Source organism: Streptomyces sp. NPDC051051 (assembly GCF_040682975.1).
Taxonomy (GTDB): domain Bacteria; phylum Actinomycetota; class Actinomycetes; order Streptomycetales; family Streptomycetaceae; genus Streptomyces.
In genome coordinates this window covers 55,904-239,930 of record NZ_JBFBCB010000006.1, presented here as the reverse complement: position 1 = coordinate 239,930, position 184,027 = coordinate 55,904, and the positions used below count along the sequence as shown (strand labels likewise).

The 184,027-nt window shown below is 72.0% G+C and carries 157 protein-coding genes, 2 tRNA genes, 2 pseudogenes and 1 riboswitch (1 of these 162 only partly in view); of the genes and pseudogenes, 67 read left to right on the top strand and 94 right to left on the bottom strand.

Annotation, left to right across the window (positions count from 1 at the left end):
- Positions 1-112: 112 nt before the first annotated feature.
- From AB0N31_RS07560 to AB0N31_RS07525, 8 genes are all read right to left on the bottom strand, one after another.
- Positions 113-727 (bottom strand): hypothetical protein, encoded by a 615-nt coding sequence (locus tag AB0N31_RS07560; protein WP_366057435.1) that lies wholly within the window; start codon positions 725-727, stop codon positions 113-115.
- A gap of 187 nt (positions 728-914) precedes the next feature.
- Positions 915-2,372, bottom strand: a complete 1,458-nt coding sequence (gene ahcY / locus AB0N31_RS07555; RefSeq protein WP_363086486.1) for an adenosylhomocysteinase — start codon at positions 2,370-2,372, stop codon at positions 915-917.
- 347 nt (positions 2,373-2,719) lie between these two features.
- Complete coding sequence (locus tag AB0N31_RS07550; protein WP_366057434.1) at positions 2,720-3,700, bottom strand: cation diffusion facilitator family transporter; 981 nt, start codon at positions 3,698-3,700, stop codon at positions 2,720-2,722.
- 193 nt (positions 3,701-3,893) lie between these two features.
- Positions 3,894-5,045 (bottom strand): mannose-6-phosphate isomerase, class I, encoded by a 1,152-nt coding sequence (manA, locus tag AB0N31_RS07545; protein WP_366057432.1) that lies wholly within the window; start codon positions 5,043-5,045, stop codon positions 3,894-3,896.
- Between the two features lie 193 nt (positions 5,046-5,238).
- Positions 5,239-6,372, bottom strand: coding sequence for an SIS domain-containing protein (locus AB0N31_RS07540; RefSeq protein WP_366057431.1), 1,134 nt, complete (start codon positions 6,370-6,372; stop codon positions 5,239-5,241).
- 249 nt (positions 6,373-6,621) lie between these two features.
- Positions 6,622-6,792 (bottom strand): Trm112 family protein, encoded by a 171-nt coding sequence (locus tag AB0N31_RS07535; protein WP_094102991.1) that lies wholly within the window; start codon positions 6,790-6,792, stop codon positions 6,622-6,624.
- 308 nt (positions 6,793-7,100) lie between these two features.
- The gene (locus AB0N31_RS07530) at positions 7,101-8,465 is read right to left on the bottom strand and encodes a phosphomannomutase/phosphoglucomutase (protein WP_366057430.1); all 1,365 of its coding nucleotides are present in this window, start codon (positions 8,463-8,465) and stop codon (positions 7,101-7,103) included.
- 211 nt (positions 8,466-8,676) lie between these two features.
- On the bottom strand, positions 8,677-9,099 hold the full coding sequence (locus AB0N31_RS07525) for a DUF3499 domain-containing protein (RefSeq protein WP_359061972.1): 423 nt from the start codon (positions 9,097-9,099) through the stop codon (positions 8,677-8,679).
- Positions 9,100-9,393: 294 nt separating this feature from the next.
- Between AB0N31_RS07525 and AB0N31_RS07520 the strand changes: the two genes are divergently transcribed.
- Positions 9,394-9,843: a metallopeptidase family protein gene (locus AB0N31_RS07520; protein WP_366057444.1), complete on the top strand. Its 450-nt coding sequence runs from the start codon at positions 9,394-9,396 to the stop codon at positions 9,841-9,843.
- Positions 9,844-9,877: 34 nt separating this feature from the next.
- On the opposite strand, the gene AB0N31_RS07515 is transcribed toward AB0N31_RS07520, so the two are convergent.
- From AB0N31_RS07515 to AB0N31_RS07505, 3 genes are all read right to left on the bottom strand, one after another.
- A complete protein-coding gene (locus AB0N31_RS07515; protein ID WP_366057429.1) occupies positions 9,878-11,467 on the bottom strand; it encodes a DUF5719 family protein in 1,590 nt (529 codons plus the stop codon).
- Positions 11,464-15,123, bottom strand: a complete 3,660-nt coding sequence (locus AB0N31_RS07510; RefSeq protein WP_366057428.1) for a glycosyltransferase family 2 protein — start codon at positions 15,121-15,123, stop codon at positions 11,464-11,466. The genes AB0N31_RS07515 and AB0N31_RS07510 overlap by 4 nt, the downstream gene beginning before the upstream one ends.
- Before the next feature lie 186 nt (positions 15,124-15,309).
- Positions 15,310-15,579, bottom strand: a complete 270-nt coding sequence (locus AB0N31_RS07505) for a WhiB family transcriptional regulator (RefSeq protein WP_363086494.1) — start codon at positions 15,577-15,579, stop codon at positions 15,310-15,312.
- A gap of 717 nt (positions 15,580-16,296) precedes the next feature.
- Between AB0N31_RS07505 and AB0N31_RS07500 the strand changes: the two genes are divergently transcribed.
- The 4 genes from AB0N31_RS07500 to AB0N31_RS07485 all read left to right on the top strand — a co-directional run bounded on the left by AB0N31_RS07500 (position 16,297) and on the right by AB0N31_RS07485 (position 20,309).
- Positions 16,297-16,827, top strand: coding sequence for a cysteine dioxygenase family protein (locus tag AB0N31_RS07500; RefSeq protein WP_366057427.1), 531 nt, complete (start codon positions 16,297-16,299; stop codon positions 16,825-16,827).
- Between the two features lie 75 nt (positions 16,828-16,902).
- The gene (gene cofD / locus AB0N31_RS07495; protein ID WP_366057426.1) at positions 16,903-17,862 is read left to right on the top strand and encodes a 2-phospho-L-lactate transferase; all 960 of its coding nucleotides are present in this window, start codon (positions 16,903-16,905) and stop codon (positions 17,860-17,862) included.
- Positions 17,859-19,163 carry a coenzyme F420-0:L-glutamate ligase gene (locus AB0N31_RS07490; protein ID WP_366057425.1) on the top strand — a complete coding sequence of 435 codons (1,305 nt, stop codon included), beginning with the start codon at positions 17,859-17,861 and terminating at the stop codon, positions 19,161-19,163. The genes cofD and AB0N31_RS07490 overlap by 4 nt, the downstream gene beginning before the upstream one ends.
- Before the next feature lie 237 nt (positions 19,164-19,400).
- Positions 19,401-20,309, top strand: coding sequence for a DNA-3-methyladenine glycosylase 2 family protein (locus AB0N31_RS07485; protein WP_366057423.1), 909 nt, complete (start codon positions 19,401-19,403; stop codon positions 20,307-20,309).
- A 109-nt stretch (positions 20,310-20,418) separates the two neighbouring features.
- Here AB0N31_RS07485 and AB0N31_RS07480 read toward each other — a convergent pair whose 3' ends face one another.
- On the bottom strand, positions 20,419-21,501 hold the full coding sequence (locus AB0N31_RS07480; protein ID WP_366057422.1) for an NDP-sugar synthase: 1,083 nt from the start codon (positions 21,499-21,501) through the stop codon (positions 20,419-20,421).
- A gap of 207 nt (positions 21,502-21,708) precedes the next feature.
- The gene (locus tag AB0N31_RS07475; protein ID WP_366057421.1) at positions 21,709-23,193 is read right to left on the bottom strand and encodes a peptidoglycan recognition protein; all 1,485 of its coding nucleotides are present in this window, start codon (positions 23,191-23,193) and stop codon (positions 21,709-21,711) included.
- 129 nt (positions 23,194-23,322) lie between these two features.
- Here AB0N31_RS07475 and AB0N31_RS07470 point away from each other — a divergent pair, with 129 nt between their 5' ends.
- The 4 genes from AB0N31_RS07470 to AB0N31_RS07455 all read left to right on the top strand — a co-directional run bounded on the left by AB0N31_RS07470 (position 23,323) and on the right by AB0N31_RS07455 (position 29,268).
- Positions 23,323-24,081: a TIGR03089 family protein gene (locus AB0N31_RS07470; protein WP_366057420.1), complete on the top strand. Its 759-nt coding sequence runs from the start codon at positions 23,323-23,325 to the stop codon at positions 24,079-24,081.
- Between the two features lie 315 nt (positions 24,082-24,396).
- Positions 24,397-25,494, top strand: a complete 1,098-nt coding sequence (locus AB0N31_RS07465) for an LCP family protein (protein ID WP_366057419.1) — start codon at positions 24,397-24,399, stop codon at positions 25,492-25,494.
- A gap of 265 nt (positions 25,495-25,759) precedes the next feature.
- On the top strand, positions 25,760-27,514 hold the full coding sequence (locus AB0N31_RS07460) for an LCP family protein (protein WP_366057418.1): 1,755 nt from the start codon (positions 25,760-25,762) through the stop codon (positions 27,512-27,514).
- Positions 27,515-27,792: 278 nt separating this feature from the next.
- Positions 27,793-29,268 carry an LCP family protein gene (locus tag AB0N31_RS07455; protein ID WP_366057443.1) on the top strand — a complete coding sequence of 492 codons (1,476 nt, stop codon included), beginning with the start codon at positions 27,793-27,795 and terminating at the stop codon, positions 29,266-29,268.
- A 28-nt stretch (positions 29,269-29,296) separates the two neighbouring features.
- On the opposite strand, the gene AB0N31_RS07450 is transcribed toward AB0N31_RS07455, so the two are convergent.
- The gene (locus tag AB0N31_RS07450; RefSeq protein ID WP_366057417.1) at positions 29,297-30,340 is read right to left on the bottom strand and encodes a glycosyltransferase family 2 protein; all 1,044 of its coding nucleotides are present in this window, start codon (positions 30,338-30,340) and stop codon (positions 29,297-29,299) included.
- 138 nt (positions 30,341-30,478) lie between these two features.
- Between AB0N31_RS07450 and AB0N31_RS07445 the strand changes: the two genes are divergently transcribed.
- Entirely contained in the window at positions 30,479-31,942 is a 1,464-nt protein-coding gene (locus tag AB0N31_RS07445; protein WP_366057416.1) for an LCP family protein, read from the top strand.
- Positions 31,943-32,006: 64 nt separating this feature from the next.
- Here AB0N31_RS07445 and AB0N31_RS07440 read toward each other — a convergent pair whose 3' ends face one another.
- Complete coding sequence (locus AB0N31_RS07440) at positions 32,007-32,573, bottom strand: acyl-CoA thioesterase (RefSeq protein WP_366057414.1); 567 nt, start codon at positions 32,571-32,573, stop codon at positions 32,007-32,009.
- A gap of 119 nt (positions 32,574-32,692) precedes the next feature.
- Between AB0N31_RS07440 and AB0N31_RS07435 the strand changes: the two genes are divergently transcribed.
- Together AB0N31_RS07435 and AB0N31_RS07430 are read left to right on the top strand one after the other, a co-directional pair.
- Positions 32,693-33,982, top strand: coding sequence for an LCP family protein (locus tag AB0N31_RS07435; protein ID WP_366057413.1), 1,290 nt, complete (start codon positions 32,693-32,695; stop codon positions 33,980-33,982).
- Positions 33,975-34,604, top strand: a complete 630-nt coding sequence (locus AB0N31_RS07430; RefSeq protein ID WP_366057412.1) for an HAD-IA family hydrolase — start codon at positions 33,975-33,977, stop codon at positions 34,602-34,604. The genes AB0N31_RS07435 and AB0N31_RS07430 overlap by 8 nt, the downstream gene beginning before the upstream one ends.
- A gap of 76 nt (positions 34,605-34,680) precedes the next feature.
- On the opposite strand, the gene AB0N31_RS07425 is transcribed toward AB0N31_RS07430, so the two are convergent.
- A complete protein-coding gene (locus tag AB0N31_RS07425; protein ID WP_366057411.1) occupies positions 34,681-35,838 on the bottom strand; it encodes an acyl-CoA dehydrogenase family protein in 1,158 nt (385 codons plus the stop codon).
- A 205-nt stretch (positions 35,839-36,043) separates the two neighbouring features.
- Between AB0N31_RS07425 and AB0N31_RS07420 the strand changes: the two genes are divergently transcribed.
- A complete protein-coding gene (locus AB0N31_RS07420; RefSeq protein ID WP_366057410.1) occupies positions 36,044-37,387 on the top strand; it encodes a UDP-glucose/GDP-mannose dehydrogenase family protein in 1,344 nt (447 codons plus the stop codon).
- Positions 37,388-37,574: 187 nt separating this feature from the next.
- The gene (locus AB0N31_RS07415) at positions 37,575-37,979 is read left to right on the top strand and encodes a VOC family protein (RefSeq protein ID WP_366057409.1); all 405 of its coding nucleotides are present in this window, start codon (positions 37,575-37,577) and stop codon (positions 37,977-37,979) included.
- Positions 37,980-37,998: 19 nt separating this feature from the next.
- Here the strand turns inward: AB0N31_RS07415 and AB0N31_RS07410 are convergent.
- From AB0N31_RS07410 to AB0N31_RS07385, 6 genes and pseudogenes are all read right to left on the bottom strand, one after another.
- A pseudogene (locus AB0N31_RS07410) lies at positions 37,999-38,299 on the bottom strand (membrane dipeptidase); the annotation flags it as partial.
- A 33-nt stretch (positions 38,300-38,332) separates the two neighbouring features.
- The gene (locus AB0N31_RS07405; protein WP_366057408.1) at positions 38,333-38,596 is read right to left on the bottom strand and encodes a Txe/YoeB family addiction module toxin; all 264 of its coding nucleotides are present in this window, start codon (positions 38,594-38,596) and stop codon (positions 38,333-38,335) included.
- Positions 38,593-38,865 carry a type II toxin-antitoxin system Phd/YefM family antitoxin gene (locus AB0N31_RS07400; protein WP_366057407.1) on the bottom strand — a complete coding sequence of 91 codons (273 nt, stop codon included), beginning with the start codon at positions 38,863-38,865 and terminating at the stop codon, positions 38,593-38,595. Before AB0N31_RS07400 ends, AB0N31_RS07405 begins: the two co-directional genes overlap by 4 nt.
- A gap of 79 nt (positions 38,866-38,944) precedes the next feature.
- Positions 38,945-40,123, bottom strand: a complete 1,179-nt coding sequence (locus AB0N31_RS07395; protein WP_366057406.1) for a dipeptidase — start codon at positions 40,121-40,123, stop codon at positions 38,945-38,947.
- Between the two features lie 5 nt (positions 40,124-40,128).
- Positions 40,129-40,659 (bottom strand): 5-(carboxyamino)imidazole ribonucleotide mutase, encoded by a 531-nt coding sequence (gene purE / locus AB0N31_RS07390; protein WP_366057405.1) that lies wholly within the window; start codon positions 40,657-40,659, stop codon positions 40,129-40,131.
- The gene (locus AB0N31_RS07385; RefSeq protein WP_366057404.1) at positions 40,656-41,795 is read right to left on the bottom strand and encodes a 5-(carboxyamino)imidazole ribonucleotide synthase; all 1,140 of its coding nucleotides are present in this window, start codon (positions 41,793-41,795) and stop codon (positions 40,656-40,658) included. The genes purE and AB0N31_RS07385 overlap by 4 nt, the downstream gene beginning before the upstream one ends.
- A gap of 199 nt (positions 41,796-41,994) precedes the next feature.
- Here AB0N31_RS07385 and AB0N31_RS07380 point away from each other — a divergent pair, with 199 nt between their 5' ends.
- Positions 41,995-42,498, top strand: a complete 504-nt coding sequence (locus AB0N31_RS07380; protein ID WP_366057403.1) for a GtrA family protein — start codon at positions 41,995-41,997, stop codon at positions 42,496-42,498.
- 36 nt (positions 42,499-42,534) lie between these two features.
- Here AB0N31_RS07380 and AB0N31_RS07375 read toward each other — a convergent pair whose 3' ends face one another.
- The gene (locus AB0N31_RS07375; protein WP_366057402.1) at positions 42,535-43,809 is read right to left on the bottom strand and encodes an ATP-binding protein; all 1,275 of its coding nucleotides are present in this window, start codon (positions 43,807-43,809) and stop codon (positions 42,535-42,537) included.
- Between the two features lie 270 nt (positions 43,810-44,079).
- On the bottom strand, positions 44,080-44,757 hold the full coding sequence (locus AB0N31_RS07370; protein WP_366057401.1) for a response regulator transcription factor: 678 nt from the start codon (positions 44,755-44,757) through the stop codon (positions 44,080-44,082).
- A 509-nt stretch (positions 44,758-45,266) separates the two neighbouring features.
- On the opposite strand from AB0N31_RS07370, the gene AB0N31_RS07365 reads away from it, so the two are divergent.
- On the top strand, positions 45,267-46,763 hold the full coding sequence (locus AB0N31_RS07365; RefSeq protein WP_366057400.1) for an oligopeptide:H+ symporter: 1,497 nt from the start codon (positions 45,267-45,269) through the stop codon (positions 46,761-46,763).
- Between the two features lie 146 nt (positions 46,764-46,909).
- Here AB0N31_RS07365 and AB0N31_RS07360 read toward each other — a convergent pair whose 3' ends face one another.
- Both AB0N31_RS07360 and AB0N31_RS07355 read right to left on the bottom strand, forming a co-directional pair.
- On the bottom strand, positions 46,910-47,392 hold the full coding sequence (locus AB0N31_RS07360; RefSeq protein ID WP_366057398.1) for an ATP-binding protein: 483 nt from the start codon (positions 47,390-47,392) through the stop codon (positions 46,910-46,912).
- A 342-nt stretch (positions 47,393-47,734) separates the two neighbouring features.
- Positions 47,735-48,112, bottom strand: a complete 378-nt coding sequence (locus AB0N31_RS07355) for an STAS domain-containing protein (RefSeq protein WP_366057397.1) — start codon at positions 48,110-48,112, stop codon at positions 47,735-47,737.
- A 233-nt stretch (positions 48,113-48,345) separates the two neighbouring features.
- Between AB0N31_RS07355 and AB0N31_RS07350 the strand changes: the two genes are divergently transcribed.
- Both AB0N31_RS07350 and AB0N31_RS07345 read left to right on the top strand, forming a co-directional pair.
- Positions 48,346-49,263 (top strand): RNA polymerase sigma factor SigF, encoded by a 918-nt coding sequence (locus AB0N31_RS07350; RefSeq protein WP_366057396.1) that lies wholly within the window; start codon positions 48,346-48,348, stop codon positions 49,261-49,263.
- Positions 49,264-49,509: 246 nt separating this feature from the next.
- On the top strand, positions 49,510-50,520 hold the full coding sequence (locus tag AB0N31_RS07345; RefSeq protein ID WP_366057395.1) for a DMT family transporter: 1,011 nt from the start codon (positions 49,510-49,512) through the stop codon (positions 50,518-50,520).
- On the opposite strand, the gene hutI is transcribed toward AB0N31_RS07345, so the two are convergent.
- From hutI to hutU, 4 genes are read right to left on the bottom strand one after another with little or no spacing between them, the layout of a single operon-like run.
- On the bottom strand, positions 50,460-51,749 hold the full coding sequence (hutI, locus tag AB0N31_RS07340) for an imidazolonepropionase (RefSeq protein WP_366057393.1): 1,290 nt from the start codon (positions 51,747-51,749) through the stop codon (positions 50,460-50,462). The genes AB0N31_RS07345 and hutI overlap by 61 nt on opposite strands.
- Positions 51,746-53,083, bottom strand: coding sequence for a formimidoylglutamate deiminase (locus tag AB0N31_RS07335; protein WP_366057392.1), 1,338 nt, complete (start codon positions 53,081-53,083; stop codon positions 51,746-51,748). Before AB0N31_RS07335 ends, hutI begins: the two co-directional genes overlap by 4 nt.
- On the bottom strand, positions 53,080-54,396 hold the full coding sequence (locus AB0N31_RS07330) for an allantoate amidohydrolase (RefSeq protein WP_366057391.1): 1,317 nt from the start codon (positions 54,394-54,396) through the stop codon (positions 53,080-53,082). The genes AB0N31_RS07335 and AB0N31_RS07330 overlap by 4 nt, the downstream gene beginning before the upstream one ends.
- Positions 54,393-56,075 carry a urocanate hydratase gene (hutU, locus tag AB0N31_RS07325; protein ID WP_366057390.1) on the bottom strand — a complete coding sequence of 561 codons (1,683 nt, stop codon included), beginning with the start codon at positions 56,073-56,075 and terminating at the stop codon, positions 54,393-54,395. Before hutU ends, AB0N31_RS07330 begins: the two co-directional genes overlap by 4 nt.
- A gap of 546 nt (positions 56,076-56,621) precedes the next feature.
- Between hutU and AB0N31_RS07320 the strand changes: the two genes are divergently transcribed.
- From AB0N31_RS07320 to AB0N31_RS07305, 4 genes are read left to right on the top strand one after another with little or no spacing between them, the layout of a single operon-like run.
- The gene (locus AB0N31_RS07320; protein ID WP_366057389.1) at positions 56,622-57,014 is read left to right on the top strand and encodes a hypothetical protein; all 393 of its coding nucleotides are present in this window, start codon (positions 56,622-56,624) and stop codon (positions 57,012-57,014) included.
- Positions 57,011-57,835, top strand: a complete 825-nt coding sequence (locus tag AB0N31_RS07315) for a transcriptional regulator (protein ID WP_366057388.1) — start codon at positions 57,011-57,013, stop codon at positions 57,833-57,835. The genes AB0N31_RS07320 and AB0N31_RS07315 overlap by 4 nt, the downstream gene beginning before the upstream one ends.
- Positions 57,836-57,869: 34 nt before the next feature.
- Positions 57,870-58,337: a roadblock/LC7 domain-containing protein gene (locus AB0N31_RS07310; protein ID WP_366057387.1), complete on the top strand. Its 468-nt coding sequence runs from the start codon at positions 57,870-57,872 to the stop codon at positions 58,335-58,337.
- A 19-nt stretch (positions 58,338-58,356) separates the two neighbouring features.
- A complete protein-coding gene (locus tag AB0N31_RS07305) occupies positions 58,357-58,731 on the top strand; it encodes a hypothetical protein (protein WP_366057386.1) in 375 nt (124 codons plus the stop codon).
- Between the two features lie 69 nt (positions 58,732-58,800).
- Here AB0N31_RS07305 and AB0N31_RS07300 read toward each other — a convergent pair whose 3' ends face one another.
- Positions 58,801-59,385 carry a hypothetical protein gene (locus AB0N31_RS07300; RefSeq protein ID WP_366057385.1) on the bottom strand — a complete coding sequence of 195 codons (585 nt, stop codon included), beginning with the start codon at positions 59,383-59,385 and terminating at the stop codon, positions 58,801-58,803.
- Between the two features lie 111 nt (positions 59,386-59,496).
- Positions 59,497-60,408, bottom strand: a complete 912-nt coding sequence (locus AB0N31_RS07295; RefSeq protein WP_366057384.1) for a MurR/RpiR family transcriptional regulator — start codon at positions 60,406-60,408, stop codon at positions 59,497-59,499.
- Positions 60,409-60,671: 263 nt separating this feature from the next.
- On the opposite strand from AB0N31_RS07295, the gene AB0N31_RS07290 reads away from it, so the two are divergent.
- Positions 60,672-61,097 (top strand): hypothetical protein, encoded by a 426-nt coding sequence (locus tag AB0N31_RS07290; RefSeq protein ID WP_366057442.1) that lies wholly within the window; start codon positions 60,672-60,674, stop codon positions 61,095-61,097.
- 488 nt (positions 61,098-61,585) lie between these two features.
- On the opposite strand, the gene AB0N31_RS07285 is transcribed toward AB0N31_RS07290, so the two are convergent.
- Positions 61,586-62,974, bottom strand: coding sequence for a cystathionine beta-synthase (locus tag AB0N31_RS07285; protein ID WP_366057383.1), 1,389 nt, complete (start codon positions 62,972-62,974; stop codon positions 61,586-61,588).
- A gap of 149 nt (positions 62,975-63,123) precedes the next feature.
- Here AB0N31_RS07285 and AB0N31_RS07280 point away from each other — a divergent pair, with 149 nt between their 5' ends.
- The 3 genes from AB0N31_RS07280 to AB0N31_RS07270 all read left to right on the top strand — a co-directional run bounded on the left by AB0N31_RS07280 (position 63,124) and on the right by AB0N31_RS07270 (position 66,690).
- Entirely contained in the window at positions 63,124-64,149 is a 1,026-nt protein-coding gene (locus tag AB0N31_RS07280; RefSeq protein ID WP_366057382.1) for an SGNH/GDSL hydrolase family protein, read from the top strand.
- A 227-nt stretch (positions 64,150-64,376) separates the two neighbouring features.
- Positions 64,377-65,597, top strand: coding sequence for an acetyl-CoA C-acetyltransferase (locus tag AB0N31_RS07275; RefSeq protein WP_366057381.1), 1,221 nt, complete (start codon positions 64,377-64,379; stop codon positions 65,595-65,597).
- A gap of 295 nt (positions 65,598-65,892) precedes the next feature.
- A complete protein-coding gene (locus tag AB0N31_RS07270) occupies positions 65,893-66,690 on the top strand; it encodes a hypothetical protein (protein WP_366057380.1) in 798 nt (265 codons plus the stop codon).
- 11 nt (positions 66,691-66,701) lie between these two features.
- On the opposite strand, the gene AB0N31_RS07265 is transcribed toward AB0N31_RS07270, so the two are convergent.
- Positions 66,702-67,013 carry a hypothetical protein gene (locus tag AB0N31_RS07265; RefSeq protein ID WP_366057379.1) on the bottom strand — a complete coding sequence of 104 codons (312 nt, stop codon included), beginning with the start codon at positions 67,011-67,013 and terminating at the stop codon, positions 66,702-66,704.
- Positions 67,014-67,117: 104 nt separating this feature from the next.
- On the opposite strand from AB0N31_RS07265, the gene AB0N31_RS07260 reads away from it, so the two are divergent.
- Positions 67,118-67,348: a DUF4287 domain-containing protein gene (locus AB0N31_RS07260; protein ID WP_366057378.1), complete on the top strand. Its 231-nt coding sequence runs from the start codon at positions 67,118-67,120 to the stop codon at positions 67,346-67,348.
- 94 nt (positions 67,349-67,442) lie between these two features.
- Here AB0N31_RS07260 and AB0N31_RS07255 read toward each other — a convergent pair whose 3' ends face one another.
- From AB0N31_RS07255 to AB0N31_RS07245, 3 genes are all read right to left on the bottom strand, one after another.
- Positions 67,443-68,357, bottom strand: coding sequence for a Bax inhibitor-1/YccA family protein (locus AB0N31_RS07255; protein WP_366057377.1), 915 nt, complete (start codon positions 68,355-68,357; stop codon positions 67,443-67,445).
- A 242-nt stretch (positions 68,358-68,599) separates the two neighbouring features.
- Positions 68,600-69,775, bottom strand: coding sequence for a 4-hydroxybenzoate 3-monooxygenase (locus tag AB0N31_RS07250; RefSeq protein ID WP_366057376.1), 1,176 nt, complete (start codon positions 69,773-69,775; stop codon positions 68,600-68,602).
- Positions 69,776-69,981: 206 nt separating this feature from the next.
- Positions 69,982-70,067: transfer RNA gene (locus AB0N31_RS07245), tRNA-Leu, on the bottom strand.
- Positions 70,068-70,459: 392 nt separating this feature from the next.
- Between AB0N31_RS07245 and AB0N31_RS07240 the strand changes: the two genes are divergently transcribed.
- Both AB0N31_RS07240 and AB0N31_RS07235 read left to right on the top strand, forming a co-directional pair.
- Positions 70,460-71,230 carry an ABC transporter ATP-binding protein gene (locus tag AB0N31_RS07240; protein WP_366057375.1) on the top strand — a complete coding sequence of 257 codons (771 nt, stop codon included), beginning with the start codon at positions 70,460-70,462 and terminating at the stop codon, positions 71,228-71,230.
- 50 nt (positions 71,231-71,280) lie between these two features.
- The gene (locus AB0N31_RS07235) at positions 71,281-73,809 is read left to right on the top strand and encodes an FtsX-like permease family protein (protein WP_366057374.1); all 2,529 of its coding nucleotides are present in this window, start codon (positions 71,281-71,283) and stop codon (positions 73,807-73,809) included.
- Positions 73,810-74,035: 226 nt separating this feature from the next.
- Here the strand turns inward: AB0N31_RS07235 and AB0N31_RS07230 are convergent, their stop codons facing one another.
- On the bottom strand, positions 74,036-75,424 hold the full coding sequence (locus AB0N31_RS07230; RefSeq protein WP_366057373.1) for an NAD(P)/FAD-dependent oxidoreductase: 1,389 nt from the start codon (positions 75,422-75,424) through the stop codon (positions 74,036-74,038).
- A 525-nt stretch (positions 75,425-75,949) separates the two neighbouring features.
- Here AB0N31_RS07230 and AB0N31_RS07225 point away from each other — a divergent pair.
- Both AB0N31_RS07225 and AB0N31_RS07220 read left to right on the top strand, forming a co-directional pair.
- On the top strand, positions 75,950-76,222 hold the full coding sequence (locus AB0N31_RS07225; RefSeq protein ID WP_366057371.1) for a type II toxin-antitoxin system Phd/YefM family antitoxin: 273 nt from the start codon (positions 75,950-75,952) through the stop codon (positions 76,220-76,222).
- Positions 76,219-76,488 (top strand): type II toxin-antitoxin system RelE/ParE family toxin, encoded by a 270-nt coding sequence (locus tag AB0N31_RS07220; RefSeq protein ID WP_366057370.1) that lies wholly within the window; start codon positions 76,219-76,221, stop codon positions 76,486-76,488. Before AB0N31_RS07225 ends, AB0N31_RS07220 begins: the two co-directional genes overlap by 4 nt.
- A 4-nt stretch (positions 76,489-76,492) precedes the next feature.
- Here the strand turns inward: AB0N31_RS07220 and AB0N31_RS07215 are convergent, their stop codons facing one another.
- The 10 genes from AB0N31_RS07215 to AB0N31_RS07170 all read right to left on the bottom strand — a co-directional run bounded on the left by AB0N31_RS07215 (position 76,493) and on the right by AB0N31_RS07170 (position 86,655).
- Positions 76,493-77,434: a Ppx/GppA phosphatase family protein gene (locus AB0N31_RS07215; RefSeq protein ID WP_366057368.1), complete on the bottom strand. Its 942-nt coding sequence runs from the start codon at positions 77,432-77,434 to the stop codon at positions 76,493-76,495.
- The gene (locus tag AB0N31_RS07210) at positions 77,431-78,036 is read right to left on the bottom strand and encodes a DUF501 domain-containing protein (RefSeq protein WP_366057367.1); all 606 of its coding nucleotides are present in this window, start codon (positions 78,034-78,036) and stop codon (positions 77,431-77,433) included. Before AB0N31_RS07210 ends, AB0N31_RS07215 begins: the two co-directional genes overlap by 4 nt.
- A 27-nt stretch (positions 78,037-78,063) precedes the next feature.
- Positions 78,064-78,543 (bottom strand): septum formation initiator family protein, encoded by a 480-nt coding sequence (locus tag AB0N31_RS07205; RefSeq protein WP_366057365.1) that lies wholly within the window; start codon positions 78,541-78,543, stop codon positions 78,064-78,066.
- A 138-nt stretch (positions 78,544-78,681) separates the two neighbouring features.
- Positions 78,682-79,968, bottom strand: coding sequence for a phosphopyruvate hydratase (gene eno / locus AB0N31_RS07200; RefSeq protein WP_366057364.1), 1,287 nt, complete (start codon positions 79,966-79,968; stop codon positions 78,682-78,684).
- Between the two features lie 331 nt (positions 79,969-80,299).
- Complete coding sequence (locus AB0N31_RS07195; RefSeq protein WP_366057363.1) at positions 80,300-81,010, bottom strand: transglycosylase family protein; 711 nt, start codon at positions 81,008-81,010, stop codon at positions 80,300-80,302.
- 3 nt (positions 81,011-81,013) lie between these two features.
- A riboswitch (cyclic di-AMP (ydaO/yuaA leader) is annotated at positions 81,014-81,196 on the bottom strand.
- A gap of 204 nt (positions 81,197-81,400) precedes the next feature.
- Positions 81,401-82,423: a transglycosylase family protein gene (locus tag AB0N31_RS07190; protein ID WP_366057362.1), complete on the bottom strand. Its 1,023-nt coding sequence runs from the start codon at positions 82,421-82,423 to the stop codon at positions 81,401-81,403.
- A gap of 181 nt (positions 82,424-82,604) precedes the next feature.
- Positions 82,605-83,903 (bottom strand): cytochrome P450, encoded by a 1,299-nt coding sequence (locus tag AB0N31_RS07185; protein WP_366057361.1) that lies wholly within the window; start codon positions 83,901-83,903, stop codon positions 82,605-82,607.
- 96 nt (positions 83,904-83,999) lie between these two features.
- A complete protein-coding gene (locus AB0N31_RS07180) occupies positions 84,000-84,983 on the bottom strand; it encodes a nucleoside triphosphate pyrophosphohydrolase (RefSeq protein ID WP_366057360.1) in 984 nt (327 codons plus the stop codon).
- A gap of 49 nt (positions 84,984-85,032) precedes the next feature.
- On the bottom strand, positions 85,033-85,683 hold the full coding sequence (locus AB0N31_RS07175) for a SurA N-terminal domain-containing protein (protein WP_366057359.1): 651 nt from the start codon (positions 85,681-85,683) through the stop codon (positions 85,033-85,035).
- A gap of 141 nt (positions 85,684-85,824) precedes the next feature.
- Positions 85,825-86,655 carry a glycoside hydrolase domain-containing protein gene (locus AB0N31_RS07170; RefSeq protein ID WP_366057358.1) on the bottom strand — a complete coding sequence of 277 codons (831 nt, stop codon included), beginning with the start codon at positions 86,653-86,655 and terminating at the stop codon, positions 85,825-85,827.
- 227 nt (positions 86,656-86,882) lie between these two features.
- On the opposite strand from AB0N31_RS07170, the gene AB0N31_RS07165 reads away from it, so the two are divergent.
- Positions 86,883-87,275, top strand: coding sequence for a hypothetical protein (locus AB0N31_RS07165; protein ID WP_366057357.1), 393 nt, complete (start codon positions 86,883-86,885; stop codon positions 87,273-87,275).
- 25 nt (positions 87,276-87,300) lie between these two features.
- On the opposite strand, the gene AB0N31_RS07160 is transcribed toward AB0N31_RS07165, so the two are convergent.
- The 4 genes from AB0N31_RS07160 to AB0N31_RS07145 form a co-directional block, all read right to left on the bottom strand.
- Complete coding sequence (locus tag AB0N31_RS07160; RefSeq protein ID WP_366057356.1) at positions 87,301-88,029, bottom strand: N-acetyltransferase; 729 nt, start codon at positions 88,027-88,029, stop codon at positions 87,301-87,303.
- Positions 88,030-88,135: 106 nt separating this feature from the next.
- Entirely contained in the window at positions 88,136-88,855 is a 720-nt protein-coding gene (locus tag AB0N31_RS07155) for an HNH endonuclease family protein (RefSeq protein ID WP_366057354.1), read from the bottom strand.
- Between the two features lie 232 nt (positions 88,856-89,087).
- Entirely contained in the window at positions 89,088-92,618 is a 3,531-nt protein-coding gene (mfd, locus tag AB0N31_RS07150; protein WP_366057353.1) for a transcription-repair coupling factor, read from the bottom strand.
- Positions 92,619-92,794: 176 nt separating this feature from the next.
- Positions 92,795-93,130, bottom strand: coding sequence for a helix-turn-helix transcriptional regulator (locus tag AB0N31_RS07145; protein ID WP_366057352.1), 336 nt, complete (start codon positions 93,128-93,130; stop codon positions 92,795-92,797).
- A 370-nt stretch (positions 93,131-93,500) separates the two neighbouring features.
- Here AB0N31_RS07145 and AB0N31_RS07140 point away from each other — a divergent pair, with 370 nt between their 5' ends.
- Positions 93,501-93,983, top strand: a complete 483-nt coding sequence (locus AB0N31_RS07140) for a phospholipase A2 (RefSeq protein WP_366057351.1) — start codon at positions 93,501-93,503, stop codon at positions 93,981-93,983.
- 129 nt (positions 93,984-94,112) lie between these two features.
- Here the strand turns inward: AB0N31_RS07140 and AB0N31_RS07135 are convergent, their stop codons facing one another.
- Positions 94,113-96,695 carry an FtsX-like permease family protein gene (locus AB0N31_RS07135; RefSeq protein WP_366057350.1) on the bottom strand — a complete coding sequence of 861 codons (2,583 nt, stop codon included), beginning with the start codon at positions 96,693-96,695 and terminating at the stop codon, positions 94,113-94,115.
- Positions 96,692-97,480 carry an ABC transporter ATP-binding protein gene (locus AB0N31_RS07130; RefSeq protein WP_366057349.1) on the bottom strand — a complete coding sequence of 263 codons (789 nt, stop codon included), beginning with the start codon at positions 97,478-97,480 and terminating at the stop codon, positions 96,692-96,694. The genes AB0N31_RS07135 and AB0N31_RS07130 overlap by 4 nt, the downstream gene beginning before the upstream one ends.
- Positions 97,481-97,946: 466 nt before the next feature.
- On the opposite strand from AB0N31_RS07130, the gene AB0N31_RS07125 reads away from it, so the two are divergent.
- Positions 97,947-99,452, top strand: coding sequence for an MFS transporter (locus tag AB0N31_RS07125; protein ID WP_366057348.1), 1,506 nt, complete (start codon positions 97,947-97,949; stop codon positions 99,450-99,452).
- Positions 99,453-99,724: 272 nt separating this feature from the next.
- On the opposite strand, the gene AB0N31_RS07120 is transcribed toward AB0N31_RS07125, so the two are convergent.
- The 3 genes from AB0N31_RS07120 to AB0N31_RS07110 all read right to left on the bottom strand — a co-directional run bounded on the left by AB0N31_RS07120 (position 99,725) and on the right by AB0N31_RS07110 (position 104,562).
- The gene (locus AB0N31_RS07120) at positions 99,725-100,576 is read right to left on the bottom strand and encodes a cellulose-binding protein (RefSeq protein WP_366057346.1); all 852 of its coding nucleotides are present in this window, start codon (positions 100,574-100,576) and stop codon (positions 99,725-99,727) included.
- A 223-nt stretch (positions 100,577-100,799) separates the two neighbouring features.
- Positions 100,800-103,541 carry an SUKH-4 family immunity protein gene (locus tag AB0N31_RS07115; protein ID WP_366057344.1) on the bottom strand — a complete coding sequence of 914 codons (2,742 nt, stop codon included), beginning with the start codon at positions 103,539-103,541 and terminating at the stop codon, positions 100,800-100,802.
- Positions 103,542-103,548: 7 nt separating this feature from the next.
- Positions 103,549-104,562: an SMI1/KNR4 family protein gene (locus AB0N31_RS07110; RefSeq protein WP_366057343.1), complete on the bottom strand. Its 1,014-nt coding sequence runs from the start codon at positions 104,560-104,562 to the stop codon at positions 103,549-103,551.
- A 308-nt stretch (positions 104,563-104,870) separates the two neighbouring features.
- Here AB0N31_RS07110 and AB0N31_RS07105 point away from each other — a divergent pair, with 308 nt between their 5' ends.
- On the top strand, positions 104,871-105,386 hold the full coding sequence (locus tag AB0N31_RS07105; RefSeq protein ID WP_366057341.1) for a YwqJ-related putative deaminase: 516 nt from the start codon (positions 104,871-104,873) through the stop codon (positions 105,384-105,386).
- An 83-nt stretch (positions 105,387-105,469) separates the two neighbouring features.
- Positions 105,470-105,961 (top strand): SUKH-3 domain-containing protein, encoded by a 492-nt coding sequence (locus tag AB0N31_RS07100; RefSeq protein ID WP_366057340.1) that lies wholly within the window; start codon positions 105,470-105,472, stop codon positions 105,959-105,961.
- A 28-nt stretch (positions 105,962-105,989) separates the two neighbouring features.
- Here AB0N31_RS07100 and AB0N31_RS07095 read toward each other — a convergent pair whose 3' ends face one another.
- Positions 105,990-107,294 (bottom strand): histidine kinase, encoded by a 1,305-nt coding sequence (locus tag AB0N31_RS07095; protein WP_366057339.1) that lies wholly within the window; start codon positions 107,292-107,294, stop codon positions 105,990-105,992.
- Between the two features lie 166 nt (positions 107,295-107,460).
- Here AB0N31_RS07095 and AB0N31_RS07090 point away from each other — a divergent pair, with 166 nt between their 5' ends.
- The 7 genes from AB0N31_RS07090 to AB0N31_RS07060 all read left to right on the top strand — a co-directional run bounded on the left by AB0N31_RS07090 (position 107,461) and on the right by AB0N31_RS07060 (position 113,184).
- Positions 107,461-108,321: a hypothetical protein gene (locus tag AB0N31_RS07090; protein WP_366057338.1), complete on the top strand. Its 861-nt coding sequence runs from the start codon at positions 107,461-107,463 to the stop codon at positions 108,319-108,321.
- A 14-nt stretch (positions 108,322-108,335) separates the two neighbouring features.
- Positions 108,336-108,411 (top strand) — tRNA-Gln (locus AB0N31_RS07085).
- A 120-nt stretch (positions 108,412-108,531) separates the two neighbouring features.
- Positions 108,532-109,980, top strand: coding sequence for a bifunctional UDP-N-acetylglucosamine diphosphorylase/glucosamine-1-phosphate N-acetyltransferase GlmU (glmU, locus tag AB0N31_RS07080; RefSeq protein WP_366057337.1), 1,449 nt, complete (start codon positions 108,532-108,534; stop codon positions 109,978-109,980).
- A gap of 135 nt (positions 109,981-110,115) precedes the next feature.
- Positions 110,116-111,090: a ribose-phosphate diphosphokinase gene (locus AB0N31_RS07075; protein WP_363086569.1), complete on the top strand. Its 975-nt coding sequence runs from the start codon at positions 110,116-110,118 to the stop codon at positions 111,088-111,090.
- A 192-nt stretch (positions 111,091-111,282) separates the two neighbouring features.
- The gene (locus AB0N31_RS07070; RefSeq protein ID WP_366057336.1) at positions 111,283-111,873 is read left to right on the top strand and encodes a 50S ribosomal protein L25/general stress protein Ctc; all 591 of its coding nucleotides are present in this window, start codon (positions 111,283-111,285) and stop codon (positions 111,871-111,873) included.
- A 73-nt stretch (positions 111,874-111,946) separates the two neighbouring features.
- Complete coding sequence (gene pth, locus AB0N31_RS07065) at positions 111,947-112,549, top strand: aminoacyl-tRNA hydrolase (RefSeq protein ID WP_366057335.1); 603 nt, start codon at positions 111,947-111,949, stop codon at positions 112,547-112,549.
- Between the two features lie 83 nt (positions 112,550-112,632).
- The gene (locus AB0N31_RS07060) at positions 112,633-113,184 is read left to right on the top strand and encodes a hypothetical protein (protein ID WP_366057334.1); all 552 of its coding nucleotides are present in this window, start codon (positions 112,633-112,635) and stop codon (positions 113,182-113,184) included.
- A gap of 94 nt (positions 113,185-113,278) precedes the next feature.
- Here the strand turns inward: AB0N31_RS07060 and ppc are convergent, their stop codons facing one another.
- The gene (ppc, locus tag AB0N31_RS07055; RefSeq protein WP_366057333.1) at positions 113,279-116,008 is read right to left on the bottom strand and encodes a phosphoenolpyruvate carboxylase; all 2,730 of its coding nucleotides are present in this window, start codon (positions 116,006-116,008) and stop codon (positions 113,279-113,281) included.
- A gap of 288 nt (positions 116,009-116,296) precedes the next feature.
- Between ppc and AB0N31_RS07050 the strand changes: the two genes are divergently transcribed.
- Together AB0N31_RS07050 and AB0N31_RS07045 are read left to right on the top strand one after the other, a co-directional pair.
- Complete coding sequence (locus tag AB0N31_RS07050; RefSeq protein ID WP_366057332.1) at positions 116,297-117,331, top strand: fatty acid desaturase; 1,035 nt, start codon at positions 116,297-116,299, stop codon at positions 117,329-117,331.
- Positions 117,328-118,005 (top strand): TetR/AcrR family transcriptional regulator, encoded by a 678-nt coding sequence (locus AB0N31_RS07045; RefSeq protein WP_086770897.1) that lies wholly within the window; start codon positions 117,328-117,330, stop codon positions 118,003-118,005. The genes AB0N31_RS07050 and AB0N31_RS07045 overlap by 4 nt, the downstream gene beginning before the upstream one ends.
- A 58-nt stretch (positions 118,006-118,063) precedes the next feature.
- Here AB0N31_RS07045 and AB0N31_RS07040 read toward each other — a convergent pair whose 3' ends face one another.
- A complete protein-coding gene (locus AB0N31_RS07040; protein WP_366057331.1) occupies positions 118,064-118,237 on the bottom strand; it encodes a CsbD family protein in 174 nt (57 codons plus the stop codon).
- A 110-nt stretch (positions 118,238-118,347) separates the two neighbouring features.
- On the opposite strand from AB0N31_RS07040, the gene AB0N31_RS07035 reads away from it, so the two are divergent.
- A complete protein-coding gene (locus AB0N31_RS07035) occupies positions 118,348-118,599 on the top strand; it encodes a type II toxin-antitoxin system Phd/YefM family antitoxin (RefSeq protein WP_366057330.1) in 252 nt (83 codons plus the stop codon).
- Positions 118,596-118,844: a type II toxin-antitoxin system RelE/ParE family toxin gene (locus tag AB0N31_RS07030; RefSeq protein ID WP_366057329.1), complete on the top strand. Its 249-nt coding sequence runs from the start codon at positions 118,596-118,598 to the stop codon at positions 118,842-118,844. The genes AB0N31_RS07035 and AB0N31_RS07030 overlap by 4 nt, the downstream gene beginning before the upstream one ends.
- Position 118,845: 1 nt before the next feature.
- On the opposite strand, the gene AB0N31_RS07025 is transcribed toward AB0N31_RS07030, so the two are convergent.
- A complete protein-coding gene (locus AB0N31_RS07025) occupies positions 118,846-119,640 on the bottom strand; it encodes a trans-aconitate 2-methyltransferase (RefSeq protein ID WP_366057328.1) in 795 nt (264 codons plus the stop codon).
- Positions 119,641-119,765: 125 nt separating this feature from the next.
- On the opposite strand from AB0N31_RS07025, the gene tamR reads away from it, so the two are divergent.
- The gene (gene tamR, locus AB0N31_RS07020) at positions 119,766-120,263 is read left to right on the top strand and encodes a MarR family transcriptional regulator TamR (protein WP_366057327.1); all 498 of its coding nucleotides are present in this window, start codon (positions 119,766-119,768) and stop codon (positions 120,261-120,263) included.
- On the opposite strand, the gene AB0N31_RS07015 is transcribed toward tamR, so the two are convergent.
- A complete protein-coding gene (locus AB0N31_RS07015) occupies positions 120,222-121,001 on the bottom strand; it encodes a response regulator transcription factor (protein ID WP_366057326.1) in 780 nt (259 codons plus the stop codon). The genes tamR and AB0N31_RS07015 overlap by 42 nt on opposite strands.
- Before the next feature lie 262 nt (positions 121,002-121,263).
- Between AB0N31_RS07015 and AB0N31_RS07010 the strand changes: the two genes are divergently transcribed.
- Positions 121,264-121,719: a GNAT family N-acetyltransferase gene (locus AB0N31_RS07010; RefSeq protein ID WP_366057325.1), complete on the top strand. Its 456-nt coding sequence runs from the start codon at positions 121,264-121,266 to the stop codon at positions 121,717-121,719.
- 136 nt (positions 121,720-121,855) lie between these two features.
- Here the strand turns inward: AB0N31_RS07010 and galK are convergent, their stop codons facing one another.
- Genes galK through galT form a run of 3 tightly spaced genes read right to left on the bottom strand, consistent with a single transcriptional unit; the run spans position 121,856 to position 125,040 of the window.
- Entirely contained in the window at positions 121,856-123,013 is a 1,158-nt protein-coding gene (galK, locus tag AB0N31_RS07005) for a galactokinase (protein WP_366057324.1), read from the bottom strand.
- On the bottom strand, positions 123,014-123,982 hold the full coding sequence (galE, locus tag AB0N31_RS07000) for a UDP-glucose 4-epimerase GalE (RefSeq protein WP_366057323.1): 969 nt from the start codon (positions 123,980-123,982) through the stop codon (positions 123,014-123,016).
- Entirely contained in the window at positions 123,982-125,040 is a 1,059-nt protein-coding gene (galT, locus tag AB0N31_RS06995) for a galactose-1-phosphate uridylyltransferase (RefSeq protein WP_366057322.1), read from the bottom strand. Before galT ends, galE begins: the two co-directional genes overlap by 1 nt.
- 181 nt (positions 125,041-125,221) lie before the next feature.
- Here galT and AB0N31_RS06990 point away from each other — a divergent pair, with 181 nt between their 5' ends.
- Positions 125,222-126,901: a sodium:solute symporter family protein gene (locus tag AB0N31_RS06990; RefSeq protein WP_366057321.1), complete on the top strand. Its 1,680-nt coding sequence runs from the start codon at positions 125,222-125,224 to the stop codon at positions 126,899-126,901.
- Positions 126,902-126,947: 46 nt separating this feature from the next.
- Positions 126,948-127,313, top strand: coding sequence for a hypothetical protein (locus AB0N31_RS06985; RefSeq protein WP_366057320.1), 366 nt, complete (start codon positions 126,948-126,950; stop codon positions 127,311-127,313).
- Positions 127,314-127,420: 107 nt separating this feature from the next.
- Here AB0N31_RS06985 and AB0N31_RS06980 read toward each other — a convergent pair whose 3' ends face one another.
- Entirely contained in the window at positions 127,421-127,618 is a 198-nt protein-coding gene (locus AB0N31_RS06980) for a hypothetical protein (protein WP_366057319.1), read from the bottom strand.
- Between the two features lie 160 nt (positions 127,619-127,778).
- Between AB0N31_RS06980 and AB0N31_RS06975 the strand changes: the two genes are divergently transcribed.
- Positions 127,779-127,979: a DUF397 domain-containing protein gene (locus AB0N31_RS06975; RefSeq protein WP_366057318.1), complete on the top strand. Its 201-nt coding sequence runs from the start codon at positions 127,779-127,781 to the stop codon at positions 127,977-127,979.
- Here AB0N31_RS06975 and AB0N31_RS06970 read toward each other — a convergent pair.
- From AB0N31_RS06970 to AB0N31_RS06960, 3 genes are all read right to left on the bottom strand, one after another.
- On the bottom strand, positions 127,966-128,613 hold the full coding sequence (locus AB0N31_RS06970) for a hypothetical protein (RefSeq protein ID WP_366057317.1): 648 nt from the start codon (positions 128,611-128,613) through the stop codon (positions 127,966-127,968). The genes AB0N31_RS06975 and AB0N31_RS06970 overlap by 14 nt on opposite strands.
- A 29-nt stretch (positions 128,614-128,642) precedes the next feature.
- Positions 128,643-129,071, bottom strand: a complete 429-nt coding sequence (locus tag AB0N31_RS06965; RefSeq protein WP_366057316.1) for a hypothetical protein — start codon at positions 129,069-129,071, stop codon at positions 128,643-128,645.
- Between the two features lie 127 nt (positions 129,072-129,198).
- On the bottom strand, positions 129,199-136,920 hold the full coding sequence (locus tag AB0N31_RS06960) for a ricin-type beta-trefoil lectin domain protein (RefSeq protein ID WP_366057315.1): 7,722 nt from the start codon (positions 136,918-136,920) through the stop codon (positions 129,199-129,201).
- A 505-nt stretch (positions 136,921-137,425) separates the two neighbouring features.
- Between AB0N31_RS06960 and AB0N31_RS06955 the strand changes: the two genes are divergently transcribed.
- Positions 137,426-140,929: a DNRLRE domain-containing protein gene (locus AB0N31_RS06955; RefSeq protein ID WP_366057314.1), complete on the top strand. Its 3,504-nt coding sequence runs from the start codon at positions 137,426-137,428 to the stop codon at positions 140,927-140,929.
- Between the two features lie 79 nt (positions 140,930-141,008).
- On the opposite strand, the gene AB0N31_RS06950 is transcribed toward AB0N31_RS06955, so the two are convergent.
- The 4 genes from AB0N31_RS06950 to AB0N31_RS06935 form a co-directional block, all read right to left on the bottom strand.
- A complete protein-coding gene (locus AB0N31_RS06950; protein WP_366057313.1) occupies positions 141,009-141,719 on the bottom strand; it encodes a response regulator transcription factor in 711 nt (236 codons plus the stop codon).
- Positions 141,720-142,005: 286 nt separating this feature from the next.
- Entirely contained in the window at positions 142,006-144,195 is a 2,190-nt protein-coding gene (locus AB0N31_RS06945; RefSeq protein ID WP_366057312.1) for a PQQ-binding-like beta-propeller repeat protein, read from the bottom strand.
- 172 nt (positions 144,196-144,367) lie between these two features.
- Positions 144,368-146,182 carry a PQQ-binding-like beta-propeller repeat protein gene (locus AB0N31_RS06940; protein WP_366057311.1) on the bottom strand — a complete coding sequence of 605 codons (1,815 nt, stop codon included), beginning with the start codon at positions 146,180-146,182 and terminating at the stop codon, positions 144,368-144,370.
- A 327-nt stretch (positions 146,183-146,509) separates the two neighbouring features.
- Positions 146,510-148,315, bottom strand: coding sequence for an ABC-F family ATP-binding cassette domain-containing protein (locus AB0N31_RS06935; protein WP_366057310.1), 1,806 nt, complete (start codon positions 148,313-148,315; stop codon positions 146,510-146,512).
- A gap of 145 nt (positions 148,316-148,460) precedes the next feature.
- Here AB0N31_RS06935 and AB0N31_RS06930 point away from each other — a divergent pair, with 145 nt between their 5' ends.
- The gene (locus tag AB0N31_RS06930) at positions 148,461-149,066 is read left to right on the top strand and encodes a Uma2 family endonuclease (RefSeq protein WP_366057309.1); all 606 of its coding nucleotides are present in this window, start codon (positions 148,461-148,463) and stop codon (positions 149,064-149,066) included.
- A gap of 12 nt (positions 149,067-149,078) precedes the next feature.
- Here AB0N31_RS06930 and AB0N31_RS06925 read toward each other — a convergent pair whose 3' ends face one another.
- From AB0N31_RS06925 to rsmI, 6 genes are all read right to left on the bottom strand, one after another.
- Positions 149,079-149,972 (bottom strand): 4-(cytidine 5'-diphospho)-2-C-methyl-D-erythritol kinase, encoded by an 894-nt coding sequence (locus AB0N31_RS06925; protein WP_366057308.1) that lies wholly within the window; start codon positions 149,970-149,972, stop codon positions 149,079-149,081.
- A complete protein-coding gene (gene rsmA, locus AB0N31_RS06920) occupies positions 149,969-150,841 on the bottom strand; it encodes a 16S rRNA (adenine(1518)-N(6)/adenine(1519)-N(6))-dimethyltransferase RsmA (RefSeq protein WP_366057307.1) in 873 nt (290 codons plus the stop codon). The genes AB0N31_RS06925 and rsmA overlap by 4 nt, the downstream gene beginning before the upstream one ends.
- Before the next feature lie 223 nt (positions 150,842-151,064).
- Positions 151,065-152,417: a ubiquitin-like domain-containing protein gene (locus tag AB0N31_RS06915; protein ID WP_366057441.1), complete on the bottom strand. Its 1,353-nt coding sequence runs from the start codon at positions 152,415-152,417 to the stop codon at positions 151,065-151,067.
- Positions 152,418-152,643: 226 nt separating this feature from the next.
- The gene (locus tag AB0N31_RS06910; RefSeq protein WP_366057306.1) at positions 152,644-153,522 is read right to left on the bottom strand and encodes a TatD family hydrolase; all 879 of its coding nucleotides are present in this window, start codon (positions 153,520-153,522) and stop codon (positions 152,644-152,646) included.
- 49 nt (positions 153,523-153,571) lie between these two features.
- Positions 153,572-153,997, bottom strand: coding sequence for a hypothetical protein (locus AB0N31_RS06905; RefSeq protein ID WP_366057440.1), 426 nt, complete (start codon positions 153,995-153,997; stop codon positions 153,572-153,574).
- 267 nt (positions 153,998-154,264) lie between these two features.
- Entirely contained in the window at positions 154,265-155,122 is an 858-nt protein-coding gene (gene rsmI / locus AB0N31_RS06900) for a 16S rRNA (cytidine(1402)-2'-O)-methyltransferase (RefSeq protein WP_366057305.1), read from the bottom strand.
- A 129-nt stretch (positions 155,123-155,251) separates the two neighbouring features.
- On the opposite strand from rsmI, the gene AB0N31_RS06895 reads away from it, so the two are divergent.
- The 3 genes from AB0N31_RS06895 to AB0N31_RS06885 all read left to right on the top strand — a co-directional run bounded on the left by AB0N31_RS06895 (position 155,252) and on the right by AB0N31_RS06885 (position 160,601).
- Positions 155,252-157,003: a phospholipid carrier-dependent glycosyltransferase gene (locus tag AB0N31_RS06895; RefSeq protein WP_366057304.1), complete on the top strand. Its 1,752-nt coding sequence runs from the start codon at positions 155,252-155,254 to the stop codon at positions 157,001-157,003.
- Between the two features lie 111 nt (positions 157,004-157,114).
- Positions 157,115-158,746: a penicillin-binding transpeptidase domain-containing protein gene (locus AB0N31_RS06890; RefSeq protein WP_366057303.1), complete on the top strand. Its 1,632-nt coding sequence runs from the start codon at positions 157,115-157,117 to the stop codon at positions 158,744-158,746.
- Positions 158,747-158,936: 190 nt separating this feature from the next.
- Positions 158,937-160,601: a penicillin-binding transpeptidase domain-containing protein gene (locus AB0N31_RS06885; protein WP_366057302.1), complete on the top strand. Its 1,665-nt coding sequence runs from the start codon at positions 158,937-158,939 to the stop codon at positions 160,599-160,601.
- Positions 160,602-160,648: 47 nt separating this feature from the next.
- Here the strand turns inward: AB0N31_RS06885 and AB0N31_RS06880 are convergent, their stop codons facing one another.
- Entirely contained in the window at positions 160,649-161,014 is a 366-nt protein-coding gene (locus AB0N31_RS06880; protein WP_366057301.1) for an SsgA family sporulation/cell division regulator, read from the bottom strand.
- Between the two features lie 195 nt (positions 161,015-161,209).
- Between AB0N31_RS06880 and AB0N31_RS06875 the strand changes: the two genes are divergently transcribed.
- The 6 genes from AB0N31_RS06875 (at position 161,210) to AB0N31_RS06850 (ending at position 166,087) form a co-directional block, all read left to right on the top strand.
- The gene (locus AB0N31_RS06875) at positions 161,210-162,268 is read left to right on the top strand and encodes an energy-coupling factor ABC transporter permease (protein ID WP_366057300.1); all 1,059 of its coding nucleotides are present in this window, start codon (positions 161,210-161,212) and stop codon (positions 162,266-162,268) included.
- Position 162,269: 1 nt separating this feature from the next.
- A complete protein-coding gene (cbiQ, locus tag AB0N31_RS06870; protein ID WP_366057299.1) occupies positions 162,270-163,031 on the top strand; it encodes a cobalt ECF transporter T component CbiQ in 762 nt (253 codons plus the stop codon).
- Positions 163,019-163,777 (top strand): ABC transporter ATP-binding protein, encoded by a 759-nt coding sequence (locus tag AB0N31_RS06865; protein ID WP_366057298.1) that lies wholly within the window; start codon positions 163,019-163,021, stop codon positions 163,775-163,777. Before cbiQ ends, AB0N31_RS06865 begins: the two co-directional genes overlap by 13 nt.
- Positions 163,774-164,256, top strand: a complete 483-nt coding sequence (locus AB0N31_RS06860) for a MarR family transcriptional regulator (RefSeq protein WP_366057297.1) — start codon at positions 163,774-163,776, stop codon at positions 164,254-164,256. The genes AB0N31_RS06865 and AB0N31_RS06860 overlap by 4 nt, the downstream gene beginning before the upstream one ends.
- Before the next feature lie 185 nt (positions 164,257-164,441).
- The gene (locus AB0N31_RS06855) at positions 164,442-164,846 is read left to right on the top strand and encodes an organic hydroperoxide resistance protein (protein ID WP_366057439.1); all 405 of its coding nucleotides are present in this window, start codon (positions 164,442-164,444) and stop codon (positions 164,844-164,846) included.
- 74 nt (positions 164,847-164,920) lie between these two features.
- On the top strand, positions 164,921-166,087 hold the full coding sequence (locus tag AB0N31_RS06850; RefSeq protein ID WP_366057296.1) for a serine hydrolase domain-containing protein: 1,167 nt from the start codon (positions 164,921-164,923) through the stop codon (positions 166,085-166,087).
- Between the two features lie 48 nt (positions 166,088-166,135).
- Here the strand turns inward: AB0N31_RS06850 and AB0N31_RS06845 are convergent, their stop codons facing one another.
- Together AB0N31_RS06845 and AB0N31_RS06840 are read right to left on the bottom strand one after the other, a co-directional pair.
- Positions 166,136-166,411: a DUF1876 domain-containing protein gene (locus AB0N31_RS06845; RefSeq protein ID WP_366057295.1), complete on the bottom strand. Its 276-nt coding sequence runs from the start codon at positions 166,409-166,411 to the stop codon at positions 166,136-166,138.
- 66 nt (positions 166,412-166,477) lie between these two features.
- Entirely contained in the window at positions 166,478-167,323 is an 846-nt protein-coding gene (locus AB0N31_RS06840) for an arylamine N-acetyltransferase (protein ID WP_366057294.1), read from the bottom strand.
- 314 nt (positions 167,324-167,637) lie between these two features.
- On the opposite strand from AB0N31_RS06840, the gene AB0N31_RS06835 reads away from it, so the two are divergent.
- Entirely contained in the window at positions 167,638-168,036 is a 399-nt protein-coding gene (locus AB0N31_RS06835; protein WP_366057293.1) for a VOC family protein, read from the top strand.
- A 30-nt stretch (positions 168,037-168,066) separates the two neighbouring features.
- Here the strand turns inward: AB0N31_RS06835 and AB0N31_RS06830 are convergent, their stop codons facing one another.
- The 5 genes and pseudogenes from AB0N31_RS06830 to AB0N31_RS06810 all read right to left on the bottom strand — a co-directional run bounded on the left by AB0N31_RS06830 (position 168,067) and on the right by AB0N31_RS06810 (position 173,229).
- A complete protein-coding gene (locus tag AB0N31_RS06830) occupies positions 168,067-168,912 on the bottom strand; it encodes a DMT family transporter (RefSeq protein ID WP_366057292.1) in 846 nt (281 codons plus the stop codon).
- Positions 168,909-169,022: pseudogene (locus tag AB0N31_RS06825) on the bottom strand (YbaK/EbsC family protein); the annotation flags it as partial. The gene AB0N31_RS06830 and the pseudogene AB0N31_RS06825, both read right to left, overlap by 4 nt.
- A gap of 314 nt (positions 169,023-169,336) precedes the next feature.
- Entirely contained in the window at positions 169,337-169,930 is a 594-nt protein-coding gene (locus tag AB0N31_RS06820; RefSeq protein ID WP_366057291.1) for a lamin tail domain-containing protein, read from the bottom strand.
- A 315-nt stretch (positions 169,931-170,245) separates the two neighbouring features.
- Complete coding sequence (locus AB0N31_RS06815; RefSeq protein ID WP_366057289.1) at positions 170,246-172,501, bottom strand: MMPL family transporter; 2,256 nt, start codon at positions 172,499-172,501, stop codon at positions 170,246-170,248.
- 125 nt (positions 172,502-172,626) lie between these two features.
- Positions 172,627-173,229, bottom strand: a complete 603-nt coding sequence (locus AB0N31_RS06810) for a TetR/AcrR family transcriptional regulator (protein ID WP_366057288.1) — start codon at positions 173,227-173,229, stop codon at positions 172,627-172,629.
- Between the two features lie 155 nt (positions 173,230-173,384).
- Here AB0N31_RS06810 and AB0N31_RS06805 point away from each other — a divergent pair, with 155 nt between their 5' ends.
- Positions 173,385-176,714: a S41 family peptidase gene (locus AB0N31_RS06805; RefSeq protein WP_366057287.1), complete on the top strand. Its 3,330-nt coding sequence runs from the start codon at positions 173,385-173,387 to the stop codon at positions 176,712-176,714.
- A gap of 121 nt (positions 176,715-176,835) precedes the next feature.
- Here AB0N31_RS06805 and AB0N31_RS06800 read toward each other — a convergent pair whose 3' ends face one another.
- From AB0N31_RS06800 to AB0N31_RS06785, 4 genes are all read right to left on the bottom strand, one after another.
- Positions 176,836-177,054 (bottom strand): hypothetical protein, encoded by a 219-nt coding sequence (locus tag AB0N31_RS06800; RefSeq protein ID WP_366057286.1) that lies wholly within the window; start codon positions 177,052-177,054, stop codon positions 176,836-176,838.
- 89 nt (positions 177,055-177,143) lie between these two features.
- Positions 177,144-178,028 (bottom strand): SDR family oxidoreductase, encoded by an 885-nt coding sequence (locus tag AB0N31_RS06795; RefSeq protein ID WP_366057285.1) that lies wholly within the window; start codon positions 178,026-178,028, stop codon positions 177,144-177,146.
- The gene (locus tag AB0N31_RS06790; protein ID WP_366057284.1) at positions 178,025-178,936 is read right to left on the bottom strand and encodes an alpha/beta hydrolase; all 912 of its coding nucleotides are present in this window, start codon (positions 178,934-178,936) and stop codon (positions 178,025-178,027) included. Before AB0N31_RS06790 ends, AB0N31_RS06795 begins: the two co-directional genes overlap by 4 nt.
- Complete coding sequence (locus tag AB0N31_RS06785) at positions 178,933-180,477, bottom strand: NAD(P)/FAD-dependent oxidoreductase (RefSeq protein WP_366057283.1); 1,545 nt, start codon at positions 180,475-180,477, stop codon at positions 178,933-178,935. Before AB0N31_RS06785 ends, AB0N31_RS06790 begins: the two co-directional genes overlap by 4 nt.
- Positions 180,478-180,656: 179 nt before the next feature.
- Here AB0N31_RS06785 and AB0N31_RS06780 point away from each other — a divergent pair, with 179 nt between their 5' ends.
- A complete protein-coding gene (locus AB0N31_RS06780) occupies positions 180,657-181,307 on the top strand; it encodes a MerR family transcriptional regulator (protein WP_366057282.1) in 651 nt (216 codons plus the stop codon).
- A gap of 16 nt (positions 181,308-181,323) precedes the next feature.
- Here AB0N31_RS06780 and AB0N31_RS06775 read toward each other — a convergent pair whose 3' ends face one another.
- The gene (locus AB0N31_RS06775; protein ID WP_366057281.1) at positions 181,324-182,127 is read right to left on the bottom strand and encodes an exodeoxyribonuclease III; all 804 of its coding nucleotides are present in this window, start codon (positions 182,125-182,127) and stop codon (positions 181,324-181,326) included.
- A 79-nt stretch (positions 182,128-182,206) separates the two neighbouring features.
- Between AB0N31_RS06775 and AB0N31_RS06770 the strand changes: the two genes are divergently transcribed.
- Positions 182,207-182,689 (top strand): GNAT family N-acetyltransferase, encoded by a 483-nt coding sequence (locus AB0N31_RS06770; protein ID WP_366057280.1) that lies wholly within the window; start codon positions 182,207-182,209, stop codon positions 182,687-182,689.
- A 34-nt stretch (positions 182,690-182,723) separates the two neighbouring features.
- On the opposite strand, the gene AB0N31_RS06765 is transcribed toward AB0N31_RS06770, so the two are convergent.
- Both AB0N31_RS06765 and AB0N31_RS06760 read right to left on the bottom strand, forming a co-directional pair.
- Positions 182,724-183,371 (bottom strand): response regulator transcription factor, encoded by a 648-nt coding sequence (locus AB0N31_RS06765; protein WP_366057279.1) that lies wholly within the window; start codon positions 183,369-183,371, stop codon positions 182,724-182,726.
- A protein-coding gene (locus AB0N31_RS06760) for a sensor histidine kinase (protein WP_366057278.1) crosses the window boundary here: on the bottom strand, positions 183,356-184,027 show its 3' portion. Its footprint extends 570 nt past the window's final position; 672 of the gene's 1,242 nt are visible here — the last part of the coding sequence; its start codon lies beyond the right edge, outside the window; it ends in the stop codon at positions 183,356-183,358. The genes AB0N31_RS06765 and AB0N31_RS06760 overlap by 16 nt, the downstream gene beginning before the upstream one ends.

Genomic DNA, 184,027 nt, shown 5'->3' with positions numbered 1-184,027 from the left:
GTATCGGGGCGACCCTCCGCCTTGCGATCGCACGCACCAGACGCCGCCGGGCCTGCCCTTCGGGCAGACGACGCTACTTTCGAAACACGCCCTAGCCGTCGCCGGGGTGGGCTCAGTCGAAGACCGATGGGGGCGATTCGAGGTCTTCCAGCTCGATGCCGGGCGCCGCGAGGACGACGTCCCCGGTGATGTGCACGCTGTGCTGCTCACCCGTGTCCAGGGCTGTGACCTGGTATTCCTCGACGGTCAGGGGCCCGTTGTCAGTGGTGTGTGCTTCTCTTCCGACCAAGGCCCAGGACTGGTCCACGGTGCGCGGGGCGAGGACCGGGTCGGTGAAGGCGACGAGGCGTACGCGGGTCGCGGACGCGGAGGGGGTGAGGCGCAGCAGTCGGGTGGTGGCGACGAGGAACGCGGGGGAGGTGCCGGTGAAGGCGTGGGCGGGGACGTTGCCTTCCGTGGCGTGGGTCCCGGTGGGGTCGGTGCGGACCCAGGTGACGCCGTCGAGGGCCGCGCCGCGTACCTGCCAGTCGCTCGCGTGGAGTTCGAGACGGAGGGGGCGTCCGAGGGCGTCGAGCGTGAGGTCGACGGAGCCGTGGTGATCGCCGGCGGGGGTGGTCAGCCGGGAGACGTAGCGCCAGCCGGAGGGGCCGGGGGCGCATTGGAAGTGTTCGTGTGCGAGGGGGGTGTGATCGTGCGGATCGTGGAGCGAATAGCGGCCGCGGGGCATGGGGGTCCTGGGGTGTGACGGTCCGGTCCGGTCACCTCGGCGTGCCGGGCCGGTGCGGGTGACGGCCGGTCCGGCCGGAGGCCGACGGGGCAGGCCCCCGACACGGGGGTGCGGGGGCCTGTCTCGGAGGACCTGGTGCTGAGGAGTGCGTTCGTGCGCGGACGTGCTCCTCAGCGGCCGGGTGGACTCAGTAGCGGTAGTGGTCCGACTTGTACGGGCCGTCGACGTCGACGCCGATGTACGAGGCCTGCTCGGGGCGGAGAGTCGTGAGCTTCACGCCGAGCGCGTCCAGGTGGAGGCGGGCGACCTTCTCGTCGAGGTGCTTGGGCAGGGTGTAGACGCCGGTCGGGTAGTCGCCGGGCTTGGTGAACAGCTCGATCTGGGCCAGGGTCTGGTCCGCGAAGGAGTTGGACATCACGAACGACGGGTGGCCGGTGGCGTTGCCCAGGTTCAGCAGGCGGCCCTCGGACAGCACGATGATCTTCTTGCCGTCGGGGAAGGTCCAGGTGTGGACCTGCGGCTTGATCTCGTCCTTGACGATGCCGGGGACCTTGGCGAGGCCGGCCATGTCGATCTCGTTGTCGAAGTGGCCGATGTTCCCGACGATGGCCTGGTGCTTCATCTTGGCCATGTCCGAGGCCATGATGATGTCCTTGTTGCCGGTCGTGGTGATGAAGATGTCGGCCTTGTCGACGACCTCGTCGAGGGTCGTGACCTGGTAGCCGTCCATCGCCGCCTGCAGCGCGCAGATCGGGTCGATCTCGGTGACGATGACGCGGGCGCCCTGGCCGCGCAGCGACTCCGCGCAGCCCTTGCCGACGTCGCCGTAGCCGAAGACGACGGCGGTCTTGCCGCCGATCAGGACGTCGGTGGCGCGGTTGATGCCGTCGATCAGCGAGTGACGGCAGCCGTACTTGTTGTCGAACTTCGACTTGGTGACCGCGTCGTTGACGTTGATCGCGGGGAACAGCAGGACGCCGTCGCGCTGCATCTCGTACAGGCGGTGGACGCCGGTGGTGGTCTCCTCGGTCACGCCGCGGATCTCGGACGCCAGCTGCGTCCACTTCTGGGAGCCGTCGGTGATGGTGCGGTTGAGGAGTTCGAGGATGACGCGGTGCTCGTCGTTCTCGGCGGTGTCGACCGAGGGGACCTTGCCGTCCTTCTCGTACTCGACGCCCTTGTGGACCAGCAGGGTGGCGTCACCGCCGTCGTCCAGGATCATGTTCGGGCCGCCGGTGGGGCTGTCCGGCCAGGTCAGCGCCTGCTCGGTGCACCACCAGTACTCCTCGAGGGTCTCGCCCTTCCAGGCGAAGACCGGGACACCCTGCGGGTTGTCGGGCGTGCCGTCGGGGCCGACGGCGATGGCGGCGGCCGCGTGGTCCTGGGTGGAGAAGATGTTGCAGGAGGCCCAGCGGACCTGGGCGCCGAGCGCGACCAGGGTCTCGATGAGGACGGCGGTCTGCACCGTCATGTGCAGGGAGCCGGTGACGCGGGCGCCGGCGAGGGGCTGGGCCTCGGCGTACTCCCTGCGGATCGACATCAGGCCGGGCATCTCGTGCTCGGCGAGGGTGATCTCCTTGCGGCCGAACTCGGCCAGGGAGAGATCGGCGACCTTGAAGTCCTGCCGGTTGTCGACAGTCGTCATGTGGAGCTGCTCCTCGGGTTGGGGAGAGGTCTGGGTACGGCTGGTCTGCGCGGCGGCGGACACAGGGGTGCCCTGTGGGGACACAGGCATGCCCGCGTGCGCGCAGCGCAGTCCGTCGGAGGCCCTCTCTCCCTCGGACGGTCCGTGTGCGACCGCCCGACCGCCATCAGCAGCGACGTCTGGCTCCGTTCCAAGCTACACCGGACGTGGCGGACGGCCCCAGTCCGTCGGCGAACAGATCACGCCGATGTGGCGGCCGGGTCCGGGAAAGGCGGCGGGGCCCGCCGGTGGTCGGCGGGCCCCGTCGGGTGGGCCGGGCAGGTGGTGGGCCGGAAGGGGGGCCGGGGTCAGTGGTCGGCCGGGGGGTGGGCCGGGCCGCCGGGGGTGGCTTCGGCGTCGGGGCCCTTGACGGCCTCGGTCTCGCTGTAGACGTCGGGCTCGAGGTAGATGACGCGGGCGATCGGGACGGCCTGGCGGATGCGGGACTCGGCGGCGTCGATGGCCTGCGCGATCTCGGCGGCCGTGTCGTCGTGCCGTACGGCGATCTTGGCGGCGACGAGGAGTTCCTCGGGGCCGAGGTGGAGGGTGCGCATGTGGATGATGCGGGTGACGGTGGTGCCGTCGACGACGGCGGCCTCGATCTTGCGGGTCTCCTCCGGGCCGGCGGCCTCGCCGAGGAGCAGGGACTTGGTCTCGGCGGCGAGGACGAGGGCGATCAGGACGAGCAGGACGCCGATGCAGATGGTGCCGATGCCGTCCCAGACGCCGTCGCCGGTGGCCAGGGCGATGCCGACGCCGCCGAGGGCGAGGACGAGGCCGACGAGCGCGCCGAGGTCCTCGAGGAGGACGACGGGGAGTTCGGGGGCCTTGGCGCGGCGTACGAACTCCGCCCAGGAGAGCGAGCCGCGCAGCGGGTTGGACTCCTTGATGGCCGTCCGGAAGGAGAAGGACTCGGCGATGATGGCGAAGACGAGGACGCCGACCGGCCAGTACCAGTGCTCGATCTCGTGGGGGTGCTTGATCTTCTCGAAGCCCTCGTAGATGGCGAACATGCCGCCGACCGAGAACAGGACGATGGAGACCAGGAAGGCATAGATGTAGCGTTCGCGGCCGTAGCCGAAGGGGTGTTGCGGGGTGGCCTCGCGCTGGGCCTTCTTCCCTCCGACGAGGAGGAGGGCCTGGTTGCCGGAGTCGGCGAGCGAGTGCACGCCTTCGGCGAGCATCGACGACGAGCCGCTGAACGCGAACGCCACGAACTTCGATGCCGCGATCGCGAGGTTGGCGGCGAGTGCCGCCACGATCGCCCTGTTGCCGCCTGACGCGCTCATGTGTTCGCGTGGTCCCTTCGTCCTCGGGTCGTTCTCGAGGTCGCCCCCGTGGCGCGTTCGTGTCGCCCCGGGGTCGCCTCGTGCGGGTGCCGGCCGGGCTGCGCGCCGTCTCCGGCTTTGCCCGTCCTTTGCAGTGGGCCATTGTTGCAGTCCGGCCCGTCGTGCGTGTGCCCGGACGGGCGGGTGGGATGCGTCAGGCGATGACGGTGGCCCTGAAGACGGTGCCGGTTCCGGACACTTCGGCTGTTTCGCCCGCGGGGACGAAGACGGACCGGCCGGGTGTCAGTCCGTGCTCGCCGGCCCGTACGGTGCCGGCCGTGCAGAGCAGGATCTGCGGGGTCGTCAGGGTGAGGTCGTGCGGGGCGGCGCCCTCGGGGAGGGTGTAGCGGGAGAGGCGGAACTCGTCGATGGGGGTCTCGTAGATCTCCTCGCCGTCGGGGGTGGCCTCGGGGCGCAGGACGCCGGGGTCGCCGGACTCGAAGCGGACGACGCGCAGGAGTTCGGGGACGTCGACGTGCTTGGGGGTGAGGCCGCAGCGCAGGACGTTGTCGGAGTTGGCCATGATCTCGACGCCGAGGCCGTTGAGGTAGGCGTGCGGGATGCCGGCGCCGAGGAAGAGGGCCTCGCCCGGCTGGAGGCGGACGTGGTTGAGGAGCATCGCCGCGATGACGCCGGGGTCGCCGGGGTAGTGGTGGGCGAGGCCGGCGTAGGGGGCGTGGTCGCCGCCGAGCCGGTCGCAGGCGGCGGTCGCGGCCGCGACCGTGCGGGCCGTCTCGTCCGGGTCCGCGGTGAGGATCGCCGTCAGGACCTCGCGCAGGGCCGCCTCCTCGGGCTGGGCGTGCAGCAGGTCGACGTACGGCTTGAGGGAGTCGACGCCGAGGGCGTCGAGGAGGCCGGCGGCGCGGGCGGGGTCGCGGAAGCCGCACAGGCCGTCGAACTCGGTCAGGGCGCAGATGAGTTCGGGTTTGTGGTTGGCGTCCTTGTAGTTGCGGTGCGGGGCGTCGGCGGGGATGCCGCGGCGCTCCTCGTCGGCATAGCCCTCCTTGGCCCGGGTCAGATCGGGGTGGACCTGGAGGGAGAGGGGGGCGCCGGCGGCGAGGAGCTTGAGGAGGAAGGGGAGGCGGGGGCCGAACTTGGCGACGGTCTTCTCGCCCAGCTCTCGCTCTGGGGCGGCCTCGATGACCTCGCCGAGGGTGCCCCGGCCGGTGCGGGAGGGGGCGCCGGGGTGGGCGCCCATCCACATCTCGGCCTGGGGTTCGCCGGTGGGTTCGACGCCGAGCAGGTGCGGGATGGCGGTGGGGGAACCCCAGGCGTAGGGGCGGATGGTGTTGTCGAGGCGGTCCATGCGGGTGTCTGCCTGTTCTGTCTGTCCTGCGGTCGGGCGGGCGGCGGTCGGGCGGCCGTTGCCGGCTACCAGCTACCGGCTACCGGCGGTCATTGTCGGCCGTCGGATGTCCGCGGCCGGCCGGCTGCCTGCTGCTGTCCGGGGCGACGGTCCGTGCCGGCTTTCGAGGGCCGGGCGGACGGTCGTCGTCAGATCAGGCTCCCGAAGCGAGCGCCAGGTAAACGGCGGCGAAATCCGTCATGGCGATCAGTTCGGAGAGGGCGACGAGTTCGTCGCCGGCCTCCGGTTCCAGCTCGCTCATCGGCGTGTCGTGACTGAGGGCCAGCTCGCGGGCGGCGGGGGCGGCGGTGAGGCCGCCGATCGGGCGGTCGCGCAGCAGCACCACGCGCGCGTGCAGGGCGGGCGCTTCCTCGACACGGTCGCGGAAGAAGTCGTCCGGATCGGCGCCGGCGGCGAGCGGGCCGGCGAGCAGGGCGCTGTGCGCGGCGAGGGCCTCGGGGAGTTCGGCCACGAGGGAGGGGCGGCCGGCGAGTTCGGCGAGGGCGGCGGCGAAGCGGCGGCCCGCCGGGCCGGCCGAGGTGCCCTCCGTCCAGATCACGGGGAGGGAGTCGGCGAGTTCGGCGGCCAGGGTCTTCGCGGGGTTGCTGTAGGTGGCGACGGCCGGGCCGCAGCGTTCGGCGACGTGGTCGAGGCGGTCGGCGACCTTCTCGAGTTCCTCGGGCGAGGCGGAGATCAGGGCGATGCGGTCCAGGAGCGCGAGCAGGGGGGTCAGGAGCGCCCACAGGACGCCCGGGGCGGAGGCCGCGACGGGGGGCTGCTCGTCCTGCTCGTAGGGGGCGGTCGCCATCGGGACGAACAGGCCGTGCGCCGCGTCGGCGGCCTCGGCGAGCGGGGAGCCGGCGGGGGCCACGGCGACGACGGTGCAGCCGCGGCGGTACGCCTGCTCGGCGAGGAGGGAGAGGCCGGGCTCGGTGCCGTCGGGGGTGGTGATGAGGAGGAGGTCCACGGAGCCGGCCCAGCCGGGGAGTTCCCAGCGGAGGGCGCCCGCGGCGGGGGCCACGCCGGCGGGGGCGAGGCGGGTGACCGGGCAGGCGGCGCCGGCGAGGGTGCCGAGGAGGTCGGCGACGCAGGTGGCGGCGGCGCCGGGGCCCGCGAGGAGGATCGCGCGCGGGCGGCCGTCCGGTTCGAGCCGCTGCACGCCTGCCTCGGTGGCGTGCCGGACGGCGGTGCGGACGCGGGCGCCGGCCTCGGCCGCTCCCCGCAGGAGGGCGCGGTGGTCCGCCTCGGCCAGGGCCTCCGGCGTGTCGAGCAGCGATTCGTCGAGCATGGCGTCAGGTCTCCGATCGCCTGTGGTCGTCGGTGTGCGGGGCGCTGCGCGGGCGGCCGGTGCGGGTCGTCCTGCGTGCGGTCGCTCGCATGCGTGTGGCCCGGCGTGCGGGTCGCTTCGTGTGCGTGTGGCCCGGCGTGCGCGTGACCTCGTGCGAGCGTGGCCTCGCGTGCGCCTCGTCCGGCGTACGCGTCGCGTGCGAATCGCCTCGCGCGGTCGGCTTCGGCCCGTACGGCGGGCCGGGCGCCGTTACGCGGGGCGGCGGGCCTCGTCGATGAGGAGGACGGGGATGCCGTCGCGGATCGGGTACGCCAGGCCGCAGTCCTGGCCCGTGCAGATCAGCTCGGTGTCCTGCTCCTCGAGGGGGGCGTGGCAGGCGGGGCAGGCGAGGATCTCCAGGAGGCCGGCTTCGAGCGGCATGAGGTGTCCTTTCGGGGTGGGCCCGGGGTGGGTGTGGCTGGTGGTCCGGGGTGGATGTGCCTGGTCAGGGTACCGCTGGTGGGGGTGGGGTGTGGGGTGGTCCGGTGGGGGTTCGTCGCCCCCGCCGCCCCTTCCCGTCCCGTCCTGAAGGGGCTCTGCCCCTCCAACGCCCCGCCAGGGGGCTCCGCCACCCCTGGGACCCCCGATCGACCTGGACGGCCTCGTCCTCGAGCGCCGGACGGGCTGAAAGCGCCCCGCGTCGGCCAGGGCGCCGCGTCCGTGCACCGTCGGCGCGGCGATCTCGTGTCTCAGCCCCTGATGAGCGCCAGGACCTCGTCCCTGATCTTCCTCATCGTCGCCTCGTCGCGGGCCTCCGCGTTGAGGCGGAGGAGGGGTTCGGTGTTGGAGGGGCGGACGTTGAACCACCAGTCGGGGGTGGTGACCGTGAGGCCGTCCAGCTCGTCGAGGGTGGTGTCGGGGCGGGCGCCGTAGGTGGACCTGATCGCGGCGATGCGGGCCTTCTGGTCGTCGACCGTGGAGTTGATCTCGCCGGAGCCGGCGTAGCGGTCGTACTGGGCGACGAGGGCGGAGAGGGGGGTGTCCTGACCACCGAGGGCCGCGAGGACGTGGAGGGCGGCCAGCATGCCGGTGTCGGCGTTCCAGAAGTCCTTGAAGTAGTAGTGGGCGGAGTGCTCGCCGCCGAAGATCGCGCCGGTGCGGGCCATCTCCGCCTTGATGAAGGAGTGGCCGACGCGGGTGCGGACGGGGGTGCCGCCGTTCTCCCTCACGACCTCGGGAACGGTCCACGAGGTGATCAGGTTGTGGATGACGGTGCCCTTGCCGCCGTGCCGGGCGAGTTCGCGGGCGGCGACGAGGGCGGTGATCGCGGACGGGGAGACCGGGTCGCCCTGTTCGTCGATCACGAAGCAGCGGTCGGCGTCGCCGTCGAAGGCGATGCCGAGGTCGGCGCCCTCCTCGCGCACCCGCTTCTGGAGGTCGACGAGGTTGGCGGGGTCGAGGGGGTTGGCCTCGTGGTTGGGGAAGGTGCCGTCCAGTTCGAAGTACAGGGGGACGACGGTCAGGGGCAGGCCGTCGAGGACGGTGGGGACGGTGTGGCCGCCCATGCCGTTGCCCGCGTCGACGACGACCTTCAGGGGGCGGATGGAGGTGACGTCGACGAGGGAGCGGAGGTGGGCCGCGTAGTCGTCCAACGTGTCCGCCCGTGTGATGGTGCCGGGCTGCGCGGCCGGCTCGGGGCCGGTCGTCTCCGACCAGGTCTGCACCAGTTCGCGGATCTGCGTCAGGCCGGTGTCCTGGCCGACCGGGGCGGCACCGGCACGGCACAGCTTGATGCCGTTGTACCGCGCCGGGTTGTGCGAGGCGGTGAACATGGCGCCCGGGAGGCCCAGCGCGCCCGAGGCGTAGTACAGCTGGTCCGTGGAGCACAGGCCGATCTCGGTCACGTGCACGCCGCGTGCGGCCGCGCCGCGGGCGAACGCGGCGGACAGGCCGGGGGACGAGGGGCGCATGTCGTGGCCGACGACGATCGCCTCGGCGTCGGTCACCTGGGCGAAGGCCGCCCCGAACAGTTCGGCCAGCGACTCGTCCCACTGATCCGGGACCACCCCGCGTACGTCGTACGCCTTCACGATCTGCGACAGATCAGCAGTCACGGCCAAGCCTTCCTGAAAGTCTCGTCAGTCACCACAAACTACCCGGCGCGACCGACAGGCCGTCGCGGGTCCGCCGGCTCCGGCCCGCAGACGTGACGTACGCCGTCACCTCAGGTCAGAGCCACAGGGAGGGAAGCGTTCGGTCCGGTTGCGTCCGCGACGACGGCAGGTCCGTGGCCGTGCGTCGGCCGGACGGAGCGGAGCGGGCGGGTCAGTTGTCCGGGGAGCGCAGTACCCGCAGGTGGCCGCGGCGGGCGACCTCCATCGGGTCCGCCCCGCGGCTCGCGCCGCCGGCGCCGGCCGCGCGTCCCTGCGGGCGGGCGGCCTCGCGGACGGCGTTGGCGAGCGCTTCGAGGTCGTCGCCGCTGGGGCGGGCGGGAGCCGAACCGTCGAGGAGCCGGACGACCTCCCAGCCGCGCGGGGCGGTGAGGCGCTCGGAGTGCTCGGCGCACAGGTCGTAGCAGTGGGGTTCGGCGTAGGTGGCGAGCGGGCCGAGGACGGCGGTCGAGTCGGCATAGACGTACGTCAGCGTCGCGACGGCGGGTCGGCCGCAGGCGGTTCGCGAACAGCGACGTACAGGGCTCACGATGTTGGACGGTACCGCACTCTTGAGCGGGCCGCGACGACTCTCCACCAGGTCACTCCACCGTGTCGGGTTGTGGAACGCCCCACAGACGACTCCAGTCATACCCCGCTGACCTGCGCGAACACCAGTCCTGAGGGTGAGGAAGGTGTCCAGGTCCGGCCGTCGGCACGGACAAAAGCCATCAATTGCCGCGAGTTCGACGGTCTCGGAGAGATACGGAATCGAGCCGGACCTTGGCTGGAATGGCCATGCCGGGACATCCGGAGCGAGCGGCCGGGCGGTGGCCGGGTTGCCGCGTGGAGCCGGGCGGCCGGTGGCGGCGGGGACTACTCTGCGGTGGTGATGGACAGCCCCGTACCGCCTCGTGCCGCAGCCCCCGGCCCTCGTCGTCGTGATCGCCACGGAAGAGGGATGCGCGGGCCGATCGCGCCCCCTCAGGTACCGCTGGCGGCGAGCCGCGGCGAGGTGTTCGCGGACCTGGTGCAGGACTCGGTGGACCGGCTGGAGCGGCGGTGGCCGCAGCTCGCCGACATCGACTTCATGGTGCTCGAGGTGCCGCGGCTGGACGGCTCCGGGGAGCCGTGGAACGACGAGGCGGTTCCGCTGGGCGGCACGGTGTCCGCGCGGGACGGCCGCCGCGCGCGGGTGGTCGTCTACCGGCGGCCCGTGGAGATCCGCACCAAGGGGCGGGACGAGCGGGCCGCGCTGGTGCACGAGGTCGTCGTGGAACAGGTGGCGGAGTTGCTGGGGCTGACTCCGGAGACGGTGGATCCCCGCTACGGCGAGGACTGAGCGCGCGGGCGGCCGCGCGCTCCCCCCGCCGTACTCACTTCTGCAGCACCGTCAGGTCCTCGTCGGCTTCCGGTACCGCCACCGTGCCCCGGTCGTCCGGCAGTGTCTGGACGGTGAAGCCGGGGACGCCGCCCTCCGTCGCCGTCAGGGTGCGGGCGGCGTAGACGGGGGTGGCGGTGAGGTTCTCCACGGTCAGGGCGTAGGTGCCCTTGAGGCCCGCGGGGACCGGGAGCGGGACGTTCTGCGTGGTGCCCTGCCTGATCGTGTACGTCTTGGACGCCGCGGTGCCTCCGCCGGTGCCCGCCGACGCGGTGACCTTGACCTTGGCGGTGGCCGTGGGCGCGGTCAGGGAGAGCGTGGCGTCCTTGGCTCCGTTGCCGACGACGGACGCGCGCGTGCCGACCGGGCTGGTGGCGGGGATGAACGCCGACTCCTGCTCGTCGCCCTTGCCGCGCACGACCCGGACGGCCGCGACCACCGGTGCCGACCCGTCGGTGGGTGTCAGGACCAGCGAGCCGGCCTCCCCGCGCGTGACGTCACCCAGGTCGAGGGCGGTCGTCATGCCTCCCTTGACGTGCATCGTCTCCTGGCCGGCAGGGGTGATCAGGCCGTTGGGCGAGGCGAGTTGCACCTTGAGGTCGGCGTCGGCGTCGCCCGGCGCGAAGGCGACCAGGCGGACCGCCGTGGCGTCCTCGGGGATGCCGGGGACGACCAGGGTGCCCGCGGGGTCGGTGGACGCGGCCAGCCAGTCGCCGCCGAGCTTGTCGTCCAGGGCCTGTACGGCGGCGGCGACGCGGCCGCTGCGGACGTTCACGTGGACGGTCAGGTCGTCCTGCTTCTCGCCGGTGAGGGTGGACAGCAGGATGGGCTCGCTGGAGTGCGCCGGGATCGTCAGGCCCTCGCCGACCGTGGTCGTGACGGTGCCGTCCTTGCCGAACAGCTCTATGTCGGCGACGGCCGCGGAGTCGTCGGGGTTGGTGAGGTGGACGTAGTCCGTGCGGTCGGCCGCGGTGCTGACGCCCGGGAACCAGAACTCCGTGTCCGGGGCGGTGCAGGTGACGCCGAGCAGGCCGCGGCCGTTGCCGGCGGCGACCTGGGTGGTCTGCTGGACCGTCCAGCCGGGCGCGAACCTGCCTTCGGCGGTGCCCACGAGCGCGGGCTCGTCGGCGCCGGAGGTCTCGGCGGTGACGGGGGTGCCGGGCGCCTTGGGGGTCAGGACCGGCTTGGCCGCGGTCTTCTTGTCGTCGGCTGTCTTGTCGTCGGCCTTCCCGCCGTCGGCCGCCCCGTCGGCGTCCGTCTCGTCCGTGTTCTTGTCGTCCCCGGCCGGCTCCTCGGTGTCCTCGTCGGCGGCCGTGTCCGTCGACTCGCGGGAGGCGGCGAGGAGTTCGGCCGAGCCGTCGCTTCCGGTGCCCTTGGTGACGGGGGTGAACGACGTGTACGTCGTCTCGGCGAGGTCGGAGGCGCTGGGTGCCGGGCAGAGCAGGCCGGTGCGCTCCACGGGCAGGACCGCGGCCGCCTCGGCGGTGTCCGTGCCTGGCGCGTCCGGCTCGCTGAGCGTGGCGAAACCGGTGACGGCGGCCAGTGCGACCGTGCCGGCGATCAGGGACAGGGTGGTGCGGTTCACTGCTGGCTCCCGTCGGGGCGCTCGCTGCCGGTGCCGTGGGGGTGCTGCGCCGGGTCGTAGGCGGGGTCGTAGCCGCCCTGCTGGTACGCCGACGGGTCGTAGCTCTGCTGGTAGGCCTGGTCGTACGCGGCGGTGGCCTCGGGGCGGGCCTCGTAGGCGTACGGGTCGTACCGGCCCGCCTGGTACGGGTCGTAGGAGGCCTGGTCGTGGGTTCCGGCCGCGTACTGCTGGGGGACGCCCTGGTACTGCTCGTCGCCGTAGGCGTCGTACCGGGCGGGCGGGTCGGCCGGTGCCTCCCAGTCGTCGTAGGACTGCTGGTGCGGCACCGCGGCCGGAGCCTCCTCGGGCGCGGCGGGCGTGACGTCCTCGTCCCGGCCGGGGTCCTCGGATTCGGCCTGGGCGCGCAGGCGGCGGGCGCGGCGGCCCTCGCCCTCGACGGCCTGGGCCGGGACGAGCTGCTCCTCGGGGAGGTCGTCGTCGACGTCGCGGCGGCGGCCGGGCAGGGCGAGGACGACCAGGACGAGGGCGAGGAGGCCCTGCGCCCACAGCCAGGCGGTGTGGCCGAACGGGTCGTCGTAGGTGACGTCCAGGCGGCCGCCGGAGGCGGGGAGTTCGAAGCCCTGGGCCCAGCCGTCGACGGTGGTGCGGGTGAGCGGCTCGCCGTCGAGGGTGGCGGTCCAGCCGTCGGCGGCGGCGTCGGCCAGGCGCAGGATCCGGCCGTCGGCGCCCGCGGGGACCGTGGTGTGGATGTCGACCGGGCCCGCGGCGACCGCCGTCGGGGTGCCCTTGCCGGAGGCGGTGACGATCGCCGCGCGGGAGACCTCCTGGTCGACCCGCCACAGGGCGCTGCCGTCCTGCTGGCTGAGCCGGGACAGGCCGGGGGTGGCGTCCAGGACGCGGGTGACCTCGCGGGGCGCGCCCTTGTGGACGAGGACGTAGCGGACGGCGAACTTGCCGAGCTGGTCGGCCTGGTCGGCACCGGAGCCGGCGACGAGGTTGGCGACGACCTTGCCGAGGGGGGCGTTCTCCCCGTCGGCCGCGGCGAGTTCGGCGTCACCCATGCGGGCGCCGGAGCCGCGGACCAGCATGTAGCCGACGTGGGCGGCGGAGTCGCTGTCCAGGACGAGGGTGCGGGCCTGGTCGCGGGTGTTGCTCTCCTCGGCGACGAACGCGGGCACCTGGACCGGGTCGCGGCGTTCCAGGGGGCCGTCGGCGCCGCCGAGCATCCAGCCCGCGGCGACGAGCAGCGGGCCCGCGGCCGAGGCGAAGGCGATGAGGGCGGCGACCGGCTGACGCCAGCCGAAGCTCTGCTCGGCGACACGCGTGCGTGCGCCGTCGGCGCCCATGAGGGCCGCGGCGAGCAGGCCGATGCCGTAGACGAGGGTGGCGGGACCGGCCCAGGCGGAGGTGTTGGACAGGACCGCGAAGACGAGGCCGACCAGGGCGACCGCCCAGGCCGTCCAGATGCCGAACTGGCGCTCCGTGCGCAGCAGGGCGGCCAGTGCGGCCAGGACGACGCCGATGAGCATCAGGCCGCTGACCGTGCCGGGGCCGCCGGGGCTGATGCCGAGCAGGTCGGTCGCGGAGGCCGCCGAGGGGCCGTACTCCAGGCCGGCTTCGGTGAAGAAGCCGAGCGGGAGCAGCGACAGCGACCAGGGCGCGAGGACCAGCAGGGGGGTGCCGAGCTGGACGAGGAAGCGCAGGCCGTGGGCGGGGATGTCGGTGCGGCGCACGGCGAGGACGGCGAGGACGGCGAGGCCGAGGACCAGCGCGATGGGCCAGACGATCGGCGTGAAGGCGGTGGTGAGCGTCAGCAGCAGGGCGTACGCCCAGGTGGCGCGCCAGCTGCCGCGCGCGCCGGAGGTGTGGGCGAGGCCGCTCGCGGCGATGCCCGCGCGGGCGATGAGCGGCAGCAGGACGGCCAGGACGGCGGTGCCGATGCGGCCGCCCGCGAGGGCGCCGGTGGCGGCGGGCAGGAAGGCGTAGGCGACGGCGCCCCATGCGCGCAGCAGGCTCGACCCGATGAGCGGGCGGGAGGCGAAGTAGGCGGTGAGGCCCGCCAGCGGCACCGAGCAGACCAGCAGCACGGTGACGGCGAGGCCGGTCGAGCCGAACAGCAGGGAGGCGAACAGGGCGACGACCGCGAGGTACGGCGGGGCGGACGGGGTGCCGCCGGCGCCGACCGGGTGCCAGGCGTCGAGGTAGCGCGACCACAGCTCGGAGGCGTCGGCCGGGGCGGGCAGCATGGCTCCTCCGGCGAGGGCGCCGCCGCCCAGGAGGTTGCGGCAGGCGACCAGGGAGACCAGCAGCAGCACCAGGAAGAGCACCGGGCCCGGTTTGCGGGCGATGCGCTTGAGGCGGGCGAACTGTTCGATCTCGAGGAAGTCGGCGTCGTCGCCGCCGGGTCCCGACTCGACGGCGCCGCCGTGCCGGCCGGCTCCGGTCGTGGTCTCGGTGTCGGTGGCGCCGAAGAGGTTGCCCGCGACCTGTTCGACGGTGGCCCGTACGGTCGCGCCGGGCGGCGGGAACAGCGGGCGCAGTTCGTCCTTGTCGATCTCGGAGCCGCCGCGCCGGCGTCGTCCGGCGATGATCCGCTCGGGTCGCAGGAGGGTGCCCAGCAGACCGCGGATCTCGTCGAGGGCCTGTCCGGGGACCTTGCCGACGAGGTTGGCGACGGTCCGCAGGAGGGTTCCGACGACCAGGCGGACCAGGATCCAGGGCAGCAGGGCCGTACGGCTGTTGACGAGGAGGGTGTAGACGGCGCCGGCCTTGTCGACCTTGTGGGGGGAGGCCGTGGTGCGGCCCGCGCAGTCGACGGCGCGCCGCTCGCGGGAGGCGGCCTCGGCGTGCCGGACGACGGCGTCGGGGGCGACGAGGACGCGGTGGCCGGCGGCGTGCGCCCGCCAGCACAGGTCGATGTCGTCACGCATGAGGGGCAGGCGGCGGTCGAAGCCGCCGAGTTCCTCGAAGACGTCGCGGCGGACGAGCATGCCGGCGGTGGACACGGCCAGCACGGAACGCACGTGGTCGTGCTGGCCCTGGTCCTGTTCGCGGCGGTCCAGGCCGGTCCAGCGGCGGCCGGAGTGGGCGATGGTGACGCCGACCTCGAGGAGCTGGCGGCGGTCGTACCAGCCGCGGAGCTTGGGGCCGACGACGGCGACGTCGTCACGGCCCAGTTCGAGTTCGTTCTCCACGACGCGCAGCAGTTCGGCCAGGGCGTCGGGTTCGGGCGCGCAGTCGTCGTGCAGCAGCCACAGCCACTGGACGGGTTCGCCGTGCGGGAGGTCGGGCAGGTCGTAGGCGTCGTCGCGCCAGGTGCGCGTGACGGGGTCCCAGCCGCTCGGGCGCTTGAGGTACGGCAGTTCGTCGGGGGTGAGGACCGGGGCGGTCCGGCTCGCCTCCTCGACGGCCTGGCCGAAGCCGGTGCGCCGGGCGAGGTGCAGGACGTGGTCGGCGCCGAGGGCGTCGGTGACCAGCTGGGCCGAGTCGTCCGCGCTGCCGGTGTCGGCGGCCACCACGGCTTGGACGGGACGCTCCTGGCCGAGCAGCCCGGCGAGCGCGTCGGGCAGCCAGCGGGCGCCGTCGTGGGAGACGAGGACCGCGGTCACCACGTGGCGCGGGAACTCAGGAGTGGCAGCGTCGCGTTGACCTGCCATTTGGCTGTGCACGGACATCGAGGTACGGGCCCCGGTTCGGTGGACTGCGGTGGACGCCCGCGCCGCACGGGGGCGGCGGGGTGTCTCGGACGAGCGCCCACACTATCGGCTGGGCACGACGGTGGCCCGCCGCCTGTGGACAAGCCACCTGCGACGGGCCGTTCGAAGCCGCGGCCCGGGCCGTGCTCAGACGGCCGCCTTCTTCAGCCGGCGGCGCTCCCGTTCGGACAGTCCGCCCCAGATGCCGAATCTCTCGTCGTTGGCCAGGGCGTACTCGAGGCATTCGGAGCGGACCTCACAGGCGAGGCAGACCTTCTTGGCCTCGCGGGTGGAGCCGCCTTTCTCGGGGAAGAAGGACTCGGGGTCGGTCTGGGCGCACAGTGCGCGCTCCTGCCAGCCGAGTTCCTCGTCCGTGTCGTCGACGTCGACCAGCAGTTGCTGCACCAGCTCGGTCATGTGCGCCCCTCGCTCTGTCTTTCGCGTCCCCGTGACGTGGCCGTTACCGATGTCGGCTGAACGACACGAGTGAAATTACAAGTGTGCTGCTCCGGGCGAGTCAAGCTGAGATCTGCTATTGGGCCTCTTATTCACTCTGCGGAACCAAGGCCGTGCGGTAAGTGTTCAAATCGCCATAAACCTTGACACGCAGATGAGGCCCCGAAGGACCTCCGCCCCGCACACCTCCTGTGCGGGGAAGGACGCCCGAGGGAGCGATCTCGTTCCGACACGCGCCCGGAAGCGAACCGGATCACAGTCGGATCACGGGATCGCAACGGGTCCTCGCGCCCGGCTTGTGCGCCATGTGTCCCGGTGCGGGCATGCACAAACCTTTCATCTTGCAGATGAACCTGATGAGGTGAACCGGTCTCGCCCTACGGCTGCCGAGTTGACACCGAAGGTGTAAACCGCTGTCCTTGTGGGCATGCTCGCGAACTTGGCGCTCACCTCGACCCGCACCGCCGGGTCCCACGGTGCTGCCCGGACGCGCTGTAGCTGTTGTCGCCGTTCCAGCTGTTGAGCCTGCCCCCTCGCTCCGGCTGCCCCTGAGTCCGACCTCGACTCGGCTGCCCGTTCCACGCCCTCACCAGGGCACCCCTCTCGCCCGTGATCCGGGCGGACGGCACGCGACACCCAGCCCCCCACCTCTTCTCCCGCCGAGGACCACCGCATTCCATGAACAGCGACAGCGACCTCCAGATCGCCGGCGACATCCTCGAAGTCCCGCACCTCCTCCAGGCCCCCCGCGAGCACCCCGCCACCGTCGCCGAGTTCGCCGGCCTGGCCCGGTCCATCGCCGCCGACCGCTCCCAGTGGGAGCACCTCGTCCGGTACGACGCGGCCAGCCGCTGGTACCACCGGTTGCGCACCGGCCCCGGCTACGAGGTGTGGCTGCTGTCCTGGGTGCCCGGACAGGGCACCGGACCGCACGACCACGGCCGTTCCTCCGGGGTGCTGACCGTCCTGGAGGGCACGCTGACCGAGCGCACGGAGCACGGCACGCGCACGTTGTCCGCGGGCCCGGTGGGGGCCGGCGCGCTCGGGCGGAGCCGGGAGTGGGGGAGGGTGTTCGCTCCGGGGTACGTCCACGAGGTGGTCAACGACACGCTGGAGCCGGCCGTGAGCCTGCACGTGTACTTCCCCGGCCTGACCGAGATGCCGATGCACGCGGCGCCGTCCTGCGAGGGGCGTGCCGTCACCGCGTGACCCGTCGCCCACCGGCCGGGGCGGTGGGCGGTGACTGTGTGACGGGTTGTCGTACCCGCCTGCAAGACTTGGCGCATGCGCATTGTGGTTCTGGCAGGCGGCATCGGTGGTGCCCGGTTCCTGCGCGGTCTGAAGCGGGCCGCGCCGGACGCGGACATCACGGTCATCGGCAACACCGGGGACGACATCCACCTCTTCGGGCTGAAGGTCTGCCCGGACCTCGACACGGTGATGTACACGCTCGGCGGCGGCATCGACGAGGAGCAGGGCTGGGGGCGGGCCGACGAGACGTTCCGCGTCAAGGAGGAGCTCGCGGCCTACGGCGTGGGGCCCGAGTGGTTCGGGCTGGGCGACCGGGACTTCGCGACGCACATCGTGCGGACGCAGATGATCGGCGCCGGGTATCCGCTCAGCGCGGTCACCGAGGCGCTCTGCGACCGGTGGAAGCCGGGCGTCCGGCTGATCCCGATGAGCGACGACCGCGTCGAGACGCATGTCGCCGTCGAGGTGGACGGCGAGCGCAGGGCCGTCCACTTCCAGGAGTACTGGGTGCGGCTGCGGGCGTCGGTGCCGGCCGAGGCGATCGTGCCGGTCGGGGCCGAGCAGGCGAAGCCCGCGCCCGGTGTGCTGGAGGCGATCGCCGAGGCGGACGTCATCGTCTTCCCGCCGTCGAACCCGGTCGTGTCCATCGGCACGATCCTCGCCGTGCCCGGCATCCGTGAGGCGATCGCCGAGGCCGGGGTGCCGGTGGTGGGCCTCTCCCCCATCGTCGGGGACGCGCCCGTGCGCGGGATGGCCGACAAGGTGCTGGCGGCGGTCGGTGTCGAGTCGACGGCCGCCGCGGTCGCCGAGCACTACGGCTCGGGGCTGCTGGACGGCTGGCTCGTGGACACCGTCGACGCGGGTTCCGTGGCGCGGATCGAGGCCGCCGGGATCCGCTGCCGGGCCGTCCCGCTGATGATGACGGACGTCGACGCGAGCGCGCGGATGGCCGCGGAGGCGCTGGCGCTGGCGGAGGAGGTGCGGGGCGCGTGAGCGCGGAGACCGGTTACCGGGTCTGGGCCGTCGGCGGGCTGCCCGAGGTGCGGGCCGGGGACGACCTCGCCAAGCTGATCGCCGCCGCCGAGCCGGGGCTCGCCGACGGGGACGTCCTGCTGGTGACCTCGAAGATCGTGTCCAAGGCGGAAGGACGCGTCGTCCGGGCGGACGACCGGGAGGCCGCCATCGACGCGGAGACCGTGCGGGTCGTGGCCCGCCGCGGGGCGCTGCGGATCGTCGAGAACCGGCAGGGCCTGGTCATGGCGGCCGCCGGCGTCGACGCCTCCAACACCCCCGCGGGGACCGTGCTGCTGCTGCCCGAGGATCCGGACGCCTCCGCGCGCGCGATCCGGGCCGGGCTGCGCGACATGCTCGGCGTCGACGTCGGGGTCCTCGTCACCGACACCTTCGGGCGGCCCTGGCGCGCGGGACTCACCGACGTGGCGATCGGCGCCGCGGGCGTCCGCGTGCTGGACGACCTGCGGGGCGGCACGGACGCGTACGGCAACCCGCTCGGCGCCACCGTCGTCGCCACGGCGGACGAACTGGCCGCCGCGGGCGACCTCGTCAAGGGGAAGGCCGCGGGGCTGCCCGTGGCCGTGGTGCGGGGGCTGCCCCAGGTCGTGGCCGACGGCGACGGGGAGGGCGCCCGTGCCATGGTGCGCGGCGCGCGCGACGACATGTTCCGGCTCGGCACGTCCGAGGCCGTACGGCTGGCGGTCACCCAGCGGCGGACCGTGCGCTCCTTCACCGACGAGCCGGTCGATCCCGGCGCGGTACGGCGGGCCGTGGCCGCCGCCCTGACGGCGCCGGCGCCGCACCACACGACGCCGTGGCGGTTCGTGCTCCTGGAGTCGGCGCGCTCCAGGGTCCGGCTGCTGGACGCCATGCGGGACGCGTGGGTCGAGGACCTGCGGCGGGACGGCAAGTCCGAGGAGTCGATCGCCAAGCGGGTGCGGCGCGGGGACGTCCTGCGCAACGCGCCCTGTCTGGTCGTGCCGTGCCTGGTGACGGACGGCTCGCACACCTACGGCGACGCGCGGCGGGACGCGGCCGAGCGGGAGATGTTCGTCGTCGCGACCGGGGCCGGGGTGCAGAACTTCCTCGTCGCGCTGGCCGGGGAGCGGCTGGGGTCCGCGTGGGTGTCGTCGACCATGTTCTGCCGGGACGTGGTGCGCGAGGTGCTGGAGCTGCCCGGGGACTGGGATCCGATGGGGGCGGTGGCGGTCGGGCATCCGGCGGAGGAGCCGAAGGCCCGGGGCGTGCGGGAGGTGGCGGACTTCGTGGAGGTGCGGTGACCTCCGGGGGGTGCGGAGCCTACCCTCGTAGGGCTCCGGTCGTCTCGTGGCGCGGCCTCTCCCGGTCCGCTCGCACGACCCCGCTCAGCTAGGACCTCGCTCGTGGCAGGACGCTTCGATCCCCGGCCCCCGCTCCCCCACAGCCTGAAGGGCGTGGGCGGGGCCCCCGTGCCCGTGCGCGGCGGGTCTGCCGGCGCGAGTGCCGGGGTTCCTCGGCAGGCGTCCGCGGCCGGGCGGATGCGGAGCTGGGTGCCGGACGGGCCGCTCGATCTCGGACTGGTGCTGGGGCCGCTTCGGCGGGGGCCCGCGGACCCGACGTTCCGGGCGATGCCCGACGGGTCGGTGTGGCGGGCCAGTCTGACGCCCGACGGGCCGGGGACGCTGCGGGTCTCGGTGGCGCCCGGTGAGAGCGCGGTGCGCGGGGAGGCCTGGGGGCCGGGGGCCGAGTGGCTGCTGGAGCGGTTGCCCGAGTTGCTCGGGGCCGCGGACGATCCGGACGCCTTCGTGCCCCGGCACCGGCTGGTGGCGATGACCCGGCACCGGCGGCCGGGGCTGCGGCTGCTGCGGACCGGGCTGGTGCTGGAGTCGCTGATCCCGTCGATCCTGGAGCAGAAGGTCACGACGGTCGAGGCGTACCGGGCGTGGCGGACGCTGGTGCGCAAGTTCGGGGAGCCGGCGCCCGGGCCCGCGGCGGGTGGGCGGCTGTGGGTGATGCCGGCGCCGCGGACCTGGGCGCTGATCCCCTCGTGGGAGTGGCACCGGGCCGGGGTCGACAACAAGCGGGCGTCGACGGTCCTGCGGGCCGTGCGGGTCGCCGGGCGGCTGGAGGAGGCGGTCCGGATGCCGCCGGATCGGGCGCAGGCCCGGCTGGAGGCCGTGCCGGGGATCGGGCCGTGGACGTCCGCGGAGGTCGTGCAGCGCAGTCACGGGGCGGCGGACGCCGTGACCGTGGGGGATCTGCATCTGCCGGGGATCGTGGGGTGGGCGCTGGCGCGGGACCGGTACGCGGACGATGCGGTGATGCTGACGTTGCTGGAGCCGTACGCGGGGCAGCGGCATCGGGCCGCGCGGTTGATCCTGTTGAGCGGGAGGACGCCTGAGCGGCGGGGTCCTCGGATGCCGGTGGGGGACATCGGGAGGCTCTGAGGAGAGGGCCACCCGGAGTGCGTCCCCGCCCCCGCCGCCCCTGCCCTCCTCCGCTCTCCGCTTCGCCCGTCCGGGGGCGCGCCCCCGGACGGGCTGGACGACGGGGCGGCTACTGGTCCGAGGAGAACCTCAGGGCGGCCGCCGGGATTCTCGCGTCGCACCACACTCTCGCTCCGTCACGGAGTTCGTTGTCGGCGCCGATCACCGCGCCGTCGCCGATGACCGTGCCGGTGAGGATCGAGCGTTCGCCCACGCGGGCCCGGGTGCCGATGAGGGAGTCGGTGATGACCGCGCCGGGTTCGATCACCGCGCCGGGCAGGATCGTCGAGCCGAAGACGCGTGCGCCCTCCGCGACGAACGCGCCCTCGCCGACCACCGTGCCGCCGGTCAGCTTGGCGTCGGGCGCGACCGTGGCCGTCGGCAGGATCAGGCGGTCGCCGCAGCGGCCGGGGACCGCGGGGGACGGGGCGCGGCCGAGGACCAGGTCCGCCGAGCCCCGGACGAAGGCCGCCGGGGTGCCCAGGTCCAGCCAGTACGTCGAGTCGACCATCCCCTGGAGGTGGGCGCCGGCTGACAGGAGGCCGGGGAACGTCTCGCGTTCCACCGAGACCGGGCGGCCGGCCGGGATCGTGTCGATGACCGAGCGGCGGAAGACGTAGGCGCCCGCGTTGATCTGGTCGGTGACGATCTCCTCGGGGGTCTGGGGCTTCTCCAGGAAGGCCAGCACCCTGCCCGTGTCGTCCGTCGGGACCAGGCCGTACGCCCTCGGGTCCGTCACCCTCGTGAGATGCAGCGAGACATCCGCCGCCGTCTCCTCGTGGGTGGCCACCAGCCGTCCGATGTCCAGGCCGGTGAGGATGTCGCCGTTGAAGATCAGCACCGGGTCGTCGGGGCCCGAGCGGAGACGGGACGCGACGTTGCGGATGGCGCCGCCGGTGCCGAGGGGCTCCTCCTCCGTGACGTACTCGATGTGGAGGCCCAGCGACGAGCCGTCGCCGAAGTACGGCTCGAAGACCTCGGCCAGGTAGCTCGTCGCGAGGACGATGTGGTCCACGCCCGCCGCTCTCGCCCGCGCCAGCTGGTGCGTGAGGAACGGCACCCCCGCCGCCCTGACCATGGGCTTGGGCGTGTGCACCGTGAGCGGGCGCAGCCGGGTGCCCTTGCCGCCGACCAGGAGGATCGCTTCTGTCACCTTCGTCTCTGCTTCCTGCCGGGACCGGCCGAACTGTCTTTCGGCCGGCCAGTGTATGCAGACGGTGGTGCGGCAACTTCGATGGCCGTGCGGTGTCCCGCGCGCAGTCCCCCCGCCGGCTGTGGACGGCGCCCCCCGCTGGACGTGCCCCCCTCCCGCCGGAGCCCGGCGGGGCCTCCCCGGCCCCGGGGCTCCGATTTCGCGACGTCAGCGGCCCTGGTAGCCGGCCGCAGTCGTACGGGCCGAGCCGAGCTTGCCGTAGAGCTGCCGTCCCGGGCATTCCGTGGCGAAGCCGTCCCGGTGTCCGGAGATCACGTTCAGTCGTACGTTCTTACCTTTTCGGTAGAGATTGCCACCGCCGGACTTCAGGTATGTCTTTCCGTTCGGATCGGCGCCGAACAGCCCCAGCTTCCATGCCGTGAGGCGGGCGATGCCCTTGACCGCCGCGGCGGACGGCTTGGTGGACGTGAACGTGCCGAGGACGGCGATTCCCATGCTGTTGCTGTTGAAGCCGAGGGTGTGGGCGCCCAGGACCGGCTTCGCCACGCCCCCCGCGCGGCCCTCGTAGATGGTGCCGCACTTGTCGACGAGGAAGTTGTAGCCGATGTCCCGCCAGCCCATGCTCTTGACGTGGTAGCGGTAGATACCGCGGATGAGGGACGGGACCTGTGAGCACTTGTACGTGTTCCCCGAGGCCGTGTGGTGCACGAAGGCCGCCTTGACCTTCGTCGTGTACACGAAGTTCTTCTCCCGCAGCTTCTCGTCGGCGCCCCAGCCGCGGCGCGTGACGATGCCGGGGCGGGGGCCGATGTACGGCTTCGCACGCTGAGCCGCCGTCAGTTCGCCGGAGCGGAGGGCGAGGAGTTCGCGTTCGGTGCCCGCGAGGTCGAGGGCGGGGATCTCGGCGGCGCCGAGGGGGGCGAGGACGCCGTTGGCGGCGGAGGCCTCCACCGACTCGGCCGTCGTGCCGGCGGCCGGCTCCGCCGCCGTGCCCGCCACCGCGTCGGCAGGGGCGTCGGCCGGAACGTCGGCCGCGGCCTGAGCGGTGGCGGCCCGGCCGCGGAGTGGGCCCACGGGGGCGTGGGCGGGGGCGGTGGTGCCGGGGTCGACGAGTTCCAGGCGCATCCCCGCGGGGAGTTCGAGGGGCGAGGACACGGTGCGGGAGCCGTCCGCGGTGTCCTCCGTACGCCGCTCGGCGTCCGGGCTGACGCGGACCTCGACGCCGTCCGACTCCCCCACCCACAACGGGGCGGTGGCGCCGCGGACGTGGCCCGAGGCGCGTTCGGGTGTGTCGGGGTCGGCGCCGTGGTCGGCGTTGTGCGTCTCGACGTCCTGCCAGTCGGACCAGGTGCCGGTGCCGGCGGCGCGCGTACGGACCTGGACGCGGCCGTGCAGTTCGGCGTCCGGGTCGTCCCAGACGACGCCGAGGAGGGAGAAGGACCGTACGTCGCGGGGCGGCAGGCCCTGTTCGGCTCCGGTGCCGCCGGCACGGTCGCGGGCGAGGGGGGTCAGGGGCAGCGACTGGGTGCTGCCGGCGAGCGGGGCGGCGGGGCCGGCGGGCCGGGCCGCGGCGGGCACCGCCCGCGCGGTCGACGCCGGACGCGCCGTCACAGCGGAGGCGGGGGGCGTCAGCGGGAGGGCCAGCGCGGCCGCACAGGTGACGCCGATCGAGGAAGCAAGCAGTCCACGCATGCCACCGATCGTGGACATAGTCATACATTTCTGTCCATCGGGGTCTTGACGGGGCGTCGGAGGGCGTTCGGCCGAACCGGTGGCCCGGTGGCGGGCGTTCGCCCGGGGGCTGCGCGTACGCTGACGCGGGTGAACGCCACTGACCGCACCCCCGCCGACCTGCTGCGTTCCGCGCTCGCCGCGGATCCCGCCCGCCCCCTGGTGACCTTCTACGACGACACCACGGGCGAACGGGTGGAATTGTCCGTGGCCACCTTCGCCAATTGGGTGGCCAAGACCGCCAACCTCCTCCAGGACGGGCTGTCCGCCGAACCCGGTGACCGCGTCGCGCTGCTGCTGCCCGCGCACTGGCAGACGGCGGTGTGGCTGGTGGCGTGTTCCTCGGTCGGGGTCGTCGCGGACGTGGCCGGCGATCCGGCCCGCGCGGACTTCGTCGTGGCCGGGCCCGGCCGGTTCGAGGCGGGGCTGGCGTGCCGGGGCGAGCGGTACGCGCTGTCGCTCGCGCCGCTGGGCCGCCGGTTCGTCCCGGCGCCGCCGGAGGGCTACGCCGACTACGCGGTGGACGTCCCGACCCACGGCGACCGTTTCGCGCCGTACGCGCCCGTCGATCCCGAGGCGCCGGCGCTGATCGTGGCCGGCGCGGAGTACACGGGCGCGGAGCTGGTGGAGCGCGCCCGCGCCGACGCCTCGGCCCTCGGCCTCACGGGCCCCGGCTCCCGCCTGCTGTCGGGCCTGCCGTACGACACCTGGGAGGGCCTCAGCGCCGGTCTGTACGCCCCCCTGGCCACCGGCGGCTCGGTCGTCCTGTGCCGGAACCTGGACGAGGCGTCGGAGGAGACCCTGACCAGGCGCATCGACAGCGAGCGGGTGACGGCCACCGCGCGGTAGCCGCTACGCCCCGGTCGGCGGGCGGTCCCCGAGGCCCGGCCCCGGCGCCGCGGGCTGCCGCCCGCCCGGCCCGCCCCCGCCCCGTCACCCGTCCGGCCTCCCCCCGACCGCGCTTCGCCTGCGCTCGCGGCATCGTCGTAGGCACTGCACGGCGTTTTCGTACGGTGAGCGGGAGGGGTGGGTGCCGGCGTGAGCGGAAGTGAGGGCGCGGCAGAACCTCTCGGGCCGGCCGGCGGGGCGAGAGAGCCCCTCGGGCCGGGGAGCGGGGCGTCCGCTCTCGGTGCGGGGCTCGCGCGGCGACGTCGGCGGCGCTGGGTGGCGGCCGGGCTGGGGACGGTGGCGCTGCTGGTGGCGGGGGCCGGAGTGGCCGGGTGGGTGGTGTACGCCAAGCTCGACGGGAACATCACACCGGACGAGGCGGCCGCGGCGGAGCTGGCGCGGTATGCGAAGGAGCGGCCGACCGCCCTGGTGAAGGACGCGCGCAACGTGCTGCTGATCGGTTCGGACTCGCGCGCTGGGGACGGCAACAGCGCGTACGGGCGGGACTCGGGGACCGAGCGGTCGGACACGACGATCCTGCTGCACCTGTCCGCCGGGCGGCGCAGCGCGACCGCCGTGTCGATACCCCGCGATCTCATGGTGGACGTGCCGGCCTGCCGGCGGCCGGACGGTTCCCGGTCGGCGCCGATGTTCGCGATGTTCAACTACTCATTCCAGACGGGCGGTTCGGCCTGCACGATCCGGACGGTCGAGAAGCTGACGGGCGTCCGGATCGACCATCACGTCGTCGTCGACTTCCACGGCTTCAAGAAGATGGTCGACGCCCTCGACGGCGTCGAGGTGTGCCTGAAGGAGCCGATCCGCGACAAGGCGGCCAAGCTGCGGCTGCCCGCGGGGCGCGTGACGCTCGACGGCGAGCAGGCCCTCGGCTACGTCCGCGCCCGCAAGACCCTCGGCAACGGCAGCGACACCGACCGGATGGACCGGCAGCAGCGGTTCCTCGGCGCGCTCGTCGACAAGGCGCAGAGCAACGACGTCCTGCTGAATCCGGCGAAGCTGTACCCGGTGCTGGACGCGGCCACGTCCTCGCTCACCACCGACCCGGCCCTGGCGAGCCTGCGCGGTCTGTACGACCTCGTGCGCGGTCTGCGCGAGATTCCCACCGGGCAGGTGCGCTTCCTGACCGTTCCGCGGGAGTCGTACGTCTACAACGCCAATCGCGACCAGCTCGTGGAGCCCGCGGCGGAGAAGCTCTTCGAGCGGTTGAGGACGGACGCGCCCGTCTCCGTCACCGGAAAGGAGCCGGGGAATTCCACCTCTTCGGAGTCACCCGATCACGATGTGTACGCGTCACCGAGTCCCGCCGAACCGACTTTCCGGGGGAACACCGCCGGCGATCACACCTGCACGTGAGCCGCGCGCACGGCCGCGGGTAAAACGCTTCCCAAGCCGACCGTTCACAGCGAACTCCAGTTCAAGGAATTAACCCGTATTGCCCGGTTGTAGGGACGTGGAATTTGTCACCGTCGTCGCTGCGCGCCGAACTTGGCGGATAGTGTGAGCGATCCGGTGCACCCGGCCTGAGGACCGTTCTGGGGTCGAGCACTGTGTGACCGAGACCCGAGCGCCTTAGAGGGGGAAAGGCGCCGCGTGGCCCCGACGGAGGATTCGGACAACCGTGGACGCGCAAGGCCGTGGGCGGGCGGAGAACATCGACCCCGCAGACCAGTGGGTACTCAATCCGGACACCGGCGAATACGAACTGCGACTGGCTGATTCCGCACCGCAGCCGACGGTCCCCGGGCCCCGTGGCCGTACCGCCCGCCGCGCGGGCGGCGGGCCGGGTCCCGAGACCGCTTCGGGCAGCCGTACGACGGTTCCGGAACGGGACGCCCCGGAGGTTACGGGGCCGCGCCGTCGCCGCGGCGCGCCGGAGGAGCCGCCGCCGAGCAGGCGTGGGCGCCGGCCGGCGAAGAAAGCGAAGGCGAAGAAGGTCCTGCTGTGGACCGGCGGGGTCATGGCCTTCGTCCTGGTCGGCACCGCCGGCGCGGCCTACCTCTACCTCGAGCACCTCAACGACAACATCACCTCCGTCTCCGACGACGGCGCGAGCACCGGTGGCTTCAGCAAGGACAAGGCGATCAACATCCTGCTGATCGGCACCGACAAGCGCACCGGCGCGGGCAACGGCGGCTACGGCGACTCCGGCAGCCCGGGCCACGCCGACACGACGATCCTGCTGCACGTCTCCAAGGACCGGACGAACGCGACCGCGCTGAGCATCCCGCGCGACCTGATCGTGGACGTCCCGGACTGCCCGACCGAGCAGGAGGACGGCACCAGCAAGGTCATCAAGGGCACCGCGGGCGTCCGCTTCAACACCAGCCTGGGCCAGGACGGTCGCACGCCGAGCTGCACCGTGCGCACGGTGACCGAGCTGACCGGCGTCCAGGCGGACAACTTCATGGTGGCCGACTTCAACGCGGTCAAGACGCTGACGACGGCGGTCGACGGGGTCGAGGTGTGCCTGGCCAAGGACATCGACGACCCGGACTCGCACCTGAAGCTGTCGGAGGGCACGCACACCATCCAGGGCGAGCAGGCGCTGGCCTTCCTGCGCACCCGGCACTCGGTGGGCTTCGGCGGCGACCTGAGCCGGATCGGGATCCAGCAGCAGTTCCTCGGCTCGCTGATGCGCAAGCTGAAGTCGAACGACACGCTCACCAGCCCCACCAAGATGATCAAGCTGGCGGAGGCGGGCACGAAGGCGCTCACCGTCGACTCCCAGCTGGACAGCATCAACAAGCTGAAGGATCTCGGTCTGGAGCTGGGCAAGCTCAACACCAAGAACCTGACCTTCACCACCGTGCCGGTCGTCGACAACCCGGCCGAGAAGGTCAAGGCCACGGTCGTCCTGAACCGGTCGACCGCGCCCACCGTCTTCCGGATGATCCAGGACGACGTGTCCTTCACCGAGGTGAAGGAGCAGGCCAAGGCGTCGAAGGACGCGGCGGCCGCGGCCGCGGCGGCCCGGCTCAAGGGCACCCAGTCAGCGGCCTCCGAGGTGCGGGTGCAGGTGATGAACGGCGGTGCCAAGGCCGGCAGCGCACAGGCCACTCTCAGCTGGCTGCAGAATGATGAGGGCGTGACGAAGTCCGAGAACGCGGGCAACGCGCCGGAGGAACTCAGCAGGACGACGCTCGAGTACGCGCCGGAACAGGCCGCCCAGGCACGCAAGCTCGCCGCCATCATGGGGCTGCCGGGGACCGCGCTGAAGCCGGGCGAGAGCGTCACCAACGCCCAGGGTCTGCCGACGATGACGCTGACGCTGGGCAAGGACTTCAAGGGCGCGGGCGTCTCGCTCACGGCCCCGACGACCGTGCCGGACACGGTCGACAAGTCCACGGCGGACAAGGTCGAGTGCGCCAAGTAGGTAACCCTGCGGGCCCGTCAAGCGTCTGACTTGACGCGGGACGGGCCCGTGTCATGTCAGGCGCACGGCGGGGAGGGGCAGGGCCAGTGGGGCGGAGCACTGTACGGGGGACGGTTCCCGGGACCGGGGACACCACGTCCACGACGGCGGACGACGGGACGACGGTCGAGGACGGCACCGCGGAGGACGGCGCCCAGGACGGCGGCGCGGGCGGGGCCGGTGACGGCGGGCGCGGAGCCGGCGGCGGCACCGGCCGCAGAGGGCGCAGACGGCGCGCGCTGCGCTGGTCGGCGACCGTGCTCACCCTGGTGATACTGGGCGGCGCGGGGGCCGGATACCTCTACTACGAGCATCTCAACGCCAACATCAAGAGCGACGAGCTGAACCTGGGCGACGCCAAGGACCGGGCGGCGGACACCAAGGCCAACGAGGCCGGGCAGAAGGCGCTGAACATCCTGCTGATCGGTTCGGACGCCCGGGACACCGCGGAGAACCAGAAGCTCGGCGGGGCCAAGGACACCTTCAACGGCACGCCTCTCGCCGACGTCCAGATGCTGCTGCACGTGTCCGCGGACCGCAGCAACATGTCGGTGGTGAGCATGCCGCGCGACACCCTGCTCGACATCCCCAAGTGCACCGACCCGGACACCGGCGAGGTGTACCGGGCGCTCACCCGGGAGATCACCAACTCCTCGCTGGGGCGCGGCGGTCCGGGGTGCACGGTGGCCACCTGGGAGAAGCTCACCGACATCCACGTCGACCACTTCATGATGATCGACTTCGCCGGTGTGGTGTCGATGGCGGACGCGATCGGCGGCGTCCCGGTGTGCGTGGACGCCAACGTCCACTCGCACACCAGCACCGGCAAGGGCTCCGGCCTGAAGCTGGCGGAGGGCACCCACGACATCAAGGGCGAGCAGGCCCTCCAGTGGCTGCGCACCCGTTACGGCTTCGAGGACGACACCGACCTGGCGCGCGCCAAGGCGCAGCACATGTACATGAACTCGATGGTCCGTCAGCTGCGCTCGGAGGCGAAGCTGACCAACCCGAACGGACTGCGCAAGCTCGCCGAGGCGGCCACGCAGGCGATCACCGTCGACGACGGCCTGGACAGCATCAAGAAGATGTACGACCTGGCGACCGAGCTGCAGAAGGTGCCCACCGAGCGCATCACCATGACGACGATGCCCAACCGGTACGACACCGCGCAGCCCGGCCGGGTGGCGCCCACCGAGGACGCCGAGAAGCTGTTCCGGCTGGTGCGCGAGGACATCGCCCTGGACGGCAAGGACGCCGCGAAGGCCACCGCGAGCCCGTCCCCGTCGATCACGGACGCGGCCGCCGCGGACGACGAGATCGCCGTGCAGGTCCACAACGGCACGTACACCGACACGTCGGGCGCGGCCCGCGGCCGGGCGACCGCGGTGACGGAGCTGCTGGTCGGCAAGGGCTTCGCCGGGGCCAAGGCGGACACCTCGCCGGCCACCCCCGAGAAGACGACGGTGATCCGCTACCCGAGCGCCGACCTCCAGGCCGACGCCCTGCGGGTGGCGAAGGTCCTCGGGATCCCGGCGGGCCAGGTGAAGCAGTCCACCGAGGTCTCCGGGGTCACCCTCTTCGTGGGCGCGGACTGGCGTTCGGGCACGGCGTACAAGGCGCCGGTGAAGGACGACAGGACGCCCGCCTCGGCGGAGACGATGAACGCCGCCGACACCAGCCAGTGCATGCACGTGGACCCGGCCTACACCTGGTAGACCGGGCCCACCGGCCGCCGCGCGGTGCTCAGTTCGCGCTGAGGACCGCGGGGCGGCGGGAGGCGATGACCTTCTTCGCCAGCGACTTCGGGCTGGTCAGGAAGCCGAATCCCCACGACATGTGCATGGTGGCGAGGGCCAGCGGGATCTGCAGGCGCGCCTTGAGCGGCAGTCCCCTGCCGGCCGGCAGCGAGCCGAGGGCGATCGCCGCCAGGTAGCCGCCCGGGATCAGGAAGCCGAGCGGGCTGAGGACGGCGCCGACCACGGTCCCGGCCGCGATCGCGCACACCGCGGTCGGCGGGGCGAGGTAGCGCAGGTTGATGGAGCCCTCGTGGTAGCGGGCGACGACGTGCCGCCAACGGCCGTAGTCCTTGTACTGCTTGGCGAGCGCCTTGACGCTGGGCCGCGGGCGGTAGGACACCCTCAGCTCGGGCGAGAACCAGATCAGCCCGCCGGCCTCACGGATGCGGAAGTTCAGCTCCCAGTCCTGGGCACGGATGAACTCCTCGTTGTAGCCGCCCTGTTGCTCCAGCGCCTCACGCCGGAAGACGCCGAGGTAGACGGTCTCGGCCGGGCCGGCCTGCCCACCGGTGTGGAAGGCGGCGTTGCCGACCCCGATCTTCGAGGTCATCGCGGCGGCGACCGCGTGCTCCCAGTCGTTCTCGCCCTCGGCGTGCATGATGCCGCCGACGTTCTGCGCGCCGGTCTCCTCCAGGAGCCGGACGGCGGTGGCGATGTAGTTCGGCGAGAGCATGCCGTGCCCGTCGACGCGGACGACGACCGGATGGCGCGAGGCCTTGATCGCGGCGTTCAGGGCGGCGGGCGTACGGCCCGTCGGGTTCGGGACGGTGTGGACGCGCTTGTTCTCGTCGGACGCAGTGTCCGCGACGAGTTCGGCGGCGATCTCGTCCGTGCGGTCCGTGGACGGACCGAGGGCGATCACGACCTCCATCTCGCCTGCGTACTCCTGCGCGAGGATCGCTTGGACCGCTCCGCGCAGATGCCGCTCCTCGTTGAGGACGGGCATGATGACGGACACGGCGGGGAGCTGCACGTCGGACTTCGCGTTCATAGGAGCATCACGTTACCGCGAACGGGGGACACCGGTGCGCGCCGCCGGGTGCGTGCGGCGGGCGGCGGATCGTCTCGGCCTACGGTGCTCACGGCTCCCTCGTACGCCTCGTACGGCCGTCGCCCGGAGGTGACCCGCTTGTCCCCCGCCCCGCCCCGGTCCCCCGCCTCCCGGCCGGCGCGCCGCCCGCGGCCCCGGCCGGCCCGCCCCGCACCGGGGAAACGTCCCCGCTGGGCCATGCGGGCGGCCATGACGCTCTCGGTCGTCGTGCTGGCCTCCGCCGGGATCGGCCACTCCCTGGTCAGCGGCCTCGACTCCGGGATCGCCCGCGTCGACCCCTTCAAGGACATGAAGAACCGCCCGCGGGCCGGCCACGGCATGAACGTGCTGATGGTCGGCACCGACGGCCGCGACCGGATCACCGAGGCCGAACGGCAGCGCTACCGGCTCGGCGGCGCGCCCTGCCACTGCACCGACACGCTGATGATCGTGCACATCTCGGAGGACCGGGACCGGGCGAGCGTGGTGAGCCTGCCGCGCGACTCCTACGCCGAGACGCCCCCGCACACCGACCGGACCACCGGTGAGGAACACCACGGCCACCCGATCAAGATCAACGCGGCGTATGCGGAGGGCGGACCGCAGCTGACCGTGCGGACCGTCGAGCACATGACCCACGTGAAGATCGACCACTACCTGGAGGTCGACTTCACCAGCTTCATGAAGACCGTCGACGTCCTCGGCGGCGTGCGGATCTGCACGGACCGGCGGCTGACCGACTCCTACACCGGCCTCGACCTCGCGCCCGGCGACCACACCCTGCGCGGCGGCGAGGCTCTCCAGTACGTCCGCTCCCGGCACGCCGACGCCTCCTCCGACCTCGGCCGGATGAAACGCCAGCAGCGGTTCCTGGCGGGGCTGGTGGACCGGGCGACCTCCTCCGGGATCCTGCTGAACCCGCTGAAGTTCCGCGACGTGACGCGGGCGGTGCTGGGCTCGGTACGGGCCGACCGCGGCTTCGGCACGGACGAACTGCTGGACCTCGGCCGGGCGATGCGCACCTTCTCCCCCTCCTCCTCGGAGTTCGCGACCGTCCCCATCGGGCGGATGGGGTACGCCGTGAAGGGCATCGGCTCGACCGTGAAGTGGGACCCGGTCCGCGCCGAGCGCCTCTTCAGCGCCCTGCGCGACGACAAGCCCCTCGCCGCGGCGCCGCGTCCCCGCGACCGGGCCGTGCGCGTGGAGGTGGCCCCGCAGCAGATCCGCGTCCAGGTGGAGAACGGCACCCGTACGCCCGGCCTGGCCAAGGAGGTCGACACGGCGCTGCGCGCCACCGGCTTCCGTACGACCGGACAGCCGGCCACGGCCCGCGACACCTCGGTGCGCCGCACGGTCGTCTCCCACGACCCCCGCTGGGACCGCTCCGCGAAGTCCCTGGCCGCCGCCCTCCCCGGCAGCGTGCTGCGCCCGGTCCCGGGCCTCGGCCCCACCCTGAAGGTCACCGCCGGCACGGAGTCCCACCACGTCCGCAAGGTCCGGGCGGACACCCCGGGCCGGGGCGAGTCCGCGGTGGTCCGCGGCGACGAGGTGAGCTGCGCCTGAACGCCCGGCTCCGCCGGGCCGAGGGGACGCCGGGCCGGGCGGGCCGAGCACCGTCCCGGCCGCCTCAGTCGTCGAAGCCCTCCGCCGCCCGGCGCTCGCGGAGTTCCATGATGGCTCGGCGGCGGGACAGGCGGTGGGTGCGGCGGATCTGGGCTTCCTGGTAGCGGCGGCGGTCGCGGTCGGTCTCGGGGAGGACCGGGGGGACGCGGCGGGGCTTGCCGTCGGCGTCGACGGCGGCGAAGACGAGGTAGGCGGAGCCGACCTGGGTGGGCGGCGCGGACTCGTTCCAGCGTTCGGCGAGGACCCGGACACCGACCTCCATGGAGGTCCGGCCGGTCCAGTTGACCTGGGCCTTCACATGGACGAGGTCACCGACGCGGACCGGCTCGAGGAACGCCATCTCGTCCATGGACGCGGTGACGGCGGGTCCCCCGGAGTGCCGGCCGGCCACCGCGCCCGCCGCGTCGTCGACGAGCTTCATGATCACGCCACCGTGCACCGTGCCCAGGAGGTTGGTGTCGTTGTGGCTCATGATGTGGCTGAGCGTGGTGCGCGACGCGGACGTGGGCTTGCCCGGGATATCCGAGGTGTCCGAGGTGTCCGAGTCCACTGGGGTGACCTGGTCTGTCATGGCCTCCACCTTATGCCGAGGCGGACAAGCCGGGACTTTGTGTCAGGTTGGCAACAGCGGGGCGCTGATTCTCCGACGCCCCTGTAAGGGACACAGCGCTTCCCGGCACACTGGGGCGCATGAATGACTGGCCCGAGGGATGGTCCGACAACAACCGCGGCTCCGGCTACGGACGCGGCGGCGCGAGCGCACGGCCCGAGAGCGCGCGCGTGATGCGACAGGTCCGCCGCGGTCCGGCCGCCCCGCCGCAGGGCGCCGGTGTGCCGCCGCAGCCGTCGTACGTCGACGGCCACGGATACGGCGGCGACGGCGGCGGTGACTACACCAACGCCCGGAACACCGGGTACGACAGCGGTTACAGCACGGGCCAGGTCTACGGCGGCGGATCCGACGGGCCGGGCGGCCACGACGCCGGTGTCCCGCGCCCCGCGCCCGACTGGCGCCGCCGGATCAAGTGGACCGCGATCAGTGTCGCGACGGTGCTGGTCGTGACGACCGTCGGGACGTACTTCTGGGCCGACTCCAAGCTGAACCGCGAGGTCGACCTGTCGAAGGTCATCGACCGGCCCGAGGCCGGCGAGGGCACCAACTTCCTCATCGTCGGCTCCGACAGCCGTGAGGGCATGTCCGCCGAGGAGAAGAAGCAGCTGCACACCGGCTCCGCCGAGGGCAAGCGGACGGACTCGATGATGATCCTGCACACCGGGTCCAACGGCGACACGCTGATCTCGCTGCCCCGCGACTCCGACGTGGAGATCCCCTCGTTCGTGGGCTCGGAGTCCGGCAAGCGGTACGCGGGCACGGGCCGGCACACCAAGCTGAACGCGGCGTACGCGACGGACGGCCCGGAGCTGCTCGTCCGCACGGTCGAGTTCAACACCGGGCTGCGCATCGACCACTACGTGGAGATCGGCTTCGCCGGCTTCGCGAACATCGTGGACGCGGTCGGCGGCGTCGAGATCGACATCCCGCAGGACATCAAGGACACCAAGTCCGGCGCGGACCTCAAGAAGGGCAGGCAGACCCTGAACGGCGAGGAGTCCCTCGCCTTCGTCCGCACCCGGTACGCGCTCGCCGGTTCCGACCTGGACCGCACGAAGAACCAGCAGAAGTTCCTCGCGGCCCTCGCCAACCAGGTGGCCACGCCGAGCACGGTCCTCAACCCGTTCAAGCTGTACCCGACCATGAGCGCCGGCCTGGACACCCTGATCGTCGACAAGGACATGGGCCTGTACGACCTGGGGTCGATGTTCTTCGCGATGAAGGGCGTCAACGGCGGCGACGGCAAGTCGATGAACATGCCGATCTCGGGGTCCACCGGCGGCAACCTCGTCTGGGACAAGGCGAAGGTGAAGCAGCTGGTGAGCCAGCTGAAGAACGACGAGAAGGTCACGGTGTCGGGTGACTGACCGGTCCACCTCCGCACGGCCCTTCGACGCGGTCCTGTGCGACGTCGACAACGTGATCCGGACCTTCGACTCCACCCACCTGGAAGCGCTGGAACGGGTCGCGGGGCTCGCGGAGGGCACCACCAAGAAGGTGGCGTTCTCGCCCGAGGCCGTCGGACCGCTGCTGCTGGGGCGGATCACCGAGCAGGAGTGGGTGGCGTCCATCGCGGCCGGGCTGGCCGGGCTGGTGGACGAGGAGACGGGCTGGGCACTGGGCACCGCCCTGCTGGAGTCGCCCTTCCGGGCCGACGTGACGGTGCTGGAACTGCTGCGCCGGGCGCGGGTCCGGGTGCCGCTGGTCCTCGTCACCAACGCCACCCTCGGGCTGGAGCGCGACCTGGAGGCCATGGGCCTCACCGAGCTGGCCGACGAGGTCGTCAGCAGCGCCCGCGTCGGCCTCGCCAAGCCCGACCGCCGCATCTTCGAGCTGGGCGCGGCACGGGCGGGCGTACGCCCCGACCGCTGCCTGTTCGTCGACGACACCGAGGAGAACGTCGAGGCGGCCGCCGCCCTCGGCATGACGGCCGTCCACTTCCGCACGGCGGCCGACCTGGAGAGGGCTCTGGAGCCGCTGTTCACCTAGAGCCGGGCGGTCCGCACACGACGGTCGCCCCTGCCCGGGGAAAGGGCGGGGGCGACCGTCGTACGGCGCGGAGGCGTTACGGCAGGTTGCGGGCCATGACGATCCGCTGGACCTGGTTGGTGCCCTCGTAGATCTGGGTGATCTTGGCGTCGCGCATCATGCGCTCGACAGGGTAGTCGCGGGTGTAGCCGTAGCCGCCGAGGAGCTGGACGGCGTCGGTGGTGACCTCCATGGCGACGTCGGAGGCGAAGCACTTGGCGGCCGCGCCCTGGAAGGTGAGGTCGGCGTCCAGGCGCTCGGACTTCGCCGCCGCCGCGTAGGTGAGCTGGCGGGCCGCCTCGATCTTCATGGCCATGTCGGCGAGCATGAACTGGATGCCCTGGAAGTCGGCGATCGCCTTGCCGAACTGCTTGCGCTCCTGGACGTAGCCCTTGGCGTAGTCGAAGGCGCCCTGGGCGACGCCGAGGGCCTGGGCGGCGATGGTGATGCGGGTGTGGTCCAGGGTCTTCATCGCGGTGGCGAAGCCGGTGCCCTCCTCGCCGATCATGCGGTCGGCGGGGATGCGGACGTTGTCGAAGTAGACCTCGCGGGTCGGGGAGCCCTTGATGCCGAGCTTCTTCTCCGGGGCGCCGAAGGAGACGCCCGGGTCGGACTTCTCCACCACGAAGGCGGAGATGCCCTTGGAACGCTTGGCGGGGTCGGTGACGGCCATCACCGTGTAGTACTCGGAGACGCCCGCGTTGGTGATCCAGCGCTTGACGCCGTTGAGGATCCAGTGGTCGCCGTCGCGCACGGCGCGGGTCTTCATGCCGGCCGCGTCCGAGCCGGCGTCCGGCTCGGACAGGGCGTACGAGAACATCGCGTCGCCCTTGGCCAGCGGCGCCAGGTACTTCTTCTTCAGGTCCTCGGAGCCGGACAGGATCACCGGGAGCGAGCCGAGCTTGTTCACGGCCGGGATCAGCGAGGAGGACACGCAGGCGCGGGCCACCTCCTCGATCACGATGACCGTGGCCAGCGCGTCGGCGCCGGCGCCGCCGTACTCCTCGGGCACGTGCACCGCGTGCAGGTCGCTGGCGACCAGCGCGTCGAGGGCCTCCTGCGGGAAGCGGGCCTCCTCGTCGACCGCCGCGGCGTACGGCGCGATCTTCGCCTCGGCCAGCGAGCGGATGGCGTCCCGGAGCATGTCGTGCTCCTCGGACGGGCGGTACAGGTCGAAGTCAGCCGATCCGGCCAAGGTCTCTCACGCTCCAAGAACGCTGGGTGTGATCTCGCTAATTACCGTTAAGTAACTCAAATTTTAGAGGCCTGCCCACGACAGTGATACGTGAGCTTGGCGACAGGGTCTCCGCACCGGTGAACTGCCCGGTGAGGGGCGCCCGTACGCCCCGACTATGCTCGTTGCGCATCCGGCCCCCGCCCGACCCAGTCCAGGAGCACGCATGGCCCTCAAGATCACCGTGATCGGCACCGGTTATCTCGGTGCCACGCACGCCGCGGCCATGGCCGAACTGGGCTTCGAGGTGCTGGCGCTCGACGTCGTGCGCGAGAAGATCGAGATGCTGGAGCGGGGCGAGACCCCGATGTACGAGCCGGGCCTGGAGGAGCTGCTGCGACGGCACGTCGCCGGGTTCGAGGGCTCCAGCGGGCGGCTGCGCTTCACCCAGGACTGGGCGGAGGTCGGCGCGTTCGGCGACGTCCACTTCGTGTGCGTGAACACCCCTCAGAAGCACGGCGAGTACGCCTGCGACATGTCGTACGTCGAGTCCGCGATCGCCTCGCTCGCCCCGCATCTGGAGCGGCCCGCGCTGGTGGTGGGCAAGTCGACCGTGCCGGTGGGCTCCGCGGACCGGCTGGCCCGCACGATCGCGGAGCTGGCGCCGGCCGGCGAGGACGCGGAACTGGCGTGGAACCCGGAGTTCCTGCGGGAGGGCTTCGCCGTGCAGGACACCCTGCACCCGGACCGGATCGTGGTCGGGGTGCGCAGCGAGCGGGCCGAGCGGACGCTGCGGGAGGTGTACGCCGGACCGGTCGGGGAGGGCTCGCCGTTCGTCGTCACGGACTTCCCGACGGCCGAGCTGGTGAAGACCTCCGCGAACTCCTTCCTCGCCACCAAGATCTCCTTCATCAACGCGATGGCGGAGGTCTGTGAGGCCGCCGGCGGTGACGTGGCCAAACTGGCGGAGGCCATCGGGTACGACGACCGGATCGGAAGGAAGTTCCTGCGGGCCGGCATCGGCTTCGGCGGCGGCTGTCTGCCGAAGGACATCCGGGCGTTCATGGCCCGCGCGGGCGAGCTGGGCGCCGACCAGGCGCTGACCTTCCTGCGCGAGATCGACTCGATCAACATGCGCCAGCGCGGGCAGATGGTGGAGCTGGCCCGGCAGTCGCTGGGCGGGGGGCCGTTCCTCGGCAAGCGGGTCGCCGTGCTCGGCGCGACCTTCAAGCCGGACTCGGACGACGTGCGGGACTCGCCGGCGCTGAACGTCGCCGGGCAGATCCACCTCCAGGGCGGCCAGGTGACCGTCTACGACCCGAAGGGCATGGACAACGCCCGCCGCGTCTTCCCGACGCTCGGCTACGCCGACTCGGCCCTGGAGGCCGTCCGGGGCGCCGACGTCGTCCTGCACCTGACCGAGTGGCGGGAGTTCCGGGAGCTGGACCCGGCGCAGCTCGGCGAGGTCACGGCGGCGCGGCTGATCCTGGACGGGCGTAACGCGCTCGACCCGGTGCTGTGGCGCAAGGCCGGCTGGACGTACCGGGCGATGGGCCGCCCGACCGCCTGACACGGGGGCGCCCGGCACGCGGGTGACGCCGGTTCGGCCGAGGCTCAGTCGGCCGAACCGGCGTCTGTCTGCATTGTGCCGCACCGGCGCGGTGCGTGACGTGTGAACCCCCTGTGCGTTAGGGCGGCGGCCCCTCCGGGCACTCGTCCGCCTCAGCATCCGTCGTACACCTGCCGAGGAGACCGTCATGGCGCCCGCCGCCCGTCTGCGTTCCGTCGTGCTCGACTGCCCCGACCCGCGTGCCCTGGCCGAGTTCTACGCCGCCGTCGTGGGCGGCACCCCGCAGGCCGAGGAGGGGGACGAGGACTGGTACGTGCTCCAGGTCCCCGGCGGGCCCCGGTTGGCCTTCCAGCGGGCGGAGGGGCTGACCCCGCCCGAGTGGCCGCGCTCCGACCGCAACTCCCAGCAGTTCCACCTCGACCTCGACGCCGGCGCCACCTGGGACGAGGTCGACGCGGCCCACGCTCGCGTGCTGGAGCTGGGCGCGCGGCCGCTGGACCTGGAGGACCGGGAGAAGAAGGACTTCCAGGTGTACGCCGACCCGGCGGGACACCCGTTCTGCCTGTGCCGTATCGAGCACGCCTCGTCGTGAGCGGGCCGGTCAGGGGGCTGCCGTCCAGGTCCGTGACCGTCGCCGTGGACGGCTCCCTGCGTTGCCGTGCCGTCCGGGCGGCGACATCCGCGCTGCGCAGGACGCGCTGTATGTTCCCCCAGGTCAGCCGGGCGATGTCGGACTCCGGCCAGCCGCGGTGGAGGAGTTCGGCGATCAGATGCGGGTAGCCGGCGGCGTCGGCGAGGTCCTGGGGGTGGGGGGGCGCCGGAGTCGTGGGTGCCGGACAGGCCGACGCAACCGGGTCCGGCGATCTCACGGACGTGGTCGAGGTGGTCGGCGACGTCCCCGGGGGCGGGACCGTCCGGGCCGGCGGTCGCACGAGGTCGCCGGGCTCAGTCGTGGTAGCGGTAGCGCGCCTTGAGGATCTTCAGTTCCTTGTCGTCAGCCCGGTACACGAGGCGGTGCTCGTCGTCGATCCTGCGGGACCAGTAGCCGGAGAGGCCGGCCTTGAGGGGTTCGGGCTTGCCGATGCCGGTGAAGGGGTCCCGCTGGATCTCTCCGATCAGGCGGGTGATCCGGCGGGCCATCCTGCGGTCCGAGCCGAGCCGGAAGAGGAAGTCCTCCCAGGCGTCCGGGTCGAAGTGGACGCTCCTCACCCGTCCCCCGCCAGGTCCCGCAGTTCCTCGACGGTCCTGGCGACGGTCGATGCTCCCGCCTTGTCCCGGGCGACGGCCTCCGTCAGGCGTCGCGCATTCGCGGGTGACCGCAGGAGGTAGACCGTCTCCTGCCACGCCTCGTAGTCGTCCGCCGACATGATCACCGCGTCACCGCTCTTGGAGCTGATACGGACCGGCGTGTGGCCGTCGTTGACCCGCTTGATGAGGGGGAACAGGTCCCGGCGTGCTTCGCCGGCGCTTATGGTCATGGACGGCCGCCCCTTCCGAATGCGGTACGGGAACGCCGTACCGCACTCGTACGACATTCCCGTACCGCTCCGGACGGCCTCAGCCGTCGAGCGACTCGATCGTCGCGTTGGACGGTGCCCTGGTGGCCCGGAGGTCGCGGGCCACGTCCTCCGCGGCGGCCAGTACCCGGACCGCGTTCTGCCAGGTCAGCTTGGCGAGGTCGGACTTCGACCAGCCGCGCTCCAGCAGTTCGGCGAGGAGCCTCGGGTAGCCGGAGACGTCGCCGAGGCCCTCGGGGGTGAAGGCGGTGCCGTCGTAGTCGCCGCCGATGCCGAGGTGGTCGACGCCCGCGACCTCGCGCATGTGGTCGAGGTGGTCGGCGACCGTCGCCACGGTGGCGACCGGGCGGGGGTTCGCCTCCTCGAAGGCGCGGTGGACCGCCATGGCCCCGGCGGTGGTGTCGAGGTGGTGGAAGCCGTGCGCGCGCATGTTCTCGTCCGCGGCGGCCGTCCAGTCCACTGCCGCCTGGAGCACGAACTTCGGCACGAACGTCACCATGGCGACGCCGCCGTTGGCGGGCAGCCGCTCGAGCACGTCGTCGGGGATGTTGCGCGGGTGGTCGCACACCGCCCGCGCGGAGGAGTGCGAGAAGATCACCGGCGCGGCGGAGACGTCGAGCGCGTCCCGCATGGTCGTCGCCGCCACGTGCGAGAGGTCGACCAGCATGCCCTCGCGGTTCATCTCCCGGACGACCTCGCGGCCGAACGCCGTCAGCCCGCCGGCCTTCGGCACGTCGGTCGCGGAGTCCGCCCAGTCCACGTTGTCGTTGTGGGTGAGCGTCATGTACCGCACGCCGAGCGCGTACAGGCCGCGCAGGGTGCCCAGCGAGTTGGCTATGGAGTGGCCGCCCTCCGCGCCCATGAGCGAGGCGATACGGCCCTCCGCGCGCGCCGCCTCCATGTCGGCCGCGGTCAGGGCGGCCCTGAGCGCCTCGGGGTGGCGGTCGATGAGCTGCCGTACGCAGTCGATCTGCTCCAGCGTCGCCGGGACCGCGCCCGGCAGGTCCGAGCGGACGTACACCGACCAGTACTGCGCGCCGACGCCGCCCGCGCGCAGGCGGGGGATGTCGGTGTGCAGGTGGGTGTGCTGGTCGGTGGCGATGTCGCGGGCGTCGAGGTCGTAGCGGACCTGTTCGCGCAGCGCCCACGGCAGATCGTTGTGGCCGTCGACGACCGGGTGTTCGCGCAGCAGCTCTCGGGCCTGCTCCAGGAAGGTCATCGCCGTCACTTTCCGAAGCCGAAGCCGCCGCCGTTTGCGCCGCCCTCGACCTTGGCGCGCAGGCGCCTGCCCTTCTCGGTGGCCTGGTCGTTGAGGTCCTGCTGGAAGTCGCGCATCCGCGCGAGGAGGTCCTCGTCGTGCGCGGCGAGGATGCGGGCGGCGAGCAGACCGGCGTTGCGGGCGCCGCCGACCGAGACGGTCGCGACGGGGACGCCGGCCGGCATCTGCACGATCGACAGCAGGCTGTCCATGCCGTCGAGGTACTTCAGCGGCACGGGCACGCCGATGACCGGCAGCGGGGTGACGGAGGCGAGCATGCCGGGCAGGTGGGCGGCGCCGCCCGCGCCGGCGACGATCACCTTGAGTCCGCGGTCGGCGGCCTGCTCCCCGTAGGCGACCATCTCGCGCGGCATGCGGTGCGCGGAGACGACGTCGACCTCGTACGCGATCTCGAACTCGTCGAGGGCCTGGGCGGCGGCCTCCATGACGGGCCAGTCGGAGTCCGACCCCATGACGATGCCTACGACTGGGCTCATTCGGTGATCGTGCCTCTCAGGTAGCCGGCAGCGTGACGGGCGCGCTCCAGCACGTCGTCGAGGTCGTCGCCGTAGGTGTTGACGTGGCCGACCTTGCGGCCGGGCTTCACGTCCTTGCCGTACATGTGGATCTTCAGCCGGGGGTCGCGGGCCATGCAGTGCAGGTAAGCGGAGTACATGTCCGGGTAGTCGCCGCCGAGGACGTTGACCATGACCGTCCACTCGGCGCGCGGGCGCGGGTCGCCGAGCGGGAGGTCGAGGACCGCGCGGACGTGGTTGGCGAACTGCGAGGTGATCGCGCCGTCCATGGTCCAGTGGCCCGAGTTGTGCGGGCGCATCGCCAGCTCGTTGACGAGGATGCGGCCGTCGCGGGTCTGGAACAGCTCGACGGCGAGGTGGCCGACGACGCCGAGTTCCTTGGCGATGGTCAGGGCCATCTCCTCGGCCTTGAGCGCCAGGGTCTCGTCGAGGTCGGGGGCCGGGGCGATCACCGTGTCGCAGACGCCGTCGACCTGCCGGGACTCGACGACCGGGTAGGCGACCGCCTGGCCGTGGGGGGAGCGCACGACGTTCGCGGCCAGCTCGCGGACGTAGTCGACCTTCTCCTCGGCGAGGACGGGGACGCCCGCGCGGAAGGGGTCCTCGGCCTCCTCGGCGGAGTTCACGACCCACACGCCCTTGCCGTCGTAGCCGCCGCGGACCGTCTTGAGGACGACCGGGAAGCCCTCGCCCTCCGCCGCGAACGCGGCGACGTCCGCCGGGTCGGCCACGATGCGGTGCCGTGGGCAGGGGATGCCGATCGCGTCGAGTCTCGCGCGCATCACGCCCTTGTCCTGGGCGTGCACGAGCGCCTCGGGGCCCGGGCGGACGGGGATGCCGTCCGCCTCCAGGGCCCGGAGGTGCTCGGTGGGGACGTGCTCGTGATCGAAGGTGATCACGTCACAGCCCCGCGCGAACTCGCGCAGCGTGTCCAGGTCGCGATAGTCGCCGACGACGACATCGCTCACCACCTGGGCCGCGGAATCCTGAGGAGTGTCACTGAGGAGCTTGAACCTGATGCCCAACGGGATGCCCGCCTCGTGTGTCATACGAGCGAGCTGGCCCCCGCCGACCATGCCGACTACCGGGAACGTCACGCCCCTAGGGTATCGGCCACGTCGCACCGGCTGGTTCCGCACCTCCCACCGGGCCCGTTCCAACCCGGTACCGGCGGTTTCCCGGCTTCCCGCCGGGCCGTCGCGCACCGGTGGGGCGGTGGCACAGGAAACCCACGAGGGGGGTGGTTAGCATGGCTGGGTTGACGAAACCGACACCCGGACGGGGGCCTGCACGACCATGGCACATGGTTCCTCGGGGGAAGGACGGCTGCGGAGACTCGCCCGCGAGCTCGCCAAGTTCGGCGCGGTCGGTGGGGCGGGCCTGCTGGTCAACCTCGGTGTGTTCAACTTCGTGCGGCACGTCACCGATCTCCAGGTGGTGCGCGCGAGCGTCATCGCCACGGTGGTCGCCATCGCCTTCAACTACGTCGGGTTCCGGTACTTCACCTACCGGGACCGGGGCAAGAGCGGACGTACGAAGGAGATGTCACTGTTCCTGCTGTTCAGCGCGGTGGGGCTGGTCATCGAGAACGGGTTGCTGTTCCTGGCGACGTACGGGTTCGGCTGGGACAGCCCGTTGCAGAGCAACGTGTTCAAGTTCCTCGGGATCGGGATCGCCACGCTGTTCCGGTTCTGGTCGTACCGGACATGGGTGTTCAAGGCGATGCCCCGGCAGGGGACCGTGGTCGGGGAGTCGCGGATGACGGCGGCCGAGGCCGCGGCGAAGCAGCGGGTGGGCTGAGGGGGCCGGGGCCGTGGCCCCGGGCGGGCCGGCCGGTCACCTCACCGTGGGTTCCGTGTCCTGGGGCGGCTTCTTCTCCGGGGCCGTTCGTGACAGGAACAGGCCGAAGACCGGGGGCTTGGTCTGGAGCATCTCCAGGCGGCCGCCGTCGGCCTCGGCGAGGTCCCTGGCCACCGCGAGGCCGATTCCCGTGGAGTTCCGGCCGCTGATCGTGCGCTCGAAGATGCGGGCGCCGAGGTCCGCGGGGACGCCGGGACCCTCGTCGGTGACCTCGATGACCGCCTGGTTGCCGGTGACACGCGTGCGCAGGGCGACCGTGCCGCCGCCGTGCATGAGCGAGTTCTCGATGAGGGCCGCCAGCACCTGGGCCACCGCGCCCGGGGTGCCCACCGCCTGGAGGTGCCGCTTGCCGGAGCTGACGATCGCCCGGCCCACGCCACGGTAGGCCGGGCGCCACTCGGCGAGCTGCTGCTGGATGACCTCGTCGAGGTCGAAGGTGACGGCGGATCCGGTGCGGGGGTCGCGGGAGTTCGTCAGCAGGCGCTGCACGACGTCGGTGAGGCGTTCCACCTGGGTCAGCGCGATCGTGGCCTCCTCCTTCACCGTGTCCGGGTCGTCGGTGAGGGTGATCTCCTCCAGGCGCATGGACAGGGCGGTGAGCGGGGTGCGCAGCTGGTGGGAGGCGTCGGCGGCGAGCCGGCGTTCCGCCGTCAGCATGCGGGCGATGCGCTCGGCGGAGGAGTCGAGCACGTCGGCGACCCGGTCCAGCTCGGGGACGCCGTACCGCTTGTGGCGGGGGCGGGGGTCGCCGGAGCCGAGGCGTTCGGCGGTCTCGGCGAGGTCGGTGAGCGGGGAGGCGAGCCGGTTGGCCTGGCGGATGGCCAGGAGGACCGCGGCGACCACCGCGAGCAGCGCCACCAGGCCGATGATGAGCAGGGTGCGGCCGACCTCTCGGGTCACGGAGGAGCGGGGCTCCTCGACGACGACGGTCTCCCCCTCCTCGCCCCGGGCCTCGCCCCGGATGACGTCGCCCTCGGGGCGGCTGCCGACCGCGATGACCGGTTTCCCGGGCATCCGGATCACCGCGTACCGCTCGTGGGTGAGCTGGCTGCGCAGCACCTCGGCGTCGACGGTCCCGGCGCCGGCGAGCCGGCTGTCCACGATGCTGGCCAGGCGGGCCGCCTCCAGCTCGACGCGTTCCTGTGCGCTGTTGCTGATCGTGCGCGTCTCGACGATGACGAGGGAGACCCCGAACACGGCGATCACGACGAGCACGACGGCCAGCGTGGACTGGATCAGACGGCGACGCACAGGGCCCTCCGGACGGTGACTTCACGGGACGGGTGGGGACGGCTCGCCCGGGGTGGGGCCGCGTCCGCACGCGACTCCGCCGCGGGGCGCGGCCGGCCCCGACGGCGGTGACCCGCGGCTGCCGCCGGCCGGCCTTCGGCGACCGTGGCCCTCATCGACCGGGCCCCTCGCCGACCGGGCCGCCGCCGGTCACGCCCTTCACCGGTTGGATCCCCGTCCGGCCGGTCGCCGGTCGGCTCTCCTCGAACCGGTCGGCTCTCCTCGAAGCGGCTAGCTCTTCTCGAAGCGGAAGCCCACGCCACGCACCGTGGCGATGTAGCGGGGGTTCGCCGCGTCGTCCCCCAGCTTCTTCCGCAGCCAGGAGATGTGCATGTCGAGGGTCTTGGTCGAGGACCACCAGGTGGTGTCCCAGACCTCCCGCATCAGCTGGTCGCGGGTGACCACCCGGCCGGCGTCGCGCACGAGGACCCGCAGGAGGTCGAACTCCTTGGCCGTGAGCTGGAGTTCCTCCTCGCCCATCCAGGCGCGGTGCGACTCGACGTCGATGCGGACCCCGTGCGTGGCGGGCGGCTGCTGGGGTTCGACGGAGCCGCGCCGGAGCAGGGCCCGGACGCGGGCGAGGAGTTCGGCGAGCCGGAACGGCTTGGTGACGTAGTCGTCGGCGCCCGCGTCCAGTCCGACGACGGTGTCGACCTCGTCGGCGCGCGCGGTGAGGATCAGGATGGGGATGGCGTGGCCGTCGGCGCGCAGCCGGCGGGCCACCTCCAGGCCGTCCATGCCGGGGAGCCCGAGGTCCAGCACGACCAGGTCGACGCCGCCCTGCATTCCGGCGTCGAGCGCGGAGGGTCCGTCCTCACGCACCTCGACCTCGTACCCTTCCCGGCGCAGGGCGCGGGCCAGCGGCTCCGAAATGGACGCATCGTCCTCGGCGAGCAGTACACGGGTCATGAGGCGATGGTAGTCCGCGTGGGACGGGGCCAAGGGTGTGATGCCCGACCCCGGCTCTTACTCGGGGACATGCCGGACAACCCGCCCGCGGCGACCCCGCCGCCCTTGGTACGGACCTGAGGTCACGGGATGTCATCCTGGTATGGACCTTGGAAACCTCGCCCCGGTTCCTGCCTGGCCTGTGATCTGCGCCTCAAGTCCTTCCATATCCGGTTCTGTCCTGCCGTATGGTGAAAGGACGCCTGTAGCACCACGGGGACCTTTGGCGCTCGACTTGACGCTGAGGGTCTCTTTTGTGTGCGGGCCGGCTCTCCGCCGGCCCTCGAAAGGAACGACCTGTGGCCGGGCCCCCACTCGCGGGGCGTGGATCCCGGTGGTCGCCGTCCGCCGTTCCGTGACCCGGAGCGGCTCCCCCGTGGGCGTGGGTGGACGGGCCGATCAAGCCGGTGCCGGCCGCCCCAACCGGGCGCGCACGCTCCACCGCGCGTCCCGACCAGCAAGGAACGACCATGGCGTCCAGCCTGACGAAGGACTCGGTCCGCCCGGGAACCCCCGGAACCGGGAAGACCTTCTTCGGCCACCCCCGCGGACTGGCCACTCTCTTCATGACCGAGATGTGGGAGAGGTTCTCCTACTACGGCATGAGGGCTCTCCTCCCGCTGTACCTGGTCGCGCCGGGCGGCCTGCACCTGAACGCGGGCACCGCGACCGCGATCTACTCCGTGTACGTGTCGCTGGTGTACCTGCTCGCCATGCCCGGCGGCTGGTTCGGCGACCGCGTCTGGGGGCCGCGCAGGACCGTCGCCGTCGCCGGTGCGGTCATCATGCTCGGCCACCTCACCCTGGCCCTGCCGTCCGCCGGGACCTTCTACGCCGGTCTGGGCCTGGTCGCGATCGGCTCCGGTCTGCTGAAGGCCAACATCTCCACGATGGTCGGCCACCTCTACGACGGCCCGGACGACCCGCGCCGCGACGGCGGCTTCACCGTCTTCTACATGGGCATCAACCTCGGTGCCTTCGCCGCCCCGCTGATCATCGGCACCATCGGCGAGAACGTGAACTGGCACTTCGGCTTCGCGCTCGCCGCGCTCGGCATGGCGCTGGGCCTGGCGCAGTTCCTGCTCGGCAGCCGCCACCTGGCCGACCGCTCCAGCGTCGTGCCGAAGCCGCTGTCCGCCGAGGAGAAGGCCGGCACGCTGCGCAAGGCCGCCATCTGGGCCGGCATCGCCGTCGTGGCGTACGCGATCGTCGGCTTCTCCGGCCACTACACGCTGAACTGGATCCTGGTCCCGCTGACCCTGCTCGGTGTGATCATCCCGGTGATGGTGCTGGTCAACATCAAGCGGGACAGGGAACTCGACCGCCCCGAACAGTCGAAGATGTCCGCGTACATCTGGTTCTTCGTGGCCGCCGCCGTGTTCTGGATGATCTACGACCAGGGCGGCTCGACCCTGTCGATCTTCGCCGACTCCTCCGCCGACAACACCGTCCTCGGCTGGGAGTTCCCGGTCTCCTGGTACCAGTCGGTCAACCCGGTCCTGATCATGGCCCTGGCCCCGGTCTTCGCCTGGTTCTGGCTCGCGCTGAACAAGCGCGGCAAGGAGCCGAGCACGATCGTGAAGTTCGCCTCGGGCCTGGTCCTGGTCGGCGCGTCCTTCTTCCTCTTCCTCGCCCCGCTGTCGATCGCCGAGGGCGGTCACAAGGCGGCCGCGATGTGGCTGGTGGCGATCTACTTCGTGCAGACCGTCGGTGAGCTGCTGCTCTCCCCGGTCGGCCTGTCGGTCACCACGAAGATGGCGCCGGCGAAGTACGCCTCGCAGATGATGGGCGTCTGGTTCCTGGCCGTCACCGCAGGTGACGCCACCACCGGTCTGCTCTCCATCGCCGGCGTCGACCTGAACAGGACGGGCATCGTCGCGATGGAGGCCACGCTCGCGGTGGTCGCCGGTGTCGCGGTGTGGATGTACCGCAAGCGCGTCAAGGAACTCATGGGCGACGTCCGCTGACGTCCCCTCCCCCCACGGTTCCCGCAGGGCCGCCACGACTCCGGTCGCGGCGGCCCTCGGCGCGTCCAGCGGGTCCGCCGGCCTGTCGGAGTGCAGGTGGGGGTCGTGCCGGGGCCCTCGACGGCGAGGACTCCCGGCGCCGCGGCTCAGGCCGGGGCGCCCAGTTCCGCCCAGACCGTCTTGCCCGCGGCGCCCGGGGTCCGTACGACCCCCCAGTCCAGGCAGAGACGCTGCACGATGAACATGCCGTGGCCGCCGGGGCGGCCGGCGCGGTGGGGGTTGCGGGGGGCGGGCTGGCCGCTGCCACGGTCGGAGACCTCGACGCGGATCACCTTGTTGTCGCAGCCGATCTGGAGCTGGTCGGGCCCTTCGGCGTGCAGGCAGGCGTTGGTCACCAGTTCGGAGACGACGAGGAGCACGTCCTCGGCGGCGGCCCGCTGGTCGGCGCCTCCGGCGGGCAGCCAACCCCACGCGTACAACGCCTGACGGGCGAAGTCGCGGGCGAGCGGGACGACACCGCTCTCGCCGTCGAAGCTCAGCGTGCGGACCTGACGACCCGACGACGCTCCGGAAGCGCCGCTGGGCTCCGGGCCGCGGTCGCCCGGCGAGTAAGGCCGGGTGGTGCTCATCAGCGCTTCACCTCACCGATTCACCAGTTCAGGGTTCAATTCAGCGTTCAGTTCGTGCTGCGGTTCATCGTTCGCACGACGGGGGATCCCCAGGGTGCACGACACCCCGGCGGTGCCGGAATCCCTGCACACGTTCAGCGGCCGCTGCACGGTCGGTCTGCGCATCCCGCCCTCTCCTCGTGCTGTGCCGCCGACATGTTCAGGTGTCTCCTGCCCGACACGACCGGCGGAACACCCCTCGTTCGCCCACAGGTGACCGGCCCGTCCGTCCCTGGTCGTCCGTGGCGCGCGGGGGTCCGGTCGCGCCCGGCCGCCGTGAGGGCCGACGGGCGGGTCCCAGGGTCAGCCGTCCCCGTCCGCGAGGGCCGCCTCGACCGTGTCGTGCACGGTGAAGACGGCGTCCGCGCCGGTGATCTCGAACACCCGGGCCACCACGGGCAGCATGCCCGCCAGGTGTACCGCGCCGCCCGCGGCCTCGGCCTTCAGGCGGGCGCCGAGCAGGACGTTGAGCCCCGTGGAGTCGCAGAACTCCAGCCGGGAGCAGTCCACGACCAGCCGGCTCAGCCCCTTGGCGAGGCACTCGTCGAGTGGCTCGCGCAACAGATCGGCCGTGTGGTGATCCAGCTCACCGGCGGGGGTCACGACGGCACTGGTGCCCTCTTCCCGCACTTCCACCATGAGCCGGCCAGACTGTGCGCTGCCGACCGTCCCGCGGTCCATGCCGTGTCTCTCCCGAGGTCGTGACTGCTGCTGACGCCCTCGAACACTACGCCTTCGATCCGCACTCCAACAGCCGAACAATCACCCACAAACAGACATAACCCAACAAACCGCACTTGCGATCGGCTGAGTAAAGCGGGTAGGGCTAGAGGAACACACCCGACACGGCCGGCTTTGGAGGCGCCGCACACCGTAGTGCACGCACTGGCTTCGGCAGCCGTATGCCGAGAACGATGGAGGACATCATGTCATCCCGGCTCGACGCTCCGCATACCCACAGGGCGACGTCGACACCCCCTCCGGAACACCTGAATCCCATCGAGCGGAGCGGCGATCCCCGTGACGCCCTCGCAGGACTCCCGGAGATCCCGCCGTACGACCAGGTCGGACCGGTCGACGCGCGGGCCCTGTCCAAGACCCTCTTCGAGCGACTGGAGTCGCTGGAGGAAGGCACGTACGAATACTCGTACGTGCGCAACACCCTCGTCGAGCTGAACCTCGCCCTGGTCAAGTTCGCGGCCTCCCGCTTCCGCTCCCGCAGCGAGCCCATGGAGGACATCGTCCAGGTCGGCACGATCGGCCTGATCAAGGCGATCGACCGCTTCGAGCTGAGCCGTGGTGTGGAGTTCCCCACCTTCGCGATGCCGACCATCGTGGGCGAGATCAAGCGGTTCTTCCGCGACACGTCCTGGTCCGTGCGCGTCCCGCGCCGGCTCCAGGAGCTGCGGATCGACCTGGCCAAGGCCGGCGACGAACTCGCCCAGCAGCTCGACCGCGCCCCCACCGTGGCGGAGCTGGCGGAGCGCCTCGGCATCGCCGGCGAGGAGGTCGTCGAGGGCATGGCAGCCTCGAACGCGTACACCGCCGCCTCGCTGGACGCCCAGCCGGAGGAGGACGACGCGGAGAGCGCCCTCGCCGACCGCATCGGCTACGAGGACCACGGACTCGAGGGCATCGAGTACGTCGAGTCGCTGAAGCCGCTGATCGCCGGACTCGCGCCCCGCGACCGGAAGATCCTCTCGCTGCGCTTCGTCGCCGGGATGACCCAGTCGGAGATCGGCGAGGAACTCGGCATCTCGCAGATGCACGTCTCGCGGCTGCTGTCGCGCACGCTGGTGCGGCTGCGCAAGGGCCTGACGCTGGAGGAGTGAGCGCGCCTCCCCGGTGGGGACCGGGGCCGGCCGGGGACCAGTGCGGTCCGCGCCCGGGTGAGCGGTCGGATGCCGCCACCCGGGCGCGGCCTTGTCGTGCGGAGCCCTACACGCGCAGGGGCGTCGCGTCGGGTGTCCCCATCGTGGAAACCCACTGGCCGGTTTCCCCGCGACGACTACGCTGGCCCCGCCCCATGACCAGCGGCGCTGCTGGGTCGGCCACGTCGTCCGCTCGTGAGGAACCCCATGCCCGACTTCCCCGCCGCCCCGGCCCGCCTCGGCCGCCTCGTTGACGTTCCCGTGCTGCTGGTCGCCGTGGTGTGGGGGTCCAGTTACCTCGCCGCGAAGGGCGTCACCACCGCCGGCACCGTGCCGGCCGTGCTCGTGCTGCGGTTCGCGGTGGTGCTTCCGGTGCTGGTGGCCGTCGGCCGGCGGCGGCTGCGCGCGCTGAGCGGCGCGCAGTGGCGGGGGGCCGGGCTGCTCGGGCTGATCCTCGCGGGAATCTTCCTGCTGGAGACGTACGGGGTGGTGCACACCTCGGCCACGAACGCGGGGCTGATCATCAGCCTGACCATGGTGTTCACGCCGCTCGCGGAGAGCCGGGTGCGCGGGGTGCGGCTGCCGGGGGCGTTCCTGGCGGCGGCGGGCGTGTCGGTGCTGGGGGTGGCGCTGCTGACGCAGGGCGCCGGGTTCACCGCTCCGTCCGGGGGCGATCTGCTGATGCTGGGGGCGGCGGTCGCCCGTACCGTGCACGTGCTGGCGATGGCGCGGATGGAGTCCGTGCGGGGAGCGGACGCGCTGTCCCTGACCACGGTCCAACTGGGCGGGGCGGTCGCCGTGTTCGCGGTGCTGGTGACGATGCCGGGGACGGGCGCCTCGCCGTGGGCCGCCGCTGCCGGCTTCGACGCCGGGGACTGGGCCGGCCTGGTCTACCTCTCCGTGTTCTGCACGCTGTTCGCGTTCTTCGTGCAGATGTGGGCCGTCCGCCGTACGTCGCCGTCCCGGGTCAGCCTGCTGCTGGGGACCGAGCCGGTGTGGGCGGCGGCCGTGGGCATCGCGCTCGCCGGGGACCGGCCGGGGTGGCCGGGGTTCGCGGGCGCGGTGCTGGTCCTCGCCGGTACGGCGTGGGGGCGGTCGGTGGCGGACCGGGGCCGCACGGCGGCGGGTGCGGGGGGCGAAACCGTGAGCGAGCCCCCTCAGGCCACCCGTACGCCCCGTCGCCACACCTGCGAGACGAGCGGCACGCCGGGGCGGTAGGCCAGGTGGACGTGGCTGGGGGCGTCCAGGAGGACCAGGTCGGCGCGGGCGCCGGGGGTCAGGCGGCCCACGTCCGTGCGGCGCAGGGCCGCGGCGCCGCCCGCCGTGGCCGACCAGAGGGCCTCGTCGGGGGTCATCCGCATGTCGCGTACGGCGAGCGCGATGCAGAACGGGACCGAGGACGTGAAGGACGAGCCCGGGTTGCAGTCCGTGGAGAGGGCCACGGTGACGCCGGCGTCCAGCAGGCGGCGGGCGTCCGGCCACTCGGCCCGGGTGGAGAACTCGGCGCCGGGCAGCAGCGTGGCGACCGTCTCGCTGTTCGCGAGGGCGTCCACGTCGGCGTCGGTGAGGTGGGTGCAGTGGTCCGCGCTGGCCGCGTCCAGTTCGACCGCCAGCTGCACGCCGGGGCCGTGGGAGAGCTGGTTGGCGTGGATGCGGGGGTGCAGGCCCCTGGCCCTGCCGGCGGTGAGGATCGCGCGGGCCTGGTCGCCGTCGAAGGCGCCCTTCTCGCAGAAGACGTCGATCCAGCGGGCGTGCGGGGCGCAGGCGTCGAGCATCTCGCCGGTGACGAGGGCGACGTAGGCGGCGGGGTCGTCGGCGAGGTCCGGGGGGACGATGTGGGCGCCCAGGTAGGTGACCTCGTCGGTGTGGGCGGCGGCGATGCGCAGGGCGCGGGCCTCGTCGGCGACGGTCAGGCCGTAGCCGGACTTCGTCTCGAAGGTCGTCGTGCCCTGGCGCAGGGCCTCGGCGAGGTAACGGGTGAGGTTGCGTTCGAGGTCGGCGTCGCTCGCCGCCCGCGTGGCCGCGACGGTCGTGCGGATGCCGCCCGCACCGTACGGCCGCCCCGACATCCGGGCGTTGAACTCCTGGGTCCGGTCGCCCGCGAAGACGAGGTGGGAGTGGGAGTCGACGAAGCCGGGGACGACCGCCCGGCCGCCGGCGTCGACCCGGTTGTCAGTGGCGGGTGCTTTGCTTCGGTCACCGGTCCACACGACGCGGTCGCCCTCGATGGCGACGGCCGCGTCCTGGATCAGTCCGAGGGGGGAAGTGTCCCCCAGGGAGGGGTCGTTGGTGACCAGGGCGGCGATGTTGGTGATGAGCGTGCTGGCGGTGCTCGCGGAGTGGGCGGGGCTGACGGTCGTCGCGTTGCTCATGGCGTCCTCGCTGGCCTGGTCGGCGGTGGGGTCGGGGGCGGGGGCCGGCCGCTCGGGCGGGCGGCCGGCGGTCATCCGCGCAGGGCTGCGACGGCGTCCGCGAGGGCTTTCGGCACATCCGGTACGAGGCGGTGGACCCCGTCCCGTACGACGTGCCGACCGGCCACGACCGTATGCGACACGTCCGCTGCCGACGCGGCGAATACGGCCGTCTCGGCCCCGAGCCGCGGAAGCGGCCCTGCCGTCCTGACCGAGTCGAGCGCGATCGTCGTGAAGTCGGCGGCCGCGCCGGCCCGGAGGGTGCCCGCGTCGTCCCGGCCGAGGGCCGCGTGACCGTCGGCCGAGGCGGCCCGCAGGAGGGCGGCGGCCGTCCAGTGTCCCCGGGTGCGGGTGCGCAGCCGCTCGTTCAGCTCCATCGCCCGGGCCTCTTCGAACAGGTCGATCACGGCGTGGCTGTCGGAGCCGAGGGAGAGCGGGGAGCCCGCCCGCTGGAGGGCGACGGCCGGGCCGATGCCGTCGGCGAGGTCCCGTTCCGTCGTGGGGCACATGCAGGTGCCGGTGCCGGAGCGGCCGAGGAGGGCGACGTCCTCGTCGGTGAGGTGCGTGTTGTGGACGCCGGTGGTGCCCCGGCCGAGGACGCCGTGCTCGGCGAGGAGCTGCGTCGGGGTGCGGCCGTGGGCCTCGCGGCAGGCGTCGTTCTCGGCGGTCTGCTCGGACAGGTGGACGTGCAGGGGCGCCCCGCGCTCCCGCGCCCAGCGGGCCACGGTCGTCAACTGCCCGGCGGGCACGGCCCGTACGGAGTGGATCGCGGCCCCGATCCGTGCGTGATCCCGTTCCTTGAGGAGTGAACAGCGTTCGGCCCAGGCCTCCGCGTCGCCGTCGGAGAAGCGGAGCTGGTGGGCGTTGGGGGACTGTCCGAAGCCGGCGGAGAGGTAGGCGGTGTCGAGGAGGGTGATGCGGACGCCGGCGTCGGCGGCGGCCTCGATCAGGGCCTCGCCCATCGCGTTGGGGTCGGCGTAGGGGGTGCCGCCGGGGGCGTGGTGCACGTAGTGGAACTCGCCGACGGCCGTGATGCCGGCCAGCGCCATCTCGGCGTAGACCGCGCGGGCCAGCCGGTGGTAGGTCTCCGGGGTCAGCCGGTCGGCGACGGAGTACATGACCTCGCGCCAGGTCCAGAAGGTCCCGGAACCGACCTGGACGGTGCCGCGCAGGGCGCGGTGGAAGGCGTGGCTGTGGGCGTTCGCCAGCCCGGGGAGGGTGAGGCCGCGCAGGATCTCGGCGCCGGGGGGCGGGGTGGGGACATCGGTGCGGACGGCGGCGATGCGGCCGTCGCCGATGTCGAGGGCGACGCCCGGTTCGACGCGGTCGCCGAGCCAGGCGTGCTCCAGCCAGTAGGTCTTCGGTGTCACCGGCAGGCCAGCCCTTCCAGTACGTCGGCGAGCGCGGTCACCCCGGCCACGCAGTCGTCCTCGGCCGCGGACTCGGCCGGGGAGTGCGAGACGCCCGTGGGGTTGCGCACGAACAGCATGGCGGTCGGGATGCTCCCGGAGAGGATTCCGGCGTCGTGTCCGGCGCCCGTGCCGAGGACGGGGACCTTCAGGTCGGCGTCCTCGCCGAGGAGGCGGACCAGTTCGTCGCGCAGCGCGTGGTCGAACTCGACGACGGGCGTGAAGGACTCGCGGACGACGTCCAGGTCGACGCCGTGCGCCCGCGCGTACTCGCGGGCCGCCTCCTCGACGCCGCCGACCACCCGGTCGAGGCTCTCCTGGTCGGCGGCGCGGGAGTCGAGCCAGCCGCGCACCAGGGAGGGGACGGCGTTGACGCCGTTCGGCTCGACGGAGATCTTGCCGAAGGTGGCGACGGCACCCGCGAGCCGGGCCTCACGGCGGGCCGCGAGCACGGTCTCGGCGTACGGCAGCATCGGGTCGCGGCGGTCCGTCAGCCGGGTGGTGCCGGCGTGGTTGGCCTCGCCCCGGAAGTCGAACCGCCAGCGGCCGTGCGGCCAGATGGCGCTGGCGATGCCGACCCGGTCGCCGCTGAGGTCGAGGGCGCGGCCCTGCTCGACGTGGAGTTCGACGAAGGCGCCGATCCGGGCGAGCCGCTCGGGATCCGGTCCGATGGCGTCGGGGTCGTACCCGGCGGCCTCCATGGCGCGCGGGAGGGTGACGCCGTCGCCGTCGGTCAGCCGGTGGGCCTGCTCGGCCGTGAGGTGTCCGGCGGTGAGCCGGGAGCCGACGCAGGCGAGTCCGAAGCGGGCGCCCTCCTCGTCGCCGAAGTTGACGAGGGCGAGGGGCTTGGCGAAGCGCGCTCCCCGGCGGCGCAGTTCGTCGAGGGCGGCGAAGGCCGAGACGACGCCGAGGGGTCCGTCGAAGGCACCGCCGTCGGGCACCGAGTCGAGATGGGACCCGGTGACGACGGCGTCGCCGGCGGCGGGGTCGCCGAGCCAGGCCCACTGGTTGCCGTTGCGGTCGACCTCGTGGGCCAGCCCCCGTGCCTCGGCCTGCTCCTTGAACCAGGCCCGGCAGTCGGCGTCGGCTGCCGTCCAGGCGTAGCGGCGGTAACCGCCGGACTCCGGGTGCCGTCCGATCGGGCGCAGGTCACGCCACATCCGGTGGAAGGACTCGCCTGCCGGCCTCGGGGCCGGACCCGCGCCCGCGCCCGGCGGCGGGTCTTCGGCCCCGGCCGCGCGGTTGCCGCCCGGCGCGTCTCCTGTGCGGGTCACGCGTCGTCACCCTCGCGCATGGGCACCCGTACGCCCCGTTCGTCGGCGACCGACTCGGCGATGTCGTATCCGGCGTCGACGTGCCGGATGACGCCCATGCCGGGGTCGTTGGTCAGCACGCGCCGGATCTTCTCGCCGCCCAGCTTCGTGCCGTCGGCCACCGTCACCTGGCCGGCGTGCAGGGAGCGGCCCATGCCGACGCCGCCGCCGTGGTGGATCGACACCCAGGAGGCGCCCGAGGCCACGTTGACCATCGCGTTCAGCAGCGGCCAGTCGGCGATCGCGTCGGAGCCGTCGAGCATGGCCTCCGTCTCGCGGTAGGGCGAGGCGACGGAACCGCAGTCGAGGTGGTCCCGCCCGATGGCCAGCGGCGCGGCCAGCTCACCGGCAGCGACCATGTCGTTGAACCGCTCGCCGGCCTTGTCGCGCTCGCCGTAGCCGAGCCAGCAGATGCGGGCGGGCAGGCCCTGGAAGTGGACGCGTTCGCCGGCCAGCTTGATCCAGCGGGCGAGGGACTCGTTCTCGGGGAAGAGGTCCAGCATCGCCCTGTCGGTCTTGGCGATGTCGGCGGGGTCGCCGGACAGGGCGGCCCAGCGGAAGGGGCCCTTGCCCTCGCAGAACAGCGGGCGGATGTAGGCGGGGACGAAGCCGGGGAAGGCGAACGCCCGGTCGTATCCGGCCAGTCGGGCCTCGCCGCGGATGGAGTTGCCGTAGTCGAAGACCTCGGCGCCGGCGTCCATGAAGCCGACCATCGCCTCGACGTGCCGGGCCATCGACTCGCGGGCCCGGGTGGTGAAGCCGGCCGGGTCCTTCGCGGCGGCGTCGGCCATGTCCTCGAAGGCGACGCCGGTGGGCAGGTAGGCCAGCGGGTCGTGGGCCGAGGTCTGGTCGGTGACGATGTCGATGGGGGCGCCCATCGCGAGGAGCCGCGGGACCACGTCGGCGGCGTTGCCGAGGACACCGATGGAGAGGGGCTTGCGCTGGTCGCGGGCCTCGACGGCCAGCTGGAGGGCGTGCTCCAGGCTGTCGGCCCTGACGTCCAGGTAGCGGTGCTCGATGCGGCGGTCGATGGCGCGGGGGTCGCAGTCGACGCAGATCGCCACGCCGTCGTTCATGGTGACGGCGAGCGGCTGGGCGCCGCCCATGCCGCCGAGGCCGGCCGTCAGCGTGATGGTCCCGGCGAGGGTGCCGCCGACCCCCTTACCGATCGAATGCAGCTTCGCGGCGACGGCGGCGAAGGTCTCGTAGGTCCCCTGGAGGATGCCCTGGGTGCCGATGTAGATCCAGGAGCCGGCCGTCATCTGGCCGTACATGGTCAGCCCCAGCTGCTCCAGCCGGCGGAACTCCTCCCAGTTGGCCCAGTCGCCGACCAGGTTGGAGTTGGCGATGAGGACGCGCGGGGCCCATTCGTGGGTCTGCATGACGCCGACCGGGCGGCCGGACTGGACGAGCATGGTCTCGTCCTGCTTCAGCGTGCGCAGGGTGCGCACCATCGCGTCGAAGGAGCGCCAGTCGCGGGCCGCCTTGCCGGTGCCGCCGTAGACGACGAGCTTGTCGGGGTGCTCGGCGACCTCGGGGTCGAGGTTGTTCTGGAGCATCCGCAGCGCGGCCTCCTGCTGCCATCCCAGGGCACTCAGTTCCGTACCGCGCGGCGCTCGGACGGGGCGGGGTCCTGACATGGTCTGCCTCCTGGAGGGTGGGGGTCCCGACGGATTGTTGCAGTGGCTATTCACATCCTGACTTGATGAATAGAGCTAGTCAATACACCGGGAGTGCGGGGCGGGCGCAGCGGAGACGCGGGGCCTCGGAGTGGAGGGGGCGCCTCCGGACGGAGGAGATCCCGGACCGGACCGGGTGCACGGGAGGAGTCGGCGGCGCGACGGGCGCCGACGGAGGTCGCGGGCGAGTCACCCACGGGTGGCGGCGCGCAGGCGAAGCCCCGGCCGTGGTCCGGCGCGGTGGCCAAGGATCGTGCAGCTCAGCAGCGGCCGGGGCGCGCGAACCGCCACCACGCCACCCGCCCGCACTCCCGTCCTCCGCCCGCGCGCCCTTGACGCGCGCCCGGCGGCACGGTGTTGAACTGTGCGGAAAAGGAGGTCAGTCGACCCACCCTAGTCACCTCTGAGCATGTTCCGCTGGAAAATGCCAGAAGACTCACTCCTGTCGCACACGTTGCGTAGCTTCTTCCTCACTCAGCCGAACCGCAGGCAGGAGGGGAGTCAACGGTGCCCGGAATCGACGAGTGTCTACTGGAGGCCATGCGGCTGCCCGGAGCCCGGGGAGCCTCACTGGTCGACTGGACCAGCGGGCTGGCCCTCGGCTCGGTCGGGGAGTTCCCGGGCGGTGACCACGAGGCCGCGGCCGCCGAGGCCGCGGAGGTCGCGCGGCTCACGGCGGAACAGCGGGCGTTCACGCCCGACGGCGCCGAGGAGCACGCCGACCCCCCGGTCGAGGACCTGATCATCAGCAACCGGGACAGCTACCACGTCCTGCGGTTCGTGCCCACGTCCTTCGACAGCAGCGTGTTCCTGCACGTGTGGCTGGCCCGGTCGGACGGCAATCTCGCGCTGGCCCGGATCCGGCTGAGCGAGATGGCCGGACGGCTGGTGCTGGGATGACCGTCGTGGAAACCACCCCGCCGCCCCGGCTGCCCATGCGGGACAGAGTGGCCGGCCGGCAGTACGCGAGCGGCGCGGTCTCGCCGATGCTGACCCGGCTGGCCGCCGAACGGGCCACCGGCGTCCTGGAGCGCGAACGCGGGGCGATCTACCTGGCCGAGGGCCGGGTGGTGCACGCCGAGAGCCCCTTCGCCCCGGGCCTCGACGTGCTCCTCCTGACCCACGGCACGCTGGAGCCCCGCGTCTGGTGGGAGGCGGTGGAGCGGGCCGACGAGACGCGCGGCGCCGCCCGGCTGCTGCTCGACGCCGGCCGGATCGGGCGGAGCGCGCTGGAGCTGTGCCACCTGGGCGCGCTGTACGACGCCGCGTACTTCGCGCTCGCCCCGAGCAGTTCCCCGGGCCGCTTCCGGTACGGAGCCGGTCACTGGTTCGGCGCGCTGCGGCCGGTCCCGGTCGACGCGGTGGAGCGGGAGACGCTGCGCCGCCGCGAGCTGCTGCACCGCCTGTGGCCCGACCCGCTGCCGGACAGCGCGCCGCTGCTGCGGGCCGACCCGGCCGCCGCCCAGCCGCCGTCCGCCCGGCAGCGCGCGGTGCTGGCGCTGGTGAACGGTGTGCGCACGGCGTCGGACATCGCCGGGGAGCTGGGCCGGCGGGCGTTCCCCACCCTCGTGGACGTCCGGCGGCTGGCGGCGGCGGGGCTGGTGACCGCCCAGTTCCCGCCCCCCGTCCCGCAACCGCCGCCGGCCCTCTCCCTGCCCCACGTCAACGACCCCGACATCACCTTGCTGAAGAGGCTCAGGGATGCGCTGGAGGCCCTTTGAACGGCAGCGACCGCGTGCCGAGAGGAGCGAGCTGATGGCGGCGGGACCCGAGATGCTCGCCGAGCTGCGGCGGCTGCGGGCGCGGGTTCCCCAGCTGACCGGGGCGCTCGTGGCCGGCGTGGACGGCCTCGTCCTCGCCCACGACACGCCCGGCGTGGAGGCGGAGGGGGTGGCCGCGCTCACCGCGACCGCCCTGGCCGTCGCCGTGCGGCTGGCGGACACCACCGGCCAGGGCGACTTCCGGGAGCTGCTCGTGCGCGGCGTGTACGGCTACGTGGCGACGTACGCGGCCGGGGAGAGCGCCGTGCTGACGGTGCTCGCGCAGGACCGCGTCAACGTCGGCCGGCTGCATCTGGAGAGCCGCCGGTCCGGCGCCCGCGTGGGCGAACTCGTCGACGCCGCCGAGCGGGCGCGCGCCCCAGCCCCGGCCGCCACCCGGACCAGGAGCGCCCGCACCCCCCGTCCCACGACCACCGAGCCCCGTACCACCACCGAAAGTTGAGAGGAACCGAGGAACAGTCATGGCCAACACCGAAACCACGCTCAAGGAATGTCTCGCCGCCATCGAGGGCGCCACCGGCGTCGCGCTCGTCGACTACACCAGCGGCATGGCCCTGGGCACGCTGGGCGGCAGCAAGAACTTCGACCTGAACGTCGCCGCCGCGGGCAACACCGACGTGGTGCGCGCCAAGATGCGCACCATGGAACACCTGGGGCTGAAGGCCCAGATCGAGGACATCCTGATCACGCTGTCCGACCAGTACCACCTGATCCGTCTGATCAGCGGGCGCGGCGGCAACGGCCTCTTCCTCTACCTGGTCCTGGACGGCAAGCGGGCCAACCTGGCGATGGCCCGCCACCAGTTGAAGCGGATCGAGGAGGAGCTGGAGGTCTGACCCGCCGGGCCCCCACCGGCCGCGGAAGCCGCGCCGCACGAACCGCACGAACCGCACGAACCGCCCGAGCTACACGAGTGCCGCGGCGCGGCGGCGCGCTCCACCGGGGGCCGCGTCGCCCGCCGCGATGCCCGTGCTGCGGTAGGACCCGACCGCCTTGCCGGCCGGCCGGCCGCCGTCCGCGGCGAGCCAGTCGACGCGCACCCACAACAGGGCGTCCTCGGCCCGCTCCAGCCTCCCGAGCCAGGCCGCCTTGAGCCGCAGTCCCGTGCCGCACCCGGCGAGCAGCAGACCGCCCGCGGCCGGCACGGCGAACGCGCAGCCCAGCGCGGCGACGAAGGCCGACAGCAGCCACCAGCGGTGACCGCGGCGCCAGTTGCGCACGGTCACTCCGCGGTCCTGGAGCACATCGTGCTTGCCCGCCCGGACGGCGGCGCGGGCGAGCGCGGTGTACCGCTTGCGCCGCGCCAGCGGAACCACGGCCGCCGCCACGATGAACAGCGCGGCCCCCGCCATCACCCCGATCCGCCGCCCCGTGATCCCGGGCGGCAGTACGCCGACACCGGCCGCGAGCACTCCGCACCACCACAGGGGCGCGGCCCCGGCCCGTACGACGACGGCCACCCGAGCCAGTCCCTGACCTCCACGTGCCATGTTCCGCCTCCTCGTAGCCCGGACGAATCACATCCCGTTCCGATCGGGCAGATTAGCGAGCGAACGTGAGATGTCCATGAGAGCCGCGCGAGAAGGGGCGGGACGGCGGGCTCACTCCACGAACAGGCCCCGCACCGCCGCCCTGGCGTCGAACTCCTCCAACCGGGCCTGGGCGTCCGGCAGGTCGTCGCACATGGCTTCCAGCAGCACGCGCCCGAGCAGCATCGGGGCGCATGCGGTGTCGAAGGCGAGGCCGGTGCCGACGGCGGCCGGCAGCAGCAGGTCGGAGACCTTGGCGACGGGCGCGAACGCGGAGTCGGCGACCGTCACCACGGTCAGCCCGGCCTCCCTGGCGTAGGCGAGGGTGTCGACGACCTCGCGCGGATGACGGGGCAGCGCGAAGCACAGCAGCGCGGAGGCGCCCGCGCGTACGGCCGCGTCGACCCGGTCGTGGATCATCGTGCCGCCCTCGTGCAGCAGCCGGACGTCGGGGTGGACCTTGGCGGCGAAGTAGGCGAAGCCGTACGCCTGGGAGGCGGCGGCCCGCAGTCCGAGCACCGGCAGCGGCCGGGAGGCCGCGAGCAGCCGTCCCGCCCTCCGCACCGGCCGCGGGTCGGCGAGCGCCTCGGCGAGGTGCCGCAGGTTCTCGATCTCGGCCTCGACGGCCTGCTGGTACTCGTTGTACGACGCCGAGTCCGCGCTCTGTTCGGCGGGCGCGACCTCCCGCAGGTGCCGGCGCAGGGCCGGGTAGCCGTCGAAGCCGAGGGCGACCGCGAAGCGGGTGACGGAGGGCTGGCTGACCCCGGCCAGTTCGGCCAGCTCGACGCTGGACAGGAAGGGCACGTCGGCGGCGCGGCGCACCATGCTGTGCGCGATGCGCCGCTGGGTGGGCGTCAGCCGGTGCCCCTCGAAGAGGGCCTGGAGCCGGTTGGCCGGGCTGTCGGCGGCCCGGGGGCCGGTGCCCTCCGCCGCACCCGCGCCGGGCGTCTCCCCGTCCGCTTCCGCGTCCCTGTCCGCGCTCATGTCTCGTTCCCCCTCCGGGCGTCCGCCCGCCGAGCTATTCACCGGTCAGTAACTCTGCATGACGTCATACAGCCGGGCAAGGCAAGCGGGGCGGCACCGGTCGCCGTCGGCCGGCGGACGGGTCCCGCCCGGATGCCGGCGGGCAGACCCGTCCGACCCGTCCGGACCGTCGGCGGGCCCCCGTACCGACACGGGGGCTAACCCCAGTGCCCGCGCCGCGTCCGCTGCCTACCGTGGATCCCATGACCGGACGGGAGACCACCATGGACGCGCGGGACACCGAGCTGAAGAAGGAACTCGACGCCACTCTGCAGGCCCGCAGGGAGCTGGGCGAGGAGTACGAGTCCGCGCTGGTGGACTCGTTCCTGGAGAAGGTCGACCAGCGCATCGACGGCGCGGTCGAGCGGCGGGTGCGGCGGCAGTTCGCGGAGCAGCAGATGGTGTCGGCCCGGGGCGGCCGTCCGTCCGGGGCGACCGACTCCTGGGGCGAGCGCTTCGGCTTCGGGATCGTCTCGCTGGTGCTGGCGATCCCGCTGTCCGCGATCGGCGCGGGCGTGGCCCACCTGCCGGGCCTGATCGTGTCCTGGGTCGGCATCGTCGGCCTCAACGTCGTCCAGGCGGCCCGGATCAACCCGAACCTGTTCGGCCGGCGGCGCGGATCCTCGCAGAACGGCGACTGGGAGGGCTGACGGGCGGTGGCACAGGCGCGGATCCGGCATCCGGAGGCCGGCCGGGCACGTCCGACGGCGTCGGGGACAGCGGGGGTCGCGCGGATCCGAGGGCGGCGAGGGGCCGCGCGGGGCGCCGGGAAGAGGTGTGCGCGGGGACCGCCGCACCCCCTTACGGGGGGCGGGACGACGGCGGTCCCCGCGAGGGACGCGGGCCGGGTCAGGCCAGACCTACGCGTCCGTGGCGTCGGTGGAGGTCCGGGAGCCGCTCCGGAGGTCCGTGACGCCGTTCTGTCGCCGGTGGGGCGGGGAGCCGCTCCCACCCCTGCCGACACCCACGAATATGCCGGACGCGTGTTAAGCGTGTGCTGCGCGGACGTGACGCCCTCGTACCACTTCCGCGAAGTCCGCTCCGAAGTCCACCTTTTCGGTGGGGAAACGGAAGTCCGACGCCGCCGGGGGCGGTTCACCGCAGGTTTCCCCGGTGTTCCGCCTCCGGACGCCGGAAGCTACTTCCCGCCCCTGGCGAGGAAGGCCAGCAGGTCCTGCCGGCTGACGACACCGGTCGGCTTGCCCTCGACGAGCACGATCGCCGCGTCCGCCGTGCCCAGGACGGACATCAGGTCGCCGACCGGCTCGCCGGAGCCGACCTGCGGCAGCGGGGCGGACATGTGCTTCTCCAGCGGGTCCTCCAGCGAGGCCCGCTTGCTGAACAGGGCGTCCAGCAGCTCGCGCTCGACGACGGAGCCGACCACCTCGGCGGCCATCACGTCGGGGTGGCCGGCGCCCGGCTTGACGACCGGCATCTGCGAGACGCCGTACTCGCGCAGCACCTCGATGGCCTGGCCGACGGTCTCCTCCGGGTGCATGTGGACGAGGGAGGGCATGGCGCCGTGCTGCTTGTCCTCCAGGACGTCGGCGACGCGGGCGCTGGGGCCCTCGTCCTCCAGGAAGCCGTAGTCGGCCATCCACTCGTCGTTGAAGATCTTGCTGAGGTAGCCGCGGCCGCTGTCGGGCAGCAGCACGACGACGACGTCGTCCGGCCCGAGCCGCTCGGCGACCCGCAGGGCGGCCACGACGGCCATGCCGCAGGAGCCGCCGACGAGCAGCCCCTCCTCCTTCGCCAGCCGCCGGGTCATCTGGAAGGAGTCCTTGTCGGACACGGCGACGATCTCGTCGGCGACGGTCCGGTCGTAGGCGGTCGGCCAGAAGTCCTCACCGACGCCCTCGACGAGGTACGGCCGTCCGGAGCCGCCCGAGTACACGGACCCCTCGGGGTCGGCGCCGACGACCTGGACGCGGCCGTCGCTGGCGTCCTTGAGGTAGCGGCCGGTCCCGGAGATGGTGCCGCCCGTGCCCACACCCGCGACGAAGTGGGTGATCCGCCCCTCCGTCTGCTCCCACAGCTCGGGGCCGGTCGAGTGGTAGTGGGAGAGCGGGTTGTTGGGGTTGGAGTACTGGTCGGGCTTCCACGCGCCGGGCGTCTCACGGACCAGCCGGTCGGAGACGTTGTAGTAGGAGTCCGGGTGCTCGGGGTCCACGGCGGTCGGGCAGACGACGACCTCGGCGCCGTACGCCCGCAGCACGTTGATCTTGTCGGTGCTCACCTTGTCGGGGCACACGAAGATGCACTTGTACCCCTTCTGCTGCGCCACGATGGCCAGGCCGACACCGGTGTTTCCGCTGGTCGGCTCGACGATCGTGCCGCCGGGCTTGAGCGCGCCGCTCTCCTCCGCCGCCTCGATCATGCGCAGGGCGATGCGGTCCTTCACGGAACCGCCCGGGTTGAAGTACTCCACCTTGGCCAGGACGGTCGCCCGGATGCCCTTGGTCACGCTGTTGAGCTTCACCAGCGGGGTGTTGCCGACGAGGCTGATCATCGAGTCGTGGAATTGCACCGTTGTCTCCGGTTGCTTGCAAAACAGTGGTCGTAGTGGTCACGCCAGCCTACGGCCCCGCCCGCGACGTTCACTCCCCGTCGCGATTGGCCGACGGTCCGTACGGGGCAAGGAGTGGGTGTACGGACACGAGGAGGTGGCGGCGAGGCATGACGAGCACGTCCAGGGCAAGAGTGGCCCGGCGCATCGCGGCCGGAGCGGCCTACGGCGGCGGCGGGATCGGGCTGGCCGGCGCGGCGGCCGTCGGTCTGCTGCTGGCCGAGATGCGGCTGGCCCGGCGCCAGGTCGGCAACGGCACACACCCGCACGTCCCCCAGGCGGACGGTCGTTACGGCCGCGCCTACGACACCCCCGGCCCCGGTGTGGAGCCCCTGTACCTGACGCTGCTGGGCGACTCCACGGCGGCGGGGCAGGGCGTGCACCGGGCCGGGCAGACACCGGGGGCGTTACTGGCCTCGGGACTCGCGGCGGTCGCCGAGCGGCCCGTGGAACTGCGGAACGTGGCGCTGCCCGGCGCCCGGTCCGACGACCTCGACCGTCAGGTGGCACTCGTCGTGGGCGACCACGGCCCGGTGCCCGACGTCTGCGTCATCATGATCGGCGCGAACGACGTCACCGCGCGCATGCCCCCGACCCGCTCGGTACGCCACCTCGCGGCGGCGGTACGGCGGCTGCGCACGGCCGGCGCGGAGGTGGTCGTCGGCACCTGCCCCGACCTGGGCACGATCGAGCCGGTCGGGCAGCCCTTGCGGTGGCTCGCCAGACGGACCTCCCGCCAGCTGGCGGCCGCCCAGACGATCGGCGTGGTCGAGCAGGGCGGCCGCACGGTGTCGCTGGGCGACCTGCTGGGCCCCGAGTTCGAGGCGAACCCGGGCGAGCTGTTCGGCCCCGACCACTACCACCCCTCGGCGGAGGGCTACGCCACGGCGGCGATGGCGGTCCTGCCGACGGTCTGCGCGGCGCTGGGGCTGTGGCCGGCGGAGGAGGAGCGCCCCGACGCCTCCCGCCGCGAAGGCTTCCTCCCGGTGGCCCGGGCGGCGGCCGAGGCGGTGGAGGAGGCGGGGACCGAGGTCGCGGCGGCCATGCCGACGGGCCCGAGGGGCCCGTGGGCCCTGCTCAAACGGCGGCGGCGGCGCCGCGTGCCGGAGCCGGAGCCGTCCCGGGTGTCGCCGTGACCGGAGGGCGCGGAGGGATCAGGGGGCGAGGAGGGACCGGAGGGAGGGGTGCCGAAAAAGCAAGCGCTTAGAAAACTGCGGCCAGGGTCACACCGCCACACCCGTGACCTGGCCCATACGTACGGGTAACTTCCAGTCACGTCCCGTCCGGGAGAACCACCCCGTACGCCCGCCCGCCGCCCCTCGACGAGGCGCCGCGCGCCGCCCCCTTCTTCTCTGGAGCCGTGATGCCCGAAGCCGTCATCGTCTCGACCGCCCGCTCCCCCATCGGCCGTGCTTTCAAGGGCTCCCTGAAGGACCTGCGCCCGGACGACCTCACCGCCACCATCATCCAGGCCGCCCTCGCCAAGGTCCCCGAGCTGGACCCGAGGGACATCGACGACCTGATGCTCGGTTGCGGCCTCCCCGGCGGCGAGCAGGGCAACAACCTCGGCCGCGTCGTCGCCGTGCAGATGGGCATGGACCACCTGCCCGGCTGCACGGTCACCCGCTACTGCTCCTCGTCCCTCCAGACGAGCCGCATGGCCCTGCACGCCATCAAGGCCGGCGAGGGCGACGTCTTCATCTCGGCCGGCGTCGAGACGGTCTCCCGGTTCGTGAAGGGCAACTCCGACAGCCTGCCCGACACGCACAACCCGTTCTTCGCGGAGGCGGAGGCCCGCACCGCGGCCGTCGCCGAGCAGGAGGGCACCACCTGGCACGACCCGCGCGAGGACGGCCTGGTCCCGGACGCCTACATCGCGATGGGCCAGACCGCCGAGAACCTGGCCCGCCTCAAGGGCGTCACCCGCCAGGACATGGACGAGTTCGGCGTCCGCTCGCAGAACCTCGCCGAGGAAGCCCTCAAGAACGGCTTCTGGGAGCGGGAGATCACCCCGGTCACCACCCCCGACGGCACGGTGGTCAGCAAGGACGACGGCCCGCGCGCCGGCGTCACGATGGAGGGCGTGGCGGGCCTGAAGCCGGTCTTCCGCCCCGACGGCATGGTCACCGCCGCCAACTGCTGCCCCCTGAACGACGGCGCCGCCGCGCTCGTCGTCATGAGCGACACCAAGGCCCGTGAGCTGGGCCTGACCCCGCTCGCCCGGATCGTGTCCACCGGCGTCTCCGGCCTCTCTCCCGAGATCATGGGTCTCGGCCCGGTGGAGGCGAGCAAGCAGGCCCTGCGCCGGGCCGGCCTCACCGTCGACGACATCGACCTGGTCGAGATCAACGAGGCGTTCGCCGCCCAGGTGATCCCCTCCTACCGCGACCTCGGCATCCCGCTGGAGAAGCTGAACGTCAACGGCGGTGCGATCGCCGTGGGCCACCCCTTCGGCATGACCGGCGCCCGCATCACCGGCACGCTCATCAACTCCCTCCAGTTCCACGACAAGCAGTTCGGCCTGGAGACGATGTGCGTCGGCGGCGGCCAGGGCATGGCGATGGTCGTCGAGCGCCTCAGCTGAGTCGCGCGGAGGCCCCGACGGTCATCTCTCGGTAGCCGTCGGGGCACCCATCGTGAGCCGATGGCCCGGAGTCTGGGAAGCACCTGGATTCCGGGCCGTTTTGTGATCCAATCTCCCCCAGGATGTGACCTATCTCCCTCCCCGGAGGGATTTACGCAGCTCAGAGTCGTTTCACCACCTGGGGCCGGGTCCAATTTCCTGCCCGTTTCGTGACGTTACGCACTGACAGCTGGATAGTCCGCCCTTCAAGCTGATGTAGGAAGTCGGGGGTCGACTTTGAACCGGGAGTACGTCAGTGAGCGCCATGCCGATCGCCTTGCTGGTCACCACGGCCGCCACGGGCGCCGTGGGCGTCGCCGTCCTGCGCACCCTGCTGCAGCTGCGCCGTCAGGTCGCGGCTCTGCACACGCAGCTCGCGGAGACCGCCGAGAGCGCCACCGGGACGCGCGGCTTCGTTCCGGCCGCCCGCACCACGGCCGACACGGAGGAGATACGCGCGGCGGTGGCCGAGGCCCTCGCCGAGGAGCGGGAGCGGGAGCTGGCCGAGGCGCGCGCCTTCTGGGCCGCCCAGGAGGCCCGTGACGCTTCCGACGCGCCCTCCCTGCTGGGTCTGCCCGACAGCGAGCTGTTCCTGCCCCGGCAGGCCGATTTCGTGGGCCTGGAGCCGCTCGAGCCGGTGACCGAGCCGCCCGCGGACGCCGACGAGTTCGCCGGCGACTCCCCCGAACTGGCCGCGGCCCGCCGCCGTCACCCCTCCCACCCGGACTTCGTGCCGGTCCAGTCACCCCTAGCCAACGACCACGAGCGCACGGTGACCGCGCTGGAGGAACTCGCCGCCGCCCGTGTCGAACTGACCGATGTGCGGCCGGGTCCGCTCGGCACCCTCGACGTCTACGTCTTCGCCGACGGCACCACCCTGTGCATGACCCCGGGTCACCGGGAGACCGCGGACCGCCTCGCACGGGCCCTGACGGCCGGCGAGACGCCGTACCTGCTGGGCGGCTCGGGCATCTCGGGCGCGTACGCCCTGACCTTCGCGTGCGGCGAGGAGAGCGTCTACATCCTGGCGGACCGGGTCATAGCCAGCCTCTGAGGCGTCCCCCCTCAGACCCCCGCCCGCTTCTGCGCCTCCTCCACCAACCGCACGGCCTCGTCGACCTGGCCCTCGTCCGTGAGGACGAGGGCCAGGTCGTGCACGGCGACGGTGATCTGGTCGGCCGCGGCGAACATCCCGGCGTCGGGCATCTCCCGGGGTTCCGCTTGCGGCGCCTCGGCGAGCTGGGCCCGCCGGGCGAACTCCCTGGCCAGCCCCAGCGCTTCGGCCGCGCCGCTCCGTTGGAGCCGACTCTGCGGTGCCGCCCGCAACCGGTCGGCGAAGTGATCCACGGCCTGCGTCAGACGCTTCGTATCCACCACTCCGTGAGCGTACGCGCCGTACCGGGACTGTTGCCAACGGGCGAACGCTCGGGCACGGTGACCTGAAGGACCGGCTTACATCCCCTTTGCGTCCGGAGGCGCCGATGTCCCACGTCCTCTCCGAGGAGACCCACCGCAACATGCTCGCCCGCATTCCCCACTGCACCGGTCGTGAAGTCGCCGACTGGCTCCGCACCGTGGAGGACGGCCCCTCCCTCTTCCGCTTCGAGGAGAAGGTGAGCTGGCTCCGCCACGAGTACGACCTCGCGTACGGCCACGCGAAGGCGATCGTCCACGAGTACGACCTGAGGAGGGCCGCGCGCAAGCTCCGGTAGCGCGCCCGCACCGCACGCGTCACCCACGACGAAGGGCCCCGGGGTGACCCGGGGCCCTTCGTGACGTCGGCGCGCCGCCGCCGAGGCGCTCGCGTCAGTCGCTGCTGTTGAGGATCGACAGGAGTCGCAGGAACTCCATGTAGATCCACACCAGGGTCAGCGTGAGGCCGAAGGCGGCGAACCAGGCCTCCTCGCGCGGGGCGCCGTAGGCGATGCCGTCCTCGACCTGCTTGAAGTCCAGGGCGAGGAAGCAGGCACCGAGGATGATGCCGATGACACCGAAGACGATGCCGAGGGTGCCGCTGCGGAAGCCGAGGCCGTCACCGCCGCCGAAGACGCTGAACAGCAGGTTCACCGCCATCAGCAGGACGAAGCCGAGGGCCGCCGCCATCACGAAGCCGTAGAAGCGGCGGTTGACGCGGATCCAGCCGGCCTTGTACGCGACGAGCACGCCGGCGAAGACCGCCATCGTGCCGAGCACGGCCTGGGCGACGACGCCGTCCGCGATGTACGTGGACACCGCGCTGGAGATCACGCCGAGGAAGACGCCCTCGAGGGCGGCGTACGACAGGATCAGCGCGGGCGACGGGCGGCGCTTGAAGGACTGGACGAGCGCCAGCACCATCGCGACCAGACCGGCCCCGACGCCGATGGCGTAGGACTTGCCGAGGTTGGCCTCGTCGACGGGCAGCAGCAGCCAGGACAGGACCGCGGTGACGACCACGGCGCCGAGCGTGGTCGCGGTGCGCGCGACGACGTCGTCCATGGTCATGACGCCGCCGGTGGTGACCGGGGCCTGCGGTGCGCCGTACTGGACGTCCTGCTGGGCGTAGGGGTTCTGCGCGTAGGGGTTGCCGGCCGGCTGGGCGGCGGGGCCGCCCTGCGCGTACGGGTTGCCCTGCTGCGTGCCGACAGCGGGACCCCCGGCCTGCGGCGCGGCGTTGAAGCCCGCGTAGCCGTTGTCGCGGCTGAACCCCCGTCGCGAGAAGACCGGGTTTCTGCTCCTCATTTCACTCCTCCATGGCCACACAGCGCGGCCTTGGCTCAAGAGTAATAGGTAGGCAAAGGAATGACCCTACTGCTTGGGGAGGATCTTTCCCTTGCCGTCTTGGGCAACACGTTATGTCGATCTCTGATTCCCCGGGGTGGAGTGCCTCACTCCTGACCGGTCCGGGACCGACTCGGTACCGGACCGGGACCGGGCCGCGACAGCCCGCCGACGCTGTCCCTACGTCACTCGCGTCACTCACGTCACTCGAACGGGAACCCGGTGTAGGCCTCCGCAAGGTCGGTCTCGGCGGCCCGGGAGGAGGCGATGCGGTCCAGGCGGGCGAGCTGGAGGCGCTCCTCGAAGGGGGTGGCGCCGGGGGCGCGGTGCAGGAGGGTCGTCATGTCGTACGAGAACCGCTCGGCCTGCCAGACGCGGCGCAGGCAGGTCTGCGAGTAGGCCTCCAGCAGCTGCGCCGACCCCGTCTCCCGCTCGTGGACGAGGGCGCGGGCGAAGGTGACGACGTCGCCGACGGCCAGATTCAGGCCCTTGGCGCCGGTGGGCGGCACGATGTGGGCCGCGTCACCGGCGAGGAAGAGGCGGCCGTGCCGCATGGGCTCGTGGACGTAGGACCGCATGGGGGTGACCGACTTCTGGGTGATCGGGCCGCGCTCCAGCGTCCAGTCGTCGTCCGTCTCGAAGCGGCGCTCCAGCTCGGCCCAGATCTCCTCGTCGCTCCAGGACTCGGCGTCCGTGCCCTCGGGCACCTGGAGGTAGAGACGGGACACGGACGGGGAACGCATGGACAGCAGGGCGAAGCCGCGGTCGTGGCGGGCGTAGACCAGCTCGTGGTGCGAGGGCGGCACGTCGGCGAGGACGCCGAGCCAGCCGAAGGGGTACGTGCGCTCGAAGACGCGGGCCAGTTCGGCGGGTACGGCCGCACGGGAGACCCCCCAGAAGCCGTCGCACCCGACGACGTAGTCGCACTCCAGGACGCCCTCGCGCCCGTCGTGCCGGAACCGCACGCGCGGGTGGTCGGTGTCGGCCCCCTCGACGGCGAGCGCCTCCGCCTCGAACAGCAGCGGGCCGCCCTCCTTCAGCTGGAGGGCGATGAGGTCCTTGCACACCTCGGTCTGGGCGTAGACCGTGACGGACCGGCCGCCGGTGAGGGCGGGGAAGTCGACGCGATGGCGCTTGCGGTCGTACCGCAGCTCGATCCCGTCGTGGCGCAGCCCCTCGCGGTCCAGGCGCTCCCCGGCCCCGGCCGCGCGCAGGACGTCCACCGTGCCCTGCTCCAGGATCCCGGCGCGCTGGCGCTGCTCGACGTAGGCCCGGTCGCGGCCCTCCACGACGACGGAGTCGATCCCGGCGTCGTGCAGCAGCCGGGCGAGGAGGAGGCCGGCGGGGCCGGCGCCGATGATGCCGACGGTGGTGCGCATCGGGCGTTCCCTTCAGACGGGCGTCATCGCCACGGTGTCCGGTGCCTGGTGCTCGCGGCACCAGGGCACGATGTTCGCGCAGTGAACTTTTCTTCACTCTTGCCGGACGTGAGTCTGCGCGTGCGCTTGCCGGGTGTCAACGGGTGGGGCGGGAAGCGATGGGGATCGGAGCCGGGGGCGGTGAACGGCCGGCCGCCGCAAGGAGGTGGTGCCCGGAACCGGACTTGAACCGGTACGCCCGCGAGGGGCAGCGAGGTTTAAGCTCGCCGTGTCTGCATTCCACCATCCGGGCAGGCCATGGGCTCCGCGTCGCGACTGGAGCCTATCGGGAGGCGTCGAGCCAACAGGGGTTGGGCGAACCGATGTTGTCTTATTTTATTGACTTCTGAGTGTGCATCAGACCACGAACTCGCCATCCGCACATGCCAGTAGCCTCATGCGCGCCGTCGTCGGGTGTGGACGGAATGACGGAATTTCACCGTCCGAACGAGGGTGCTCCACCTGTTCTTGACGAACGGCACCTCAGGGGCGCGTGTCATCCCCTGGTATGACACGGCGGCCGGCGGTCCATCCGAGGTTGCCCCCCAAGACCGGAACAGCGGGTGACTACACAGCGCCGGGCGGCCGGGACGATGGTGCGGATCCCGAAACGCAACACGCCGTCGTCCCGACAGGAGCTCCACCGTGCCCACCACACCCCTCGCCGACCGGTCCACCGCCGTGGCCGCACGCGCCACGGACCTGTCCAAGACCTACGGACAGGGCGAGACCCGGGTGGTCGCCCTGGACCGGGTCTCCGTCGACTTCCGGCAGGCCGAGTTCACCGCGATCATGGGCCCCTCCGGCTCCGGCAAGTCCACGCTGATGCACTGCGTGGCCGGGCTGGACACCTTCTCCTCCGGCTCCGTGCGCATCGGCGACACCGAGCTGGGCTCCCTGAAGGACAAGCAGCTCACCAAGTTGCGCCGGGACAAGATCGGGTTCATCTTCCAGGCGTTCAACCTGCTGCCCACCCTGAACGCCCTGGAGAACATCACCCTCCCGATGGACATCGCCGGCCGCAGGCCGGACAAGGAGTGGCTGGACAAGGTCATCCGCATGGTCGGGCTCGCCGACCGGCTGCGCCACCGCCCCTCGCAGCTCTCCGGCGGCCAGCAGCAGCGCGTCGCCGTCGCCCGCGCCCTCGCCTCCCGGCCGGACATCGTCTTCGGCGACGAACCGACCGGGAACCTCGACTCCCGTTCGGGCGCCGAAGTGCTCGGCTTCCTCCGCAACTCGGTGCGCGAGCTGGGCCAGACGGTCGTCATGGTGACCCACGACCCGGTGGCCGCGGCGTACGCGGACCGGGTGGTGTTCCTCGCGGACGGCCGGATCGTCGACGAGGTGCACGGACCCACCGCCGAGTCCGTGCTCGACCGCATGAAGCAGTTCGACGCCAAGGGCCGCACCACCTGACCGGCGGTCAGGACCCGCAAGGACCGACAGGACCGAGAAGAAAAGAACCCATGTTCCGTACCGCCCTGCGCAACGTCCTCGCGCACAAGGCCCGGCTTCTGATGACCGTGCTCGCCGTGATGCTCGGCGTGGCCTTCGTGTCGGGGACGCTGGTCTTCACCAACACCATCTCCGACGCCTATCAGAGGAGTTCCGCCAAGGGATTCGACCAGGTCGACGTCGCCGTCACGGCCGAGTTCCAGGAGGACGAGGGCGACCGCATCGGCAGGATGCCCGAGCTGACCCAGGCGCTGCTCGACCGGAGCGCGAAGGCGCCCGGCGCCGCGTCCGCCATCGGTGTCGTCCGCGGCTTCACCGCGATCGCCGACAAGGACGGCAAGCTCGTCGGCGAGGGCTTCCAGTCGCAGGGCGGCAACTACTGGGGCGACAAGGACCCCCGGTACCCGCTTCAGGAAGGCACCGCCCCGCGGGGTCCCGGCGAGATCGCTCTCGACTCCGAGACCGCCCGGCGGGCCGGCTACGAGGTCGGTGACACCGTGCGCCTCTCGGTGGACGGGCCCGTCCTCACCCCGAGGATCACCGGCGTCTTCACCACCGACGACGGCAACGTCGCCGCGGGCGGCAGCCTCACCCTCTTCGACACGGCCACCGCCCAGGGGCTGTTCGGCAAGACCGGCACGTACCACGAGATCGACGTCGAGGCCGCCGCCGGCACCTCGCAGACCGCGCTGAAGGCCGCCCTCGACAAGGCGCTGCCGGAGGACCTCGTCGAGACCACCACCAGCGGGCAGCTCGCCGACGACCAGGCGAAGATGATCTCCTCGCAGATGAGCGGCCTGAAGCAGGGCCTGCTGGTCTTCGCCGGCATCGCGCTCTTCGTCGGCACCTTCATCATCGCCAACACCTTCACCATGCTGGTCGCCCAGCGCACCAAGGAGCTGGCGCTGCTGCGCGCGGTCGGCGCCTCCCGCCGGCAGGTGACCCGGTCGGTGCTGGTCGAGGCGTTCGTGGTCGGCACGGTCGCCGGGCTGACCGGACTGGTCGCGGGCGTCGGCATCGGCGCCGGACTGCGCTCGCTGATGGGCACGCTGGGGGCGACCGTTCCCGACGGCCCGCTGGTCGTGTCGCCCGGCACGGTCGCCACCGCCCTGGCCGTCGGCGTCGTCATCACCGTGCTGGCGGCCTGGCTGCCCGGCCGGCGGGCCGCGAAGATCCCGCCGGTCGCCGCGATGAGCAGCGTCCACGCCACCGCGTCCACCAAGTCGCTGGTGTTGCGCAACACCCTCGGCGCCCTGCTCTCGGCGGCGGGCGTCGCGCTCGTCCTGGTGGCCACCACGATGAACGGCTCCGACGGCCAGGCCCCCATGGGGCTCGGCGCGGTCCTGCTGGTGATCGGCGTGTTCGTGCTGACGCCCCTGCTGTCCCGGCCGCTGATCGCGGCCGCCGCGCCGGTCCTGCGGGTCTTCGGCGTGTCCGGCAAGCTGGCCCGGCAGAACTCGGTGCGCAACCCGCGTCGTACGGCCGCCACGGCCTCCGCTCTGATGGTGGGCCTCACCCTGATCACCGGCATGACGGTGATGGCGGGCAGCCTCCAGAAGTCGATCGACAAGATGGCGTCGGCGGCGATCAAGGCCGACTACGTGGTGTCGATGGCGAACGGTCGCGGGCTCTCGCCCGACGTCGAGAGGGAGCTGAAGGCGACCGACGGGGTGACCGTCACCAGCCCGCTGCGCAACGCCCCCGCCCGCGTCGACGGGCAGACCGAGTACGTCACCGGCGTCACCGGCTCCGCCATCGCGCAGCTCACCGACCTCACGGTCGACGACGGCGCCTTCGAGGTCGGCGGCACCCAGGTCGTCGTGGACGGCGACACCGCCGAGTCCCATGGCTGGAAGGCCGGTTCGGACTTCACGGTGGCGTACGAGGACGGCGCGAAGCAGCGGCTGACGGTCGCCGGCGTCTACCAGGGCAACGAGATGGTCCGGGGCATCATCCTGGACAACACCGCCCTCGCCCCGCACCAGGACGACCCGACCGACATGCAGGTCATGGTCAAGACAACCGGCGGCGCCTCGGACGCCACGAAGGACCGGCTGGAGAAGGTGCTCGGCGCCAATCCGGCCATCAAGGTGCAGAGCAGGCAGGACCTCTCCGACGAGATCGCGCAGATGTTCACGCTGATGCTGAACATGCTCTACGGCCTGCTCGCGATGGCCGTGATCGTCGCGGTGCTCGGGGTCGTCAACACGCTGGCGATGTCGGTGTTCGAACGCTCGCAGGAGATCGGCATGCTGCGGGCCATCGGGCTGGACCGGCGGGCCGTGAAGCGGATGGTGCGACTGGAGTCGCTCGTGATCTCGCTGTTCGGCGGGGTCCTCGGCATCGGTCTCGGCGTGTTCTTCGGCTGGGCGGCCGGTGAGCTGATCGGCACGTCGATGCCGACCTACGAACTCGTCCTGCCGTGGGGCCGGATGGCCGTGTTCCTGACGCTGGCCGGCTCGGTCGGAGTGCTCGCCGCGCTCTGGCCGGCGCGGCGGGCGGCCCGGCTGAACGTGCTGACGGCCATCAAGTCGCAGTGACGGAAGGTGAGTTCGGGGGCCCCGTCGGGTACGGCGACGGGGCCCCTTCCGCTGTCCGCGGCAGGTCGGTTCCAGGTGCGGGTGCGCAGCCCGTCCGGGTCGGTCGTGTCCCGGCGCGGGGCTCCGCCCCGGACCCCGGGCCTGCCCGCCCGCCCCGCTCATGCCGAAGGGGCCGCCCGCACCACGGATGGCGGGCGGCCCCTTCGGGGGGTTCGGTGAAACCGTGTCAGGAGGCCTTGGCCTTCTCGCCGGTCTTCTCGGTCTGCTTCGCCGCCACCGGGGCCGGCTTCGCGGCCTCGTAGAACTCCTCGCGCGGGGACTCCAGCGCGCCGAGCGAGACGACCTCACGCTTGAGGAACATGCCGAGCGTCCAGTCGGCGAAGACGCGGATCTTGCGGTTCCACGTCGGCATCGCCAGACCGTGGTAGCCGCGGTGCATGTACCACGCCAGCCGGCCCTTGAGCTTGATCTTCATCTTGCCCATGACGATCATCGCGACGCCCTTGTGGAGGCCGAGGCCCGCCACCGCACCCTTGTTGGAGTGCGCGTACTCCTTCTGCGGGAAGCCCCGCATGCCGGAGATCACGTTGTCGCCGAGGACCTTGGCCTGACGGAGCGCGTGCTGCGCGTTCGGCGGGCACCAGGCGTTCTCGACACCGGCCTTGCGGGCGGCGACGTCGGGGACCTGGGCGTTGTCGCCGGCGGCCCAGATGTAGTCGGTGCCCTGCACCTGGAGCGTGGCGGCCGTGTCGACGTGACCACGGGGGCCCAGCGGGAGGCCGTAGCGGGCGAGGACGGGGTTCGGCTTGACGCCGGCCGTCCAGACGATCGTGTTGGAGTCGACCTCGAGGCCGTTCTTCAGCACCACGTGGCCGTCGACGCAGGAGTCCATCGAGGTGGAGAGGTAGATCTCCACGCCGCGGCTCTCCAGGTGCTCCTTGCCGTAGGCGCCCAGCTTGGGGCCGACCTCGGGAAGGATCTTGTCGGCGGCGTCGACGAGGATGAAGCGCATGTCCTCGCGGGACACGTTCTTGTAGTACTTGGCCGCGTCGCGGGCCATGTCCTCGACCTCACCGATGGTCTCCGCGCCGGCGAAGCCGCCGCCGATGAAGACGAAGGTGAGCGCCTTGCGGCGGATCTCCTCGTCGGTGGTGGAGTCGGCCTTGTCGAGCTGCTCGAGGACGTGGTTGCGCAGGCCGATGGCCTCCTCGATGCCCTTCATGCCGATGCCCTGCTCGGCGAGGCCGGGGATCGGGAAGGTGCGGGAGACCGCGCCGAGGGCGATGACCAGGTAGTCGAAGGGCAGCTCGTACGCCTCGCCGACCAGCGGGGCGATCGTGGCGACCTTGCGGTCCTGATCGATGGTGGTGACCCGGCCGGTGAGGACCTCCGCCTTGGGCAGCACGCGTCGCAGCGGGACGACGACGTGGCGCGGGGAGATGTTGCCGGCGGCGGTTTCGGGGAGGAAGGGCTGGTAGGTCATGTACGACCGGGGGTCGACGACCGTGACGGTCGCCTCGCCGTAGCGCATCTTCTTCTGGATACGCCGAGCTGCGTACAGGCCTACGTACCCACCGCCTACTACGAGGATCCTGGGACGCTCCGTGGTGCTCATGCCATCGAGTATCCACCCGCCCCAGGGGGGTCGCTCGTGCGCCCCTTCACAAGCTTCCTCGGGGTGTGTGCTATCCTCCGCCGCCCACGTGATCCATGTCATGATGCGCGACGGGAACCCGTGTGCATCCGGTGCCGTTGTCAATGCCGCGTGAGCTGCCTCTCCGGGCTCCGGGGTGCCGGGTGAGGACCCCGAAACACGTCTCGCGCGACCCCCGCGAAACGTCCGCGCCTTCCGCTTTTGAACATGTTCATCCGACTGTCGGACCCCCGTAAGGGCCAAGCGGCCCCACTTGGCCCTCCGAGAGGGCCGTTTTCCTTGTGAAGAACTTCACGAAGTTTTCCGAAGGGGTGTCGCCGAGGGGCGTTTCCCGGCCGTCTCCAGCCCCTCGAACGTGCTCAAACGTTCTCCCGCCTGCTCAGCAGAGGGGGGCACGCCACCGACCAGGCGAGGCCGTCGAGGATGTCCCGCGAACGCGACTCCCACCCCTGGCGACGTGTACACAAAGGTGCGTACACTTGATCCATGACTGACAACACCGTGACCGTCAGGGAAGCGCGCGCACACCTGGCGGAGCACATCAACCGGGCCGAGGAAGGCACTTCGACCGTCATCACACGCAACGGCGCCCCAGTGGCCGCGGTCGTGCCGATCACCGACTTCGAGGCACTGGAGGAGGCCGCCGACGTGATGCTGGCTCGAGAGGCGGAAGCAGTCCTGGCCGACGGCGGACCCACCGTTTCGATGGCCGAGTTGCTGGCGGATCTGTTCGCCGAGCGCGGTGAAGGCGCTGCGTGAAGTACGCCTTCCGGTTCACCACGGCAGCACAGCGGCAGCTCCGGTCCATCAGCCGACTCGATGCCATGCGCATCCTGACCGCGCTGACCGCACTCGGCGACGATCCGTACCGCGAGGGCGCCGACGTCAAGAAACTCACCGGCCCGTCGGGGCTCTACCGGCTCCGGGTCGGAAGCTACCGGGTCGCCTACCAGATCAACGACGGTGAACTCGTCATCCTCGTCGTCAAGGTGGGCGACCGGCGGAACGTCTACCGCAACCTGTAGGCGGTCAGGCCAAAGACCATCCGATCCCGTCGAGGATGTCGTGCTCGCTCACCACGACCTCCTCGGCGCCGATCCGCTCCATGATCGACAGCAGCACCAGGGCGCCCGCGGCGATGACGTCGACCCGGCCCGGATGCATCGACGGGACCGCCGCCCGCTCGGCGTGGGTCGAGCGCAGCAGCCACTCGGTGATCTCGCGGACCCGTTCCCGGGAGACCCGGGAGTGGTGGATGGCCCGCGAGTCGTACTCCGGCAGTTCCTGCGCGATCGCCGAGACCGTCGTGACGGAGCCGGCCAGACCCACCAAGGTGTGCGCCTCGCGCAGCGGGACCGTGCGCTCCGCGAGGTCCAGGGCCGCCTCGATGTCGGCGCGCATCGCCGTGATCTGCTCCTCGGTGGGCGGGTCGGTGACCGCCCCGTCCACGACCAGGTGACGTTCGGTCATCCGCACGCAGCCGACGTCCACGGAGCGTGCGGCGCGCACCCGGTCGTCCCCGACGACGAACTCGGTCGAGCCGCCGCCGATGTCCACGACGAGGTAGGGCTTCGTCAGGTCGTCACGGCCCGTCAGTTCCCTGGTGGCGCCGGTGAAGGAGAACTCCGCCTCCTGGTCGCCGGAGATCACCTCGGGCTCGACGCCCAGGATGTCCAGCACCCCGCGCACGAACTCGTCCCGGTTCTCCGCGTCGCGCGAGGCGGAGGTGGCCACGAAACGCAGCCGCTCGGCGCCGTGCTCCTTGACGACCGCCGCGTACTCCCGGCACGCGGCGAAGGTCCGCTCCAGCGCCTCGGGCGCGAGCCGCCCGGTCCGGTCGACCCCCTGCCCGAGCCGCACGATGGTCATGCGGCGGTCCAGTTCGACCAGTTCACCGGTGTCGGGGTGAGCGTCGGCGACGAGCAGACGGATGGAGTTGGTACCGCAGTCGACGGCGGCGACGCGTGTCATCGGGCGTCTCCCTCGACCGGCTTGAAGGCGAAGGGGCCCGTGCCGTCCTCGGACGTGTCCGCCTGCCGGCCTTCCCCGGCCGGCGGCTGGGACGGCGTCACGCAGGTCCCCCTGGCCCACCACTGCGGCAGCATGCCCAGCGCCTCGTCCCCGAGCGGATTCACTCCCGGCCCCGCGGCCAGGGAGTGCGCGACCAGCACGTGCAGGCACTTCACCCGGTCCGGCATGCCGCCCGCGCTGGGGAAGTTCTTCAGCTCCTCGATCTCGTCCCGTCGCCGCACGTAGTCCTCGTGCGCCGCCCGGTAGGCCGCCGCCAGCTCGGGATCGGTCTGGAGCCGTTCCGTCATCTCCTTCATCACGCCGTTCGCCTCGAGCGTGCCGATGGCGGAGTTCGCCTTCGGGCACGTCAGGTAGTACAGCGTGGGGAAGGGGGTGCCGTCGGGGAGGCGGGGAGCCGTCTCCACCACGTCCGGCTGACCGCACGGGCAGCGGTGGGCGATGGCGCGCAGTCCGCGCGGCGGTCGTCCGAGCTGCTGCTGGAAGGCCTCGACGTCGGCGTCGGTGGGCTCGGTGCGGGAGGTGGTGGGCGGGGGGGTTTCCATGCCTGTACGGAAGTCTCTCTAGTCGGTTCATCGGCCGGCGGCGGCGTCGGACTTGTCGACGGCGTCCCAGACGTTCGAGTACCAGGGGCGGTCGGCGGCCCCCTGGTCGGCGCGGGACTGCTCGGCGGCGTCGGGGTCGACGACGATGTAACCCGTCTCCCCCGGCATCACGTAGTGCAACCGCAGCCGGATCTGCTGTTCGGCGTAGGCGTCGTCCTGCCAGCGTGCCTTGAGGTCGCGCAGCTGTTCCACCCGCTCGCGGGCCTGCTCCTTCTCGCGGTGGAGATCGGCGATCTCGGCGCGCTGGGAGACGTACTGCCGCATCGGGTAGGCCAGGGCCACGATCAGCGTGCACAGGACCAGGGCGAGGAGGGCCGCGCGGCCGGTCAGGCGCGAGCGGCGGGCCTGGCGCTTGGTCTGGGACCGGTAGACCCGGGCCGCGGTCTGCTCGCCGAGCAGCTTGATCCTGGTCGTGGTGGAGAAACGGTCCCGGTCCTTCACGGCCATGTCGTCCCCGCCTCCCGTCTCACACGTGCGTACGTCCCCGGACACGGTACGGGACCGGTACGGGGACGTACGTACGACTGGCTCAGGATGAGCCCTCAACGGCTCAGCCGGGCCGGTTCAACCCTGTTGCCGTGCGGCTCAGCCCTTGAACCGCGGGAAGGCGCTGCGGCCGGCGTACACCGCGGCGTCGTCGAGGATCTCCTCGATGCGCAGCAGCTGGTTGTACTTGGCGACGCGGTCCGAGCGGGCCGGGGCGCCGGTCTTGATCTGGCCGCAGTTCACCGCGACGGCGAGGTCGGCGATGGTGACGTCCTCGGTCTCGCCGGAGCGGTGGGACATCATGCACTTGAAGCCGTTGCGCTGGGCCATCTCGACGGCGTCCAGCGTCTCGGTCAGCGAGCCGATCTGGTTGACCTTGACCAGGAGGGCGTTCGCGGAGCCCTCCTCGATGCCGCGGGCCAGGCGCTCCGGGTTGGTGACGAAGAGGTCGTCGCCGACGATCTGGACCTTGTCGCCCAGCTTGTCGGTGATGACCTTCCAGCCGGCCCAGTCGTCCTCGTACAGCGGGTCCTCGATGGAGACCAGCGGGTACGCGGAGACCAACTCCTCGTAGTACTCGGTCATCTCGGCGGCCGAGCGGGACTTGCCCTCGAACTCGTAGACGCCGTCCTTGTAGAACTCGGACGCGGCGACGTCGAGCGCGAGCGCGATCTGCTCGCCGGGGACGTAACCCGCCTGCTTGATGGCCTCGATGATGAGGTCGAGCGCGGCGCGGTTGGACTCCAGGTTCGGGGCGAAGCCGCCCTCGTCGCCCAGGCCGGTGGACAGGCCCTTGGTCTTCAGCACCTTCTTGAGGGTGTGGTAGACCTCGGCGCCCCAGCGCAGGGCCTCGGAGAAGGACTCCGCGCCGATCGGGGCGATCATGAACTCCTGGATGTCCACGTTGGAGTCGGCGTGCGAGCCGCCGTTCAGGATGTTCATCATCGGAACGGGCAGCAGGTGCGCGTTCGGGCCGCCCAGGTAGCGGAAGAGCGGGAGGTCGCTGGCCTCGGAGGCGGCGTGGGCGACGGCGAGGGAGACGCCGAGGATGGCGTTGGCGCCGAGGGAGCCCTTGTTGTCGGTGGCGTCCAGGTCGAACATGGCCTGGTCGATCAGGCGCTGCTCGGTGGCGTCGTAGCCGACCAGCTCGGGGCCGATCTGCTCGATGACGGCCAGGACGGCCTTCTCGACGCCCTTGCCCTGGTAGCGGTTCGGGTCACCGTCGCGAAGCTCGATGGCCTCGAAGGCGCCGGTGGAGGCGCCGGAGGGGACGGCGGCACGACCCGTGCTGCCGTCGTCGAGGCCGACCTCGACCTCGACCGTGGGGTTGCCTCGGGAGTCCAGGATTTCCCGGGCTACGACGACGTCGATGGACGGCACGAGCATCTCCTTCTTGGGATGTGACGCTGGTTGTGCGGGGCACGAGCGGGCCGTGACGAGCCCTTGCTGAGCCTTGCGACTAGAGCCTAACCGCCTCGGGGCGTCGGTCGGCCGACCGACCGTCCCGTGGACAGGGAGACGGTACCCATTGTTTCAGCCCGGAACAAAGAGGGTGGCCAACAGAAGGCGGCGAACGGGAAAAGAAAACCCCGCCCGGGTGCGTACGGGGGAACACGCACCGGGGCGGGGGGACCGCGGGGACGGGGGCTCCCTCACGAGGCCCTCAGCGTGACGGGCTCGGCTGCGAGGGGGCTGTGGTCCGGCCGGGAGCCGGATGTCACTTCAGGTGCAGCTGCTGACCCGGGTAGATGAGGTCGGCGTCCTGGACGATGTCCTTGTTCAGCTCGAACAGCTTGGCCCAGCCGCCCTCGACGCCCTGCGCCTGGGCGATGGAGCTGAGGGTGTCGCCCGTGACGACCTTGTACTCGCCGTCGCCCTTCTCGACCTTCTTGCCGGTCGGGGTGGTGACGGTCTTCTGGGACTTGGCCGCCGGGCGCTCGGCGGAGCGGGAGGCGCTCTGCTTCTCGGTGGAGCGGGTGGTGGTCTCCGAGGAGGAGGAGCCGGCCGAGGAGCCGCCGGTGGACGAGCCGGTGGAAGCCGAGCCGCCGTTGTACGCGGCGCCGGACAGGCCCACGCCGCAGACCGGCCAGGCACCCTTGCCCTGGCCCGCGAGGACCTTCTCGGCGATCTGGATCTGCTGGGACTTCGAGGCCTTGTCGGCGGTGCCGGCGTACTGCGTGCCGCCGTACGCGGCCCAGGTGGAGGCGGAGAACTGCAGGCCGCCGTAGTAGCCGTTGCCGGTGTTGATGGACCAGTTGCCGCCGGACTCGCACTGGGCGACCGCGTCCCACTCGGAGGCGGTGGCGGCGGAGGCGTTGCCGGCCGCCATCAGCGGGGCGGCGATGGCGACACCGGTGACCCCGGCGAGCGCGGCGGCGCGGGTGGCCTTGGACGGACGGCGGTGCTTGCCCTTGGCGGAAAACAGCATGGTGGATCCCCTCACCGACGCCTGCGAGGTGAGCTGTCGGGTTCGGGCCGTGTGAGTTGCCCGGCCACTCCCGTCCGGGAGCACTGCTCCCGGGGAGGCGTGGCTTCACCCCGAGCCGTTCCGGTCAGCCGACCGTTACGGCACTTACCTTGGGTCCCCCGCTCCTGCCTACGGCGCTTGACGCGACGACTGTTCCCGGGCTGCCACTGGCAGGATTCGGCGTTGCGACAGCCGGGGCTCGGATTGCCGAGCGGTCACGACCGTAGACACGCGCTCGGCCGAATTTCAAAGACGATCACGCCTTCTGAGACTCATCCCACACTTTGATCAAAACGGACATTCAGCGCGAAGTGTGACGTGAACTCCCGCTGCTTTTCCCGTTTTTCCGCCCTATTCCACCCCTGTGTCGAGCGTCTGACCGGGGGCGATGTTGTTCGGGTCGGCGCCGATGGCGTCCCTGTTCTCGGCGTAGAGGGCGCGCCATCCGCCGTCGAGGTCAAGGGAGTCGGCGATGGAGACGAGGGAGTCGCCGTCGCGCACGACGTAGGTGCCCACCGCGCTGCCGGAGGTGCCCGCGGCGTGCCGGCCGGAGGATGCGGTGGTGGTGCCGTCCGGCACGACCTCGTCGGCGGAGGTGCCGCGGTGACGGCCGGAGGCGAGGGAGCCGGTGTCGACGAGGCTCCAAGAGCCCGCCTCCTGGACCGACTTGTCCGAGTCGTCCACTTCGGGGGTGGCCGTGGGCGAGCTGCCGTCCGCTCCCGAGGTGCCCGCGTCCGCGGCCGTCGGCACATCGGACTTCGAGGAGCTGTCCGGCTTACCGGAGGAAGAGGACGAAGCGGACGGAGAGGTCTCGTCCGTGGCATCCGGGGAGGATTCGGTCGACGGGGAGGACGATGCCGTCTTGCCGTCCGAGGAGTCCGCGGAGCCCGAGGAGTTCGAGGAGCCGGACGACCCCTTGGACAGGTCGGACAAGCCGGACGACACGGAGGAGCCGGACGGGTCGTCCGCCACCCCGGTGTCCAGGTTGCCCGCGCCGTTCTCCTTGCTGAGCCCGGACGTCAGCCCGCAGGTGCCCCAGGCGCCGACGCCCCGGTCGGCGAGGACCTTCTGCGCGACGGATATCTGCTGGTTGCGACTGGCCAGGTCGGGGCGCTCGGCGAAGTCGAGTCCGCCGTAAGCCTCCCAGTCGTCCTGACTCAGTGCCAGACCGCCGTACTCGCCGTTGCCCTGGTCGGCACTCCAGGAGCCGCCGGACTCGCACTCCGCCACCGTGTCCCACACCGTGCCGTCGGCCGCGCTCGCGCCGGTGGCGCCGAGCAGCGGGATGGCGATCGCGGAGCCGGTCACGCCGGCCGCGACGAGGAGGGCCGGAGCCTGGCGGGGGCGCCGGTGTCGACCGTTCCCGGAGAGCATGCAAGGGCCTTTCTCGAGACAGCAGTGCTTGCGCGGGCCGCGAAAGGGGGGCGCCGCGCTGACAGGTGAACGTATCGGCAGACGATCACTTGTCACAAGTTAATGCCGCGCAGATCACGTGAAGATCACAGAAGTGAGGAATGGTCACTTCTGCTTCGCCGTCCGGGCACATAACGGATGGTCAGCGGACGGCTGCGGGGGGTTCACCGGAAACGGCCGGGCCGAACCGCACGGGCAGGGTGCGCAGTCCGCGCATGATGAGACCGCCGCGCCACCTCAGGTCGGCCGGGTCGGCGTCCAGTCGCAGATCGGGCAGCCGGGTCAGGAGGGTGGCCAGCGCGGTCTGTCCCTCCAGGCGGGCGAGGGGGGCGCCCAGGCAGTAGTGGATGCCGTGGCCGTAGCCCAGATGCTGGTTGTCGCGGCGGGACAGGTCGAGGACGTCCGGGTCGGCGAACCGCTCCGGGTCCCGGTCGGCGGCCGCCAGGACGACGAGGACGGCGTCGCCGGGGGCGATGTCCTGCCCGCCGACGGTCAGGGGCTCGGTGGCGAACCGCCAGGTGGCGAGTTCCACCGGGCCGTCGTAGCGCAGGAGTTCCTCCACGCCGGTCGCCAGGAGGCCGCTCTCGCCCGCGGCCAGGGAGTCCTGGAGGCGGGCGCGCTGCCCGGGGTGGGTCAGCAGGGCGTAGGTGCCGTTGCCGATCAGGTTGACCGTCGTCTCGAACCCGGCGAACAACAGGATGAAGGCCATGGCGGCGGCCTCGTTCTCGGTGAGGTGCTCACCGTGGTCGGAGGCGCGGATCAGACCCGAGAGGAGGTCCTCGCCGGGGGCCGGATCCGCGGGAAGCTCCAGGCGCTTGCGGTGGATGAGGTCCAGGAGGTAGCCGCGCATCTTCTTCACCGACCGGGCGACACCGCCGCGCGGGCCCCCGCCGTGCCGGATCATCATGCCCGCCCAGTCCCGGAAGTCGTCCTGGTCCTCGCGGGGAACGCCGAGCAGGTCGCAGATGGCGTAGATGGGGAGCGGGAAGGCGAAGTCGTGGATGAGGTCGGCGGTGCCCCGCTCCGCGAACCGGTCGATGAGCCCGTCCGTCAGCTCCTGCACGCGGGGCGCGAACTCGGCGACCCGGCGGGGCGTGAACGCCTTGCTGACGAGGCGTCGCAGCCGGGTGTGGTCCGGCGGGTCGATGTTCAGCAGATGCGTCATCAGCTCGGCCTTGCGCTCACCGGGGATGCCGGTCCTGCCTCTGGCGTGCGCGGGCTCGTCGTGGTGCGCCGGGTTCTTGCTGAGCCTCTGGTCGGCGAGGGCCTGCTTGGCATCGGCGTACCGGGTGACCAGCCAGGCCTCCACACCGCTGGGCAGCCGCGTGCGGTGCACGGGCGCGTGCTCGCGGAGCCAGGCGTAGGCGGGGTAGGGGTCGGTGGCGAACTCCCAGGTGAACAGGGCTGGCGCGGACGGCTCGGGTGCGGGCTGCTGGGTCACTCCCCGACGGTAACCGGGACCGGGCGACGGCCGCGCCGGCCCGGCGCGGCCACGGCCCGCGGCTGCCGCATCGCGGGGTCCCGACGGGCCGCCGCCCTACTCCCCCACTCCTTCGGCCGAGCGGATCGCGTCCCGATAGGTGCGGGCCGCCGCTCGCAGGGCAGCCTCCGGGTCCACGCCCTCCGCCTCCGCGCGGGCCGCCAGGGCGAGCAGTTCGTAGCCGATGCCCTCCGCCGCCGGGAGCGGCACCTCCAGGTGCGCCGAGCGGACCCTCGACGCGAGCTTCGCCGCCAGGGCCAGGCCCGGCTGGTGGAGGGGGATGCCGTCGGTGACCGACTCGCGGCGCTTCTCGACCGCCTTCGTGCGCAGCCAGTGCTCCTTGACCTCCTCGGGGGTGGTCGCGGTGGCGTCGCCGAAGACGTGCGGGTGGCGGTGGATGAGCTTGGTGACGATCGTGCCCGCGACGTCGTCGACGGAGAACGGGGCCTCCTCGTGCTCCTCGGCGATGCGGGCGTGGAAGACGACCTGCAGGAGGACGTCGCCCAGTTCCTCGCGCAGTTCGTCGCGGTCGCCGTCCTCGATGGCCTCGACGAGTTCGTACGCCTCCTCGATGCCGTACTTGGCGAGGCCCTGGTGGGTCTGCCGGGAGGACCAGGGGCACTCGGCGCGGATGCGGTCCATGACCTGCACGAGGTCGAGGAGGCGGGCGCCGGGGAGGTCGTAGGAGGCGGGGAGCAGTTCCAGGTCGGGCATGGTCACGCGGCCGGAGCCGGCCAGGCGGGCCAGGCCGTCGGTCAGGGCGGGCTCCCCCTCGCCGGTCGCCACCACGACGACCGTGCGGCCGCCGGCGCAGGCCGCGAGGAGGTCCTCGGCGGTGGGGGCGGTCTCCGCCACCGCTATGCCGGCCTCGCGCAGGTACGGCAGCTGGGGATGGGTGCCGTCCGCGCACATCACCCGGTCGGCCTCGCGCAGCGCCTGCCAGGCGGGCCAGGACAGCAGGCCGGGGGCGACCCGGTGACTGGTGGTGAGCAGGACGACGCGGCCGGGGGCCGGGGCGCCTTCGGGACTCGTTTCGTTCACTCCCCGAACGTAACCCAACCCGCCGACGGCCCCCGGCCGTGCCGGACGGTCAGGCCGTCTGCGGGGGCTGGGACGCCGTCGTCACGTCGCGGACCCACGGTGTCCTGGCGTCGACGCGGCTGACCTTCTGCACGTCCCAGTCGCCGTAGCGCGGGTTGAGGTCGACGTCGAGTTCCTTCGACGCCTTCGACAGGGCGTTCCAGAACTCGGGCCGGCTGGTGTCGGTGCCGAGCTCCGTGGCGAGTTTCTGGGCCTCCAGCTGGAGGCGGAGGTTCTCGTCGAGGCGCTGCGGCGGGATGCCGTACTGCTGGAGCCAGGTGGTCTCCAGGCCCTTGGCGCCGCCCGCCTGCTGCTCCAGGCCGGCCCGCATCGCCTGGACCTCCTTGCGGCTGACGGTGACGCCCGCGTCCTCGGCGGCACGGTGCAGCACCCGGTCGAGGACCATGCCGTGCAGGGTGTCGCGGGTGAGGGTGCCGGTACGGGCGATGGCCTGGGCGTACTGGGTCTCGTCGGGGACGGCGGCGCGCTGCGCCTCGCGCACCTCGCTCACCCGGCTCTCCAGCTGCGAGACGGTGATCCGCTGGCCGCCGACGACGGCCGCCGCTCCGGGATGGGCCTCGTTCCCGCAGGCCGTGAGGAGGGGGCCCGCCACGACGATCGCGGCGGACAGCAGGAGCGCGGTGCGACGACGGCGGTGCAAGGAAGCCTCCCGAGGAGATTGTGCGGCGGTGCACAAAGTCTTGCGGTGATCGATGGTAGGCAGTGGTGCGGCTGGGGCCAACCCATTGGACCAACGATTCACCGGGACTTCGGGCACCGCCGCGCCCGCACCCGTACGGGGTCAGCCCACGAGGGCGACCGGGGCGTCCCACGCGTCGCGGTCCACGGTGATCGTGTAACCGCCGCGGGTCTCCTTGCTGTTGACCATGTACTGGTGGCCGCGGCTGTGGTCGGTGTACTGCGTCGCGGCCCACGGCCAGTCCGCGGTGGTGGTGTTCTGCTTGTCCCACAGCGCGTACCAGAGGTTGCCCGGCAGGTCCGTCTTGTTCGTCGCGGTGGCGATCGCCTTGGCGCTGGAGCTGCTGAAGCCGTAGTAGCCGGCCCGGTAGGTCTTGGCGCGCAGGGTCTTGGTGAAGGAGCGCACGTAGGTGAGCACGGCGTCGTTGCACGCCTTGTTCGTGATGTCGTACGGCTCCATGTCGAGGTAGATCGGGCTGCCGGCCTTCATGCCGAGCGCGGCGGCCCTGGCGACCGCGTCCGCGGCGTCGGTGGCGCCGAGGGAGGCGGCGGTGGCGGCGCTGATCTTCTCGGGGCTGGTACCGGTCTGGCAGGGCGGCTGGGCGCCGACGTAGAGCGGGATGAGCTTCCAGCCGGCCGCGTCGACCGACTTCACCCAGGACGCGGTGAGGTTGGCCTGGGTGCAGCCGCGGTTCTTGCCACCGATGTACACGGCGGCGGCGCCGTAGAAGCCGTCGCTCTTCCAGGCCTTCATCGCGGACAGCGAGGGCGCGGTGCAGGTGTCGAAGGCGCGGCCGGTGTAGGTCTTCTGGGCGGGCCAGGTGGTGGCCGCCATCGACGTCTGCGCGGCGATCCCGGCCCCGGCGAGGACGGCGGCGCCGGCCACCCCCCACGTGATGTACCTGCGTCTTCTGGACTGCCGGTGCTCGGCCATCCCCACCCCATCGTTTCGTCTGCGCGCGCACGGCCCGGTCGTGGCGTACGCGTGTGCGCAGGTGCGTGCCCCCTAAATCGAACGCACGGTACCCCGCGGCTCCCCCGCGATCGGGAAACACCGGGCCCTCGCAGCGGCAAGATTCGCTCATGTCACGGTAAAGACGGGGAGGTCCGGGCGGACCCTGCCGTGGCCTAATCTTGCTCCCTGGCTACTAGGGGGGCGACATGACGACAGTGATGACGGATGCGGACAAGCGGCTCGAGGCGGGCTGGCTCCAGCGGATCGCCTGGGTGGCGCTGGCGTGGCTGTCCTTCGGCCTGCTGGCGTGGGTGCCGTTCCTGTACGTGGCGATCCGCCGCGGGCGGTCCTCGGACTGGATGGCCTTCGGCGCGTACGCGCTGTACGAGTGCGTGACCGTGCCGTGGATGGCGACGGACGACAGCTCCGACGGGGACGGGTTCATGGGCCTCGCCATCATCGTGACGCTGGTGACGGCGGCCTGCATGCTGCTGTTCGCCATGTTCGACCGGCGGGTCCCGACGATGCCGGCGATGGCGTACGGCACGCCGGGGCCGCAGGGACACCCCTACCAGCAGGGGTACCCGTACGGCAGGTAGTCCCGGCCGGGCCCGGCGGCGCCGGTCAGAGCGGGTGCCGCAGCCACACGTTGGGCTCGACGTACACCGCGTGGTCGCGCACCGGCACCAGCGCGCCGGGCACCTCGACGTCGCCCCGGCTGTCGAAGGGCAGTCCCGTCCAGCGGCGCCACTCCGCGAGGGAGGCGGCCACCGTCATCGAGGCCGGCGCGACCCGCTCGATGCTCGCCCCGGCCCGGACGTGCACCCGCAGCCACGGGTCGTACGGCAGTCCGTCGTCCCGCACCCGGTGGGCGTACTCCTCCACGGGGGTGTGCGGTTCGAGGTGTTTGGCGCTCGGGCGGACCGGGGCGACGACCTCGGCGAAGCCCCGCGCGCGGGCGTTGTCGCGCATCGCGGAGAGCATGCGGCCGGACAGGCCCCGTCCCTGGGCGTGCGGGGCGGCCACGACGGAGATCGCGCTGACCGTGTCCGGACATACCCCGCGGCGCAGGTCGGAGAAGGCCCACACCAGCACCTGGTCCCAGCCGCGGGCGGGCAGCTCGCCGCGCCCCTCGGCACGCAGGGCGAACGGCACGCTGAAGGCGTGCGCGAGGACCCGGCCCCGCTCGTCCTCGGCGAACAGCACGTACTCCGGCAGTTCGACGGGGATCCGCCCGTAGTGCGCGTTGCCCACCGGGTCCTGGGTGGCGAACTCCGGCCAGCTGTCGGGCATGTCGAACACCGGACCCAGCATCTCGGGCCGCTCGGCGAGGGAGAAGACCTTCGGTTCCATGAGGGCACGGTAGGCGGCGGCGAGGCGGCCGCGGTACGGGTTTTCGCGGGCGTGAGCCGGGCGCCGAGCGGTGTGCTCAGCCGGTGTGCTCGGTCAGCCGGTGTGCTCAGCCGGCGTGGAAACGTTCCGGCGCCCTGGTCGGGTTGCCGCCCGTGGGGAGTTTCTGGTCCGGGCAGCCGGAGAGGACCTTCTTCATGGCGGCCTTCTCGGCGGCGGTGACCCACAGCTGGTACTTCTTCTTCACCGCGACCTGCGCCGCCACGTACGGGCACCGGTAGGCCTTGTTGGGCGGCAGCCAGGTCGCCGTGTCGCCGTCCCCCTTGGAACGGTTGGTGCTCGCGTCCACGGCCAGCAGGTTGAGGGGGTCGTTGGCGAGGGCGATGCGCTTGCTCGCGTCCCAGTACTTGGCGCCCTTCTGCCAGGCGTCGGACAGGGCGACGACGTGGTCGATGTCGACCTTGCTGCTGCCGCGCCGGTAGGTGACGTCCTTGCCGGAGTACGGGTCCGACTCCAGCACGCCGTAGGACACCTTGCAGGTGCCGCCGGTGAACCGGACGTCCTCCAGGTCCCGTTTGAGGATGTCGTCGCGGGTTCCGCAGTCGTTGGAGTCGGTGTCGGCCCAGGCGCGGCCGAACTTGTCCCGGTCGTAACCGGTGCGCGGTGCCCGCCCCTTCACGGTGAGCGACTCGGCGGCCGCCAGGGCGGCTCCCCCGCCCTCCGTACGTCCGGACCCGGTGGAGCCGGTGCCGGTGACCTGGTCGGTGCAGCCGGTCATGACGCACACCAGTACCGCGGCCGTCGCCGCTCCGCCGCTCAGACGCCGCACGCGCCCCTCCCTCGCTGGACCACCGACACCCGCACAGGGCGTTTTCCCCCGCCGGACCCGTGTACACCGTAGGCCAGGGGCGCACGGGGGCGGACCGTCCGCGGAGCGAGCCTCCCGCGGACGGTCCTGCGCCGCCCTTCGTTCCCGGGGCTCCGGTGCACGGGCCCCGGCGTTCGGACGCCGGGCACCGGACCTCGCGCAGCGGCGCCTGCCCGCCGCCCGGGCACCGTGACTACCCCAGCACCGTGACCAGGAACTCGCCCACCCAGCCCAGCAGTTCGCGCCCGACCAACGGCTTGCCGCCGACCTTCGCGGTCTTGGGCCGGGGTACGAGGAGCTGGTGCGCGGCCGGCTTGACGACCGTCCCCGGATAGACCCGCTTCAGCCGCAGCTCCTGCGACTCGCGCAGCTCCACCGGCGCGAACCGGACGTTGGTGCCCTGGAGCATGATCTCCCCGACGCCGCACGACCGCGCGAGCATCCGCAGCCCGGCCACCAGCAGCAGGTTCTCCACCGGCTCGGGCAGCTTGCCGTAGCGGTCGACGAGTTCCTCGCGCACGGCCTTGACGTCGTCCTCGGAGTTGGCCGAGGCGATGGCCCGGTAGGCCTGGAGGCGCAGCCGCTCGCCGGGGGCGTAGTCGTGCGGGACGTGCGCGTCGACGGGCAGCTCGATCTTGACCTCGAGGGGGGCCTCCTCCTCGATTTCGCCGGTCTCCAGCTGCCGCCGGTAGTCCGCGACCGCCTCGCCGACCATCCGCATGTACAGGTCGAAGCCGACGCCCGCGATGTGCCCGGACTGCTCGCCGCCGAGGAGGTTGCCGGCGCCGCGGATCTCCAGGTCCTTCATCGCCACGTACATGCCCGCGCCCATCTCCGTGTGCTGGGCGATGGTCGCCAGGCGCTCGTGGGCCGTCTCCGTGAGCGGCTTCTCCGGCGGGTACAGGAAGTAGGCGTAACCGCGTTCGCGGCCGCGGCCCACCCGGCCGCGCAGCTGGTGCAGCTGGGACAGGCCGAAGTTGTCGCCGCGTTCGACGATGAGGGTGTTGGCGTTGGAGATGTCGATGCCGGACTCGACGATGGTGGTGGAGACGAGCACGTCGAAGCGCTTCTCCCAGAAGTCGACGACGACCTTCTCCAGCGCGGCCTCCGACATCTGGCCGTGGGCGGCGGCGATCCGCGCCTCGGGCACGATCTCGCGCAGCCTCGCCGCGGCCCGGTCGATGGACTCGACCCGGTTGTGGATGTAGAAGACCTGGCCCTCGCGCAGCAGTTCGCGGCGGACGGCGGCGCCGATCTGCTTCTCCTCGTAGGGGCCGACGAAGGTGAGGACCGGGTGGCGCTCCTCGGGTGGCGTGGTGATCGTCGACATCTCGCGGATGCCGGTCACCGCCATCTCCAGGGTGCGCGGGATGGGGGTGGCCGACATCGTCAGGACGTCGACGTTGGCCCGCAGCTTCTTCAGCTGTTCCTTGTGCTCGACGCCGAAGCGCTGCTCCTCGTCGACGATGACCAGGCCCAGGTCCTTGAACTTCGTCTCCGAGGAGAACAGGCGGTGGGTGCCGATGACGACGTCGACGGAGCCCTCGCGCAGGCCCTCCAGGACCGCCTTGGCCTCCGTGTCGGACTGGAAGCGGGACAGCGCCCGCACCTTCACCGGGAACTGTGCGTACCGCTCGCTGAAGGTGCCGAAGTGCTGCTGCACCAGCAGCGTGGTGGGCACGAGGACGGCGACCTGCTTGCCGTCCTGGACGGCCTTGAAGGCGGCGCGGACGGCGATCTCCGTCTTGCCGTAGCCGACGTCGCCGCAGATCAGGCGGTCCATGGGGACGGACTTCTCCATGTCGTCCTTGACCTCGGCGATGGTGGTGAGCTGGTCGGGCGTCTCCGCGTAGGGGAAGGCGTCCTCCAGTTCGCGCTGCCAGGGGGTGTCCGCGCCGAAGGCGTGTCCGGGGGCGGCCATGCGGGCGCTGTACAGCTTGATCAGGTCGGCGGCGATCTCCTTGACGGCCTTCTTCGCGCGCGCCTTCGTCTTCGTCCAGTCGGCGCCGCCGAGGCGGTGCAGGGTGGGCGCTTCGCCGCCGACGTACTTGGTGATCTGCTCCAGCTGGTCGGTGGGGATGTAGAGGCGGTCGCCGGGCTGGCCGCGCTTGGCGGGGGCGTACTCCACGACCAGGTACTCGCGCGTGGCGCCCTGGACCGTGCGCTGGACCATCTCGATGTAGCGGCCCACGCCGTGCTGCTCGTGGACGATGTGGTCGCCCGCCTCCAGGGTGAGCGGGTCGATGGTCTTGCGGCGGCGCGCGGGCATCCGGGCGCCGTCCTTGCCGGCCGCCTTCTGTCCGGTCAGGTCGGTCTCGGTCAGTACGGCGAGTCCGAGTGCCGGGTCCACGAAGCCGTAGTCGATGCAGCCGCACGCCACGTGCACGACCGAGGGGGAGATCTCGCCGAGGTCCGCGTCGAGGCGGGCCGCGACGCCCTCGCCGCCCAGCACCTCGACCGTGCGGGCCGCCGGGCCGTGCGCCTCGGTCACGAAGACCGTGCGCCAGCCGTCGGCGAGCCAGCCCTTGGTGTCGGCGAGCGCCTTCGCGGTGTCGCCGCGGTAGGCCTCGGGGGCGTGCATGCCGAGCTTGAGGGTGTCCGCCTCCAGCTCCAGGTCGGCGGCGAAGGGGGACACCGACCACCACATCATGTCCAGCTCGCGCGCGCGGTCCCGCACGTCGGCGATGGACCACAGGGAGGCCGCGCCGACGTCGATGGGGGCCTCGCCCCCGCCCGCGGTGGCCGCCCAGGACGCCTGGAGGAACTCCTGGCTCGTCGCCACCAGGTCCGCCGCGCGCGTGCGGACCCGCTCGGGGTCGCAGACGACGGCCATCGAACCCTCGGGCAGCACGTCGAGCAGCAGCTCCATGTCGTCGACGAGGACGGGCGCGAGGGACTCCATGCCCTCGACGGCGATGCCCTCGGCGATCCTGCCGAGCAGCTCGCCCAGTTCGGGGTGCTGTTCGGCGAGGGCACGCGCGCGCGTGCGGACGTCGTCGGTGAGGAGGAGTTCGCGGCAGGGGGGCGCCCACAGTCCGTGTGCGGCGACTTCGAGGGAGCGTTGGTCGGCGACCTTGAAGTAGCGGATCTCCTCGACGTCGTCGCCCCAGAACTCGATGCGCAGGGGGTGTTCCTCGGTGGGCGGGAACACGTCCAGGATGCCGCCGCGCACGGCGAACTCGCCGCGCTTCTCGACCAGCTCCACGCGCGCGTACGCGGCGGCGGCGAGGGCTTCCACGACCTCGTTCAGGTCGGCGGTCTGGCCGCCCCTCAGGGCCACCGGCTCCAGGTCGCCGAGTCCCTTGACCTGTGGCTGGAGCACCGAGCGCACGGGTGCCACGACGACGGAGACCGGGCCGGTCTCGGGGTCGTCGGGGCGGGGGTGGGCCAGGCGGCGCAGGACGGCGAGGCGGCGGCCGACGGTGTCGCTGCGCGGGCTGAGCCGCTCGTGCGGGAGGGTCTCCCAGGAGGGGTACTCCACGACGCCGTCCGCGGGCAGGAGCGAGCGCAGGGCGGCGGCGAGGTCCTCCGCCTCCCGGCCGGTCGCCGTGACCGCGAGGACCGTGCGGGAGGTCTCCCTGGCGAGGGCGGCGATCGCGAAGGGGCGGGCTGCCGGGGGGCCGACGAGGTCGATGTGCATGCGGTTGCCGTCGGCGGCGGCGGAGACCGCTTCCGCGAGGGCGGGGTCCTTCACTACGGCGTCGAGCAGACCGTGCAGGCTCATTGAGGGCTTCTTCCATCCCTGGAGGGGGCAACGCAAACAGCCCGACACGTCTCACGGGCCGGGGATGCCAGCCTACGACGTCGACGGCGGTGGCGGCGCGCGGACCGCTGCGGGCCCGGGCGGGCAGGTGCCCTCGGGCGGCGCCACCGCCGCCGGCCCCGACGGAACAGGGGTTCTCAGACGACGTCAGCACTGCCGGCGAACGTGACGGTCACGCCCCGGCCGGGCTCCACCGACACGAGCAGGGCCGAACCGAAGGCCCGGGCGATCCGTTCCAGCAAAGGGAACGTCGGCATGCATTTTCCGTGTTCCAGCCGGGAGATCGCCGCCTGTGTCAGGCCGGAGAGTTCCGCCAGCCTCACCTGGGTCATCCCGGTTTTCCCCCGCCATTCCCGCACGGCTCGCCCCAGGGTTTCCTCCAGCCTTTCATCATGGATTCTTCCGCACTCGACACGCACCCAGGCCATCCCCCGTTGATGACGCTGCACCTTCACTCCCGGATCGCTCGACACCGACGAACCTCGGAACGGACATCTCTCCGGACACTAGTCCAAGCGTCTTCGGTGAAGGTCCACTTGAGCAACATCTGAGCTTCGCCGACCCGCACCGGCGGACGCCCGGCGCATCTCTTCCGCGACATATAGCGAGACTGGTATATGTCACGGCACCTCACCGGTAAGCCGAGCTCAGGACGCACGGAACAATCTATTCCGATTTCCCCGGTGTGCCGCCCGCCAAGAAAGCAATTGATCCCGTTGCACGGGCATGTCATGGTTGCCGCCAGATCACCCAGAAAGGAAAGCAACCTTGACCAAGTTGCGTGCCACACTGCCCGGGATCGTCATTTCCGGAATTCTTCTCGCCACCGCGGCCACGCCCGCAATGGCGGATTCCACAGCATCCGTCGGGGCTTCCCCCCAGGCAGCGACCGCCGCCGTGACCAAGGCTCAGAAGCTTGCCAAACTGAAGACCCTGACAGGGGACTCGAACGCCTCGTCGCTGAAGTGGAACGAGGCGCTCTCCCAGCACCTCGGCCGCAAGCCGGCGATCGAAAAATACAAGTTCAACTGGAACACCGACTACTGCAGCTCCTCGCCGGATTCGCTCCCCGGCGGCTACGTCTTCAAATGGGGCTGCTACCGCCACGACTTCGGCTACCGGAACTACAAGGCTCTCGTGGGCAACTACTACTTCAAGCGGGATCACAAGCTGCGCATCGACAAGGCCCTCCTCAGGGACTTGAACACCGCCTGCGGCTACCGCCCCTGGGCCGACCCGTACACGCCCGCCCAGCGCAAGAAGCTGAAGGAGGCCTGCCTCAAGACCGCGAAGAAGTACTACCAGGCGGTACGCGCCGCCGGCTGACCGGCGCGGGGCGGCACAGACGGCCGGCGGGGCACGGAGTTCTTCCCCGTGCCCCGCCGGCCTGCCGGTCCGAAACTGCTCGTCCGCTCCGGAACAGCTCGTCCGGTCCGAAACCGCTCGTCCGGTCCGTCAATCCGTCGCGATGGCGTTCAGCACGTTCATCCGCGCCGCCCTGAACGCCGGCACCAGGGCCGCGACCAGGCCCACGAAGGCCGAGCCGACGAAGACGGCGGTGATCGTCGGCCAGGGGATCTCCAGGGTGTTCAGACCTTCCAGCGCGAGCAGCTTCTGGGCGGTCGCGCCCCAGCCCAGGCCCAGACCCAGACCCAGCAGGGCGCCGAAGACCGCGATCACCACGGACTCCAGGCGGATCATGCGGCGCAGCTGGCGGCGGGAGAGGCCGATGGCCCGCATGAGGCCGATCTCCCGGGTCCGCTCGACCACCGAGAGGGCGAGGGTGTTCACGACACCGAGGACCGCGACGATGATCGCGAGTGCGAGCAGCCCGTAGATCATGTTGAGCAGCTGGCCGATCTGGTCCTTCAGAGCCTGCTTGTAGTCGGTCTGGTCGCGCACGGTGTACTCCGGCAGACCGTGCAGGGCCGACTTCAGCGCCTTGTAGGCGGCTTCCTGCTGACCGTCCTCGGCGGTGGCGAAGAGCATCAGGTCGAGCGGCATCCTGTCGGCGGGCACGTACCTGGCCACCGTGTCGATGGACGCGTACATGGCCCCCTTGTCGATGACGACGTCGTCGCTGGTGATGGCACGGACCGTCAGCCTGGCCGTCGCACCGTCCTCGAAGTCGACGGCGACCGTGGAGCCCAGCGTGATCCCGTGTGCCTCGGCGAAGTCCTCGTGGACGGACATCGAGTCGGGCCGGTAAGCGTCGGCGAGGTCGCCGGCGACGGTCTCGGTACGCAGGTCCTGGGCGTACGTCGCGTCGGCCGCGTTGATCGTCTCGCTCTTGGAGACCCGGCCGTCCGGGGTGGTCAGGGAGGCGTCCAGCACCTTGTACTCGGTGACGCGCGCCAGGCCCGGTGTGTCCTTCACGGCCCGCAGGGCCTGGGGAGTGACGAGCGCACCCTCGTTGTCGCCCTGGATGATGAAGTCCGTGCCGACGGTCTTGTCCAGCTGGTCGGTGGCGGACGCCACCATCGAGGAGCCGACCACCGAGAGACAGGCCACCAGGGCCAGACCGATCATCAGCGCGGCGCCGGTGGCCCCGGTGCGGCGCGGGTTGCGCAGCGCGTTGCGCTCGGCCATCCGGCCGACCGGGCCGAACATCCGCAGCATGACCGCGCCGAGGACGCGGACCAGACCGCCGGCGATCAGCGGGACGACGACCACGAGGCCGACCAGGGTCAGCACCACGCCCAGGCCCAGCCACGCCGAGCCGGCCTTGGCCGTGTCCGCGGTGGCGGCGACGTACAGGCTCCAGCCGCCGGCGGCCGTCAGGACCAGGCCGGACACGGCACGCACGACACCCGCTCCGACGCCTGCCGGGGCGCCCGCCTCGCGCAGCGCGGCCATCGGGGAGATCCTGCCGGCACGCCGGGCGGGCAGGTAGGCCGCCAGGACGGTGACGACCACGCCGAGGAGCAGGCCGAGGGCCGGAGTCGTCCAGACGACGGTCAGGTCGCTGCTGGACAGGTGCATGCCCATGAGACCCATGAGTTTCATCAGGCCGACCGCGACGCCGATCCCCGCGCCGACGCCGAGGACGGAGCCCAGCCCGCCGAGCAGCAGGGCCTCGACGAGCACCGACCGGTTGATCTGCCTGCGGGAGTAGCCGAGGGCGCGCATCAGGCCGATCTCGCGGGTGCGCTGGGCGACCAGCATCGAGAAGGTGTTGACGATCAGGAAGATGCCGACGAGGAAGGCGATCCCGGCGAAGCCGAGCAGCGCGTACTTCATCACGTTCAGGAAGCCGTTGACGCTCTGCTGGTTGGCTTCGGCGACCTCCTTGGCGGTCTGCACCTTGTAGCCACCGCCGAGTTCGGCGGCCACGTTCTTCTTCAGCCGGGTGTCGGTGACCCCCCGGGCGGCCGTGACGTTGACGTTGGTGTAGACCCCGGTCCGGCCGACCAGGATCTGCTGGGCGGTCCTGGTGTCCAGGTAGAAGATCGCCGCACCGGGGTTGGTGACGGTGAAGGCGGCGATGCCGGACACCCGCGCGTGGTGCGTGCCGACGACCGTGATCACGCCGATCTCGTCGCCGAGCCGGAGGTGATGCTTGTCGGCGGTGTCCGCGTCGACCATGATCTGGTCGGGCCCCTCGGGCGCCGCACCGGAGGTGATCTCCATGGTGCGGGCCTCGTTGCTGTTCCAGCTGCCGACGATGGTCGGCGCGCCGCTGGTGGGCGAGAGCTTGTCCAGGTCCTGGTCCACCACGGTCACCGAGGTGGAGAACACCGTCCCCTCCGCCTTCAGGACGCCCTCGGCCTTGCGCACCCCGTCGAGCACGGAGGCCGGCATGACCGGCGGCTTGCCGGTGCGGGAGGTGGTCTCCCCGGTGTCGGAGGCGCCCTCGGCACTGACCGTCACGTCCGATGCCGTGGCCTGGAACAGCTTGTCGAAGGTGGTGTTCATGGTGTCGGTGAACACCAGCGTCCCGCAGACGAAGGCCACCGACAGCAGGACGGCCACGGCCGACAGGGCCATGCGCCCCTTGTGCGCGAAGAAGTTGCGCATCGAGGTTCTCATCACGGTCATGACGTACGCCCCCGGGCGTCGAAGTCCTTCATGCGGTCCAGGACCTGCTCGGCGGTCGGCTGGTGCATCTCGTCGACGATGCGGCCGTCGGCGAGGTACAGGACGCGGTCGGCGTAGGAGGCGGCGACCGGGTCGTGGGTGACCATCACGATGGTCTGGCCCAGGTCGTCCACGGAGCGGCGCAGGAAGCCCAGGACCTCGGCACCGGCACGCGAGTCGAGGTTCCCGGTCGGCTCGTCGCCGAAGATGATCTCGGGGCGGGCGGCGAGGGCGCGGGCCACGGCGACGCGCTGCTGCTGGCCGCCGGAGAGCTGGGTGGGCCGGTGCTTGAGCCGGTCGGACAGCCCGACCGTCTCGACGACCTGCTGCAGCCAGGCCTTGTCGGGCTTGCGGCCGGCGATGTCCATGGGCAGCGTGATGTTCTCGATCGCGTTGAGCGTCGGCAGCAGGTTGAACGCCTGGAAGATGAACCCGATCCGGTCCCGGCGCAGTTGCGTCAGCTTCTTGTCCTTGAGCCCGGTGATCTCGGTCTCGTCCAGGTGGATCTGCCCGGACGTGACGGTGTCCAGGCCGGCGAGGCAGTGCATCAGGGTGGATTTGCCGGATCCCGAGGGGCCCATGATCGCGGTGAAGCGGCCACGGGCGATGTCCACGTCGACGTGGTCGAGGGCGACGACGCGGGTCTCCCCGGACCCGTACGCCTTGACGACCTGCCGCGCCCGAGCGGCAACGGCCGTACGCCCTCCAGTGCCCCCGTGCCTGGGAATGGTCACAGCCGAAGTCACGTGAATCTCCAAAGGTCGAAAGAGAGGAAGCAAGGGGACGCGCGTGGTGCCGCGTCGGTGTGTGGTGCGGTGTCGCGTGGTGCGGTGTCGCGTCCCGGTGGTACGTCATCGGTGCTACGTCGAAGAGTCTGTCGGCGCGACCGGGTGCGGCGCGCTGGGGCTCGGGCCCGTCTTCGTGGGGGGTTAACCCCACCTCCGACCGGCGGGGTTGTCCGCCCCAGCGGCGTAAAGCCAGGTTAAGGAGCCGTCCCGGCCTCTCTCCTCCTCCGGCGGTACGAACCCTCCCCGAGCCGTAGTGCGGAGATACCCCTAGGGGCTGTCCACCGAGAGGTGGAGTGTTCCTCGGGGTCATGTCCACCCTCAGGCCCGGTCAGGCTCCACCCTCCCCTCGGGTCAGGGTCAAGTGGCAGGCTGTCCGGGCCTGATGGGTGCAAGGGGCACGGGACAGGCAGGGGAGGGGTACGGGATGGGCGACGTCAGACCCGCGACACGGGAGGCCGCGGGGCGGGGCACGGCCACCGGGAAGCGGGGGGCGGTGGTCGCCGCGCTGATGCTCTCCATGGCGCTGGCCGCGCTCGACGCCACCGTCGTCTCCACCGCCGTGCCGCAGATCGTCGGCGACCTCGGCGGATTCTCCGTCTTCTCCTGGCTGTTCTCCGGCTACCTCCTCGCCGTCACCGTCACCCTGCCCGTCTACGGCAAGCTCTCCGACACCTTCGGCCGCAAGCCCGTACTGGTGGCCGGCGCGGTCCTCTTCCTGCTCGGCTCGCTGCTGTGCGCGCTCGCCTGGAACATGGGCGCGCTGATCGCGTTCCGCGTCGTGCAGGGTCTGGGCGGCGGCGCGCTGCAGGGCACCGTGCAGACCCTGGCCGCCGACCTCTACCCGCTGAAGGAGCGCCCCAGGATCCAGTCCAAGTTGTCCACGGTGTGGGCGGTGTCCGCGGTCGCGGGACCGGGTCTGGGCGGGCTGCTGGCGGCGTACGCCGACTGGCGGTGGATCTTCCTCGTCAACCTGCCGGTCGGGGCGGTGGCGTTGTGGCTGATCGTGCGTCACCTGCACGAGCCGGAGCGGACGTCGGGGACACGCGCGCGGGTCGACTGGGCGGGCGCGCTGGCGGTCTTCGCGACCGGCGGGGTGCTGCTGACCGCGCTGGTGCAGGGCGGGGTGGCCTGGCCGTGGCTGTCGGCGCCGTCGTTCGCGCTGTTCGCCGCGGGACTCGCCCTGGCCGGCCTCGTCGTGGCCGTCGAGCGCCGGGCCGCCGAGCCGATCATCCCCGGCTGGGTGTGGCGCCGCCGTACGATCGCCGCGGTCAACCTCGCGCTGGGCGCGCTGGGCCTGCTGATGGTGGCGCCCGCGGTGTTCCTGCCGACGTACGCCCAGGCGGTGCTGGGCCTGGATCCGGTGACGGCCGGGTTCGTGCTGTCGGTGTGGACGCTGAGCTGGCCGCTGTCGGCCGCCCTCAGCCAGCACGTGTACCGGCGCATCGGCTTCCGCGACACCGCCCTCCTCGGCATCGGCGCGGCGACGCTGGTCCTGCTCGCGTTCCCCCTGCTGCCGTATCCGGGTGCGGCCTGGCAGCCGGCGCTGCTGATGCTGCTGCTCGGCGCGGCCCTGGGCCTGTTCCAGCTGCCGCTGATCGTCGGCGTGCAGTCGACGGTCGGCTGGTCGGAGCGCGGCACCGCCACCGCGTCCGTCCTCTTCTGCCGGCAGAGCGGGCAGACGATCGGCGCGGCCGTCTTCGGGGCGGTCGCCAACGGCGTGCTGGCGGCCCGGCTGGGCGGCACGGGCGACCTGGACTCCGTCGTGCGCGACCTGGACGCGGGCGCCGCCGCCGGGGCGAGCCGGCACGCGGTCGCCGAGGCCGTGCACGCGGTGTACCTGGGCGCGGCGGGCGCCGCCGCGCTCGCCTTCCTGGTGCTGCTGTGCCTGGCCCCGCGCCACTTCCCGGTACTGGCCGAGCCGGGCGACTGATCCCGCACCGACCTGTTGACGCGGGTGACACCCCGGCTCAGGACCCCGGCGGCACAGCAAGCGCATACCGACCGGCCAGTTTGCCGAAACCCTCGCGCCCGGCCGGTACCCACTCGTCTCGGGCCGCCGCGGGGCGGCGGAACAGCGGCACCGGTACGAGGCCGTGGAGGGCTGGATCCCGGCGGGCGCGGTCCGGCGGGGAAACTGACGGACGGCCGGGCGACCGGCACCCGGGCGGGGCGACCGGCGGACGGGCGGGGCCCGGCGGGCGCTCATTGCGCGGCGTGCCCCGTCAGGGTGCTCAGGCTGCTGCGCACGGAGTCGATCTGCGCCTGCACGTCGTCCCACCGCTCGCCGTGCTCGCGCAGCACCCGTTCCGTCTCGCGGGCGATCCGTTCCGCACGCGCGCGTGCCTCGACGAGGACTTCGGAGGCACGCGCGTGTGCCTCCTCCTGGCGTCGGCGGGCGGCTTCCCCGGCGTCGGCGAAGGCCTGCCGGGCCGCGGACAGCGCCGACTCGGCCCGCGCCACCAACCGCGCGTGGTCCGCGTCGAGCGCGGCGGCCCGGTCGGCCTCCGCCCGCTCGACCGCGGCCCACCGCTCGGCCTCGTCCCCCTCCCGGTCGGCGAGCAGGGCGGCGGCGCGCCGGCGCACCTCGCGCAGGGCCGTGAGGGCCTCACGCCGGTGCTCCCTCACCTCGCGCCGGGCGCCGACGCGGATCCCGTGGGCCTCGGCACGCGCCGCGAGCAGGTGCTGCCGGGCGCGCTCCTCCGCCTCCGCGCGCACCTCGCCGGCCCGCTCCCGCGCCTCCGCGCGCACCGCCCGGGCATCCGCCTCGGCCCGCACGACCTGCTCCCGCGCCGCGCTCCGGGCGCGTTCCCGCACGGCCGCCGCCTCCTCCCGTCCGAGCTGGAAGATGCGCCGCGCCCGCTCCCCGAGGGCGTCGTACGTCTGCGGCGCCAGCCCGCTCACGGCGTCCCGCAGCCGTACGGCCTCCGCCTCCATGTCCTTGGCCAGCACGGTCAGCCGGGCGGCCCGCTCCCAGGCGGCGTCCCGGTCGGCCGAGAGAGCGGCGGCGTACGCGTCGACCTGTTCGGGCCGGTAACCGCGCCCGCGAACGGTCATGAACCCGGGTGGTGCCGTCGAAGCCCTGATCACCTGGAACCCCTCTCCACCGGACGGCCGCAGAAAAGATGATTTCCCGCATATCCTGAGGTATGAGACGCAAGGGTTCATAGCGCGACACTCCGCGCGCTGGTCACCGTCGACCACCCATGCGAAAGGGCCGGGCCCGGTCACACGACCGGGCCCGGCCCTCCCGCACACGCGCGTCAGCGGGGCGTACGCCTCACAGCAGCCCGTCCCACATCTCCTCCAGCAGCACCGACCACCAGCTCTCCGGCGAACCGAGCGCCGCCGGATCCAGCGCGGCCAACTGCGCCTGGAAGTCGACGGTCCAGCGGCCCGCCTGCTCCTGGTTCAGACCGAACCGCAGCCGCCACATCCGCCCCAGCAGCGCGAGGCAGCGCGCGAACTCCGGCAGCCCGCTGTTCACGAACTGCGGCGGTACGGGCGCCCCGCCCGGCCCCGCCTCCACGGGCACGGCGACGATGTGCGCCGTGCCGTACTGCACGCAGACCGCCTTGCCGAAGTCGCTGCCCATGACGAGGTACGAGCCCGCGTCCGCCGCCGGCTGCACCCCCCGCTCCGCCGCCAGCTCCGCCAGCGTCGGCACCGGCCGCCCCGGCTGGGCCTGCGCCCAGAAGAACGGACCCAGGTCCACCGGCAGACCCGCCACCACCAGCGTGTGCGCCACGATCGGCGGCACACCCTGCCGGGACACCGCGGCCTGCTCGAACCGGAACACCCCCGGCCCGAACACCGCGCCCATCTCCTGCGCGATCGCCTCCGGCGGGACCGGCGGCAACGGCTGCACCGGCGGCAACGGGGCGCGCACCGGGGCGGGACGCGCCGGACCGTCGGCCACCTGATGCAACTCACCCTGATGGGCCAGGAGCTGCCGCATCCCCTGCTGCCGGCTCGCATGGTCCGTGCCGTACGGCGCGATGCTCGTGATCCGCGCCTGCGGCCACTGCTCACGGATCATCCGCGCGCAGTACGCCCCCGGCAGCTCACACGACTCCAGCTCGGTGTGCAGCTCCAGCACCTGGTCCGGCGGCACGTTCATCGCCCGCAGCTCGTGGAAGATCTGCCACTCCGGGTGCGGCGTGCCCGGCGCCGAACGCCGGATCACCTGCTGCTCCGACCCGTCGTGCGCCCGGTAGCGCAGCACGGCCTGGTAACCCGGCCCGACGGTCGGCTGACCCTGCTGGGGATACCCGTACGCCTGCGGCTGCCCGGGACCGGGCACACCCGGCGGCGGCACGGCGCCGGGGGGCGGCATCGCGCCCGGCGGCATCGCACCGGGCGGCGGCATCGGCGGCCGCGGGGCACCCGGAGCCATTCCCGGAGCACCCGGCGCACCGGGAGCGGGCGGCGGCGGAGGCGGCGGCGCACCGGGACCGCCCGGCGGAGGCCCGGACAGCATCGTGGCGGCCCGGTGCGCGGCACCCTGAGCCCCACCGGCGGAGCCGTGGGCGCCCGGCCCGCCGGGCACGGCCGGGGCAGGGGGCACCCCCGGAGAACCCGGAGCACCCGGCGGCTGCGGCGCGCCCGGCCCCATCCGGCTCGGGTCGGCAAGCATCGTCGCGGCGTGGTGCACCCCACCCGGGGGCGTACCGCCGGGCGGGTTCGGCGGCGCGGGCGGGTTCGGCCCAACGGGGGCACCCGGGGCACCCGGAGCAACGGGGGCACCGGGACCACCCGGCGCCTCCCGTCCGGCCGGCCCCTCGGGACCCAGCGCCGACACCAGCTGCGTGGGCACGTAACCGCCCGTCGACGCTCCCTGCCCACCCGGACCGGCGGACGGCGGAGGTGTGGCACCCGGCCGCGCGCCGGGCACGCCCGGCGCGCTCGGCGGGGGCGGCGGGGGCGGCGGCGCCCCACCGGTACGGCGGCGCGGCGGCGGAGCCGCCTTGCTGGTCGCCGCATCGGCGATGTCCCCGGCGTTCGGCGCGAGCGGCCGGGCCAAGCCACCCGTGGCCCCCGGACCGGCCGGCGGCTGCGGCGCACCGGGCGCCTGCGGACCGCCGTAGGACGACGGGCCCGGCGGAGGCGTCCCCTGCGGCCCGGCCGGCGGCGGCGGTGTCCCCGGCCCACCCGGCGCCGCAGGCGGAGGCGGCAGGGGGGCGGACGACGGTGCGGGAGCGCCGACCGACGCGCCCTGCCCGTCCACGTCCGGGAGCGCCGGCGAGACCGCCGTGGGCGGAATCCGGCTGCCGCCCGAGATCAGCGCCGTCTTGGCGTCCGACGCGACGGAGGACGGCGGCGCCTCGTCGTCGGCACCGCTCAGCGGCGGCGCGAACACCGTCACCGGCAGCGGCACGGAACGGTCGTCACCGGAATCGCCGTTGGTGTCCGTACCCGTCCAGGGCGTGGCCCCGGCGGGCGTGGGAGCCGGCGTCGGGACCCCCGCCTGCGTCCGGGGCAGCGACGGATCACCGAAGTCACCGGCCGCACCCACCGAATCGGCGGGTGCGGGCGAGGAGGAAGCAGCCGGGGAAGCGGAGGAAGCGGAAGCGGACCCCGACGGAGAAGACACGGACGACGGAGACGACGAAGGCGACGCGGACGACGAAGAATCCGCCGCCTCCCCGATCCCCAACCGGTCCGCCGCCTCCTGCAACCACTCCGGCGGCGACAGCAGGAACGACGTCTGGTTCAGGTCCACCCGCGCCGCGGCCGGCGGCACCGGCGCCGGCTCACCCTCCGGACGGCCGTACTCCTCCTCGTACCGGCGGATCACCTCACCCACCGGCAGCGCCGGCCACAACGTGACCTCACCGCTGTCACGGGCCAGCACCAACCGCTGCCCGCCCCCGTCCGAACGCGGCCCCTCCGCACGGTCCTCGGCCCACACCACGAACCCGAGCCCGAACTCCCGCACCCGCACCTCACGGTGCTGATACGCCGGAACGTCCCCGTTGACCCACTCTTCACCGCGCTCCTGCGCCTGCGCGAACGTCACCATCACCCGATCACTCCCCCACACCGACGGACGGAACGGAAGAACCGGAAGCCACGGGGACAACCCGCGCGAAACCACCGTCCACCATCAGATTCGCCACCGTCTCCAACTCCGGCGGCCGCCCCGCCAGCCGCGACAGGAAGACGTCGAAGTCCTCACCGCACGGCAGCAGCAACCGCTCCACCCGCTCCGCCGGCGACCACGCCGGATCCACGTCCCGCACATCGTCGTACGCGCAGAACCACACCGAACCGATCCGGTCACCCTTCACCTTCACGGCCAGCAGACCACCCTGCACGAACCCGACCCCCAGATAGTCCTTGGTCAGATGATCACGCAGACACTTGTTCACGTACACCAGATCATTGACCGCCGCCTCGTCCCGCACCGTGAAGAAGGGCTGGTCCACCAACAGCCCCAACTCCGCGTCCAGCGCCGCACCCACCGGAGCACAACCGCCCGCCGCCTTCAAAAACGTCCGGTACGCGCCCGGCAACCGGTACCCCAGGTCCTCCTCGACCCCCTGCACCTGCTGCTCCGTCACCACCACACCCGACTTCGGCAGCCCGAAATGCGCCGGACGCGTCTCCTGCAACGGCCGCGTCCCGCGCTTCCCCTGATCCACCACCGCCGTCGCGATCCCACCGTGATGCCGCAACAACGCCTTCACCTCGACCGGAACCAGCTCCAGCCGCCGCGAACCCACCACGTGGTGCCACGTCCAGCCGTGCGGCGTCGCCACACTGTCCACCGTGTCCCACAACTCGTGCCCCGACGCCGACAACGCCGCGTTCGCCGACACGTAGTCCGTCAGCCGCAGCTCGTCGACACCGAAACCCTCCGGCGGCTCCGCGATCTCCGCGGCCGCCCGCGCATAGGACGAGAAATCCGGGTAACCGCGCTCGTCCACCCGTACCCCTCTCGGGTGACGTGCGGCCCGGACCGGATCCGGGAAATGCACGACCTGCCCGGCATAGGCCGCGTTCGGCGGCACGGCTCGCTGCCCGAGCCGACCTGTCGTCATGGCGGTTGCCCCCTGCGGCGCTCTGGACGGACCCCGGCGGCCGAATCCGCATCCGGACCGACCACCACGCCCCGTATCCGACTGTCTCCAACGGTCTCCCACGCGCGTCAACCGCGCGCCAGGCGGTGCCGACAGCCTAAGCGGTACGACGACACCGGTCACCGGCCCTCCACTTCCGTGACCAGCCGTCACCCCCTCGTGACAACCAGCCCGAACCGGGCGTGTCGCACCGCCCCAGCTTCCACACCGGCCACGCCGTTTGGCACTCTGATGACTTCCGGGGGGATGCACGGAGGGGAAAGACGATCATGAACGCCACGCAAACGGGACCGCACACCAGCCGCTCCGGCGACCCCCGCATCGGCTGGAGCAGCGACGAAACCCCCCACGCACCCGTCCTCCGCCACCGCCGCGACGGCATACTCCCCACCATCGCCGCCGCCCTCTCCGTCCGCGGCGCCACCCTCACCAGCACCGCCGCCCGCGGCGACCAGCCCCCCACCCTGCACCCCCTCGTCCAGGAGTTCCTCGACACCCTCCCCAGCGACCGCCGCGACCGCTACACCGGCCGCTGCGCCGAAGCACTCCTCATCTCCCGCCACATCACCACCGCCGACGCCACCCGCAGCAAACGCGCCGCCCGCAGACCCATGACCAACGGCGAAGCCCGCAAAGCCCTCAAACAGGCCAAACTCACCGCCCGGCGCATCCGCGAGGACGGCGACCCGCTCCACGGCAGCTTCGCCACCCCCTGCCGCGCCTGCACCGCCCTCAGCGCCCACTTCGGCGTCCGCATCGTCGACCCCACCACCGACGACAGCTGACCCCCACGCCCCCACCAACCACCCCGCACCACCACCGCACGACGGCCCCGCGCCGACCCACGACCCCGACGAACGAAGGGCAGATGCACCCCGACCGCACCACCACGCGCTTCCCCGTACCCGTCGACGCCGCCCTGCGCACCGCCGGCTGGCAACCCGGACGCTGGGACATCAAACAGGCCGAGATCTGGGCCGACACCCTGCGCGAACACACCTCACCCGCCGGCCACCGCCACGCCGTCTTCCCCGCCGCCGTCGAAGCCTGGGCCGAATTCGGCGGCCTCCACATCACCCCCACCGGACCCGGCCGCCAGATCGCCCCCACGGCCGTCCACCTCGACCCCCTCCACGGCCTCCACCTCGCCCGCACCCTCGTCGACCTCGGCCGCGCCCTCGACACCGACGTCAGCCCCCTCGGCACCGAGACCGACAGCCACTCCCTCCTCGCCATCGACGCCGAAGGCCGCGTCTACGCCCTCGACCACACCGGCGACTGGTACCTCGGCCCCGACATCGACCAGGCCCTCGGCACCCTCATCTTCGGCATCGAACCCGTCCGCCTCACCGCCGGCTGACCCCGCAGGACCCCCACCCGCACACCCCTTACACCGCCGGAATCACCGCCGACACCCGAAAACCCCCCGCCTCCGTCGGCCCCGACACGAACACCCCACCCAACGCCACCACCCGCTCCCGCATCCCCACCAACCCGTTGCCACCCGACGGCAACCGCGCCGACGACGCCGCCCCCACCTCCGGCGGCGGCTCGTTCTCCACCTGCATCGCGATCTCCGCCACCCGGTGCGCCAACCGCACATACGTCTTCGCACCCGCCGCATGCTTGTGCACGTTCGTCAACGCCTCCTGCACCACCCGGTACGCCGTCTGCTCGACCTCCCGCGCATACCCCCGCACCTCACCCTCCACCGACAGATCCACCACCATCCCCGCAGCCGCCGACTGCCCCACCAACTCGTCCAGCTCCGACAGACACGGCCCCTCCCCCTCCTCCACCACCCCCCGGGCGACAGCCACCGCGGCCACCCCCACCACCGCCGACGACACCGACGCACCCCGCGCCCCCACACCCTCACCACTGCGCAACACCCCGAGCATCTCCCGCAACTCGGTCAACGCCTGCCGCCCCATGTCCCCCACCAGCGCCGCGTTCCGCACCGCCTTCTCCGGATCCTTCCGCGCCACCGCCTGCAACGCCGCCGCGTGCACCACCATCAGACTCACCCGATGCGCCACCACGTCATGCATCTCCCGCGCGATCCGCGTCCGCTCCTCACCCCGCGCCCACTCCGCCCGCTCCTCGGCCCGCTCGGCCAGCAACTGCAACTCCCGCTCCAGACTGTCCGCCCGCTCCCGCAGACTCTCCATCAGCCGCCGCCGCGCCCCCACGTACAGCCCCAGCAGCAACGGCGGAGCGGTCAGCCCCAGCGACGTCGTGATCGCGGCGAACGGAATGAACCAGTCACCGATCGTCAGACGCCCCTGGTCCATGCTCTGCCCCACCCGCACGAACGTCACGATCAACGTCCCCACCAACTGCATCCCCGCCAACGAGGCGATGATCCGCCGCGGCAACTCGGACGCGGCCAGCGTGTACAGCCCGACGATCCCCATCAGGAAGCCCATCTGCGCCGGCGTGACGGCGATCGCCACCAGCACCACCGCGATCGGCCACTTCCGCCGCACCAGCAGCACCGACCCGGCGAGCAGCCCGAACACCACCCCCGCCGCCGGCGGCACACCCGCGTCCCGCGCGAACGGATACCCCTCCACCGCGCACTCCGCGGCGGACACCACCGCGAGACTCCAGTCGAACACCGCACTGCGGCGCCTGCTCCACCACCAAGGCCCTCCCCGAGCCGAGGCGTGCTCTTCCCCCGTCGTGGTCATACCTCCACCCTACGGGCGCCCGCCCCGCCTTTTCCGGCGACTTTCACCGACTCCTCCCCACCACACCCCACAACCGAACAGCATCGAAACCCCCCGGTATCCCTCGAACTGCTGAATGAGCCCTGTTCGAGCCCGGAAGCTCACATTCCGGCCGGACGGTATGCCTATGACACCTTCACTCGACAAGTACACGGACTTCGAGGGGCTGCGGGAGCGGGCGGTCGCGCTACGGCGGGCGGGACTCAGCCTCCGGCAGATCCGGGACGAGCTTCAGGTGCACAACAAAGAGACACTCCAACGGCTCGTCGAGGGGGAGCCTCCTCCGGAGTGGACGAAACGCCCCCGGGCGAAGGACGACCTGTGCGAGAAGGCGCGCGAGCTGCGGCAGCAGGGCTGGACGTACAACCAGATCCAGGCGGAGCTGGGCTGCTCCAAGAGCTCGGTGTCGCTGTGGGTGCGGGACCTGCCCAAGCCCACGCCTCGCTACACGCAGGAAGAAAAGCTGGCCCTCATGCAAGAAGGTCTGGCAAGGCGCCGTGCGGCTGAGGACGAAGAGCGGGTAAGGATCAAGGCTGCGTCACGGGAGGAGATCGGGAAACTTACCGACCGCGAACTCTTCATGGCAGGAGTCGCGCTCTACTGGGCCGAGGGCTCCAAGAGCAAGCCCTATGCCCGCCGTGAACGCGTCGCCTTCGTCAACAGCGACCCAGGCGTGATCCGTACATACCTCGCGTGGCTCAGGTTGCTCGATGTAGCACCGGAACGGCTGGGCTTCCGAGTCCTCATCCATGAGTCCGCCGATGTCGATGCGGCGCACCGCTTCTGGGCGGACATCGCCGGCGTCGACGTTTCCGACTTCGCCAAGCCCACGCTCAAGACGCACAACCCGAAGACCGTTCGCAAGAACATCGGTAACGACTACCACGGTTGTCTGGTCGTGACAGTTGCACAGAGCGCCAAGTTGTACCTCCGCATCGAGGGCTGGTGGGAGGGCATCTTGGTTCAGTCGCAGGAACCTCTCCGGTAAGGTCTGAAGCGCTGTCCCCCGTGGTGTAACTGGCAGCACACTGGTTTTTGGTACCAGCAGGACAAGGTTCGAATCCTTGCGGGGGAGCCACAGCACACAAGACCTTGGTTCGGGCCCTGACAGCACTGTCAGGGCCCACTCTCATGTCCGCCGGGAAACGCCCCGGTATCCTTCGGATGTCCCACCTCTCCACAGCCGAAGGGCAACTCCGTGAGCGCCATCCGCCCGGCAGCCGTCGTCGTTCTCGCAGCGGGTGAGGGCACCCGTATGAAGTCGGCCCTACCGAAGGTCCTGCACGAGATCTGCGGCCGCAGTCTCGTGGGGCACGTCCTGGCCGCCTCCCGTGAGCTGGACCCCGAGAACCTGGTCGTCGTCGTCGGGCACGCGCGCGAGAAGGTCACCGCGCATCTCGCCGCGATCGACCCGGCCGTGCGGACGGCCGTGCAGGAGGAGCAGAACGGCACGGGGCACGCCGTGCGGATGGGTCTGGAGCAGCTCGGTGGGTCCGTGGACGGGACCGTGGTGGTGGTCTGCGGTGACACTCCCCTGCTGACCGGTGCGACCCTCGCGCAGCTGGCGGCCACGCATCACGCGGACGGGAACGCGGTGACCGTGCTGACGGCCGAGGTGCCGGACGCGACCGGGTACGGGCGGATCGTGCGGGACGAGGTGTCGGGTGCGGTCACGGGGATCGTGGAGCACAAGGACGCGTCGGAGGCGCAGCGGGCGGTCCGGGAGATCAATTCGGGTGTGTTCGCGTTCGACGGGCGGTTGTTGGCGGAGGCGTTGAAGCAGGTGCGTACGGACAACAGTCAGGGTGAGGAGTACCTGACGGATGTCCTGGGGATTCTGCGTGCGGCGGGTCACCGTGTGGGTGCGTCCGTGGCCGGTGATCATCGTGAGATCGCGGGGATCAACAACCGGGTGCAGTTGGCGGAGGCCCGTCGGATTCTGAACGACCGGTTGCTGACCGCGGCGATGCTGGCGGGGGTGACGGTGGTGGATCCCGCGTCGACGTGGGTGGATGTGACGGTGTCGTTCGGGCAGGACGCGGTGGTGTTGCCGGGGACGCAGTTGCTGGGTGTGACGCGTGTGGGTGAGGGTGCGGAGGTGGGTCCGAACAGCCGGTTGAAGGACACGGTGGTCGGTGCGGGGGCTCGGGTGGACAACACGGTGGCGGACGGGGCCGAGGTGGGTCCGGAGTCGACCGTGGGGCCGTACGCGTATCTGCGGCCGGGTACGCGGCTGGGTGTGAGGTCGAAGATCGGTACGTACGTGGAGACGAAGAACGCCGTGATCGGTGAGGGCACGAAGGTGCCGCATCTGTCGTACGTGGGGGACGCGACGATCGGGGAGTTCACGAACATCGGGGCGGCGAGTGTGTTCGTGAACTATGACGGACAGGACAAGCATCACACCGTCGTCGGGTCGCACTGCAAGACGGGTTCGGACAACATGTTTGTGGCTCCTGTCACGATCGGGGACGGCGCGTACACCGCTGCCGGGTCCGTGATCACGAAGGACGTGCCGCCCGGTTCGCTGGCCGTGGCCCGTGGTCAGCAGCGGAATATCGAGGGTTGGGTGGCTCGTAAGCGTCCGGGGAGTGCGGCGGCGAAGGCTGCCGAGGCGGCTTCCCGGGAGGGCGACGGGGAGAACTGACCGGAAACGAGTGCGTCGTGGACGGCGTACCGTGATAAGTGCACATCCGCACCCCCACCAGCTGAGACGGCCCCGTCGCGCCCAGCGGCGAGGTCTTGGGTCGGCCGGCTGAGACACCTCTGAGGAGACAGTGCTGTGACCGGGATCAAGACGACCGGCGAGAAGAAGATGATGTTCTTCTCCGGCCGCGCCCACCCCGAGCTTGCCGAGGAGGTCGCCCACCAGCTGGGTGTCGGGGTCGTCCCGACGAAGGCCTTCGACTTCGCCAATGGTGAGATCTATGTCCGCTACGAGGAGTCGGCGCGTGGTGCGGACTGCTTCCTGATCCAGAGCCACACGGCTCCGATCAACAAGTGGATCATGGAGCAGTTGATCATGATCGACGCGCTGAAGCGTGCGTCGGCGCGTTCGATCACGGTGATCGTGCCGTTCTACGGTTATGCGCGGCAGGACAAGAAGCACCGTGGCCGTGAGCCGATCTCGGCGCGGCTGATCGCGGATCTGATGAAGACGGCGGGTGCGGACCGGATCCTCACGGTGGATCTGCACACGGACCAGATCCAGGGTTTCTTCGACGGTCCGGTGGACCATCTGTTCGCGCTGCCGCTGCTGGCGGACTACGTGGGCAGCAAGGTGGACCGTTCGAAGCTGACGGTGGTGTCGCCGGACGCGGGTCGGGTCCGGGTGGCGGACCGTTGGTGCGACCGTCTGGGTGCGCCGTTGGCGATCGTGCACAAGCGGCGTGACAAGGACGTGGCGAATCAGGTGACGGTCCATGAGGTCGTCGGCGAGGTGAAGGGCCGGGTGTGTGTCCTGGTCGACGACATGATCGACACCGGTGGCACGATCTGTGCGGCGGCGGACGCGTTGTTCGCGCACGGTGCGGAGGACGTCATCGTGACGGCGACGCACGGTGTGCTGTCGGGTCCGGCGGCGGACCGGTTGAAGAACTCGAAGGTGAGTGAGTTCGTCTTCACGAACACGTTGCCGACGCCGGGTGAGCTGGAAGTGGACAAGATCACGGTGTTGTCGATCGCGCCGACGATCGCGAACGCGGTGCGTGAGGTGTTCGAGGACGGTTCGGTGACGAGCCTGTTCGACGAGCAGTAGGCGGTGCGCCCGCTTCTGCCGGGTTGATCGATTTTTCTGCGGCCTCCCCCGCCGAGTAGACTGCGCGAGTTGCTCGGCGAGGGAGGCCGTACCCGTGTGTACGGCGGTCCGTTATCGACGCGCTCTTCGTAGCAGGCCGTTCGTGGCCGGGTGACCTTTTTGTCGTCGCTGTTTCTACGAGGAGTGAGTGTCATGTCCGAGGTAAAGATCGCCGCTGAGACCCGTACCGAGTTCGGCAAGGGTGCGGCTCGTCGCATCCGTCGTGACGGCAAGGTTCCCGGTGTGCTGTACGGCCACGGTTCGGACCCGATCCACCTGACGCTGCCGGGTCACGAGCTGCTGCTCGCGCTGCGTACGCCGAACGTCCTGATCTCCCTGGACATCGACGGCAAGACGAACGAGCTGGCGATCCCGAAGTCCGTGCAGCGTGACCCGATCAAGGGTTTCCTGGAGCACGTCGACCTTCAGCTGGTCCAGCGTGGCGAGAAGGTCAACGTCGAGATCTTCGTGCAGACCGAGGGTGAGCTCGCTCCGGGTGGCAACCTGCTGGAGTACGTCCTGAACCCGCTGCCGGTCGAGGCCGAGGCCACGCACATCCCGGAGTCGGTCACGGTCTCCGTCGAGGGTCTGACGGCCGGTGACTCGGTTCTGGCCAAGGACGTCCCGCTGCCGTCGGGCACCAAGCTGGGCGTCGACGGCGAGACCGTCGTGCTGCAGGTGCTGGCCGCGCAGGCGGAGGAGCCCACCGAGGGTGAGGGCGAGGAGGCTTCCGCGGAGGCCTGATCCTCACCGTCGTCGTTTGTTCGTCAGCCGCTGTTCCCTTGTGGGGGCAGCGGCTGGCGCGTATCGAGGAGACATGGACGTGACGACCGACGCCAATGCCCCCTGGCTGATCGTGGGGCTGGGCAATCCGGGTCCGGAGTACGCGATGAACCGGCACAACGTGGGGTTCATGGTGGCCGATCTGCTGGCCGGGCGGATCGGGGGGAGGTTCAAGCGGGCGGGGCGGGCACAGGCGCAGGTCGTGGAGGGGCGGATCGGTCCGCCGGGGCCGGCCAACCGGCGGGTGGTGCTGGCGAAGCCGATGTCGTACATGAACCTGTCGGGCGGGCCGGTGAACGCCTTGCGGGAGTTCTACAAGGTGCCGGTGGCGCAGGTGGTGGCGGTTCATGACGAGCTGGACATCGACTACGGGATGTTGCGGCTGAAGCTGGGTGGTGGGGACAACGGGCACAACGGTCTGAAGTCGATGACGAAGGCGTTCGGGGCGGACTACCACCGGGTGCGGTTCGGGATCGGGCGGCCGCCGGGGCGGATGCAGGTGGCGGACTTCGTGCTGAAGGACTTCTCGGGGGCGGAGCGCAAGGAGCTGGACTATTTCGTGGACCGGGCGGCGGACGCGGTGGAGTGTCTGGTGATCGAGGGGTTGGAGCGGGCGCAGGGGACGTACAACTCCTGAGCCGGGGGTGCGGGGCGTGGACAGGTGGGGACAACTCGCGATGTGTCACCCGTGGAGGTTGACGGGCCGTTGAGGCATGGCCAATGATCCCGGCCATGCCTGCCATCGTCGCCACGTCCCACCGGCGTCCCGCTCGTCGGCGTTCCGCGCGCCGGGGTTCCTCCCGTCGTGCCTCGGTGGGCGTGGTGCGGTTCGGGCGGCTGGCGGCGATGTGGGTGGTGGCGTCGCTGATCCTGGTGGCGGGGGTGTGGGGTTCCTGGGGGACGGCGCAGCACGTGATGCTGACGAAGGGCCGGGAGCAGGGCACGATCGCGGTGGCGCGCTGTGGTGCGGACAGTTGCTCGGGGCCGTACACGCCGTTGTCGCCGGGGTCGTTGGCGCGGGCGCGGGTGGTGATCGAGAAGACGGTGGCGGTGCGCAGGGGGCAGACGTACACGGTGGTGATCAAGCCGGGTGGTGGTGACGACGTCGTGCGGTCCGGTCCTGCGGGGGTGCTGTACGCGTGGGTGCCGATGGGTGGTGCGTTGCTGCTGGCGTCGGTGGTGGTCGCGGGTGGTCTGGGGCGGGCGCGGCTCGGTTGGGTGCTGGCGGGGTCGGGGGTGGCGTTGCTGACGGCGGTGTTCGTGGCGGTGTAGGCGCGCGTGGTGCCGTACGGCGTGGTCCGGTACGACGGGCGAAGGGCGCCCCCGGGATTCCCGGGGGCGCCCTTCGTCGTGGTGCGGGTGGGTGTCAGCCGGTGTTGCGCAGGCCGGCGGCGACGCCGTTGACGGTGAGGAGGAGGGCGCGGGCGAGGAGGGGGTCGGGTTCCTGGCCGGCGGCCGCCGCGTCGCGCTGGCGCTTGAGCAGGGTGACCTGGAGGTAGGAGATGGGGTCCAGGTAGGCGTCGCGGATGGCGAAGGTCTGCTTGAGGACGGGGGTGGCGTCGAGCAGTTCCTTCTCGCCGGTGACCTTGAGGATTTCGGCGACGGTGAGGGCGTGTTCGGACTTGATGGTGTCGAAGACGTGGCGCAGTTCGTCGGGGACGAGGGTGTCGACGTAGTGCTGGGCGATGCGCAGGTCGGTCTTGGCGAGGGTCATCTCGACGTTGGAGATGAAGTTGCGGAAGAAGTGCCACTGGCCGTGCATTTCTTCGAGGACGGTGTCGAGGCCGGCTTCGCGCAGGGCCTTGAGGCCGGAGCCGACGCCGTACCAGCCGGGGACGATCTGGCGGGACTGGGTCCAGCCGAAGACCCACGGGATGGCGCGCAGGCCGTCGAGCGAGACGCCGGAGCCGGGGCGGCGGGAGGGCCGGGAGCCCAGGTGCAGGTCGGCGAGCTGGTCCACCGGCGTCGACGCGAGGAAGTACGTCGGCAGGTCCGGGTCCTCGACGAGCCGGCGGTAGGCGGCGTGGGCGGCGTCGCTGACGACGTCCATGGCGGCGTCCCAGCGGGCGAGTGCCTCGTCGGACTGGCGGGGTGCGGTGTGCAGGGCGGAGGCCTGGAGGGTGGCGGCGACCGTCAGTTCCAGGTTCTCGCGGGCCAGTGAGGGGATGAGGTACTTGTCGGAGATGACCTCGCCCTGTTCGGTGACCTTGATCTCGCCTTCGAGGGTGCCCCAGGGCTGGGCGAGGATGGCGTCGTGGGAGGGGCCGCCGCCGCGGCCGACGGTGCCGCCGCGGCCGTGGAAGAGGCGCAGGCGGACGCCGTAGCGGTGGGCGACGTCGCGCAGGCGTCGCTGGGCGCGGTGGATCTCCCACTGGCTGGTGGTGATGCCGCCGAACTTGGAGGAGTCGGAGTAGCCGAGCATGACCTCCTGGACGTCTCCGCGCAGTGCCACCAGGCGGCGGTACGACGGGTCGGAGAGCATGTCCTCCAGGATGGTGTCGGCGGCCTTCAGCTCGTCGGTGGTCTCCAGGAGGGGCACGATGCCGATCTTGGCCCAGCCGGCGTGCAGGTCGACGAGGCCGGCCTCGCGGGCGAGGACGGCGGCGGCGAAGACGTCGTCGGCGCCCTGGCACATGGAGATGATGTAGGACTCGATGACCTCGGGTCCGAAGACCTCCAGGGCGCGCTTGACGGTGAGGAAGACGCCGAGGGTCTTCTCGCCGGCGGCGTCGACGGGGGCCGGGGTGGGCGCGAGGGGCCGTCGGGAGCGGAGTTCCTTGGCGAGAAGCTTGGCGCGGTAGTCGCGGGGCATGTCGGAGTAGCGCCAGGACTCCTCGCCGAGGCGGTCGAAGAGCTGGCCGAGGGCGTGGTGGTGGGCGTCGGCGTGTTCGCGGACGTCCATGGTGGCGAGCTGGAGGCCGAAGGCGGCCAGGGTGCGGATGGTGCGGTTCATGCGGCCGTCGGCGATGAGGCCGCCACGGTGCTCGCGCAGGGAGGTCTGGATGAGGGTGAGGTCGCCGATCAGCTCGCTGGTGCCGAGGTAGTCGCGGCCGGGCTCGTGCGGGGTGCCCTTGGCGAGGCGCTGCTTGGTGTTCTCCAGCTTCTGCCGGATGCAGGTGGCCTTGAGCCGGTAGGGCTCCTCGGCGTTGAGGCGCTTGTAGCGGGGGCTGATCTCGGGGAGGCGTTCGAGGTCGTCCTTGAGGGAGGCGAGGAGTTCCTCGGTGGCTCCGGTGTAGCGGATGGAGTTGGAGAGGAAGCCGCGGAGTTCGTCGATCATCTCCAGGGCGTCGTTGATGCCGTGTTCGTGCTGGAGGATGAGGACGTCCCAGGTGACCTGGGGGGTGACGTTGGGGTTGCCGTCGCGGTCGCCGCCGATCCAGGTGCCGAAGGTGAGGGGGCGGGTTTCGGCGGGGACGGTGACGCCGACGCGTTCGAGTTCGGCGGTGAGGTCCTCGAGGACGTCGCCGACGGCTCCGGCGTGGAGTTCGTCGAGGTAGTAGATGGCGTTGCGGGCCTCGTCGGCGGGCTCGGGGCGGACGACGCGGAGTTCGTCGGTCTGCCAGACGAGGTCGATGTTCTCGGCGAGGCGGGTGTCGTGGCGGCGGCGGTCGGCCTCGATGACGGGGGTCTCCAGGAGCGCGGCGATGCGCCGGAGCTTGTTGAGGACCGAGCGGCGCGCGGCTTCGGTGGGGTGCGCCGTGAACACGGGGCGGACGTTGAGGTTGCGGACCGTCTCGCGGATGTGTTCGGGGTCGGCGTCCTTGAGGCGGTCGGCGGTGCGGGCGAGGAGGCCGCCCTCGGCGGCGCGCTTGGCGCGCAGTTCGCGGCCGCGGTGGACCTGCTCGGTGACGTTGGCGAGGTGGAAGTAGGTGGAGAAGGCGCGGACCAGCTTGGCCGCGGTCTCCAGTTCGGTGCCGCGCAGCAGATCGGCGGCTGTCTCGCCGTCCTCGCGCGTGAGGCGGCGGACCTTTTCGACCAGGTCGAGGAGCTCGGGGCCCTCCTGCCGGACGAGGGTCTCACCGAGGAGGTCACCCAGTCGGCGGATGTCGGCGCGCAGCTCGGGGCTGGTTGTCGTCTGGTCGTCGGCACTGCTCACAGGTGCGGCTCCTTGCAGTGTTGAAGCTCGTCCGGGAGGGAACTCGGCCTCCAGGCCCGGCGGCGGGGCCGCTTACGGGTCTGTCGTCCGGGAAGAAAACAGAGCGGACCGCGCTGTCCGACCGATCCAAGGATAGGTGTCCGGGAGGACTCGCGGTCTGGCGGGCTCGTGCCGACGGTTGCCGCACTGCCATATTTACGTCACCGTAGGTTACGGAACCGTAGGAAGTGTGGTGCGGTTCTCCGGGCCCGGCACCTCTCTCAACCCACGACCCCACGAGGGACGCGCATGACCTCAAGCTCCGACGTGATCGAAGACCCTTCGCCGGCGCCCGACGGCTCCGGTACCCCCTCCCCCCACGTCTCCCCCGCGGCGACCGCCACTCTGGGCGGTGAGCAGAAGCGTTCGATCGAGCAGATCGCGCTGCTCGTCTTCATCGTCGTGCCGTTCCTGGCCCTGCTGGCGGCGGTGCCGCTGGCCTGGGGCTGGGGGGTGAGCTGGCTGGACCTGGGCCTGCTGGTCTTCTTCTACTACCTCGGGTGCCACGGCATCACCATCGGTTTCCACCGGTACTTCACACATGGTTCCTTCAAGGCGAAACGGCCCCTGCGGATCGCGCTGGCGATCATGGGGTCGATGGCGGTCGAGGGGCCGCTGGTGCGCTGGGTGGCGGACCACCGCAGGCACCACAAGTTCTCGGACGCGGAGGGCGACCCGCATTCGCCCTGGCGGTTCGGGGAGACGCTGCCGGCGCTGATGAAAGGCCTGTGGTGGGCTCACATCGCCTGGATGTTCGACGAGGAGCAGACGCCGCAGGACAAGTACGCGCCGGATCTGATCAAGGACCCGGCGCTGCGGGCGATCTCGCGGCAGTTCGTGCTGTGGACGGTGCTCTCGCTGGCGCTGCCGGCGGTGATCGGCGGGCTGGTGACGATGTCCTGGTGGGGCGCGTTCACCGGCTTCTTCTGGGGTTCGCTGGTGCGGGTGGCGCTGCTGCACCACGTCACCTGGTCGATCAACTCGATCTGTCACGCAGTGGGCAAGCGGCCGTTCAAGTCGCGTGACCGGTCCGGCAACGTGTGGTGGCTGGCGGTGCTGTCCTGCGGGGAGTCGTGGCACAACCTGCACCACGCCGACCCCACTTCGGCGCGGCACGGTGTGATGCGGGGCCAGCTGGACTCCTCGGCGCGGTTCATCCGCTGGTTCGAGATGCTCGGCTGGGCGTACGACGTGCGCTGGCCGTCACGCTCGCGTATCGATTCGCGCCGGAACACGGGCGGGGACGGCTCCCGGCGCCGGAAGGCGACCGCCGACGCGGCATGATGGACGCCGTGGCGACCGACTCCAGCAGTACCCCGAGCAATGAGAAGCCGCGGCGAGTGCGTCGCACCCGGATGACCGGTGCGGAGCGTCGCCAGCAGTTGCTGGAGATCGGTCGCACCCTCTTCGCCGCGAAGGGGTTCGAGGGCACCTCGGTGGAGGAGATCGCGGCGAAGGCCGGGGTGTCCAAGCCGGTGGTGTACGAGCACTTCGGCGGCAAGGAGGGGCTGTACGCGGTGGTGGTCGACCGTGAGATGCGGCGGCTGCTGGACATGGTGACGAGTTCGCTCACGGCCGGTCATCCGCGGGAGCTGTGCGAGCAGGCGGCGTTCGCCCTCCTGGACTACATCGAGGAGTACACGGACGGGTTCCGCATCCTCGTGCGGGACTCCCCGATCCCCCAGTCCACCGGCTCCTTCGCCTCGCTCATCTCGGACATCGCCACCCAGGTGGAGGACATCCTGGGCCGGGAGTTCAAGAGCCGGGGCTTCGATCCGAAGCTGGCGCCGCTGTACGCGCAGGCGCTGGTGGGGATGGTCGCGCTGACCGGCCAGTGGTGGCTGGACGTGCGGCGGCCGAAGAAGGCGGAGGTGGCGGCGCACCTGGTGAACCTGGCGTGGCACGGGCTGGACGGCCTGGAGGCCAAGCCGCACCTGATAGGCCGCCGCAAGAGCTGACGTACACGCGGCGGAGGGGCCCCGTCCGTCGGACGGGGCCCCTCCGTGCACATCCGGGTCAGTGCTTGAAGACGTCCTTCGCCTTCTCCTTGGTCTGGCGGGCGTCGCCCTTGGCCTGCTCGGCACGTCCCTCGGCCTCGAGCCGCTCGTTGCCCACGGCCCGCCCGGCCGCTTCCTTGACCTTGCCCTTGACCTGTTCCGTCTTCGCCTTGGACTTCTGCTCGCCTGCCACGATCCATCACTCCCAGTGAAGTACGGTGTCCTGTCGTGTCACTACGGGTGACCCGCTTCAGGCATCCCAAACCATGTGCATGAAGAGTAATGTTCTGCCACCATGTGCACATGACTGAGATTGCGATCAGCGCGGCCCGTGCCCAGCTCGGCGACCTGGTCCGGCGCGCCGCCCACAGTCGCGAGACCATCGCCCTCACCGATCACGGGCATGTGGCGGCACTTCTCGTCTCGCCGCAGGTGATAGAGGATCTCGAGGACGCCCTGGCACTCGCCGACTACGAGCGACGCAAGGCCGAGGGCACGCTCACCGAGGGCATCGCCCATGAGGAAGTCGGACGCATGCTGGGGCTGCGTCCGTGACTTATCGCATCATCTGGGAGCCGGGCGCCGCGGATCAGGCCGTACGGTTCCTCAAGGACGACCCGACAGGGCTCAGCGCAGTCTACGAAGCCGTCGACGCCCTCGCCGAGACTCCACGTCCCGCCGCCTCGACCGCCTACGGGCCAACGGCTCGGCGTCTCCGCGTCGGCCGTTACCGCGTCCTTTACCGCATTGATGACGACGTGATCCATGTCCTGGTCACCCACCTGGGCCGGACCCCGTAGCTCAGGCCCCCTTCCGTGCCACCGCGAACAGGCGGCGGAACGGCAGGACCGTGCCGTAGGGGTGGGCCGGGTAGGCCTCGCGGAGCAGGTCGCGGTAGTCGGTGACGAAGGCGTCGCGGGCCTCGGGGTCGTCGGCGAGGGCGGTGAGGACAGGGCGCAGGCCGGTGCCCCGGGCCCAGTCGAGGACGGGGTCCTCGCCCGTCAGGACGTGGTGGTACGTCGTCGTCCAGACGTCGGTCTCGCAGCCGAGGCGGGCGAGGTGGTCGAGGTAGACGCCGGGGGCGTGGACGGAGTCGGTGGGGCGGAGCACCCCGTGGAGGCGGCTCTTCCAGCGGGGGGTGTCGGCGAGGTCGCGCATGAGGGCGTGCAGGGGCGCGTCGGTGTTGTGGGGGACCTGGAAGGCGAGGGTGCCGCCGGGGGCGAGGCCGGCCAGCCAGGCGGGGAAGGCGTCGAGGTGGCCGGGGACCCAGTGCAGGGCGGCGTTGGACACGATCAGGTCGTACGTCTCGGTGGGCGCCCAGGTCGTGAGGTCGGCGTGGACGAAGTCGAGGTGCGGGCCGGCGTGCGTCCGGGCCCGGGCGAGCATCGGCGCGGAGTTGTCGTAGCCGGTGACGCGGGCGGTGGGCCAGCGGTCGGTGAGGCGGGTGGTGACGTTGCCGGGGCCGCAGCCGAGGTCGGCGATGCGGGGCGGGGTGCCGGGTGGGTCGGGGACGCGGGCGAGGAGGTCGGCGAAGGGGCGGGCGCGGTGGCCGGCGTGGCGCAGGTACTGGGCGGGGTCCCAGGTGAGGGAGGGCATGGGCGGCTCCTCGGGGTGGGGTCTTCGTCGTTCGCGGCGGTTCCACCGTCCCGCCAATTTACCTCAATGTCAAGAAGCTCGACATCAAGAGACTTCACGTCGACACAACCACTACACTGATCGTCATGGAGGACGAGGTCGATCGGCTGGTCGCAGCGTGGCGCCGGGAGCGCCCGGACCTCGACGTGGAGCCGCTGGAAGTACTCAGCCGGGTGAGCAGACTGGCCCGGCACCTGGACCGCGCACGCCGTCTGGCGTTCTCCGAGCACCAGCTGGAGCCCTGGGAGTTCGACGTGCTGACCGCGCTCAGGCGCGCCGGGCCGCCGTACCAGCTGTCGCCGGGGCAGTTGCTGACCCAGACCCTGGTCACCTCGGGCACGATGACGAACCGTATCGACCGGCTGGCGAAGAAGGGCCTGGTCGAGCGGCTGCCCGACCCCAGCGACCGGCGCGGTGTGCTGGTGCGGCTCACGGACGACGGCAAGGACCGCGCCGACCAGGCGCTGGCCGGCCTGCTCGAACAGGAGCGGGCGATCCTCGCCGAGCTGTCCCACGCGCAGCGCGCCGAGCTGGCCGCGCTGCTACGCCAGCTGACCGCCCCGTTCGACAACATCCCCGGTTAGGGCCTGTTCCGGCTCCGCCGGTCCGACCCCCGCCCGCCGGGCGAGCGCGACCGCGGCGAGCGTGGAGTGCACGCCCAGTTTGCCGAGGACGTTCTGCATGTGGGTGCGCACGGTGTGCGGGGACAGGAACAGCCGCTCGGCGACCGCCTTGCGTCCGAGCCCTGCGACCATGCAGCGCAGCACCTCGCGCTCCCTGGGCGTGAGGGACTCCACGAGCCGCTCGCTCTCGGTACGGTGCTTGCGCGCGGTGGTCAGCTCCTTGAGCACGCCCGTGAGCAGGGCGGGCGGCAGGTGCGTCTCCTCCCGCAGCACCCCGCGCACGACGGTGAGCAGCCGCGACAGCGAGCAGTCCTTCGCCACCCAGCCGGACGCGCCGGCCTGGAGGGCGAGGGCCGCGCGGCGCGGGTCGTCCTTCTCGGCGAGGACGACGATCCTGACGTACGGCTGGGCGGCGCGGACGCCGGCGACGAGGGAGAGCCCGTCGACCAGCCCGTCCTCCCCCACCTCCCGCACGGGCACGGCCGGCCGCACGCCGGGCAGGCGCCCGCCCAGGTCGGCGTCGACGAGCAGGACGTCGTAGCGGCGCCCCTCGGCGGCGGCGCGCTCCAGGCTGCGCAGGGCGGCCGGACCGCTGCCGGCGGCGAAGACGTCGACGTCGGGCTCGGCCGCCAGGGCGGCGGCGAGCGACTCGGCGAAGATGCGGTGGTCGTCGACGACCAGAACTCGGATGCGAACCACGAAACCCCCCTCCCCCAGGCTCCTCCACGGAGCAGGGGATACCCCAGGCCCGGAGAACGACGACCGGCGCGGGTCCGACGCCCGGGAGGGGTGTGCGACCGCACGGCCGCCGCCGTGCAGAGACTGCTACCCCCACCGCGGGCGTCGTACCCGGCTGTCTCGCCCCCTGATCCGCACCGGCCCCCACCGGTGCTGTCGAACAGAGTAGGGCCGTGCGGGGAGAGCGGAAGGGGAATCGCGGAACTGGTCGTCCTGCGCGTTTATGGTGTGCCGCATGTTCCGTCTTGAGGCAGAAGTCGACAGATCCCGACGCGATCTGCTCCGCTCCCGGCTGCGCGACGCCGACACGGCGGCCTCTCCCGTCCTGCGCGCGCTGCGCGGCACCCCCGCCGAACGCGAGGCGCCGCTGCACGTGTGGGCGTCGGACGACACCGGCGCGCTGGCCGGCGGCCTGGTCGGCCACACCTGGACGACCTGGCTGCACGTCACCCACCTCTGGGTCGACGAACGCCACCGCGGCAGCGGCCTGGGCACCCGCCTGCTCGCGGAGGCGGAACGCCTGGCCCGCGACGACCACGGCTGCCTGCGCTCCCGCGTGGAGACCTGGGACTTCCAGGCCCCCCGCTTCTACCGCCGCCGGGGCTACGAGGTGGTCTGCGTGATCGAGGACTACCCGCCGGGCGTCACGGAGTACACGCTGACGAAGCGGCTGGGGTGAGCGTTCGGAGTGCGTCGGCCGGACACGGGATTCCCGGCCTGCCCTCCCCCGCGACCGGCGCGGTCGTCGCCCGTCGTCACCAAGAGTGAGCGACCCGTGCCCTCGGTGGGCGCGGGTCGCTCGGGACCGCCGGGGTTCAGATCAGGCGGCGGGCGCCCGCCGAGGGGACGGCTTCGAAGGTTCTCGGGGCCGTGAAGCCCGCTGCCGCAAAGGCCTCCTCGACCGCCTTGGTGATGCCGTCGACGTCTGCGGCCTCCGCGAGGACGATCGCGGAGCCGCCGAAGCCGCCGCCGGTCATGCGGGCGCCGAGGGCGCCGCCGGCGAGGGCGGTGTCGACGACGAGGTCCAGTTCGGGGCAGGAGATGCGGAAGTCGTCGCGCAGCGAGGCGTGGCCCTCGACCAGGAGCGGGCCGATCGCGCGGGTCTCGCCGGACTCCAGCAGCGACACCACGCGTTCCACCCGCCGGTCCTCGGTCACGACGTGCCGGACCAGCCGGCGGACCTCCTCCTCGTCCCCGAGCCGCTCCAGCGCCGCGTCCAGCTCGGCGTAGGGGACGTCGCGCAGGGCGTCGACGCCCAGCAGGGCGGCGCCCTTCTCGCAGCCGGCCCGGCGCTTGCCGTACTCGCCGTCGCTGTGGGCGTGCTTGACCTGGGTGTCGACGACGAGCAGGCGCATGCCCTCGGCGGCGAGGTCGAAGGGGATCTGCTTCTGCGACAGGTCGCGGGTGTCGAGGAACAGGGCGTGGCCGGCCTCGCAGCAGGCGGACGCGGTCTGGTCCATGATCCCGGTGGGGGCGCCGACGTAGACGTTCTCGGCGCGCTGGCACAGGCGGGCGAGCTGCCAGCCCGGCAGGCCCAGCTCGAACAGGTCGTTCAGGGCCAGGGCGACGACGACCTCCAGGGCCGCCGAGGAGGACAGGCCCGCGCCCGACGGGACCGTCGAGGTGAGGTGGACGTCGGCGCCGGTGACCGGGTGCCCGGCCTCGCGCAGCGCCCACACCACGCCGGCCGGGTACGCCGTCCAGGAGCGGTCCGACTCGGGCGCGAGGTCGTCGAGGCGCAGTTCGGCGACGCCGCCCTCGACGTCCGCCGAGTGCAGGCGCAGACGGCCGTCCGTGCGGTGGGAGACCGCGGCGACCGCGGTGTGCGGCAGCGCGAAGGGCATCACGAAGCCGTCGTTGTAGTCGGTGTGCTCACCGATGAGGTTGACGCGGCCGGGGGCCGCCCACACGCCCTCGGGCGCGGTCCCGTACAGCTCGGCGAAGCCGGCGCTGACCTGCTGCTCTGCCCCCACTTACCGCTCCTTTGCGATCTTCTGCGTGAACTCCCACGCGTCGGCGACGATACCCGCGAGGTCCGCGCGGGACGGGTTCCAGCCGAGCCGCTCGCGGGCGGTGGCGGCCGAGGCGACCAGGACGGCGGGGTCGCCGCCCCGGCGCGGGGCCACGACCTCGGGGATCGGGTGGCCGGTGACCCGGCGGACGGTCTCGACGACCTCGCGGACGGAGAAGCCGTTGCCGTTGCCGAGGTTGCAGATGAGGTGCTCGCCGGGGGTGGCGGCCTCGACGGCGAGGAGGTGGGCCTCGGCCAGGTCGGCGACGTGGATGTAGTCGCGGATGCAGGTGCCGTCCGGGGTCGGGTAGTCGTCGCCGAAGACGGAGATCGCCTCGCGACGGCCCTGCGCGACCTGGAGGACGAGCGGGATGAGGTGCGACTCGGGGTCGTGCCGCTCGCCCTGCGCGCCGTAGGCGCCGGCCACGTTGAAGTAGCGCAGCGACACCGCGCCCAGCCCGTGGGCGGCGGCCTCGCCGGTGATCATGTGGTCGACGGCGAGCTTGGACGCGCCGTACGGGGAGGTCGGCGCGGTCGGGTCGGTCTCGGTGATGGGGGTGCTGACGGGCTCGCCGTAGGTCGCGGCGGTGGAGGAGAAGACGAGCTTGCGCACGCCCGCCTCGCGCATGGCGCCGAGCAGGGCCATGGTGCCGCCGACGTTGTTCTCCCAGTACTTCTCGGGCTTCACGACGGACTCGCCGACCTGCGAGAACGCGGCGAAGTGGAGGACGGCGTCGAAGGAGGCGTCGAGCCACTTCCCGGCGTCGCGGATGTCGCCCTCGACGAAGGCGGCGCCCGCGGGGACGCCCTCGCGGAAGCCGGTGGACAGGTTGTCGAGGACGACGACCTCGTGTCCGGCTTCCAGCAGGTGCTGGGCGACCACGCTGCCGACGTATCCCGCGCCGCCCGTGACCAAGTACTTGCCGCTCATCAACTCGCTACCTCTCGCAGTCGCTTCGCCGCGTGCTCCGGCGGCACGTCGTTGATGAACACGTTCATGCCGGACTCGGAACCCGCGAGGAACTTCAGCTTGCCGGACGTACGGCGGATGGTGAAAAGCTCGAGGTGCAGCGCGAAGTCGTCGCGGTTGACGCCCTCGAACTCCTCCAGCGCGCCGAACGGCGCCTGGTGCCAGCCCGAGATGTAAGGCGTGAGGGGCTGGTCCTCCCCGAAGATCCGGTCGAAGCGCCTCAAGAGTTCCAGGTAGACCTGGGGGAACTCTGTGCGCGCGGCCTCGTCGAGGCCGAGCAGGTCGGGCACCCGCCGCTTGGGGTACAGGTGCACCTCGTACGGCCAGTGCGCGGCGTACGGCACGAAGGCGACCCAGTGTTCACCCTCGAGGACGACCCGCTCGCCAGCGAGCTCGCGCTCCAGGACGGCGTCGAAGAGGTTCTCGCCGCCGGTGGCCTCCTTGTGGGCGGCCACCTGGCGCAGCATCAGGGCGGTGCGGGGCGTGGTGAACGGGTAGGCGTAGATCTGCCCGTGCGGGTGACCCAGCGTCACACCGATCTCGGCACCGCGGTTCTCGAAGCAGAACACCTGTTCCACGGAGGGCAGATGCGACAGCTCGGACGTCCGGTCCGTCCACGCGTCCAGGACCAGTCGCGCCTGCTCCTCGGTGAGGTCGGCGAAGGAGGCGTTGTGGTCGGAGGTGAAGCAGACCACCTCGCAGCGCCCGGAGTCGCCGGCCAGCGAGGGGAAACGGTTCTCGAAGACGACGGCGTCGTACGACGAGTCCGGGATCTCGCTCAGCCGGTCGCCCTGCGAGGGGCACAGGGGGCACTCGTCGGCCGGCGGGTGGTAGGTGCGCCCCTGGCGGTGCGAGGCGATCGCGACCGAGTCACCGAGGAGCGGGTCCCGGCGTACCTCCGAAGTGGTGACCGTGGGATCCAGCGGACGCCGGTCCACCGCGTCGCGCACCGCGTCGTCCCGCAGGTCGTAGTAGATGAGCTCACGACCGTCGGCCAAGCGGGTCGAGGTCTTCTTCACCGCGGCTCTCCATCCGTACACCGAGCGAAGCGCATCAGGCTTCACGTCGAGCGGGGCTCGCTTCACACCGAACGGAGCGAGCAGAACAAGCTTCCAACAGAACTAAACACATCAAACCACAATCCCCCACGAGAGTCACCACCACAACCAAACAAAGACCACCAAGCGAAGTGAGCAGTGCATGCGAACCCCCACGTATCTCGCGGCTGAGCTACGGCTTCCGACCAACTGGCTCGACTACACGATCATGGCGATCTACTTCGTGGTCGTCCTCGGCATCGGCTTCGCCGCGCGCCGCTCGGTGAAGACCAGCCTCGACTTCTTCCTCTCGGGCCGCTCGCTGCCCGCCTGGATCACCGGTCTCGCCTTCGTCTCGGCGAACCTGGCGGCCACGGAGATCCTCGGCATGGCCGCCAACAGCGCGCAGTACGGCGCGTACACCGTCCACTGGTACTGGATCGGCGCCATCCCGGCCATGGTCTTCCTCGGCCTGGTGATGATGCCCTTCTACTACGGCTCCAAGGTCCGCTCCGTCCCCGAGTTCCTGCTGCTGCGCTTCGACAAGGGCGCGCACCTGCTCAGCTCGGCCCTGTTCGCCTTCGCCGCCATCCTGATCTCGGGCGTGAACCTGTACGCCCTCGCGATCGTCGTCGAGGCGCTGCTGGGCTGGCCGCAGTGGGTGGCGATCGTGGTCGCGGGCTTCTTCGTCCTGGCGTACATCACGCTGGGCGGTCTGTCGTCGGCGATCTACAACGAGGTGCTCCAGTTCTTCGTGATCCTGGCGGCCCTGATCCCGCTGACGGTGCTGGGCCTGAAGAAGGTCGGCGGCTGGGACGGCCTGACCGACTCGCTGACGGCGGCCAAGGGCGACAACTTCGTCAGCGCCTGGGGCGGCACCGGCATCGGCAGTGACAACCCGCTGGGCGCGAACTGGCTGACGATCGTCCTCGGCCTCGGCTTCGTGCTCTCCTTCGGCTACTGGACGACGAACTTCGCCGAGGTGCAGCGCGCCCTGTCCGCGAGGAACCTCTCGGCGGCCCAGCGCACCCCGCTGATCGCCGCGTTCCCGAAGATCTTCATCGTCTTCCTGGTGATGATCCCGGGCCTGGTGGCGGCGGTCCTGGTCCCGAAGATCGGCACGGCGGACTCCGACCTGCAGTACAACGACGCGATTCCCTACCTGATGGAACAGCTGCTGCCCAACGGCGTGCTGGGCATCGCGGTGACCGGTCTGCTGGCCGCGTTCATGGCGGGCATGGCGGCGAACGTGTCGTCCTTCAACACGGTGTTCACCAGCGACATCTGGGCGAAGTACGTGGTGCGGGGCCGTGAGGACGCCTACTACGTCCGCTTCGGCCGCCTGATCACGGCGGTCGGCGTGGTGGCGTCGATCGGCACGGCGTTCCTCGCCTCGTCGTTCTCGAACATCATGAGCTACCTCCAGACGCTGTTCTCCTTCTTCAACGTGCCGATGTTCGTCGTCTTCATCGTCGGCATGTTCTGGAAGCGGGCGTCGAGGAAGTCCGGCTTCTGGGGCCTGCTCGCGGGCACCACGGCCGCGATGGTCAACTACTTCGTCCTCTACAAGCAGGACGTCATCGGCATCCCCACCGACCAGGGCGCCAACTTCGTCTCCGCGATCGCGGGCTTCGTCGCGGGCGCGGTCGTGATGGGGGTGGTGTCCCTCTTCACCGCCCCCAAGCCGGCCGAGGAACTCCAGGGCCTGGTCTACGGCACCGTCTCGCCCGGCATTGCCGAACCGGCCGCCGCCGGCGACGACGCCTGGTACCGGCGGCCGGCGCTGCTGGGCTGGAGCGCGGTCGTCCTCGCCGCCGCCTGCTACATCCCGTTCTCGTTCTGAGCCCGCCCGAGCCTGCTGACGCTGTTCGCGGGAGGATGGAAGAACCATGTCAGAGCAATTCGAACCGTCCGAGCGGGCGGAAGCGGAAGAGCGGCTCCGCAAGGCCGGCTACTCCGAGGCCGACGTCCAGCGCGAGGTCTCCGAGCTGGAGCAGAAGTCGGCGACCGCCGCCCGCATCTTCGACCTGCGCCGCATCATCGGCGGCCTGTTCGTCCTCTACGGCGTCATCGTCACGATCGTCGGCATCACCGACGGCGACGCGGAGATCGACAAGGCCCAGGGCATCAACATCAACCTGTGGACGGGCCTGGGCATGCTGGCCCTGGGGATCTTCTTCCTGGTCTGGCTGAAGCTCCGCCCGTCGGTCCCGCCGGCCCAGCTGCCCGTGGAGGCGCTGGAGCCGAAGGACTGAGGAAGCCCTCTTGTGCGGGCGTACGGGGCCGGATTCCGCGTGGGTGTCGGGGTCCGGCCCCGTACACATGGCGGGGTCCGGGTGGAGGCGGTGCACCCGCGCAGGCCTCACCCGGCGGCGAAGAGGTCCTCGGGTGTGGCGACGTGACAGGCGCGCTCCCGCCAGTCCTTCAACTGCGCCAGGTCGTCGGTCTCCTGCAGCCTCCGCAGGACAGACCCCGACACGTCGATCCCCCGCCAGAAGAAGAGCCGCAGGATCACCGACCGCTCCAGGCTCACCCGCACGCTCTCCTCGTAACTCGACACCGGACTACGGGAGGGAGCGACCGGCACGGCGTTCATCGACGCGGAACCCCAGCTGAAAACGCTTCGAACGCTTTTCCGTAAGGTGGAGGAGGCGACGCTCGACCCTTGCGCGTCCCGCGACTTCGTCCACCGCCTGTCGAAGGAACTGTGAGGCGTCCCCATGGTTGAGGCACTGCACTGGCAGAAGTCGACGTACTCGGGAGGCGCCGAAGGCAACGCCTGCGTCGAACTCGCCGCCTCCCCCACCCACGTCCACCTCCGCGAGAGCGACACCCCCGCCACCGCTCTCACCACCTCCCCCGTCGCCCTCGCGCATCTCCTGAAGGGCATACGCGCGGGCGTGACCGTCAGCGCAGTTTGACGAGCTGGGCGTCCAGGAGTGCGGCCGGGATCGACGGCGTGCCGCTGAGGTACGCCACCGTGTCGCCGGAGCGGAGGATCACGGCCTTGGCCGGGGTCTTCCCGCCGGCCCGCTCCACCGTGGCGCCCAGGCCCATCGCCTGGTCGGTGCCCTCGGGGGCGAGTTCCGGGGCGACCTTGCCGAGCCTGTGTTCCACGCCGTCGACCGTCGCCGTGAAGCCGGCCGCGCACTCGTCGAGGGCCGTGCCGACGGCGTCCATCGCCGTTTGGGCCTGGTCAGAGGCGTACTCGGCGAGGACCACGGTGACCGTGGCGCCCCCGCCGGACGCCTCCCGCACGACCGTGGACACCGGCTTGCCGACGGGCGTGCCGGACAGGGCCTGGGCCAGCGGGGCACAGGCGTTCTCCGTCACCCGCACCTTGTGGCGGTCTGCCGCAGTGGACACCGTGAAGCCGTCGGCGTCCCCGGCCACCAGCGCCGCACTGCCCGGCCCGCCCGCACGCGTCGTCGCACCCGGCTGAGCGGTGGGCTTCAGCAGACCGTCCGTGCTGCCGCCACCGCTGTCGCCCGCCGCGGCACATGCCGACGACAGCGCACACAGGACCAGCACCGCGCCTACCCGTGACCGACGCATGCCCACCTCTCCGCTCGAATCATCATCCGTCATGCCGTCCAGCAGTAGACGTGCTGCTCCGGCGACCTCTCCTCGCGGATCAGACGGATCAGACCCTGAAGGATCTGCCGAGCAACGGATACGTCGATCGGAAACCCGTCCTGCGCCTTCTTCCCCGACCACCAATTCGCCATTTCGTCGATCTGGGTATCCGAGAGGGACGCCAGCTTTCCCAGCAGATCGGCCGACAGGAGGAATACGATCACCCCGTCCTCTTCCTCGGCGAGGATCTCAGGAATGTTCCGGTCGAGGAGGTCGTCGAAAGTGCTGCCGGTGAGATGCGCCTCCCAATCGAGCAGCGCCTCCTCTGCGTCGAAATTTCCGAGATCAACGGACCGGAGTGACGCGCCGGGTCCGTGCGCCAGGGAACCGGCCGCGTCCGTCGGTGACGCGACGAAGAATCTGACGATGCTGCTCATGCTGCACTTCCCTAGGCCTTCCAGCCATTGAGTGAGGAGGAACCGGGCAGTCGGCCGACCGCGACGACGGAAGACCGACTGCCCACCCGTACCAGTACGGTGGATTTACCCACCTGACGCCTGGGCGTCAACTCCAGAGGATTCCCACTCCTGGACCGTATCTGGGCCCGTAGTCAAAAGCATGCTGACCCCACATGCGACTTGTCGTGAGATCGTACCAGCCGATCCTTGAGACACTCTTTCCGGTATTCACCCAGTCCGGGCCCGGCATACCGCCAGGGGTGGAGAACAGATCCTTGAGTTGAGGGTCGGCATCGGCCAGCTCCTTGACCCGCTTGTCCAGGATGTTTCCCATGATCGTGTTGGCCCGGTTCTTGTTCCGGTCGATCCGCTTGAAATCGGCCTCGGTGTATCCAATGATTCCGTCGTCCCATTCGGCGAGCGCCGTATTGGTGTGCTCGAGCAGACGGGCTGCCAACGGGTCGGGGTTGGCGATGTCGTTGCCGTTCATGTCGACGACACGGGCTCCGCAGTTGTGGACGAGGACCGCGGTCCCGCCCGCAAGCACGTAGTAGGTGTGCAGGTCGCTGACGGTGAGGTTGTGGACCGTGGCCCGTCGGGTCGTCCACCGCTCCACCGCCGTGACCTGGACGTAGGTGCCGGCGCTGGTGCGCAGCCACTCGCCCGACTCCAGATCGGTGGCATCGACCCACTCCCCCAGTTCGGGAACCCAGAACGGGTGTCCCTCGGTGGCGGTCACCTGGGCGGTCGTCGTACCGTCGCCCACCGCGATGGTCACCTTGACCAGGTGCTTGACGCCCGTGCCGACGATCTCGGCGGTGACCGTTTCGACGGCGGTCTCGCCGGTCTCCGGGTCGGTCGCCAGGACCTTGTCGCCGTTCTCTACGTCCTCGATCGGCTTGGCGGTGCCGTCGGCCATCAGGACAAGGGTGCCGGGGACGAAACTGTTGGCCTCCTTCTTGGAGCAGCTGCCACCCCCTCCACCGCCGGACGGCTCGTCCTTGTCCTTCGCCGCCTTCGCCTGCCGTGGCTTCGGCTCCGACTTCTTCGCCGCCGCCTTCCGCGCCTTCTGGACCGCGTTGCCGGTTTTCTGTGCGGCCTTCTTGGCCTGCCGGGTGGCGGCTTCCTTGGCCTTCTTCTTCAGCTGTGCCGCCAGCGCGGCGGCCTTCTTCTTGGCCGCGGCCGCCTTGCGGGCCAGCTCGCGGGCCTTGCGGGCCAGTTCGAGGACCTTGCGGGCCTTCTCCTTGGCCTTCATCAGGGCGTTGATCGCCTTCGCGATCCGGTACGCCGCCTTGGCCACGCCGAAGGCCTTGTACGCCTTCGTCCAAGGAATGGCGTTGAGGAACAGATCACCGCACGCCCAGACGTCACCGCGGGAGAAGCAGCCCACGACGCTGTCCCAGCCGACGAACTCCTTCAGGGCCGCCCAGCCGATGGACAGGATGATGTCCGACACCGAGGTGTTCAGCGTCTTCTTCGCCGCGGCCTCTTCGGACGACGACGGACCCCCGTACTCCGAGCTGCCGCCCTCCGACGCCAGACCGGACGGGTCTGCGTAGGTGACCGGGTTGTTCTCGCAGTAGACGTAGCCGTTCATCTGGACCGGGTCGGCCAGGTCGAGGACCGGGTCGGCGGAGAGGAAGCGGCCGGTCGTCGGGTCGTACTCGCGCGCGCCCAGATGGACCAGGCCGCTGCCCGTGTCGTCGTCGCCGCCCACGTAGCTCAGGTGCGAACGCCAGGTACCGGGCTCCGACCGCTTCCCGCCGAACGGATCCGTCTTGGAGAACTTGACCTTGTTGCCCGACGTCAGCGCCACATTGACGTACGCGGTGCCGTTCTGGTCGGCGACCTGGACGGACAGTTCCGCCGTGCCCGCGCCCTGCGCGTGCCGCATCACGGTCGGGGCGCCCGGCTGGGAGTAGTAGCGCTCGGTGTAGGCGGGACCGCCGGCCGCGTTGACCGAGATCGTCGCCTCGCCGAGGTACAGCGTGCGCTCGGTGGCGGAGATCGCCATCAGGCGTGATCCGTCACCGCCGTAGACGTACTTGGTCTCCTTGTCCGGCACCCACGACTGCTTCGCCGACCCGTCGCACGTGTACAGCTGGAGGTCCGTGCCGTCCGCCGAGTTGGAGCTCGGCACGTCCAGGCACCTGCCCGACGAGACGTGCTTCAGGGTGCCCGTCGAGGTCGCCGTCCACTGCTGGGCCGCGGCGCCCGTGCAGTCCGCGAGGACGACCAGGGTGCCGTTGGCCGTGCCGCCGCCGGACGGGACGACGCACTTGCCGAGGATCTTCAGGGCGCCCGTCGACGGGTCCGCCGAGGAAGCCGAGTCGATGCGCAGCTTCTGCGCCTTGCTGCCGTTGCAGGTGTAGAGCTGAAGGGCCGTACCCGCCGTGGTCGAACTGTTCGACAGATCAAGGCACTTGTTCGCCAGGCCCTTCCACGCGCCCGCGCCGTTCTCGCCGAAACCGGTCACCTTCTCGACCTGGCCGTCCCAGGTCCAGGAAAGCGCCTGCTCGGAGCCGTCGTACGTGCGGGTCAGCGTGTTGCCCGCGTCGTCGTACGTCAGCGCCGTCGCCTTGGTGACCTGGGCACCGGAGTCCGCCTTGTAGGTGGAGGACATGCCGGTCAGCGTGTGCGGCTGGGTGCCGTCCGCCTTGCCGTAGACGTAGTCGGTCGTGGCGTCCTTGGTGATGTCCAGACCGGGGTCGTGCTCGACGAGCTTCTTGCGGTTGCCCATCGCGTCGTAGGTGTACGACTGCCAGTAACCGCTGTTCGCAGCCGTGACGTTGGTCGTGCCGTCCGAGTACTTCGGCGCCGCCGTGGTCTTGCCCGTCGCCGTGCAGGACGCGGGAGCCGTCCACGCCTCGCTCAGCTGCCCCAGCGCGTCGTAGGTGAAGCACTGGCGGTCGGTCGTCGAGTTCGCGGTGTCCGCGATCGACGTGACGTTGCCGGCCGGGTCGTAGGCGTAGGCGCGGGAGTTGACGCGGTGGCCGGTGACGGCCGTGGTGTCGCTGGTCGACTCGCGGTCGACGATGCTCCGGGTCAGCTCACCCGTCGCCTCGTCGAACAGGTTCGTCGTCCAGACCCGGTTGGGGTTCTCGCCGCTGACCGTGCGCAGGACCTGGCCGTACGGGGAGTAGGAGGTCTGCGCGGTGTACCAGGCCAGGCCGGAGGTCGAGACCGGCAGGCCGTCCTCGTTGTAGCGGACCACCACCCTCTCGGCGGGGAGGGTCCCCACCGACGGCAGGTTGACCGCCTCCAGCAGGCCCGAGGCCGAGTACTCGTAGCTGTACGCGTACTCCTTCTGCAGGCCGTAGGAGAGTGCCACCGACTCGGGGATCGAGATCCTCTGACCGGTCGGCTGGTAGTCGGCCGTGTAGCCGGTCACCGCCGTGGTGTACGCCAGCCCGTCCGTGTAGCGGGTCTGCGAGGTGGCGAGCCCGACGCCGCCGATCAGCGTGTCGTAGGTGGCCTGAGCCAGCAGCTTGCCGGTGGCGGAGTTCTCACGCTGCTCGATCGGACGGGACAGCTTGTCGTAGACCGTGTAGACGGCCGCGTTCTCGTCGGTGACCAGTTCCGGACGGTTGAGGAGGTCGTACCGCGTCGTGGTCGTGCCGGTGTCCGGGTCCACCGACTCGATCCGTCGGCCGCGGGCGTCGAACTTCCAGGTCCACAGGTTGCCCTGCGAGTCCTTCGCCTCCACTTGGTCGCCGCGCTCGTCGTACTTGTACGTCGTCGAGCGGTACGCCGCCCGCAGCGCGTCCGTGAAGGTGTCGACGCGGACCGTGCGGCCCATGGCGTCGGACCAGGTGCGCTGGGCGGCGGCGCCCTGCGGGTTGACCACCGTGGAGTTGTCGAGGCCGTACTCGTAGCGGGTCGCCTTCGTCGGGACCTCGGTGCCGTTGAGGTACGGGGTCTCGGTGAGGGTGCGGCCCAGGCCGTCGTAGGCGTAGAGCGTGGCGTTGGGGACCTGGTAGTCCGAGGCCAGCTCGAACAGGACGGTGGAGGGGTCGTCCTTGTCGTAGTAGGCGTTGTTGGTCTGCTTGATGGTGCCGTTGGCGCTGTACAGGGTGTCGGTGATGAGGCGTCCGCCGCCGACCGCCGGTTCCTGCTTCTGGCGTTCGCGGCCGAGGCCGTCGTAGATGACGGTGGAGACGCCGTAGTCGCCGGTGTCGGTGAGGGACTCGGTGGTGATCGAGACCGGCCGGCCGATGGTGGTGTCGTAGGTGATCTTCGCCGAGGGGGACTTGGACGTGGCGCGGTTGGGGTTCCACACCTGGGTGGCGCGGCCGAGGGCGTCGTAGGTGTAGGTGGTGACGCGGCCGTTGACGTCCTCGTCGGTCAGGGCCACGCCGCGGCCGGGTTCCAGCGTGCTGGTCTCGCTCTGGTTCAGCGCGTTGGTGGTGGTGATCCGGTAGACCTGCCCGGTGTCCGGGATGTAGGTCGTGACGTCCTTCGAGTCCTCGTTGTTCGCGATCGCCAGGGCGTTCTTCGTGGACGTCGTGCGGCCGTAGGAGTCGTAGGTGACCTCGGCGTCCTTGACCCAGCCGCCGCCGGTGCCGGTGACGGCCCAGGTGGCGGTGGCGTTGCCGGTGGTCGGGGCGGCCTGGTAGGCGAGGCCGTCGTAGGCGACGCGGGAGCCGTCGATCCAGTCGGCGGCGGTCGCGGTGGCCGCCTGCGCGCAGGTGCCGGCGGTGGTCAGGGTCTGCGTGGGCAGGCCGATGAGGTGCTTGGCGGTGTTGTGGACGTACGACATGACCGTGCAGGTGTCGTCGTCGGTGTTGTTCGCCGTGGAGTCCGACGACCAGTCGTTGTACTCGTCGACCTTGGTCGGCAGGCCGTAGGTGTCCTCGTACTCCGTCACCGTGCGCAGGACGCGCACGGTGCGCTTGTCGGTGCCCTCGCCGGAGGAGCGGGTGTAGGTGAGGGACTCGGGGGTGAGGACCCGCCAGGCCTTGAGGTCGGGGATGCCGCCGGAGCGGCTGCGGGCCGCGAGCTTGACCGCCTTGGGCTTGTCGACCGTGCGGGTCAGCCAGGTGGAGGCGGTGGCGGAGGCGTAGGTGAGGGACTCTGCGACGCGGCCGGCGAAGGGCTCCTCGTCGGTGGCGACGGTGGCGCCCTCGGAGTCCTTCACCACGACCGAGCGGGTGCCGCCGCCGGGCAGCGGGTCGCCGTCCATGCCCCGGAAGAAGCGGGTCTCCGTCATGCCCCGCCTGGTGGACATGTACGGGGTGTCGCTGTCGTCGCCGGTGTAGGTGCGGACTCTGGCGAAGCCGCGCCACTGGTCGTAGGTGCGTGTCTTCTTCTTGGAGAACTCGGCCTGGTTCAGGGCCCAGGCGGCGTCACCGAGGTAGTCGTACGTCGTGGTGATCGGGTCGAGGCCGTTGAGGGCGGGCTGTTCCTGGACCTTGTCGACGACGTACTTGTGGAACCAGTCGATGGTCTCCTTGTCGGGGTCCGCGTTCCAGTACGCCGGGAAGCACAGGCCGACGTTCGATTCGGGCTTGGGGAACGCGCCGTCGACCTTGCAGGCGTCGGTCCTGTAGGTGACGACGGTCTCGCCGCCGTACTCGCTGACGACGCGGGCGATGCGCAGCCGGTCGAAGGCCGGGTTGGGGTCGCTCGTGCCGCGCTTGACGCGGTTGGGCATCGAGACGCTGTTGGCGAGGAACTCCACCGGGTTCAGCGCGATGGCCTCGCCGTCGGTGCCGTAGCCGGTGCGGGTGATCGACTCCAGCCACAGGGCCGTGCCCTCGTCGGTGAGGTCGGCGGGCAGGGACTGCTGGAGCGTCCAGCTGTCCAGCTTGGTCAGCTCGGTGGAGCCCTGGGTGCGCTGCGTCCACGTGGTCACCTGGGCGAGCCGCTTGCGCGACCAGAAGGTGGGGACGGGGACGTAGCACTCCTTGCCGGCGGCGCAGTACAGGTCGGCCGGGGTGTCGTACCAGATGCGGTTCCTGGCGAAGTCGCCGGAGGCGAAGTTGTCGTTGTCGTCGCCCTCCGACGTGCAGGCGATCTCGCCTTCCTTGAAGCAGCGCTCGTCGACGTCGAAGGTGACCTTGGAGATCGGGGTGGCGTACGGGTCGGCCGAGGTCAGGCCGTACTCGATGCGCTTGAGGTAGCCGCCGCGGTCGTAGGCGACGGGCGTCTTGTACTTGTTGTTGCGGGCGTAGTGGTTGGTCTCCTTCGCCCACCACAGCGTCATGGCGTTGCCGTTGGTGTCGACGACGTAGTCGAGGTTCCAGCGCCAGGCCTGGTCGCAGAAGGAGCCGGCGAAGTCGCCCGCCTTGTAGCAGGGTTCGCCGTCCTGGTTGCCGGCGACGGGCGCGGCGAACACCGAGTTCGTCACCGGGTCGCCGCTCGCCCAGTCGGCGGCCAGCTTGTGCTTGCCGAAGTAGTACTGGGTGCCGTCGCGGGTGGTGACCCGCCAGTACTCGCCGTCGGCGTCGCCGTTGCCGAGCGTGCTGTCGCGCAGCAGTTCGACGCGCGAGCCGTCGCCGTTGGCGGTGACCCACTTGTCGCCGTACGGACCGCTGCCGTCGGGCAGGACCAGTTCGGTCGTCGTGCCGCCGAGCGTGAGTGTGGCGTTGTACGAGCCGAAGCAGAGGTCGCTGGTCTTCTTGGTGTTGTTGCCGTTCGTCTGGTCGTCGCGGCAGGAGGTGTATGTGCGGGTGATGGAGCCCGCGTTGTACTCCCAGCCGTCGCCGATCCAGGAGGGCTGGTTGTTCGAGGCGGACGTGCGGCCGTCCACGACCTGCGAGTTGTAGCCGAAGGACACCGACGGGGACGGGCCGCCGGGGACGCTCGGGGTCTGCAGCGTGTACGAGTACGTGAAGGCGCCGGAGTTGCCGCCGGCGGACCAGGAACCGGCGCTGACCAGCGGGGTCGCACCGAAGTCGCCCTTGGATCCGGAGCCGGAGTCGGTGGCGAGGAGGACGGAGGAGCCGGAGCCGTCGGCGGTCGCGGCGGCCAGGGAGGCCAGGCGGGTGCCGCCGCCGGCCTTCGGCTCGCGGTAGACCGCGTCGGTGACCGCGCCCTGCTCGACGGCGGAGGCGGTGGAGGCCGTCGACGCCGTGCCGGTGCCGCCCGCCGCCAGGTCCTCGGTGGCGACGGTCGCCAGGATGCGGCGCTCGTAGACGGGCTTGCCGTCGGCGTCGGTGCCGGTCTGGGCGACCACGTTGTCGGTGGAGACCTCGGTCGGCTCGGCGCAGCCCGCGGTGTCCGGGGTGGTCAGGAAGCACGCCGGGTACTGCACGAACGACAGCCGGTCGGCCCAGTTGGCGCCGTACAGCTCGGAGAAGTCGCTGTAGTCGAGGGCGATGACGGCGTCGCCGCTGGCCTCGGCGGGCGGGGTGACCGTGAGGGCCACGCCCTCGATCGCGGTGGTGGACAGCTCGGTCTGGCCGGCGAGGGAGACCTGCCACTCGCCCTCCAGGGCGGCGGCCTCGGTGGAGGTGGCCGTCTCCGGTGCGCCGACCTCGACGGGCAGCGCGGTGCCGTCGGCCTGGTCGAGCGGGACCAGGGTGCCGGGGGCGAGACCGGTGAGGTCCTTGGTGACGGTGCCGCCGACCGGTGCCGTGACGTCGGTCGGCTCGTACTCGACCGGCTGCTCGGCCTCGGCCGTGGTGAGTTCGGCGAGCTTGCCGCCCTCCTCGCCGTCCGCCTGCTCGACGGGCGGGAGGTCGACGAGGTCGACGCCGCTGCGGTCGTCTCCCGGCGGCAGCGCCGACGCGGTGGGCGCGACGCCCACCATCAGCGCCACCACGAGCGAGCCGACGACGCCGGCCCGTATCCGCGCCTGCCTGCGACGGTCGGCACGCGTGCTCACGCGCCCCCTCCTGCCGCTCCATGACAGCGATCCCCACACAGCGGCAGCCCCCGCGAACACAGTTCCGTCCATTGACGATCACGAATGCTCGGGCACATGTTCACAGAAAGTCAACAAGTCGAATAAGGCTGGTGATCTAGGTCACGCGAGCAATTCACACGGCTAGCGATAAATGCATTCCGGAGGGTTTATCCCGACCAAGATCATGTCAAACGGAGGGTAATCATCCGCCGGGCGAGGGCACCTTGTGATCTTTTGGTCCGACCTGACCTGGAAGTGAACCCGCTGGTCAGCCCCACCCTTGAGACGAACCGGCGGGACGCTTCGCTCACTGCGCAAGGTCACGGAAAGGCAAAGTGGATCGAGCGATGTGGCGCAACCCGCTTCGCATCGGCCATGCTCTGTGCTCGCTTTCCCCGACTTCCGAAAGGAACACGGCGGACGGCTCAGGGAGCACACAGAATTCCGGGCACTCCGGAATTCCAGGGGGAGGGGACGCAGTACCATGCAACGTCGTCGCTTCGGCCTGCCCGCGTCCGGGCGCAGACGGGCAGGGGTGGGCACCCTGGTCGCCGGCGCGCTCGGCGTCGGGCTGCTCGCCGTTCCCCTGTTCGACGATCCGGGCCCCGCGGACTCTCCCGCCGGGACGAAGCAGGCCGCCACCGGCCCCCTCACCCAGGACACCGCCCAGGAGAAGGCCGCCGCCACCGGCAAGCGCGTCGAGGTGACCGCGCTGCGCGACGAGACGTCCACGACCTACGCGCGCCCCGACGGCAGCTTCGAACTCGTCGCCCACGGCGCGCCGGTGCGGGCCCGGGTGAACGGGGTCTGGAAGCCCGTCGACACGACGCTGGCCGAGACGGCCGGGGGCGGGTGGGCGCCCAGGGCGGCGGTGGACCCCGTGGTGTTCTCGGCGGGCGGCGACGCCACCCCCGGCACCGGTGCACGCGGGGCCGCCGCCTCCGGCCGCGGTGCGAGGACCGTCCAGCCGGCCGTCTTCACCGTCGCGCGCGGCGGACGGGCCGTACGCGCCGCCGATGCCACCGAGGGGTACACCGAGCTGGCGACCATGACCAGCGGCGGCCACGAGATCACGCTGAGCTGGCCGGGCGCACTGCCCGAGCCGGTGGTCAGCGGGTCGAGCGCCCTGTACCGGAACGTGTTCGCCGGCGTCGACCTGATGCTGACCGCCCAGGCCAGCGGCTTCAGCCACGTCCTGATCGTGCACAGCGCGCAGGCGGGGAAGGAAGCGGGCGTCTCCGGGCTGTCCTACGGCCTGTCCTCGCCGGACCTGACCTTCCACCTCGACCCGGTCACCAAGGTCGTCAGCGGCAGGGACCGCGACGGCCAGGAGATCGCCGTCTCCCCCACGCCCTACCTGTGGGATTCGGCGGGCCGCACGGCCGTCACCGAGGGCGCGGACCCCGAGCCGGTGGAGAGCCCGGAGCCCACCCCCTCCTACTCGGAGGAGCCCGGCGCCCCCGCCCCCGAGGAGAAGGCCGCCCCCGAGGACGGCCTCGACACGGACGCTCCGCAGGAGTCGGCCGCGCCGGACGCGGCGGAGGAGCCGGCCGCCGGGACCGCGGGCACCGGAACCGCCGGTCCGGCCGTCTTCCGCGACTCCCCGGACGCCGACCCCGCCGTCCTCCGGCAGGCCGCGTACCGCGACGCCGCCGCCCTCTCGGACGAGCAGGTGTTCGCGCTGCCCGGACTCGCCGGCCCCGACCCCGGCACCCACCTCGCCGCCGCCGACGCGAAACTGACCGCGCCCGGCGCCGCCGCCACCGGGCTGTCCCTGGTCCCGGACGCCGGACTGCTCACCGATGACGACACCGTCTACCCGGTCTTCATCGACCCCACGATCTACGGCAAGACGAAGAACTGGACCACGGCGTACAAGAAGTACCCCAGCTCCAGCTTCTACGACGGCGCCAACTACAACAGCGGCACCACCGAGGCGCGGGTCGGCTTCGAGTCGACCACCTGGGGCCTGTCCCGGTCCTTCTTCCGCCTGGGCTGGTCCACCAGCATCAAGGGCGCCCACGTCTCCTCGGCCTCCATCAAACTGCGCGAGACGTACTCCTGGTCCTGCTCCGCGCGCGAGATGCAGGTGTGGCTGACCGGGGGCATCTCCTCCAAGACCACCTGGAACAACCAGCCGGACTGGAAGTCGGAGATCGGCACCAAGTCCTTCTCGTACGGCTACAACTCGTCCTGTCCGGACTCCTACGTCAGCTACGACGCCAAGTCGGTCGCCCAGGACGCGGCGGACGGCGGCTGGTACTCGATGACGATCGGGCTGCGCGCCACCACCGAGGACTCCGCGTACTCCTGGAAGAAGTTCCGGGCCGAGGGCGACAGCGCGCCCAAGCTCACCCTCGTCTACAACCGCAAGCCGAAGACGCCGAGTTCGCTCGCGCAGTCCCCCGGCGGCGGCTGCGACCGCACCACGCCGTACATCCACATCGGCAAGCGCGACCTGACGCTGTCGGCGGTCTCCTCCGACGCCGACGACACCTCCACCCGGCAGGACCTGGAGTACCTGGACTTCGAGCTGTGGCGGACCGGCTACGGCGACAACAAGATCCTCGACAAGAACGTCGCGGTCACCAGCACCGGCAAGGCCTCGGCCGTCGTCACCAAGGACAAGTTCACCAACGGCTACCAGTACTCCTGGCGGGTGCGCGCGATCGACTCCAGCGGGGCCGCCTCACCGTACGCGCCGACCTCCGATCCCTACGTGTGCCGGTTCATCTTCGACAGCTCCAAGCCCAACGAGCCGATCGTGACGTCCACCGCCTTCCCGCCGGCCGACGAGGACGGCTCGGTGTGGTCGACGGTGAAGTTCGGCTCGTCCGGCAACTTCACGTTCGCGCCGGACGAGGACACCGACGTCACCAAGTTCGAGTGGGCCTTCAACACCACGAGCTACACCAGCAGCAAGACGGTCACCGCGGGTTCCTCGGCCACCGTGTCGCTGCCGCCGCCCACGGCGGGACCCAACATGCTCTACGTGCGGGCCGTGGACAGCTCGGGCAACCCGTCGCTGGGCACCAAGTACCTGTTCTACGTCACCCCGCGCGACGCGGCCGACAAGCCGGGCGACACCACGGGCGACGGCATCCCGGACCTGTACGCGATCAGCTCCAACGGCAACCTGCTGATGTACCCGTCCACCACCACCGGTGACCTGCACGTCGGGCTGGAGGCCGGCCATGACGACGGCGTCGGCCTGCTCTCCGACCCGGACCGTGACGGCGAGGACCACCTGCCCGGCTACTGGATGGGCGGCGACGGCAAGCCCGCGCTGATCGCGCACGCCGGTGACGCGCTCGCGGCCGACGGTGTCGGCGACCTGTTCGCCCGCATGCCCGACGGCAAGCTCTACGTGTACCCCGGCGACGGCTACGGCAGCGTCGACATCTCCCGGCGCAGCACCGTCCGGCTGCCGTCCGGCTCGCCCGACCCGGCGACGTTCGACCAGATCGTCGTGGGCGACTACGACGCCGACGGCCGCCCCGACCTGTTCGCCACCGCCACCGGCGGCGAGCTGTGGGCGTTCGAGGGTTACACCGGGGCCACCTTCCTGACGGTCACCAAGATCGCCTCCACGGCATGGCTCGACCGGGACCTCGTCTCGGTCGGCGACCACGACAACGACGGCGCCCCGGACCTGTTGTGGCGCTCCGGTTCCTCCAGCCGCCTCTACCTGCGGTTCGGCGTCAAGGACGGCGCGGGCGGCTCCACCATCGCCTCGCTGTCCACGGCGGCGGCTTCCAGGACGGGCGCCGACGAGGTCTACGCCGAGGGCTGGTCGACGGCCACCGTGCCCGTCACCCACCTGCGCGGCACCCCCGACGTCACCCAGGACGGCATCCCCGACATCTGGGCCCTGTCGAGCGCCGGAAGCATCTGCTTCTACAAGGGCGGCGCGGCGACGATCGGCACGGGAACGGCGGTGATCAGCGGGGACAGCGCCTGGGCCACGACCAAGCTGACGTTCGGCTGACCTCGGGACCGCACCACCGGCCCACCCGGTCGGGCAGTCCGCCCGGCACCGCCGAACACCCCGCGCGGGGCCGGAGTTCCTACGGGAACTCCGGCCCCGCCTCCGCGTTCCGGAGCTCCTGCGTCAGCGGGCCCGCACGGTCCAGCAGGCCCGTCCTCGCCGCCAGTGCCGCCGCCTCCAGCCTCGATCCGACGTCCAGTTTCATCAGGACGCGCTGGACGTGGGTGCGGGCCGTGGAGGGGGCGATGCCCATGCCGGCGGCGATCAGGCGGGTGTCCTCGCCGTCGGCCACGCGGACCAGGACCTCCACCTCGCGGGGGGTCAGGAGCTGGAGGAGGCGCCGGCCCTCGTCGTCGGGCTGGGCCGCGGGGTCGAGCAGTTCGCTGAAGGCGCTCTGCAGGAGCTGGGGAGCCACCGCCGCCTCCCCCGACCGCGCCTTCATGATCGCCCGTTCCACTCCCTCGATGCGCTCGTCATGGCGTACGTAGCCGGAGGCGCCCGCGGCGAAGGCCGCCGCGATGCCGCGCGGGTTCGGCACCGGGCCCAGGACCAGGACGGCCACCTGGGGCCGCTCCCGCTTGATGCGGACGACCGGGTCGAAGAAGCCCGGCCCGTCCGGGGTCGCCGTGCCCAGCAGGCACACCTCGGGCGCCCGGGTGATCACCAGCTCCGCCGCGCCCGCGGCGGGCGCCGTCGCGGCGAGCACCCGGTGCCCCCGCAGTTTCAGCGCCGAGGCCAACGCCTCGGCGAGCAGTCGGTGGTCGTCGACCACCATCAGCCGCACTCCCATCGAGCAACCCCACCCCCCAGTCCCCCCATGGATGCCCGCACGGGCACCCAGGCAAAGCAAGTACCGGCACACGTGCGGACGGGCACGCGCGGACAGACAAAAGGTGCCCCCCGGCACCCCGTCGCCATGCCCCCGGAAGCTACACGCTTGTTCGACGTCGCGCTCCCCCTACCGGCGAGAAGGGCCCGGATCGCCGAAGTTCCCCGCCTGCGGGGGGCGGGGGACGGTACGCGGACGGCCCCGCCCCCTGAGCAGGGGCGGGGCCGTCACGGCGGTGGCGGGACGATCAGCCGGTCGCGCCGAACGCGAGCGCCAGGTAGTCCTTGTCACCGGAGCTGTAGTCGTCCGCGTACACCGCGGCCATGTACAGGTGGCCCTGCGCGTAGATGATCTCGGAGTGCTCGGGCAGCATGCTGCTCTCCGCGTCCCGCACCGCCTCCGTCGACGGGTTCTGGAGCAGCGTCGTCTGCTTGAACGTGCCGCCGTCGATGCTGACGATCTGGCCGCCCTCGTCGTACGGCGGACGCTTGTACGCGATGACGTTCTCGCCGTCCGTGCGCAGCGGGGTCAGCACGTGGCCGTCGCCGGCGTCGGCACGCTGGCCGGTCTGCTTGCCGGTGGTCAGGTCGAAGGCGACGACCTCGTTGGTCCGGCTGTACTCGCCGGTGCCGTCGTGCTCCTCCGTCGGCAGGTAGAGCCGGTTCGGGCCGACCGCGATACCGGAGCACTTCTCCATCTCGGTGATGCCGTCGCAGCGGGCCGCGAACTGCTCGCCCGGCGCGGAGATCCTGGCCAGCAGCTTGCCGGTCTTGTTGTCGATGGAGAAGAAGTCGGAGATGCCGCTGCCGTCCTGGGCGCTGTCGCCGACGTCGGCGGCCACCACCAGCGGGTCGGTCGACACGACGGCCGCGTACTCGATGCCGGCCGCCATCTTGTACTCCGAGAGCACCTTCCCGGAGGCCGGGTCGATGGTCTGGATGTGCAGCTCGCGCGCGTCGTACTTGCCGCACTTGCGCACCGCGACCAGCTTCGCGCCGCCGCCGTAGCCGGCGTCGTAGCAGGTGTCGGCCGCCTTGGGGGACCACAGCAGCTTGCCGGTGGTGATGTCGAAGGCGCTTCCGCCCTCGGTGGCGCCCAGCGCGACGGTGTTCGCGCTGACGGTGACGTTGTCGAAGGTGACCGGGTAGTCGCCGACCGCGACGTTCTTGCGCCACAACTGCTTGCCCGCGTCGAGGTCGATCGCGGCGACCTCGCTGCAGCCGGCGTGGGAGTCCTTGGCGGGCATCTTCGGCTGGAAGACCACCGCGGTCTTCCCGTCCGCCGTGGTCTTGCGGCTGGCCGTGCACACCGGGCCGGGCAGCTTGATCGTCCAGAGCTTCGTGCCCTTGTCGGGGTCGTAGCCGACGATCTCGGCGACGCCCGACTTCACGTACGCCTTCTCGGTCAGCCAGGAGCCGCTGACGACGACGCTGTCGTCGTCGCCGACCGAGGGCGACGGGATCTGGAAGAGGACCTTGGAGGCCGGGTCGCCGGGCACCTTCTCGGTGCCGCCGGCCGACGTCGTGCCGCCGTCGCCGCCGCCCTTGCCGTCACCGCCCTCGCCGCCTCCGCCGGTCGGGCCGGCGGTGCTCGCGGTGTCGTCCTTCTTGTCGCCGGAGTTCGCGAACCAGACGCCACCGCCGATGATCAGCGCGATCGCGACGACGGCCGAGACGATGATCGCGACCTGGGCGTTGACCTTGCGGCCACCGCCGGCGGGCGGCGCCTGCATCGGCACGGTGGGCTGACCGGGGTAGCCCGGGTAGGCCGGCTGGGTCGGGTAGGCGTGCGGAGTCGGGTAGCCCTGCGTGGCCGGCTGACCGGGCTGCCCCGGGTAGCCGTAGCCCGGCTGCTGGCCGTACGGCGCCTGCTGGCCGTAGGGGGCCTGCGGGGCGTAGGGGGCGGGGGGCTGCTGGGCGTACGGGTTCGGCTGGCCCGGCTGAGCCGGCTGGCCGGGGTAGCCGTAGCCGGGGCCCGCCGGGGGCGGGGGCGGCTGGACGGGCGGGGCCGCCTGCGGGTAGCCGTAACCGGGGCCGGCCGGGGGCTGGGGCGGGCCCGCGGGTGTCCGCGGGGGCTGGCCGGGATAGCCGTAACCGGCCTCGGCCTGCGGGGTCTTGCTGAGCTGCGGGCCCGCGGGCGGAGCCGCCGGTGCCGCGGGCGGCGGGGTCCGGGGTGCCGCGGGGGCCGGGGTTTCGGGGGCCGGGGGCCGGGGTGCCGCCGGGGGCTGCGGGGCGGGCGCGCCGGAAGCGTCCTGCGGCGAGGGCGGGGCGTCCTGCGGCTGCGGTGCCTCGGGAGCCTCGGGGGTGCCCTGCGAGGGAGTCGCGTCCTGGGGCGGGGTGTCCTGGGGCGCGCCGGAGGTGCCCTGCTGCTGCGGGGGCTGGTCCTCGGGGGTGCCCTGGGGCGGCTGGTTCGGGGGCGGAGGCGGCGGCTGGGTCATGGTGTGGGTACCTCGGGATGACGCGGGGAAAGACGGGGACGGGAGTACGGGACCTCGCGGACGCGGGGTGGACGGGCGACGGCCAGAGGGCCGCGCGCTCCGGGCCGGGCGGCCCGGGGTGGCGGCCCGGCCGGCCGGCCGTGGCGGACCGCCCCGGCCGGTTTCGCCCGCCTCACTTGCCGTAGGCGAGCATCAGCTTCTCCTTCGAGTCGTCGTTGCCCGCCAGCCGGGTGGAGGAGAGGTAGAAGCGGCCGTCCACCCAGGCGAGGTCGCGGGAGAAGAAGCTGTTCTCCAGCTCGGTCGTGCTCTCCGGCAGCTGGAGCAGCGTCGACGGCGTGTGCGCGGCGCCGGCGGTGGGGATCGACACGACCCGCCCGCCGGCGTCGTACGACGGCTCGACGTAGGCGACGAGGTTGCCGCCCTCGACGGTCACCGGCAGCATCGACTCGTCCGCGGGGGACTTCACGCGCCACTTCTCCTTGCCGGTGGCGAGGTCGATCGCGACGATCTCGTTGGCCCCGGTGGTCGCCTTGGTCGGCAGGTAGAGGGTGTTGGCGTCGGCGGCCGTGCCCTTGCAGCCGGTCAGGTTGCGCTGGAGGATCGCCCAGCCGCACTCGGGGGCGAAGTCCTCGTCGACGCCGACCTGCGAACGGAACGTGCCGTCCGGCTTGAGCGTCGAGATGTTCCAGGCGTTCTTGTCCTTGTTGGTGCTGTAGACGACGAGCGGGTCCAGGGAGTAGGCGCGGGCGACCGTCCAGCCCTTGTCGAACTTCTGGGTCCACTTGACCTTGCCGGTCGCCGGGTCCAGTTCCTGCAGCTCGTCGTGCTCGTCGGCCCCGGTCGCGTCGCAGGAGGCCACGGAGATCAGCTTGGCGCCGCCCGCGAACGCGGTCGGGAAGCAGGCGTCGCCGTACTTCTTCTTCTCCCAGAGCTTCTTGCCGGTGTTCACGTCGTACGCGGTGCCCGACTGCGAGCGGCCCACCATCAGCGTGTTGCCCGCGACGGACAGCTCGATGGTGATGGCGCTGTCGAACAGCGCGCCGTCGGGAACCGTCCCCGTCCAGCCCTTGGCGCCGGTGTCGAGGTCGATCTGCTGGAGCTGGTTGCACTTGGCGCGGTCGCTGGTGCCGTTCATGTACGCCACGACGACCTTGTCGGTCGCCGTCTTCCGCGGGGTGACCGCGCAGATCTTCTGCGGCAGGGCGATGGTGTCCCAGGCGGGCTTGCCGTCGCCGACGCCGTACCCGACGACCTCCTTGTAGGCGGCCTTCACCGCGGTCTTGGAGGTGATCCACATGCCGGGGGCCTCGGCGCCGGAGGCGGGCGCGTCGGGCGCCTCCTTGTACCAGAGCACCTTGGCCTCGCCGCTCTTGCGGTCGGCGTTGAAGTCCTCGGGGTCCTCGCCGCCGTCGCCGCTGCCGTCACCCGGGTTGACGGGGCTGTCGCTCGCCGACGGCTTGCCGTCGTCGCTCGGTCCGGCGACCGGCTTCTTCTCGCCGCCGCCGTCGTCACCGCTCGTGACCGCGAACACCGTCCCGCCGATCACCAGCAGCGCCGCCACCGCGGCACCGACGGCCAGGGCGGGCTTGCCCCTGAAGGGGTTGCGGGAACCGGGCTGCGGGGTGCCGGGGGCGCCGGGGAACTGGGGCGGCGGGTAGCCGTAGCCGGGCTGCTGCCCGTAAGGGCCGGCCGGCTGACCGTACGGCCCCGGCTGCGGCGGCTGACCGTACGGCCCCGGCTGCGGCGGCTGCTGCCCGTACGGCCCCGGTGCGGCCGGTGCGCCGTAGGGGCCGCCCGGCTGGGCGTACGGCCCCGGCTGCGGGGGCTGCTGCGGGTAGCCGTAACCGGGCTGCGGGGCCTGCGGCGGCTGGGCGGGCGGGCCCGGCATCTGCGGCGCGCCGAAGCCGCCCTGCGGCGGCTGGGGCGGCTGGTCCTGCGGTGCTCCGGAACCGTCCTGCGGCGGCTGTTGGTTGGGCGGCTGAGTCATCAGCGTCTCCCCCTCGCTCACTGATTTTTAGCCACGCCCTGAGGCTCGTGACGGGCCCGGACTCGTGCTCGGAAAGTCCCGGACGGCTCTTTCTATCACCCGGCACCGACGGTGAAGGGGCCCGCGTCCGCCGCTGTTCCCAAGGGAGGACCGGGCCGTGATGCCGCCGTTACGCGCCTTCACGCCCCCTTCACGCGGCGCGCGCGCCGCCACCGCGCGCCGGGTCGCGTGCCCGCGCCCGCCCCGCGCGTGCCCGCCGCCCGCCCGCGGAGTCCCCCGACTCCGCGAGGGCGTGTTTCGGTCATGCCGGTCGGTTCACGCGTCCCCTCACGCGTCCTCGGCCAACTCCAGCCAGCGCATCTCGAGTTCCTCCCGCTCGCCGGCCAGGGCGCGCAGCTCGGTGTCCAGTTCGGCGACCTTCGCGAAGTCGGTGGCGTTGTCGGCGATCTGCGCGTGCAGCTTGGCCTCCTTCTCGGAGACCTTGTCCAACTGGCGCTCGATCTTCTGGAGTTCCTTCTTGGCGGCGCGCTGGTCGGCGGCGCTGCGCTCCGGTGCCGCCTTCTGCTGCACGGCTGGCACGGCGGCGGCCGCGGCCTCCTCCATCCGCAGGCGGCGCTCCAGGTATTCGTCGATGCCGCGCGGGAGCATGCGCAGGGCGGAGTCGCCGAGGAGGGCGAAGACGCGGTCCGTGGTGCGCTCGACGAAGAAGCGGTCGTGGGAAATGACGATCATCGAGCCGGGCCAGCCGTCGAGGAGGTCCTCCAGCTGGGTGAGGGTCTCGATGTCGAGGTCGTTGGTGGGCTCGTCGAGGAAGAGGACGTTGGGCTCGTCCATCAGCAGCCGCAGGATCTGCAGGCGGCGGCGCTCACCGCCGGACAGGTCCCCGACCGGCGTCCACTGCTTCTCCTTGCCGAAGCCGAACGTCTCGCACAGCTGCCCGGCGGTCATCTCGCGGCCCTTGCCGAGGTCGACGCGCTCGCGCACCTGCTGGACGGCCTCCAGGACCCGCAGGTTCGGGTCGAGCTCGCCGACCTCCTGGGAGAGGTAGGCGAGCTTGACGGTGCGGCCGACGACGACCTTCCCGCCGGCCGGCTGGCTCTCGCCCCCGGTGCGGGCGGCGTCGGCCAGGGCGCGCAGCAGGGACGTCTTCCCGGCGCCGTTGACGCCGACCAGGCCGATGCGGTCGCCGGGGCCGAGCTGCCAGGTGACGTGCTGGAGCAGCACCTTGGGGCCCGCCTGGACGGTCACGTCCTCCAGCTCGAAGACGGTCTTGCCGAGCCGCGACGACGCGAACTTCATCAGCTCGCTGCTGTCCCGCGGCGGCGGCACGTCGGCGATCAGCTCGTTGGCGGCCTCGACCCGGAAGCGCGGCTTGGACGTCCGCGCGGGCGCGCCGCGCCGCAGCCAGGCGAGTTCCTTGCGGACCAGGTTCTGCCGCTTGACCTCCTCGGTCGCGGCGATCCGCTCGCGCTCGGCGCGCGCGAAGACGTAGTCGGAGTAGCCGCCCTCGTACTCGTGGACGGCGCCGCGCTGCACGTCCCACATGCGGGTGCAGACCTGGTCGAGGAACCAGCGGTCGTGGGTGACGCAGACGAGCGCGGAGCGGCGCTCGCGCAGGTGCCGGGCGAGCCAGGCGATGCCCTCGACGTCGAGGTGGTTGGTCGGCTCGTCGAGGACGATCAGGTCCTGCTCGTCGATCAGCAGCTTGGCGAGCGCGATGCGGCGCCGCTCGCCGCCGGAGAGCGGCCCGATGACGGTGTCCAGGCCCTGCGGGAAGCCGGGCAGGTCGAGCCCGCCGAACAGGCCCGTCAGGACGTCGCGGATCTTGGCGTTGCCGGCCCACTCGTGGTCGGCCATGTCCCCGATGACCTCGTGCCGCACGGTCGCGGCCGGGTCGAGCGAGTCGTGCTGGGTGAGGACGCCCAGGCGCAGCCCGCCGGAGTGGGTGACCCGCCCGGAGTCGGCCTCCTCCAGCTTGGCGAGCATGCGGATCAGGGTGGTCTTGCCGTCGCCGTTGCGGCCCACGACCCCGATCCGGTCCCCTTCGGAGACACCGAGCGAGACACCGTCGAGCAGCGCACGGGTTCCGTACACCTTGCTGACGTTCTCGACATTGACCAGGTTGACGGCCATTTTTCTCCTGCGCATGGGGGTCGGTCAGCCTTCTAGCCTAGGGCCTGCCGGGTGAGGGACGGGACGCGAGGGGATGGTCACTCTTTGTGATGATGTGATCGGGAAGGGGCCGCTACCGTGGAGGACGGGCAGCAGGATCCCGTCCATGGGAGGAACCATGACCGCCGAGTCCGTACAGCACCGCGTCCAGTGGCCGGTGCCGCCGCAGGACGGCTACACCGTGGACGACCTGTTCACGCTGCCCGATCTCCCGCCGCACACCGAACTGATCGACGGGAGCCTGGTCTTCGTGAGTCCGCAGCGAGTTTTCCACGCCGATGTGATCGACCTGCTGGTCACTGGTCTGCGCAGCGGACTGCCGACCGCGTTCAAGGTCAAACGCGAGATGACCGTCGTCCTCGACGACCGCAACGGCCCCGAACCCGACGTCAGCGTGATCCGCGCCGGCGCGGTCACCGGGCCGGACCAGACCAGCTACCGCGCCGAGGACGTGCTCCTCGCCGTGGAGGTCGTCTCGCCGGACTCGGAGTCCCGGGACCGCACGACCAAGCCGCAGAAGTACGCCGCCGCCGGCATCCCGAACTTCTGGCGCGTCGAGCAGGGCGGGAGCGGCGGCGGGCCCGTCGTCCACGTCTACGAACTGGACCCGCTCACCAAGGCGTACGTTCACATGGGGATGCACAAGGACCGGCTCAAGGTCGACGAGCCCTACGGCATCTCCATCGATCTGACCGCCGTCGACGAGCTCTGAGCGGGTCCCCTCTCAGAGCACCGTCGCCCCCGGCACCGGGCCCGACGCCGTGCGCACGCTCCGGCACGTGCCGGACGTCCGCAGCGCCTGCGCGATCCGCTCCGCGGCGGCGGTGTCGCGCGCCAGGAACGCGGTGGTGGGGCCCGAGCCCGAGACGAGGCCGGTGAGCGCGCCGGCCGCCTCCCCCGCGGCGAGCGTGTCCGCGAGTTCGGGGAAGAGCGAGAGGGCGGCGGGCTGGAGGTCGTTGGAGACGGTGGCCGCGAGCGCGTCCGCGTCACCCTTCGCGAGGGCGTCGAGGAGGTCCCGCGAGGCGACCGGCTCGGGGATGCCGCGGCCCTCGGCGAGGCGGTCGAACTCGCGGAAGACGGCCGGGGTCGACAGTCCCCGTTCCGCCATCGCGAACACCCAGTGGAACGTGCCGCCGGTCTCCAGCGCCGTCAGCCGCTCGCCGCGGCCGGTGCCGAGGGCGGCCCCGCCCACCAGGCTGAACGGCACGTCGCTGCCCAGCTCGGCGCAGATCTCCAGCAGTTCGCCGCGGGAGGCGCCGGTGCCCCAGAGCGCGTCGCAGGCCAGGAGGGCGCCCGCGCCGTCCGCGCTGCCGCCCGCCATGCCGCCGGCGACGGGGATGTCCTTGGCGATGTGCAGATGCACGTCCGGGGTACGGCCGTGGCGCTCGGCGAGTGCGACCGCCGCGCGCGCGGCGAGGTTGGTGCGGTCCAGCGGGACGTGGGCGGCGTCCGGGCCCTCGCAGGTGACGCGCAGCTCGTCGGCCGGGGCGACCGTGACCTCGTCGTACAGGCCGACCGCCAGGAAGACGTTCGCCAGGTCGTGGAAGCCGTCCGCGCGCGCGGCGCCCACGGCGAGCTGGACGTTGACCTTGGCGGGCACGCGGACGGTGACGCTCACGCGGCGTTCTCCTGCTTGTTCTCGGCGATCCGGGCGAACTCCTCGACCGTGAGGGACTCGCCGCGCGCCTGCGGGGACACCCCGGCGGCGACCAGGGCCGCCTCGGCGGCGGCCGCCGACCCGGCCCACCCGGCGAGCGCGGCCCGCAGGGTCTTGCGGCGCTGGGCGAAGGCCGCGTCGACGACGGCGAAGACCTCCTGCCGGGAGGCCGTGGTCCTGATCGGCTCCGCCCGTCGCACCAGCGAGACCAGCCCGCTGTCCACGTTCGGCGCCGGCCAGAAGACGTTGCGCCCGATGGCGCCGGCCCGCTTGACGTCGGCGTACCAGTTCGCCTTCACGGACGGGACGCCGTACACCTTCGAGCCGGGGCCGGCGGCGAGGCGGTCGGCGACCTCCGACTGGACCATGACGAGGGTCCGCTCGATGCTCGGGAAGGTCTCGAGCATGTGCAGGAGGACGGGCACCGCGACGTTGTACGGCAGGTTCGCCACCAGGGCGGTGGGGGCGGGGCCCGGCAGCCCGGTCACGTGCATGGCGTCGGAGTGCACCAGCGCGAAGCGGTCCGCGCGCCGCGGCATGCGGGCGGCGATCGTCGCGGGCAGGGCGCTCGCCAGGACGTCGTCGATCTCCACGGCCGTGACGCGGTCGGCGACCTCCAGCAGCGCGAGGGTGAGGGAGCCGAGGCCCGGACCCACCTCGACGACCACGTCCTCGGGGTGCACCTGCGCGGTGCGGACGATACGGCGGACCGTGTTCGCGTCGATCACGAAGTTCTGGCCGCGCTGCTTGGTGGGCCGCACGCCGAGGGCTGTCGCGAGCTCGCGGATGTCGGCGGGGCCCAGGAGGGCGTCGGGGGTGGGGCTGGTCACGGGACAAGGGTACGGGGGCGCGGGGGGGCGGGACTGCAGGTCCCCGGCCGGGGGCTGCGGCGGGCCACGCGTGCGCCGTGCCCGCGGGCGGCGGGCGGCGGGTGGCGGGTGGCGGGCGGCGGGCGGCGGGCGGCGGGTGGCGGGTGGCGGGCGGCGGGTGGTCGATGGACGGCGCGTGTCCGGCGGCGGCGGGTGAGGGGCGCGGGGCGCCGCTCGCCCGGGGTCAGTTCTCGAGGTGGGTGCCGCAGTGGGGCCAGGGGGCGGTGCCCCGGCGGATGTAGAGCTTCTTGGCCCGGAAGGTCTGTTCGGCGGCGGAGGCGTCCTGGGGGCGGCCGGTGCCGCCGAGGCTGTGCCAGGTGCGGGTGTCGAACTGGTAGAGGCCCCCGTAGGTGCCGGACGGGTCCACGGCGTCGGCGCGGCCGCCCGACTCGCAGGCCGCGAGGGCCTGCCAGTCGAGGTGGTCGGCGCCCCGCACGGAGGCCGGCCGCGGCTTCGTGCCGACCTTGACCACCTGCGCGCGCGGCTCGCGCACGATCTCGGTCCGGATGCGTCTCGGCCTCTGCCGGACGCCGTTGACGGTGCGCAGGGCGTAGGTGACCCGCAGCAGCCCCGGCTGACCGGCCCGCTCCACGACCTCGGTGCCCCGGAACAGCGCGGGGTCGTCGGTGCGCCGTACCGGGAAGGGGATCGCTTCCTCCCGCACCTCCCTCGCCCGGGTGATCCGCAGGACCGTGATCGTCTGGCCGTCGCGCGGGAAGCTGCCGGGCGGCACGGACGTGGTGTCCTGGCCGCGCAGGGTGATGCCGGCCTCCTCGACGGCCTCGCCCACGGTCGCCGCGTTGGTGCGGACGGTGCGGGCCCGGCCGTCGGCCATGACCGTCACGGCGCGTTCGGTGCGGACGTCCAGCGCCAGCCCCTCGCGTCCGATGCGCCGGGAGCGGGAGACGGAGAGGTGGGCGCCCTCCGCCCGCACGCCGAGTTGTCCGAGCGCCTCCTCCACGGTGTGGGCCGTCGTCCACACCTCGTGCCGCTGACCGTCGAGCGTGAGCCGGACGGGACGGCCGTGGCGCACGGCGATCTCGTCGCCGCTGTCGAGGGCCGTGCCGAGGGAGGGCGCCACCATGTCGTGCGCCCCGACCCGCACGCCCTCCTCCGCCAGCAGCTCGCCCACGTCGTCGGCGAAGGTGTGCAGGGTGCGCGGCCTGCCGTCGACGGTCAGCTCGATCGCCTTGTCCTCGGCGACGAAGGCGGTGGTGCCGCCCGCGAGGAAGGCGACGACCAGCGCCTGCGGCACCAGCGGGAGCAGGGGCAGCAGCCGGCGCATCGGGGAGTCCGCGCGCTCGGCGTCGCGCGTCCTGCGCCGGCGTGCGGCGCGCCCCGCGCCGACACCGTCGGCGTACGGCGTTCCGGCCGCCTGGCGCGGCAGCGCCGGTTCGGATGACGCCGGCGGCACCGCGGGCACGGTCGACTCGTAGGCGGGCCGGTACGTGTCCTGGTGGGCCTCCGGCGTCCCGTGGCCGACGAGGGCGCCGCCGGGGGTGTGGTCGGCGCCCTGCTCCCAGGGGGCCGACCACACCCCGTGGGCGAGGGTCCCGGCGTTGTGGACGTCGACGTACGTGCCGTCGGCGCCGTACGCGTTGCGCGGGTGATGCACGTTGCTCACGCCGACACGCTCCAGGGGTCCTGGGGTCCGGAGGGGTCCGGATCGGGCCCCCAGAACCTAGCGGAGCGGCCGTCACTCTCCAAAGCGACGCGACTACCCAGGGTGGTGTTCGGATGCGGTGCCCGGTGGTGCCCGCGGGTCAGTAGCCGAAGGCGCGGGCCGTGTTGGCGGCCAGGGCGCCCGCCAGGGCGTCCTCGTCGATGCCGCGGACGGCCGCCATGGCGCGGACCGTGACCGGCACCAGGTAGGGGGCGTTGGGCCGCCCGCGGTAGGGCGCCGGGGTGAGGAAGGGCGCGTCGGTCTCGACGAGAACCAGTTCCAGCGGGGCGACGGCGAGGGCGTCGCGCAGGTGCTGGGCGTTCTTGAAGGTGACGTTGCCCGCGAAGGACATGAAGTAGCCGGCGCGGGCGCAGGTCTCCGCCATCGCGGCGTCGCCGGAGTAGCAGTGGAAGACGGTGCGCTCGGGGGCGCCCTCCTCCTTCAGCACGCGCAGCACGTCCGCGTGGGCGTCGCGGTCGTGGATGACGAGGGCCTTGCCGTGCCGTTTGGCGATCTCGATGTGGGCGCGGAAGGAACGCTCCTGCGCGTCCTTGCCCTCGGGACCGGTGCGGAAGTAGTCCAGTCCGGTCTCGCCGACGCCCTTGACCTCGGGGAGCGCGGCGAGGCGGTCGATCTCGGCGAGCGCCTCGTCGAGGGCCCCGGCGCCGCCGGCCGCGCGCGCCCCCTGCCGGGACCAGCCGTCGGGGTCCCCGTGGACGATGCGGGGCGCCTCGTTGGGGTGCAGGGCGACCGCCGCGTGGACGCTGTCGTACGCCGCCGCCGTCTCGGCCGCCCAACGGGAGCCGGCGACGTCGCAGCCGACCTGGACGACCGTCGTCACGCCGACCGACGCGGCTTTCGCGAGGCCCTCCTCGACCGTGCCGGACTGCATGTCGAGGTGGGTGTGGGAGTCGGCGACCGGTACCCGCAGGGGGGCCGGGAGCGGCGGCGCCGCGTTCTTGTCGGCGTTCGAAGGCATGCCCCGATCCTACGGAAGGGGCACACCCGGCCGTCGGCCGCCGACCGGCTCAGCTCGCCCGGCGCTGGAAGGGGTGCAGGAGGTCGGACAGGTGCCAGTGGTGGTGCCGGCCGGTTTCCCCGGGCCCCTCGGCCACCGGCGCCGCCACGGGGCCGGCCGGAGGCGCCGGGCGGGGGCGGGCGGCGCTGAGGACGGAGGAGACCTGGCCGGCCCGCATGATGCGCAGGAGGTGCCCGTCGCAGTTGTGGCAGGCGGGGCGGCTCAGCGGGGACGGCACGAGGCGTCCGTCCGCCACGTACCGGACGAACTCGTGGCCCTCCGCGTCCGTGTGGTGCTCGATCTCGTACGTCTGTTCCCAGCCGTGCCCGCAGCGCATGCAGGCGAAGGAGTACGACTCGTGCACGACGGGGACCGCCGCGCGCGGGCCGCCGCGTTGCCCGGCGATCCCGCCGCTCTGCCCGCCGATCTCGCTGATCCCGTCGATCCCGCTGGTCTCGCTCATGCAGGCTCCTCTGGTCCGCTGGACGCCGGGACGGATGCGTCCCCGCCGTCCAGTGGACCGCTCCGCCGGGGTGGGCGCAGCCGACCTGTCGAGTGTTGGGCCCGATTTGGGCGTTCCTTGCCGAAGCGGGACGGGGAGCGACTTGTGGGCTTTGCCGTCGGCGACACTTCTTTACCGCCTGGTGGGAATACCTCTCACCAGGCGGTGACGGGAACTTTTCAGCCCGCGGCGTCCTCGGCCTCAGCCCGCGGCGTTCTTGGCCGCGACGACCGCGTCGAAGACCTCCCGCTTGGGCACCCCGGCCTCCGCGGCCACCGCCGCGATCGCCTCCTTGCGCCGCTCGCCGGCCTCCTCGCGCACCCGCACCCGCCGGACCAGTTCCGCCGCGTCGAGTTCGCCGGGGCCGCGCTCGGGCGCCCCGGTCACGACGACGGTGATCTCGCCGCGCACCCCCTCCGCCGCCCATCGCGCCAGCTCGCCGAGCGGGCCGCGCCGGACCTCCTCGTACGTCTTGGTCAGTTCGCGGCAGACGGCGGCGCGCCGGTCGGTGCCGAACACCTCGGCCATCGCGGCGAGGGTGTCGTCGAGCCGGTGCGGGGCCTCGAAGTACACGAGGGTGCGGCGCTCCTCGGCGACCTCGCGCAGCCGGGAAAGCCGCTCCCCCGCCTTGCGCGGCAGGAAGCCCTCGAAGCAGAACCGGTCGACGGGCAGGCCGGACAGCGCGAGCGCGGTGAGGACGGCGGACGGGCCGGGTACGGCGGTGACCCGGATGTCCTTCTCGACGGCCGCGGCGACCAGCCGGTAGCCGGGGTCGGAGACGGACGGCATGCCGGCGTCGGTGACGAGGAGGACGCGGGCGCCGCCGAGGAGGTGGTCGACCAGCTCGGGGGTGCGGGCGGACTCGTTGCCCTCGAAGTAGGAGACGACGCGCCCCTTGGGCGTCACGCCCAGCGCCTGCGTGAGCCGGCGCAGCCGGCGGGTGTCCTCGGCGGCGATGACGTCGGCGCCGGCCAACTCCTCCGCGAGCCGGGGCGGGGCGTCCGCGATGTCCCCGATGGGCGTGCCGGCAAGGACCAGGGTTCCGGGTGCGACTGTCACGTTTCCATCCTCGCAGGGGGAGATGGTCCCCGTTCGACCGGCCGGGCCGGATCGCCGGGAGCCCGGCGTGGCCGGACGAACAGGGCCCATGCACGGGACTCCCACAGCCCCGTTCCCTACGATGGCGCGGTGACCAGTACCGCGTCCTCCACGGACTCCACGGACTACCGGCAGGACCAGGCACCGCAGGACCGGCGGCCGGGGTGGCAGTCGCGGCTGCGCCGGTTCGGCTACGCGGCGGCGGCGGACGGCGACGTCCGGGAGCGGCTGGTGCCGCCGTTCGCCGAACCGAGCCCGCGGCTCTGGCAGGCGCTCGGGGTGCCGGCCGGGCTCGCCGACCGGATCACCCGCTGGTCGGGCTGGCTGGGTCCGCTGCTGGTCACGCTGGTGGCGGGCGTGCTGCGGTTCTGGAACCTGGGCAGCCCGAAGAAGGTGATATTCGACGAGACGTACTACGCCAAGGACGCGTGGGCGCTCGTCCACCGCGGCTTCGAGGTCAACTGGGACAAGAACGCCAACGACGTCATCCTGGGCAGCGGCGGCCACGTCACGATCCCGACGGACGCGGCGTACGTCGTGCATCCCCCGGTCGGCAAGTACGTCATCGGGCTGGGCGAACTGGTCTTCGGGTTCGATCCGTTCGGCTGGCGGTTCATGACGGCGCTGCTGGGGACCCTGTCGGTCCTCCTGCTGTGCCGGATCGGGCGCCGCCTCTTCCGCTCCACGTTCCTGGGCTGTCTGGCGGGCGCGCTGATGGCGGTGGACGGGCTGCACTTCGTGATGAGCCGCACCGCGCTGCTCGACGGGGTGCTGATGTTCTTCGTGCTGGCCACGTTCGGCTGCCTGGTGGCCGACCGGGACCGGGCGCGCGCGAGGCTGGCCGCCGCGCTGCCGCCGGACGCGGACGGCCGCTGCCGTCCGGACCCGCACGTCGCCGAGACCACCCGCCTGGGCCTGCGCCCGTGGCGCTGGGCGGCGGGCGTGATGCTGGGTCTGGCGATCGGCACGAAGTGGAACGGCCTGTACATCATGGTCGCGTTCTGCCTGATGACGGTGTTGTGGGACGTCGCCGCGCGCCGGGTGGCCGGTGCCCGGCACCCGTACCGGGTGGTGCTGAAGCGGGACACGGGCCTGGCGTTCCTGGCGACCGTGCCGGTCGCGCTGGTCACCTACCTGGTGTCGTGGACGGGCTGGATCCTCTCCTCGGACGGCGGCTCGGGCGGCTACTACCGCAACTGGGCGGCGACCGACGGCAAGGGCGGCAGCTGGACCTGGCTGTTCCCGGACTGGCTGCGCAGCCTGTGGCACTACGAGCACGAGGTGTACCAGTTCCACACCCACCTCACCTCGCCGCACACCTACCAGTCGAACCCGTGGAGCTGGCTGGTCCTGGGCCGTCCGGTGTCGTACTTCTACGAGTCCCCGGCGCCCGGCACGGACGGCTGTCCGGTGGACGCGGGCAAGAAGTGCGCGCGCGAGGTGCTGGCGATCGGCACGCCGATGCTGTGGTGGGCGGCCTGTTTCGCGGTGCTGTTCGTGCTGTGGCGCTGGTTCTTCCGCCGCGACTGGCGGGCGGGCGCGATCGCGTGCGGCATCGCCGCCGGGTACCTGCCGTGGTTCCTGTACCAGGAGCGCACGATCTTCCTCTTCTACGCCGTCGTCTTCCTGCCGTTCCTGTGCCTGGCGGTGGCGATGATGACCGGGGCCCTCGTCGGCCGACCGGGATCGAGCGACACCCGGCGGGTGGCGGGCGCGACGGGCGCGGGCGTCCTGGTGCTGCTGATCGCCTGGAACTTCATCTACTTCTGGCCCCTGTACACCGGCACCGCCATCCCGATCGACGACTGGCGTTCACGTATGTGGTTGGACACCTGGGTCTAACGATTGCGACAACTCCGGTGCCGCAGAACCCTCTTCCGCTTACTGTGAGCCCTGGGGGGACCCTTCTGAACGTGTTCAGAAGGGTCTGACGGGTCAACGGGGAGGACGACCATGCGCAAGGGGGCCAAGGCGGCGATCGTCGGATCGGTGTTCGCCGTCATGGTGGGCGGGGCCGGGTACGGCGCCTTCAACATCGTGAACGCGCTGGACGGGGAGGGCGGCGCACCGGGGGCGAGCGGGCCGGCGCCCGTGCGGACCGGGCCGCCGAGCGCCGCCGAGGTGAAGGAGACCAGCGCCGCGTTCTTCGCGGCCTGGGAGAAGGGGCGGGCGGCGAGTGCGGCGGCGCTCACCGACAACGCCGAGAAGGCGCGGCCGCTGCTCACCTCCTACGGCCGGACCGCGCACATCACCGGCGTGAAGATCACGCCGGGCGCGCCGGCCGGGCGCAGCGTGCCGTTCACGGTGAAGGCCACGGTGTCGTACGGAGGGAAGTCCAAGCCGCTCGCCTACGGCAGCCGGCTGACCGTCGTGCGCGGGGTGACCACCGGCAGGGCGCTGGTGGACTGGCAGCCGTCGGTCGTGCACCCCCAGCTCAGGGACATGGACGACACGCTGGTCACGGGTGAGTCGGCGGCGCCGCCGATCGAGGCCGTGGACCGCGACGGCAAGGTGCTGACGAAGGAGAAGTACCCCTCGCTCGGGCCGATGCTGAACGAACTGCGCGCCAAGTACGGCGACACGGCGGGCGGCACGGCCGGTGTCGAACTGGCGATCCACCACGCCGCCCCGGACTCCGCGGACACGCCGCTGCTGACCCTGGCCGAGGGCAGGGCGGGCCGGCTGCCCACCACGCTCAGGGCGAGCGCGCAGGCGGCCGCCGAGAAGGCGGTCCTGAAGCACCCCGAGTCGTCGGTGGTGGCCGTCCGGCCGAGCAGCGGTGAGGTGCTGGCGGTCGCCAACAACCGCAACGACGGCTGGAACGCGGCCTTCCTGGGGCAGGTGGCGCCCGGCTCCACCATGAAGATCGTCAGCGCGGCCACCCTCATCGACAACGGCATCACCACCGCGACCGGCCCGGCGCCCTGTCCGTCCGAGGCGACCTGGCAGAGCCAGACCTTCGGCAACATCAAGACCGTGCCCCCGAACGAGAAGGCGACCCTCTCCGAGAGCTTCGCGCGTTCCTGCAACACCGCCTTCGTGAAGTACGCGGACGAGGTGAAGGTGGACTCCCTGACCGACGAGGCCAGGAACCGTTTCGGGATCGGCCTCGACTGGAAGACCGGCATCCCCTCCTTCGACGGCTCCGTCCCGGCCTCCGGCGGCCCGGACACCGCGGCCAACATGATCGGCCAGGGCGAGGTCCAGATGAACCCGCTGAACATGGCGTCGGTGACGGCGACCGCGATGACGGGCGCCTTCCGGCAGCCGGTGATCGTGCCGCGGAGCCTCGACGGCCGCGAACTCGCCCACGCGCGCGGGCTGCCGGCGGGCACCGTGGAGCAGCTGCGCGCCATGATGAACCGCACCGCGACCAGCGGCACGGCGGCCGGCGTGATGTCCGGCCTGAGCGGCCGGATCGGCGCGAAGACGGGTTCGGCGGAGGTCGACGGCAGGGCGAGCTCCGACAGCTGGTTCACCGGCTACCGCGACGACGTGGCCGCCGCCGCGATGGTCCAGGACGGCGGTCACGGCACCGACGCGGCCGGCCCGATCGTCGCGGCCGTACTGCGGTCGGGCGCCTGAGGACACCCGTACGGCGTGGGTGACGTCACACGTGACGTCACCCCGCGGGCGGGGACTCTAGGCTGGGCGCCGTCGTGGGTGCCGGTGGGGAGGACTCGCACCGCCGGTGGGACGACTCACCCGGCGGGGAGGGTCCGGCGGGGACAGTGGGGCGAGGCGGCCCCCCGTAGAGCACGGAGGATCGCGGGCTGTGGGCAAGAGAAGGCGCGTCGCCGAACGACGGAGCAAGCGGCCGGCCGTGGTCGGCGGCATGATCGCCGTCGTCGTCGCGGGCGCGGGCCTCGGCGGCTACGCGCTGTACGGCGGCGGAGCGGCGGCGCAGGACGGTTCGGCGGCGGCGAGGAAACCGGCGGTCCGGACCGGTCCGCTGTCGGCGACCGAGATCACCACCGCCGCCAGGGCGTTCCTGACGGCCTGGCAGCAGGGCAAGGTCGCCGAGGCCGCCGCGGCCACCGACGATCCGGCGGCCGCCGGTGCCCTGCTCACCGGCTGGACCAAGGACGCCCGCATCACCGGCGCCACCCTCACGGCCGCACCGCGCGCGGGCGCCAAGGTCCCCTTCGCCGTGAAGGGCACGGTCGCCTTCGGCAAGGCGAGCAAGCCGGTGGCGTACGACAGCGCGCTGACCGTGGTGCGGCGGGCGGAGGACGGCAAGCCGCTCGTCGACTGGCACGCGTCCGTGGTCCACCCCGACCTGGCCGACGGGGACACCCTGGTGACCGGCGAGGCCGGTGATCCGCCGGTCAAGGCGCTCGACCGCGACGGCGGTGAGCTGACCGCGAAGAAGTACCCGTCCCTGGGCACCGTCCTGGACGGACTGCGCGAGAAGTACGGCAAGAAGGCCGGCGGCACCGCGGGGGTCGAGCTGCGGGTGGTCCGCGGCAAGGCGTCGAAGGCGAAGAAGGCCTCCGACAAGACGCTGCTGGAGCTGAGCGAGGGCACCCCCGGCACCGTGCGGACGACGCTGAGTCCGTCTCTCCAGGCCGCCGCCGAGAAGCAGGTCGCGAGCGCCGCGCGGGCGTCGGTCGTGGTGACCCGCGCCTCCACCGGCGAGATCCTGGCCGTGGCCAACAGCAACCCGAACTTCAACACGGCGTTCCAGGGCTCGCTGGCGCCCGGCTCCACCATGAAGGTCGTCACCTCCTCGCTGCTCATCGAGAAGGGCCTGGCGTCGGCGAACAAGGCGCATCCGTGCCCGAAGTACTTCAGCTACGGCGGCTGGAAGTTCCAGAACGACGACAAGTTCGAGATCAAGGGCGGCTCCTTCAAGGCGAGCTTCGCGCGCTCCTGCAACACGGCCTTCATCAGCCAGGCGGGCAAGCTCGACGACGACAGCCTGACCAAGCAGGCCCAGCAGGTCTTCGGCCTGTCGTCGAACAACTGGGCGATCGGCGTGCCGACCTTCGACGGCGCGGTGCCGGTCCAGTCGGCGGCCCAGAAGGCGGCGGAGCTGATCGGCCAGGGCGGGGTGCGGATGAACCCGCTGAACATGGCGTCGGTGGCGGCCACGGTGAAGTCGGGCACCTTCCACCAGCCGTACCTGGTCGCCCCGTCGGTCGACGGCCGCAGCCTGGCGAAGGCCCCGCGCACGATGTCCGCGGACACGCTGTCGCAGTTGCGGGAGCTGATGAACTACACGGCCGCGCACGGCACGGCGGCCGAACCGATGGCGGGACTCGGCCCGGACTACGGCGCCAAGACGGGCTCCGCCGAGGTCGACGGGCAGAAGCAGCCCAACGGCTGGTTCACGGCCTACCGCGGCGACCTCGCGGCGGCGGGCGTGGTGCAGCAGGGCGGTCACGGCAGCGAGTCGGCGGGACCGATCGTGGCGGCACTGCTGAAGGCGGGCGCCTAGGACGGACCGGTCCGGGCGGACCGGTCCGGGCGGACCGGGACGGGCGGCTAGCGGGTCAGCTGCCGGCCCGTCGGGCTCGTCGCCGTGTAGGTGCGGCGCAGGAAGCGCAGCAGCGCCTTGGACTCGAACTGCACGACCGAGACGCCCTGCGGGGAGTGGAACTCGACGATGGCCTGGACGCGTCCGCAGGGCCAGACGCGGACCTCCCCGCTGCCGGCCGGGGCGCGCAGCCCCTGTTCCAGCAGGGTGCGGGCGATGCTCCACTCACGGCCGCCGGGGAGTCCGACCCGCACGGTGCGCGGGTCCTCGTCGGGGTCGTAGTGCAGGGCGACGGGAACGGCGCTCCGTTCCTCCTCGGCCAGGTCCGCGTCCGTGACGATGTGGGCTCGCGCGTACTGCTCGACTACAGACATCTGCCGCCCTCTCACTCTGCGTGACCTGTGCGGAATCTGTGCGTCCACCCCTTCTCCAATGTCGCACATTTCCCCGCCCTCGCCCGCCGGGGCGGGCGCATCTCACATGTGCGATACACGAACCTCATCGCGCGTCCCACAGCAGGACTCCCTCGCTCTTGCAACCTATTCGCATTAAGCCACTATCATCGAACGGTGCACGTACCCGACGGATTCATCAACGCCCCGACCTCCGCCGTGACCGGAGTCGTCGCCGCGGGCGCCATCGCCGTGAGCCTGCGAGGGGCACGCCGCGAACTCGACGAACGCACGGCGCCGCTGGCCGGCCTGGTGGCCGCCTTCATCTTCGCCGTACAGATGCTCAACTTCCCCGTCGCGGCCGGAACAAGCGGCCATCTGCTCGGCGGTGCCCTCGCGGCGATACTCGTGGGCCCCTTCACCGGGGTCCTGTGCGTGTCCGTCGTCCTGCTGATGCAGGGCATCCTCTTCGCCGACGGCGGCCTGACCGCGCTCGGCGTGAACATCACCGACATGGCGGTCGTGACGACGGTGGTGGCCTACGCCGTCTTCCGCGGACTGCTGAAGGTCCTGCCGCGCGGCCGCCGTTCCGTCACCGTCGCCTCCTTCGCCGCCGCGCTGCTGTCCGTGCCGGCGGCGGCCCTCGCCTTCACGCTGATCTACGCGGTCGGCGGCACCACCGACGTGGCGATCGACAAGGTGGTCACCGCGATGGTCGGCGTGCACGTGCTGATCGGCGTCGGCGAGGCCGCGATCACCGCGCTGACGGTCGGCGCCGTCATCGCCGTACGGCCGGACCTCGTGTACGGGGCGCGCGGGCTGCGGCAGCGGCTCCGGCTGCGGGTGCACGGCGAGCTGGTGGACGTGCCCGCCGCCGAGGGGACGCGCGCGGCGCCCGTCGCGGCGCGCGCCTCCCGCCGCACGCTGTGGGCGACCGGCCTGGTCACCTCCCTCGTCCTCGCCGGCTTCGTCAGCTTCTACGCCTCCTCGGACCCGGACGGCCTGGAGAAGGTCGCCGCCGACAAGGGCATCGACGACAGGACCGAGGAGCACGCCGCCGCGGACTCCCCGCTCGCCGACTACGGCGTCGAGGACGTCGACGACGCCCGGCTGTCCGGCGGGCTCGCGGGCGTCATCGGCGTCGGCACGACCGTCGTGGCGGGCAGCACCGTGTTCTGGGCGGTCCGCCGCCGGCGCGGCTCCGACGCGTCCCCGACCGCCGTCGAGAACGTCTGACATGGGCGCCGGGCACGCCCACCGGCTCTACCGGCACGGACACTCGCCGGTGCACTCCCTGCCGCCGCACACCAAGCTCGCCGCCACGTTCGCGTTCGTCGTGGTCGTGGTGTCGACACCGCGCGAGGCGGTGTGGGCGTTCGGCCTGTACGCCGTCCTGCTCGGCGTCGTCGCGTTCCGGGCGCGCGTCCCGGCCGGCTTCCTGCTGAAACGGCTGCTGATCGAGGTGCCGTTCGTCGCGTTCGCCGTGCTGATGCCGTTCGTGGCCGAGGGCGAGCGGGTGGACGTCCTGGGACTGTCCCTCAGCGTCGACGGACTGTGGGGCGCCTGGAACGTGCTCGCCAAGGGCACCCTCGGCGTGGCCGCCTCGGTCCTGCTGGCCTCCACCACCGAACTGCGCGAACTCCTCCTCGGCCTCCAGCGCCTGAAGCTGCCGCCGCTGCTCGTGCAGATCGCCTCCTTCATGATCCGCTACGGCGACGTCATCACGGACGAGATGCGGCGCATGCGGATCGCGCGGGAGTCACGCGGCTTCGAGGCGAGCGGCGTCCGGCACTGGGGCGTCCTCGCGAAGTCCGCGGGCGCCCTGTTCATCCGCTCCTACGAACGCGGGGAGCGCGTGCACCTGGCCATGGTCAGCCGGGGGTACGCCGGTGCCATGCCGGTGATCGACGAGGTGACCGCCTCGCGCGCGCAGTGGTCGTACGCGCTGACCCTGCCGCTGGCCGCCCTCGTCGTCTGCGTGCTGGGATGGACCCTGTGACTGCTTCCCTCGAGGTCTCTGGCCTCGCCTTCGCCTACCCCGACGGCCACCAGGCCCTGTTCGGCGTGGACTTCTCGATCGCGCGCGGGGAGCGGGTGGCACTGCTCGGGCCGAACGGCGCCGGCAAGACCACCCTCGTGCTGCACCTCAACGGCATCCTGACCGGCGGCGCCGGCACGGTGACGGTCGCCGGGCTGCCCGTCGGCAAGCGGCACATGGCTCAGATCCGGCGCAAGGTCGGCATCGTCTTCCAGGACCCCGACGACCAGCTGTTCATGCCGACCGTGCGGGAGGACGTGGCGTTCGGGCCCGCGGCGGCCGGGCTGACGGGCGCGGAGCTGGAGGAGCGCGTGGACCGGGCGCTCGCGCAGGTCGGCATGGCCGACTTCAAGGAGCGTCCGCCGCACCACCTGTCCTTCGGGCAGCGCCGCCGGGTCGCCGTCGCGACCGTGCTGGCGATGGAGCCGGAGATCCTCGTCCTGGACGAGCCGTCCTCCAACCTCGACCCCGCCTCCCGCCGCGAACTCGCCGACATCCTGCGTTCCCTCGACGTCACCGTCCTGATGGTCACGCACGACCTGCCGTACGCCCTGGAGCTGTGCCCGCGCTCCCTGATCCTCAGCGAGGGCGTGATCGCGGCGGACGGACGCACGGGCGAACTGCTCGCCGACGACGCGCTGATGCGGGCGCACCGCCTGGAGCTGCCGTTCGGATTCGACCCGCGCTCCGTGACAATGGGGGCGTGACGAACGCGCGCGTGACCCGTCAGGACCGTGACGTCGAGGGCTCGCTGTCGCTGGACGAGCAGCTGTGCTTCGCGCTCTACGCGGCCCAGCGGGCGGTGACGGCCGCCTACCGGCCGCTCCTCGACGACCTCGGTCTCACCTACCCGCAGTACCTGGTGCTGCTGGTGCTGTGGGAGCGCGGCGAGACGACGGTCAAGGAGCTGGCGGCGGCCCTGCGGCTCGACTACGGCACGGTGTCGCCGCTGCTGAAGCGGCTGGAGGCGGCCGGCCTCGTGCACCGGGAACGCTCGGCGCGCGACGAGCGCTCGGTGCTCGTCGCCTGCACCGGGCGCGGGGAGGCGCTGAGGGAGCGCGCGGAGCGGGTGCCCGGCGCGCTGCTCGCGTCGACCGGGCTCGGCGCGGCGGAAGCCGTGCGGTTGCGCGAGGAGCTGTGGGGGCTCGCGGAGAAGGCGCAGGGGTCGGCGCAGCGGGGCCGCTGAGCCCTCGCGGCGACGCCTCTTACCTGCGGTTACCGCCCCCCCTCGGCCGAGCGCTTCGCCACCGGCGGGTACCTTGTGCGCGATGTAATTGGGCACAACTCCGGGGAGGTCCCGCAGTGACCGAAGGCGCCGCCGTCGACGCCGTCAATGGCGTCGGCGCGATCGACACCCGTCCGACGAAGATCATGTACGTCGCCGAGGCGACCGCCCACGGCGGCCGGGACGGCTACGTGACCAGTCAGGACGGCCGGATCGACCTGAAGGTGGCCATGCCGCCGGAGCTGGGCGGCGACGGCAACGGCACCAACCCCGAACAGCTCTTCGCGGCCGGCTACAGCTCCTGCTTCCACAACGCGCTGATCCTGGTCGGCAACCGGGCGGGATACGACCTCACCGGCTCCACCGTCGCCGCGAAGGTCGGCATCGGCCCCAACCGGACCCACGGCTACGGCCTCGCGGTCGCCCTCAGCGTCTCGCTGCCCGTGCTCGACGCGGGCCTCGCCGCCGAGCTGGTCGACGCGGCGCACCAGGTGTGCCCGTACTCGAACGCGACCCGCGGCAACATCGACGTAACGATTCTGCTGGGCTGACCGGACACCGGAATCGCGGGCCCGGCGAGGGCGTTGTCCCCTCGGTCGCAGGTGAACCGAGAGGACGTACGGACGTGGATGTGCACGGCACGGTGACCGCCGGCTTCGAGCCGGTCGGGGAGGCCTTCGCCCGCAACTTCGACACGCTCGGGGAGCGGGGCGCGGCCGTCGCCGTCTATCGGGACGGGCACAAGGTCGTCGACCTGTGGGGCGGCAGCCGGGACGTCGACGGCGGGGCGCCCTGGGAGCGGGGCACCGCGCAGATCGTGCGCTCCGCGACGAAGGGTGTCGCCGCCGCCGTCCTACTGATGCTGTGGCAGCGCGGGGAGCTGGACCTGGACGCGCCGGTGGGGGCGTACTGGCCGGAGTACAAGGCGGCCGGCAAGGACCGGACCCTCGTGCGGGACGTGCTCGCGCACCGCGCCGGGGTGCCCGTGCTGGACCGGCCGCTGACGCCGGCCGAGGCCGCCGATCCCGATCTCGGCGCCGCGGCGGTCGCCGCGCAGGCACCGGCGTGGGAGCCGGGAACGGACCACGGCTACCACGCGCAGACCTACAGCTGGCTGACCGGCGAGCTGGTGCGACGGGTCACCGGGCGGACGATCGGCGCCTGGATCGCCGAGGAGATCGCCGCGCCGGCCGGGGCCGAGCTGTGGCTCGGTCTGCCGGAGCGCGAACGGGCGCGCGTGGGACGCGTGGGGCAGACCGAGGCACCCTCGCCGACGGGTGCGCTGCGCACGCGCCCCAAGCGCGCGGTCGCCGACGCCTACGCCGACCCCGGCTCGCTCACCCGCCGCGCCTTCGCCGCGATCACCCCGCTGCCCGACGAGAACGACCCCGCCTACCGGGCGGCGGTCCTGCCCGCCTCCAACGGCATCGCCACGGCGGACGGGCTGGCCCGCTTCTACGCGTCGCTGATCGGCGGGGCCGACGGCGGCCGCCGCCTCCTCGCCCCGGAGACGGCGGCCGCGGCGCGCGGTGAGCGGTCGGCCGGGGCGGACCGGGTGCTCGTCGTGAACACCCGCTTCGGCCTCGGCTACATGCTGCACGGCGCCGCGTCGCCGCTGCTGTCCCCCACCTCCTTCGGCCACCCCGGCCGCGGCGGCCCCCTCGGCTTCGCCGACCCGGAGTCGGGCATCGCCTTCGGTTACGTCACCAACGGCTTCCGGTCGAGCGTGACGGCGGACCCGCGGGCGCAGGCACTCGTACGGGCCGTGCGGACGGCGACGACCGGCCGCTGACGGCCGTCCTCCCGCGCCCGCCTGGTCCGCCGGGTCCGCAGCGTCCGCTCATACGTGGATCGGGTGCGAGGTCCTTCCCGACGCGTCGTCGATCTCCATGTGGGCCTTCGTCAGCAGTTGCATGGCGACCTCGTTCAGCGCACGGGCGCCGGCGATCTCCTCGCCCACCCGCGGCTGGTTGGGGTCGACCCGGTGACGGCTGGCGTGCCCGTGGGCCCGGACCTCGGACCCGTCGGGCAACCTGACCAGCGCGACCGCGCGCGTGTGCTGATCGTCCTCCTCGAACTCCAACTCGACGTGCCATCCGACTGTGGTGTGCATCATGACGATCACCTCCGGAACACCTGCTTCCAGGGTGCTCCTCGACGCGCCCGCGCGCACCCACTCGGGTCACGGCAGCAGACTCGGGCAGTCGTCCGGCACGTCGATGCCGAAGTCCTCGGCGAGCACCTTGCGCACCTCCGCGTCCCGGGTCAGTTCGCGCTCGGTGACCGTGCCGTCGGCGCGGGTCTCGGTGAGGACGGCGCCGTTGAGGAGGAGGTGGCGGTCGGCGGTGACGCGCTGGGCGTAGGGGCGGCGGCTGAAGGGCGAGCGGGGGTTGGTCGCGATGTGCCAGTTGACGACCTCGAAGTCGGGGTGCTCGAACGGTTCGACGGTGAAGGCGTACTGGGCCTGCCAGGGGGTTGGGTCCCCCGCGACGTGCGTCTCCAGCACCCACAGCTCCAGAGGCCCGCGGTGCGGGGCGTGCACCAGGCGGTGGCGGCGGCCCGCGGCGCGGAACTCGGTGCCCGGCGTCAGCGGGACGGGCTCCAGGAGCGCGCCGGGGGCGCCGAAACCGACATCGGCGAGGTACGGCCCCGGCCCGCCGGGGACCTCGACGAGCAGCGCCATGTGGGTGCGCGGACGGTCCTCGAACCGTTCGGCGCCGACGACCACGCGGGCCGCAAGCCGCGTCACCCCGAAGCCGAGCGCCTCCAGGACACCCGCGAACAAGGTGTTGTGCTCGTAGCAGTAGCCGCCGCGCCGGCTGCCGACGAGCTTGGCGATCAGGTCGGCGGGGGCGAGGGAGGGGGCCGAGCCGCGGACCGGGTCCAGGTTCTCGAAGGGGATGGCGCGGGCGTGGGCCAGGTGCACGGCCTCCAGCGTGGCCGCGTCGGCACGCCGGGCGCCGCTCCAGCCGACGCGGCGGAAGTAGGCGTCGAGGTCGTCGGGGGTGAACTGAGCGCTGTCGGGCATGACTTCACCGTAGCCACAGCCGCACCGGGCCGCCTCGGACCGGGGCGGGAGCGGGCCTGGGCCTTTGGTCCCGGGTCGCGGGGACACCGGTGATCCGGCCCGGCCGGGAACGTCGTTGCGGCCGGCCGGGGCGGCCACTACCGTCCTCCGGGTGACTGCCGGGTCGGCCATGGGCCACGCACGAGTGAGGCGCCCGGCCCCGGCGTGAGCGCGAGGCGGGCCAGGGGCCCGCCGTCCCGTCTCCGCGTCCTTCCTCCCCGCCCTCCCCGCGAGGGCACCACCCTGGACACCGAGACCGGAGACCTTCCCTCACCATGCCCGTTCAGTCACCGCTTCCCCGGCTCGACCACCTCGCCGTGCACGCCCATGACCGGCAGCTCTCGGCCGAGTTCCTCGCCGCGATCCTGGGCGTGCCGGTCGGCGCGCCCTTCGGCCCGTTCCTGCCGGTCGACCTCGGCAACGGCGTCACCCTCGACTTCTACGAGAAGCGCGACGAGCCGATCCAGTCCCAGCACTACGCGTTCCTCGTGGCGGAGGAGCAGTTCGATGCGATGCTCGCCCGCCTGGACGCCGTCGGCGTCACGTACTACGCCGACCCCCGGCACACCGAACCCGGCCGCACCAACCGCCTGTTCGGCGGCCGCGGCGCGTACTTCGCCGACCCGGACGGCCACAACCTGGAGATCATGACGCGGCCGTACGCGCGGCCGTAGCGGACGGAACGGCTTCGCTCGCCGTCGCCCTCACCCCGGGTGCAGCATCAGGCCGATGCCCACCACGAGGAGGGCGGCGGCGGCGATGCGCGGCGCGCCGAAGCGTTCCTTGAAGAAGACCGCGCCGATCGCCGCCCCGACGATGATCGACGACTCGCGCAGGGCGGAGATCGGGGCCAGTTCGGCGCGCGTCTGGGCCCACAGGACGAGGGCGTACGCGGTGACCGAGAGGGCCGCGCCGAGGAGGCCGAGGGCCGCGTGGGGGCGGAGGAGGGCCAGGGTTCCGCCGCGTCGGCGGAGGAGGACGTACAGGGGCAGGACCGTGCCCTGGACGGCCATCAGCCAGGCGATGTAGCCGAGGGAGGACCCGGACGCGCGGACGCCGAGGCCGTCGACGACCGTGTACGCGGCGATGGTCAGGCCGGTCGCCAGCGCCGCGCCGATCGCCGCCCAGTCGGGGCGCCGTCCGCGCAGACCCCACAGGGCGACGCCGGTGAGGCCCGCGCAGGACACGGCGATCCCGGCGGCGGCCCAGCCGTCGGGCACCTCGTGCGCGAACACGGCGGCCAGGACCGTCACGACGAGAGGCGCCGAGCCGCGCGCGATCGGGTACGCCTGCCCGAAGTCCCCGAGCCGGAACGAGCGCATCAACAGCGCGTAGTAGGCGATGTGGACCACGGCCGAGACCAGCAGGTACGGCCACGCCGCCGCCGCGGGGAACGCCGCGAACGGCGCCATCGCGAGGCCGATGAGCAACCCGCCGCCCGAGATGAGGGTGAAGCCGGTGAGCTTGTCGGTGATCCGGTGGGCGATCGCGTTCCAGCTTGCGTGGGTGACCGCGGCGAGCAGGACCGCCGAGGTGACCAGCGGCGTCACGCGGTGCGCTCGCGCACGTCCACGACGGCGGCGCCGGCGTGTCCGACGAGTTCCCCGGGCGCCGTGGGGAACACGGTGTGCGGGGTGCCGGCCGCGGCCCGGGCCACGTCGGGAAAGCGGCGGATACGCGGGTGCGGGTCGCCCGGTCCGGGGGCGTCCAGGGCCCCGGCGGAACGGGGGTGGACTCCGGAGGTCCCGGCGACCCCGGCGGTCGTGGAGTTTCCGGGCTCGTCGGCGTCAGTGGCGGCTGTCGTCGTCATGCACCGCACGGTAGCGGTGCGGTGCACGGGCGGGTGAACGGATCGACCGCCGCCTCCGCCGCCCACCGTGGCGGGCCGTCCTCGCGGGTGCGGGCCCCGCGCACGTCAGGACGGCGCGCCCGCCCCCGGAAGAGGGGGCCGGGCGCGCCGCCGGTGAGGGTGTGTCAGTGACGGTCGCCGCGGTCGTGGCGGTCGCCACCGTGGTGGCGGTCGTAGCGGTCGCCACCGTGGTGACGGTCTCCGCGGTCGTGGCGGTCGTCGCCCTGGTGGCGGTCGTAGCGGTCGTCGCCGTGGTGGCGGCCGCCCCAGGACTCGGCGTCGACGAAGCGGTTGCGGTCGTTGCGCAGGGTGGCCGTGTCGGCGCGGTTGTCCCACACCTCGCGGCGGCGGTCCTGGAACAGGTCGGTGCGGGTGTCGCGGCCCTCACCGGTGTGGATCCTGACGGTGGCACGGGGGGCCAGGCGGTAGTAGTCGAAGGTGTAGACGCGGCCGTCCCGGTTCGACAGCCTCCACCCGTCCAGGTTGATCGCGTGGCGGGTGGTGTTGGTGAGCTCGACCCACTCCCTGTTCAGGGAACGGTTGGAGCGGTCGTCACGGCCGCCCGGCGCGTCGTACTGGACGGCGCTGATCTCCACCTTCGGCCGCTCGTCGCGCGAGTGGTCGGCGGCGGACGCCGGCAGCGCCACCGCGCCGACCACGGCGGCGGCCGCGAGGCCTGCGGCGGCGAGACGACGGGCGGAAACAACGGAAGCAGACACAAGGTCTCCTAGTTTTGTGCGAGTTGCGACCGTATCGGCCGCAGAACCCACACTTGACCACCACACATCCCGCAAGGGGCCGATTGACGCCTCACGTTACGAATCATCCATATTCCGGTGACAGTAGCGTTCTATGTCCATCTATGCGTTGAAGGCATGGAGCCGTTGCCGGGTCTGCCCTGCGGGCCCTCCCGGTGATCGGGCGTCACCCGAAAGTGGGTCACAACGGGCAGGGCGAACAAAAGGCCGGTGAGGGCGCCCCGTCCCCACGGAGCCCTCACCGGCCTTCTCTCACCGCGCCCGCTCAGCGCGGCGTCATGCGCGGACCGGTTCCCGGTCCTTGTCGGGGTCCGGGTCCGCGTCGCGGGAGTCGAGGGCCTTGAGTCCCTCGCCCTCGACGTCCACATCGGGCAGGGCCCGGTCCAGCCACCTCGGCAGCCACCAGGCCTTCTCGCCGAGCAGGGCCAGGACGGCCGGGACGATCGCCATGCGGACCACGAACGCGTCGAAGAAGACGGCGATCGCCAGTCCGAAGCCGATCATCTTGATCATCTGCTCGCTGGACGTGATGAAGCCGCCGAAGACGGCCATCATGATGATCGCGGCGGCGGCCACGACCCGTGAGCTGTGCCGGAACCCGGTGACGACGGCCTGGGCCGGCGTCTCGCCTTGGACGTGGGCCTCCCGCATGCGGGTCACCAGGAACACCTCGTAGTCCATGGCGAGACCGAAGACCACGCCGACCATGAAGATCGGCATCATCGACATGATCGGGCCGGTCTCCTCGACGCCGAGCAGGCCGCCGAACCAGCCCCACTGGAACACCGCGACGACGGCGCCGAGCGCGGCGAGCACGCTGAGCAGGAAGCCGAGGGCCGCCTTCAGCGGGACCAGGACGGAGCGGAAGACCACGATGAGGAGGAGGAAGGCGAGGCCCACCACCAGTCCCAGGTAGGGGATCAGCGCGTCGTTGAGCTTCTGCGAGAAGTCGATGTTCATCGCGGTGGTGCCGGTGACCAGGACCTCCGCGCCGGTGTCGGCCCTGACGCCGGTGCCCTCGGCACGGATGGCGTGCACCAGGTCCTCGGTCCGGGTCGAGGACGGCTTGGAGTCCGGGATCACGGTGATCGTCGCGGTGTCGCCGGCCTTGTCGAAGGCGGCCGGGGTGACCGTCACGACGTCCTCGAGGCCCTCGATCCCGTCCGTGACGGTGCTGACCGCGCCCCGCGGGTCGTCGCTCTTCCGGGCGTCGACGACGATCGTCAGGGGGCCGTTGAAGCCGGGCCCGAAGCCCTCCGACAGCAGGTCGTAGGCCCGGCGCTGCGTGGTGGACGTGGGCTGCGAGCCCTCGTCGGGGAGGCCCAGTTCGAGCTGGGTGACCGGGACGGCGATCGCCCCGAGGCCGACCACGCCGAGCAGCAGGACGGCGGCCGGGCGGCGGACGACGAAGCTCGCCCAGCGGGTGCCGAGGCCGGGCCCGGCCGGGGCCGCCGGCCGGGACGCCGCCGCCTTCTCCGCCCGTCCGGCCCGGCCGGGGCCGCGCCGCTCGCGCTTCTCGCCCACCGGGTGGATCCTGCGGCCCGCGAAGCCGAGCAGCGCCGGGATCATGGTGAGGGCGATGAGGACGGCGACGACGACCGTGCCCGCGGCGGCGAGGCCCATCTTGGTGAGCATCGGGACGTTGACGACCGCGAGGCCCGCCAGGGCTATCACGACGGTGAGACCGGCGAAGACCACGGCCGACCCGGCGGTGCCGGTGGCGCGGCCCGCCGCCTCCTCCCGGTCCCGGCCGTCGGCGAGTTCGCCGCGGTAGCGGGAGACGATGAACAGCGCGTAGTCCATGCCGACCGCGAGGCCGATCATCAGCGCGAGGGTGGAGGTGGTGTCGCCGAGGTCGAGCGCCTCGGCGAGGGCGGTGATGGTGGAGACGCCGATGCCGACGCCGATGATCGCGGTCAGCAGCGGGAGTCCGGCCGCGACCAGCGAACCCAGGGTGACGACGAGGACGACCGCGGCGATGGCGATGCCGACGGCCTCGCCGGCCGCTCCGGGCTCGGCCCCGGCCTGGAGGGCGTCACCGCCGATGTCGACGGTCAGCCCGGCGGCCCGTGCGTCGTCCCCGGCCGCCTCCAGGGCGTCCCTGGTCGTGTCGGCCAGCTCCATGCCGGGGACCTCGTACTTCACCGACGCGTAGGCGACCGTGCCGTCCTTGCTGACGGCGTTCGTCGTGAACGGGTCGGTGACCGAGACGACCTCGGAGCCGGCGCTCAGTTCCTCGACGGTCTTCGCGACGGTCGCCCTGTTGCCGGCGTCCGTCATCTTCTGGCCCTCGGGCGCCTTGAAGACGATGCGTCCGGTCCCGCCGTCGGCGCCGGCGCCGGGGAACCGCTGTTCCAGCAGGTCGAAGGCCTTCTGCGCCTCGGTCCCCGGGATGGAGAAGGAGGTGGTGCCCGGTGCGGGCGCGGAGGCCGCGCCGACGCCCGCGAGCGTCAGCAGGGCGACCCATATCAGGGCGACGAGGCGCCGTCGCCGGAAGGCGAGCCGGCCCAGTCGGTGGAGGAACGTGGCCATGGAGGCGTACTCCCGGTCAGGTCGTGGGGTGGAGGGGCAGGGGTGACCGACCCGGCGGGGAGGCAGGGGTGATCGGCCCGACGACGTGAGCGGTTGGCGTCAGGAGGTGGCGACCGCGGGGACGGTCAGGAGGTGGCGGGGATGCCGAGGGCGGGGAGGACCACGGCGTCGATGTACGAGGTGAGGAAGGCCTGCGTGGGTGGCTGGTCGTCGAGCAGGGCCCGGGTGGCGAAGCCGCCGATCATCATGTGCAGGAGGAACTCCAGCGCGGGGCAGTCCGCACGGACCTCGCCCCGGTCGACGGCCCGCTGGATCACCTGGTGGAAGCCCGCCATCTCGGGCTCGACGAGCTGTGCCCGGAACGCCCTGCGCAGGTCGGCGCTGTTGTGCATCGCCATGGCGACGCCCCGCATGAGCGCCGAGTTCTGCTCGATGGTGCAGTCGTCCTCGAGCCGGATCAGCGCGTGCAGATCGCCCCGGAGCGAGCCGGTGTCGATGCCCTCGCCGTGATCCGGCTTGCTGTGCTTGATGGCCTTCACGACCAGGTCGGCCTTGCCGCCCCACTGGCGGTAGAGCGTGGCCTTGCTGGACCGGGTGCGGGCGGCGACGGCGTCCATGGTCAGGGCGTCGTAGCCGACCTCTCGGAGCAGGTCGAGCACGGCCGCGTACAGCTCGGCCTCGCGCTCGGGCGTGATGCGACTGCGACGCGCCGTCGCGACCTCAGTCATGCCACTCACCTTCCGGCTCCGGTACGGACTCGTCCCGTACATCAAGAAGATACCCTGCGCCCTTTCGAAACGAAACGGTTTCGTACGTGCCCTGGCTCACGTCCGTCAAGAACCCATAAGTTGCCCGGCCCCCGGTGCCGGAAAAGCATGGGAACGTGACCTACTTGCGCCTGCCGCACCTCAGCGGTGACCAGTTGTGCTTCGTGGCCGAGGACGACCTCTGGCTGGCCCCGCTCGACGGACCCGGCCGCGCCTGGCGGCTCACCGCCGACCGCACCAAGGCCGGCCACCCCCGCTTCTCGCCCGACGGCAGCCAGGTCGCCTGCACGAGCTGGCGCAGCCTCGTGCCCGAGATCCACCTGGTCCCCGTGGACGGCGGTCCCGGACGGCGGCTGACGTACTGGGGCAGCCCCGACACCCGCGTCTGCGGCTGGACGCCGGACGGCGACATCCTCGCCGTCGGCTCCCACGGCGAACCCTTCTCCTATTTCACCTGGGCCTACAAGGTCTCCCCCGACGGCTCCCCCGGCCGCAAACTCCCCTGGGGTCCGGTCACCGACCTCCAGAGCGCCGACCTCGACGGCGAACGCCGCACCCTGCTCCTCACCGGCACCCCGCCGCACGAGCCGGCCTCCTGGAAGCGGTACCGGGGCGGCGCCACGGGCCGGCTCTGGCTGCACGGACAGCGGCTGCTCGCCGACCTGGAGGGCCACCTCGCCGCCCCCATGCTCGTCGGCGGCCGGGTCGCCTTCCTCTCCGACCACGAGGGCGTCGGCAACCTCTACTCCTGCGCCCACGACGGCTCCGACCTGCGCCGGCACACCGACCACGACGCCTTCTACGCCCGCAACGCCGCCAGCGACGGCACCCGCGTGGTCTACCAGTGCGCCGGGGACCTCTGGATCGTCGACGACCTGTCCCCGGACTCCGCGCCGCGCCGGATCGACGTACGGCTCGGCGGGCCGCGGACCGGACGGCGGCGCTACCCGATCCCGGCCGCGCAGCACGTGGACGGGATCTCGGTCGACGAGACCGGGCGGGCGAGCGCGGTCGTCGTGCGCGGCAGCCTGTACTGGCTCACCCATCGCGACGGGCCCGCGCGGACCATCACCGACCCGCCCGGGGCACGGGTCCGGCTCCCCGAGATGCTCGGCTCGGGCGGGCAGGTCGCCTACGTGACGGACGCGGAGGGCGAGGACGCCGTCGAGATCGCCTACCTGCCGCGCGCGAGCGGCGACCGCGCGCCGCGGCGACTGGCCTCCGGCGGCCTCGGCCGGGTGCTGGAGATGGTCTCCGATCCGGCGGGCGAACGGCTGGCGATCGCCTCGCACGACGGTCGCCTGCTGCTGGTGACGGTGCCCGACGAAACGGTGTCCGACGAAGCGGCGGACGCGGGCGGGACGGGGCCTTCGGAAGGCGGGGAGGCCGGGGAGACAGACGGCTCCGGCGGCTCCGGCGGTGAGGTCGTCGAGTTGATCCGGTCGGTCAACGGGCCGGTGCGCGATCTCGCGTTCTCTCCCGACGGGGGCTGGCTGACCTGGTCGCATCCGGGGATCGGGCGGTCGCTGCGGCAGATCAAGATGGGCCGGATCTGCGGACCGGGCAGGGGCGACGCACTGATCGTCGACGTGACGAACGGGCGCTTCGAGGACGAGAACCCGGTCTTCACGCGCGACGGACGCTATCTCGCCTTCCTCTCCTGGCGCGGCTTCGACCCGGTGTACGACGTCCACACCGGCGACCTGTCCTTCCCGCTCGGCTGCCGCCCCTACCTGGTGCCGCTGAACTCCGCGACCCCGTCCCCCTTCGCCCTCACCCCCGAGGGACGGCCGGCCGCGGGCGGGCTCGACCCGGCCGAGGACGAGGGCGGCGACGGCACGGTGAGCGTCGAGGTCGAGGGGCTGGCGAGCCGGGTGACACCGTTCCCGGTGCCCGCCTCCAAGTACTCGGCGCTGTTCCCTGTCGCGGGCGGCGGTCTGGTCTGGCTGCGCTGGCCGATCTCCGGGGCGCTCGGCGAGACCTTCGCCAACCCCGACGACACCAGCGGCCGGCCGACTCTGGAGCACTTCCACCTCGGCAAGGCGAAGAGGTCCGAACTCGTCGAGCACCTCGACTGGTTCGCGGTCAGCGGCGACGGCAGCCGGCTGGTCGTCGTCGACGAGGGCGAGCTGCGCGCGGTGCCCGCCACCGAGTCCGGCGACCTCGACTCCACGGTCTGGATCGACCTGCGCCGCATCCTCCACGAGGTCGACCCTGGCGCCGAGTGGCGGCAGGCCTACGCGGAGGCGGGCCGGCTCATCCGCGCCTACTTCTGGGACCCGGGGATGTGCGGCATCGACTGGGACGCGATCCTGGACCAGTACCGGCCCCTGGTCGAACGGGTCGCCTCCCCGGACGAGTTCGCCGACCTGCTCCGGGAGGTCCTCGGCGAGCTCGGCACCTCCCACGCCTACGTCACCGCCGCCCGCCGCAACGAGGGCCCCGCGCACTACCAGCGCCGGCAGGGGCTCCTCGGCGCCAACCTCGTCTGCCGGGACGGCCGTTGGACGGTCAAGCGGATCCTGCCCGGCGACTCATCCGACTCCAGGGCGCGGTCACCGCTGGCCGGGACCGGCATCCGCGAGGGCGCGGTGCTCACCCATGTCGACGGGCGGCCGGTGGACCCGGTCACCGGTCCCTTCCCGCTGCTGGCAGGAGCGGGCGGTACGACGGTGGAGCTGACGTTCACCCCCGCCGAGGGCGAGACCGGGCGGACCCGGCGGGTCGCCGTCGTCCCCCTCGTCGACGAACGGCCGCTGCGCTACCAGGACTGGGTCGCCAAACGGCGCGAGGTCGTGCGGGAGTTGAGCGGCGGGCGATGCGGCTATCTGCACATCCCCGACATGGGCGGCTCCGGCTGGGCCCAGTTCAACCGCGACCTGCGGATGGAGGTGTCCCGGCCCGCACTGATCGTGGACGTCCGCGGCAACGCGGGCGGGCACATCAGCGAACTCGTGGTGGAGAAGCTGACCCGCACCATCCTCGGCTGGGACCTCACCCGCGACGCCCAGCCCGTGTCGTACGCCTCCAACGCGCCCCGCGGCCCCGTGGTCGCCCTCGCCGACGAGGCGACCTCCTCCGACGGCGACATGATCACGGCCGCGTTCAAGCTGCTGGGACTCGGGCCGGTGGTGGGGCAGCGGACGTGGGGCGGGGTGGTCGGCATGACCGGACGGCACCGGCTCGGCGACGGGTCGGTCATCACCGTGCCGATGAACGCGGCGTGGTTCGACGCCTACGGGTGGTCGGTGGAGAACCACGGCGTCGCCCCCGACCTGGAGGCGCTGCGGACCCCGCTGGACTGGGCGGAGGGACGGTACGCACAGCTCGACGACGCGGTGTCGCTGGCGCTGGCCCTGCTGGAGACGGAGCCGCCGGCGTCCCCGCCGAGCCTCGCCGACGCGCCCGACAGGTCCCGCCCCCGGCTGCCCCCGCGGGGGCGTTGAGGGTGCGTCGTCGGGCGCGGCCGGCCCTCACCGGCCCGCACCCGAGGACGCGCCCCCCACGAACGCGGGGTGCCCCCCTTCACGGAGGGCACCCCTCTGCGCTCAAGCCCAGCGGCGAGCGTTACCGCATCGCCTCGGGGTCGAAGTCCGCGTCGTAGCGGTCCTCCTCGTCCCGGACCGTGCGCTGCGGGTCCTGCCCGCGCTCGTGCTCGCGCTCACGCTCGCGGTCACCGCGCTGCCGGCCGCGCTCCGTGGCCCGTTCCTTCGTCTCGTCCATCTTCTGCTTGGCCTTGTCCTGCCACTGCTCGGCCTGGTCCTGGAACTTGTCCTTCATACCCATGTGGGTTCACTCCCGGATGAGGGTGAGGGGATCGGCCCTTGGTCGGGCCTCGACCAGATTCACACGGCACGACATTCCGCGCATTTCGATCAACTACGCTGCGTAGCGCGGGCTTGTTCGTCGGCCGCTCCCCCCGCTCCGACCAGGCCCGTCCGCATGCCCCGCAGCCGGGGCTCGAACCGCTTCATCTCCCGCTGCCCGACAGTCCCGATGAGCCCCGGCAGGTATCCGCGGACCCCCTGCATCCCGCGCAGCCACCACTGGCCGTACACGTGCGGGGAACGCCGCTCGATGCCGGCGACGATCCGGTCCACGGCCGGTCCGAGCGGGTACGTCTTGTTCGACGGCCAGGGCAGCCGCTGGCGCAACTCCCGCATCACGTCCTCCTGATCGGCGCCGCGCACCATGTCGGTGTCGGTCCAGGACAGGTAACCGACACCCACCCGCACGCCCTTGTGGCCGACCTCGGCGCGCAGGCAGTGCGCGTACGCCTCCACACCCGACTTGGAGGCGCAGTACGCCGTCATCATCGGGGCCGGGGTGATCGCCGCGAGGGAGGCGATCTGCAGGAGGTAGCCGCGGCTCTCCGTCAGCACCGGCAGGAAGGCGCGGGCGGTGACCGCCGAGCCGATGAGGTTGACCTCGATGACCCGGCGCCAGGCCTCCGGGTCGGAGTCGGCGAACGGACCGCCGGTGGCCACGCCCGCGTTGGCGACCACGATGTCCACCTTGCCGAAGCGCGCCTTCACCTCCTGGGCGACCCGGGCCATCGCCACGTGGTCGGTGACGTCGGCGTACCAGTGGTCGGCGTCGCCGTGCAGCCGCTCCGCGACCGTCTTCAGCGCGTCGGGCTCCAGGCCGACCAGCGCGACGCTCGCCCCGCGCGCCGAGAGCTTGCGCGCGAGCAGCTCGCCGACGCCCCGTGCCGCGCCGGTGACGACCGCGACCTGTCCTTCGAGGCTCACCTTGCTCATGCGCCCTCCTTCGTGGCTGTGTGGGTGGTGACGAGGTCCCGGATCGTGCCGGTGACCAGCTCCGGTGCCTCCACCGGCGTCATGTGGCCGAGTCCGGGCAGCACCGTCAGGCCGGCGCAGACCGGCAGGGCCTCGGCGAGCCGACGGGCGTGCACGGGTGGGGTCATCCGGTCCGCCGACCCCACGATCACCGCCGTCGGCACCCGCAACTCCCGTACGGCGTGGTCGAGATCGAGCAGGTCGAGGACGTTCGACCAGGCGTGCCGGACCCGGCGCGGGCAGGCGTGCACGATCCGCGCGCAGGCCTCCACCATGTGCGGGGCCGAACCGGCGCCCATCGTGGCGTACCTGAGGATCCGGCGGGCGACGGGCGTGACCGGGCCGAGGGGTGCCCGCGAGCCGAGGACGTGCCCGGTCAGCCAGGTCCGCAGCCGGCCCGGCCGCATCGGCAGGACGGTGGACTCCGCGACCAGCCGCGAACTGCCCGTGCTGCACAGCAGGACGGCCGCCGCGTGCTCGCGGAACGCGGGCCGGGCGGAGGCGGCCATGATGGTCATGCCGCCCATGGAGTGCCCGGCGACCACGGCCTTCTCGCCCGGCGCGAGGGTCGCGCCGAGCACGGCCTCCAGGTCGTCGGCGAGCATGTCCACGCTGCACACCGGGCTCGCCGGGGAACGGCCGTGACCGCGCTGGTCGTAGGCGATCACCCGGTGGTCGGCGGACAGGGCGCGGATCTGCGCCGCCCAGAACGCGGTCGAGCAGGTCCAGCCGTGCGCGAGGACGACCGCCGGGGCGGAGTCCGGGCCGTGCACCTCGACGTGCAGTTCGGTGCCGTCGGCGGACCGCGCGGTCAGGACACGGGCCGGGGCGGGCGGGACGTACGGGCCGAGGGCCACGGTGGTCGTCACGCGGTCACCTCCGGCCGCTCGCCGCGGTCCGCCGCGTCCGGGGCAGCCGTGGCCGCCGTCTCCCGGGCGGCCGGGGCGCGCAGGATCTCGTACTCGGCGAGGTCCACCCGCCGGGTCGCGCGGCGGAACTCGCCCGTGGTGCCCGGCCAGATGGTGGTGTTGCGGCCGTTGGCGTCGAGATACCAGCTGGTGCAGCCGCCGGTGTTCCACACCGTGCGCGTCATGCGGTCCTGCACCCGCCGGTTCCAGGCGTGCACGGCGCCGGGGCGGGCGTCGAGGGCGGCCCGGCCTCCCAGGACGTCGAGCTGGCGGAGGTAGTCCGCCATGTAGTTCAGCTGGGACTCGATCATGAGGATCATGGAGGAGTTCCCGAGGCCGGTGTTGGGGCCGATGATCGTCATCCAGTTGGGGAACCCGGCCGCCGAGGCGCCGCGCAGGGCCTCCATGCCGCCCTTCCAGCTCTCCGCGAGGGTCCGCCCGTCGGCGCCGACGACCCGCTCGGCGATCGGCATGTCCGTGACGCGGAAACCGGTGCCGAAGACGATCGCGTCGACCTCGGCCTCGCTGCCGTCGGCGGCGACGAGGGTGTTCCCGCGGATCTCGCGCAGCCCGCTCGCCACCACGTCCACGTTGGGGCGGGTGAGCGCCGGGTAGTACTCGCTGGACAGCAGGATCCGCTTGCAGCCGATGCGGTAGTCCGGGGTGAGCTTGGCGCGCAGGGCCGGGTCCTTGACCGCGCGGGCCATGTTCCGCTTGGCCAGCCGCTCGACGAAGCCGAGTTCGTTCGGGCGCTTGGTGAAGGCCTGCACCTGGAGTTCGCGGATGCCCCACAGGAGCCCGCGGCGGGCCTGCGTGGTGAACGGCAACTGCTTGTGCAGCCAGCGCTCGGCGCCGCTGATCGCCCGGTCCATGCGGGGCATCACCCACGGCGGGGTGCGCTGGAAGAGGGTGAGGCGGCCGACCTCCGGCTGGATCGCGGGCACGATCTGGATGGCCGAGGCACCCGTGCCGACCATGGCGACGCGCTTGCCGGTGAGGTCGTAGTCGTGGTCCCAGCGGGCGGAGTGGAAGACCTTGCCGGGGAAGGAGTCCAGGCCGGGGATCTCGGGGATCCTCGGATCGGACAGCGGCCCGGTGGCGGAGACGACGACGTCGGCCGAGAGCGACCCGCTCGCCGTCTCGATGTCCCACCGCAGCCGCTCCGGGTCCCACGCCATCCGCTCGACCTCGGCGTCGAAGCGGATGTGGGGGCGCAGCCGGAAGACGTCCGCGACGTGCTCCAGGTAGGCGCGGATGTGCTCCTGTCCGGAGAAGGCGCGCGGCCAGTCGGGGTTGGGCGCGAAAGAGAAGGAGTACAGGTGGGACGGCACGTCACAGGCGCACCCGGGGTAGCTGTTGTCCCGCCAGGTGCCGCCGACGCTGCTCGCCCGTTCCAGGACGACGAAGTCGGTGATCCCCTCCCGGCGCAGCCGCACCGCGGCCCCCAGTCCGCCGAACCCGGACCCGATCACCGCCACCCGCACATGCTCGTGCTCGGTCATCCCGACGCCTCCCTGCCTCGCGACACTGCGACAACTCTGCGCATCCACGACTCTGCGCATCCACGACTCTGCGACTCCGCCAGTGAACACTGGCGCAATCGGAGCGTAGAGCAGCCGCGTACCGATGGGTAGGGGGCGGGGAGAAGCAAGTTACCGGCGGTACGACATAGGCTTCCCGGGTGACGGACAAGCGGGAGTACAGGACGGAGGAGCTGGCCGGGGAGGCCGGCATCACGGTGCGCACCCTGCGCTTCTACCGTGAGCGCAAACTGCTCGCGCCACCCCGGCGCGAGGGCCGCATCGCCTGGTACGACGACCACCACCTGGCCCGCCTGCGCACCATCGCGGCCCTGCTGGAACGCGGCCACACCCTGACCGGCATCGCCGAACTCGCCGACGCCCTCGACCACGGCCGCGACGTCGCCGACCTGCTCGGCGTCGGCGGCCCCACCGAGGAGGAACCGGTCCGCCTCACCCCCGAGGAACTCGCCGCCCGGTTCGAGGGCCAGGTCACCCCGGAGAACCTCGCCGCCGCCCTCGACCTCGGCTACCTGGGCACCGACGGCGACGAGATCGTCCACATCAGCCGCCGCCTGCTGGACGTCTCCGCCGCCCTGGTCCGCGAGGGCATCCCCCTCGCCGAGGTCCTCGCCGCCGGCGCCCGCGTCCGCGACCACGCCGACGCCCTCGCGGAACTCTTCGCCGACCTGATCCTCCGCCACGCGGACGAACAGGCCCTGCCCCGCCTGCGCCCGCTGGCGCGCAGCGTGGTCGAGGCGGAGCTCTCGCTGGCACTGGACCGGCGGCTGCGGCGGGTGGACGGGCCGTGAGCCGCCGTCCGCACGCTCAGAGGTCGTAGACCACCGTCACCGGCGCGTGGTCCGACCAGCGCTCGCCGTGCGTGGCCGCCCGCTCCACCAGGCCCTTCACGGCCTTGGCCGCGAGGCCGGGCGTCGAGACATGGAGATCAATTCTCCATCCCGAATCGTTGTCGAACGCCCGTCCCCGGTACGACCACCACGTGTACGGGCCCGCGACGTCCGGGTGCAGGGCGCGGACCACGTCGACGTAACCGCCGTCCGCCGGGGCGAGGACCCGGGTCAGCCAGTCCCGCTCCTCGGGGAGGAAGCCGGAGTTCTTGGTGTTGGAACGCCAGTTCTTCAGGTCGGCCTGCTGGTGGGCGATGTTCCAGTCGCCGCAGACCAGGACCTCGCGGCCGTCGGCGGCGGCGCGTTCGCGCAGGTCCTTGAGGTGGGCCAGGAACTCGCCCATGAAGCGGACCTTCTCGTCCTGGCGGTCGGTACCGACCTCGCCGGACGGGAGGTAGAGGGAGGCGACCGTCACACCCGGCAGGTCGGCCTCGACGTAGCGGCCCGACGTGTCGAACTCGGCGGAGCCGAAGCCGACGCGGACGGCGTCCGGTTCGCGGCGGGTGTAGAGGGAGACGCCCGCGCGGCCCTTGGCGGCGGCGGGCGCGTGGGTGACGTGCCAGCCCTCGGGGGCGCGGACCGCCTCGGGCAGCTGCTGCGGTTCGGCGCGCACCTCCTGGAGGCACAGCACATCGGCGGAGGTGTCGGCGAGCCACTCCACGAAGCCCTTCTTCGCGGCGGCCCGCAGCCCATTCACGTTCACGGAGGTCACGGTCAGCACCCCGGCACGATACCGGCACACTGGACGAGGTCCGTTTCCTTCCCGCCCCCTACAGATGCATGGATGTACCTTGAGCAGCATGAATATACGCCGTGTCGCTTTCGACCACCCGGACGCCGTCAAGCTCAACGACGAGGTCCAGGCCGAGTACCACGAGCGCTACGGCGACGGCGGTGACGCCACGGTGCTGGCGCCCGCCGACTTCGACCCGCCGCGCGGCGTGTACCTCATCGCCTACGACGAGCTGGACCGGCCGGTCGCCACGGGCGGCTGGCGCAGCCAGGACGAGAACGGCGAGGGGAACCGGGACGGGGACGCCGAGCTGAAACGGATGTTCGTGGTCAGGCAGGCGCGGGGGCGCGGGCTGGCCCGCCGGATCCTCGCCGAGCTGGAGGAGGACGCCCGCGCGGCCGGGCGGCTGCGCATGGTGCTGGAGACCGGCACCCAGCAGCCGGAGGCCATCGCGCTGTACACCTCCAGCGGCTACGAGCCGTGCGCCAAGTTCGGCTACTACCGCTTCCACGAGGCCAGCCGCTGCTACGCCAAGCCGCTCGGTTCCTGAGGCGGGCCGCGCCGCACCTCGACCGGGGAGAACCTCACTTGAGGAACGCCAGGACGGCGAGGACCCGCCGGTTGGCGTCGTCGGAGACCGGCAGGTCGAGTTTGGCGAAGATGTTCGAGGTGTGTTTGATGACGGACCGTTCGGTGATCACCAGGGACTGGGCGATCGAGGCGTTGGAACGGCCCTCGGCCATCAGCGCCAGCACCTCCCGCTCGCGCGGGGTGAGGCGGGCGAGGGAGCCGGTGGGGCCGTTGCTGTCCTTGGCGAACAGCTTGGCGACGACGTCGGGGTCCATGGCGGTGCCGCCGGCGGCGACCCGGCGGACGGACTCCACGAACTGGTCGGGGTCGAAGACGCGGTCCTTGAGGAGGTAGCCGATGCCGCCGCTGCCGTCGGCGAGCAGCTCACGCGCGTAGAGCTGCTCGACGTACTGGGAGAGGACGAGCACCGGCAGGCCCGGGACCTTCCTGCGGGCCGCCAGGGCGGCCTGGAGGCCCTCGTCGGTGAAGGTGGGCGGGAGGCGTACGTCGACGATCGCGACGTCGGGCCGCTCGTCGACGAGGGCCCGTAAGAGGCTGGGCCCGTTGTCGACGGCGGCCACGATCTCGAAGTCGTACGCCTCCAGCAGCCTCACCAGGCCGTCGCGCAGGAGGAACAGGTCTTCGGCTAGGACAACGCGCAAGGGATCTCCAGGGTGAGGGTGGTGGGTCCGCCCACCGGGCTGTGGACCGCCAGCACGCCGTCGAAGGCGGCGAGGCGGCGCTCGATGCCGCGCAGGCCGGTGCCGCGCGAGGGGTCGGCCCCGCCGTGGCCGTCGTCGCTGACCTGGGCGCGGATCCGGCCGTCGGCGTACCAGAGGTCGACGTCGACGTGGGTGGGGGCGGCGTGCTTGGCCGCGTTGGTGAGGATCTCGGAGACGGCGAAGTAGAGGGCGGACTCGACGGGGGCGTCGGCGCGGCCGGGCAGTTCGGCGGTGACGGAGACGTCGAGCGGGCTGTCCATGGCCAGGGCGCGGACGGCGTCGGCGAGGCCGCGGTCGGCGAGGACCGGCGGGTGGATGCCGCGGATCAGGTCGCGCAGCTCGTTCAGGGCGCTGGCGGAGGCCTTGCGGGTGTCGGCGAGGATCTCGCGGACCGCCTCCGGGTCCTTGGCGAGGAGCTGCTCGGCGACGCCGAGGTTCATGCCGAGGGCGACGAGCCGGGCCTGGGCGCCGTCGTGCAGGTCGCGCTCGATGCGGCGCAGTTCGGCGGCGGAGCTGCTGACGACCTCGGAGCGGGTGCGGGTGAGGTGCAGGACCTTGCGGGAGGTCTCGGTGGGGGCGAGGAGGGTGCGGGCGAG

Excerpts from the sequence above, each read along its gene's own strand:
- AB0N31_RS07110 (WP_366057343.1), bottom strand. The coding sequence starts at position 104,562 with ATGACGACAGGTCGGCTCGGGCAGCGAGCCGTGCCGCCGAACGCGGCC.
- AB0N31_RS07140 (WP_366057351.1), top strand. The coding sequence starts at position 93,501 with ATGGCGGATTCCACAGCATCCGTCGGGGCTTCCCCCCAGGCAGCGACC.
- AB0N31_RS07400 (WP_366057407.1), bottom strand. The coding sequence starts at position 38,865 with ATGACCATAAGCGCCGGCGAAGCACGCCGGGACCTGTTCCCCCTCATC.
- AB0N31_RS07165 (WP_366057357.1), top strand. The coding sequence starts at position 86,883 with ATGACGACAGTGATGACGGATGCGGACAAGCGGCTCGAGGCGGGCTGG.
- AB0N31_RS06950 (WP_366057313.1), bottom strand. The coding sequence starts at position 141,719 with ATGGGAGTGCGGCTGATGGTGGTCGACGACCACCGACTGCTCGCCGAG.
- AB0N31_RS06965 (WP_366057316.1), bottom strand. The coding sequence starts at position 129,071 with ATGAGCAGCATCGTCAGATTCTTCGTCGCGTCACCGACGGACGCGGCC.
- AB0N31_RS06795 (WP_366057285.1), bottom strand. The coding sequence starts at position 178,028 with ATGAGCAAGGTGAGCCTCGAAGGACAGGTCGCGGTCGTCACCGGCGCG.
- AB0N31_RS06910 (WP_366057306.1), bottom strand. The coding sequence starts at position 153,522 with ATGCCTTCGAACGCCGACAAGAACGCGGCGCCGCCGCTCCCGGCCCCC.
- AB0N31_RS07235 (WP_366057374.1), top strand. The coding sequence starts at position 71,281 with ATGTTCCGTACCGCCCTGCGCAACGTCCTCGCGCACAAGGCCCGGCTT.
- AB0N31_RS06845 (WP_366057295.1), bottom strand. The coding sequence starts at position 166,411 with ATGATGCACACCACAGTCGGATGGCACGTCGAGTTGGAGTTCGAGGAG.
- AB0N31_RS07230 (WP_366057373.1), bottom strand. The coding sequence starts at position 75,424 with ATGAGCACCACGGAGCGTCCCAGGATCCTCGTAGTAGGCGGTGGGTAC.
- AB0N31_RS07160 (WP_366057356.1), bottom strand. The coding sequence starts at position 88,029 with ATGGAACCGAAGGTCTTCTCCCTCGCCGAGCGGCCCGAGATGCTGGGT.
- AB0N31_RS07360 (WP_366057398.1), bottom strand. The coding sequence starts at position 47,392 with ATGAGCACCACCCGGCCTTACTCGCCGGGCGACCGCGGCCCGGAGCCC.
- AB0N31_RS07260 (WP_366057378.1), top strand. The coding sequence starts at position 67,118 with ATGTCCCACGTCCTCTCCGAGGAGACCCACCGCAACATGCTCGCCCGC.
- AB0N31_RS07215 (WP_366057368.1), bottom strand. The coding sequence starts at position 77,434 with ATGACACGCGTCGCCGCCGTCGACTGCGGTACCAACTCCATCCGTCTG.
- eno (WP_366057364.1), bottom strand. The coding sequence starts at position 79,968 with ATGCTCGTGCCGTCCATCGACGTCGTCGTAGCCCGGGAAATCCTGGAC.
- AB0N31_RS07255 (WP_366057377.1), bottom strand. The coding sequence starts at position 68,357 with ATGAGGAGCAGAAACCCGGTCTTCTCGCGACGGGGGTTCAGCCGCGAC.
- AB0N31_RS07520 (WP_366057444.1), top strand. The coding sequence starts at position 9,394 with ATGGACAGCCCCGTACCGCCTCGTGCCGCAGCCCCCGGCCCTCGTCGT.
- AB0N31_RS07535 (WP_094102991.1), bottom strand. The coding sequence starts at position 6,792 with ATGCCGCTCGAAGCCGGCCTCCTGGAGATCCTCGCCTGCCCCGCCTGC.
- AB0N31_RS07290 (WP_366057442.1), top strand. The coding sequence starts at position 60,672 with ATGGACGCGCGGGACACCGAGCTGAAGAAGGAACTCGACGCCACTCTG.
- AB0N31_RS06840 (WP_366057294.1), bottom strand. The coding sequence starts at position 167,323 with ATGCCCGACAGCGCTCAGTTCACCCCCGACGACCTCGACGCCTACTTC.
- AB0N31_RS07305 (WP_366057386.1), top strand. The coding sequence starts at position 58,357 with ATGGCCAACACCGAAACCACGCTCAAGGAATGTCTCGCCGCCATCGAG.
- AB0N31_RS07350 (WP_366057396.1), top strand. The coding sequence starts at position 48,346 with ATGGAGGACATCATGTCATCCCGGCTCGACGCTCCGCATACCCACAGG.
- AB0N31_RS06975 (WP_366057318.1), top strand. The coding sequence starts at position 127,779 with ATGGTTGAGGCACTGCACTGGCAGAAGTCGACGTACTCGGGAGGCGCC.
- AB0N31_RS07100 (WP_366057340.1), top strand. The coding sequence starts at position 105,470 with ATGCACCCCGACCGCACCACCACGCGCTTCCCCGTACCCGTCGACGCC.
- AB0N31_RS07070 (WP_366057336.1), top strand. The coding sequence starts at position 111,283 with ATGTCCGAGGTAAAGATCGCCGCTGAGACCCGTACCGAGTTCGGCAAG.
- AB0N31_RS06990 (WP_366057321.1), top strand. The coding sequence starts at position 125,222 with ATGCGAACCCCCACGTATCTCGCGGCTGAGCTACGGCTTCCGACCAAC.
- AB0N31_RS07190 (WP_366057362.1), bottom strand. The coding sequence starts at position 82,423 with ATGCTCTCCGGGAACGGTCGACACCGGCGCCCCCGCCAGGCTCCGGCC.
- AB0N31_RS07560 (WP_366057435.1), bottom strand. The coding sequence starts at position 727 with ATGCCCCGCGGCCGCTATTCGCTCCACGATCCGCACGATCACACCCCC.
- AB0N31_RS07450 (WP_366057417.1), bottom strand. The coding sequence starts at position 30,340 with ATGAACGCGAAGTCCGACGTGCAGCTCCCCGCCGTGTCCGTCATCATG.
- AB0N31_RS07170 (WP_366057358.1), bottom strand. The coding sequence starts at position 86,655 with ATGGCCGAGCACCGGCAGTCCAGAAGACGCAGGTACATCACGTGGGGG.
- AB0N31_RS06880 (WP_366057301.1), bottom strand. The coding sequence starts at position 161,014 with ATGTCTGTAGTCGAGCAGTACGCGCGAGCCCACATCGTCACGGACGCG.
- AB0N31_RS07225 (WP_366057371.1), top strand. The coding sequence starts at position 75,950 with ATGACTGACAACACCGTGACCGTCAGGGAAGCGCGCGCACACCTGGCG.
- AB0N31_RS07250 (WP_366057376.1), bottom strand. The coding sequence starts at position 69,775 with ATGCGCACCACCGTCGGCATCATCGGCGCCGGCCCCGCCGGCCTCCTC.
- AB0N31_RS07300 (WP_366057385.1), bottom strand. The coding sequence starts at position 59,385 with ATGGCACGTGGAGGTCAGGGACTGGCTCGGGTGGCCGTCGTCGTACGG.
- AB0N31_RS07550 (WP_366057434.1), bottom strand. The coding sequence starts at position 3,700 with ATGAGCGCGTCAGGCGGCAACAGGGCGATCGTGGCGGCACTCGCCGCC.
- cofD (WP_366057426.1), top strand. The coding sequence starts at position 16,903 with ATGCGCATTGTGGTTCTGGCAGGCGGCATCGGTGGTGCCCGGTTCCTG.
- AB0N31_RS06855 (WP_366057439.1), top strand. The coding sequence starts at position 164,442 with ATGTACGTCGCCGAGGCGACCGCCCACGGCGGCCGGGACGGCTACGTG.
- AB0N31_RS06940 (WP_366057311.1), bottom strand. The coding sequence starts at position 146,182 with ATGACTCAGCCGCCCAACCAACAGCCGCCGCAGGACGGTTCCGGAGCA.
- AB0N31_RS06930 (WP_366057309.1), top strand. The coding sequence starts at position 148,461 with ATGGGAGGAACCATGACCGCCGAGTCCGTACAGCACCGCGTCCAGTGG.
- AB0N31_RS07280 (WP_366057382.1), top strand. The coding sequence starts at position 63,124 with ATGACGAGCACGTCCAGGGCAAGAGTGGCCCGGCGCATCGCGGCCGGA.
- AB0N31_RS06945 (WP_366057312.1), bottom strand. The coding sequence starts at position 144,195 with ATGACCCAGCCGCCGCCTCCGCCCCCGAACCAGCCGCCCCAGGGCACC.
- hutU (WP_366057390.1), bottom strand. The coding sequence starts at position 56,075 with ATGTCAGGACCCCGCCCCGTCCGAGCGCCGCGCGGTACGGAACTGAGT.
- AB0N31_RS07510 (WP_366057428.1), bottom strand. The coding sequence starts at position 15,123 with ATGGCAGGTCAACGCGACGCTGCCACTCCTGAGTTCCCGCGCCACGTG.
- AB0N31_RS07315 (WP_366057388.1), top strand. The coding sequence starts at position 57,011 with ATGACCGTCGTGGAAACCACCCCGCCGCCCCGGCTGCCCATGCGGGAC.
- AB0N31_RS07120 (WP_366057346.1), bottom strand. The coding sequence starts at position 100,576 with ATGACCGTTCGCGGGCGCGGTTACCGGCCCGAACAGGTCGACGCGTAC.
- AB0N31_RS06985 (WP_366057320.1), top strand. The coding sequence starts at position 126,948 with ATGTCAGAGCAATTCGAACCGTCCGAGCGGGCGGAAGCGGAAGAGCGG.
- AB0N31_RS07440 (WP_366057414.1), bottom strand. The coding sequence starts at position 32,573 with ATGACAGACCAGGTCACCCCAGTGGACTCGGACACCTCGGACACCTCG.
- AB0N31_RS06810 (WP_366057288.1), bottom strand. The coding sequence starts at position 173,229 with ATGACTGAGGTCGCGACGGCGCGTCGCAGTCGCATCACGCCCGAGCGC.
- hutI (WP_366057393.1), bottom strand. The coding sequence starts at position 51,749 with ATGACCGCCGGCCGCCCGCCCGAGCGGCCGGCCCCCGCCCCCGACCCC.
- AB0N31_RS06970 (WP_366057317.1), bottom strand. The coding sequence starts at position 128,613 with ATGCGTCGGTCACGGGTAGGCGCGGTGCTGGTCCTGTGTGCGCTGTCG.
- AB0N31_RS07370 (WP_366057401.1), bottom strand. The coding sequence starts at position 44,757 with ATGACCCGTGTACTGCTCGCCGAGGACGATGCGTCCATTTCGGAGCCG.
- AB0N31_RS07275 (WP_366057381.1), top strand. The coding sequence starts at position 64,377 with ATGCCCGAAGCCGTCATCGTCTCGACCGCCCGCTCCCCCATCGGCCGT.
- AB0N31_RS07420 (WP_366057410.1), top strand. The coding sequence starts at position 36,044 with ATGGCCCTCAAGATCACCGTGATCGGCACCGGTTATCTCGGTGCCACG.
- mfd (WP_366057353.1), bottom strand. The coding sequence starts at position 92,618 with ATGAGCCTGCACGGTCTGCTCGACGCCGTAGTGAAGGACCCCGCCCTC.
- AB0N31_RS07090 (WP_366057338.1), top strand. The coding sequence starts at position 107,461 with ATGACACCTTCACTCGACAAGTACACGGACTTCGAGGGGCTGCGGGAG.
- AB0N31_RS07345 (WP_366057395.1), top strand. The coding sequence starts at position 49,510 with ATGCCCGACTTCCCCGCCGCCCCGGCCCGCCTCGGCCGCCTCGTTGAC.
- AB0N31_RS07050 (WP_366057332.1), top strand. The coding sequence starts at position 116,297 with ATGACCTCAAGCTCCGACGTGATCGAAGACCCTTCGCCGGCGCCCGAC.
- AB0N31_RS06800 (WP_366057286.1), bottom strand. The coding sequence starts at position 177,054 with ATGGGTATGAAGGACAAGTTCCAGGACCAGGCCGAGCAGTGGCAGGAC.
- cbiQ (WP_366057299.1), top strand. The coding sequence starts at position 162,270 with ATGGGCGCCGGGCACGCCCACCGGCTCTACCGGCACGGACACTCGCCG.
- AB0N31_RS07135 (WP_366057350.1), bottom strand. The coding sequence starts at position 96,695 with ATGACCGTGATGAGAACCTCGATGCGCAACTTCTTCGCGCACAAGGGG.
- AB0N31_RS07365 (WP_366057400.1), top strand. The coding sequence starts at position 45,267 with ATGGCGTCCAGCCTGACGAAGGACTCGGTCCGCCCGGGAACCCCCGGA.
- AB0N31_RS06890 (WP_366057303.1), top strand. The coding sequence starts at position 157,115 with ATGCGCAAGGGGGCCAAGGCGGCGATCGTCGGATCGGTGTTCGCCGTC.
- AB0N31_RS07415 (WP_366057409.1), top strand. The coding sequence starts at position 37,575 with ATGGCGCCCGCCGCCCGTCTGCGTTCCGTCGTGCTCGACTGCCCCGAC.
- AB0N31_RS07035 (WP_366057330.1), top strand. The coding sequence starts at position 118,348 with ATGACTGAGATTGCGATCAGCGCGGCCCGTGCCCAGCTCGGCGACCTG.
- AB0N31_RS06835 (WP_366057293.1), top strand. The coding sequence starts at position 167,638 with ATGCCCGTTCAGTCACCGCTTCCCCGGCTCGACCACCTCGCCGTGCAC.
- AB0N31_RS06865 (WP_366057298.1), top strand. The coding sequence starts at position 163,019 with ATGGACCCTGTGACTGCTTCCCTCGAGGTCTCTGGCCTCGCCTTCGCC.
- AB0N31_RS07095 (WP_366057339.1), bottom strand. The coding sequence starts at position 107,294 with ATGACCACGACGGGGGAAGAGCACGCCTCGGCTCGGGGAGGGCCTTGG.
- AB0N31_RS06935 (WP_366057310.1), bottom strand. The coding sequence starts at position 148,315 with ATGGCCGTCAACCTGGTCAATGTCGAGAACGTCAGCAAGGTGTACGGA.
- AB0N31_RS07475 (WP_366057421.1), bottom strand. The coding sequence starts at position 23,193 with ATGCGTGGACTGCTTGCTTCCTCGATCGGCGTCACCTGTGCGGCCGCG.
- tamR (WP_366057327.1), top strand. The coding sequence starts at position 119,766 with ATGGAGGACGAGGTCGATCGGCTGGTCGCAGCGTGGCGCCGGGAGCGC.
- galE (WP_366057323.1), bottom strand. The coding sequence starts at position 123,982 with ATGAGCGGCAAGTACTTGGTCACGGGCGGCGCGGGATACGTCGGCAGC.
- ahcY (WP_363086486.1), bottom strand. The coding sequence starts at position 2,372 with ATGACGACTGTCGACAACCGGCAGGACTTCAAGGTCGCCGATCTCTCC.
- AB0N31_RS07010 (WP_366057325.1), top strand. The coding sequence starts at position 121,264 with ATGGTGTGCCGCATGTTCCGTCTTGAGGCAGAAGTCGACAGATCCCGA.
- AB0N31_RS07355 (WP_366057397.1), bottom strand. The coding sequence starts at position 48,112 with ATGGACCGCGGGACGGTCGGCAGCGCACAGTCTGGCCGGCTCATGGTG.
- AB0N31_RS06770 (WP_366057280.1), top strand. The coding sequence starts at position 182,207 with ATGAATATACGCCGTGTCGCTTTCGACCACCCGGACGCCGTCAAGCTC.
- AB0N31_RS07540 (WP_366057431.1), bottom strand. The coding sequence starts at position 6,372 with ATGCTCGACGAATCGCTGCTCGACACGCCGGAGGCCCTGGCCGAGGCG.
- pth (WP_366057335.1), top strand. The coding sequence starts at position 111,947 with ATGGACGTGACGACCGACGCCAATGCCCCCTGGCTGATCGTGGGGCTG.
- AB0N31_RS07105 (WP_366057341.1), top strand. The coding sequence starts at position 104,871 with ATGAACGCCACGCAAACGGGACCGCACACCAGCCGCTCCGGCGACCCC.
- AB0N31_RS07125 (WP_366057348.1), top strand. The coding sequence starts at position 97,947 with ATGGGCGACGTCAGACCCGCGACACGGGAGGCCGCGGGGCGGGGCACG.
- purE (WP_366057405.1), bottom strand. The coding sequence starts at position 40,659 with ATGAGCCCAGTCGTAGGCATCGTCATGGGGTCGGACTCCGACTGGCCC.
- AB0N31_RS07025 (WP_366057328.1), bottom strand. The coding sequence starts at position 119,640 with ATGCCCTCCCTCACCTGGGACCCCGCCCAGTACCTGCGCCACGCCGGC.
- manA (WP_366057432.1), bottom strand. The coding sequence starts at position 5,045 with ATGGACCGCCTCGACAACACCATCCGCCCCTACGCCTGGGGTTCCCCC.
- AB0N31_RS06815 (WP_366057289.1), bottom strand. The coding sequence starts at position 172,501 with ATGGCCACGTTCCTCCACCGACTGGGCCGGCTCGCCTTCCGGCGACGG.
- AB0N31_RS07205 (WP_366057365.1), bottom strand. The coding sequence starts at position 78,543 with ATGGCCGTGAAGGACCGGGACCGTTTCTCCACCACGACCAGGATCAAG.
- AB0N31_RS07045 (WP_086770897.1), top strand. The coding sequence starts at position 117,328 with ATGATGGACGCCGTGGCGACCGACTCCAGCAGTACCCCGAGCAATGAG.
- AB0N31_RS06955 (WP_366057314.1), top strand. The coding sequence starts at position 137,426 with ATGCAACGTCGTCGCTTCGGCCTGCCCGCGTCCGGGCGCAGACGGGCA.
- AB0N31_RS07295 (WP_366057384.1), bottom strand. The coding sequence starts at position 60,408 with ATGAGCGCGGACAGGGACGCGGAAGCGGACGGGGAGACGCCCGGCGCG.
- AB0N31_RS07060 (WP_366057334.1), top strand. The coding sequence starts at position 112,633 with ATGATCCCGGCCATGCCTGCCATCGTCGCCACGTCCCACCGGCGTCCC.
- AB0N31_RS07435 (WP_366057413.1), top strand. The coding sequence starts at position 32,693 with ATGAATGACTGGCCCGAGGGATGGTCCGACAACAACCGCGGCTCCGGC.
- AB0N31_RS07195 (WP_366057363.1), bottom strand. The coding sequence starts at position 81,010 with ATGCTGTTTTCCGCCAAGGGCAAGCACCGCCGTCCGTCCAAGGCCACC.
- AB0N31_RS07115 (WP_366057344.1), bottom strand. The coding sequence starts at position 103,541 with ATGGTGACGTTCGCGCAGGCGCAGGAGCGCGGTGAAGAGTGGGTCAAC.
- AB0N31_RS07310 (WP_366057387.1), top strand. The coding sequence starts at position 57,870 with ATGGCGGCGGGACCCGAGATGCTCGCCGAGCTGCGGCGGCTGCGGGCG.
- AB0N31_RS07210 (WP_366057367.1), bottom strand. The coding sequence starts at position 78,036 with ATGGAAACCCCCCCGCCCACCACCTCCCGCACCGAGCCCACCGACGCC.
- AB0N31_RS07380 (WP_366057403.1), top strand. The coding sequence starts at position 41,995 with ATGGCACATGGTTCCTCGGGGGAAGGACGGCTGCGGAGACTCGCCCGC.
- AB0N31_RS07395 (WP_366057406.1), bottom strand. The coding sequence starts at position 40,123 with ATGACCTTCCTGGAGCAGGCCCGAGAGCTGCTGCGCGAACACCCGGTC.
- AB0N31_RS06785 (WP_366057283.1), bottom strand. The coding sequence starts at position 180,477 with ATGACCGAGCACGAGCATGTGCGGGTGGCGGTGATCGGGTCCGGGTTC.
- AB0N31_RS07505 (WP_363086494.1), bottom strand. The coding sequence starts at position 15,579 with ATGACCGAGCTGGTGCAGCAACTGCTGGTCGACGTCGACGACACGGAC.
- AB0N31_RS07500 (WP_366057427.1), top strand. The coding sequence starts at position 16,297 with ATGAACAGCGACAGCGACCTCCAGATCGCCGGCGACATCCTCGAAGTC.
- AB0N31_RS07485 (WP_366057423.1), top strand. The coding sequence starts at position 19,401 with ATGCGGAGCTGGGTGCCGGACGGGCCGCTCGATCTCGGACTGGTGCTG.